This window comes from Pseudomonas sp. PICF141, assembly GCF_002286815.1.
GTDB lineage: Bacteria > Pseudomonadota > Gammaproteobacteria > Pseudomonadales > Pseudomonadaceae > Aquipseudomonas.
In genome coordinates, this window is record NZ_MUNM01000040.1 from 57,672 (window position 1) to 288,357 (window position 230,686).

The 230,686-nt window shown below is 58.7% G+C and carries 197 protein-coding genes, 1 tRNA gene and 2 pseudogenes (2 of these 200 only partly in view); 94 read left to right on the top strand and 106 right to left on the bottom strand.

What is annotated here, in order from left to right; all coding sequences use genetic code 11:
- A protein-coding gene (locus BZL43_RS09720) for an FMN-dependent NADH-azoreductase (protein WP_095632112.1) crosses the window boundary here: on the bottom strand, nucleotides 1–524 show its 5' portion. The gene continues 76 nt to the left of window position 1, outside the view; 524 of the gene's 600 nt are visible here — the first part of the coding sequence; it begins with the start codon at nucleotides 522–524; its stop codon lies off the left edge, out of view.
- A gap of 286 nt (nucleotides 525–810) precedes the next feature.
- Nucleotides 811–1,140: a 3-phosphoglycerate kinase gene (locus BZL43_RS09725; RefSeq protein ID WP_095632113.1), complete on the bottom strand. Its 330-nt coding sequence runs from the start codon at nucleotides 1,138–1,140 to the stop codon at nucleotides 811–813.
- Nucleotides 1,141–1,189: 49 nt separating this feature from the next.
- On the opposite strand from BZL43_RS09725, the gene BZL43_RS09730 reads away from it, so the two are divergent.
- The 4 genes from BZL43_RS09730 to BZL43_RS09745 all read left to right on the top strand — a co-directional run bounded on the left by BZL43_RS09730 (nucleotide 1,190) and on the right by BZL43_RS09745 (nucleotide 5,418).
- Complete coding sequence (locus tag BZL43_RS09730) at nucleotides 1,190–2,113, top strand: LysR family transcriptional regulator (protein ID WP_008069097.1); 924 nt, start codon at nucleotides 1,190–1,192, stop codon at nucleotides 2,111–2,113.
- A gap of 14 nt (nucleotides 2,114–2,127) precedes the next feature.
- On the top strand, nucleotides 2,128–2,931 hold the full coding sequence (locus BZL43_RS09735; protein ID WP_095632114.1) for an alpha/beta fold hydrolase: 804 nt from the start codon (nucleotides 2,128–2,130) through the stop codon (nucleotides 2,929–2,931).
- Between the two features lie 3 nt (nucleotides 2,932–2,934).
- Nucleotides 2,935–3,492, top strand: coding sequence for a peptidylprolyl isomerase (locus BZL43_RS09740; RefSeq protein WP_095632115.1), 558 nt, complete (start codon nucleotides 2,935–2,937; stop codon nucleotides 3,490–3,492).
- A 93-nt stretch (nucleotides 3,493–3,585) separates the two neighbouring features.
- Entirely contained in the window at nucleotides 3,586–5,418 is a 1,833-nt protein-coding gene (locus BZL43_RS09745; RefSeq protein WP_095632116.1) for an ABC transporter ATP-binding protein, read from the top strand.
- Nucleotides 5,419–5,463: 45 nt separating this feature from the next.
- Here BZL43_RS09745 and BZL43_RS09750 read toward each other — a convergent pair whose 3' ends face one another.
- The 3 genes from BZL43_RS09750 to BZL43_RS09760 form a co-directional block, all read right to left on the bottom strand.
- The gene (locus BZL43_RS09750) at nucleotides 5,464–5,952 is read right to left on the bottom strand and encodes a GNAT family N-acetyltransferase (RefSeq protein WP_095632117.1); all 489 of its coding nucleotides are present in this window, start codon (nucleotides 5,950–5,952) and stop codon (nucleotides 5,464–5,466) included.
- A gap of 97 nt (nucleotides 5,953–6,049) precedes the next feature.
- Nucleotides 6,050–6,538: a GyrI-like domain-containing protein gene (locus BZL43_RS09755; protein ID WP_095632118.1), complete on the bottom strand. Its 489-nt coding sequence runs from the start codon at nucleotides 6,536–6,538 to the stop codon at nucleotides 6,050–6,052.
- A 66-nt stretch (nucleotides 6,539–6,604) separates the two neighbouring features.
- Nucleotides 6,605–7,267: a LysE family translocator gene (locus BZL43_RS09760; RefSeq protein ID WP_095632119.1), complete on the bottom strand. Its 663-nt coding sequence runs from the start codon at nucleotides 7,265–7,267 to the stop codon at nucleotides 6,605–6,607.
- Between the two features lie 138 nt (nucleotides 7,268–7,405).
- On the opposite strand from BZL43_RS09760, the gene alaC reads away from it, so the two are divergent.
- Nucleotides 7,406–8,623: an alanine transaminase gene (gene alaC / locus BZL43_RS09765; RefSeq protein ID WP_095632120.1), complete on the top strand. Its 1,218-nt coding sequence runs from the start codon at nucleotides 7,406–7,408 to the stop codon at nucleotides 8,621–8,623.
- 168 nt (nucleotides 8,624–8,791) lie between these two features.
- Here alaC and BZL43_RS09770 read toward each other — a convergent pair whose 3' ends face one another.
- On the bottom strand, nucleotides 8,792–10,144 hold the full coding sequence (locus BZL43_RS09770; RefSeq protein WP_095632121.1) for a GntP family permease: 1,353 nt from the start codon (nucleotides 10,142–10,144) through the stop codon (nucleotides 8,792–8,794).
- An 82-nt stretch (nucleotides 10,145–10,226) separates the two neighbouring features.
- Nucleotides 10,227–10,760, bottom strand: coding sequence for a gluconokinase (locus BZL43_RS09775; RefSeq protein ID WP_095632122.1), 534 nt, complete (start codon nucleotides 10,758–10,760; stop codon nucleotides 10,227–10,229).
- Between the two features lie 215 nt (nucleotides 10,761–10,975).
- On the opposite strand from BZL43_RS09775, the gene BZL43_RS09780 reads away from it, so the two are divergent.
- From BZL43_RS09780 to BZL43_RS09790, 3 genes are all read left to right on the top strand, one after another.
- The gene (locus BZL43_RS09780) at nucleotides 10,976–12,007 is read left to right on the top strand and encodes a LacI family DNA-binding transcriptional regulator (protein WP_095632123.1); all 1,032 of its coding nucleotides are present in this window, start codon (nucleotides 10,976–10,978) and stop codon (nucleotides 12,005–12,007) included.
- Nucleotides 12,008–12,073: 66 nt separating this feature from the next.
- Nucleotides 12,074–12,706 carry a glutathione S-transferase family protein gene (locus BZL43_RS09785; RefSeq protein ID WP_095632124.1) on the top strand — a complete coding sequence of 211 codons (633 nt, stop codon included), beginning with the start codon at nucleotides 12,074–12,076 and terminating at the stop codon, nucleotides 12,704–12,706.
- A 43-nt stretch (nucleotides 12,707–12,749) separates the two neighbouring features.
- Nucleotides 12,750–13,487: an NAD(P)-dependent oxidoreductase gene (locus tag BZL43_RS09790; RefSeq protein WP_095632125.1), complete on the top strand. Its 738-nt coding sequence runs from the start codon at nucleotides 12,750–12,752 to the stop codon at nucleotides 13,485–13,487.
- On the opposite strand, the gene BZL43_RS09795 is transcribed toward BZL43_RS09790, so the two are convergent.
- Nucleotides 13,460–14,353 carry a LysR family transcriptional regulator gene (locus BZL43_RS09795; protein ID WP_095632126.1) on the bottom strand — a complete coding sequence of 298 codons (894 nt, stop codon included), beginning with the start codon at nucleotides 14,351–14,353 and terminating at the stop codon, nucleotides 13,460–13,462. The two genes, BZL43_RS09790 and BZL43_RS09795, sit on opposite strands and share 28 nt — an antisense overlap.
- Nucleotides 14,354–14,452: 99 nt before the next feature.
- Between BZL43_RS09795 and gstA the strand changes: the two genes are divergently transcribed.
- Together gstA and BZL43_RS09805 are read left to right on the top strand one after the other, a co-directional pair.
- Nucleotides 14,453–15,055, top strand: a complete 603-nt coding sequence (gene gstA / locus BZL43_RS09800; RefSeq protein ID WP_095632127.1) for a glutathione transferase GstA — start codon at nucleotides 14,453–14,455, stop codon at nucleotides 15,053–15,055.
- 360 nt (nucleotides 15,056–15,415) lie between these two features.
- Nucleotides 15,416–15,829 (top strand): GNAT family N-acetyltransferase, encoded by a 414-nt coding sequence (locus BZL43_RS09805; RefSeq protein ID WP_095632128.1) that lies wholly within the window; start codon nucleotides 15,416–15,418, stop codon nucleotides 15,827–15,829.
- A gap of 88 nt (nucleotides 15,830–15,917) precedes the next feature.
- On the opposite strand, the gene def is transcribed toward BZL43_RS09805, so the two are convergent.
- The 3 genes from def to BZL43_RS09820 form a co-directional block, all read right to left on the bottom strand.
- Nucleotides 15,918–16,457 (bottom strand): peptide deformylase, encoded by a 540-nt coding sequence (gene def, locus BZL43_RS09810; RefSeq protein WP_095632129.1) that lies wholly within the window; start codon nucleotides 16,455–16,457, stop codon nucleotides 15,918–15,920.
- Nucleotides 16,454–17,398, bottom strand: coding sequence for a YihY/virulence factor BrkB family protein (locus tag BZL43_RS09815; protein WP_095632130.1), 945 nt, complete (start codon nucleotides 17,396–17,398; stop codon nucleotides 16,454–16,456). The genes def and BZL43_RS09815 overlap by 4 nt, the downstream gene beginning before the upstream one ends.
- 175 nt (nucleotides 17,399–17,573) lie before the next feature.
- The gene (locus BZL43_RS09820; protein ID WP_095632131.1) at nucleotides 17,574–17,765 is read right to left on the bottom strand and encodes a CsbD family protein; all 192 of its coding nucleotides are present in this window, start codon (nucleotides 17,763–17,765) and stop codon (nucleotides 17,574–17,576) included.
- 191 nt (nucleotides 17,766–17,956) lie between these two features.
- Between BZL43_RS09820 and BZL43_RS09825 the strand changes: the two genes are divergently transcribed.
- A complete protein-coding gene (locus BZL43_RS09825; protein ID WP_095632132.1) occupies nucleotides 17,957–18,334 on the top strand; it encodes a hypothetical protein in 378 nt (125 codons plus the stop codon).
- 196 nt (nucleotides 18,335–18,530) lie between these two features.
- Here the strand turns inward: BZL43_RS09825 and fadD1 are convergent, their stop codons facing one another.
- Nucleotides 18,531–20,231, bottom strand: coding sequence for a long-chain-fatty-acid--CoA ligase FadD1 (gene fadD1 / locus BZL43_RS09830; protein ID WP_095632133.1), 1,701 nt, complete (start codon nucleotides 20,229–20,231; stop codon nucleotides 18,531–18,533).
- A 382-nt stretch (nucleotides 20,232–20,613) separates the two neighbouring features.
- Nucleotides 20,614–22,302, bottom strand: coding sequence for a long-chain-fatty-acid--CoA ligase FadD2 (gene fadD2, locus BZL43_RS09835; protein WP_095632134.1), 1,689 nt, complete (start codon nucleotides 22,300–22,302; stop codon nucleotides 20,614–20,616).
- Between the two features lie 256 nt (nucleotides 22,303–22,558).
- Here fadD2 and BZL43_RS09840 point away from each other — a divergent pair, with 256 nt between their 5' ends.
- Entirely contained in the window at nucleotides 22,559–23,503 is a 945-nt protein-coding gene (locus BZL43_RS09840) for an alpha/beta hydrolase (protein ID WP_095632135.1), read from the top strand.
- Nucleotides 23,504–23,545: 42 nt separating this feature from the next.
- Nucleotides 23,546–24,016: a MaoC family dehydratase gene (locus BZL43_RS09845; protein WP_007902410.1), complete on the top strand. Its 471-nt coding sequence runs from the start codon at nucleotides 23,546–23,548 to the stop codon at nucleotides 24,014–24,016.
- Nucleotides 24,017–24,099: 83 nt separating this feature from the next.
- On the opposite strand, the gene BZL43_RS09850 is transcribed toward BZL43_RS09845, so the two are convergent.
- The 4 genes from BZL43_RS09850 to BZL43_RS09865 all read right to left on the bottom strand — a co-directional run bounded on the left by BZL43_RS09850 (nucleotide 24,100) and on the right by BZL43_RS09865 (nucleotide 27,778).
- Complete coding sequence (locus BZL43_RS09850) at nucleotides 24,100–24,960, bottom strand: HlyD family secretion protein (protein WP_095632136.1); 861 nt, start codon at nucleotides 24,958–24,960, stop codon at nucleotides 24,100–24,102.
- Between the two features lie 11 nt (nucleotides 24,961–24,971).
- A complete protein-coding gene (locus BZL43_RS09855) occupies nucleotides 24,972–25,178 on the bottom strand; it encodes a DUF1656 domain-containing protein (protein WP_008069143.1) in 207 nt (68 codons plus the stop codon).
- On the bottom strand, nucleotides 25,165–27,153 hold the full coding sequence (locus BZL43_RS09860; protein WP_095632137.1) for an FUSC family protein: 1,989 nt from the start codon (nucleotides 27,151–27,153) through the stop codon (nucleotides 25,165–25,167). Before BZL43_RS09860 ends, BZL43_RS09855 begins: the two co-directional genes overlap by 14 nt.
- A 157-nt stretch (nucleotides 27,154–27,310) precedes the next feature.
- Nucleotides 27,311–27,778: a PA2169 family four-helix-bundle protein gene (locus BZL43_RS09865; RefSeq protein ID WP_095632138.1), complete on the bottom strand. Its 468-nt coding sequence runs from the start codon at nucleotides 27,776–27,778 to the stop codon at nucleotides 27,311–27,313.
- 204 nt (nucleotides 27,779–27,982) lie between these two features.
- Between BZL43_RS09865 and BZL43_RS09870 the strand changes: the two genes are divergently transcribed.
- Both BZL43_RS09870 and BZL43_RS09875 read left to right on the top strand, forming a co-directional pair.
- Nucleotides 27,983–28,219: a DUF3820 family protein gene (locus BZL43_RS09870; RefSeq protein WP_007949456.1), complete on the top strand. Its 237-nt coding sequence runs from the start codon at nucleotides 27,983–27,985 to the stop codon at nucleotides 28,217–28,219.
- 26 nt (nucleotides 28,220–28,245) lie between these two features.
- Nucleotides 28,246–29,427 carry an aminotransferase class V-fold PLP-dependent enzyme gene (locus BZL43_RS09875; RefSeq protein WP_095632139.1) on the top strand — a complete coding sequence of 394 codons (1,182 nt, stop codon included), beginning with the start codon at nucleotides 28,246–28,248 and terminating at the stop codon, nucleotides 29,425–29,427.
- Nucleotides 29,428–29,429: 2 nt separating this feature from the next.
- Here BZL43_RS09875 and BZL43_RS09880 read toward each other — a convergent pair whose 3' ends face one another.
- The 4 genes from BZL43_RS09880 to zwf form a co-directional block, all read right to left on the bottom strand.
- A complete protein-coding gene (locus tag BZL43_RS09880; protein WP_095632140.1) occupies nucleotides 29,430–30,155 on the bottom strand; it encodes an intradiol ring-cleavage dioxygenase in 726 nt (241 codons plus the stop codon).
- A 346-nt stretch (nucleotides 30,156–30,501) separates the two neighbouring features.
- Complete coding sequence (locus BZL43_RS09890; protein WP_008072964.1) at nucleotides 30,502–31,167, bottom strand: bifunctional 4-hydroxy-2-oxoglutarate aldolase/2-dehydro-3-deoxy-phosphogluconate aldolase; 666 nt, start codon at nucleotides 31,165–31,167, stop codon at nucleotides 30,502–30,504.
- Between the two features lie 17 nt (nucleotides 31,168–31,184).
- Nucleotides 31,185–31,898, bottom strand: a complete 714-nt coding sequence (gene pgl / locus BZL43_RS09895; RefSeq protein WP_095632141.1) for a 6-phosphogluconolactonase — start codon at nucleotides 31,896–31,898, stop codon at nucleotides 31,185–31,187.
- On the bottom strand, nucleotides 31,885–33,354 hold the full coding sequence (zwf, locus tag BZL43_RS09900; protein WP_095632142.1) for a glucose-6-phosphate dehydrogenase: 1,470 nt from the start codon (nucleotides 33,352–33,354) through the stop codon (nucleotides 31,885–31,887). The genes pgl and zwf overlap by 14 nt, the downstream gene beginning before the upstream one ends.
- 228 nt (nucleotides 33,355–33,582) lie before the next feature.
- On the opposite strand from zwf, the gene BZL43_RS09905 reads away from it, so the two are divergent.
- Nucleotides 33,583–34,443 carry a MurR/RpiR family transcriptional regulator gene (locus BZL43_RS09905; protein WP_177319492.1) on the top strand — a complete coding sequence of 287 codons (861 nt, stop codon included), beginning with the start codon at nucleotides 33,583–33,585 and terminating at the stop codon, nucleotides 34,441–34,443.
- Between the two features lie 46 nt (nucleotides 34,444–34,489).
- On the opposite strand, the gene BZL43_RS09910 is transcribed toward BZL43_RS09905, so the two are convergent.
- From BZL43_RS09910 to edd, 11 genes are all read right to left on the bottom strand, one after another.
- On the bottom strand, nucleotides 34,490–35,344 hold the full coding sequence (locus tag BZL43_RS09910) for a D-hexose-6-phosphate mutarotase (RefSeq protein WP_095632143.1): 855 nt from the start codon (nucleotides 35,342–35,344) through the stop codon (nucleotides 34,490–34,492).
- Nucleotides 35,345–35,618: 274 nt separating this feature from the next.
- A complete protein-coding gene (locus BZL43_RS09920; RefSeq protein ID WP_095632145.1) occupies nucleotides 35,619–36,965 on the bottom strand; it encodes a carbohydrate porin in 1,347 nt (448 codons plus the stop codon).
- 213 nt (nucleotides 36,966–37,178) lie between these two features.
- Entirely contained in the window at nucleotides 37,179–38,339 is a 1,161-nt protein-coding gene (locus BZL43_RS09925; RefSeq protein ID WP_095632146.1) for an ABC transporter ATP-binding protein, read from the bottom strand.
- Nucleotides 38,340–38,342: 3 nt separating this feature from the next.
- The gene (locus BZL43_RS09930; RefSeq protein ID WP_095632147.1) at nucleotides 38,343–39,188 is read right to left on the bottom strand and encodes a carbohydrate ABC transporter permease; all 846 of its coding nucleotides are present in this window, start codon (nucleotides 39,186–39,188) and stop codon (nucleotides 38,343–38,345) included.
- The gene (locus BZL43_RS09935; protein WP_095632148.1) at nucleotides 39,181–40,089 is read right to left on the bottom strand and encodes a carbohydrate ABC transporter permease; all 909 of its coding nucleotides are present in this window, start codon (nucleotides 40,087–40,089) and stop codon (nucleotides 39,181–39,183) included. The genes BZL43_RS09930 and BZL43_RS09935 overlap by 8 nt, the downstream gene beginning before the upstream one ends.
- Nucleotides 40,090–40,260: 171 nt before the next feature.
- Entirely contained in the window at nucleotides 40,261–41,568 is a 1,308-nt protein-coding gene (locus BZL43_RS09940; protein WP_095632149.1) for an ABC transporter substrate-binding protein, read from the bottom strand.
- Nucleotides 41,569–41,685: 117 nt separating this feature from the next.
- Nucleotides 41,686–42,945: an AGE family epimerase/isomerase gene (locus tag BZL43_RS09945; RefSeq protein WP_095632150.1), complete on the bottom strand. Its 1,260-nt coding sequence runs from the start codon at nucleotides 42,943–42,945 to the stop codon at nucleotides 41,686–41,688.
- Nucleotides 42,946–43,221: 276 nt separating this feature from the next.
- Nucleotides 43,222–44,691, bottom strand: a complete 1,470-nt coding sequence (locus BZL43_RS09950; RefSeq protein ID WP_095632151.1) for an ATP-binding protein — start codon at nucleotides 44,689–44,691, stop codon at nucleotides 43,222–43,224.
- The gene (locus BZL43_RS09955) at nucleotides 44,681–45,412 is read right to left on the bottom strand and encodes a response regulator (protein ID WP_008072948.1); all 732 of its coding nucleotides are present in this window, start codon (nucleotides 45,410–45,412) and stop codon (nucleotides 44,681–44,683) included. The genes BZL43_RS09950 and BZL43_RS09955 overlap by 11 nt, the downstream gene beginning before the upstream one ends.
- Nucleotides 45,413–45,654: 242 nt before the next feature.
- The gene (locus BZL43_RS09965; protein ID WP_095632153.1) at nucleotides 45,655–46,614 is read right to left on the bottom strand and encodes a glucokinase; all 960 of its coding nucleotides are present in this window, start codon (nucleotides 46,612–46,614) and stop codon (nucleotides 45,655–45,657) included.
- Nucleotides 46,611–48,437, bottom strand: coding sequence for a phosphogluconate dehydratase (gene edd, locus BZL43_RS09970; RefSeq protein WP_095632154.1), 1,827 nt, complete (start codon nucleotides 48,435–48,437; stop codon nucleotides 46,611–46,613). Before edd ends, BZL43_RS09965 begins: the two co-directional genes overlap by 4 nt.
- Before the next feature lie 219 nt (nucleotides 48,438–48,656).
- Here edd and gap point away from each other — a divergent pair, with 219 nt between their 5' ends.
- The 3 genes from gap (at nucleotide 48,657) to BZL43_RS09985 (ending at nucleotide 51,852) form a co-directional block, all read left to right on the top strand.
- The gene (gap, locus tag BZL43_RS09975; RefSeq protein WP_095632155.1) at nucleotides 48,657–49,658 is read left to right on the top strand and encodes a type I glyceraldehyde-3-phosphate dehydrogenase; all 1,002 of its coding nucleotides are present in this window, start codon (nucleotides 48,657–48,659) and stop codon (nucleotides 49,656–49,658) included.
- Nucleotides 49,659–49,837: 179 nt separating this feature from the next.
- Complete coding sequence (locus BZL43_RS09980) at nucleotides 49,838–50,302, top strand: methylglyoxal synthase (RefSeq protein WP_095632156.1); 465 nt, start codon at nucleotides 49,838–49,840, stop codon at nucleotides 50,300–50,302.
- Between the two features lie 218 nt (nucleotides 50,303–50,520).
- Nucleotides 50,521–51,852: a CoA transferase gene (locus BZL43_RS09985; RefSeq protein WP_095632157.1), complete on the top strand. Its 1,332-nt coding sequence runs from the start codon at nucleotides 50,521–50,523 to the stop codon at nucleotides 51,850–51,852.
- Nucleotides 51,853–52,028: 176 nt separating this feature from the next.
- Here BZL43_RS09985 and arcD (BZL43_RS09990) read toward each other — a convergent pair whose 3' ends face one another.
- A complete protein-coding gene (gene arcD, locus BZL43_RS09990) occupies nucleotides 52,029–53,456 on the bottom strand; it encodes an arginine-ornithine antiporter (protein ID WP_095632158.1) in 1,428 nt (475 codons plus the stop codon).
- 443 nt (nucleotides 53,457–53,899) lie between these two features.
- On the opposite strand from arcD (BZL43_RS09990), the gene arcD (BZL43_RS09995) reads away from it, so the two are divergent.
- The 12 genes from arcD (BZL43_RS09995) to BZL43_RS10050 all read left to right on the top strand — a co-directional run bounded on the left by arcD (BZL43_RS09995) (nucleotide 53,900) and on the right by BZL43_RS10050 (nucleotide 68,484).
- Nucleotides 53,900–55,327 (top strand): arginine-ornithine antiporter, encoded by a 1,428-nt coding sequence (gene arcD / locus BZL43_RS09995; protein WP_095632159.1) that lies wholly within the window; start codon nucleotides 53,900–53,902, stop codon nucleotides 55,325–55,327.
- Nucleotides 55,328–55,362: 35 nt separating this feature from the next.
- Nucleotides 55,363–56,619 carry an arginine deiminase gene (arcA, locus tag BZL43_RS10000; RefSeq protein WP_095632160.1) on the top strand — a complete coding sequence of 419 codons (1,257 nt, stop codon included), beginning with the start codon at nucleotides 55,363–55,365 and terminating at the stop codon, nucleotides 56,617–56,619.
- A 69-nt stretch (nucleotides 56,620–56,688) separates the two neighbouring features.
- Complete coding sequence (locus BZL43_RS10005; protein WP_007903335.1) at nucleotides 56,689–57,699, top strand: ornithine carbamoyltransferase; 1,011 nt, start codon at nucleotides 56,689–56,691, stop codon at nucleotides 57,697–57,699.
- A gap of 191 nt (nucleotides 57,700–57,890) precedes the next feature.
- Nucleotides 57,891–58,820 (top strand): carbamate kinase, encoded by a 930-nt coding sequence (arcC, locus tag BZL43_RS10010; RefSeq protein ID WP_095632161.1) that lies wholly within the window; start codon nucleotides 57,891–57,893, stop codon nucleotides 58,818–58,820.
- A 12-nt stretch (nucleotides 58,821–58,832) separates the two neighbouring features.
- Complete coding sequence (locus BZL43_RS10015) at nucleotides 58,833–59,195, top strand: DUF5064 family protein (RefSeq protein ID WP_095632162.1); 363 nt, start codon at nucleotides 58,833–58,835, stop codon at nucleotides 59,193–59,195.
- A 246-nt stretch (nucleotides 59,196–59,441) separates the two neighbouring features.
- Entirely contained in the window at nucleotides 59,442–60,950 is a 1,509-nt protein-coding gene (locus BZL43_RS10020; protein WP_095632163.1) for a sigma-54-dependent transcriptional regulator, read from the top strand.
- A 456-nt stretch (nucleotides 60,951–61,406) separates the two neighbouring features.
- Complete coding sequence (gene gcvH / locus BZL43_RS10025) at nucleotides 61,407–61,781, top strand: glycine cleavage system protein GcvH (protein ID WP_095632164.1); 375 nt, start codon at nucleotides 61,407–61,409, stop codon at nucleotides 61,779–61,781.
- 11 nt (nucleotides 61,782–61,792) lie between these two features.
- Nucleotides 61,793–64,660 (top strand): aminomethyl-transferring glycine dehydrogenase, encoded by a 2,868-nt coding sequence (gcvP, locus tag BZL43_RS10030; protein ID WP_095632165.1) that lies wholly within the window; start codon nucleotides 61,793–61,795, stop codon nucleotides 64,658–64,660.
- A gap of 106 nt (nucleotides 64,661–64,766) precedes the next feature.
- A complete protein-coding gene (locus BZL43_RS10035; protein ID WP_095632166.1) occupies nucleotides 64,767–66,143 on the top strand; it encodes an L-serine ammonia-lyase in 1,377 nt (458 codons plus the stop codon).
- Nucleotides 66,144–66,176: 33 nt separating this feature from the next.
- A complete protein-coding gene (gene gcvT, locus BZL43_RS10040; protein ID WP_095632167.1) occupies nucleotides 66,177–67,301 on the top strand; it encodes a glycine cleavage system aminomethyltransferase GcvT in 1,125 nt (374 codons plus the stop codon).
- Between the two features lie 384 nt (nucleotides 67,302–67,685).
- Nucleotides 67,686–67,898, top strand: a complete 213-nt coding sequence (locus tag BZL43_RS10045) for a cold-shock protein (protein ID WP_011335634.1) — start codon at nucleotides 67,686–67,688, stop codon at nucleotides 67,896–67,898.
- A gap of 97 nt (nucleotides 67,899–67,995) precedes the next feature.
- Entirely contained in the window at nucleotides 67,996–68,484 is a 489-nt protein-coding gene (locus BZL43_RS10050; protein ID WP_095632168.1) for an RDD family protein, read from the top strand.
- Nucleotides 68,485–68,619: 135 nt separating this feature from the next.
- On the opposite strand, the gene nadA is transcribed toward BZL43_RS10050, so the two are convergent.
- The 18 genes from nadA to BZL43_RS10140 form a co-directional block, all read right to left on the bottom strand.
- Nucleotides 68,620–69,678 (bottom strand): quinolinate synthase NadA, encoded by a 1,059-nt coding sequence (gene nadA / locus BZL43_RS10055; protein WP_095632169.1) that lies wholly within the window; start codon nucleotides 69,676–69,678, stop codon nucleotides 68,620–68,622.
- A gap of 251 nt (nucleotides 69,679–69,929) precedes the next feature.
- Nucleotides 69,930–70,005, bottom strand: a tRNA-Lys gene (locus BZL43_RS10060).
- A 63-nt stretch (nucleotides 70,006–70,068) separates the two neighbouring features.
- Nucleotides 70,069–70,761: a 7-cyano-7-deazaguanine synthase QueC gene (gene queC, locus BZL43_RS10065; RefSeq protein ID WP_095632170.1), complete on the bottom strand. Its 693-nt coding sequence runs from the start codon at nucleotides 70,759–70,761 to the stop codon at nucleotides 70,069–70,071.
- A 1-nt stretch (nucleotide 70,762) separates the two neighbouring features.
- Nucleotides 70,763–71,410 (bottom strand): 7-carboxy-7-deazaguanine synthase QueE, encoded by a 648-nt coding sequence (gene queE, locus BZL43_RS10070; protein WP_095632171.1) that lies wholly within the window; start codon nucleotides 71,408–71,410, stop codon nucleotides 70,763–70,765.
- A gap of 179 nt (nucleotides 71,411–71,589) precedes the next feature.
- The gene (ybgF, locus tag BZL43_RS10075) at nucleotides 71,590–72,435 is read right to left on the bottom strand and encodes a tol-pal system protein YbgF (protein ID WP_095632172.1); all 846 of its coding nucleotides are present in this window, start codon (nucleotides 72,433–72,435) and stop codon (nucleotides 71,590–71,592) included.
- A 6-nt stretch (nucleotides 72,436–72,441) separates the two neighbouring features.
- Nucleotides 72,442–72,939 carry a peptidoglycan-associated lipoprotein Pal gene (pal, locus tag BZL43_RS10080; RefSeq protein ID WP_095632173.1) on the bottom strand — a complete coding sequence of 166 codons (498 nt, stop codon included), beginning with the start codon at nucleotides 72,937–72,939 and terminating at the stop codon, nucleotides 72,442–72,444.
- 52 nt (nucleotides 72,940–72,991) lie between these two features.
- Nucleotides 72,992–74,293, bottom strand: a complete 1,302-nt coding sequence (gene tolB / locus BZL43_RS10085; RefSeq protein WP_095632174.1) for a Tol-Pal system beta propeller repeat protein TolB — start codon at nucleotides 74,291–74,293, stop codon at nucleotides 72,992–72,994.
- A complete protein-coding gene (tolA, locus tag BZL43_RS10090) occupies nucleotides 74,290–75,369 on the bottom strand; it encodes a cell envelope integrity protein TolA (protein ID WP_095632175.1) in 1,080 nt (359 codons plus the stop codon). Before tolA ends, tolB begins: the two co-directional genes overlap by 4 nt.
- On the bottom strand, nucleotides 75,369–75,821 hold the full coding sequence (gene tolR, locus BZL43_RS10095) for a protein TolR (RefSeq protein ID WP_168185083.1): 453 nt from the start codon (nucleotides 75,819–75,821) through the stop codon (nucleotides 75,369–75,371). The genes tolA and tolR overlap by 1 nt, the downstream gene beginning before the upstream one ends.
- Before the next feature lie 23 nt (nucleotides 75,822–75,844).
- The gene (gene tolQ, locus BZL43_RS10100) at nucleotides 75,845–76,540 is read right to left on the bottom strand and encodes a protein TolQ (protein ID WP_007977321.1); all 696 of its coding nucleotides are present in this window, start codon (nucleotides 76,538–76,540) and stop codon (nucleotides 75,845–75,847) included.
- Nucleotides 76,530–76,997 (bottom strand): tol-pal system-associated acyl-CoA thioesterase, encoded by a 468-nt coding sequence (gene ybgC / locus BZL43_RS10105; RefSeq protein WP_007933231.1) that lies wholly within the window; start codon nucleotides 76,995–76,997, stop codon nucleotides 76,530–76,532. Before ybgC ends, tolQ begins: the two co-directional genes overlap by 11 nt.
- 127 nt (nucleotides 76,998–77,124) lie before the next feature.
- Complete coding sequence (ruvB, locus tag BZL43_RS10110) at nucleotides 77,125–78,186, bottom strand: Holliday junction branch migration DNA helicase RuvB (protein WP_095632177.1); 1,062 nt, start codon at nucleotides 78,184–78,186, stop codon at nucleotides 77,125–77,127.
- Nucleotides 78,187–78,801, bottom strand: coding sequence for a Holliday junction branch migration protein RuvA (ruvA, locus tag BZL43_RS10115; protein ID WP_095632178.1), 615 nt, complete (start codon nucleotides 78,799–78,801; stop codon nucleotides 78,187–78,189).
- 114 nt (nucleotides 78,802–78,915) lie between these two features.
- Entirely contained in the window at nucleotides 78,916–79,440 is a 525-nt protein-coding gene (gene ruvC / locus BZL43_RS10120) for a crossover junction endodeoxyribonuclease RuvC (protein WP_095632179.1), read from the bottom strand.
- A gap of 158 nt (nucleotides 79,441–79,598) precedes the next feature.
- Nucleotides 79,599–80,345 carry a YebC/PmpR family DNA-binding transcriptional regulator gene (locus BZL43_RS10125; RefSeq protein WP_095632180.1) on the bottom strand — a complete coding sequence of 249 codons (747 nt, stop codon included), beginning with the start codon at nucleotides 80,343–80,345 and terminating at the stop codon, nucleotides 79,599–79,601.
- A gap of 123 nt (nucleotides 80,346–80,468) precedes the next feature.
- Nucleotides 80,469–82,244: an aspartate--tRNA ligase gene (aspS, locus tag BZL43_RS10130; RefSeq protein ID WP_095632181.1), complete on the bottom strand. Its 1,776-nt coding sequence runs from the start codon at nucleotides 82,242–82,244 to the stop codon at nucleotides 80,469–80,471.
- 119 nt (nucleotides 82,245–82,363) lie between these two features.
- Nucleotides 82,364–82,585 (bottom strand): FmdB family zinc ribbon protein, encoded by a 222-nt coding sequence (locus tag BZL43_RS10135; protein ID WP_010457489.1) that lies wholly within the window; start codon nucleotides 82,583–82,585, stop codon nucleotides 82,364–82,366.
- 136 nt (nucleotides 82,586–82,721) lie between these two features.
- Entirely contained in the window at nucleotides 82,722–83,060 is a 339-nt protein-coding gene (locus BZL43_RS10140; protein WP_095632182.1) for a ribbon-helix-helix domain-containing protein, read from the bottom strand.
- A 464-nt stretch (nucleotides 83,061–83,524) separates the two neighbouring features.
- On the opposite strand from BZL43_RS10140, the gene BZL43_RS28720 reads away from it, so the two are divergent.
- Nucleotides 83,525–84,127 carry a cold-shock protein gene (locus tag BZL43_RS28720; protein WP_095632183.1) on the top strand — a complete coding sequence of 201 codons (603 nt, stop codon included), beginning with the start codon at nucleotides 83,525–83,527 and terminating at the stop codon, nucleotides 84,125–84,127.
- A gap of 78 nt (nucleotides 84,128–84,205) precedes the next feature.
- On the opposite strand, the gene BZL43_RS10150 is transcribed toward BZL43_RS28720, so the two are convergent.
- Nucleotides 84,206–84,412: a SlyX family protein gene (locus tag BZL43_RS10150; RefSeq protein ID WP_095632184.1), complete on the bottom strand. Its 207-nt coding sequence runs from the start codon at nucleotides 84,410–84,412 to the stop codon at nucleotides 84,206–84,208.
- Between the two features lie 2 nt (nucleotides 84,413–84,414).
- Nucleotides 84,415–84,840 carry an HIT domain-containing protein gene (locus tag BZL43_RS10155; protein ID WP_095632185.1) on the bottom strand — a complete coding sequence of 142 codons (426 nt, stop codon included), beginning with the start codon at nucleotides 84,838–84,840 and terminating at the stop codon, nucleotides 84,415–84,417.
- An 897-nt stretch (nucleotides 84,841–85,737) separates the two neighbouring features.
- On the opposite strand from BZL43_RS10155, the gene BZL43_RS10160 reads away from it, so the two are divergent.
- Nucleotides 85,738–87,066: an OprD family porin gene (locus BZL43_RS10160; protein WP_095632186.1), complete on the top strand. Its 1,329-nt coding sequence runs from the start codon at nucleotides 85,738–85,740 to the stop codon at nucleotides 87,064–87,066.
- Nucleotides 87,067–87,202: 136 nt separating this feature from the next.
- Here the strand turns inward: BZL43_RS10160 and BZL43_RS10165 are convergent, their stop codons facing one another.
- Both BZL43_RS10165 and BZL43_RS10170 read right to left on the bottom strand, forming a co-directional pair.
- The gene (locus BZL43_RS10165; RefSeq protein ID WP_095632187.1) at nucleotides 87,203–88,045 is read right to left on the bottom strand and encodes a mechanosensitive ion channel family protein; all 843 of its coding nucleotides are present in this window, start codon (nucleotides 88,043–88,045) and stop codon (nucleotides 87,203–87,205) included.
- A gap of 138 nt (nucleotides 88,046–88,183) precedes the next feature.
- Complete coding sequence (locus BZL43_RS10170; protein ID WP_095632188.1) at nucleotides 88,184–88,669, bottom strand: YajQ family cyclic di-GMP-binding protein; 486 nt, start codon at nucleotides 88,667–88,669, stop codon at nucleotides 88,184–88,186.
- A gap of 140 nt (nucleotides 88,670–88,809) precedes the next feature.
- Here BZL43_RS10170 and BZL43_RS10175 point away from each other — a divergent pair, with 140 nt between their 5' ends.
- Genes BZL43_RS10175 through BZL43_RS10185 form a run of 3 tightly spaced genes read left to right on the top strand, consistent with a single transcriptional unit; the run spans nucleotide 88,810 to nucleotide 92,393 of the window.
- Nucleotides 88,810–89,727 carry a putative 2-dehydropantoate 2-reductase gene (locus BZL43_RS10175; RefSeq protein WP_095632282.1) on the top strand — a complete coding sequence of 306 codons (918 nt, stop codon included), beginning with the start codon at nucleotides 88,810–88,812 and terminating at the stop codon, nucleotides 89,725–89,727.
- A 45-nt stretch (nucleotides 89,728–89,772) separates the two neighbouring features.
- Entirely contained in the window at nucleotides 89,773–91,809 is a 2,037-nt protein-coding gene (locus BZL43_RS10180) for a HAMP domain-containing sensor histidine kinase (protein ID WP_095632283.1), read from the top strand.
- A gap of 2 nt (nucleotides 91,810–91,811) precedes the next feature.
- On the top strand, nucleotides 91,812–92,393 hold the full coding sequence (locus tag BZL43_RS10185) for a cob(I)yrinic acid a,c-diamide adenosyltransferase (protein WP_095632189.1): 582 nt from the start codon (nucleotides 91,812–91,814) through the stop codon (nucleotides 92,391–92,393).
- 118 nt (nucleotides 92,394–92,511) lie between these two features.
- On the opposite strand, the gene BZL43_RS10190 is transcribed toward BZL43_RS10185, so the two are convergent.
- From BZL43_RS10190 to secA, 4 genes are all read right to left on the bottom strand, one after another.
- On the bottom strand, nucleotides 92,512–93,456 hold the full coding sequence (locus BZL43_RS10190) for a Nudix family hydrolase (protein ID WP_095632190.1): 945 nt from the start codon (nucleotides 93,454–93,456) through the stop codon (nucleotides 92,512–92,514).
- Nucleotides 93,453–93,581, bottom strand: coding sequence for a hypothetical protein (locus BZL43_RS28555; RefSeq protein ID WP_256582833.1), 129 nt, complete (start codon nucleotides 93,579–93,581; stop codon nucleotides 93,453–93,455). Before BZL43_RS28555 ends, BZL43_RS10190 begins: the two co-directional genes overlap by 4 nt.
- Nucleotides 93,582–93,727: 146 nt before the next feature.
- Nucleotides 93,728–94,945: a bifunctional glutamate N-acetyltransferase/amino-acid acetyltransferase ArgJ gene (gene argJ / locus BZL43_RS10195; protein WP_095632191.1), complete on the bottom strand. Its 1,218-nt coding sequence runs from the start codon at nucleotides 94,943–94,945 to the stop codon at nucleotides 93,728–93,730.
- Nucleotides 94,946–95,078: 133 nt separating this feature from the next.
- Nucleotides 95,079–97,820: a preprotein translocase subunit SecA gene (gene secA, locus BZL43_RS10200; protein WP_095632192.1), complete on the bottom strand. Its 2,742-nt coding sequence runs from the start codon at nucleotides 97,818–97,820 to the stop codon at nucleotides 95,079–95,081.
- Nucleotides 97,821–98,127: 307 nt separating this feature from the next.
- Here secA and BZL43_RS10205 point away from each other — a divergent pair, with 307 nt between their 5' ends.
- Nucleotides 98,128–98,583 (top strand): DUF721 domain-containing protein, encoded by a 456-nt coding sequence (locus tag BZL43_RS10205; RefSeq protein ID WP_007906612.1) that lies wholly within the window; start codon nucleotides 98,128–98,130, stop codon nucleotides 98,581–98,583.
- A 114-nt stretch (nucleotides 98,584–98,697) separates the two neighbouring features.
- On the opposite strand, the gene BZL43_RS10210 is transcribed toward BZL43_RS10205, so the two are convergent.
- The gene (locus tag BZL43_RS10210; RefSeq protein ID WP_095632284.1) at nucleotides 98,698–100,185 is read right to left on the bottom strand and encodes a helicase HerA-like domain-containing protein; all 1,488 of its coding nucleotides are present in this window, start codon (nucleotides 100,183–100,185) and stop codon (nucleotides 98,698–98,700) included.
- 184 nt (nucleotides 100,186–100,369) lie between these two features.
- Between BZL43_RS10210 and BZL43_RS28800 the strand changes: the two are divergent.
- The 5 genes and pseudogenes from BZL43_RS28800 to BZL43_RS10230 all read left to right on the top strand — a co-directional run.
- Nucleotides 100,370–101,401, top strand: a pseudogene (locus BZL43_RS28800) (cache domain-containing protein); the annotation flags it as partial.
- Between the two features lie 93 nt (nucleotides 101,402–101,494).
- Complete coding sequence (locus BZL43_RS28805) at nucleotides 101,495–102,259, top strand: methyl-accepting chemotaxis protein (protein WP_371916211.1); 765 nt, start codon at nucleotides 101,495–101,497, stop codon at nucleotides 102,257–102,259.
- Between the two features lie 219 nt (nucleotides 102,260–102,478).
- Entirely contained in the window at nucleotides 102,479–103,600 is a 1,122-nt protein-coding gene (locus tag BZL43_RS10220; protein ID WP_095632194.1) for a glycosyltransferase family 1 protein, read from the top strand.
- On the top strand, nucleotides 103,593–104,369 hold the full coding sequence (locus BZL43_RS10225; RefSeq protein WP_095632195.1) for a DUF2334 domain-containing protein: 777 nt from the start codon (nucleotides 103,593–103,595) through the stop codon (nucleotides 104,367–104,369). The genes BZL43_RS10220 and BZL43_RS10225 overlap by 8 nt, the downstream gene beginning before the upstream one ends.
- Nucleotides 104,366–105,361, top strand: coding sequence for a lysylphosphatidylglycerol synthase transmembrane domain-containing protein (locus BZL43_RS10230; RefSeq protein WP_095632196.1), 996 nt, complete (start codon nucleotides 104,366–104,368; stop codon nucleotides 105,359–105,361). Before BZL43_RS10225 ends, BZL43_RS10230 begins: the two co-directional genes overlap by 4 nt.
- A 157-nt stretch (nucleotides 105,362–105,518) precedes the next feature.
- On the opposite strand, the gene BZL43_RS28275 is transcribed toward BZL43_RS10230, so the two are convergent.
- A complete protein-coding gene (locus tag BZL43_RS28275; protein ID WP_168185080.1) occupies nucleotides 105,519–105,695 on the bottom strand; it encodes a hypothetical protein in 177 nt (58 codons plus the stop codon).
- An 88-nt stretch (nucleotides 105,696–105,783) separates the two neighbouring features.
- The gene (purU, locus tag BZL43_RS10235) at nucleotides 105,784–106,632 is read right to left on the bottom strand and encodes a formyltetrahydrofolate deformylase (protein ID WP_007903852.1); all 849 of its coding nucleotides are present in this window, start codon (nucleotides 106,630–106,632) and stop codon (nucleotides 105,784–105,786) included.
- A gap of 327 nt (nucleotides 106,633–106,959) precedes the next feature.
- Between purU and mvaT the strand changes: the two genes are divergently transcribed.
- Nucleotides 106,960–107,337 (top strand): histone-like nucleoid-structuring protein MvaT, encoded by a 378-nt coding sequence (gene mvaT / locus BZL43_RS10240; protein WP_007933316.1) that lies wholly within the window; start codon nucleotides 106,960–106,962, stop codon nucleotides 107,335–107,337.
- Between the two features lie 99 nt (nucleotides 107,338–107,436).
- On the opposite strand, the gene sbcB is transcribed toward mvaT, so the two are convergent.
- A complete protein-coding gene (gene sbcB, locus BZL43_RS10245) occupies nucleotides 107,437–108,867 on the bottom strand; it encodes an exodeoxyribonuclease I (RefSeq protein ID WP_095632197.1) in 1,431 nt (476 codons plus the stop codon).
- 170 nt (nucleotides 108,868–109,037) lie between these two features.
- On the opposite strand from sbcB, the gene BZL43_RS10250 reads away from it, so the two are divergent.
- The 6 genes from BZL43_RS10250 to BZL43_RS10275 all read left to right on the top strand — a co-directional run bounded on the left by BZL43_RS10250 (nucleotide 109,038) and on the right by BZL43_RS10275 (nucleotide 115,951).
- Nucleotides 109,038–109,763, top strand: coding sequence for an RDD family protein (locus BZL43_RS10250; RefSeq protein WP_095632198.1), 726 nt, complete (start codon nucleotides 109,038–109,040; stop codon nucleotides 109,761–109,763).
- On the top strand, nucleotides 109,760–110,737 hold the full coding sequence (locus BZL43_RS10255) for a stage II sporulation protein M (RefSeq protein ID WP_095632285.1): 978 nt from the start codon (nucleotides 109,760–109,762) through the stop codon (nucleotides 110,735–110,737). Before BZL43_RS10250 ends, BZL43_RS10255 begins: the two co-directional genes overlap by 4 nt.
- The gene (locus BZL43_RS10260; RefSeq protein ID WP_095632199.1) at nucleotides 110,724–112,265 is read left to right on the top strand and encodes a DUF4129 domain-containing protein; all 1,542 of its coding nucleotides are present in this window, start codon (nucleotides 110,724–110,726) and stop codon (nucleotides 112,263–112,265) included. Before BZL43_RS10255 ends, BZL43_RS10260 begins: the two co-directional genes overlap by 14 nt.
- Nucleotides 112,262–113,425 carry a DUF4350 domain-containing protein gene (locus BZL43_RS10265; RefSeq protein ID WP_095632200.1) on the top strand — a complete coding sequence of 388 codons (1,164 nt, stop codon included), beginning with the start codon at nucleotides 112,262–112,264 and terminating at the stop codon, nucleotides 113,423–113,425. The genes BZL43_RS10260 and BZL43_RS10265 overlap by 4 nt, the downstream gene beginning before the upstream one ends.
- Entirely contained in the window at nucleotides 113,422–114,423 is a 1,002-nt protein-coding gene (locus tag BZL43_RS10270) for a MoxR family ATPase (RefSeq protein ID WP_095632201.1), read from the top strand. The genes BZL43_RS10265 and BZL43_RS10270 overlap by 4 nt, the downstream gene beginning before the upstream one ends.
- A gap of 196 nt (nucleotides 114,424–114,619) precedes the next feature.
- A complete protein-coding gene (locus BZL43_RS10275; protein ID WP_095632286.1) occupies nucleotides 114,620–115,951 on the top strand; it encodes a DUF58 domain-containing protein in 1,332 nt (443 codons plus the stop codon).
- A gap of 10 nt (nucleotides 115,952–115,961) precedes the next feature.
- Here the strand turns inward: BZL43_RS10275 and BZL43_RS10280 are convergent, their stop codons facing one another.
- From BZL43_RS10280 to BZL43_RS10295, 4 genes are all read right to left on the bottom strand, one after another.
- Complete coding sequence (locus BZL43_RS10280) at nucleotides 115,962–119,147, bottom strand: hypothetical protein (protein WP_095632202.1); 3,186 nt, start codon at nucleotides 119,145–119,147, stop codon at nucleotides 115,962–115,964.
- Nucleotides 119,148–119,193: 46 nt separating this feature from the next.
- A complete protein-coding gene (locus tag BZL43_RS10285) occupies nucleotides 119,194–123,645 on the bottom strand; it encodes a neuraminidase-like domain-containing protein (RefSeq protein ID WP_095632203.1) in 4,452 nt (1,483 codons plus the stop codon).
- Between the two features lie 90 nt (nucleotides 123,646–123,735).
- Nucleotides 123,736–128,223, bottom strand: a complete 4,488-nt coding sequence (locus BZL43_RS10290) for an Ig-like domain-containing protein (RefSeq protein WP_168185081.1) — start codon at nucleotides 128,221–128,223, stop codon at nucleotides 123,736–123,738.
- A gap of 306 nt (nucleotides 128,224–128,529) precedes the next feature.
- Entirely contained in the window at nucleotides 128,530–131,760 is a 3,231-nt protein-coding gene (locus tag BZL43_RS10295) for an Ig-like domain repeat protein (RefSeq protein WP_095632205.1), read from the bottom strand.
- A gap of 182 nt (nucleotides 131,761–131,942) precedes the next feature.
- Between BZL43_RS10295 and BZL43_RS28560 the strand changes: the two are divergent.
- A pseudogene (locus tag BZL43_RS28560) lies at nucleotides 131,943–132,047 on the top strand (DUF6124 family protein); the annotation flags it as partial.
- 155 nt (nucleotides 132,048–132,202) lie between these two features.
- On the opposite strand, the gene BZL43_RS10300 reads toward BZL43_RS28560, so the two are convergent.
- The gene (locus tag BZL43_RS10300) at nucleotides 132,203–132,562 is read right to left on the bottom strand and encodes a PilZ domain-containing protein (RefSeq protein ID WP_095632206.1); all 360 of its coding nucleotides are present in this window, start codon (nucleotides 132,560–132,562) and stop codon (nucleotides 132,203–132,205) included.
- 221 nt (nucleotides 132,563–132,783) lie between these two features.
- The gene (locus tag BZL43_RS10305; RefSeq protein WP_095632207.1) at nucleotides 132,784–133,167 is read right to left on the bottom strand and encodes a tol-pal system YbgF family protein; all 384 of its coding nucleotides are present in this window, start codon (nucleotides 133,165–133,167) and stop codon (nucleotides 132,784–132,786) included.
- 188 nt (nucleotides 133,168–133,355) lie between these two features.
- On the opposite strand from BZL43_RS10305, the gene pyk reads away from it, so the two are divergent.
- Nucleotides 133,356–134,807 carry a pyruvate kinase gene (pyk, locus tag BZL43_RS10310; RefSeq protein WP_095632208.1) on the top strand — a complete coding sequence of 484 codons (1,452 nt, stop codon included), beginning with the start codon at nucleotides 133,356–133,358 and terminating at the stop codon, nucleotides 134,805–134,807.
- A gap of 64 nt (nucleotides 134,808–134,871) precedes the next feature.
- On the opposite strand, the gene BZL43_RS10315 is transcribed toward pyk, so the two are convergent.
- From BZL43_RS10315 to BZL43_RS10330, 3 genes are all read right to left on the bottom strand, one after another.
- Nucleotides 134,872–135,621 (bottom strand): enoyl-CoA hydratase-related protein, encoded by a 750-nt coding sequence (locus BZL43_RS10315; protein ID WP_095632209.1) that lies wholly within the window; start codon nucleotides 135,619–135,621, stop codon nucleotides 134,872–134,874.
- 176 nt (nucleotides 135,622–135,797) lie between these two features.
- Nucleotides 135,798–136,733: an iron-sulfur-binding ferredoxin reductase gene (locus tag BZL43_RS10325; protein ID WP_095632210.1), complete on the bottom strand. Its 936-nt coding sequence runs from the start codon at nucleotides 136,731–136,733 to the stop codon at nucleotides 135,798–135,800.
- On the bottom strand, nucleotides 136,726–137,832 hold the full coding sequence (locus BZL43_RS10330; protein ID WP_095632287.1) for a GGDEF domain-containing protein: 1,107 nt from the start codon (nucleotides 137,830–137,832) through the stop codon (nucleotides 136,726–136,728). Before BZL43_RS10330 ends, BZL43_RS10325 begins: the two co-directional genes overlap by 8 nt.
- Nucleotides 137,833–138,214: 382 nt before the next feature.
- Here BZL43_RS10330 and BZL43_RS10335 point away from each other — a divergent pair, with 382 nt between their 5' ends.
- The 3 genes from BZL43_RS10335 to BZL43_RS10350 all read left to right on the top strand — a co-directional run bounded on the left by BZL43_RS10335 (nucleotide 138,215) and on the right by BZL43_RS10350 (nucleotide 147,362).
- Nucleotides 138,215–139,738, top strand: coding sequence for a fumarate hydratase (locus tag BZL43_RS10335; RefSeq protein ID WP_095632211.1), 1,524 nt, complete (start codon nucleotides 138,215–138,217; stop codon nucleotides 139,736–139,738).
- 230 nt (nucleotides 139,739–139,968) lie between these two features.
- Entirely contained in the window at nucleotides 139,969–144,570 is a 4,602-nt protein-coding gene (locus BZL43_RS10345) for a SpvB/TcaC N-terminal domain-containing protein (protein ID WP_095632213.1), read from the top strand.
- Complete coding sequence (locus tag BZL43_RS10350) at nucleotides 144,567–147,362, top strand: RHS repeat-associated core domain-containing protein (protein WP_095632214.1); 2,796 nt, start codon at nucleotides 144,567–144,569, stop codon at nucleotides 147,360–147,362. The genes BZL43_RS10345 and BZL43_RS10350 overlap by 4 nt, the downstream gene beginning before the upstream one ends.
- Nucleotides 147,363–147,510: 148 nt before the next feature.
- On the opposite strand, the gene BZL43_RS10355 is transcribed toward BZL43_RS10350, so the two are convergent.
- Nucleotides 147,511–152,382 carry an NEL-type E3 ubiquitin ligase domain-containing protein gene (locus BZL43_RS10355; protein WP_095632215.1) on the bottom strand — a complete coding sequence of 1,624 codons (4,872 nt, stop codon included), beginning with the start codon at nucleotides 152,380–152,382 and terminating at the stop codon, nucleotides 147,511–147,513.
- Nucleotides 152,383–152,699: 317 nt separating this feature from the next.
- Here BZL43_RS10355 and BZL43_RS10360 point away from each other — a divergent pair, with 317 nt between their 5' ends.
- The 5 genes from BZL43_RS10360 (at nucleotide 152,700) to BZL43_RS10380 (ending at nucleotide 161,026) form a co-directional block, all read left to right on the top strand.
- Entirely contained in the window at nucleotides 152,700–155,441 is a 2,742-nt protein-coding gene (locus BZL43_RS10360) for an RHS repeat domain-containing protein (RefSeq protein WP_095632216.1), read from the top strand.
- Nucleotides 155,442–155,554: 113 nt separating this feature from the next.
- Nucleotides 155,555–157,315: an ATP-binding protein gene (locus tag BZL43_RS10365; RefSeq protein WP_095632288.1), complete on the top strand. Its 1,761-nt coding sequence runs from the start codon at nucleotides 155,555–155,557 to the stop codon at nucleotides 157,313–157,315.
- Nucleotides 157,315–158,640, top strand: coding sequence for a sigma-54 dependent transcriptional regulator (locus BZL43_RS10370; protein ID WP_095632217.1), 1,326 nt, complete (start codon nucleotides 157,315–157,317; stop codon nucleotides 158,638–158,640). The genes BZL43_RS10365 and BZL43_RS10370 overlap by 1 nt, the downstream gene beginning before the upstream one ends.
- A 288-nt stretch (nucleotides 158,641–158,928) precedes the next feature.
- Nucleotides 158,929–160,248: an MFS transporter gene (locus tag BZL43_RS10375; protein ID WP_095632218.1), complete on the top strand. Its 1,320-nt coding sequence runs from the start codon at nucleotides 158,929–158,931 to the stop codon at nucleotides 160,246–160,248.
- A gap of 148 nt (nucleotides 160,249–160,396) precedes the next feature.
- Complete coding sequence (locus BZL43_RS10380) at nucleotides 160,397–161,026, top strand: flavin reductase family protein (RefSeq protein WP_008069593.1); 630 nt, start codon at nucleotides 160,397–160,399, stop codon at nucleotides 161,024–161,026.
- Here BZL43_RS10380 and BZL43_RS10385 read toward each other — a convergent pair whose 3' ends face one another.
- Together BZL43_RS10385 and BZL43_RS10390 are read right to left on the bottom strand one after the other, a co-directional pair.
- Nucleotides 161,027–161,257: a hypothetical protein gene (locus BZL43_RS10385; RefSeq protein WP_095632219.1), complete on the bottom strand. Its 231-nt coding sequence runs from the start codon at nucleotides 161,255–161,257 to the stop codon at nucleotides 161,027–161,029.
- A gap of 41 nt (nucleotides 161,258–161,298) precedes the next feature.
- Nucleotides 161,299–161,652 (bottom strand): putative quinol monooxygenase, encoded by a 354-nt coding sequence (locus BZL43_RS10390; protein ID WP_095632220.1) that lies wholly within the window; start codon nucleotides 161,650–161,652, stop codon nucleotides 161,299–161,301.
- A gap of 405 nt (nucleotides 161,653–162,057) precedes the next feature.
- Between BZL43_RS10390 and BZL43_RS10395 the strand changes: the two genes are divergently transcribed.
- Nucleotides 162,058–162,987 carry an AraC family transcriptional regulator gene (locus tag BZL43_RS10395; protein WP_095632221.1) on the top strand — a complete coding sequence of 310 codons (930 nt, stop codon included), beginning with the start codon at nucleotides 162,058–162,060 and terminating at the stop codon, nucleotides 162,985–162,987.
- Nucleotides 162,988–163,113: 126 nt separating this feature from the next.
- On the opposite strand, the gene BZL43_RS10400 is transcribed toward BZL43_RS10395, so the two are convergent.
- The 6 genes from BZL43_RS10400 to BZL43_RS10425 form a co-directional block, all read right to left on the bottom strand.
- The gene (locus tag BZL43_RS10400; protein WP_008069588.1) at nucleotides 163,114–164,169 is read right to left on the bottom strand and encodes an ABC transporter ATP-binding protein; all 1,056 of its coding nucleotides are present in this window, start codon (nucleotides 164,167–164,169) and stop codon (nucleotides 163,114–163,116) included.
- Nucleotides 164,170–164,187: 18 nt separating this feature from the next.
- Nucleotides 164,188–165,036: an ABC transporter permease gene (locus tag BZL43_RS10405; protein ID WP_095632222.1), complete on the bottom strand. Its 849-nt coding sequence runs from the start codon at nucleotides 165,034–165,036 to the stop codon at nucleotides 164,188–164,190.
- Nucleotides 165,033–165,941, bottom strand: coding sequence for an ABC transporter permease (locus BZL43_RS10410; RefSeq protein ID WP_095632223.1), 909 nt, complete (start codon nucleotides 165,939–165,941; stop codon nucleotides 165,033–165,035). Before BZL43_RS10410 ends, BZL43_RS10405 begins: the two co-directional genes overlap by 4 nt.
- 95 nt (nucleotides 165,942–166,036) lie before the next feature.
- A complete protein-coding gene (locus BZL43_RS10415) occupies nucleotides 166,037–167,140 on the bottom strand; it encodes an ABC transporter substrate-binding protein (protein ID WP_095632224.1) in 1,104 nt (367 codons plus the stop codon).
- 217 nt (nucleotides 167,141–167,357) lie between these two features.
- Complete coding sequence (locus BZL43_RS10420) at nucleotides 167,358–168,806, bottom strand: aldehyde dehydrogenase family protein (RefSeq protein ID WP_095632225.1); 1,449 nt, start codon at nucleotides 168,804–168,806, stop codon at nucleotides 167,358–167,360.
- A complete protein-coding gene (locus BZL43_RS10425) occupies nucleotides 168,803–170,440 on the bottom strand; it encodes a 5-guanidino-2-oxopentanoate decarboxylase (RefSeq protein ID WP_095632226.1) in 1,638 nt (545 codons plus the stop codon). The genes BZL43_RS10420 and BZL43_RS10425 overlap by 4 nt, the downstream gene beginning before the upstream one ends.
- A gap of 159 nt (nucleotides 170,441–170,599) precedes the next feature.
- On the opposite strand from BZL43_RS10425, the gene BZL43_RS10430 reads away from it, so the two are divergent.
- Entirely contained in the window at nucleotides 170,600–171,481 is an 882-nt protein-coding gene (locus tag BZL43_RS10430; protein ID WP_095632227.1) for a LysR substrate-binding domain-containing protein, read from the top strand.
- A 134-nt stretch (nucleotides 171,482–171,615) separates the two neighbouring features.
- On the opposite strand, the gene BZL43_RS10435 is transcribed toward BZL43_RS10430, so the two are convergent.
- Together BZL43_RS10435 and BZL43_RS10440 are read right to left on the bottom strand one after the other, a co-directional pair.
- On the bottom strand, nucleotides 171,616–172,230 hold the full coding sequence (locus BZL43_RS10435) for an NAD(P)-dependent oxidoreductase (protein WP_095632228.1): 615 nt from the start codon (nucleotides 172,228–172,230) through the stop codon (nucleotides 171,616–171,618).
- A gap of 155 nt (nucleotides 172,231–172,385) precedes the next feature.
- Complete coding sequence (locus BZL43_RS10440) at nucleotides 172,386–173,267, bottom strand: MBL fold metallo-hydrolase (RefSeq protein ID WP_095632229.1); 882 nt, start codon at nucleotides 173,265–173,267, stop codon at nucleotides 172,386–172,388.
- Nucleotides 173,268–173,382: 115 nt separating this feature from the next.
- Between BZL43_RS10440 and BZL43_RS10445 the strand changes: the two genes are divergently transcribed.
- Together BZL43_RS10445 and BZL43_RS10450 are read left to right on the top strand one after the other, a co-directional pair.
- Complete coding sequence (locus BZL43_RS10445; protein ID WP_218228032.1) at nucleotides 173,383–174,288, top strand: LysR family transcriptional regulator; 906 nt, start codon at nucleotides 173,383–173,385, stop codon at nucleotides 174,286–174,288.
- Between the two features lie 172 nt (nucleotides 174,289–174,460).
- Complete coding sequence (locus tag BZL43_RS10450) at nucleotides 174,461–174,682, top strand: hypothetical protein (protein ID WP_095632231.1); 222 nt, start codon at nucleotides 174,461–174,463, stop codon at nucleotides 174,680–174,682.
- Between the two features lie 144 nt (nucleotides 174,683–174,826).
- Here BZL43_RS10450 and BZL43_RS10455 read toward each other — a convergent pair whose 3' ends face one another.
- A complete protein-coding gene (locus tag BZL43_RS10455; protein ID WP_095632232.1) occupies nucleotides 174,827–175,732 on the bottom strand; it encodes a helix-turn-helix domain-containing protein in 906 nt (301 codons plus the stop codon).
- Between the two features lie 179 nt (nucleotides 175,733–175,911).
- On the opposite strand from BZL43_RS10455, the gene pobA reads away from it, so the two are divergent.
- Together pobA and BZL43_RS10465 are read left to right on the top strand one after the other, a co-directional pair.
- Nucleotides 175,912–177,105, top strand: coding sequence for a 4-hydroxybenzoate 3-monooxygenase (pobA, locus tag BZL43_RS10460; RefSeq protein ID WP_095632233.1), 1,194 nt, complete (start codon nucleotides 175,912–175,914; stop codon nucleotides 177,103–177,105).
- Between the two features lie 77 nt (nucleotides 177,106–177,182).
- Nucleotides 177,183–178,700, top strand: coding sequence for an MDR family MFS transporter (locus BZL43_RS10465; RefSeq protein ID WP_095632234.1), 1,518 nt, complete (start codon nucleotides 177,183–177,185; stop codon nucleotides 178,698–178,700).
- A gap of 120 nt (nucleotides 178,701–178,820) precedes the next feature.
- Here the strand turns inward: BZL43_RS10465 and BZL43_RS10470 are convergent, their stop codons facing one another.
- The 3 genes from BZL43_RS10470 to BZL43_RS10480 all read right to left on the bottom strand — a co-directional run bounded on the left by BZL43_RS10470 (nucleotide 178,821) and on the right by BZL43_RS10480 (nucleotide 181,800).
- Nucleotides 178,821–179,687, bottom strand: a complete 867-nt coding sequence (locus BZL43_RS10470; protein WP_095632235.1) for an ATPase — start codon at nucleotides 179,685–179,687, stop codon at nucleotides 178,821–178,823.
- Nucleotides 179,688–179,804: 117 nt separating this feature from the next.
- Nucleotides 179,805–180,797, bottom strand: coding sequence for an NAD(P)-dependent oxidoreductase (locus tag BZL43_RS10475; RefSeq protein WP_095632236.1), 993 nt, complete (start codon nucleotides 180,795–180,797; stop codon nucleotides 179,805–179,807).
- Nucleotides 180,798–180,900: 103 nt separating this feature from the next.
- Entirely contained in the window at nucleotides 180,901–181,800 is a 900-nt protein-coding gene (locus tag BZL43_RS10480; RefSeq protein ID WP_095632237.1) for a LysR family transcriptional regulator ArgP, read from the bottom strand.
- A 96-nt stretch (nucleotides 181,801–181,896) separates the two neighbouring features.
- Here BZL43_RS10480 and BZL43_RS10485 point away from each other — a divergent pair, with 96 nt between their 5' ends.
- The 10 genes from BZL43_RS10485 (at nucleotide 181,897) to BZL43_RS10530 (ending at nucleotide 195,970) form a co-directional block, all read left to right on the top strand.
- The gene (locus BZL43_RS10485; protein WP_095632238.1) at nucleotides 181,897–182,298 is read left to right on the top strand and encodes an ACT domain-containing protein; all 402 of its coding nucleotides are present in this window, start codon (nucleotides 181,897–181,899) and stop codon (nucleotides 182,296–182,298) included.
- A 5-nt stretch (nucleotides 182,299–182,303) separates the two neighbouring features.
- Complete coding sequence (locus tag BZL43_RS10490; RefSeq protein ID WP_008069553.1) at nucleotides 182,304–182,906, top strand: LysE/ArgO family amino acid transporter; 603 nt, start codon at nucleotides 182,304–182,306, stop codon at nucleotides 182,904–182,906.
- Nucleotides 182,907–183,082: 176 nt separating this feature from the next.
- Nucleotides 183,083–183,679, top strand: a complete 597-nt coding sequence (locus BZL43_RS10495; protein ID WP_007898423.1) for a superoxide dismutase — start codon at nucleotides 183,083–183,085, stop codon at nucleotides 183,677–183,679.
- Nucleotides 183,680–184,123: 444 nt separating this feature from the next.
- Entirely contained in the window at nucleotides 184,124–186,172 is a 2,049-nt protein-coding gene (locus tag BZL43_RS10500) for a bifunctional diguanylate cyclase/phosphodiesterase (protein WP_095632239.1), read from the top strand.
- Nucleotides 186,173–186,418: 246 nt separating this feature from the next.
- Entirely contained in the window at nucleotides 186,419–187,762 is a 1,344-nt protein-coding gene (locus BZL43_RS10505) for an imelysin family protein (RefSeq protein WP_095632240.1), read from the top strand.
- A gap of 181 nt (nucleotides 187,763–187,943) precedes the next feature.
- The gene (locus tag BZL43_RS10510) at nucleotides 187,944–189,371 is read left to right on the top strand and encodes a di-heme oxidoredictase family protein (RefSeq protein WP_095632241.1); all 1,428 of its coding nucleotides are present in this window, start codon (nucleotides 187,944–187,946) and stop codon (nucleotides 189,369–189,371) included.
- Nucleotides 189,372–189,397: 26 nt separating this feature from the next.
- Complete coding sequence (locus BZL43_RS10515) at nucleotides 189,398–190,462, top strand: imelysin family protein (RefSeq protein ID WP_095632242.1); 1,065 nt, start codon at nucleotides 189,398–189,400, stop codon at nucleotides 190,460–190,462.
- Between the two features lie 14 nt (nucleotides 190,463–190,476).
- A complete protein-coding gene (locus BZL43_RS10520; protein ID WP_095632243.1) occupies nucleotides 190,477–191,574 on the top strand; it encodes a DUF1513 domain-containing protein in 1,098 nt (365 codons plus the stop codon).
- A 207-nt stretch (nucleotides 191,575–191,781) separates the two neighbouring features.
- On the top strand, nucleotides 191,782–192,930 hold the full coding sequence (locus tag BZL43_RS10525) for an efflux RND transporter periplasmic adaptor subunit (RefSeq protein ID WP_095632244.1): 1,149 nt from the start codon (nucleotides 191,782–191,784) through the stop codon (nucleotides 192,928–192,930).
- 13 nt (nucleotides 192,931–192,943) lie between these two features.
- Nucleotides 192,944–195,970, top strand: a complete 3,027-nt coding sequence (locus BZL43_RS10530) for a multidrug efflux RND transporter permease subunit (RefSeq protein ID WP_095632245.1) — start codon at nucleotides 192,944–192,946, stop codon at nucleotides 195,968–195,970.
- Nucleotides 195,971–196,156: 186 nt separating this feature from the next.
- Here BZL43_RS10530 and BZL43_RS10535 read toward each other — a convergent pair whose 3' ends face one another.
- The 5 genes from BZL43_RS10535 to colR form a co-directional block, all read right to left on the bottom strand.
- Nucleotides 196,157–196,384, bottom strand: a complete 228-nt coding sequence (locus tag BZL43_RS10535) for a hypothetical protein (protein WP_095632246.1) — start codon at nucleotides 196,382–196,384, stop codon at nucleotides 196,157–196,159.
- Nucleotides 196,384–197,100 (bottom strand): lipopolysaccharide kinase InaA family protein, encoded by a 717-nt coding sequence (locus BZL43_RS10540; protein WP_095632247.1) that lies wholly within the window; start codon nucleotides 197,098–197,100, stop codon nucleotides 196,384–196,386. The genes BZL43_RS10535 and BZL43_RS10540 overlap by 1 nt, the downstream gene beginning before the upstream one ends.
- A 4-nt stretch (nucleotides 197,101–197,104) precedes the next feature.
- Complete coding sequence (locus tag BZL43_RS10545) at nucleotides 197,105–197,773, bottom strand: class I SAM-dependent methyltransferase (RefSeq protein ID WP_095632248.1); 669 nt, start codon at nucleotides 197,771–197,773, stop codon at nucleotides 197,105–197,107.
- 136 nt (nucleotides 197,774–197,909) lie between these two features.
- Nucleotides 197,910–199,190, bottom strand: coding sequence for a HAMP domain-containing sensor histidine kinase (locus BZL43_RS10550; protein ID WP_095632249.1), 1,281 nt, complete (start codon nucleotides 199,188–199,190; stop codon nucleotides 197,910–197,912).
- Nucleotides 199,180–199,863 carry a two-component system response regulator ColR gene (gene colR / locus BZL43_RS10555; RefSeq protein ID WP_095632250.1) on the bottom strand — a complete coding sequence of 228 codons (684 nt, stop codon included), beginning with the start codon at nucleotides 199,861–199,863 and terminating at the stop codon, nucleotides 199,180–199,182. The genes BZL43_RS10550 and colR overlap by 11 nt, the downstream gene beginning before the upstream one ends.
- A 219-nt stretch (nucleotides 199,864–200,082) precedes the next feature.
- Here colR and BZL43_RS10560 point away from each other — a divergent pair, with 219 nt between their 5' ends.
- The gene (locus tag BZL43_RS10560; RefSeq protein ID WP_095632251.1) at nucleotides 200,083–200,826 is read left to right on the top strand and encodes a phosphatase PAP2 family protein; all 744 of its coding nucleotides are present in this window, start codon (nucleotides 200,083–200,085) and stop codon (nucleotides 200,824–200,826) included.
- A 193-nt stretch (nucleotides 200,827–201,019) separates the two neighbouring features.
- On the opposite strand, the gene groL is transcribed toward BZL43_RS10560, so the two are convergent.
- The 4 genes from groL to BZL43_RS10580 form a co-directional block, all read right to left on the bottom strand.
- Complete coding sequence (gene groL / locus BZL43_RS10565; protein ID WP_095632252.1) at nucleotides 201,020–202,663, bottom strand: chaperonin GroEL; 1,644 nt, start codon at nucleotides 202,661–202,663, stop codon at nucleotides 201,020–201,022.
- Between the two features lie 50 nt (nucleotides 202,664–202,713).
- Nucleotides 202,714–203,007, bottom strand: a complete 294-nt coding sequence (locus BZL43_RS10570) for a co-chaperone GroES (RefSeq protein ID WP_095632253.1) — start codon at nucleotides 203,005–203,007, stop codon at nucleotides 202,714–202,716.
- A 248-nt stretch (nucleotides 203,008–203,255) separates the two neighbouring features.
- Complete coding sequence (locus tag BZL43_RS10575) at nucleotides 203,256–203,732, bottom strand: FxsA family protein (protein ID WP_095632254.1); 477 nt, start codon at nucleotides 203,730–203,732, stop codon at nucleotides 203,256–203,258.
- Between the two features lie 66 nt (nucleotides 203,733–203,798).
- Nucleotides 203,799–204,530 carry a HugZ family protein gene (locus BZL43_RS10580; protein WP_095632255.1) on the bottom strand — a complete coding sequence of 244 codons (732 nt, stop codon included), beginning with the start codon at nucleotides 204,528–204,530 and terminating at the stop codon, nucleotides 203,799–203,801.
- Nucleotides 204,531–204,692: 162 nt separating this feature from the next.
- Here BZL43_RS10580 and BZL43_RS10585 point away from each other — a divergent pair, with 162 nt between their 5' ends.
- Nucleotides 204,693–205,451, top strand: a complete 759-nt coding sequence (locus BZL43_RS10585; protein ID WP_095632256.1) for an SDR family oxidoreductase — start codon at nucleotides 204,693–204,695, stop codon at nucleotides 205,449–205,451.
- 92 nt (nucleotides 205,452–205,543) lie between these two features.
- Here the strand turns inward: BZL43_RS10585 and apbC are convergent, their stop codons facing one another.
- The gene (gene apbC / locus BZL43_RS10590) at nucleotides 205,544–206,638 is read right to left on the bottom strand and encodes an iron-sulfur cluster carrier protein ApbC (RefSeq protein ID WP_095632257.1); all 1,095 of its coding nucleotides are present in this window, start codon (nucleotides 206,636–206,638) and stop codon (nucleotides 205,544–205,546) included.
- Between the two features lie 332 nt (nucleotides 206,639–206,970).
- On the opposite strand from apbC, the gene metG reads away from it, so the two are divergent.
- The 8 genes from metG to BZL43_RS10630 all read left to right on the top strand — a co-directional run bounded on the left by metG (nucleotide 206,971) and on the right by BZL43_RS10630 (nucleotide 213,955).
- Nucleotides 206,971–209,022, top strand: coding sequence for a methionine--tRNA ligase (gene metG, locus BZL43_RS10595; RefSeq protein ID WP_095632258.1), 2,052 nt, complete (start codon nucleotides 206,971–206,973; stop codon nucleotides 209,020–209,022).
- Between the two features lie 237 nt (nucleotides 209,023–209,259).
- Nucleotides 209,260–209,829 carry an Rnf-Nqr domain containing protein gene (locus BZL43_RS10600; protein ID WP_095632259.1) on the top strand — a complete coding sequence of 190 codons (570 nt, stop codon included), beginning with the start codon at nucleotides 209,260–209,262 and terminating at the stop codon, nucleotides 209,827–209,829.
- Entirely contained in the window at nucleotides 209,826–210,833 is a 1,008-nt protein-coding gene (rsxB, locus tag BZL43_RS10605; RefSeq protein ID WP_095632260.1) for an electron transport complex subunit RsxB, read from the top strand. The genes BZL43_RS10600 and rsxB overlap by 4 nt, the downstream gene beginning before the upstream one ends.
- Nucleotides 210,820–211,812 carry an RnfABCDGE type electron transport complex subunit D gene (locus tag BZL43_RS10610; protein ID WP_095632261.1) on the top strand — a complete coding sequence of 331 codons (993 nt, stop codon included), beginning with the start codon at nucleotides 210,820–210,822 and terminating at the stop codon, nucleotides 211,810–211,812. Before rsxB ends, BZL43_RS10610 begins: the two co-directional genes overlap by 14 nt.
- Nucleotides 211,809–212,420: an RnfABCDGE type electron transport complex subunit G gene (locus tag BZL43_RS10615; protein ID WP_095632262.1), complete on the top strand. Its 612-nt coding sequence runs from the start codon at nucleotides 211,809–211,811 to the stop codon at nucleotides 212,418–212,420. Before BZL43_RS10610 ends, BZL43_RS10615 begins: the two co-directional genes overlap by 4 nt.
- On the top strand, nucleotides 212,413–213,003 hold the full coding sequence (locus tag BZL43_RS10620) for an Rnf-Nqr domain containing protein (protein WP_095632263.1): 591 nt from the start codon (nucleotides 212,413–212,415) through the stop codon (nucleotides 213,001–213,003). Before BZL43_RS10615 ends, BZL43_RS10620 begins: the two co-directional genes overlap by 8 nt.
- A 25-nt stretch (nucleotides 213,004–213,028) precedes the next feature.
- Nucleotides 213,029–213,667 (top strand): endonuclease III, encoded by a 639-nt coding sequence (nth, locus tag BZL43_RS10625; protein WP_095632264.1) that lies wholly within the window; start codon nucleotides 213,029–213,031, stop codon nucleotides 213,665–213,667.
- 108 nt (nucleotides 213,668–213,775) lie between these two features.
- Nucleotides 213,776–213,955 carry a PA3496 family putative envelope integrity protein gene (locus BZL43_RS10630; protein WP_007898493.1) on the top strand — a complete coding sequence of 60 codons (180 nt, stop codon included), beginning with the start codon at nucleotides 213,776–213,778 and terminating at the stop codon, nucleotides 213,953–213,955.
- Nucleotides 213,956–214,046: 91 nt separating this feature from the next.
- Here BZL43_RS10630 and BZL43_RS10635 read toward each other — a convergent pair whose 3' ends face one another.
- Complete coding sequence (locus BZL43_RS10635; RefSeq protein ID WP_008069501.1) at nucleotides 214,047–214,673, bottom strand: response regulator transcription factor; 627 nt, start codon at nucleotides 214,671–214,673, stop codon at nucleotides 214,047–214,049.
- A 551-nt stretch (nucleotides 214,674–215,224) separates the two neighbouring features.
- Between BZL43_RS10635 and BZL43_RS10640 the strand changes: the two genes are divergently transcribed.
- Entirely contained in the window at nucleotides 215,225–215,806 is a 582-nt protein-coding gene (locus tag BZL43_RS10640; RefSeq protein WP_095632265.1) for a hypothetical protein, read from the top strand.
- 176 nt (nucleotides 215,807–215,982) lie between these two features.
- Here BZL43_RS10640 and BZL43_RS10645 read toward each other — a convergent pair whose 3' ends face one another.
- Both BZL43_RS10645 and BZL43_RS10650 read right to left on the bottom strand, forming a co-directional pair.
- Nucleotides 215,983–217,200 (bottom strand): argininosuccinate synthase, encoded by a 1,218-nt coding sequence (locus BZL43_RS10645; protein WP_095632266.1) that lies wholly within the window; start codon nucleotides 217,198–217,200, stop codon nucleotides 215,983–215,985.
- 129 nt (nucleotides 217,201–217,329) lie between these two features.
- Nucleotides 217,330–218,238 (bottom strand): OmpA family protein, encoded by a 909-nt coding sequence (locus BZL43_RS10650; protein ID WP_095632267.1) that lies wholly within the window; start codon nucleotides 218,236–218,238, stop codon nucleotides 217,330–217,332.
- 157 nt (nucleotides 218,239–218,395) lie between these two features.
- Between BZL43_RS10650 and pyrC the strand changes: the two genes are divergently transcribed.
- Together pyrC and rnt are read left to right on the top strand one after the other, a co-directional pair.
- The gene (pyrC, locus tag BZL43_RS10655; protein ID WP_095632268.1) at nucleotides 218,396–219,442 is read left to right on the top strand and encodes a dihydroorotase; all 1,047 of its coding nucleotides are present in this window, start codon (nucleotides 218,396–218,398) and stop codon (nucleotides 219,440–219,442) included.
- Nucleotides 219,439–220,116: a ribonuclease T gene (rnt, locus tag BZL43_RS10660; RefSeq protein ID WP_008069497.1), complete on the top strand. Its 678-nt coding sequence runs from the start codon at nucleotides 219,439–219,441 to the stop codon at nucleotides 220,114–220,116. Before pyrC ends, rnt begins: the two co-directional genes overlap by 4 nt.
- A 113-nt stretch (nucleotides 220,117–220,229) precedes the next feature.
- Here the strand turns inward: rnt and BZL43_RS10665 are convergent, their stop codons facing one another.
- Nucleotides 220,230–220,832 (bottom strand): peroxiredoxin, encoded by a 603-nt coding sequence (locus tag BZL43_RS10665; protein WP_095632269.1) that lies wholly within the window; start codon nucleotides 220,830–220,832, stop codon nucleotides 220,230–220,232.
- Nucleotides 220,833–221,157: 325 nt separating this feature from the next.
- Here BZL43_RS10665 and BZL43_RS10670 point away from each other — a divergent pair, with 325 nt between their 5' ends.
- Together BZL43_RS10670 and bfr are read left to right on the top strand one after the other, a co-directional pair.
- Complete coding sequence (locus BZL43_RS10670; protein ID WP_095632270.1) at nucleotides 221,158–221,376, top strand: bacterioferritin-associated ferredoxin; 219 nt, start codon at nucleotides 221,158–221,160, stop codon at nucleotides 221,374–221,376.
- Between the two features lie 199 nt (nucleotides 221,377–221,575).
- Nucleotides 221,576–222,049 carry a bacterioferritin gene (gene bfr, locus BZL43_RS10675; RefSeq protein WP_095632271.1) on the top strand — a complete coding sequence of 158 codons (474 nt, stop codon included), beginning with the start codon at nucleotides 221,576–221,578 and terminating at the stop codon, nucleotides 222,047–222,049.
- A gap of 240 nt (nucleotides 222,050–222,289) precedes the next feature.
- Here bfr and grxD read toward each other — a convergent pair whose 3' ends face one another.
- The 3 genes from grxD to BZL43_RS10690 form a co-directional block, all read right to left on the bottom strand.
- On the bottom strand, nucleotides 222,290–222,631 hold the full coding sequence (gene grxD / locus BZL43_RS10680) for a Grx4 family monothiol glutaredoxin (protein ID WP_095632272.1): 342 nt from the start codon (nucleotides 222,629–222,631) through the stop codon (nucleotides 222,290–222,292).
- A gap of 97 nt (nucleotides 222,632–222,728) precedes the next feature.
- On the bottom strand, nucleotides 222,729–224,837 hold the full coding sequence (locus tag BZL43_RS10685; protein WP_095632273.1) for a molybdopterin oxidoreductase family protein: 2,109 nt from the start codon (nucleotides 224,835–224,837) through the stop codon (nucleotides 222,729–222,731).
- A 134-nt stretch (nucleotides 224,838–224,971) separates the two neighbouring features.
- Nucleotides 224,972–225,262: a hypothetical protein gene (locus BZL43_RS10690; protein ID WP_095632274.1), complete on the bottom strand. Its 291-nt coding sequence runs from the start codon at nucleotides 225,260–225,262 to the stop codon at nucleotides 224,972–224,974.
- Between the two features lie 406 nt (nucleotides 225,263–225,668).
- Between BZL43_RS10690 and argF the strand changes: the two genes are divergently transcribed.
- The gene (gene argF, locus BZL43_RS10695; RefSeq protein ID WP_032830187.1) at nucleotides 225,669–226,589 is read left to right on the top strand and encodes an ornithine carbamoyltransferase; all 921 of its coding nucleotides are present in this window, start codon (nucleotides 225,669–225,671) and stop codon (nucleotides 226,587–226,589) included.
- Nucleotides 226,586–227,695 carry an ABC transporter ATP-binding protein gene (locus BZL43_RS10700; protein ID WP_095632275.1) on the top strand — a complete coding sequence of 370 codons (1,110 nt, stop codon included), beginning with the start codon at nucleotides 226,586–226,588 and terminating at the stop codon, nucleotides 227,693–227,695. The genes argF and BZL43_RS10700 overlap by 4 nt, the downstream gene beginning before the upstream one ends.
- 122 nt (nucleotides 227,696–227,817) lie before the next feature.
- Here BZL43_RS10700 and BZL43_RS10705 read toward each other — a convergent pair whose 3' ends face one another.
- Together BZL43_RS10705 and ybaK are read right to left on the bottom strand one after the other, a co-directional pair.
- Entirely contained in the window at nucleotides 227,818–228,600 is a 783-nt protein-coding gene (locus BZL43_RS10705; protein WP_095632276.1) for a PhzF family phenazine biosynthesis protein, read from the bottom strand.
- A 111-nt stretch (nucleotides 228,601–228,711) separates the two neighbouring features.
- A complete protein-coding gene (ybaK, locus tag BZL43_RS10710; protein ID WP_095632277.1) occupies nucleotides 228,712–229,182 on the bottom strand; it encodes a Cys-tRNA(Pro) deacylase in 471 nt (156 codons plus the stop codon).
- A gap of 368 nt (nucleotides 229,183–229,550) precedes the next feature.
- Between ybaK and BZL43_RS10715 the strand changes: the two genes are divergently transcribed.
- A complete protein-coding gene (locus BZL43_RS10715; protein WP_095632278.1) occupies nucleotides 229,551–230,402 on the top strand; it encodes an MIP/aquaporin family protein in 852 nt (283 codons plus the stop codon).
- Nucleotides 230,403–230,470: 68 nt separating this feature from the next.
- A protein-coding gene (gene glpK, locus BZL43_RS10720; protein ID WP_095632279.1) for a glycerol kinase GlpK crosses the window boundary here: on the top strand, nucleotides 230,471–230,686 show its beginning. The gene runs 1,290 nt beyond the window's last position; only the first 216 of its 1,506 coding nucleotides appear in the window; the start codon lies at nucleotides 230,471–230,473; its stop codon lies beyond the right edge, outside the window.

A 230,686-nucleotide genomic window follows, 5' to 3' on the forward strand; every position in this document is an offset into this window, starting at 1 on the left:
TCGGCGTGAATGAAGGTGACGTCGTGGATGCCGATGAAGGCCATGACCTGACGCAGGTACGGTTCCTGGTGATCCGCGGTGCTGCCGGCGTAAATGCCGCCGCGAGCGGTCAGCACATAAGCGCGCTTGCCGCTGAGCAAACCTTGCGGGCCGGTTTCGGTGTACTTGAACGTCACGCCGGCACGCAGCACGTGGTCGAGCCAGGCTTTGAGGGTGCTCGGAATGGCGAAGTTGTACATCGGCGCGGCCATTACCAGTACGTCGGCGGCCAGCAGTTCATCGGTCAGCAAGTTGGAGCGATCCAGCGAGGCCTGTTCGATGTCGTTGCGTTGTTCGGCAGGCTTCATCCAGCCGCCCAGCAGGTTGATGTCCAGATGCGGCACCGGGGTGGCGGCCAGATCACGGACGGTGATCTGGTCGGCCGGGTGGGCGGCTTTCCATTGGTTGATGAAGGTCTGGGTCAACTGGCGGGAAACCGAGTCTTGCTGACGGGCGCTGCTTTCGATGATCAGAACGCGGGACATGGGATGTAGCCTCCATCTGAGAATGCTGTAGGTCGATGGAGTGAAGGTTAAACAGAGTCATATCGATGAAAAAGCGCAAATAACTGCTATAAACCATCGATAAATTCGTTTATAAGCGATGCATGTTCTGTGGGAGCGCTGTGGCGAGGGGGCTTGCCCCCGTTTGAGTGCAAAGCACTCACAAGATCTTTGCTATATCAGATTTTTTGGGGCTGCTTCGCAGCCCAACGGGGCGATGCGGCGTTCCGACAAGCCCCCTCGCCACGGCTTCCACAGCCGCTCGCTGTCATTTCGGGGTGCAGGTCAGGTTGATACGCATCTTGATGATGGTGCGGGTGAACTTGGCGGTGGCGTTTTTGTGTTTACCGGCAGGCACTTCGATTGTGCGGTTGCGCGGCGCTTCCGGGCCATTATTGAAAACAACCTTACAGATCGCATCGGTGCTGCCGTAGTTATTCACCTGGATGGAGGCAATATCGGCATCTGTATCAAACGCGTTGTAGTCGATGCTCAAGCCGTTCAATTGCTTTTGAACGTCGATTGGATACGCAAACGCCGTCAGCGGCAGCAGCGCCAGCACCGCACAACCCGCCATCACACCACACAGTTTTTTCATTCAGCAGTCTCCAATAGGGACTGCCAGCTTAGGACAAGAGGAGCTCAAGATGAAAGCGCCCCGCGTGACCCTTGATCAATGGCGAACATTGCAGGCCGTGGTCGATCACGGCGGTTTCGCCCAGGCCGCCGAAGCGCTGCACCGTTCGCAGTCGTCGGTCAGCTACACCGTAGCGCGCATGCAGGACCAGCTCGGCGTGCCGCTGTTGCGCATCGACGGCCGCAAAGCGGTGCTCACCGAGGCCGGCGGCGTGTTGTTGCGCCGCTCCCGGCAACTGGTGAAACAGGCCAGCCAACTGGAAGACCTGGCCCATCACATGGAACAAGGCTGGGAAGCGGAAGTGCGGCTGGTGGTCGATGCCGCCTACCCCAGCGCCCGTCTCGTTCGCGCACTGACCGCGTTCATGCCACAAAGCCGTGGCTGCCGGGTGCGTCTGCGCGAAGAAGTGTTGTCGGGGGTCGAGGAAGTGCTGCTCGAAGGCGTGGCCGATCTGGCCATCACCGGCTTCAGTATTCCCGGTTATCTGGGGGCAGAATTGAGCGACGTCGAATTCATTGCGGTCGCCCACCCCGAGCATTCCTTGCATCGCTTGAACCGCGAACTGAACTTCCAGGACCTGGAAAGCCAGATGCAAGTGGTGATCCGCGACTCCGGCCGTCAACAACCGCGAGACGTCGGCTGGCTTGGCGCCGAGCAGCGCTGGACCGTCGGCAGCCTGGCCACCGCCGCGACGTTCGTCAGTAGCGGCCTGGGCTTCGCCTGGCTGCCCCGGCACATGATCGAGCGCGAACTCAAGGAAGGCACGCTCAAAGTGCTACCGTTGGATCAGGGTGGCAGCCGCAACCCGAGCTTCTATCTGTATTCGAACAAGGACAAACCTTTGGGCCCGGCGACGCAGATTCTCATCGAACTGCTGCGTACCTTTGATACCGCGCCGCTGGATGCGCCTTTCGCCGCCCCTGAACAAGCCTGACACGGAGTGTACGTATGGCCTATTTCGAACATGAAGGTTGCAACCTGCACTATGAGGAATATGGCCACGGCACGCCGTTGCTGCTGGTTCACGGATTGGGCTCCAGCACCCTGGACTGGGAAATGCAGATCCCGGCGCTGGCGGCCCGCTATCGGGTGATCGTCCCGGATGTGCGCGGCCACGGACGCTCCGACAAACCCCGCGAGCGCTACAGCATCGCGGGGTTCAGCGCCGACCTGATCGCGCTGATCGAACATTTGAACCTGGGTCCCGTTCATCTTGTGGGGCTTTCGATGGGTGGCATGATCGCTTTTCAATTGGCCGTCGATCAGCCGCACCTGCTCAAGAGCCTGTGCATCGTCAACAGCGCGCCCGAGGTCAAACGGCGCAGCCGTAACGATTACTGGCAGTGGTTCAAGCGTTGGAGCCTGATGCGCGCGCTGAGCATGGGCACCATCGGCAAGGCCTTGGGCGTCAAGCTGTTTCCCAAGCCCGAACAAGCTTCGTTACGACAAAAAATAGCGACGCGCTGGGCAAAAAACGACAAACGTGCTTATCTCGCCAGCTTCGATGCCATCGTTGACTGGGGTGTTCAGGAACGACTTTCCAGGGTGTCCTGTCCAACCCTCATCGTCAGCGCCGACCGTGACTACACCCCGGTCGCACTGAAAGAAACCTATGTAAAACTGCTGCCCGATGCGCGGCTGGTGGTGATTGCCGACTCGCGCCACGCCACCCCGCTGGATCAACCGGAACGCTTCAACCAAACGCTGCTCGAATTTCTTACCGCAGTCGACACCACTACTCAGGATCACTGACTTATGCTGAAAAAAATCGCCCTCGTCGCCGGCTCCGTTCTGTTTGCCGCCAACCTGATGGCCGCCACGCCCGCCAAGGCGCCGCACGTGCTGCTGGAAACCACCAACGGCCAGATCGAAATCGAACTGGACCCGGTCAAGGCACCGATCAGTACCAAGAACTTCCTTGAGTACGTCGACAGCGGCTTTTACAACAACACGATTTTTCACCGTGTGATTCCTGGTTTCATGGTCCAGGGCGGCGGTTTTACGCAACAGATGCAGCAAAAAGAAACCAAGGCGCCGATCAAGAACGAATCCAAAAACGGCCTGCATAACGTGCGTGGCACGCTGTCCATGGCTCGTACTTCCGCCCCGGATTCGGCCACCAGCCAGTTTTTCATCAACGTCAAAGACAACGACTTTCTCGACCAGGGCGACGGCTATGCCGTGTTCGGTAAAGTCGTTAAAGGGATGGACGTCGTCGATGTCATCGTCAACTCCCAGACCACCACCAAAGGCGGCATGAAAGACGTGCCGGCCGACCCGGTCTTCATCAAGTCGGCCAAGCGCATCGACTGAGACTAAGCTGAACAGGGAGTTTTGAGCGGCCGCCGGTTCTTCCGGCGCCGCTCATATCGTTTAAAGGAGAGCCCGTGCGCGGGCGGAGAACTGATGCTTTATCGCCGTTTTGAAAAACTGATCGACATATTCCGCGATGCACCGACGGTGGCTCCACCGGATCGGGTTCTCCCCTTCTACACCTATTACCTCAAGCAGGTCTGGCCGAGTTTCGCCGTTCTGCTGATCGTCGGGTTGTTCGGTGCGCTGATCGAAGTGGCGCTGTTCAGCTACCTGAGCCGCATCATCGATCTCGCCCAAGGCACGCCCAACGTCGACTTCTTCAAGGAACACGGCATCGAACTGGCCTGGATGGCGGTGGTGGCGCTGGTCCTGCGCCCGATCTTCGTCGGCTTGCATGACTTGCTGGTGCACCAGACCTTGAGTCCCAGCCTGACCAGCCTGATCCGTTGGCAAAACCACAGTTATGTGCTCAAACAGAGCCTCAATTTCTTCCAGAACGACTTCGCCGGGCGCATCGCCCAACGCATCATGCAGACCGGCAACTCGTTGCGCGATTCGGCTGTGCAAGCGGTGGACGCGTTATGGCATGTACTGATCTACGCGATCAGTTCCCTGGTGCTGTTCGCCGAAGCCGACTGGCGCCTGATGATCCCGTTGCTGACCTGGATCGCCGCCTTCATCGGCGCCCTCTGCTACTTCGTGCCACGGGTCAAGCAACGTTCGGTGGTGTCGTCCGATGCGCGCTCCAAACTCATGGGGCGGATCGTCGATGGCTACACCAACATCACCACCCTGAAGCTGTTCGCCCACACCAACTTCGAGCAGCAATACGCCCGCGAAGCGATCAAGGAACAAACCGAAAAAGCCCAACTGGCCGGCCGTGTGGTCACCAGCATGGACGTGGCCATTACCAGCATGAACGGCCTGCTGATCGTCAGCACCACCGGCCTCGCGCTGTGGCTGTGGACGCAGTCGCTGATCACCGTGGGCGCAATTGCGTTGGCCACGGGCCTGGTGATCCGCATCGTCAACATGTCTGGCTGGATCATGTGGGTGGTGACGGGCATTTTCGAAAACATCGGCATGGTTCAGGACGGTTTGCAGACCATTTCCCAGCCGGTCAGCATCACCGACCGCGTGCAGGCCAAGCCGTTGAACGTGACGCGTGGCGAGGTGCGTTTCGAGCACGTCGATTTCCACTACGGCAAAAAAAGCGGAATCATCAGCGACCTCAACCTGACGATCAAACCCGGCGAAAAAATCGGCCTGATCGGCCCGTCCGGTGCCGGCAAATCGACGCTGGTCAATCTGCTGCTGCGCCTCTATGACGTACAAGGCGGGCGGATTCTCATCGATGGCCAGAACATCGCCGAGGTCGGCCAGGAAAGCCTGCGTGAACGCATCGGCATGATCACCCAGGACACCTCGCTGCTGCACCGTTCGATCCGCGACAATTTGCTGTACGGCAAACCCGATGCCACCGACGCCGAACTCTGGGAAGCGGTGCACAAGGCCCGCGCCGACGAGTTCATCCCGTTGCTGTCGGACTCTGAAGGTCGCACCGGTTTCGATGCTCATGTCGGTGAACGCGGGGTGAAGCTCTCCGGCGGCCAACGTCAGCGGATTGCCATCGCCCGGGTGCTGCTCAAGGACGCGCCAATCCTGATCATGGACGAAGCCACCTCGGCACTGGACTCGGAAGTCGAAGCAGCGATCCAGGAAAGCCTCGAAACCCTGATGCAGGGCAAAACCGTGATCGCCATCGCCCACCGCCTATCGACCATCGCGCAAATGGATCGCTTGGTGGTGCTGGAAAAAGGCAAGATCGCCGAAACCGGCAGCCACGCCGAACTGCTGGCCCATGGCGGTTTGTATGCACGGTTGTGGCAGCACCAGACCGGCGGGTTTGTCGGGATCGATTGAGTCTTGTCATCAAGCCGGTCCTGTTGAATCCGGGCCGGCCCCTGTTTACAGCGTCAACACCATCTCATGCCACGCCATGCCGCCATGGTCCGACGCCGAAGGCTTGATGTAGGCAAAGCCAAATCCGGCATACAGTGGAATGTGCCGCTCTTTGCACATCAGGTGGATGCTGGCCTTGTTCAGTGTGCGCATGCGCTGGATGAACTCGCTCATCAGGCGTTTCGCCAGACCTTGCCCCTGATAGTCCGGATGCACCACCACCGACATGATCACCACGTGCGGGCCGGCCGGGTCGTGGCCGATCAGCTCCTTGAACGCTTCGTCCGACATTTCCACCTCAAACGCCGCACCGGAATTGATGAAACCGGCTACAACGCCGTTCACTTCAGCAACAATAAATCCTTGGGGCCAAGTGGCGATGCGGGTGGCGATTTTCTCGCGGGTGGCGGCTTCATCGCCTTCGTAGGCGACGGTTTCGATGGCGTAGCAGCGGTCCAGATCAGCGGGGCTGACGTGGCGGATGACGGTGTTCATGGCAACTCGGAGTCGGCGTGGGAATGGTTGGGGATCATAAATCAGCATCAATGTGACATCGAGAGGCGAATCATCGATCCGCCGCTCGACCCGCTCATTACGCTTTGAGTGGCAGCCAGATTTCCAGCACGCCGGTATTGAGCGTCGGGTTGTAGTCATCGCTGTAGCGTTCGAACTCCGGCGCATCCGCCGCTTCACGACCGGATTTCGGCAGCCAGGTTTTCCAGATGTATTGAAAGGTCTGGGGCAAGGTATCCAGAGGCCCCTTATGTTCGAAAACTGCATATTTCTGAGGCTGAACTTCAATCCAGCGGTACTTCTGGGGCAGGTCGTCAAGCTTGCTGATTTCGACACCGGCGATGTATTCGAAACCACCCTTGCCGTCGGGATTACAGCAAACACCGTAGGTCACCTCACCCTGTTGGCCGGGAACATTGCCCAGATGCGGGACGAACTTTGCCCACAGTTTGGGAATTTGCTTTGGGGCCGTCTCTTGGGTAAATCGTCCGCCAAACCCCGCTATGAGCATGAAGTGCCCGTTTTCGAAGCGTGGCTCGGCCTTCTCGGCGCTTGTTTGCTCATCCATGACTCAACTCCTGGGACAAAAGGTGGGTTCGGCTGGGAGTATAGAAGCCAAACCTGATTCGCCCAGTTACAGGGCATGCAACTGTTCGAGGGCGCCTGGGCCGATGAACTCGTTGTAACCCGATAGAATCACGTAGACCGCGAAATAGCAGAAGATCGCTGCCGATGCCATATAGGAATAACGCAGTAGTTTATCCCCGAGCAATTTGCCGCCGTGGCTCGCCGCGAAGCACAGACCGACACACCAGAGCACTCCGGCACACAAGAAACCGCCGAGAAACAGCGCCGAACTGAGGGCATCACCACCGCCGGAACGGGCGATCAGCGTGCCGCCCACCGCGGCAAACCAGAGAATGGCGCTGGGAGACGACATGGCGAGGAAAATTCCGCGAAAAAACGCTTTGCGGTGGGAGTTGTGACCGACTTCAGCGGTCTGCGCCAACAGCGCTTCATGGTGAATCGCCGAATAAATCATCTTCGCCGCGAAATACAACAGCAGCGCCGAGCCTCCGATCCACAGCACCCAACGCACGGTTTCGTATTGCAGCAAAACGGTCATGCCGGCCAACGCCAGCACGGCGTAAATCAGGTCGCCGACACACGTTCCCAACCCCAGCGCAAAGCCTTGGAAATAGCCGCGCTGCATTGCCAGCGTGATCATCGCGATATTGGCCACGCCGATGTCCAGGCACAGCGAAAGGCTCAGCAAAAAGCCGCTGGTAAATTCCATCAACCGATTTCCTTCGCAAAATTTGTTTACATAGACGCTGGACAGTCTGCCACAGCAGCCCTTACATTCCGCCACAGGCCACCGCAGTGGCCAGCGTCGCTCGGACGGTTCCGGGCGCTTACGTTATCCGAGGCAACAATGGCCGAACAAGGTTCGCCGCGCCGCTTTGCGCGCATAGATCGACTCCCCCCTTACGTTTTCAACATCACTGCCGAGCTGAAGATGGCCGCCCGTCGTCGTGGCGAAGACATCATCGACTTGAGCATGGGCAATCCCGACGGCGCTACGCCGCCGCACATTGTCGAAAAACTCGTTACGGTTGCCCAGCGTGAAGACACACACGGCTATTCCACGTCCAAAGGGATTCCGCGCCTGCGCCGGGCAATCTCCAATTGGTACAAGGATCGCTACGAAGTCGACATCGACCCGGAAACCGAAGCCATCGTCACCATCGGTTCCAAGGAAGGTCTGGCGCATTTGATGCTGGCCACCCTCGATCAGGGCGACACGGTGCTGGTGCCGAACCCCAGCTATCCGATTCACATCTACGGTGCCGTGATTGCCGGCGCCCAGGTGCGCTCGGTGCCGTTGATTCCTGGCGTGGACTTCTTCGCCGAGCTGGAACGGGCGATTCGCGGCTCGATTCCGAAACCGAAAATGATGATCCTCGGTTTCCCGTCCAACCCCACCGCCCAGTGCGTAGAGCTGGATTTCTTCGAGCGAGTGATCGCCCTCGCCAAGCAATACGATGTTTTGGTGGTGCATGACCTGGCCTATGCCGACATCGTCTACGACGGCTGGAAAGCCCCGTCGATCATGCAAGTGCCCGGCGCCAAGGACATCGCGGTGGAGTTTTTCACCCTGTCCAAGAGCTACAACATGGCCGGCTGGCGCATCGGTTTCATGGTCGGCAATCCGGAACTGGTCAACGCCCTGGCGCGGATCAAGAGCTACCACGATTACGGCACGTTCACCCCGTTGCAAGTCGCGGCGATCGCGGCACTGGAAGGCGATCAGCAATGCGTCAAAGACATCGCCGAGCAGTATCGGCAGCGTCGCAACGTGCTGGTCAAAGGCTTGCATGAACTGGGCTGGATGGTCGAAAACCCGAAAGCGTCGATGTACGTCTGGGCCAAGATTCCCCAGGCTTACGCACACATGGGTTCGCTGGAATTCGCCAAGAAACTGCTGGCCGAGGCCAAGGTCTGTGTGTCGCCGGGCGTGGGATTTGGCGAGTATGGCGATGATCATGTGCGCTTCGCGCTGATCGAAAACCAGGACCGGATTCGTCAGGCCGTGCGCGGCATTCGCGGGATGTTTCGGGCGGATGGGTTGGTTCAGAAAACCAACGCCTGACACATTGGTCGTTCCCACAAAAAAACCGCATTGCTGCGGTTTTTTTTTGCTTGATCGTTCCAACGCTCTGCGTGGGAATGCCGCCATGGACGCTTCGCGTCCACTGTGACGCGGAGCGTCACGGGATGCATTCCCACGCGGAGCATGGGAACGATCAGTGCAGTGTGCTTAGACGAACAACGACAACAGCAGAATGAAGCCCAGGCCTACCACGGACAGGATGGTTTCCATCGCGGTCCAGGTCTTGAAGGTTTCCGCTACGGTCATGTTGAAGTACTGCTTCACCAGCCAGAAACCGGCGTCGTTGACGTGGGACAGGATCAACGAACCGGCACCGGTAGCCAGTACCAGCAGCTCACGGTTCACGCCCGGAATCATCCCCACCACCGGCACCACGATGCCCGCGCCAGTGATGGTCGCTACGGTGGCCGAACCGGTCGCGATGCGGATCACCGCCGCCACCAGCCAGGCCAGCAGGATGGGCGAAATCTGTGCGTTCACCGCCATGTGGCCGATCACGTCACCCACACCGCTGGTCACCAGCATCTGCTTGAAGCCACCACCGGCACCGATGATCAGAATGATCGCGGCGGTCGGCGCAAGGCTGGCATCCAGCCATTTCATCATTTGATTGGAACCGATGCCCTGCTTGTAGCCAAAGGTATACAGCGACAGCAGCAATGCCAGCAGCAACGCCGAAATCGGGTGACCGATCAGGTCCATGAAAGCGCGGAAAATGTTGCCATCGGGCAGCACCACGTCGGCAAATGTCTTGAGCAGCATCAGGAACACCGGCAGCAGCACGGTCACCAGCGTGATGCCGAAGCTCGGCAGTTCAGCCGAATCCGTCTCGCGCGACAGTTGATCTACCAGCTCCTGATTCGGATGACCGGGAATGTGCTTGGCAATGAACGTACCGAAGATCGGGCCAGCGATGATGGCCGTTGGCAGCGCAACGATCAGGCCGTACAGAATGGTTTTACCGATGTCGGCACCGAACACACCGATGGCCAGCAGCGGACCCGGGTGTGGCGGCACCAGGCCGTGTACCGCGGACAGACCAGCCAGCAGCGGGATACCGATCTTGATGATCGACACGCCAGTGCGACGGGCCACGATGAACACCAGCGGAATCAGCAGCACGAAGCCGATTTCGAAGAACAGTGGAATGCCGACCAGGAACGCGGCGAACATCATCGCCCACTGCACCTTGTCCTTGCCGAAGGCGCGGATCAACGTCTGCGCAATCTGATCCGCACCGCCTGATTCGGCCATCATTTTGCCGAGCATGGTGCCCAGCGCCAGGATGATCCCGACGAAACCGAGTACCCCACCGAACCCATCCTGGAACGCCTTGATGATAGTGCCGATCGGCATGCCAGACGTCAGCCCGAGGAAAGCGGCGGCGATGATCAGAGCGAGGAACGGGTGCAACTTGAACTTGGTGATCAGGACGATAAGCCCTATCACTGTGACCACTGCGTCTAGCAGCAGGAATGACTCGTGGGACATGCCAAACATGGGGGGTGTCTCCGTTGTTTGTTGTTGTTATGAAAGCGATTATTCAAATGCCGTCAGGACAGCGCTATCTTTTGGAGCAAAATCAACAGGCGAGTTTCAAGCCGTGATCGAGCCACCAACGGTGGGCCTGAGCAGCCAACTCATCGACGCTATGGCTGGACGCATCCAGAGCCAGGGTCAGGGGCTCACCAACGGGCGATTCAAGTGTGGCGAACTGGCTGTCGATCAAGGTTGACGGCATGAAGTGACCCGGCCGATGAGTCACACGATCGGCGGCAACGTCAGGGCTCAGCTCAAGAAAAACGAAGCCCAGGCCCGGCAAGGCACTGCGCAAGCGTTCGCGGTAACTGTGTTTGAGGGCAGAGCACGTCAGCACCGGGCGTTCCCCCTTGGCATCGACACGGCGCAGCTCATCACACAGGCTGTCGAGCCAGCCGGCACGGTCTTCGTCGTTCAGGGGGATACCCGCGCTCATCTTTTCGATATTGGCGGCAGGGTGGAAAGTGTCGCCTTCAATGGCGGTCGCGCCGCTGAGCTGGCACAGGGCCTGGCTAACGCACGTCTTGCCGCAACCGGCAACGCCCATGATGACCAGGGCGGTGATGGGATGATTCATGTAACACCTCAGCGCGCAGACAGCGCTACCTTTGCTACGTGAGACTCAAGTGCAAAAGCAGAAGTTGCCGACGCCTTCTTGTCATTTTTGTGGGTTGCAGCATGTTCGTTCTCGAGGCCAAAAAGCGAGGATCAGGCAAACCTCGTTAACGCATTTGCAGCTGCATCGAGACAGCGCTACCTTAGTGCCTTGAATTTTGTTTGGCAAGCCGTCCGATGAATACCCCTAAAAACGATAAAAATACTCGCACCACTGGCCGCCCTACCCTCAACGAAGTCGCACGCCTGGCCGGTGTCAGCCCTATTACAGCCTCCCGCGCGTTGCGCGGCGTCAGCACGGTGGCCACCGAACTGGTGGAAAAAGTGCAGAAGGCCGCCCTCGACCTGAACTACGTGGTCAACCCCGCCGCCCGCGCCCTGGCCTCGGCCCAGAGCCATTCCGTGGTGGTTTTGGTGCCGTCGCTGTCCAACTTGCTGTTCATCGACACGCTGGAAGCCATTCATCAGGTTTTACGCCCCAAGGGCTTCGAAGTGCTGATCGGCAACTTCCATTACTCCCGTGACGAAGAAGAAAACCTGCTGCGCAATTACATGGCTTATCAGCCTCGCGGCCTGTTACTGACCGGTTTCGACCGCACCGAAAGTTCGCGGCGAATGATCGAGGCCAGCAATATTCCCTGCGTCTACATGATGGAACTGGATAGCGCGGCCGGGCTCAATTGCGTCGGCTTTTCACAAGTCGCCGCCGGCGAAACCGCGGCCGAGCATTTGCTCTCCCGCGGCCGCAAACACCTGGCCTACATTGGCGCACAACTGGATCAGCGCACGCTGTTGCGCGGCGAAGGTTTCCGCCGCGCGCTGCAAAAGGCCGGTTTGTATAGCCCGGACCTCGAAGTGCTGACCCCGCGCCCCTCCTCCGTCGGATTGGGAGGCGAGTTGTTCCTGCAATTGTTGGCCAGTCATCCGCAGGTCGATGCCATCTTCTTCGGCAACGACGACCTGGCTCAGGGCGCCCTGCTGGAAGCCCTGCGCTGCGGGATCAAGATCCCCGAACAAGTGGCGATTCTCGGATTCAACGACTTGCCCATGTCCGAACACATGGTTCCGCGCCTGAGCAGCATCAGCACCCCGCGCGAAGCCATTGGCCGTCGCTCCGCAGAGCTGATGCTGACCTTGCTGGCCGGCAATTCCGTGACCAGGCCGGTGCAGGATATGGGGTTTGAATTGAAGGTGCGCGAGAGCACCTGACGCACGACCATTCCCACGCTCCGCGTGCTAGATTCCGATACCTGGAACAGCAAACGGAGAAGCTCAATGGGACATGCGCTGAAGATTTTGGGTCGGGCCTCATCAATCAACGTCAGAAAAGTCCTGTGGACCTGCGACGAATTGGGCGTGTCGTACGACCGCGAAGACTGGGGCAGCGGTTTCGCATCGACCCAGCGCCCGGAATTTCTCCAGCTCAACCCCAACGCACAGGTGCCGGTGCTCATCGACGAGGCCGGCGTATTGTGGGAGTCCAATACCATTTGCCGGTACCTGGCCGGTAAACACCAGAACACTGACCTGTTACCCGTCGAACCGGTGGCCCGCGCTCGCGTGGAGCAGTGGATGGACTGGCAAGCCACCGAACTCAACCCCTCGTGGGGCTACGCATTTTTTGCGCTGGTCCGGCAGTTGCCGAACTTCCAGGACACGCAGCGAATTGCCGATGGCATTCGCGGCTGGAACGCGAAAATGGGCATCCTCGAACAGCAACTCGCAACGACCGGTGCGTATGTCGCCGGATCGCAGTTCACACTGGCCGATATCCTCATCGGATTGTCGGTCAACCGCTGGCGGATGACCCCGATGGAACGCCCGGACTACCCCGCCGTCGACGCCTATTGCCAGCGACTGGCGCTGCGGCCGGGGTTTATGGAACACGCTTGCAACGGCGTGCCATAACGCCAAATCCGCCCCCTCTGCCCTTCCATAAAAAGAGAACCCCATGAACGGACTCAACGTACTGCTGACTGGCGCCTGCGGCAGAATCGGCAGAACCTTTTTCGAAGCTTCGCAGGACCGCTACACCTTCGTGCTGACGGATCGAATCGAACCCGACTTCAATGTCGATGCACCGCATCGCTTTGTACGCCAGGACCTGTCCGACCTCACCGCCATAAGCGAAGTGCTGAAGGACATCGACGTCATCGTGCATCTGGCTGGCATCCCTCACGCCACCGCCTCTTTCGATGAGTTACTGCCCAACAATATTCTGGCCACCACTTACCTGTTCGAAGCCGCCGTGGCGGCGGGTTGTAAACGGTTGGTGTTCGCCAGCAGCGCGCAGACCATCGAGGGTTATCCGGTGGACCGGCAGATCACACCGGGCATGCAGGTGATGCCGGCCAATCTGTATGGCGTCAGCAAGTGTTATGGCGAAGCCTTGTGTGCGTTCTACGCTGCCAAACACAACCTATCGAGCATCGCCATACGCATCGGCGCTTTCGAGTTTGCGGACCGTCACGAATTGACCAACGCTCGTGACCTGAGCGCATGGCTCAGCCCTCGTGATGCGGTGCAGTTACTGCAACTGTCGGTAGAGGTCAAAGGTGTGCAACACCTGATCGCCCACGGTATTTCCAATAACCGTTTCAAACGCCTGGACCTCAGTGAAACTACCCGGGTGTTGGGTTATAGGCCGTTGGATGATGCGTTTCAGGAGTTCGACATTCCCATCGGGTGATCTGCAAGCATCCCCAACAACGCCCGCACCGCCGCCGAAGGTTCCTTGTCGGGCGCGACTACCAAGGCAAACTCGCGATCGATACGCGGCGTCACCGGCACTATGCGCAATCCTTGGCGATGGGTCGGCAGGGTCATTTCCGGCACAAGCGTAACGCCGATGTTCTCTCGCACCAGGGTGAACGCACTACTCCACTCCCGCACTTCTGCCCGTACATCCAGCAGCTGCAGCCCGGCGTCGGCGGCCAGGCTGCGGGCATTGGTCGAGCAACCGCCCGTGGCGAGTACAAAGGGTTGCTCCGCCAGTTCCGCCAATGAAACGCCCTCTTCATTCGAGCGGCGCGCCAAGGGGTGGCCACCGGGCAGCACCGCCACCCAGGCATCACGCCCCAGACGACCGGCATTACGCACAGGCGCAGGGTTCAACACCACGCCGACATCCACCAGCCCGTCACTGAGCAACGTTTCCACTTCATCGTCGCTGACCTCCAACGCCACTACTTGAATGCCGGGATACAGCCGATTGAATTGGCGCAGCAGTGGCGGCAGAAAAGTCGCCAGCACCAACGGAAAACTGGCCAGGCGAATTGTCCCGCGCTGGATATCCTTAGTGGCGTCGACGGTGCTGCGAATATTCTCGAGGGCGCCGAGCATGGTTCGCGCCTGTTCGATTACAGGCAAACCGATGGCGGTCGGCAAGGTCTGACGGTTTTCCCGGCTGAACAGCTGAACGCCCAGGGTTTCTTCAATCAAGGCCAACGCCTGACTGGCACCGGACTGGGTCATTCCAACCCGCTCGGCGGCCCGGGTGATGTTGCCGGTATCGGCCACCGCCACCACCATTCGCCAATGCATCAGATTCATCATGGCAGTAGCTTTCCTAATGGCAGTTTTCTGAAAGATTAATTTTACCGAGCAGGCCCCGCACTATGACACTGGCGCAAATCCGCAACCAGAGTCCTGCCCATGAAGTTGTATTACGCCCCGCAAGCCTGCTCATTGGCGCCGCACATTGTGCTGCTCGAACTGGATTTGCCGTTCGAGTTAGTCCGCGTCGACAACAGCACCAAACAAACCGTCACCGGCGAGGACTTCCTGGCCATTAACCCAAAAGGCTATGTCGCAGCATTGCAGCTGGATAACGGTGATGTGCTGACCGAAGGCCCGGCGATCCTGCAGTACCTGGCAGATCTACGACCCGAGGCGAACCTGGCACCGACGAACGGGACGTTCGAGCGGGTGCGTTTGCAGGAATGGCTGAATTTCGTTTCGACCGAGATTCATGGCGGGCTGGGTTGGCTGTTCAATTCGCAGTTTCCGGATGAGGTGAAGGCGCTCATCAAGGAGAAGCTGTTCAAGCGCTTCGCCGTGTTGAGCAAAACGCTGGAGCGCCAGGATTACTTGATGGCCGGTGGATTCGGCATCGCTGATGCGTATCTGTTTACGGTGTTGCGCTGGACTCAGGGGTTTGACATCGATCTGGGTCAGTGGCCTGCATTGGCACGATTTCAGACGAGGGTTGATGTGCGGCCAGCCGTGAAAACCGCATTGGCTGCGCAATTGGCGTGAGGCGTTAAATTATCCGCGAGTAACTCGCTTGTCGCTTCAGACTTGAAAGGAGGTCAGGTCTTGATCGGGATTTCTTGCAGATTTCCGGGATATTTCGTCAGACCCGCAGCAGGAGCCCGAGAACCCGGGGCTCCTTTGACGCGGGATCAGTGGCCGAACACGCCCACCTTCTTGGCCTTCTTGTCCGCACGTTTTTCATCGGCGGTTTTCGCCGGTTTTTTCTTTGCCGCTTTCTTTGAATCCATGCCTTTGGCCATGACACATACTCCACTCATACGGGACGTGAGATCAGGTATACACCTATCGCGGTGCCCGCGTTCTTTTATAATCACCCACTTTGCGCACAGACAGTCCAGGCCCATGCCCAACACCCGGTACACCTTGCTCGACGAGCCGTTATGGCCGTTGATGAACAAGTTTTATCGCGCCCACCAATCGTCGATGAAAGCAGTCCGCGACGCTCGGCTGTGGGTCGCGAAACGCGATGAGATCATTGCGGCGCTCTGCTTGCGACCCGTGGCCGGTGGGCATTGGCTGACCGGGCTGTTCGTCGACCCGCGCTGTCGCGGGCAAGGGATCGCCGCGACGTTGATCGCCCACGCCATCAAGCACCTCGAAGAACCCGTCTGGTTGTTCTGCCATCCGGATCTGCGTGGCTTTTATGAGCGTCGCGGTTTTACCTTCGACCCGCCGCTGCCCTATGCCATGGCTGAACGGTTGAGTCGTTATGCGCGCAGCAAACCGATGATTGCGATGGGTTTGGAACCAGGTTAGAAGATCAAAAGATCGCAGCCTTCGGCAGCTCCTACAGGGTTTTGTGTACACCCGTAGGAGCTGCCGAAGGCTGCGATCTTTTAGCGATTTAATCGTCCGCTGCAGGATCGAGATCCGGGAACATCACTTCGGTAAACCCGAATTTGCTGAAATCACTGATGCGCGACGGGTACAGCCGGCCGATCAAGTGATCGCATTCATGCTGCACCACCCGCGCATGAAATCCCGAGGCAACGCGCACGATCGGCTCGCCCTTGGGATCGAAGCCTTCATAACGAATCTGCTGATAACGATTTACCGCACCGCGCAAGCCCGGCACCGACAGGCAGCCTTCGAACCCCTCTTCAAGGATCGGGCTCAATGGCGTGATCAGTGGATTGATCAGAATCGTCTGCGGCACCGCTTCGGCGTCCGGATAGCGTTCGCTGTGTTCGAAACCAAAGATCACCAGTTGCAGGTCGACACCGATCTGCGGCGCGGCCAGGCCAACCCCGCCGACGCTTTCCATGGTCTGGAACATGTCATCGATCAACTGCCACAACTCAGGGCTGTCGAACATGTCTGTCGGCACCGGTGGAGCAATGCGCAGCAGGCGTTCATCGCCCATTTTCAGAATTTCACGGATCATTTCAGGGCTTCGTCAGTGGTCGGCTTGATTGAGTGGTCACGTCCCAATCCCGAAACGTGGTGTTTGGGTTCTTCGGGCACCTTGTCGCCAGGTTTCTTGCCTTCGGATGACATGTGTTCGATGACTGCGTTCATTTCCGCGCCGAGCAACAGCACCGCTGAGGAAATATAGAAGTACAACAGCAACACGATGATCGCGCCGATACTGCCATACATGGCATTGTAGTTGGCGAACGTTTTGACGTAGAAACCGAAGCCCAGCGAAGCGATGATCCAGACCACCACAGACAACACCGCGCCCGGGGTAATGAAGCGAAACTCTTGTTTGACGTCGGGCATGACGTAGTAAATCAGCGCTACCGCCATCATCAACAGAACCACGATCACCGGCCAGCGGACGATGGTCCAGACGGTCACGATAAAATCTTCGAGGCCTACCTGCGCGGCAATCCAGCCCATCAGCTGTGGCCCGAGCACCATCAGCGCGGCGGCGATCAGCAACATGCCGGCGATGCCGATGGTGTAGAAAATCGACAGCGGGAAACGTTTCCAGGCCGGGCGGCCTTCGACCACGTCATATGCGGCATTCATCGCGCTCATCATCAACCGAACACCGGCGGACGCGGTCCACAGGGCGATGACGATACCGACCGAGAGCAATCCCCCCTTGGACTGCTGAAGCTGGTCGATCACCGGGTTCACTTGCTCCAGCGCCTGGGGCGGCAGAACCAGCTCCGATTGCAGGCGCAGCCAGGAAAAGAAGTCCGGCAAGTGCAGAAAACCGATCAGGGCGATCAGAAACAGAATGAAAGGAAACAGCGAGAACAGCATTTGATAGGCCAGCGCCGAGGCATAAGTCGACATTTCATCGGCGATGAACTCGGTGACCGTGCGCACCATGACCCGATGCAAGGGCAAACCTTTCATGGTTGGAAAAAACATTAGCGTCTCCTTTCGCCGCAAAAAGGTAGAAGTCGTGGCGACTCAGGGGCCGTTTTCTACAACAAAGTAGCCTACTTGGCGACTTTGAAACAATCTCAGGGTATATCGCGTCTATCCAATACAAAAACGGCCATCCGTGGGATGGCCGCTTTCTTGCATTTCCTCAAAGGCCGAATCAAGCCTTGTCGACGCCTTTTTTAATGGCATCCTTGGCTTTGCCGACCTTTTGCTGGGCTTCGCCCTTCTTCTCCTGCGCTACGCCTTCAGTGCGCAGCCTTTCATTACCGGTGGCCTTGCCGACGCCTTGCTTGACGTTGCCGGCCGCTTCGTTTGCCATGCCTTTAACTTTATCGCCCGTGCTGCCCATGGTATTTCTCCGGTGAACATTTCAATGGGGAAAGTGGTTACACAAGGATTGACCGGAGGGCTTTGCGCGGAGTTTCATTTTTTTATTAACCGGACATTTCGCAGGTTAGGCTTTATGTTTGCAGCCTTTGCCCCGAGAATGCGCAACGTATTCAGGCCATGGCGCTGAAGATCCAATCCCGTAGGAAGGTTATGAAACTCGATAAAAAGCAGGCCATTGCCCGCAGAAACCAGGAACTCGGCGGTGCTGTGCTTGGCGTCAACAACTGCCATTTCGCCGAACTGAACCGCAACCGCAATATCTTCTGGTTCGATATTCCGGTCGCGCGCCTTGCCGTTGGTCAGTACGAATGGATTCACTTGCTGATGCATACCCCGGATACCGACGAACTGCTGCACCTTAAAGTGCCAACGGTGTTCCTGCGCGAGAAACTCGAAGGCCTGGTGGTGCGCAACCAAGGCAAGCGCAAGGCAGCCCTGAGCCTGGAACTGAGCGCCGACAAGGACTCCTACCTGCAGGACATGCGCCCGGCCGGCACCAACGTCAATTTCGCGCAGTTCCGCCAGTAATCCCTGTGGCGAGGGGGCTTGCCCCCGTTGGGCTGCGAAGCGGCCCCAAAACCTGCAACAGTGCTCCATCCGGCATAGCGCGTTTGCCGGATTTACGACTGCTTCGCAATCGAACGGGGGCAAGCCCCCTCGCCACAAAAGCGTTCTTGATACCGCTTCAAACAAAAAGCCCCGCATCTGCGGGGCTTTTTGTTGGTTAGGCGCTCACTTTCTTCATGCCGAGCTTCTTCAGCTCTTCATCGCGCAATTCGCGGCGCAGGATCTTACCGACGTTGGTGGTCGGCAGCGCATCGCGGAACTCTACGGCTTTCGGCACCTTGTAGCCGGTGACGTTGGCGCGCATGTGCTCCATCACCTGATCCTTGGTCAGGGTCACACCCGGTTTGGCGACGATAAAGATCTTGATTGCCTCGCCCGACTTCTCGTCCGGCACACCAATGGCTGCGCATTGCAGCACGCCCGGCAGAGTCGCCAGCACATCTTCAAGCTCATTGGGATACACATTGAAACCGGAGACCAGGATCATGTCTTTCTTGCGATCGACAATGCGCATGTAACCGTCGGGCTGGATCAGCGCGATGTCACCGGTCTTCAACCAGCCTTCGCTGTCGAGTATTTCATCGGTGGCGTCCTGACGCTGCCAGTAGCCCTTCATGACTTGCGGACCTTTCACACACAGTTCACCGATGGCGCCCAGCGGCTGTTCAACACCGGCATCGTCGATGATTTTGCACAGCGTCGAGGGCACCGGAATACCGATGGTGCCGATCTGTATGTTCTGGCTCGGGTTCACCGTGGCCACCGGGCTGGTTTCGGTCATGCCGTAACCTTCGCAGATCGGGCAACCGGTAACGGCTTTCCAGCGTTCGGCCGCGGCCAGTTGCAAGGCCATGCCGCCGGACAAAGTGATTTTCAGGCTGGAGAAATCCAGCTTGCGGAACGCTTCGTTATTGCACAGCGCGACGAACAGCGTGTTCAGGCCGACGAAACCGCTGAACTTCCACTTCGACAGTTCCTTGACCATCGCCGTCAGGTCCCGCGGGTTGCTGATCAGGATGTTGTGGTTGCCGATCAGCATCATCGCCATGCAATGAAAGGTGAACGCATAGATGTGGTAGAGCGGCAGCGGAGTGATCAGGATCTCGCAACCTTCATTGAGGTTGGAACCCATCAGCGCTTTGCACTGCAGCATGTTTGCCACCAGATTGCGGTGGGTCAGCATCGCGCCCTTGGCCACGCCCGTGGTGCCGCCGGTGTATTGCAGCACGGCAACGTCGCCGCTGGCCGGGTTGGCTTCAGCCACTGGCTGGCCGTGGCCCTTGCTCAGCACATCATTGAATTTGATGGCCTTGGGCAAGTGATACGCCGGGACCATCTTCTTCACGTACTTGATGACGCTGTTGACCAGCAAGCGCTTGAGTGGCGGCAGCAGGTCGGCCACTTCAGTGACGATCACATGCTTGACGCCGGTTTTCGGCACGACGGTCTCGGCCAGATGCGCCATGTTGGCCAGGCAGACCAGGGCTTTGGCACCGGAATCGTTGAATTGGTGTTCCATTTCCCGCGCGGTGTACAGCGGGTTGGTATTGACCACGATCAGTCCGGCGCGGATGGCGCCGAAAACGGCGATCGGGTACTGCAGCAGATTGGGCAGTTGCACGGCGATTCGATCGCCCGGTTGCAAATCGGTATGCTGTTGCAGGTAAGCGGCAAAGGCACCGGACAATTCATACAGCTCACCGTAGGTGATTGTCTTGCCCAGGTTGCTGAATGCCGGTTTGTCAGCGAAGCGTTGGCAGGACTGCTTTAACACTGCCTGAATATTCGGATACTCGTCTGGATTGATCTCGGCAGCAATTCCAGCTGGGTACTTATCCTTCCAAAAGTCTTCGATCATGGAAGCCCACTCCTCAGCAACGCGAATTCAAATACCGCATTTGATGCGATTATTATTGGTGTTTGATTATTGGTGAGTCTGGCTTTTAACAAGGCCGAGAAGTCACAAAGCGCGCCGAGAGTAGCAGCTTTGCCAAAGGCCGACTAGAGCCAAAAACGGCCTCTACAGTCACATTTTTGACTCTTGACTAATCAATAGTCACTTTTAGAGCAAAAATTCTATAGATCCTTGGAAGCCTTTGAAATCGGGGCTTCAACCTCTTGAAAGCTTCGCGGGCAAGCCTCGCTCCTATAGGGTTTGCGTCGTTCACCGCTATGTGACGACACTGAACCTGTAGGAGCGAGGCTTGCCCGCGAATGTGCGAAGCGCGGCCATTCAACGATCAGGCGATCTCCCGCAATTCCCGCCGCAGAATCTTGCCCACCGGTGTCATCGGCAACGACTCTCGCAAGACGATGTGCTTGGGAACTTTGTACGCCGTGAAATTTTCCTTGCAGTAGGCCTTCAGCTCTTCAAGGCTGATACCTGATTCACGGGCCACCACAAACAATTTGACTGCCTCCCCCGAACGCTCGTCCGGCACGCCGATCACCGCGCAATTGGCGACTTTCGGGTGAGCCATCACCACGTCTTCGATTTCGTTCGGGTACACGTTGAAACCCGAGACGATAATCATGTCTTTCTTGCGATCGACGATGCGAACGAAACCGTCCGGATCGATTACCGCAATGTCACCGGACTTGAACCAGCCTTCAGCGTCCAGCACTTCGGCGGTGGCTTCGGGTTTCTGCCAGTAACCCTTCATGATCTGCGGGCCTTTGATGCACAGTTCGCCGCGCTCGCCCAGCGGCTGCTCGACGCCTTCATCGTTGATCACTTTCAGGGTTGTGCCCGGCACCGGCAGGCCGACCGTGCCGATGCGCGACTTGTCGCCGTAGGGATTGGTGCAGGCCACCGGCGAGGTTTCAGTCAGGCCGTAACCTTCAGTGATGCGGCAACCGGTGAGCTGTTCCCAACGTTCGGCCGTGGCCTTGACCAGCGCGGTACCACCGGAGTTGGTGAGTTTGAGGCTGGAGAAATCCAGAGTCTTGAAGTCGGGATGGTCCATCAGCGCCACGAACAGTGTGTTGAGCCCCAGCAGCGCCGAAAACCGCCAGTTCTTCAATTCCTTGATGAAGTTACCGATGTCCCGTGGATTGGTGATCAGCACGTTGTGGTTGCCGGTCACCATCATGCACATGCAATTCGCCGTGAACGCATAGATGTGGTACAGCGGCAGCGGCGCGATCATCACTTCCTGGCCTTCGCGCAGCAGCGGCTGACCGTCAGCGCCGAATTGCCCAAGACAGGCGCGCGCCTGTTGCATGTTCGCCACCAGATTACCGTGGGTCAGCATCGCCCCCTTGGCCAGGCCAGTGGTGCCGCCGGTGTATTGCAGCACGGCGATGTCGTCGAGGCCGACCTTCAGCGGTTTGATAGCCAGGCCCCGACCCAGACGCAGCGCGCTCTTGAAGGAAATGGCCTGCGGCAATGAATAGGCCGGCACCATCTTTTTGACTTTGCTCACCAGGGTATTGACCAGCCAGCCCTTGGCGGTGTGCATCAGGTCGCCCATCTTCGCTTCGATCAAATACTGGATGTCAGTGTCAGGCAGCACTTGCTGGACCTTCTCTCCGAACACGTTCAGGTACACCAGCGCCCGGGCACCGGAGTCCTTGAACTGATGACGCATCTCCCGCGCGGTGTACAACGGGTTGGTATTGACCACGATCAACCCGGCGCGCAAGGCACCGAACACGGCAATCGGGTAATGCAGGATGTTGGGCATCTGCACCGCGATGCGATCGCCCGGCGCCAGGTCGGTGTGGGCTTGCAGATAACCGGCGAACGCGGCGCTGTAGCGTTCCAGTTCGGCGTAGGTCAGGGTCACGCCCATGTTGCTGAACGCCGGGCGATCGGCAAATTTCTTGCAGGAACGTTCGAACACCTCGATCACCGACTTATAGGCCCCAAGATCAATATCCAGGGGCACGCCGGCCGGGCGCTTGTCATTCCAGAAATCAGGTTGCATTGTTCTTGTCCTCTTTACCTGAGCCTACCGGGGCCGCTTTCTGTGCTTTCTCAAAAACAGAAAGCGAAAAACGGTGCTTTCCGGACACTAGCAGCTATAACGAATCAGGCAAATATGCGCACGGTCGTCATTGATCGCGTGAATCTTGCTGCCCCGCCGTGGCCTGATCAGACGGTAGGCGACGGGATCCGCTATACAATGCATCGAGGCTGTTTTCACCCGGCAGCTTCATGCAGCCCAACGCAAAGGAATCGCCATGATCCACGACACTTTCTGGCTGACCGCGAGTGACCGCAGCCGCCTCTTCGTCAATCAGTGGCTGCCGGCCGCGCCGCTCAAGGCGGTGATCCTGCTGGCCCACGGCATGGCAGAACACAGCGCTCGCTACGCCCGTCTGGCGCAAGCCTGCTGTGATCGGGATTACGGTGTGTATGCGCCAGACCTGCGTGGACATGGCAAAACTGCCGAAAACGGCACCTTGGGCCATTTCGCCGATGATGATGGCTGGTGCAAAGTGGTCGGTGACCTGGCCAGCCTTAACCAACATATCGGCCAACAGCATCCCGGCGTGCCGATCGTGTTGCTCGGCCACAGCATGGGCAGCTACATCGCCCAGGCTTATTTGCTGCATCACAGCGCCAGCCTGCACGGGGCAATTCTCAGTGGTTCGAACTTCCAGCCGGTGATGCTCTATCGCGCAGCGCGACAGATAGCTCGCCTCGAGCGCCTGCGCCAAGGGCCCAAAGGGCGCAGTGCGCTGATCGAATGGCTGTCGTTCGGCTCATTCAACAAGAAATTCAAACCGGTGCGCACGCCATTCGACTGGCTGAGCCGCGACCCGGCTGAAGTCGACAAATACGCCAATGACCCGCTCTGCGGCTTTCGCTGCACCAATCAACTGTGGATCGATTTGCTTGGCGGCTTGCAGCAAATCAGCAAAGCGTCCAATCTCGCCCAGATCGATCCGGGCCTGCCACTGCTGGTGATCGGTGGCGAATGTGATCCGGTGAGCGAAGGCAAACGTCTGAAAGATCTGGCCCACGCCCTGCGCGATGCTGGCTGCCAGAACCTGCAGCTGACTGTTTACCCGCAGGCCCGGCATGAATTGTTCAATGAAATCAATCGCGATCAAGTGACTGCCGATGTGCTGAACTGGATCGCCAAGGCCTTGAGCGCTCACCGGCCACCCAGGACCGAATAGTTTTTTTGTGGATTTTTTAATTCGTCACAGGAATCGAGACAGATGACCCAGGTTACCAATACGCCTTACGAAGCCCTCGAAGTTGGCCAGACCGCCAGCTACAGCAAGACCGTCGAAGAGCGCGACATTCAGTTGTTCGCCGCGATGTCCGGCGACCACAACCCGGTGCATCTGGACGCTGAGTTCGCTGCCGCCAGCATGTTCAAGGAGCGTATCGCCCACGGCATGTTCAGCGGCGCGTTGATCAGCGCGGCGGTGGCTTGCGAGTTGCCTGGGCCGGGGACGATTTATATCGGTCAGACGATGAGCTTTCAGAAGCCGGTAAAAATTGGCGACACGCTGACTGTGCGCCTGGAAATTCTCGAGAAACTGCCGAAGTTTCGTGTACGTATTGCCACTCGGGTGTTCAACCAGCGCGATGAGTTGGTCGTGGATGGCGAGGCGGAAATTCTGGCGCCGCGCAAACAACAGACCGTGACGTTGCCGACGTTGCCGGCGATCAGCATCGGCTGATTGCAAGCCCCAAATGATCGCAGCCTTCGTCAGCTCCTACGCCGATCTCTGTAGGAGCTGCCGAAGGCTGCGATCTTTTGATCCTACCGCCCCTCCTGCACCTGCACACTCGCCGTCATCCCCGCGCTCAAACGGATCCCTTCAGGCAACGTGTCGAGCTTGATCCGCACCGGAATCCGCTGCGCCAGGCGCACCCAGTTAAATGTCGGTTCCACCTCGGCCAGCAACTGCCCATCGGGCGTGGTATTGCGGTCGGTAATCCCGCGACTGATGCTTTCGACGTGCCCCTGCAAGGGCTCACCGGCGCTCATGAGCCAGACCTTGACCGGATCGCCGACGCGAATTCGCGGCAGTTTGGTTTCTTCGAAATACGCCTGCACATAAAAGGTCGAATCGTCGATCAACGCCATCACTGGTTGCCCGGCATTCACGTAATTACCCTGGGCCAGGCGCAGGTTGGTGACATGACCGCTGCGCGGCGCATGCACCTCGCTGCGGGTCAGGTTGAGTTGCGCGACTTTGGCTTCAGCCTGAGCTTCGCGCAGTTCGGCCCGGGCGATGCCGGCATTGATTTGCGCGTTCTCCCGCAGTTCGGCGCTGATCGCCTGCGGCCCCAGACTGGCACGACGGCTGGCTTCGTGTTCACGCAAACCGAGTTGCTGCTGACGGGTCTGCACCACCGCTTGCGCCTTCTCCAGCGCGGCTTCGAAACGATCGCGGTCGATGCTCAGCAACACATCGCCAGCCTTGACCTGCTGGTTATCGAAAGCCTTGAGCTCCCGCACCCAGCCAGACACGTCGGGGGCGATGACTACGACGTCGGCGCGGATCCGCGCATCGCGCGTCCAGGGCGTCAACATGTAGTACTGCCACAGATGGAAACCGGCAAAAATGGCCAGGGCCGTCAGGCTCAGGGTGATCGCGACACGTACGGATGTACGCATATTCAACTCCTTTATAAAGGCCCGAGGACGACGGTGATCAAGGTCAATACACAGACGTACAGGGCGCAATCAAACAATGCTTCGTGCCAGATCCAGCGACCGACCGGGGTCAGGCGCAATACCATGCGCAACGCTCCGGTCACCAGCAACGCCAGCAACACATCAATCAGAAACGGACTGAGCAGCACGCCGCCCACCGACCACTCACGCAAGCCCATGGCTTAGCTCCTGTTGGTGACACCAGGCACGCCAGCTGCTTTGCAATTGCAGCACCGCGCCTTGGGCGAGTTTCACCGCGTCGCTGGGCGGCAACGCGTACAAGGTTTTCAGTAACGCTTCGCTGGGTTGCGCCAGCGCCTCGGCGCGACTGCCGGCCGGGCCTTGCCCGAGGACTATTTCCAGTTGCTCGAGATAACGCCGCTGGGGCGCACTGACCGGCACCTGGGCGGCCGCCAGGCTCAAGCGCAAATGCAGCAATTCATCGCCGATGTCCAGGCCGAGCAAGCCGTCATCCCAGCGGCTGCGCGCCGGCTCCGGCAGCTCGGGATAATGCCGCGCCAGTTGTAGCAAACGGTCGGCCATGCGCCCGCCAAACCAGCTTTCGGCACCGCGCAGAGTGCGTCGGGTGAGGCGCACCAGATCGGCGAGGGTCGCCTGCAGCAAGCGTCGGCTATGCCATGTCGGGTTACGCAGGATCAGCAAGCGAAACGCCAATACGGCAGCGCCGACACCGATCAGCATGGCCTGCGCGCTATTGAAGAAATTCGCGACATCGAACGTCATCCTGTTCAACGGCGAAACCAGCACAATAAAGTGCAGACAGAAGGACGTGGCCGTGGCGCCGATCTGCGGATTGGCCATGCCCAGCGCGCCGAGAAACAGCGGCACGCCCATGCCCATGCACAGCAGCGCAAACCCGCTCCATTGCGGCAGTAGAATCTGCCCGACGATAAACGCCGATGGAATCGCCAGCAGAATGCCACGCAGAAAGCTCATGCCGATTTGCGCCCCATTTTCGCGGCTGGCAAACAGACTGCATACCACACACGTCAGCACCAGAGCGCCCGACGCCGCTGGCCATGCCGTCGCCAGCCAGAAACCCGCCACCACCAGAAACGCCAGCGCACTGCGCGCGCCAAAGACCAGTGCCAATGACAGGTCGCGATGCGGCGTCAGGGTTCTCGGCGGGTCGACCGTTTCACGCCCCTCTTGCACCGCTTTCAATGCGGTACAGGCCGCCATGGCGGTATCGAGCAACAAAGTGAAACGGGCCAGACAGTAACTTTGCGCAGCACTGATGCCTGCATCGTGAGAGGCGTCGAGCAATCTGGGACGCAAGGCCTGCAACTGGGCGGTATCACAAGCCCCAATTGCTTCTTGGACCTCGGTCATCCATGGCATCAACTGCTCGGCTTCGAGCAGTTCCAATTGATTCCATTGGCGGCGTACCGAACGGGCGATGCGCAACAGCATCAACAGCTTCTGACTCAAACCGCTAATGGCCCGCGCTCGTTGCCGACCGAGGCTGCCTTCAAACCAGGCATGCTCGCGCTGGGCATCGACCGCGACGATTTTCCCAAGGATTTCCAGCAAGCCTTTACGCGCCAGAGCGTCGCCGGCCAACGTCGCGCGCGCGGCATTCATGCCGCTATGCCAGGCTGCCCGGGCCTGGCCGGCCAGTTGCCGTTCAACCCGCAATGGCCAAAGCAACGCACTGGCAGCGGTGGCGCAGAGAATGCCCAGGCAGATTTCCGTGCAGCGAGCCACGGCTTGATCGAACACCGTCAGCGGATGGGTAATGGCGGGCAATGCGATGATCGCCACCGTGTAACCGGCCAACACGAAGGAATAGGACCAGGCACTGCGCAGCAAGGTTGAACTCGCGGTACACAGCCCGAGCCACAACGCCAACGCCAGCAAAAACAGCCAGGGCGTCTGGGCGAACAGCCCCATGAACACCACCGACATGATCGTCCCGACCAGCGTACCCAACAGCCGCGCCAAACCCTTTTGCACCACCATTCCGGACAAGGGTTGGGCGACGATAAATGCCGTCATCAACGCCCATGACGGTTGCTCCAGCCCCCAGCGCAATGCCAGCCACAGGGCCAGGCCGCCGCCGATCAAAGTCTTGATCGCGAATTGCAAGGCGCGGCGGTCAGGCGCGAACAAGGCCTGAAAAGTGATAGGCACGTAGGACACTCTTGAAAGGACGGTTTAACGATAGCCGGGTTAGACGGGATAATTTGAATGACAAATTATTAGCTAGCTATCTATATCCCGTCCAGTGTTAAATCCCGAACATAAAAAAACGCCAGACTGGCTGGCGTTTTTGACAGGTAACGAACGCTTATGAACGTGCGCGAGCCTGGTTACGCAGGGCTTTCACCTGGTCATGGTTGCGTTGCACGCCATGGTACTGACGCTCGACCATGTCACGAATACTTACCAGGTTGTGTTTGTTGATTTTTTCCAGTGCGTCCTTGTACACATTCAGCGCATGGTCTTCACCGCGTTCGGCTTCGTTCAGCACCGCCTCTTCGTCCTTGCCGGTGAACATCGCCTTGACGTCGACCCAGCGACGGTGAAGGTCGCCACTGACACTGGTGGAGGTTTCCGGATCACCGCCCAGGGAACGCACAGCGGCCTGCAACTCGGCAGCCGCTGCAGCGCAATCTGTGGAGCGCTGAACGAACAGGTTTTTGAGTTCTGGATGCTTGATGTCTTCAGCGCAAGTCTTGAACCCTTCCTGACCGTCTTTACAGGTTTCAATCAGGTCGTTGAGTACAGAGATCGCTTCTTTATTAATGTCGGTCATTTTTCAATTCCTTGCGGTTGATGAAAGATGCAATAAGGAGTTGCACCCTGCATGCCAGCTTTGAATTGATGACTTTTTACTTACATTTCAATTAGTTATGTTTTAACGAGGAATCTGTGTCCGCTTTTTTTGCATGATCTGTCATTTGGCCTGCATGCAGAATGCCTGTATTTTCCAGACTGCCTTGAATCAAGACGACTGATGATGAATCCCGAAAAGCTCGAACTGCTGATTACCCGCGAAATGCCCTTTGGCAAATACAAGGGCCGCATCATCGCTGACCTGCCCGGCCAGTACCTGAACTGGTTCGCTCGCGAAGGTTTCCCCCACGGTGAACTGGGCGGTTTGCTGGCTTTGATGCAGGAAATCGACCACAACGGCTTGTCGGAACTGCTTGAGCCACTGCGCGCCAAACACGGCAAACCCGCGCCTCGCCACTGACCCGCCCTACCCTCACCGAGTTGCTCATGCCCGACAATACCCGCCGTACCCGCGATGAAGCTTTTTGGCAGACCTTTGCCGACCGCTATGCGGTTGAACCCGGCCCCCTGAACCTGGAAAACGGTTATTTCGGCCGTATGTCGCGCACCGTGGTCGAGGAATATCAGCGCAACATCGAACTCATCAACCGCGGCAACTCGGTGCATGTGCGCCAGCGCTTCGAGCAGGGCGAAAGCGTCAAGATTCGTGCGCAGCTGGCCGAGCTGATCGGAGCCCCCGCCGAAGCCGTTGCCTTCACCCGTAACGCTTCGGATGGCCTGCAATCGCTGATTCGCAACTATAATCGCCTGGCACCGGGCGATCAGGTGCTGATAAGCGATCTGGAGTACGACACGGTCAAGGGCGCGATGCGTTGGCTGGCCCGCTATCGAGGCGTGGAAGTGATCGAGATCGAACACTGCCACCCCGCCAGTTTCGACAGTTTACTCAGCACTTACCGCGAAGCTTTCGTGCGTTATCCGCGATTGAAGCTGATAGCGCTGACCCACGTCACCCATCGCACCGGACTGGTCATGCCGGTGCAGGCGATTGCCGCTACCGCCAGGGAATACGGGATCGATGTAATCCTCGACGGCGCCCATGCCCTTGGTCAGATCGAGTTCGATCTCGAGAAACTGGGCATCGCTTTTGCTGGTTATAACCTGCACAAATGGATCGGCGCGCCACTGACGCTGGGCTTCATTTACATCGCCCCCGAGCGCCTGGCCGATATCGACCCGGACATGGGCGAGATGCATTTCCCGGTCACCGACATTCGCGCCCGCACGCCCTACAGCACGCCCAATATTCCGGCCCTGCTGACCCTGCCGCTGGTGTTCGAAGAACATCACGCCATGGGCGGTTCCGTCGCCAAGGGCATGCGCCTCAATTACCTGCGTAACCGGTGGGTCGATGCCGTGCGGGGGTTACCGGAAATTGAAGTCATGACCCCGGATGACCCGCGCCTGTATTGCGCCATCACCTCGATGCGCTTTACCCGGCATGCCGATCAGCAGGCGCTGGTCGAGCGCCTGCTCAATGACTACAACCTGTTTACCGTGATGCGCAGCGGTGCGGCGTGTGGCCCGTGCATCCGCATTACGCCGGGCCTCACCACCACCGCAGCCGACATGGATCGGCTGGCACGGGCGCTGACTGAGTTGCGCTGAGGTCACACTGTGTATTTGTCGAAGTCTTCGGGTTTTATTTGCGATGACACCGCAAACGTGTCGACACCGATGGTCATGTGCCCGAAAAAGCCGTCCTCGTTCGAGTCTCGACCGATGGCATGGACATTCAGGGTCGAGGCTTCACCTCCCATGCCCTGAAAGAACTCATCCTGCTCGTTTTTCAGCGCGCAGATGCCACGCCCACGGTACTCGCGGGCATTGAGTACCGTGCGCGAGGCCACCTCGGGAAAATACAGCTGGCCGACCCAGGCGACATGCCGCTCTTGCAGGTAGTTGTTGCCGGCGGTGATTCGTACCGCCACATGAATGTGCAGGGCACGGCCAGCATAAAAACCGGGATAGATGGTGGTAAAACGCACCACGCCCTGCTGATCGGTAAATTGCCCGCCGCGCAGGTAGGTATCGTCATCGGTGCGCGGGATCGAACCGATGCTACCGACGTCGACTTCCTTGTCCGGGTCGATCTTGCTCCACCCCGAATACGCCCCGCGCGCATTGCAATGCCAGATATCGACCAGTGCCCCGGTAACCGGTTGACCGGTCATCGCATCGACGATCGCCAGCCGCAGCACCAAGGGGATGCCATCCATGCCTTCGCTGATGTTGCGTCTGATCAGTTTCGGGTTTCGAAAATAGGGGCCGGCGATCTGCTCGGGTGACAGTTGGCAGACCGGGGGTGGGGATGAAATTGCAATGTTGTCTTCCATGACGCTCTCTCTTCCATAAGATGAACGCAGGTTAACGCCAGACGAGCGACGAGATGTGGTAACTATGTATCGCATGATGTCCTGTAGCAGCTGCCGAGCCTGCGAGGCTGCGTTCGGCTGCGTAGCAGTCGTCAAACCAGAGCTTGCGGTGCATCAGACAAACCGCGTCAGCCGGACTCACGACTTTACGCAGCCGAACGCAGCCTCGCAGGCTCGGCAGTTGCTACAAAGATCGTTTCGATTAGTCACAGAAGTTTTCAGCAGGCAAAAAAAAAACGGTGCACTGACCAAGCGCACCGTAAAGCCGTAGAACACACAACGAAGTGTTTGGTAAAAATCCGGTAAATCAGTCCAGCAGCGCCAACGCCTCGGCGGTGCATTCCTGGATGCGGGCCCAGTCGCCGTTCTTGATCCACTCAGGGTCAAGCATCCAGCTACCGCCCACGCACATCACGTTTTTCAACGCCATGTAGCTCTTGATGTTGGCCGGGCTGACGCCGCCGGTCGGGCAGAATTTCACTTCGCCGAACGGACCGCCCAGGGCCTTGATGGCCGCAACGCCGCCGCTGACTTCCGCCGGGAACAGTTTGAAGCGGCGATAACCCAGGCTATAGCCTTCCATGATGCCGGAGGCATTGCTGATGCCCGGCAACAAGGGGATCGGGCTGCCGACACTGGCTTCAAGCAGGTCACGGGTAATGCCCGGCGTGACGATGAATTGCGAACCCGCCGCTTCGGCCGCGGCCAGCATGCTGCGATCCAGCACGGTGCCGGCACCGGTCACCAGTTCCGGACGCTGCTCGCGCAGGATCTGGATCGCCTTGAGACCGAACTGCGAACGCAGGGTCACTTCCAGCGCCGTCAGGCCACCGGCCGCCAGGGCGTCAGCCAACGGCAGCACGTCCTGTTCACGGGCGATAGTGATCACCGGCAGAATCCGCGCCTTGGCGCAGAGGCTGTCGATCAGGGCAACTTTGTCCGCCATGGAAACGGTCGGGGATGTGTTTGTCATAGCGGCTGATCCTTGGTTCATGGGCACCAGTAAATCTCTAACGTAGGTTGCAGAAACGCCCGAATCGGCATGGCGGCGACATCGTCACCGGCCAGTGCGGCGTTCAGGGTAGTCAGCTTGGACTGACCGGAAATCGATAGAACGGTGTGCTTGGCCGAAGCGAGCAACGCACGACTCATGGTCAGGCGTTGACGGGGCACGGTCGGCGCCAGCATTGGCCAGCAGCGACGGGTGCCCTCGGCTTTCAAGGCTTCGGCCAGGTTCGGGCTATTGGGGAACAGCGACGCGGTATGACCGTCGTCACCCATGCCCAGCACCAGCACGTCGATCGGCGGCAATTCGGCGAGCAAGCGATCAGCCTGCTCGGCGGCCTGTTCCAGGTTAGCGGTGGCACTGTAGAGACTCAGGAATTGGGCCTTGGCCGCCGGGCCTTGTAACAGATAACGCTTGAGCAGACCGGCATTGCTGTCGGCATGTTCTATCGGCACCCAGCGCTCGTCAGCCAGGCTGACCACCACTTTCGACCAGTCCAGCGCCTGCTTGGCCAAGTGCTGAAAAAACGCCACCGGGCTGCGTCCGCCAGACACCACCAGCGTCGCGGCGCCTTGTGCGGCAATCGCGTCGCTCAGTTGCCTGGCCACCGCCAATGCCAGGCCTTCGGCCAGCAGCACCGGGCTTTTGAACTCATGAGCGCTGACGCCCTGAGGCAGTTTCAATTCAGATATCGCCATACCACGACCTCCCGTCCCGCGTAATCAGTGCAATGGAGCTCATCGGCCCCCACGACCCGGCCGCGTACGGCTTGGGCGCATCGCCGGATTTTTTCCACCCGGCGATCAACTGGTCACACCACCTCCACGCGGCTTCGATTTCATCTTTACGGACAAACAAATTCTGATTGCCGCGCATCACTTCCAGTAACAACCGTTCGTAGGCGTCGGGAATCCGCGCGCTGCGCCAGGTGTCGGAAAAATTCAGCTGCAACGGACCGCTGCGCAGCTGCATGCCCTTGTCCAGGCCTTGTTCTTTGGTCATCACGCGCAAGGAAATGCCTTCGTCCGGTTGCAGGCGGATGATCAGTTTGTTGCTGATCTGCAAGCGCTGCTCAGGGGCGAAGATGTAGTGCGACGGTTCCTTGAAGTGGATGACAATTTGCGACAGTTTCTGCGGCATGCGCTTGCCGGTGCGCAGGTAAAACGGCACGCCGGCCCAGCGCCAGTTACGAATATCGGCACGCAGGGCGACGAAGGTTTCGGTGTCGCTCTGGGTGTTGGAATTAGGCTCCTCCAGATACCCGGGTACCGACTTGCCTTCGCTGTGGCCGGCGATGTATTGGCCGCGCACCACTTGAGTGCTCAGGCCTTCCGGGCTGATCGGCGCCAGCGCCTTGAGGACTTTGACTTTCTCATCGCGAATGCTGTCGGCCGACAGGTCGGCCGGCGGGTCCATGGCGATCAGGCAGAGCAATTGCAGCAGGTGATTCTGGATCATGTCCCGCAGCTGCCCGGCCTTGTCGAAATACCCCCAACGGCCTTCGATCCCGACCTGCTCGGCCACGGTGATTTCCACGTGGGAGATGTAATTCTGGTTCCACTGGGTTTCGAACAGGCTGTTGGCGAAACGCAGGGCGATCAGGTTTTGTACGGTCTCTTTGCCCAGGTAATGGTCAATGCGGTAGGTGCGATTCTCCGGGAAGAACTGCGCCACGGCGTCGTTGACCTTGCGCGAGGATTCCAGGTCCGAACCGATGGGTTTTTCCAGCACCACGCGGGTGTTTTCGGTCAGGCCGACCTTCGACAGGTTCTCGCAAATAGCGCCATACACCGCCGCCGGGGTGGCGAAGTAGGCAATCACCCGCTGGGCACTGCCAGCCTGCTCGGCCAGGGCGACGTAGTCGTCAGCCTTCAGGAAGTCGACATGCAGGTAGCTCAAACGGGCCAGGAAGCGCTCGACCACCGCTTCATCCAGTTCTTTGGCGCCCACATAGCGGCGCAGCTCAGTGGCGATGAATGCCAGATGCTGCTGCTCGCTGCCGGGTTCACGGGCCAGCGCGATAATGCGCGTATCCTCATGAAGCAGGCCGGCGCCATCGAGTTGATAAAGGGCAGGAAACAGCTTGCGCAAGGCCAGATCGCCGAGAGCGCCGAACAAGGCAAAGGTGCAAGGTTCAACCGTAATCGAAGGCATGATGTTTGTTCTTTTATCAAGTTAAGCTACAAATACCTTTTTTCAAGGCATCACTCAAGGGAAAATGTAGTAATAACCACAACATTTTCGCAAAATACAGATTCCGAGTGGTGGTCGGTCGGAGCCATCAGTAGGATAGGCCACCGTTATGGGCCGTATCAAAGGCCCAATTTGCATTAGTCGAACGCTTATTTGCGCTGCTGACCTAAGGAACATTAAATGGATCGCGTGCGAAATTTACTGGAACAGATCCAGAATCGCCTTGAAGACCTGAACAAGGCTGAACGCAAAGTCGCCGAAGTGATTCTGCTGAACCCGGAGCAGGCCACCCGGTTCAGCATTGCCGCCCTCGCCCAGGCCTCGAAGGTCAGCGAGCCGACGGTCAACCGTTTCTGCCGCTCCTTCGGCGTCAGCGGCTACCCGGAACTGAAACTGCAACTGGCCCAAAGCCTGGCCAGTGGCGCGGCGTATGTCAGCCGGGCAGTTGAAGCCGATGACAATCCGGAAGCGTATACAAAAAAGATTTTCGGCAGCGCCATCGCCTCTTTGGACAGTGCGTTGCAGGCGCTCGATCCGAGCCTGATCAGCCGCGCCGTCGACCTGTTGATCCAGGCCCGGCAGATCCACTTCTTTGGCCTCGGCGCTTCTGCTCCGGTGGCGCTGGATGCGCAGCACAAGTTCTTCCGTTTCAACCTGGCGGTAACCGCCCATGCCGACGTGCTGATGCAACGTATGATCGCCTCGGTGGCCCACACCGGTGAATTGTTCGTGATCATTTCCTACACCGGCCGCACCCGCGAACTGGTGGAAGTGGCGCGCATTGCCCGGGAAAACGGCGCTTCGGTGCTGGGCCTGACGGCGGAGGGTTCGCCACTGGCCAAGGCCAGCACCTTGAGCCTGAACATTCCGCTGCCGGAAGACACGGATATCTACATGCCGATGACGTCGCGGATCATTCAACTGACCGTGCTCGATGTGCTCGCCACCGGCATGACCCTGCGCCGGGGCGTGGATTTCCAGCCGCATTTGCGCAAGATCAAGGAAAGCCTGAATGCCAGTCGGTATCCGATTGGGGATGAATTCAATTAACTCGTATCGATCGTTCCCACGCTCTGCGTGGGAACGATCATCTTTCCTACGCTCCAACCCGCGCCTGCAAACTCAAATGCGCCCGCTCCCCCGGTGCCAGGCACAGGCTGTCGGTGCCGCCGCTGGCCGCTTCCACACAAACAAACTCTAAAACCTCGTTCCAGCTCACACCCAGCAACGGACGCGAGCCGGGATGCCAGACCACGGTGTCTGCATGATCACCGGTGTCGATGCACAATTGCCGCTGCCAGGCGTGATCCTTGAGCTGCAATTCGCCATCATGCTGGAACACGCGCTGACAACCGCCGTCGACCCGCAACTCACCTTCCTGCTGACAAACCTGGCGGCTCAACTGGTCATAACCTTGCGCACCATCGAGCCCAGACAGCGCTACCTCAGCCACGTCACCAATACGCCAATAGGCGTGCAACGCCTGGCTCAACTGGCACGGCATGTCGTCTTGATGCTCGGTGCTCAAGTGCAAATCCATGCGTTCGCCCAGATGTGCATGCAAATCCACTTGCCAGTCGCACAGCTGTAACTGCCAGTGCAAGTGCACGCCATCGTCATCACTGCGGCTGTCGAGCAGTTTCCAGTCGAGCAAACGCGCCCAGCCATGGGACGGCCAGGCGTTTTCGCTTGGATGACGGCCGTACCACGGCCAGCAAACCGGCACGCCGCCGCGAATCGCGCCGACATGCGGCCATTTCGCCGCGCACCACAGCCAGGGTTTCTGCCCCTTAGGCTGGAAATGCAGCAACTGCGCGCCCTGCCGACTGAACACCGCCTGACACAGCGGATGATCGATCACCAACACATCGCGCATCTGATAGCGCTCCCACGCAAACACCGGACGTTCGCGCAAGGATTTGAAGAAGCGTTGTAGCGGATGCTCAAGCATGTGCCGCGGTCCTGAAAATCATGGGTGTACTCGTACTCTTGTGCCCAGTGAACCACTGTGGCGAGGGGGCTTGCCCCCGTTCGGCTGCGAAGCAGTCGTAAAAATGGCCAATTGACTGTTTCAGACGAAACCTGGTGAAGATTGGGAGCGCTGCGCACTCCAACGGGGGCAAGCCCCCTCGCCACAGGTCCTGTTTGACCTTGCACAAAAAAAAGCGGACAGCCATGGCCGTCCGCAAAGATGCGCACATAGAGAGGAGCTTATCGCAACAGCGTCAGAACACCGACTGAATTTTCAGACCGGCCACCAGGGCATCGTCGACTTCATCCACACCGCCGGGGTGAGTGATGTATTGCAGGTTAGGACGCACGGTCAGCCAGTTGGTGACGTGGAAACCGTAGTTGATCTCATAGTTGTACTCGGTGGAACGCAGGGGCGAGAACAGCGGATCGTTATAGTCGCTAACGCCATTGGCGGCGTTGACCAACTCGGCGTTTTTCTTCACATCTTCGTTGACATGGATACGGGCGAAACCGATCCCCACATCATCTTTGGGGCGCGCATCGAACGGGCCTTTGTACACGAACATCAGCGACTGATAGTTGTCGACGATGTTGGTGTCCTTGTCGTGGAAAGTGGCGTTGGCCGCGATGTTCAGACCGCGCGAAGCATCACCGTTATGCGTGGTGAGTTGTTGCTGCGCCACGAACCAGTAGCCGTGCTTGCTATCGTGACGGCGATAGGCGTTGCCGGTGGTCGCGGCATCATTGCCATCTTCGTCTTCACGCACGTCATCGGCGTTGGCCGTACTTTTGTAGTAACCGACACGGTATTCGCCCGGCAGGTTGTTGACCTTCGGCGACCAGACCAATTCGACCGGCAAGACGGTGCCCTCGGTACCACTGCCGCTGAGCTTGAAGCCGTTGCCGTGCTCAAGTTGCGACGGATTCTGGTTGTACGCGCCAATCTGCGCATAGAACTCAGGCGTGATGTTGTACTTCACCCGAACTGCCGCCTGCATGACCGGCCAGTTGTACCAGATGTTGGTTGCCCAGTTACCCACTTGGGAACCGCAGAAGGCCAGGTTCTGGAACTCGCAAGGAAAGGTGTTGAAGTCTTCGCCTTCGCCGAAGTAACCGGCCTTGACGTCCAGTTTACCGTCGAGGAACTGGTGCTTGATCCACAGCTGGGTCAGCCGGACCATGTGGCCACGGCCGTAGACTTCCTGAGAAGAACTCAAGGTACCGGCACGCGGGTCGCCGACACGGTCATTGGAGATGTTTTCACCGTTACGGTTGGTGAGCTGGATCTTGGCCTGGGTGTTATCCCAACCCCACAGTTTTTCCAGGTCCAGTGCCACGCCCAGACCAAACTGGTCAGCGTAACGTGCCGTCTTGTCGTCGTTATAGCCGCCATGCAGGTTGGCGCCCATTTCACCGACGTAGTCGGCCTTGATGTCGATACCTTGTTCGATCAGCCTGGTCCGCTCGCCACCCCAATCCCCGGTCATCCACTGCGAGTCGGCACTGAACGCCTCAGCCGCGTGTGCGCTACCGGCCAGCATCATTGCCGCAATCGCTGACAACTGGCAGATAAGCTGAGCGTTGTTCTTCTTCTTCATCCCTACATCCTCGTTTTATTGTTATTAACTGTTTTTATCTAACGCGGTTTACAACGGTCGTGACGCACGCCACGGATTCCCCCTGTGGGAGCGCGCTTGTGGCGAGGGGGCTTGCGCCCGTTGGGCCGCGCAGCGGCCCCAAGACCTACGAGCGCTATGCGCTCGAACAGGGGCAAGTCCCCTCGCCACAAGCCCATTCCCACATTTGATTCTTCAGCGGCCTTTGAACTGCGCCACGTTGGCGCTGTGAGCTTCGGTTTTTGGCAGGCCGGCCACCCCCAGGCGTTCACCGGTCTTGGCATCGAACAACAGCACTTTCGATGGATCGAATTGCAGGGTCAGGGTCTCGCCCACGGCCGGCGCGACGTCCGGTGCCAGGCGACAGCAGACCTTGGTGTCGTTGAGGTTGACGAACACCAGCGTGTCGGGCCCGGTCGGTTCGGTGACCTGCACTTCGGCACGAATGGTCGGCAAACCATTCGGCTCGCTGCCCGCCAGAACGATCTGCTCCGGGCGCATGCCCAGGATCACTTCGCGGTCTTCGAGCCCGGCGTCCTGCATGCCCAGCGGCAATTCGCAGCGCGCCTGACCGCTGTCGAGCAGCGCTATCAACCGACCTTCCTTGCGCTGCAAACGCAGAGGGATGAAGTTCATCGGCGGCGAACCGATGAAGCTCGCCACGAACAGGTTGGCCGGGTTGTTGTAGATGTCTTTGGGCGTGCCGAACTGCTGAATGATCCCGTCCTTCATCACCGCCACTTTGTCGCCCAGGGTCATGGCTTCGATCTGGTCGTGAGTCACGTAGACCGTGGTGGTTTTCAGACGCTGGTGCATCAGTTTCATTTCGGTGCGCATCTCGACCCGCAGCTTGGCGTCGAGGTTGGACAGCGGTTCGTCGAACAGGTAAATCTTCGGTCGTCGCGCCAGCGCCCGGCCCATGGCCACACGCTGTTGTTGACCACCGGAAAGCTGGCCCGGCTTGCGGCTGAGAAGGTGTTCGATCTGCAGCAGCTTGGCCACGCGAGCGACTTCTTCGTCGATTTCGGCGACGGGCATTTTGCGAATCTTCAGGCCAAACGCGATGTTGTCCCGCACGCTCATGGTCGGGTACAGCGCGTAGGACTGGAACACCATGGCGATGTCGCGATCTTTCGGGCTCATGCCGCTGATGTCGGCGTCGTCCACCAGAATCGCGCCGCCGCTGATGCTTTCCAGACCCGCGATGCAGTTCATCAGCGTGGACTTACCACAGCCCGATGGACCGACCAGGATCAGGAACTCACCGTCATTGATCTTCAGTTCGATGTTTTTCAGGGTGTCCGGCAAACCGGCACCGTAGGTCTTGTTGACGTTGCGTAATTCGAGAGTTGCCATGTTCTACCCCTTGACCGCGCCGGACGTCAGCCCACGCAGGAAATACTTGCCAGCGAATATGTAGACCAGCAGTGTCGGCAGCCCGGCGATCATCGCGGCGGCCATATCAACGTTGTATTCCTTGGCCCCGGTACTGGTGTTGACCAGGTTGTTCAGGGCCACGGTAATCGGCTGGGCATCGCCGCTGGCGAAGACCACGCCGAACAGGAAGTCATTCCAGATTTGCGTGAACTGCCAGATCAGGCAGACCATCACGATCGGGATCGACATCGGCAGCAGGATCTTCCAGAAAATCATGAAGAACCCCGCGCCATCCAGCCGCGCTGCCTTGACCAGCGCATCCGGAATGCTCACGTAGTAGTTACGGAAGAACAGCGTGGTGAATGCCAGGCCGTAGACCACGTGCACCAGCACCAGACCGGTGGTGGTATTGGCCAGGCCGAACTTGCCGAGGGTGAACGAGGCCGGCAGCAGCACGGTCTGGAACGGCAGGAAGCAGCCGAACAACAACAGGCCGAAGAACAGTTGCGAGCCCCGAAAGCGCCACATCGACAGCACATAGCCGTTCATCGCGCCGATGAAGGTCGAGATCAAAACCGCTGGCACGGTGATTTTTACCGAGTTCCAGAAGTAGCCGCCAACCACGTCCCAGGCCTTGATCCAGCCGATGCCGTCGATCACGGTAGGCCAGCTCAACAGGTTGCCGGTGCGGATGTCTTCCGGGGATTTGAAACTGGTCAGCAGCATCACCACCAGCGGGACCAGATAGATCGCGGCGGCCAGCAGCAAAGTTGCGTAGATCGCGACGCGGCTGAAGCTGATCGCCGGCTTTGCGAGTTGATTACTCATGGCGTTTGCCTCGCAATTCGGAGTACAGGTACGGCACCAGAATCGCCAGGATCGCGCCGAGCATCATCATGGCGCTCGCCGAACCGATGCCCATCTGGCCACGACTGAAAGTGAAGGAGTACATGAACATCGCCGGCAGGTCGGAGGAGTAGCCCGGGCCACCCGCGGTCATCGCCGCCACCAGGTCGAAGCTCTTGATCGCGATGTGCGCCAGGATCATGAAAGCGCTGAAGAACACCGGGCGCAGGCTCGGCAATACGATCTTCAGGTAGATGGTCGGCAGGCTCGCCCCGTCGACTTGCGCCGCACGGATGATCGATTGATCGACCCCACGCAGGCCGGCCAGGAACATCGCCATCACAAACCCGGAGGCTTGCCATACAGCGGCGATCACCAGGCAATACACCACGCGATCCTGATCCACCAGCCAGTCAAGACGGAAGCCTTCCCAGCCCCAGTCGCGCAGCATTTTGTCCAGGCCCAGACCCGGGTTGAGCAGCCATTTCCACGCGGTACCGGTGACGATCATCGAGAGCGCCATCGGGTACAGGTAAACGGTGCGGATGAAGCCTTCCTTGCGAATGCGCTGATCCAGCAGCACCGCGAGAAACACCCCCAGCACCAGGCTGATGCCGATGAACATGCCGCCGAACACCGCGAGATTCTTGCTCGCGACCCACCAGCGATCGTTTTCCATCAGGCGAATGTATTGCTGCAGGCCGACCCACTTGTAGCTCGGCATGAAGCTGGAATTGGTGAAGGACAGAACAAATGTCCAGATGATGTAACCGTAAAAACCAACCAGGACGATCAGCATGCTTGGCGCTAAAACCAGCTTGGGAAGCCAGCGCTGCAATGCGTCGAACGGTGAGGCTTTGCTGAAAACCGCCACAGAGCTCATCGGGATAATCCAGGTGAAGAAGTGAGGATCTGTAGGAGCGAGGCTTGCCCGCGAATGCGGACTGACATCCAGAATCAATGCCGACTGATACACCGCCTTCGCGGGCAAGCCTCGCTCCTACAGGGGGAGCATTTTCGGGAAAGGCCGCAGGTATACCTGCGGCACCCGGGATTACTGGGCAGCTTTGACGGCTGACGCCAGTTGCGCGCTGGCCTTGGCCGGGTCAGCGTTCTTGTCGTTCATGAAGTTGGTGACCACATCGAAGATCGCGCCCTGCACGGCCAGGGACGTGGCCATGTTGTGCGCCATGCTCGGTTGCAGGCCGCCGGTCTTCTCGTCCGCCAGGAAATCCTTGGCCGCCGTTTGAGCGCAGGAATCGAAGCCCAGCGCACTCATGTCGTTAAGCATGTCGATGCGCACCGGGATCGAGCCTTTGTTGATGCTGAAGACTTTCTGGAAGTCTTTGCCCAGAGCGACCTTGGCCAGGTCTTGCTGGGCGGCGATGTCGCCTTTGCGATCGGCTTTTAGCTTGAACACAGCCATCGAGTCGATGTTGTAGGTGAAGGCTTTTTCGGTGCCCGGGAACGGCACGCACTGGTAGTCCTTGCCCGCGAGTTTATTCGCCGCGGTCCATTCGCTTTTGGCCCAGTCGCCCATCATCTGCATGCCGGCCTTGCCGTTGATGACATCGGCGGCTGCGATGTTCCAGTCACGACCGGCGCGGTTGGGGTCCATGTAGCCGGTGATTTTTTTCAGCTCGGTGAAGGCCTTGGCCATCTCGGGCCCGGAGAGGGTTTTCTGGTCCAGGTCGACCAGCGCTTTCTTGTACCCTTCGGCGCCCATGACCGAGAGCACCACGTCTTCAAACACGGTGCTGTCCTGCCACGGCTGGCCACCGTGAGCGAGTGCGATGAAGCCGGCGGCTTTGAGTTTGTCGCCAGCGGCGTAGAACTCTTCGAGGGTGGTCGGCGCTTTTTCGATCCCGGCTTTCTTGAAGACTTCCGGGTTGATCCACAGCCAGTTGACGCGGTGGATGTTCACCGGCACGGCGACGTAATCGCCTTCGTATTTCACCGTGTCGGAGACTTTCTTGATCAGCAGGTTATCCCAGCCTTCGGACTTGGAAACCTCTTTGAGGGCGTCAGTGCTGAGCAGGCCAGTGCTGCCCCATTCCTGGATATCCGGCCCTTTGATCTGGGCAACGCCCGGAGGGTTACCGGCCACGGCGCGGCTTTTGAGTACGGTCATGGCCGTGGAACCGCCACCGCCGGCGACTGCGCCGTCTTTCCAGGTGAAGCCGTCTTTTTCGACTTGGGCCTTGAGCACATCGACGGCTGCTTTTTCACCACCAGACGTCCACCAGTGAACGACTTCCACCGAACCTTTGGCATCGGCGGCAAGGGCACTGACAGGAAATGCAGCAACGGGAAGCAACGAAGCGAGAGAAATGACAGTAGCGAGGCGAGAAATCGCATTCATCTAGTAGTACCTTTCTTGTTGTTATGCATGCAAGTCTGGTGCTTGCGCTGCATAGGATTCTAAACAGGGGATGCCCCTTCGCAGGTAACGAAGGGACGCGCGAATGTCACCACATGGTTACACAGCACCGCTCCGGGACAATTGCGCCAGCGCACTGGCCATGCTCGGCGCCAGGGGCAGGCGCGGAATCAAAACGGCTTGCCAGGCGTGATAAAGGTCGGGTTTGCCGGCCCAGATATCGGCGCTCGGACGGTTCAGCGGATCGAGTTCGTGATGCCAGCTGCCATCGCAACGGTCAATGAAATGACGGTCACAGAATTCCCAGAACAGTCGGTACCAGCGCTCGTATTGCTCATCACCGGTACGTTTGAGCAACGCACTGGCAGCGGCGCTGGCTTCGCAATGAGTCCAGTGCAAGCGATGGCGAACCACCGCGCGATTGTCCCAATCGAGGGTGTAGACAATGCCTGGCGCACCGTCGACGTCCCAGCCGTGACGGCAATTGTGCTCGAAGAGTTTTTGCGCATCGGTGGCGAGCCAGCCCGGCGTGAGTATCCCGGCCTGTACCCGTGCGGCTTCAAGATGCAGCAACAGCCGTGCCCATTCGAAACCATGGCCCGGCGTGGTGCCATAAGGGCGGAAACCGTCAGCCGGGTTGTCGTGGTTGTAGTCGCGTAGCGGCTGCCAGTCGCGGTCGAAATGCTCGACCACCAGGTAATCGTTGGCCGCGGCGTGATCGTGAATGACGCGCTCGACGATGCGCTGGGCGCGAATCAGCCAGCGGTTGTCGGCGGTGACATCGGCCAGGGCGAGAAAGGCTTCGGTGGCGTGCATGTTGCTGTTGGCGCCGCGATAGGCTTCCTCGACGCTCCAGTCGCGGTTGAAGGATTCGCGCATGGCGCCCTCCTCCTCGCTCCAGAAATGCGTGTCGATGATATGGATCGCGTCGTCGAGCAACGCTTGTGCGCCCGGACGCTGGGCGATTACCGCAGAGCTCGCGGCCAATGCCACGAAGGCATGCAGATAAGCGGCTTTGCCGGTATTGCCGTCGCGGTGTTCGGGCGTGGCGAACCAGCCTGCGTGTTCGGCATCACGCAGCGGCCCGCTGAGGGCCTGGATGCCGTGATCGACCAGCTCGGCGAAACCCGGCAGGCCCTGGATGTGGGCCATGGCGAAGCTGTGGGTCATGCGTGCGGTGTTCATGGTTTGGGCTTGCGCGTTGGCCGCCAGATGACCCTTTTCATCGAGATTGCCGAAGCCTTCGGCAAGCTTTGCCGCCTTGGCAAACGCCAACAGGCGCAGGCCTTCGGTGGCGAGCCATTGCTGATGGGCAGGTGCGTTCAGCCAACTGCTGAAGGCAGGTTGGAAGGTGTCCATGGGAAGACCTTTTTTGTTGTTATGACTGGGGGCAGTCTAAACAACGGGCGGTGGCGGGCAGGTAACGAAAGGGGTGAGTTATGTCACCGGATTGTGACATTGGAACAGCGACTTTGTGATGAAAGCGCTTACCTGTGGCGAGGGGGCTTGCCCCCGTTCGGCTGCGAAGCAGTCGTAAAAAAACTGCCACCTCATTTCTTCAGGTAAACCGCGGTGATTGTTTTGGGAGCGCTTCGCGCTCCAACGGGGGCAAGCCCCCTCGCCACAGGGGTCTTCCTAATCAACACTGCGGGGCAATTGCAACGTCACCCGCAACCCGCCTTCACGCAGGTTTTGCAGGCTGACTTCACCCCCATGGCTGTGGGCAATGTTGCGCGCAATCCCCAGCCCCAGGCCATAACCCTGCTGCTGCCCGGCCAGGCGGAAGTGCGGTTCGAACACCTGCTCCAGACGCTGCTCCGGCACGCCTGGCCCTTCATCGTCGACATGCAGGACAAACGCGCTTTCGTCGTCATCGATGTGCAGATGTGCGTTCTGTCCGTATTTCAAGGCGTTGTCGATCAGGTTGCCGATGCAACGCTTGAGCGCCAGCGGCTTGCCGGGATACGTCGCCAGCGCTCGTCCATGCTGGGTCACGCGACCATTGCCGTTGGGCGCCAGATACGGCTCCACCAAACAGTCGAGCACATGATTGAGGTCCACCGGTTCGATGTTTTCATGAATGTCGGTGTCTTTCACGCATTGCAGCGCGCCCTTGACCAGCAACTCCAGCTCATCCAGATCACGACCGAACTTGGCTTGCAGCTTTTCGTCTTCAAGCAATTCGACCCGCAACCGCAGCCGGGTAATCGGCGTGCGCAAGTCATGGGAAATGGCGCTGAACAACTGGCTACGTTCAGTCAGGTAACGGCTGATGCGCTCGCGCATGGCGTTGAAGGCGCGACCCACTTCCACCACTTCACTGCCGCCGCCCTCGGCCACCGGTTCGACTTCGGCACCCAGAGACATGTCCCGCGCCGCCCGCGCCAATCGCTTGAGGGGCCGGCTCTGCCAATGCACCAACAGGCCGATGAACAACAGCAAGAAACCGCTGGTGAGCACGATGAACCAGACCTGCTGCGCCGGCAGGCCTTGCTCTTCAAGACTGGTGTAGGGCTCGGGCAACAGCGAGGCGATGTACAGCCATTCCCCTGGGGCCATCTGGATTTGCGTGACCAGCACTGGCGGGTTCACCGGTTCCAGGGTCAACGCGTAATGCGCCCAGGAGCGCGGCAACTCATCGAGCTTCAGGCCACCGTTGAAAATCCGCAGGTCTTCGGGGCTGACGAAGGTCACCGAGATATCGGTGTCCTGACCCAGCGACTGGCGCAGCACTTCGTCCACCGCTTTGAGCACCGCTTCTTTGCGCGGGGTGATCGGCAGCACTTCCATGCCCAAGGGTTTGTCGTTGAGCGTCACCACGAACCGGGTGCCGCCCATGCTGCGTAACTGATCGAGTACCAGCGGCCTGAACGCCACTGGCAACGAGCGGAAATAGCTGACGCTGGCCGTCATCGAATGGGCCAGGCTGCGGGCACTGGTGACCAGCCCTTCGAGCTGCGTGGCGCGCAATTGTGACACCCAGATCACGCTCGACAACGCCTGTGCGAACAGCACCGCCAGCAGGGTCAGCAGCAACATGCGCCCAAGCAGCGAGCGCGGTACCGGCACCCGCCCGGCGAGCTTGCGCAGGAACTCAGTGACCATTGCCGGCAACCACGTTAGCGGCCAGTTGGTAGCCACTGCCACGCACGGTACGGATCAGCCGTGGCGGCTTTTCAGTGTCGCGCAGGCGCTGGCGCAAACGGCTGACCGCCATGTCGACAATGCGATCGAGCGGCATCAGGTCACGGCCACGGGTGGCGTTGCCGATGGTATCGCGGTCGAGGATTTCCTGAGGGTGATCGAGGAACAGTTTCAGCAGCGCGAAATCGGCGCCCGAGAGAATCACTTCTTCGCCGTCGATGTGGAACAGTCGATGGCTGACCATGTCCAGCCGCCAATCATCGAAAGCCAGCACTTCACTGCCGGAACGCTCCTGACCGAACTGCGCGCGGCGCAACAAGGCTTTGATGCGTGCCTGCAATTCACGCGGGCTGAAGGGTTTGCCCAGGTAGTCGTCTGCGCCCAGTTCCAGGCCGATGACGCGGTCGGCCTCGTCGGAACTGGCGGTGAGCATGATGATCGGCACATGGGCCTGGCGCGGGTGCTGACGGATCCAGCGGCAGAGGCTGAAACCGTCTTCGTCCGGCAGCATCACATCGAGGATGACCAGGTCGCTCGGCGCCTCGTTCAAGGCCTGACGAAACCCTGCACCGTCGGGTGTGGTACGAACCTGGAAACCGGCGCGGGTCAGGTAGGTGTCCAGCAACTCGCGTATCTCTTGATCGTCATCGACCAACAAAATCGACTTGTTGACTGAGCTCACGGGGCGGCGTCCTTGTTGTTTGAATTGGTTGGATTATGCCTTAAGCAAGAAATCTACAAACACCGCAAAACCAATTGTGGGAGCGGACCTGTGGCGAGGGGGCTTGCCCCCGTTGGGCTGCGCAGCAGCCCCAAAATCTCTGATGCACCAAAGATCTTGTGAGTGCTGCGCACTCAAACGGGGCGATGCGGCGTTCCGACAAGCCCCCTCGCCACGGGTCCGCTTCCACACTGGATTGCGTTTCAGGCTGGAATGGATTGCTCCAGCGCCACTCCCGCGCCCACCAGGCCGGAATACGGCGCAGTGACGAGCCACACCGGAATGCCTTTGAAGTAGTCGCTCATGCAGCCCTTGTCGGCGAAGCAACGGGCAAAACCGCTTTTGACGAAGAAATCGGCAAACCGTGGAATCACGCCGCCAACGATGTACACGCCACCGCGCGCTCCGGTGGTCAGGACATTGTTGCCGGCCACGCGACCGAGCCAGCAGCAGAACTGCTCGAGCACTTCCAGGGCAATCGGATCGCCCGCCAGCCCGGCCTTTGTGATTGCCTCAGGCGTGTCGAGCACAGGCGTGTGACCGTCCACCGCGCAGATCGCCCGGTAGACCCGCGGCAAACCACCGCCGCTCAACGCCGTTTCAGCACTGACATGCCCGATCTCGTTGAAGATGTGCTGCCACAGTTGGGTTTCTCGCAGACTGCTCAGCGGCAGGTCGACGTGACCGCCCTCCCCCGGCAGCGGGGCAAAACGACCTTCGCCCAGATCGAGCAACGTGCCCACGCCCAGGCCAGTGCCCGGGCCGATCACCACCGCCGGCCGCAACGGTTCCGGCGTGCCTTCGCAGACCACCCGGAATTCGCCCGGCTGCAAGCGGGTCATGCCCAGGGCCATCGCCGAAAAATCGTTGATCAACAGCAGCTGATCCACCTGCAAGGTCTTGCAGAACCCCTGGCGACTGAGCCGCCAGTGATTGTTGGTGAACTTGAATTCATCGCCGCTCACGGGGCCTGCCACCGACAGGCAAACAGAACCGATCGAACCTGGCGCCAGACCGAGGCCGCTCAGGTAGAGCGCAATCGCCTCTTCCGGGCTGCCGTGGTCTGCCGTCGCCAGCACCTGGACCGATTCCAGCTGCTGGTTTTTCCACAACGCGAAACGTGCGTTGGTACCACCGATGTCACCGACCAGAGCCAGTTTCAATTAAGCGTCTCCAGGGCAGAAGTAAAGGCGCTGGCGCCTTGCTCTGCGGAGCTGAAGGCCATGCGCATGAAACCAAACAGTTCGCGACCGCTGCCAATGTTGTTGCCCAACAAACCTTTGGCGGGCTCGCGTGCTGCGAATTCTTCGGCGTCCACCTTAAGCTCCAGAGTGCCTTTGACGCCATCGACGCGGATGATATCGCCCTCTTGCACCCGCGCCAAAGCGCCGCCCACATACGCTTCGGGGCTGACGTGGATCGCCGCCGGGATTTTCCCCGAGGCGCCGGACATACGCCCGTCGGTCACCAACGCAACCTTGAAACCGCGATCCTGCAACACGCCGAGGAACGGCGTCATCTTGTGCAGCTCCGGCATGCCGTTGGAACGCGGGCCCTGGAAGCGCATCACGGCGACAAAATCCTTCTCCAGCAAACCGGCCTTGAACGCATCAGCCAGGTCCTGTTGGTCCTGGAACACCATGGCCGGCGCTTCGACAATCTGGTTTTCCAGCGCGACCGCCGAGACCTTCATCACGCCACGGCCGAGGTTGCCTTCCATCACCCGCAAGCCACCCTCTGAGGAGAATGCGCGAGCGACCGGACGCAGGATGGTTTCATCGAGGCTTTCGATCGGGCCTTCGCGCCAGACCAGTTCGCCGTTTTCCAGGAACGGTTCCTGGGTGTAGCGGCTCAGGCCGTGGCCGAGCACGGTGTTGACGTTTTCGTGAAGCAGGCCGGCTTCCAGCAGTTCGCGGATCAGGAACGACATGCCGCCCGCCGCCTGGAAGTGGTTGATGTCGGCTTTGCCGTTCGGGTACACGTGGCTCAGGGTCGGCACCACCTCGGAGAGGTCGGCCATGTCCTGCCAGGTCAGCTGAATGCCCGCGGCCATGGCGATGGCTGGCATGTGCAGGGTGTGGTTGGTCGAGCCGCCCGTGGCGTGCAGGGCCACGATGGAGTTGACCAGCGAACGCTCGTCGACGATTTCGCCGATCGGCATGAAGTCGCCATTCTGCTTGGTCAGGCGCGTGACCTGGTGCGCCGCTTCGCGGGTCAGGGCATCGCGCAACGGGGTGTTCGGGTTGACGAAAGAGGCGCCCGGCAAGTGCAGGCCCATGACTTCCATCAGCAACTGGTTGGTGTTGGCGGTGCCGTAGAAGGTGCAGGTGCCGGGGCTGTGATAGGACTTCATCTCCGATTCCAGCAGCTCTTCGCGCGTCGCCTTGCCTTCGGCGTAGCGCTGACGCACATCAGCTTTCTGCTTGTTGGAAATGCCCGACACCATCGGCCCGCCCGGCACGAAAATCGTCGGTAGATGACCGAAACGCAACGCGCCCATCATCAGGCCCGGCACGATCTTGTCGCAGATGCCGAGCATCAATGCGCCGTCGAACATGTTGTGGGACAACGCCACAGCGGTGGACAAGGCGATCACTTCGCGGCTTGGCAGGCTCAGTTCCATGCCTGGCTCGCCTTGGGTCACGCCATCGCACATCGCCGGCGTGCCACCGGCGAACTGACCGACGGAACCGATTTCGCGCAGGGCTTTTTTGATCTGTTCCGGGAAGACTTCATACGGCTGGTGCGCCGAGAGCATGTCGTTATATGACGAAACGATGGCGATGTTGGCGGAGTTCATCATCCGCAGGCTGTGCTTGTCGTCGCTGCCACACCCGGCGACGCCATGGGCGAAGTTGGCGCATTGCAGCTTGCCGCGCATCGGCCCGTCGCTGGCGGCGCCGCGGATCAATGCAAGGTAAGCCTCACGTGTGGCGCGGCTGCGGGCGATAAGCCGTTCGGTGACCTCAAGGACGCGGGGATGCATGTGTAGAACTCCAGGCTAACGGATGTGGCGACCTGATTGTCTATGCTGACCAAGCACCGCTGTGATCGGGGTGACAGACGGTTTTCTTGATCATTCGGACCAGTTGATTCAGGTCACTCGTTGTAGATAAAACAAAATATTGCCACTAAAAAGGCTTGTTTTCTATTTTTTTGCGAATAATCTTGTAATTCCAACAACAAAACGACGGCGGCGCTGTAAATGACTCTTCGAATCGCAATCAATGGTTTTGGCCGTATCGGCCGTAATGTCCTGCGCGCACTGTATACCCAAGGTTATCGTCAGGATCTGCAGATCGTTGCGATCAACGACTTGGGCGACAGCTCAATGAACGCTCACCTGCTCAAGTACGACACCGTTCATGGCACATTCGATGCCGATGTCCAGCACGATCAGGAAAGCCTGACCGTCAACGGCGACCGTATTGCGGTCAGTGCCATTCGCAACCCGGCCGAATTGCCTTGGGCCGCGGAAAAGGTCGACGTCGTTTTCGAATGCACCGGTCTGTTCACCGACCGCGCCAAAGCTGCCGCGCATATTACGGCCGGCGCACGCAAAGTGATTATCTCGGCCCCGGCCAAAGGCGCCGATGCCACCGTGGTTTATGGGGTTAACCACGACATCCTGCGCCAATCGCACCAGATCATTTCCAACGCCTCGTGCACCACCAACTGCCTGGCGCCGGTGGCTCAGGTGCTGCACCGCGAGCTGGGCATCGAAAGCGGTCTGATGACCACCATCCATGCCTACACCAACGACCAGAACCTGACCGACGTCTACCACACCGACCCGTACCGTGCCCGTTCGGCCACCCAGAACATGATCCCGAGCAAGACCGGTGCCGCTGAAGCGGTGGGCCTGGTGCTGCCGGAACTGGCGGGCAAACTGACCGGCATGGCGGTGCGTGTTCCGGTGATCAACGTGTCGCTGGTGGACCTGACCGTGCAGCTCAAGCGTGAAGCGTCGGCCGATGAAGTCAACGCGATGCTCAAACAAGCCAGCCAGCACTCGAAAATTCTCGGCTACAACACCCTGCCGCTGGTCTCCAGCGACTTCAACCACAACCCGCTGTCGTCGATCTTCGACGCCAACCACACCAAGTCCAGCGGCAAGCTGCTCAAAGTGCTGGCCTGGTACGACAATGAGTGGGGCTTCTCCAACCGCATGCTCGATAACTGCCTGGCGCTCTGCAACGCAGAATAAACAGCTACGTCGACACGGCCCCCGTAGGAGCTGCCGAAGGCTGCGATCTTTTGATCTTGATCTTCTCTGGATCGCTGAAATCAGGATCAAAAGATCGCAGCCTTCGGCAGCTCCTACGGGTATGTGAAACGCCGGAAGATGCGTCGGTACCGGCGCATTACGCCTGGGAGAAGCAAGCGATGATCGGTATCAGCTTTACGCAAAGAACCCTGGCAGCGCGCAAGCGTATTGCCTTGGTTGCCCACGACCACTGCAAGGTATTTTTGCTCGACTGGGCCGAGCGGCAGAAAGACAAACTCGCGCAACATGAACTGGTCGCCACCGGCACGACGGGGTTGTTGTTGCAACAACGCCTCGACCTGCCTGTGGAAAGCATGATCAGCGGTCCGCTGGGCGGCGACCAGCAACTCGGCGCGCGAATCGCCGAGCAGCGGGTCGACATGCTGGTGTTCTTCTGGGACCCGTTCGAACCGCAACCCCACGACCCGGACATCAAGGCGCTGCTGCGGGTCGCAGCGGTGTGGAATATCCCGGTGGCCTGCAACGAGTGCAGCGCCGACTACCTGCTCAGCAGCCCGTTGATGGATCAGGCTCACGAACACCGCATCCCGGATTACGCGACCTATTTGCTAGGTCGTGGATGAAGCGTGACCAGTACCGGGCGTAGCAACAATCACAAATCCTTGTGGGAGCTGGCTTGCCTGCGATGGCGGTGTGTCAGCCGAATCTCTGTTGGCTGATACACCGCCATCGCAGGCAAGCCAGCTCCCACAGAGTAGGGTATTCGGCCGGCAACCGGCGTTTTCATCTAATCGAGCGGTATTTTGAACTATGCTCGGGCTCTCGCTCCGGAGGGCCTTCGATGACTGATTTACTCACGTCCATTCAAGCCGCACTCGGCTTGCCGCATTCCCCAATCCCGTTTACCTCGAAGGGCGCCCTGCCCTCGGCGTTTGCCGTCACCGACCTTGCCTGCGCAAGCATTGCCGCTGCCGGCCAGGCTGTCAGTGAGTGGCTGCAACAACGCACTGGCCGTTTGCCTGCTCTTGAAGTCGACCGCCGCCTGGCGTCGTTCTGGTTCGCGACGTCGATCCGTCCCTTGGGCTGGAGTGTTCCACCGTTATGGGACCCGGTTGCCGGTGACTACGCAACCAAGGACGGCTGGATCCGCCTGCACACCAACGCGCCTCATCATCGTGCCGCCGCTGAAAGTGTGCTCGGTGCCTGTGTCGACCGCACTGCAATGGCGAACAAGGTGGCGCGATGGGAGAAGTGCGATCTGGAACAGGCGGTAGTCGATGCCGGCGGTTGCGCGGCCGAAATGCGCAGCTGGGCCCAATGGCAAACGCATCCCCAAGGTTTGGCGGTGAATGCCGAGCCGTTGATTCAGTTCAGCGCCGACAGTGGCGAAAACGCAAAGCCGTGGCGGGGTTCGGTGGCGCAACCGCTGGCGGGTATCAGGGTGCTGGATTTGACCCGTGTGTTGGCCGGCCCCATTGCCAGCCGTTTTCTCGCGGGCCTGGGCGCCGATGTGTTGCGCATCGACCCACCGACCTGGAACGAACCGGGCGTGGTACCGGAAGTCACCTTGGGCAAACGCTGTGCGCGCCTTGACCTGCACGACAAGACTGATCGCGCGGTGTTCGAAAGCCTGCTCAAGGACGCCGACATCCTGCTCCACGGCTACCGCGCCGATGCACTGGAAACGTTGGGTTACGGCGTCGCCGTGCGGCAAAGACTGGCACCCGGCCTGATTGATGTGTGCCTCAACGCCTACGGTTGGGGCGGCCCCTGGCAGAACCGTCGAGGGTTCGACAGCTTGGTACAAATGAGCAGCGGGATTGCCGAAGCGGGGATGCAGTGGAAGAAAACGAACCAGCCGACGCCGCTGCCGGTGCAGGCGCTTGATCATGCCACTGGATATTTGATGGCAGCGGCGGCGATCACGTTATTGGAACGTGGCGGGTCGGCCAAGTTGTCGTTGGCACGGACCGCCAAGTTGCTGATTGAGCATGGCGCGGGGACCGATGAGCCGTTGCGGGCGGAGGATGACAAGGATCAAGGGCTGTTGATCGAGCAGACACCTTGGGGCCCGGCCCATCGGTTGAAGGTGCCACTGAAAATCACCGGGACACCGCTGCAGTGGGCACTGCCGGCCGGGGAATTGGGTTCCCATCGCGCGCAGTGGTGGTGACCCTTCGCGAGCAAGCCCGCTCCCACATGTGATCGCATTCCTCCAAGGAAACTCGTTCACTGTGGGAGCGGGCTTGCCCGTGAAGAGGCCCGGGAATTGACTACACCTCTCAGCTCAGCTCAATCCAGTCGGCTCAACGATGTCCAAAGCACCCGCGCCGCCTATTCTCGACAGGCTCACAACGACAACAATCCGCTGTACAACCCATAGGCCGCCAACCCCGCCCCGGCAACCACACAGCTGAAAATGCCTTTCTCCACCAACGTAAACAGCGGTTTGCCCTGCTCCCGCTTGGCCTGGGCAAACAGGATCACCCCCGGCGCATACAACAACGCCGAGAGCAGCAGGTATTTCACGCCGCCGGCATACAACAACCAAACCGCATAACACAGGGCAATACCGCCGACCAGCAAGTCTTTCGTGCGCTCGGCCGAAGCATGCTCATAGGTTTCCCCTCGCCCGCTCAACAACACCGCATACGCCGCCGACCACAGATACGGCACCAGAATCATCGATGAGGCAAGGTAGATCAGGCTGGTGTAAGTACCGGCGGAAAACAGCGTGATCAGCAGAAAAATCTGGATCATCACGTTGGTCAGCCACAGTGCGTTGACTGGCACATGGTTGGCGTTCTCTTTTTTCAGGAAGGCTGGCATCGTCTTGTCTTTCGCGGTAGCGAAGAGGATTTCGGCGCACAGCAATGCCCAGGACAGCAAGGCGCCCAATAGCGAAATAGCCAGGCCGATGCTGATCAGCAGCGCGCCCCAAGGGCCGACGATATGTTCCAGCACTGCCGCCAGCGACGGGTTCTGCAAGGTGGTCAGTTCCGGCTGGCTCATGATGCCGAGGGACAACAGGTTCACCAGCACCAGCAGCGCCAACACACCGACAAAACCGATGACCGTCGCCCGGCCCACGTCCGAACGTTTCTGCGCCCTGGCCGAGTACACGCTGGCGCCTTCGATACCGATGAAGACGAAAACGGTCACCAGCATCATGTTGCGCACCTGGTCCATCACACCGCCGAAATTCGGGTTGCTGCGTCCCCAGATGTCGCGAGTAAAGATGTCCGCCTTGAAGGCTACGGCGGCAATCACGACGAACATGATCAGCGGCACGATCTTGGCCACGGTGGTCAGTTGATTGATGAACGCCGCTTCCTTGATTCCGCGCAGCACCAGAAAATGCACCGCCCACAGCAAAACCGACGCGCAGCCGATGGCGATGGGTGTATTGCCCTGGCCAAAGGCCGGAAAGAAATAACCGAGGGTACTGAACAGCAAGACAAAATAACCGACGTTGCCCAGCCAGGCGCTGATCCAGTAGCCCCAGGCCGACGAAAACCCCATGTAATCGCCGAAACCGGCTTTGGCGTAGGCGTACACCCCGGAGTCGAGTTCTGGCTTGCGATTGGCCAGGGTCTGAAACACGAAGGCCAGGGTCAGCATGCCCACAGCAGTGATCGCCCAACCAATCAATATCGCTCCGACCTCGGCCCGCGCTGCCATGTTTTGCGGTAAGGAAAAAATCCCGCCGCCAATCATCGATCCCACCACCAAAGCGATCAGCGCATTCAGACGAAGCTTTTGCGTCGGTTGCGACATTCAGGCGTCTCCATTATTCCGCCGCTCCATTGCGGCGAGACCTCACATAATCGTTTATTAACTAAATGGATAAAGCGTAATAACGTTATCCCTTAGCGTCACGCCGGTTTATTTATAACTGATCGTGCTTTCACAACCGCCCGGAAATAGCGGTTGTGATGGGAGATCTTAATAAATCCATATCACTGAAAAATCAACGACCCCCTACCTTGCCAAAACAAAAAAACCAACTAGCGTTTATAACTGATCGGGATGCGCTTTATTTCTTTCACTTTTATTCCAAGCCTCAGGATGGGCTTTCCAGGCATTAAGCCTTTTGCCAGTAAAAGGCTTATAAATCATTAATTAACAATGGAATGTGATCATGCATTGATTTAAGTCAGATGATGGAAAAGCGAACGAATTTAATCTGTTTTTCTCTTTCGCCTGCACTGGAGTCATGCATGTCTGAATCCCCCGGTAAGTTGCGATTAGGCGCCCTGGTTGCGCTGGTAGTCGGCTCGATGATCGGTGGCGGGATTTTCTCGCTCCCCCAAAACATGGCCGCCAGTGCCGACGTCGGCGCCGTTCTTATTGGTTGGGCAATCACCGCCGTCGGCATGTTGACCCTGGCCTTCGTGTTCCAGACCCTGGCCAATCGCAAGCCAGATCTGGACGGCGGGGTGTACGCCTACGCCAAAGCCGGTTTCGGCGACTACATGGGTTTCTCGTCCGCCTGGGGCTACTGGATCAGCGCCTGGCTGGGCAACGTCGGCTATTTCGTCTTGCTGTTCAGCACCCTCGGCTACTTCTTTCCCATTTTTGGCGAGGGCAATACCGTTGCGGCCGTGATCGGCGCGTCGCTGCTGCTGTGGGGGGTGCATTTCCTGGTATTGCGCGGAATCAAGGAAGCAGCGTTCATCAACCTGATAACCACCGTCGCCAAAATCGTACCGCTGCTGCTGTTTGTCCTGATCGCGATTTTCGCCTTCAAACTGGAGATCTTCACCGCCGACATCTGGGGCCTGAAAAACCCGGATCTGGGCAGCGTGATGAACCAGGTGCGCAACATGATGCTGGTCACCGTCTGGGTGTTCATCGGCATCGAAGGCGCGAGCATCTTCTCGGCCCGCGCGGAAAAACGCAGCGACGTGGGTAAAGCCACCGTCATCGGTTTCATCACCGTGCTGCTGTTTTTGGTGCTGGTGAACGTGCTGTCGCTGGGCATCATGACCCAGCCGGAACTGGCCAAACTGCAGAATCCGTCCATGGCCGCGGTGCTGGAACACGTGGTCGGGGATTGGGGCGCGGTGCTGATCAGCGTCGGTCTGATCATCTCGTTGCTCGGCGCGCTGCTGTCGTGGGTGTTGTTGTGTGCGGAGATCATGTTCGCCGCCGCCAAGGACCACACCATGCCGGCCTTTTTGCGCCGCGAAAACGCCAACCATGTGCCGGTCAATGCGTTGTGGCTGACCAACGCCATGGTCCAGCTGTTCCTGATCATCACGCTGTTCTCGGCCAGTACGTATTTGTCGCTGATCTACCTCGCCACATCGATGATTCTGGTGCCGTACCTCTGGTCGGCGGCGTACGCGCTGCTGCTGGCGGTACGCGGCGAGAGTTATGAAAACGCTGCGGCCGAGCGCAGGAAAGACCTGTTCATCGGCGCCATCGCATTGATCTACGCGGTCTGGCTGATCTATGCCGGCGGGGTCAAATACCTGCTGCTCTCCGCCCTGCTCTATGCGCCCGGCGTAATCCTGTTCGCCAAGGCCAAGCTTGAAGTCAACAAACCGGTTTTCACCAACGTCGAGAAGCTGATTTTCACCGCCGTAGTCGTGGGCGCCCTGGTGGCAGCTTACGGGCTGTATGACGGCTTCCTGACCCTGTAACACGCGACTCATCTGTCATCTGGAGGATCACTGTAATGACCACCGAAAAAGTTAAGTACGGCGTCCATTCCGAAGCCGGCAAGCTACGCAAAGTCATGGTTTGCTCCCCCGGCCTGGCCCATCAGCGGCTGACCCCGAACAACTGCGATGAACTGCTTTTCGACGATGTGCTGTGGGTGGCTCAAGCCAAGCGTGACCATTTCGACTTCGTCACCAAAATGCGCGAGCGCAACGTCGACGTGCTGGAAATGCACAACCTGCTGACCGACATCGTTGCAATTCCTGAAGCATTGAACTGGATCCTGGAGCGCAAGATCACCGCCAATTCGGTGGGCCTGGGTCTGGTCAATGAAACCGCTTCCTGGCTGCGCAGCCTGGAGCCGCGCAAGATCGCCGAGTTCCTGATTGGCGGTGTTTCGGCCGATGACCTGCCGGACAGTTTTGGCGGCAAGACCATCCAGATGTTCCGCGAATTTCTCGGTCATTCCAGCTTCATTCTGCCGCCGTTGCCCAATACACAATTCACCCGCGACACCACCTGCTGGATCTATGGCGGCGTGACGCTCAACCCGATGTACTGGCCGGCGCGTCGCCAGGAAACCCTGCTGACCACCGCCATCTACAAATTCCACCCGCAGTTCACCAACGCCGATTTCCAGATCTGGTACGGCGATCCGGATCAGGACCATGGCAGCGCCACCCTTGAAGGCGGCGACGTGATGCCGATCGGCAACGGCGTGGTGCTGATCGGCATGGGCGAGCGTTCGTCCCGCCAGGCCATCGGCCAATTGGCGGTCAACCTGTTCAAGAACAAAGCCGTCGAACGGGTGATCGTCGCCGGCCTGCCGAAGTCCCGCGCCGCGATGCACCTGGACACCGTGTTCAGCTTCTGCGACCGCGACCTGGTGACCATTTTCCCGGAAGTGGTGAGCCAGATCGTCGCCTTCAGCCTGCGTCCTGACGAAAGCAAACCGGGCGGCGTCGACGTTCGACGCGAAGAAACCAGCTTCCTCGACACCGTGGCCAAGGCCCTCAACCTGCCGGCGTTGCGCGTGGTGGAAACCGGCGGCAACGCCTTCGCCGCCGAACGGGAGCAATGGGACGACGGCAACAACGTGGTGGCCGTGGAACCCGGCGTGGTGATCGGTTACGACCGCAACACCTATACCAACACCCTGCTGCGCAAGGCCGGTGTGGAGGTCATCACCATCAGCGCCGGTGAACTCGGTCGCGGGCGTGGCGGCGGCCATTGCATGACCTGCCCGATCATTCGTGACCCTATCGACTATTAACCTGCGAACCCTGGCCGCCGCTTATCCCGCGCGGCCCGGGGGATAACCGATACCCGAGGAGATCCACTCATGGCTTTCAACATGCGCAACCGCAGCCTGCTGAGTTTGATGCACCACACCACTCGCGAGCTGAACTACCTGCTTGACCTGTCCCGTGACCTCAAGCGCGCCAAGTACACCGGCACCGAGCGTCCGCACCTGCAAGGCAAGAACATCGCGCTGATCTTCGAAAAAACCTCGACCCGCACCCGCTGCGCCTTCGAAGTCGCGGCCCATGACCAGGGCGCCCACGTCACCTACATCGACCCGGTGTCGTCGCAGATCGGCCACAAGGAAAGCATGAAAGACACCGCCCGCGTGCTGGGGCGGATGTTCGACGCCATCGAGTACCGTGGCTTCGAACAGGAAATCGTCGAAGAGCTGGCCAAATTCGCCGGCGTGCCGGTGTTCAACGGCCTGACCGCTGAATTCCACCCGACGCAGATGATCGCCGACACCCTGACCATGCGTGAGCACAGCGACAAGCCGCTGCACGACATCAGCTACGCCTACCTCGGCGATGCCCGCTACAACATGGGTAATTCGCTGTTGATGATCGGCGCCAAACTCGGCATGGACGTGCGCATCGCCGCACCGAAAGCGCTGTGGCCACATCAGGACTTCATCGATCAGTGCAAGGCCTTCGCCGAGGAGAGCGGCGCGCGCATCACCATCACCGAAGACCCGAAAGAAGCGGTCAAGGACGTGGACTTCATCCACACCGACATCTGGGTGTCGATGGGCGAGCCGGTGGAGGCGTGGGATGAGCGCATCGAGCAACTGCTGCCTTACCAGGTCAACGCCGAGATGATGAAGGCCTCGGGCAACCCGCGGGTGAAATTCATGCATTGCCTGCCGGCGTTCCACAACAGTGAAACCAAGGTCGGCAAGGACATCGCCGCGCGCTATCCGCACCTGGCCAACGGCGTCGAAGTGACCGAAGACGTCTTCGAGTCGCCGGCCAACATCGCCTTCGAGCAAGCGGAAAACCGCATGCACACCATCAAGGCGATTCTGGTCTCGGCGCTGGCGGATATTTAAAGACTGACGCGGTGATCGTTCCTACGCTCTCCGCTGATCGTTCCCACGCTCTGCGTGGGAATGCATCCGGTGACGCTCCGCGTCACATGGGACGCAGAGCGTCCCGGGCGGCATTCCCACGGGGACCGTGGGAACGATCAGCAATGGAACGATCATCGTGTTGTTCGCTCCCTCTCTGAAAGGACTGCATTATGCGTATCGTCGTTGCTCTGGGCGGTAACGCCCTGCTCCGCCGGGGTGAACCGATGACCGCTGACAATCAGCGCGCCAACATCCGGATCGCCACCGAACAGATCGCCAAGATCCATCCCGGCAACCAATTGGTCATTGCCCACGGCAATGGCCCACAGGTCGGATTGCTGTCATTGCAGGCCGCTGCCTACACCTCGGTTTCGCCGTATCCGCTGGACGTGCTCGGCGCCGAAACCGAAGGCATGATCGGCTACATCATCGAACAGGAACTGGGCAACCTGCTGGACTTCGAAGTCCCGTTCGCAACCTTGCTGACCCAGGTCGAGGTCGACGCCAACGACCCGGCATTCCAGGCCCCCAGCAAACCCATCGGCCCGGTCTATACCAAGGCCGAAGCGGAAAAACTCGCGGTCGAAAAAGGCTGGGCGATTGCGCCGGACGGAGACAAGTTCCGCCGTGTGGTGGCCAGCCCCAGACCCAAACGCATCTTCGAAATCCGCCCGATCAAGTGGCTGCTGGAAAAAGGCAGCATCGTGATCTGCGCCGGCGGTGGCGGCATCCCGACGATGTACGGCGCCAGCGGAAAACTGCAAGGCGTGGAAGCGGTGATCGACAAGGACCTGTGTTCGGCGCTGCTGGCCGAACAGCTTGAAAGCGATCTGTTGGTGATCGCCACCGACGTCAATGCAGCGTTCATCGACTTCGGCAAACCCACCCAGAAAGCCATCGCCCAGGCCCACCCCGATGAGATGGAAAAACTCGGCTTCGCCGCCGGCTCCATGGGACCGAAGGTCCAGGCCGCCTGCGAGTTCGCCCGCCATACTGGAAAAACCGCGGTGATCGGTTCACTCTCGGACATCGAAGCGATCGTCCAGGGCAAGGCCGGCACGCGTATCAGTACCGCGACACCTGGCATAACTTACTTTTAAGGAGAGACATCAATGGCAACGTTTGAGCCCGGTCATCTGCACATCGAACGCCACGCGCTGACCCCTGATGATGTCAACTACAACGTGCACCTGGACTATGAAGTCTCGCAGGATCCCAAGAAAGGCAAAGGGATTCTGTTCACCATGCACGGCAGCATGCAGGGAAAAGACATGACGGAGACCTTCTTCTTGCCCAAGGAGGAGGCTTACAACTTCGCCAACAACGTGACGAAAATCGCCGAGAAGTACGGAATCCCGAAGACACACAGCCAGATCGGCTCGATACACAAGCATTACGATCTGATGTTTGAAGACATTCGGCAGCAGTTGAACATGAAATCCGGCGACCCGGTAAACCCCGAGCATTTCGAATAACTTGTGGGAGCGAGCCTGCTCGCGATGACGGACTTTCATTCGCTATGGAAACCGACTGAAAAGACCGCAACACACGACCTGTAGGAGCGAGGCTTGTCCGCGAAGCTTTTAGCGGTCTTGATGGCCTCTTCGCGGGCAAGTCGGATCGCCGCACCACTCGCTCCTGCAAATTAGCACGTGCATTTCACCTCAGGCCCGCCCCAAGGCATACTTGCCACCCTCCGCACTCCAGAACCCAACCGCCCCATGCGTATCCACGTCAGCTTCATCGACCGCGTCGGCATCACCCAGGAAGTCCTGGCCTTGCTGGGTGGGCGCAATCTCAATCTGGATGCGGTGGAAATGGTTCCGCCCAACGTCTACATCGACGCGCCGACATTGAGCCCGACAGTGCTCGAAGAATTGCGCGATGCGTTGTTCAGCGTACGCGGCGTGCAAGCGGTGACGGTGGTCGACATCCTTCCCGGCCAGCGCCGTCACTTGCAGCTCGATGCGTTGCTCGCCGCCATGACCGACCCGGTATTGGCACTGGACAGTGCCGGCAAGGTGCTGCTGGCCAACCCGGCGCTGATCGCCCTGTACGGCCGCGAACCGGCGGGTGAAAGCATCAGCGAGCTATTTGCCGACCCGGCGCTGCTCGACGCATTGCTGGAAAACGGCTTCCGCCTGCCGCTGCGCGAGATCACCGTCAATGGCCAGACCCTGCTGCTGGACGCCACGCCGATCACCGACGCCGGCGCCTTGCTGACCCTGTATCAACCGAACCGCATCGGTGAACGCCTCTCGGCGCTGCACCACGACCACGCCGAAGGCTTCGATGCCCTGCTCGGCGAATCCCCGGCGATCCGCACACTCAAGGCTCGCGCCCAACGGGTTGCGGCCCTCGATGCGCCGTTGCTGATTCAGGGCGAGACCGGCACCGGCAAAGAACTGGTAGCCCGCGCCTGCCACGCCATCAGCGCCCGCCACGGCTCGCCGTTCCTGGCCTTGAACTGCGCGGCACTGCCGGAAAACCTCGCCGAAAGCGAGCTGTTCGGCTATGCCCCCGGCGCCTTCACCGGCGCGCAACGGGGCGGCAAACCGGGGCTGATGGAACTGGCCAACCAGGGCACGGTATTTCTCGACGAGATCGGTGAAATGTCACCGTACTTACAGGCGAAACTGCTGCGCTTTCTCAACGACGGCAGCTTCCGACGGGTTGGTGGCGATCGCGAAGTGAAGGTCAATGTGCGGATCCTCAGCGCGACTCACCGCGATCTGGAAAAAATGGTCAGCGAAGGCACCTTCCGCGAAGACCTGTTTTATCGCCTCAATGTGCTGAATGTCGAAGTCCCGCCGTTGCGCGAGCGAGGCCAGGACATTCTGCTGCTGGCGCGCTACTTCATGCAGCAGGCCTGCGCTCAAATCCAGCGCCCGGTCTGTCGACTGGCGCCGGGCACTTATCCGGCACTGCTGGACAATCGCTGGCCGGGGAACGTGCGGCAATTGCAGAACGTAATCTTCCGTGCCGCGGCGATTTGCGAAAGCAGCCTGGTGGACATCGGCGACCTCGACATCGCTGGCACCTCCGTGGCGCGCCAGAGCGACAACGAGGTCGACAGCCTTGAACAGGCCATGGAGGAGTTCGAGAAAACCCTGCTGGAAAAGCTCTACGTCAGCTACCCCTCGACCCGCCAACTGGCCAGCCGCCTGCAAACCTCCCACACCGCGATCGCCCATCGGTTGCGTAAGTACGGCATACCCAACAAACCGTAAGGCTTGTGGCTGAACACAATCCCCTCAACACACACAAAACCCTGTGGGAGCGGGCTTGCCCGCGATGGCTTTCTAACATTCGGCAGAGAGGTTGAATGTATTGGCTCCATCGCGGGCAAGCCCGCTCCCACAGGTTCTGCGCTACTTTTCAAAATCATCTTCAAAAACGACCTCCATCTGTACTGAAAGCGCTACAGTGGAATGAAATCGCTACACGATCCCCTGATCGCCGCTGTGCAAGGCTTTGATCCACCTCAGCTTTTTTCTTCAGTCTGTGCTGTAGCGATTTCGCTACAGCAAGTCCTTCTCCCTCTTCCACAAAAACAAATAACTTATTGATTTATAAGGAATAAATAACATTGGCCGCGTTTTTGCTTAGTAACCATCCATAAAGTACGGCATTGCCGATTATTCAATCGCGTCCACCAGACGAGTCTGGCCCCCTTAGGAGTTTCCATGAGCGAGTTGCGTTTTACTGAAGATCACGAATGGCTGCGTACTGAAGCTGACGGTAGCGTCACCGTCGGCATCACCGCTTTCGCGCAGAACGCCCTGGGCGACGTGGTTTTCGTACAACTGCCTGAGCTGCAGTCCTACGACAAAGGCGCTGAAGCCGCCACTGTGGAATCGGTAAAAGCCGCCAGCGGCGTGTACATGCCACTCGATGGCGAAGTGCTGGAAGTGAACCCGGCGCTGGACAGCAGCCCTGAACTGGTCAACGAAGATCCGCTGGGCGAAGGCTGGTTCTTCCGCTTCCAGCCAACCGATGCCTCGGCTGTCGGCCAACTGCTGGATCAAGACGCTTACGACCGTCTGATCGCCCAAGCCTGAGGAGCGCCAACATGACTCAAGTACTTCCTGTTTCTGTAAATGTCAGCACCGCCAACGAATTCATCGCCCGCCACATCGGCCCACGTGCCGGCGACGAGCAAGCCATGCTCAACAGCCTGGGCTTTGACTCCCTGGAAGCTCTGAGCGCCAGCGTCATTCCCGACAGCATCAAAGGCACCAGCGTCCTGGGCCTGGAAGACGGCCTGAGTGAAGCGGATGCCCTGGCGCTGATCAAATCCATCGCCGGCAAAAACCAGCTGTTCAAGACCTACATCGGCCAGGGCTACTATGGCACTCACACGCCCTCGCCAATCCTGCGCAACCTGCTGGAAAACCCGGCCTGGTACACCGCTTACACTCCCTACCAGCCAGAAATTTCCCAAGGCCGTCTCGAAGCGCTGCTGAACTTCCAGACCCTGATCAGCGACCTGACCGGCCTGCCGATCGCCAACGCCTCGCTGCTGGACGAAGCCACCGCCGCTGCCGAAGCCATGACCTTCTGCAAACGCCTGAGCAAGAACAAAGGCAGCCACGCGTTCTTCGCCTCGGTTCATTGCCATCCGCAAACCCTCGACGTACTGCGCACCCGTGCCGAGCCGTTGGGCATCGACGTGGTGGTCGGCGATGAGCGCGAACTGAGCGACGTGACGCCGTTCTTCGGCGCTTTGCTGCAATACCCGGCCAGCAATGGTGATGTGTTCGACTACCGCGAACTGACCGAGCGTTTCCACGCGGCTAATGCTCTGGTCGCTGTCGCGGCTGACCTGCTGGCCCTGACCGTGCTGACTCCGCCAGGCGAATTCGGCGCCGACGTGGCCATCGGCAGCGCGCAACGCTTCGGCGTGCCGCTGGGCTTCGGTGGTCCGCACGCAGCCTATTTCTCCACCAAAGATGCATTCAAACGTGACATGCCGGGCCGTCTGGTCGGTGTTTCCGTGGACCGTTTCGGCAAGCCGGCCCTGCGCCTGGCCATGCAGACCCGCGAGCAGCATATCCGCCGCGAGAAAGCCACCAGCAACATCTGCACCGCCCAAGTGCTGCTGGCCAACATCGCCAGCATGTACGCCGTATACCACGGCCCGAAAGGCCTGACGCAGATCGCACAACGCATTCATCACCTGACCGCGATCCTCGCCAAAGGCTTGAGCGCATTGGGCTTGACCGTCGAGCAAGAAAGCTTCTTCGACACACTGACGATCAAGACCGGCGCGCAAACTGCTGCCCTGCACGACAAGGCTCGTGCCCAGCGCATCAACCTGCGTGTAGTGGATGACGAGCGCCTGGGCCTGTCCCTGGACGAAACCACCAGCCAGGCTGATGTTGAAACCCTGTGGAGCGTGCTGGCCGACGGCAAAACCCTGCCAGACTTCGCCGCCCTCGCCGTCTCGGTCGAAAGCACCCTTCCGGCCGCGCTGGTTCGCCAATCGCCGATCCTCAGCCACCCGGTGTTCAACCGTTATCACTCCGAAACCGAGCTGATGCGCTACCTGCGCAAGCTCGCCGACAAGGATCTGGCCCTGGATCGCACCATGATTCCGCTGGGTTCGTGCACCATGAAGCTCAACGCCGCCAGCGAAATGATCCCGGTGACCTGGGCTGAATTCGGTGCCCTGCATCCGTTCGCTCCAGCCGAGCAAAGCGCCGGCTACCAGCAGCTGACCGATGAACTGGAAGCAATGCTCTGTGCCGCCACCGGTTACGACTCGATCTCCCTGCAACCGAACGCCGGTTCCCAAGGTGAATACGCTGGCCTGCTGGCGATTCGTGCCTACCACCAGAGCCGTGGCGAAGACCGTCGCGACATCTGCCTGATCCCGTCCTCCGCCCACGGCACCAACCCGGCCACTGCCAACATGGCTGGCATGCGCGTGGTCGTGACCGCCTGCGATGCCCGCGGCAACGTCGACATCGAAGACTTGCGCGCCAAGGCCATCGAGCACCGCGAACATCTCGCTGCGCTGATGATCACCTACCCGTCGACCCACGGCGTGTTCGAAGAAGGCATCCGCGAAATCTGCGGCATCATTCACGACAACGGCGGCCAGGTGTACATCGACGGCGCCAACATGAACGCGATGGTCGGCCTCTGCGCGCCAGGCAAGTTCGGCGGCGACGTGTCTCACCTCAACCTGCACAAGACCTTCTGCATTCCACACGGCGGTGGCGGCCCGGGCGTCGGCCCGATTGGCGTCAAGTCGCACCTGACACCGTTCCTGCCGGGCCACGCCCAGATGGAACGCAAGCAAGGCGCGGTCTGCGCGGCACCGTTCGGCAGCGCGAGCATTCTGCCGATCACCTGGATGTACATTCGTATGATGGGTGGCGCGGGTCTCAAGCGTGCTTCGCAACTGGCGATCCTGAATGCCAACTACATTTCCCGTCGCCTCGAAGAGCACTACCCAGTGCTGTACACCGGCAGCAACGGGTTGGTGGCGCACGAATGCATCCTCGACCTGCGTCCGTTGAAAGACAGCAGCGGCATCAGCGTCGATGACGTCGCCAAGCGCCTGATCGACTTCGGCTTCCACGCCCCGACCATGTCGTTCCCGGTGGCCGGCACGTTGATGATCGAACCGACCGAAAGCGAATCCAGGGAAGAACTGGACCGCTTCTGCGACGCCATGATCCGCATCCGCGAAGAAATCCGCGCGGTGGAAAACGGCACGCTGGACAAGGACGACAACCCGCTGAAAAACGCGCCACACACCGCCGCGGAAATCGTCGGCGAGTGGACTCACCCGTACAGCCGCGAGCAAGCGGTGTACCCGGTCGCGTCGCTGATTGAAGGCAAGTACTGGCCACCGGTCGGTCGCGTCGACAACGTCTTCGGCGATCGCAACCTGGTCTGCGCCTGCCCGTCGATCGAAAGCTACGCTTAAAAAAAGCAGCCTCAAGTGGCAGGCCTCAAGCTGCAAGAAAGAGCCGATCGGCTTTGACTTGCAGTTTGTAGCTTGCCGCTTACAACTACTCCAACGGAGGCCAACCATGTCGTTAAGCGTGTTCGACCTGTTCAAGATTGGCATCGGCCCCTCCAGCTCCCACACCGTCGGCCCGATGCGTGCCGCTGCGCGTTTCGCCGAAGGTCTGCGCCGTGAAGGGCTGCTGGCCGCAACCACCTGCGTCAAAGTCGAGCTCTACGGCTCGCTCGGCGCCACCGGCAAAGGCCATGGCAGCGACAAGGCCGTGTTACTGGGCCTGGAAGGCGAACACCCGGATACCGTGGACACCGAAACCGTCGCCGCGCGCCTACAAGAGATTCGCGGCAGCGGTCGCCTGAATCTGCTCGGCGAACACAGCATTGCGTTCAACGAGAAAGAACACCTGGCGATGATCCGCAAACCGTTGGCCTATCACCCCAACGGCATGATCTTTCGCGCATTCGATGCCGCTGGCCTGCAAATCCGCAGCCGCGAGTATTACTCGGTCGGCGGTGGTTTCGTGGTTGATGAAGACGCTGCCGGTGCCGACCGCATCGTCGAAGACGCTACCCCGCTGACCTTCCCGTTCAAAAGTGCCAAGGATTTGCTCGGTCATTGCAGCACCTACGGCCTGTCGATCAGCCAGGTGATGCTGACCAATGAGAGTGCCTGGCGACCCGAAGCGGAAACCCGCGCCGGACTGCTGAAAATCTGGCAAGTGATGCAAGACTGCGTCGCCGCCGGTTGCCGCAACGAAGGCATCCTGCCCGGTGGGCTCAAGGTCAAGCGCCGGGCCGCGGCGTTGCATCGGCAATTGTGCAAAAACCCGGAATCGTCACTGCGCGATCCGCTGTCGGTGCTCGACTGGGTCAACCTGTACGCCTTGGCGGTTAACGAAGAAAACGCCAATGGCGGACGTGTGGTCACTGCGCCCACCAACGGTGCAGCCGGAATCATCCCCGCGGTGTTGCATTACTACATGCGCTTCATTCCTGGGGCTAACGAAGATGGCGTCGTGCGCTTTCTGCTGACGGCCGCCGCGATCGGCATTCTGTACAAGGAAAACGCCTCGATCTCCGGCGCCGAAGTCGGCTGTCAAGGCGAGGTTGGCGTCGCCTGTTCCATGGCCGCCGGCGCCTTGTGTGAAGTGCTGGGCGGCACGGTGCAGCAGGTGGAAAACGCCGCCGAAATCGGCATGGAACACAACCTCGGCCTGACCTGCGACCCGATTGGCGGACTGGTGCAAGTGCCTTGTATCGAGCGCAACGCAATGGGTTCGGTCAAAGCCATCAATGCGGTGCGCATGGCCCTGCGCGGCGACGGCCAGCACTTCGTCTCCCTCGACAAAGTCATCCGCACCATGCGCCAGACCGGCGCCGACATGAAAAGCAAATACAAGGAAACCGCCCGTGGCGGTTTGGCGGTCAACATTATCGAGTGCTGATGCGCGCATCTGCACTATTTTCAGGAGCTGGATATGTCCACCGAACACCTGTTGAAAACCCCGTTGCACGCACTGCACCTCGAACTCGGCGCCCGCATGGTGCCGTTCGCCGGTTACGAAATGCCAGTGCAATACCCGCTGGGCGTGATGAAAGAACACCAGCACACCCGTGAGCAGGCCGGGCTGTTCGATGTGTCGCACATGGGCCAGATCCGCCTGACCGGCGCGAATGCGGCCAAAGCTCTGGAAACCCTGGTGCCGGTGGATATCATCGATTTGCCTGTGGGCATGCAGCGCTACGCGATGTTCACCAATGAGACCGGCGGCATCCTCGACGACCTGATGGTCGCCAACCTTGGTAACGACGAACTGTTCCTGGTGGTCAACGCGGCCTGCAAGGATCAGGATCTGGCACACCTGCGCAAGCATATCGGCGACCAGTGCACCATCGAGCCGCTGTTCGAAGAGCGCGCGTTGCTGGCGTTGCAAGGCCCTGCAGCCGTCACCGTGCTCGCACGCCTTGCGCCTGAAGTGGCGAAAATGACTTTCATGCAGTTCGCCCGTGTGAAGCTGTTGGGTGTGGACTGCTTTATCAGCCGTTCGGGCTACACCGGTGAAGACGGTTTCGAAATCTCCGTACCGGCCGCCAATGCCGAAGCCCTGGCTCGCGCCCTGCTGGCCGAACCGGAAGTGGCGGCCATTGGCCTCGGCGCTCGCGACTCCCTGCGCCTGGAAGCCGGCCTGTGCCTCTACGGCCACGACATGAACACCGAAACCACCCCAATCGAAGCCAGCCTGTTGTGGGCCATCTCCAAGCCTCGTCGTGCCGATGGCGCGCGGGCCGGCGGCTTCCCCGGTGCTGAAACCGTGTTCGCCCAGCAGCAAGCCGGTGTCAGCCGCAAACGTGTTGGCCTGCTGCCACAGGAACGTACGCCAGTGCGCGAAGGTGCAGAGATCGTCAACGAAGCCGGCGACATCATCGGCAGCGTGTGCAGCGGCGGCTTCGGTCCGACCCTCGGCGCTCCTTTGGCCATGGGTTACCTCGACAGCGCTTATATCGCTTTGGATACGCCGGTTTGGGCAATTGTTCGTGGGAAAAAGGTGCCTTTGCTTGTAAGCAAAATGCCATTTGTTCCACAACGCTACTATCGCGGCTGATCGACTGTTTCTATAAGTAACGCGGCTGCGTTAAGAGTGCACTAATCTGTAACGCAGCCGCCATAAAACAGTGCGAACGTTTCGTTTATGAACGTTACTTATAACGATCGAAAACAACCTGAACAACGCTATCGAATAAGCCTGCCCTAGTGCCATCAACCCAAGGAAATACGGGGCTTCGCAGGGCTTGTTTTTTCTCCCGTAGTTGGCGTAGAGTTTGTTCACTGTGTTTGCATGGGTCGCTTGGAATCGTGACCTGGGCAGTAGCCTACAAAGTTAGCTACATCCCGTCCGACGTCTTCTTACTCTCCTGCAACCAGCCCCAGTACTCTTTCACTCAGAAGGAGACTGTCATTCATTTTTTTGCGTCAAAGGAAATAAGAAATGTCCCAACGTCAGAGCGGTACCGTCAAGTGGTTTAACGACGAGAAAGGTTTTGGTTTTATCACTCCAGAAAGCGGTCCGGATCTGTTCGTACATTTCCGCGCTATTCAGGGCAACGGCTTCAAGAGCCTGAAAGAAGGCCAGAAAGTGACTTTCGTTGCTGTGCAAGGCCAGAAAGGCATGCAAGCTGACGAAGTTATCGCCGAAGCGTAATTCCGTCTTTCACAAAAAAGCCCCTGATGCTGACATCAGGGGCTTTTTTGTGCGTGTAAATCCGTAAAATGGCTTCTTTTTCCGTTCAGAGGCTGCCATGTCGAAACACCTGCTCTCCCCACAGGGCGATTTTCCCGCCGTCGGCCTGGGGCGTCGCCTGGCAGCGATGTTCTACGACTTTTTGCTGTGCACCGCCCTGCTGATCGTTACCAGCGGCATTTACAAGATGATCCAGATGGCGATCATCGGCGAAGACCAAATGCGCGCCTTGACCGACACCGGCGCGCTGGACGGTGACCCGCTGCTATCGACGGTGCTGCTGTTCGTGCTGTTCGGCTTCTTTGCCAAGTTCTGGACCTGGTCGGGGCAGACTCTGGGGATGCAGGTGTGGGGCATTCGCGTGCAGAACGCCGATGGCTCATCCATCAGTCTGTGGCAGGCTCTGTTGCGCTTTGTGGTGTCGATCGCCTCCTGGCTATGCCTGGGGCTGGGATTCTTCTGGTCGCTGTTCGACAAGCAGAAGCGCAGCTGGCATGACATTTACTCCAATACCCAGCTTGTGCGTATTCCAAAGAAGGCAAAGTAAGTTGCGCAGAGCACAAATCATTGTGGGAGCGAGTCTGCTCGCGATAGCGGTGTATCAGTCAACATTGATATGACTGACAGATTGCTATCGCGAGCAGGCTCGCTCCCACAGGTTTTGTGGCTTACCTGAAAGATCTCAGGCGTTGCCGGCTAATTTCATCCTTGCAGCCTGCGTGAAATCAAGCATCCGCTTCAACGGCCGGACCGCCTGCGGAATCAACGCTGGATCGACAAAAATTTCATTCGTCCCTTCCTTCAAGCTCTTCAGCGTGCGCTCAAGCGTGTTCATCGCCATCCAGGGGCAATGTGCGCAACTGCGGCAGGCGGCGCCGTTACCGGCCGTTGGCGCTTCGATGAAGACCTTGTCCGGACACAGCTGCTGCATCTTGTAGAAGATGCCACGGTCGGTGGCGACGATCAGGGTCTTGTTCGGCAGACTTTGCGCCGCAGCGATCAACTGACTGGTGGAACCCACTGAGTCGGCCAAGTCGATTACGGCGGTCGGAGATTCCGGGTGCACCAGAATGGCCGCATCCGGGTACAGCGCTTTCATGTCTTCGAGCTGTTTGGCCTTGAACTCTTCATGGACGATGCAGGCGCCGTCCCACAGCAGCATGTCAGCACCGGTCTTGCGCTGTATATAAGTGCCCAGGTGCTTGTCTGGCGCCCAGATGATGGTTTCGCCGTTATCCATCAGGCTTTCGACGATTTCCAGCGCACAGCTGGACGTCACCACCCAATCCGCCCTGGCTTTGACTGCCGCCGAGGTGTTGGCATACACCACCACCGTACGCTCCGGATGCTGATCGCAGAACGCCGAGAACTCGTCCACCGGGCAACCCAGGTCCAGCGAGCAAGTCGCTTCCAGGGTCGGCATCAGCACGCGTTTTTCAGGGTTGAGGATTTTCGCGGTTTCGCCCATGAATTTCACGCCGGCGACCACCACAGTCTTGGCAGGGTGGGCATTGCCAAAGCGGGCCATCTCCAGAGAGTCGGAGACGCAGCCACCGGTTTCTTCGGCCAGGGCCTGAATGACCGGATCGCAATAGAAGTGGGCAACCAGCACCGCGTCCTGAGCCTTGAGCTCGGCAGCGATGGCAGCACGGTAATAAGCCTCTTCCTCGGCTGTCAGCGGCTTGGGCTGCTTGGCGTCGAGGTGGGCTTGAACCAGAAGGCGTTCGGAAATCTGCGTCATGTTCGCAAGACCTGCAGGCGCTTTCGCGCGAAAGTCGAGTATACACCCGGCTCCGGACCCTTATGGGCACCGCCGGGATAGTGAGTATTCATCAGGCATGGACAGCATTGAAGTTGCGCAAGGCTACAGAATATCCCGAAGATGCAAAAGATGATTCTGACCTGCGTCACCCGGATTGAGCGGTGCTCAAATTGCGGGCAAAAAAAAACCCGGAAATCCTCACTTACGTGGGCCTTCCAGATTTTTTAAAATGGTGGGTCGTGTGGGATTCGAACCTACGACCAATTGGTTAAAAGCCAACTGCTCTACCAACTGAGCTAACGACCCGCTGTGTGGTGGCGCGTATAATACTGATTTTTAAGGACTATTCAACACCTAATTTGAAATAAATCAAAAATAAGGTGTTGGGTCCTTCACACCGGCCGCCGCGAAGCCTTCTGCACGCAGGCGGCAGCTGTCGCATTTGCCGCAGGCGCGGCCGTTATCGTCCGCCTGATAGCAGGAAACGGTCAGCCCGTAATCGACGCCCAGCTTCACGCCGGCCTGGACGATCTGCGCTTTGCTCAGGTTCTGCAGTGGCGCCTGGATACGGAAACCCTGCCCTTCTACCCCGGCCTTGGTCGCCAGATTGGCCATGCGCTCGAAGGCCTCGATGAACTCGGGACGGCAATCCGGGTAACCGGAATAATCCACCGCGTTGACGCCGATAAAGATGTCACGCGCCCCCAGCACTTCGGCCCAGCCCAGTGCCAAGGACAGAAACACGGTGTTGCGCGCTGGCACGTAAGTCACCGGGATACCTTCACCCGGTGTTTCCGGCACATCGATACGGGTGTCGGTCAATGCCGACCCGCCGATACCGTTCAGGTTCAAGCCGATCACTTTGTGCTCGACCACACCCAAGTCTTGGGCGACACGTGCGGCGGCGTGCAATTCGGCATGAGACCGCTGACCGTAATCGAAGCTCATGGTGTAGCAGCGGTAACCTTCGGCACGGGCCATGGCCACGACTGTTGCGGAATCGAGGCCACCGGACAGCAAGATGACCGCGCGTTTTTCAGCAGTGTTCGTTTGTTCAGTCATTTCAACGCCCCGGCTCATCATTCCAAAGATATTTATGCAGCTGCAATTGCAGACGCACAGGCAGATTGTCCGCTACCACCCAGTCCGCCAGATCACGCGCATTCAGGTCATGGTGACTGGGCGAGAACAAGACTTCGCCGGCACGCTGGTCCAGGCCATATTGAATCAGCTTGGACACAGCCCAGTCGTAGTCTTCCCGCGAGCAGATGACAAACTTTACCTGATCGTTAGGCGTGAGCAGCTCGATGTTTTCGTAGCGGTTGCGGTGTGCTTCTTTCGAACCCGGGGTTTTCAGGTCGACGACGCGACTGACCCGTGGATCGACCGCCGAGATGTCCAGCGCGCCACTGGTTTCCAGTGACACTTCGTAGCCGGCATCACACAACTGCTTGAGCAAAGGGATGGCATTCGGTTGCGCCAAGGGCTCGCCACCCGTGACACAGACGTAACGCGGGCGAAAACCGGCCACTTGCTCGAGGATGTCATCGAGCGTGCGAAGGGTGCCGCCAGTGAACGCGTAGGCGCTGTCACAGTATTGGCAACGCAATGGGCAACCGGTCAGGCGCACAAAGACAGTGGGCAGCCCGGCAGTCCGCGTTTCACCCTGCAACGAGTAGAAAACTTCGGTGATTCTCAATGTGTCTTGCATAGTCGCCACGGGCGTAACAGCTAAACAGGCTGTCCGCCTCCGTCAGGCACTTCAAGGGACCTCGCCAACGCGCAGATCCCAAAAAGCGTGTTTCATAAAAAGGGCATGAATTCTAACGAAAAAACCCGCGATAGGCGCGGGTTTCTTCTAAACATAACTATTTCGACAAGCTTACAGGCTTACATACGCTGCAAATCGCGTTGAGCCAGCTGAGCGGCGGAAGTGCCCGGATATTGGGACACGACCTGCTGCAGAATGCCTTTGACCCGGTCGGTATGACCGAGGCGGCGCTCTACATCAGCGAGCTTGTACAGCGAATCAGGCACTTTGGGGTGCTTGGGGTACAGCTGCGAAACTTTGGCAAATGCCTGACCTGCACCTTGCAGATCGCCCTTGGCCAGGTTCACTTCACCCAACCAGTACTGGGCATTGCCCGCGTACTGGCTGTTCGGGTACTTGCGCAGGAATGCGGCGAAAGCCTGACTGGCCTTGTCGAAATCCTTGGCTTTGATCAGGTCGAAGGCTGCATCGTAGTACAGTTTTTCCTTCGCCGGATCAGCCGGTTCGCTACCTGCGGCAGGCGCTTGTGTGGAAGTGGCAACGGCTGCCGCTCCTGCGCCGGCTGCTGCACCGGGGGCATTCAAATTGCCACCGGTGGAAGAATTATCAGGAGTCGCGGCGGGTGCAACACCGGTTCCTATGCGCCGATCAAGATCCTGATATCGCTCCAGGCTTTCTTGCTTCATGCGCGCTACATCATTTTGCAGTTCTTCGATCACACCCTGTTGGCGCGAGATCTGATCCTGCATTTGTTGCAGTTGGTTGAACAGCTGGCCCTGCGCCGAGACAGGGGCTGAAACCCCTCCCCCGGCATAGGCGCCGTTCGTACCGTAACCCGCAGGCGGATAACTGCTCCCGCTATTGTTATAGCCGGAGTTGTCCTCGACCACAGGAACCGCAGCCCACACCGCAAGCGGTGCGAGGCTGAGAGCCAAAACAGTTACAGCACGACGGCACGTTCGCATGACGAATTACTTACGCAGTTCGACGCGACGGTTTTGAGCCCAGGACTGCTCGTCGTTGCCGGTAGCAACTGGACGCTCTTCGCCGTAGGAAACCAGTTCCGCCTGAGCTGGGGAAACACCTTGCAGTACCAGGTAACGCTGAACGGCTTTCGCACGACGCTCGCCCAGTGCCATGTTGTACTCACGAGTACCACGTTCGTCGGTGTTGCCTTCCAGAACAACGCGAGCGCCGTTTGCTTTCAGGTCTTTGGCGTGAACGTCCAGAGCGCGCATGGCTTCTGGCTTCAGGTCCGAGCTGTCGTATTCGAAGTAGAAGGTGGTGATTGCGCGCAGAGCAGCTTCTTCGCTCAGGGAACCGTCAACAGCACCAGTGTTAGCGCCGTAACCAGCGTTTGGATCAACAGCGCCTTCACCGGCGTTGTCGCCGCCTTTGGACGAGCAACCTACAGCTACAGCCATGGCCAGAGCCAGCGCAGCAAATTTACCAAACTTCAGCATTTCCATCGTGAAACTCCTAATGAACCCCAGTGTGTTAAGTACAACATGTAGCGCCGCGTCAGTTCAGGTAAGGGGACCAGGACGGTTCTCTGACTTCGCCTTGTGCGGTAGGAAGCGGGAGCCTCACGCGCCCATTAATGGACACGAGCATCAAGACTCCCCGGCCCTGCTGGCGGGTGGCGTAGATTACCATGGTGCCGTTGGGCGCAACAGTAGGCGACTCGTCCAGAGTGCTATCAGTGAGGATCTTTACACTACCGCGCTGCAAATCCTGCGCCGCCACCTTGAAATTGGTGAAGCCTTCCTGACGATGGATCATTACCAGGGTCTTTTCATCGGCCGACAGTTTAGGGTTGGCGTTGTAGTTACCGATGAAGGTCACACGCTCCGCACCACCACCGCTTGCGCTGGTTTTGTAGATCTGTGGCTTGCCGCCACGGTCGGAGGTGAAGTAGATGGTCGAACCATCTTTACCCCAGAACGGTTCGGTGTTGATGCCCTGACCATTGGTGACGCGACTGATCTGACGCGAACCCAGGTTCATCACATAGATGTCCGGGTTACCGTCTTTGGACAATACGAATGCCAGACGCTGACCATCCGGCGACCAGGCTGGCGCACCATTCAGGCCTTCGAAATTGGTGATCTGCTCACGGCGACCGGTATCGATGTTCTGCATGAAAATGCGCGGACGCTTCTGCTCGAACGACACATAAACAATGCGTTTGCCATCCGGTGCAAAACGCGGCGACAGGATCGGCTCGCGCGATTGCAGCAGGGTCACCGCACGGGCACCGTCATAGTCCGAACGTTGCAGCGTGTAGCGAGTGTTCTTCTCGGAGAACCGCTCGGCCGTCACGTACAGCAGACGAGTCGAGAACGCACCTTTGATACCGGTGAGTTTCTCGAACGACTGGTCGGAGATGTAATGCGCCATGTCGCGCAGTTGATCGACGCCGCCCGACACGCTGCCGGTCAGCACTTGCTGCTCGGTGGCGACGTTGAACAGTGCGTATTGAACCTGCAGGCGACCGCCCGCTGGAACAATGCTGCCGACCATGACGTACTGGGCACCCAGCGCCTTGAAGTCACGGAAGATGATTTCGCTGGCCTGGCTTGGCTGGCTGATCATGTTCTGTTTTGGAATCGGCGAGTAGTAACCCGAGTTGCGCAGGTCGTTACCGATAATTTCAGCCATGTCGTCCGGCAGCACGCTACCGCCCTGGAAGCCAAACGGCACTACCGCGATCGGGGTGGCCCGATCACTGCCGCTGGTAACCAGAATGTTTTTCTCATCAGCTGCCGCTATCCCTGCCAGGCAGCAAATAACGACAAGCATTCCTCGAAGAAGGTTTCTCACAAGGCTAGATCCTCAGGTGTGAATGTCATCTTGAATGAACGATAGGGAGCGAAATCGCTCGGTTTCATTCCCTGCATTTCTGTCAAACGTCCAATGTTCTTGACCGCCGCTACAGCGGAAGCGTCAAACGGACTATCGCCGCTGGACTTGGCTACGCCGACCGAAGTCACCGTACCATCGGGCAACATGCCGATTTGCAATACCACCGTCATGCCTTTGCGTGCCGAAGGTGGACGAGCCCAACCTTCCGCTGCACGAGCACGAATCAGATCATCGAAACTGCCGGCGACTTCGTCACCCTGCTCATCGGCCAAGGCCTGCTGACGCTCCGGCGTGTCGGAAAGCAAATCTGCCAGGGCCTGAGCCTTTTTTTCTTCGGCGGATTTACGTGCCGCTTCCTGCGATTTTTTCTTCGCAGCATCGGCAGCAGCTTTCTTCTTCGCGTCTTCGGCGACTTTCTTCTTCGCTTCTTCAGCTTCGGATTTTTTCTTGGCGTCTTCGGCGGCTTTCTTCTTCGCGTCTTCGACGATCTTTTTCTTCGCTTCTTCGGCGGCCGCTTTCTTGGCCTCTTCTTCCGCAGCTTTCTTGGCTTCTTCTTCAGATTTCTTCTTGGCTATATCAGCCAATTGTTTCTCTTCGGCCTTTTTGGCTTCGGCGGTCTTCTTGGCTTCATCGGCTTTCTTGGCTTCATCCGCCTTTTTTGCCTCTTCCGCTTTCTTCGTCTCGTCGGCCTTCTTGGATTCTTCGGCTTTTTGAGCCGCATCTTCCTTCTTTTGTTCCGCGGCCTTGATCGCTTCCTGCTCGATCTTTTTCTGTTCCATCTGTTCGACTTCGGTCTGGCGCGCGGCGGATTTCTTCGCTTCACCCGCAATCTTCTGATTGGTCTGGGTGGTCGCCTGACTTTTCGATTTCAGCTGGTACAAGGTCGCCTGGACAATCGGCTTGGCCGGCGGCAGTTCCGGTGTGAAGGCAAAACTGACGAACAGCATGCCGAAAACCAGCACGTGCAAGACAATCGCCCAGACACTAGGCCAGAAATAGCTTTCCGAGGCGGACGGCTCTCGCATTTGCTGCATCAGGGTGCCTCGGTAATCAAGCCAACATTACCGACCCCGGCTTTCTGCAACCCGCCCATGGCGCCCATGACGGCGCCGTAATCGACGGTCTTGTCGCCACGGATGAATACCTGGGTACGCTTGCCACCTTCAGTGCCGGCGCGAACGATCTTGGTCACCGCGTCGGTCATTTGCGGCAAGGTCATGGCCTTGTCCTGCTGCTTATCGGTGTCGACTTCGCTGCCAAGGTTCCAGTAATAGGTCTTGTCAGCCTTGATCGAAATGGTCAGGACCTGAGTGTTGTTGTCCTGCGGCAAGGCTTCACTGGAAACCTTGGGCAGATCAACTTTCACGCCCTGATTGAGCATCGGCGCGGTCACCATGAAGATGACCAGCAGTACCAGCATCACGTCGATGTAAGGCACCACGTTCATCTCGGCAACCGACTTGCGCTTTTTGCGAGCTCGAGCGATTAAAGCCATTGGGAATTACCTGCTTATTCTTCGCTGGTGTGCACTTTGCGGTGCAGGATCGCCTGGAATTCATCGGCGAAGGTGTAGTAACGGCCCAGCAGGGTTTCGCTGCGAGCAGCAAAACGGTTGTAGGCAATTACAGCCGGGATGGCGGCGAACAGACCGATCGCGGTAGCGATCAGTGCTTCGGCGATACCCGGGGCCACAGTGGCCAGGGTCGCTTGCTGGGCGGTGGCCAGGCCACGGAAGGAGTTCATGATGCCCCAGACCGTACCGAACAGACCGATGTACGGGCTGACGGAACCGACGGTGGCGAGAAACGGCAGGCTCTGCTCGAGTTTTTCTTCCTCGCGGGAGATGGCCACGCGCATGGCACGGGCTACGCCTTCCATGACCGCTTCCGGATCAACGCCTGACTGCTGACGCAGACGGGAGAATTCCTTGAAACCGGCGCGGAAGATTTGCTCCACGCCCGAATCCGGATCAGGGTTACTGCCGGCCTGACGGTAGAGTTTGGACAGGTCGATACCGGACCAGAAGCGCTCTTCAAAGCTCTCCAGGGCGCGTCGACCGGCGCGCAGCAAGTTGCTGCGCTGAAAGATCATGATCCATGAGGTCACCGATGCGGCTACCAGGGTCAGCATTACCAGTTGCACCACGATACTGGCATTGCTGACCAGGCTCCACATGGAGGAATGGTCGACGACGTTAGCTTCCACGCTTTATCTCCTGCTTTGAGTGTGTACCCGCGCCGCTCACGTCGGCAAAGGCCGCACGTAGAGCTTCGGGAATGGCCCGGGGTTTTAAACTGTTGGTGCGCACACAGGCCACCAGAAACTGCCCTTCGCAGAGCAGCACATTATCCGTAGCTCGCCTGACCTGCTGTTTGAAGCGCAGGCTGACCCGGTTCAATTCAATTACTTCAGCGCTTACCAGCAGTTCGTCGTCCAGTCGCGCCGGCGCGTGGTAACGCGCTTCGCTGGAATGCACGACGAACAACAGGTCCTCCCCTGCCAGCGCCGACTGGGCAAAGCCCAGCTCCCGGAGCCGCTCGGTTCGAGCCCGTTCCATAAACTTGAGGTAATTGACGTAATACACGATGCCGCCCGCATCGGTGTCCTCGTAATAAACGCGACAACGATGTGCGAACGGCTCAAGCCCGTTTTGCGCGCGCATACTCTAGTGCTTACTCCTCAGGTTGCCAATCCGGCCAGGCAACTGTTTTTCATTGATTCGCGGCTTTGCGGCGAAAGTACGGTCCTGGGACAGCACAAACCCCGAATAAATCAGCACGCAAAGGTTACTAATCGTCCACGGCATCGAGGAACTCGTCTACCACAGGCATCTCGCCTAATCGTGACGGGATGTTTAAGCCGAAATGCAGGTATGCATGTCGAGTGACCACTCGCCCCCGCGGAGTGCGCATGATGTAGCCCTGCTGGATCAAATATGGCTCCAGCACATCTTCAATAGTGTGTCGCTCTTCGCTGATCGCCGCCGCCAGACTGTCGACCCCCACCGGTCCACCGTCGAACTTCTCGATCATGGTCAACAGCAGGCGTCGATCCTGATGGTCGAAGCCACGCTCGTCGACATCCAGCAGATTCAGCGCCAGGTCGGCGATCGGCTTGGTGATGTGGCCTTTGGCGCGAACCTCGGCGAAATCCCTCACTCGGCGCAGCAAGCGGTTGGCGATCCGCGGCGTGCCACGGGCGCGGCGGGCGATTTCGAAGGCGCCCTCCGGGTCCAGCGGCAACCCGAGAATGTTCGCCGAACGGCCGACAATCGTTGCCAGGTCGGCGGTGCTGTAGAACTCCAGACGCTGGACGATCCCGAAGCGGTCGCGCAACGGGTTGGTCAGCATGCCGGCCCGGGTGGTTGCGCCGACCAGGGTGAACGGCGGCAGATCGAGTTTGATCGAGCGCGCGGCCGGCCCTTCGCCGATCATGATGTCGAGCTGGAAATCTTCCATCGCCGGGTACAGCACCTCTTCGACGATCGGCGACAACCGGTGGATCTCGTCAATGAACAGCACGTCATGGGGTTCAAGGTTGGTCAGCAACGCCGCCAAATCACCCGGACGCTCAAGGACCGGCCCCGAGGTGCTTTTGATCGACACACCCATTTCCTGGGCAATGATGTTGGCCAGGGTGGTTTTACCCAGCCCCGGCGGGCCGAAAATGAGTGTGTGATCCAGGGATTCGTTGCGCCCACGCGCGGCCTGGATGAACAACTCCATTTGCTCGCGAACGGTCGGCTGGCCAATGTACTCGGCCAGGCTGACGGGACGAATTGCCCGGTCCTGGACTTCCTCACGCTCACGAGGGCCACCCGTGGCGGCGATCAGACGATCAGCTTCAATCACTTAGATCATTCCCTTAAGGGCACGACGAATCATGTCTTCACTGCTCAAACCCTTCTCCTTGATCGCAGAAATCGCCTTGCTGGCTTCCTGCGGCTTGTAGCCCAGGGAAATCAGCGCGCTGACCGCGTCATTTTCAGCGCTGGCAACTGGAGGCGCATCTGGCCCGCCCGGCTGGTTTGGCACCAACGCGAACATCGCCGGCACGGTTTCCCACGCCTTGAAGCGATCCTTGAGTTCCACCAACAAACGCTCGGCCGTCTTCTTGCCCACGCCTGGCACCTTGGTCAGCGCCGAAGTGTCCTGGGACTGCACGCAGCGAACCAGTTCATCGACCTCAAGGCTCGACATCAAGGCCAGCGCCAGTTTGGGCCCCACACCATTGAGACGGATCAGCTCGCGAAAAAAGTCTCGCTCGCGCTTGCCAAAGAAGCCATAGAGTAACTGCGCGTCTTCGCGTACGACCAAATGGGTATGCAAGGTCAGCGGTTCACCGACCGACGGCAAGCGATAAAGCGTGGTCATGGGCACTTCCAGCTCATAGCCCAGACCGTTTACATCCAGAATCAGGTGCGGCGGCTGTTTCTCAGCCAAAGTGCCGCGCAAGCGTCCAATCACGTTTCAGATCCTTGAGCCTTGGCCAGATCAGTGCTGGCGACTGACAGAACAAAGGCTTTACGCCGACAACACAGGCGCAAACCCTCATTCCATAAAAAATGATTGCTGATGCTATCAGAGACGCAGGCGCCCGCCACGACTGCGTGCTGTGCCCAGACCATGAGGCAACAGGCTGGACCGTGTATGAGCATGGCAAATTGCGATGGCCAGGGCATCCGAGGCATCGATTTGCGGCTTGCTGGTCAATTTGAGCATGTGCATGACCATCATCTGCACCTGCTCTTTATTCGCCGCGCCGGTGCCGGTCACCGCCTGTTTGACTTGGGTCGCAGTGTATTCGGCGATTTCCAGGCTTTCCTCGGCACCGGCCACGATGGCAGCACCGCGGGCCTGACCGAGCTTGAGGGCGGAGTCGGCATTGCGGGCCATGAAGACTTTTTCGATGCCCATGGTCACCGGGCCGTAGGCCTGGATCACTTCACGCACGCTCCGATAGACGATTTGCAGGCGTTCATGCAGCTCGCCGGAGCCCGTTCGAATGCACCCCGACGCCACGTACACGCAGCCACGCCCGGTGTCACGTACCACGCCATAACCGGTGATACGCGAACCGGGGTCGATACCAAGAATTAAAGTCATAACGCCTGCAGGCTTAGTAAAAGCACGATATTCAATACAGCGAATAACAAATGTGGGAGCTGGCTTGCCTGCGATGGCGTAGGCACATCAGACAATGATGTAGCCTGACACGCCGCCATCGCAGGCAAGCCAGCTCCCACACTGGATCTTAGTCGCCCTTAACCGAGCTGTGCGGCGACCGACTCTGGAATGTCCGCGTTGGAATACACGTTTTGCACGTCATCCAGGTCTTCGAGCATGTCGATCAGCTTCAGAATCTTCTCCGCGCCTTCCAGGTCCAGTTCGGCACTGGTGGTCGGCAGCATGACGATTTCCGCGTCATCACCCTTGAAGCCGGCAGCCTCCAAAGCGTTGCGCACGGAATAAAAGCCGGCGAACGAAGTGAACACGTCGATTGAACCGTCTTCGTGAGTCACCACATCATCGGCGTCAGCCTCCATGGCCGCTTCCATCAGCGCATCTTCGTCCACGCCCGGCGCGAAGGAAATCTGCCCCTTGCGTTCGAACAGATAGGCCACCGAACCGTCAGTGCCAAGGTTGCCGCCGCACTTGCTGAACGCATGGCGAACGGCGGCGGCTGTACGGTTACGGTTATCGGTCATGCATTCGACCATCACCGCCACACCGCCCGGGCCGTAACCTTCGTAGGTCAGCTCGACCATGTCGTCGGTATCGGCGGCGCCAGCGCCGCGAGCCACTGCGCGGTCGATGATGTCGCGACTCATGTTCGCACCCAGCGCTTTATCCAGCGCCAGGCGCAAACGCGGGTTGGAGCCCGGATCACCGCCGCCCTGACGAGCAGCAACCGTCAGTTCACGAATCCACTTGGTGAAAATCTTGCCCTTCTTGGCATCCTGACGTTCTTTGCGGTGCTTGATGTTCGCCCACTTGGAATGACCTGCCATAACTCGCTCCGAATTATCTTTGAAACATTGCCCGCCACGCCATAATGCGCCAGCCAGCAAAAAAAAATCTCGACCTTCCTATATAGAAAGGGCGCATCCGAAAATGCGCCCTTCTGGTCAGCCTTACTCAGCTTTAGGCGTTTCGCGCAGACGAATGTGCAGTTCGCGCAGTGCCTTGGCATCCACCTGACCCGGTGCCTGAGTCATGACATCCGCCGCACTCTGGGTTTTCGGGAAGGCGATCACTTCACGGATCGACTGGGCGCCGGTCATCAGCATCACCAGACGGTCCAGACCGAAGGCCAGGCCACCGTGCGGCGGTGCACCGTACTTCAGCGCATCGAGCAGGAAGCCGAATTTCTCTTCCTGTTCCGCTTCGTCGATACCCAGCAGACGGAATACCGACTGCTGCATTTCCTTGCGGTGGATACGGATCGAACCGCCACCCAGCTCGGTGCCGTTGAGCACCATGTCGTAGGCACGGGACAGAGCCTTGGCAGGATTGGCTTCGAGTTCTTGCGGGGTGCACTTCGGTGCGGTGAACGGGTGGTGCAACGCGCTGAAGCTGCCGTCGTCGTTCTCTTCGAACATCGGGAAGTCAACGACCCACATTGGCGCCCACTTGCAGGTCAGCAGCTCCAGGTCGTGGCCGAGCTTGATCCGCAGAGCCCCCAGGGCTTCGCTGACAATCTTCGATTTATCAGCGCCGAAGAACACGATATCGCCATCGACCGCACCGACGCGATCGAGGATCACGTTCAGGTTGGCCTCAGGGATGTTCTTGACGATTGGCGATTGCAGACCTTCAACGCCTTTGGCGCGCTCGTTGACCTTAATGTACGCCAGGCCCTTGGCACCGTAGATGCCGACGAACTTGGTGTAATCGTCGATCTTGCTGCGCGGCATGCTTGCCGCGCCTGGAACGCGCAGAGCGGCAACGCGGCATTTCGGGTCATTGGCCGGGCCGCTGAACACCTTGAAGTCGACTTCTTTCAGCTGGTCGGCAACGTCCACCAGTTCCAGCGGGTTACGCAGGTCCGGCTTGTCGGAACCATAACGACGCATGGCCTCTTCGAAGGTCATGTGCGGGAAATCGCCGAACTCCAGACCCAGCACTTCCTTGAACAGGGTGCGGACCATGCCTTCGGTGATGCCCATGATGTCTTTTTCATCGAGGAAGCTGGTTTCGATGTCGATCTGGGTAAATTCAGGCTGGCGGTCGGCACGCAGGTCTTCGTCGCGGAAGCACTTGGCGATCTGGTAGTAACGGTCGAAGCCGGCGACCATCAGCAGCTGCTTGAACAGCTGTGGCGATTGCGGCAAGGCGAAGAAGCTACCTGCGTGCGTACGGCTCGGCACCAGGTAGTCGCGAGCGCCTTCTGGCGTGGCGCGGGTCAGGATCGGTGTCTCGACGTCGAGGAAGCCGTTCTCGTCCAGGTAGCGACGGATGCTGGTGGTCATGCGCGAGCGTAGACGCAGCTTCTCGAGCATTTCCGGGCGACGCAGGTCAAGGAAGCGATAGCGCAGGCGAGTTTCTTCACCAACATCGGAGAACTCGTTGAGCGGGAACGGCGGGGTTTCCGATTCGTTCAGCACTTCCAGTTCGTAGCCGAGAACCTCGATCATGCCCGACGCCATGTTGGCGTTGGTGGCACCGGCCGGACGCAGGCGGACTTTGCCGGTGATCTTCACGACGAACTCGCTGCGCACGCGATCGGCGGCGGCGAAGGATTCAGCGCGGTCCGGGTCGAACACCACCTGGGCCAGACCGTCACGATCACGGATATCGAGGAAAATCACCCCACCGTGGTCACGACGACGGTGGACCCATCCGCAAAGGGTAATTTCCTGGCCTTCCAGGCTTTCGTTCAGTTGGCCGCAATAATGGCTGCGCATCATGGTAGTGGTTTCGCTTCTCGTAATTCGAAATTCGGTTGGAGGTCTTGCCGCCCTACACCTGAATAAGGTGCCAGATGATGCAAGAGCTCGCGCGTGTCGTTCAGCCGGGGCGCTAGACCCTAGTCAGCTTTGTCGCCACCGGCCAGGTTTTTCTTGGAACCGGTCTTGAAGTCGGTTTCGTACCAGCCGGTACCGCTGAGGCGGAAGCCCGGCATGGACAGCATCTTTTTAAGCTCTGGCGCCTGGCAGGCAGGGCAGTCGACCAGCGGTGCCGCGCTGATCTTTTGAATGGCTTCCAACTGATGACCACAGGAAGCACATTGATAGTCGTACATCGGCATGGGGGTTGTCTCGGCGATCAGATTGCTACCGCGCATGCTGGGCTTTGCGGCAAAGGGCGGGATTATATCCATTAAATGCAGCCTGTGCAGCCGTAAGACTGCACAGACCGACACTCGACCTGATCAACCACCACCGTTAAGCCATGACCAGGCAACTTCCTTCCTTCAGGCTGTGCACGACGCAGACAACCCGCACCAGCCCGGTGAAATTCTTCACCCCGCCGTGACGCAGATGCACTTCGCGATCCACGTGGGACAACAGCGCACTGACCGAGCAGCAATTGACCTTGGCCATATCACCCAAAATATCCCAATAAACCTGCTCCAGCCGCAAACAGGTCGCAAAGCCATTCAAGCGCACGGACCGGGATAATGGCTGGGCCAGGCCCATATTGAATTCATTGACCAATGAATCAATCTTTCCCTCCTTGAGCGGACCGCCCCTCCCTTCGCATCGCCTGTCTTGATCAACCATAACTTGACACTCCTTTGCCATCCTTGCTGCTTATAAGAGTCATATTCCGTTTTCTTATAAAAGCGCAGGCGCACAGGGATAATCCAGATGACTTTTTGACCATCGCCGTAGGATAAGCCAACAACGGAGGGCAGATGATGGAGCTCGTCCTAGGCCGGACGATTTCCTACGAAAACCGACGCAATCTCTTTCGGCGAAAAGGCAAAAAGACGCCAGAAACACAGCAGACAAATATGACTCAGCATGGGTCATCCACACGGTGGCCACCGGGAGTACCGCTGGACTGCCTGATTTGAGTAGCTGCGGGCTTTGCTGTTAAATAGGCAGTGTGTCGCTACCGCCTATTTTCCGGGGGTTGCGCATAGGCTGATACCGGGTACGTGTCCAACGCCTCTTATTGTTCTGAAGCGAACCGTGCTCCATCAGCTCTTCCTTGTGATCCGTCTTAACGTGAGTTAATCAAAATGTTGAAAATCGTCCACCTGCTAATGGGCGCAGCAGCCTTGCTGCTGTCCTTCATCCCTAGCCTGCGATCCGAAGCGCTACCTTACCTGCAACAACCCGATGCGCTGTACCTGGCCTTTTTCGGCCTGCTCAACCTCACCCTTGCACCTGTCATCCCTTACTGGAACAAAGGCCCGCGTCATCAGTTGCAAAACCTGGTCAGCGCCTTGCTGGTTCTGGCTGTGGTATTGCAAACACTGACCTTGTTCGCCCCGATGCCTGTCATCGCCGGTCAACCTGCCGTTCTGTTCAGTCTGGTCGTTGCCCTGATCGCCGTTCTTTTGCACCTGGCTGTCAGCTTCTACAAATCCTCACCGGCCGCCGCCTCGCCAAGCTATGACATGAGCAACCGCGATACCGGCACCGTCAAGTGGTTCAATACCTCCAAAGGCTTCGGCTTTATTTCCCGTGATTCCGGCGATGATATTTTCGTGCATTTCCGGGCAATTCGCGGCGAAGGCCACCGTGTTCTGGTCGAAGGCCAGCGTGTGGAGTTCTCCGTGATGAACCGTGACAAAGGCCTGCAAGCTGAAGATGTGATTGCCGCTCTGCCGCGTCGCTGACTCCAAAGCTAAAAAAAAAACCGCGAACAGCCCAGGCTGTTCGCGGTTTTTTTATGCCCTGCTTTCCACTCATGCCGCTCAGTAATGCGGTGGCGGAGCCTCTTCTTCGAAGGACTCGAACTGACCGACCATTTCCTCCTGCCGCTTGAGCAGCGCTGCCATTTGCAGTTGCAGGCGCTCAACCGCATGCTGCTGTGCCGCCAGCACATCATTCAAGGTCTGGATAGTGTCATCCTGAAACGCCAACTGGCTTTCCAGATCGTTAACGCGCTCTTCCAGGCTCATGTTCAGCCCTCCAGAAACGTGAAGTCATCGGTCAACACCAGACGCAGACGCTCACGAATCGTCGCGATCTGCTCTGGACTGTAGGGTTTGGCCGGCTGATTGCCCCAGACCGGGGCTGGCCAGGCGGCGTCCTCACGCTTGCGCACAATCACATGCATGTGCAACTGACTGACGACATTACCCAAGGCCGCGACGTTCAATTTATCCGCGTCGAACGAGTCCTTGAGCGTTTCCGCCAGTGCGGTGGTTTCCTGCCACAGCTGGTGTTGATCTGCGACATCTAATTGAAATATCTCGCTGATATCCTCGCGGCGGGGCACGAGGATGAACCACGGGTAGTTCGAATCATTGGACAGAAGCAACCGACAGAGCGGGAAATCGCCAATAGGCAACGTGTCTTGTTTAAGTCGTGGATCTAAAGCGAACACAGCGCACACTCCCCTCTGGTGATCTTTTTTCAGCTTAGCGCCCCATTGGCAGAGACGGCGCACCAAGCGACAGGACGGCAGCATACCTGCGAACGCCACGCGCTTCACGACGAACTGCCACCTGCTGTGCCCTGCGGGCGCCCCGATATGAGCCATTTTGATCCAGTACGCACCATGACAGAACCAGCCACCGAACAAAAAATGCCGAAATGACCGATAAACAACGAGCCGTTCGAATCCACGACAAAGAGACACTGGGTGAAATCGGTACAGCAATTGAAATTTTTTGCACCAAAACCGCACAACGCGTCTACGCTCAGTGCGTCAGCATCCGCTAACTACTCACTGTCGGGGTGAACCGGTAACGTTTTTGATTGTCACCCCCATCAATTCGAGGTGGTAACCACGATGCGAAGCATGGCGTCAAGCTCAAGTAAATAGAGCTCGACGCCCCCGGTTTCATGAGGTTTTTATAGCAGCAGGCAGGCTTTGGGGAAAAAACAGCGACAGAATTCCGATTTGTGCACGCTTGTTGCATTCACCCCCGTATCGTCTATAAGCGCTCCGCTGGAAGTGGAAGCCTTAAGGCCAATAAAACAGTGGCAGGATTGCCCGATGGAGATTCAGGTGCAGGACAAGGGACTCTTTTTTACCGACGCTCAAGCCATGGAAAACAACGATGAAGTTGTCAGTCCGATTGCGTCGGAATTGTGAATTTGCGACATCTACCCAGTCATTTGCGACACACTCGTAAAGAAGCTGAAAGGTTAGATACGCAAGTATCGCCAACATGGTCGGCGTGATATAAGTTTGCGCCGACACAAAAAGAAAGAGCCGCCCGGATAATAAAACAGGCGGGACGGCAGTACTCTTCTAAAACCAAAGGAGCAAATCACGATGCGCGTGATGAAGTGGAGCATGATCGCACTGGCAGTTGCAGCAGCAGCCAGTACTCAAATGGCTACGGCCGCACCGTTTGTAAGTGACCAGGCTGAAGCCAAAGGTTTTGTTGAAGACGCCAAGTTCGACTTGCTGCTTCGCAACTATTACTTCAACCGTGACCGCAGAGACGGCGCAAACGACCAGAAAGACTGGACACAGGGCATCTGGGGCAATTTCAGCTCCGGTTATACTCAAGGTACCGTAGGTGTCGGCGTTGATGCATTCGGTTATCTGGGTATCAAACTGGACGGTGGCGACGGCACAACTGGCTCGGGTAACCTGAGCCGCGACTCCCAAGGCCGCAACCACGACGACTTCGGCAAAGCCGGTGCCGCCGTTAAAGTTCGCATCTCCAAAACTGAACTGAAGTTCGGTGAGATGCAGCCAAGCACCTCTCCAGTATTCGCTATCGGCGGTTCTCGTCTGCTGCCTCAAACCGCTACCGGTTTCCAACTGCAGAGCAGCGAAATCAAGAACCTGGACCTGGAAGGCGGTCACTTCTACTCGGCCTCCAGCCAGGATGAGATGAACAGCGATGGCGAACTGTGGGCGAACTACGCCGGCGTTACCGCTAAAACCGCAGACTATGCTGGCGGCAAGTACGGGTTCACCGAGAACCTCAGCGCATCGTTTTACGGCGCCCAGCTGGAAGACATCTGGAACCAGTACTACGCCAACCTGAACTACACCATCCCAATGGGTAGCGATCAGTCGATTAACCTGGACGGTAACATCTACAACACCCAAGATACCGGTTCCGCCAAAGCAGGCGAGATCAGCAACACCACGTTCTCGCTGGCTGCTGCTTACTCGTTCCTGAAAGCACACACCGTTACCGTGGCCTTCCAGAAAGTTAACGGCGACGTCCCGTTCGACTACATCGGCGTGGGTGACAACAACCGCGGCGGCGACTCGATCTTCCTCGCCAACTCCATCCAGTACTCTGACTTCAACGGTCCTAACGAGAAGTCTGCTCAGGTCCGTTATGACCTGAAAATGGCTGAGTACGGCGTTCCAGGTCTGAGCTTCATGACCCGTTACGTAAAAGGTTGGGACATCGACGGCACCAACACTCCAACAGGCAGTGCTTACGCCGGCCTGTACGGTGAAGATGGCAAGCACAACGAAACCAACCTGGAAGCCAAGTACGTTGTTCAGACTGGCCCGGCAAAAGATCTTTCCTTCCGCGTTCGTCAAGCATGGCACTTCGCTAATGGCGACCAGGGCGAAGGCGATATCAAAGAGTTCCGTCTGATCGTCGACTACCCGCTGTCGATTTTGTAATTGCCGTTAGCTACTTCGCGGTAATCAAAAAAGGCCCATCTTCGGATGGGCCTTTTTTATTGGCTACAGCATTGTGTTTAAGGGTTCAGCTCTTGCAGAACAAGTCTGACCGAGAGGTCAAACATGAGACCCATTATTACGCCGTTGCCGACTCCTGAACCATTCGAATAACCCGCTGCGGAAATGGAATATCGATACCGGCAGTCTTCAAACGATCACGGGATTGTTCGTTAAACATGAACATCACATTCCAGTAGTCAGCGGTCTTCACCCACACCCGCAGGGAAACAGTGATCGAACTGTCGCCCAGTGTCGAAATCACCGCTTCCGGTGCCGGATCAGCCAGTACGCGCGGGTCTTTGGCCAGTTCCAGCAATACTTCACGGGCCTTTTGCAAGTCCGCTTCGTAAGCCACACCTACATCGAATATCACCTTGCGGGTCGGCTGACGGTTGGTATTGGTGATGATGCCGTTCGACAGATTGCCGTTAGGCAAAATGATGGTTTTGTTATCGCCGGTGCGCAGTACAGTGTGGAAGATCTGGATGCTGTCGACGGTACCGGCAACACCTTGGGCTTCGATCCAGTCACCGATGCGGAACGGGCGGAACAACAGAATCAGCACGCCGCCAGCGAAGTTCGCCAGGCTGCCCTGCAACGCCAGACCGATCGCCAGGCCAGCAGCACCGATCGCCGCGACGAACGAGGTGGTTTCCACGCCGATCATCGACGCCACACTCACGATCAGCAAAACCTTGAGGATGATGTTCGCCAGGCTGCTGATGAAACCTTGCAGCGCCAGGTCGGCATTGCGCAACGCCAGCAGGCCGCCGAGTTTTTGCGTCACCTTGTTGATCAGCCACCAGCCGACAGCCAGGGTAATCACCGCCAACAGCACGCGGCTGCCGTATTCCATGATCATTGGAATCCAGGCTTGGGATGCCTTGACCAGGTTGTCCACTTCAGCATTCAAATCCATCTTTTTTCTCCTGATTTCCGGCTACCCGGCACGCAAAAAATGAGCGGCAGAAAGACCGAACCCATGAAGAATTCAATCGTTTCTGCCGTTGCTTGGGCCTCGGACGTCGAAAACGCCGAGAGGTTCCCGCTTGAAAAGTCAGTCGCGGAAGTTATTGAACTGTAGCGGCATATCGAAGGATTTGGCGCGCAGGGCCGCAATCGCTTCTTGCAGGTCATCACGCTTCTTGCCGGTGATGCGCACTTGCTCGCCCTGGATGGCGGCCTGAACCTTGAGCTTGGCGTCTTTGACGTGAGCGACGATTTTCTTCGCCAGCTCTTTGTCGATGCCTTCCTTGAGGACCGCTTCCTGCTTCATCAACTTGCCCGACGCGTAGGCATCCTTGACTTCAAGGCACTGCACGTCGATTTTGCGCTTGACCAGGGCCAGCTTGAGGATCTCGATCATCGCTTCGAGCTGGAAATCGGCTTCCGCGGTCAGGTTGACGGTCAGGTCCTTTTCCTTGAACTCGAAGGTGCCTTTGCCTTTCAGGTCATAGCGACGATCGAGTTCCTTGACGGCGTTCTCGACCGCGTTGGTGACTTCGTGTTTGTCCAGTTCGGATACCACGTCGAACGACGGCATGTAATCTCTCCAATAAAAAGGCACGCTCGATAACGATGGAGCGCGCTTGGCTTGCGGTTAAAATCGGGCTCATTATAACGGGTCTTTTCCAACCGATACTGCGAGCCTCACATGCCAGCGTCAAACCGAGCAAAAAGCTGATGTCCACTCCTTGGCATATTCTGGGTGCCGGCAGCCTCGGCACCCTTTGGGCCACACGTCTGGCGCGGGCAGGTGTGCCGGTCAGGCTGATCGTGCGGGACTCGACACGCTTGCAGGCCTATCGGACGGCGGGCGGTTTGACGCTGGTCGAACACGGCGAAGCGCAGCTGTATCCGGTGCCCGGCGAAACACCTGACAGCGACGAGCCCATCAGCCGCCTGCTGGTGGCCTGTAAAGCCTACGACGCCGTAACAGCCGTGGCCCGCCTCGCCCACCGCCTGACACCGAACGCCGAACTGATCCTGCTGCAGAACGGCCTCGGCAGCCAGGACGCGGTTGCCGCGCAGGTGCCTCAGGCGCGCTGCATTTTCGCCTCCAGCACCGAAGGCGCATTTCGCGAGGGTGACTGGCGTGTGGTATTCGCCGGCCACGGCTACACCTGGCTGGGCGATGCGAGCCATCCAGTGGCGCCGATCTGGCTGGAGGAGTTGAGCGCCGCCGGTATTCCCCATGAGTGGAGCACCGATATCCTCACAAGGCTGTGGCGAAAACTGGCGCTCAATTGTGCGATCAACCCGCTGTCCGTGCTGCACGAATGTCGCAACGGCGGTTTGCAGCAGCATCATGGCGAAGTCGCCGCCCTGTGCGTCGAGCTCACCGAGCTGCTAAAGCGCTGCGGCCAGCCAGCAGCGGCGCAAAATCTGCGGGAAGAAGTCGAACGAGTGATCCAGGCCACGGCGGCCAATTTCTCCTCGATGTATCAGGACGTCGCAAATCAGCGCCGCACCGAAATCAGCTATCTATTGGGTCATGCCTGCAAAGTCGCGTCCCAGCATCAGTTGGACCTGCCCCACCTCAGTCAATTGCAGGAGCGCCTGACTGTTCATCTGCGCAGCCTTGGATTGCCCAGCGACTGAGCAGCGGCTACGCTGGCCACTTGTTCCTTTTTAGCGATGAACCTGATGCCATTGCGCCAGCGCCTTGAAAACCTTCCAGTCGGCCAGAAATTGCTGGCCGCCCTGCTGGTGCTGTTGACCACTGTTTTGTTGGTCGCCAACCTGACCTTTATCAGCGCCGCCTATTACATCTCCCAGGAAAGCATGGCTCCCCAGGCCTTGCAGACCATCGGCCGACTGGTGTCCAACCCGAGCCTGGTGTCCGATGCGCTGAAATCGCCGCAAAACGCCGAGCGCTTGCTCAACGAACTCAATAGTTATACACCGCTGCGCGCGGCGGCCATCTATGACGGCAAGGGCGTGCGTCTGGCGCAACTGCAACACGGCGACGAATTGAGCCTGCCAGCGCATTTCCGGCACCTGGAAGCCTGGCAAGCCACCGAGTTCCGTAACAATCAAGTCATCACCCTGCCCCGCCCCGGTACTGCGCCAGGGCATTTGCTGCTGGTGGCCAGCAGCGAATTGCCGATGGCGTTCTATACCGGGACCCTGACCGCCAGCCTGGGGATTCTGATTTTCAGCGTGCTGTTATGGCTGGTGATCGCCCGGCAGATCAAACGCCTGATCACCCGACCGATCCATCAGCTCGAAGAATTGTCCCGGCAAGTGACCCGGGAAGAGAACTACGCCCTGCGCGCCTCCCGTGGCAACCACGACGAAATCGGCAGCCTCGCCGAAGCCTTCAACACCATGCTCTCGCGCATCGAGGCCCGGGAGCAGCAGCTCAAGCGTGCCCGCGACGATTCTCAGGCCGCTTATGACCAGGCTCAGGGGCTGGCGGAAGAAACCCGTCACACCAACCGCAAGCTGGAACTGGAAGTTCAGGTGCGCAGCAAGATCGAAAAGAAACTCACCGGCTTCCAGAACTACCTCAACAGCATCATCGACTCCATGCCGTCGGCCCTGATCGCCCTCGACGAGCAGCTCTACGTGACCCAGTGGAATCAGGAAGCCAGCGCCCTGTCCGGCACGCGCCTCGCCGAAGCCTTGAACCAGCCGATCTTCCTCGCCTTCGAACCGCTCAAGCCGTTCCTGCCGCAGCTCAGGCAAACCGTCGAGCAGCACACAGTGGCGAAGATCGAACGCGTGACCTGGCTCAAGGACGAAGAGCCCCGGCATTACGCCCTGACGTTCTACCCGTTGATGGGCGGTGCCGGGCGCGGTGTGGTCATCCGGATCGACGACATCACTCAGCGGCTGTCCCTGGAAGAAATGATGGTGCAGTCGGAAAAAATGCTCTCGGTTGGTGGTCTCGCCGCCGGCATGGCCCACGAGATCAATAATCCGCTGGGCGCGATCCTGCACAACGTGCAGAACATTCGTCGGCGCCTGTCGCCCGATCTGCCGAAAAACCTCGAACAGGCCGAGCAACTCGGCATCGAGCTGGAAACGGTCAACCAGTACCTGATAGCTCGCGAAGTGCCGCAGTTGCTCGATGGCATTCAACAGGCTGGCGCACGGGCGGCAAAAATCGTGACGCACATGCTCAGCTTCAGCCGACGCAGTACCCGGCAGATGGCGCCCTGCGATTTGCCGGCGTTGATCGATCAAGCGGTGGAAATCGCCGGCAACGACTTCGACCTGGCGATCGGTTTCGACTTCAAGGGGCAGGCGATCATTCGTCAGTTCGATCCGGCGTTGGGCCCGGTGCCCGGCACTGCCAACGAACTGGAACAGGTGCTGCTCAACCTGCTGAAAAATGCCGCGCAAGCCATTCATCAACGTACCGACGACCGCGAGCCGGGGCGGATCATTCTGCGGACAAAACTGAACCCGCCGTGGGCAGAGATTCAGGTCGAGGACAACGGCATCGGCATGAGCGAGAGCGTGCGCAAACGTACGTTCGAGCCGTTCTTCACCACCAAGGAAATCGGTCAGGGCACCGGTCTGGGGCTCTCGGTTTCGTACTTCATCATCACCAACAACCACAAGGGCCAGATGGAAGTGCAATCGACGCCGGGCCAAGGCACCTGTTTCACCTTGCGCCTGCCGTTGTCAGGCGCTCCGGTGGTTTCCCAAGAACTCAATCAGCTGTCGAGGTAACCATGGGCTTTCGCTTGTCGAAGATTTACACCCGCACTGGCGACAAAGGCGAAACCGGGCTCGGCGATGGCCGCCGGGTGCCCAAAGACCATCCGCGCATCGAAGCCATTGGCGAAGTCGATACGCTGAACAGCCAGGTGGGCGTGTTGTTGGCCGGGCTGGCAGCGCAAAGTGAAACGTATCCGGGGTTGAACGAAATCATCGAGGTGTTGGCGCCCTGCCAGCATCGGTTGTTCGACTTGGGTGGTGAGCTGGCGATGCCGGTGTATCAGGCACTGAACACGGCGGAAATCGAGCGGCTGGAAGCGGCGATCGATGTCTGGAATGAAGAGTTGGGGCCGCTGGAGAATTTCATTCTGCCCGGCGGTTCGGCGTTGATTGCCCAGGCTCACGTTTGCCGCTGCCTGGCGCGCAGTGCCGAGCGGCGCTGTCAGCAGTTGAATGCGATCGAACCATTGGCCGGAGTTGGACTGGCGTATATCAATCGGTTATCGGATTTGTTGTTTGTGGCGGGACGGTTGATTGCCAAGCGTCAGGGGGTTGCCGAGATTTTGTGGCAGCCTGCGGCGAAACCCGGGGTGTAGTAACTGATCCCCAGCTCTGCGTGGGAATGCAGCCCGGGATGCTCTGCGTCCCAATCAAGAGCCGAACGCGGAGCGTCCGTTGAGGCATTCCCACGCAGAGCGTGGGAATGATCGGGTGCTATGCCTCAGGCCAAAACGCCCGAATCCCCGCCACACCCTGCGCGCCCGCCTCCCAGGCTTTCTGCCGCTCTGCCGGGCCAACCCCTCCCAGCAAAAACACCGGCTTACTGAAGCCCTCGATCAGGGTTGAGGCCTGTTCCCACCCCAGTGGCAGAGCATCCGGATGAGTCTGCGTCGGCTGCACCGGCGACAGGGTCACGAAGTCCACGCCCATTTGCTCGGCCAGCGCCAGTTCTTCAGCGTTGTGGCAAGACGCGGCCAGCCAGCGTGACGCCGGTAGCGGACGCCCGGCCGCCGCGTACTTGCGCAACTGTGCCGAGGTGATGTGCCAACCGGCGGACGGGAAGTCCCCCAGCCATTCAAACGGCCCCTTGATCATCAACTGCGCCTTGCCGGCACATAACCCCGCCGCATCCACCGCCAGATCGCGGTATTGCGGGTCGTAGCCGTTGGGGGCGCGCAATTGAATCAGCTTGATGCCGCCAGCGATGGCTTTCTGAATACCGCGCAGCAAGGCCGGGGTTTCCAGGCCCTCCGGAGTGATCAGGTAGTCGCCGGGCAAGCGAGCAGCGGCGACGATCGGCTGGTTGGCGGCCGGAAATTCGTAATCCACCAGTTCCCGCGCGGTCACCCACGCCAAAGGCTGACCTTCGGCACCGTGGGGTTCGCCGGCAAATGCCGAGACTTCCCAGACATCCAGCAGCACTTGCTTATCCGGGTAATCGTGGCGGACCTTGATCATCGGCCGCGCAGCATTGACCACAATGCCCAACTCTTCGTGAAGCTCGCGAGCCAGGGCCGTTTCGACGGACTCGTCATCCTCGACCTTGCCACCAGGGAACTCCCACAGACCGCCCTGATGCTGGGTGTCGGCACGGCGGGCAATGAGGATTTTGCCGTTGCTATCGCGGATAACCGCAGCGGCTACGTGAACTCGTTTCACTGCTTTATTGCCTCCAGATCAGCGTAGCGCCGAGCCTTGAAGGCCGGCCATTGGTAGAGGGTTTCAAGGTCGCGCAGGGACCAGCACGTATGCAGTTTATCGCCGATGATCAAGTGAAGACTCATGTTCGGGCGCCTTTTTGGTAAGTGGAACAGGCCAGAATTTTTAATGTCTGGCCGTCCGTCATCGCGGGCAAGCCCGCTTCCACAAAGACCGAGTCAACCGCACGACCCTGTGGGGCGGGCTTGCCCCCGATAGGGTCGACGCGGTCTTAAGTACGGTACTCGGCGTTGATCTTCACGTATTCGTGGGACAGATCAGTGGTCCAGATGGTTTCGCTGCAATCGCCACGCCCCAGTTCGATGCGGATGGTTATTTCTTCCTGCTGCATTACCGCAGCGCCCTGGGCTTCGGTGTAGGTGGCGGCGCGAGCGCCACGGCTGGCGATGCACACGTCACCGAGGAATACGTCGATCTTGCTCACGTCCAGGTTCGGTACGCCGGCACGGCCCACGGCGGCCAGAATGCGGCCCCAGTTCGGGTCGGAGGCGAACAGCGCGGTTTTGATCAGCGGCGAGTGAGCCACGGTGTAACCGACGTCCAGGCACTCCTGATGATTGCCGCCGCCGTTGACTTCCACGGTAACGAACTTGGTAGCGCCTTCACCGTCGCGCACAATGGCCTGGGCCACGTCCATGCACACCTCGAACACCGCTTGCTTCAACTTGGCGAACAATTCACCTTCGGCGCGGGTGATTTCCGGCAGAGCAGCCTGACCGGTGGCGATCAGCATGCAGCAGTCATTGGTCGAAGTATCGCCGTCGATGGTGATGCGATTGAACGACTTGTTGGCGCCGTCGAGCAGCAGGTTTTGCAGCACATCGCGGGAGACTTTAGCGTCGGTGGCGATGTAGCCGAGCATGGTCGCCATGTTCGGACGAATCATGCCCGCACCTTTGCTAATGCCGGTGACGGTGATGGTCACGCCGTCGTGCTGAAACTGGCGGCTGGCACCCTTGGGCAGGGTGTCGGTGGTCATGATGCCGGTAGCGGCGGCTTCCCAGTTATTCACCGACAGGTCGTCGAGAGCGGCTTGCAGCGCGCCTTCGATCTTTTCGACCGGCAGCGGCTCGCCGATCACACCGGTGGAGTACGGCAGCACGAGATTTGCATCGACGCCGGTCAGCTCAGCCAGCTTGGCGCAGGTGCGCTCGGCGGCTGCCAGGCCTGGTTCGCCGGTGCCGGCGTTGGCATTGCCGGTGTTGGTCAGCAAGTAACGTACCGGGCCTTGCACACGTTGTTTGGCCAGGATCACGGGAGCGGCGCAAAAAGCGTTCAGGGTAAACACGCCCGCCACTGTGGAACCTTCGGCGCAGCGCATGACCACGACATCCTTGCGCCCAGGGCGTTTGATGCCGGCCGAGGCGATACCGAGTTCAAAACCGGCAACCGGGTGCAACGTTGGCAAAGGACCAAGACCAACAGCCATGAATGCGCTCCTTAAAGTAGTGTCTGCACCGCCATTACCCCGTTCTCTTAACGTGGTGCGGTGGTTTAAATGGCAAAACGCCGCGACGGCATAAGCCGGTCGCGGCGCGGGTATTTCAGCGTATGAAACGGGTTTACTGGATCTGCCCGTGGCAATGCTTGAACTTCTTGCCCGAACCGCAGTAGCACAGCTCATTGCGGCCCAGCTTCTGCTCGTTGCGCACCGGTGCGGTGGCGGTGGCGAGGGCTACATCGACCTCTTCACCCAACACTTCCGGTTGCTCCAGGCCAGGGGCTTCGTCGTGCTGGAACTGCATGCGCGCAGCCAGTGCCTCGGCTTCCTGACGCAGACGAGCTTCTTCTTCGATCGGATCTTCGCGGCGGACCTGAACGTGCGACAGCACACGGATCGAGTCGCGCTTGATGGAATCCAGCAGTTCGGAGAACAAGGTGAACGACTCGCGCTTGTATTCCTGCTTCGGGTTCTTCTGCGCATAACCACGCAAGTGGATGCCGTGACGCAGGTGATCCATGGTCGACAGGTGGTCTTTCCACAGGTCGTCCAGTACGCGCAGAACGATTTGCTTCTCGAAGGTGCGCAGTGCTTCGGCACCGGCCTGGTCTTCTTTCTCGTTGTACGCGGCGATCAGCTCGTTCATCAGCTTTTCGCGCAGGGTCTCTTCGTAGAGGTGATCGTCTTCGTCCAGCCATTGCTGGATTGGCAATGCCACACCGAAGTCGCTCTGCAACGCTGCTTCCAGACCGGCCACGTCCCACTGCTCAGGCAGCGATTGCGGTGGAATGTGTGCGCTGACGGTTGCGTTGAGCACGTCCTGACGGAAATCGGCGATGGTTTCGCCGATGTTGTCGGCAGCCAACAAACTGTTACGCATGTGATAGATCACTTTACGTTGTTCGTTGTTGACGTCGTCGAACTCGAGCAGTTGTTTACGGATGTCGAAGTTGCGGCCTTCAACCTTGCGCTGAGCCTTCTCGATGGCGTTGGTCACCATGCGGTGCTCGATCGCCTCACCGGACTGCATGCCCAGCGCCTTCATGAAGTTCTTCACCCGGTCAGAGGCGAAGATGCGCATCAGGCTGTCTTCCAGCGACAGGTAGAAACGGCTGGAACCGGCGTCGCCCTGACGACCGGCACGACCACGCAACTGGTTGTCGATACGGCGCGATTCGTGACGTTCGGAAGCGATCACCTGCAAACCGCCCGACTCCAGCACTTGCTGGTGACGCTTCTGCCAGTCGGCCTTGATCTGGGCAATCTGCTCAGGGGTCGGGTTTTCAAGCGAAGCGACTTCCACTTCCCAGTTACCGCCCAACAGGATGTCGGTACCACGACCGGCCATGTTGGTGGCGATAGTCAGCGCGCCCGGGCGACCGGCCTGAGCAATGATTTCGGCTTCTTTTTCGTGGAACTTGGCGTTCAGAACCTTGTGTTCGATGCCTTCCTTCACGAGCAGGCTGGACATGTGCTCGGACGTTTCGATGGTGGCGGTACCCACCAGCACCGGACGGCCCTGAGCCATGCATTCCTTGATGTCATTGATGATCGCCGCGTATTTCTCCTCGGCGGTCAGGAACACCAGGTCGTTGTAGTCTTTACGCGCCAACGGTTTGTTTGGCGGGATGACCATGACCTGCAGGCCATAGATCTGGTGGAATTCGAACGCTTCGGTGTCCGCGGTACCGGTCATGCCGGACAGCTTGTTGTACAGACGGAAGTAGTTCTGGAACGTGGTCGATGCCAGGGTCTGGCTTTCGGCCTGGATGTTCAGCCCTTCTTTCGCTTCGATGGCCTGGTGCAGGCCTTCGGACAAACGGCGACCGGGCATGGTACGGCCGGTGTGTTCGTCGACCAGTACGACCTGACCGTCCTGCACGATGTATTCGACGTTGCGATTGAACAGTTTGTGCGCACGCAGACCGGCGTAAACGTGGGTCAGCAGACCCAGGTTATGCGCCGAATACAGGCTCTCGCCTTCAGCCAGCAGGCCGACGCGGGTGAGCATGTCTTCGATGAACTGGTGACCGGCTTCGTTGAGTTCGACCTGGCGGGACTTCTCGTCCACGGTGTAGTGGCCAGCCTTGGTGACTTCGCCTTCGACTTCTTCGACGTGCAATTCCAGCTGCGGGATCAGTTTGTTGATCTCGATGTACAGCTTGGAGCTGTCCTCGGCCTGACCGGAGATGATCAGCGGGGTACGGGCTTCGTCGATGAGGATGGAGTCGACTTCGTCGATCACGGCAAAATTGAGTTCGCGCTGGAATTTTTCTTCCATGCTGAACGCCATGTTGTCGCGCAGGTAATCGAAACCGAATTCGTTGTTGGTGCCGTAGGTGATGTCGGCGGCGTAGGCGGCACGCTTCTCTTCCGGCGGCTGGAAGGGCGTGACCACGCCGACCGTCATGCCAAGGAATTCGTAGAGCGGACGCATCCAGTTGGCGTCGCGGCGGGCCAGGTAGTCGTTCACCGTCACAACATGCACGCCCTTGCCGGACAGCGCATTGAGGTAAACGCCCAGTGTTGCCACCAGAGTCTTGCCTTCACCGGTACGCATTTCCGCGATCTTGCCTTCGTGCAAGGTCATGCCGCCGATCAGCTGGACATCGAAGTGGCGCATACCCATGACGCGCTTACCGGCTTCGCGGGCGACCGCAAAGGCTTCTGGCAGCAGCTTGTCGAGGGTTTCCCCTTTGGCGAGGCGAACCTTGAACTCGTCTGTCTTGGCACGCAATTGATCGTCCGAAAGGGCCACCATTTGCTCTTCGAAGGCATTGACGAGCTGCACCGTCTTGAGCATGCGCTTGACTTCACGCTCGTTCTTGCTTCCAAAAAGTTTCTTTAACAAAGGCGCAAACATATCGGCAGGATCTTCCACACTAAAGGGATGGAGGGCGGCCCCGTGAGTCGCCCGTGCAGCCCTCATGGCCGCATGCGAACGAGTATTCTACCCGGAAACGATGGTGAGGAAAGTGGCGTTATTCCACGATGCATGCACTGCGCTGTGACGGGGCTCACTTGAGATAAGGGCATTTTGCTGAACTTCAACCCATCAAGGGCACAAGTTACTTGTTGATTTAATGGGTAAAGCGCTCGCAAAGCAATGGGGCGGGGGCAGCGGGTGCTTTCTGTTAACATGGCCGCTCTGTTACTTCAGGTGTTTGATCATGGCATTTCGCCCTCTCACGGCCAGAGCCCCCGCCGTTCTGCTTCGCGAAGCCAAACCGCTGAAAGCCATTTTTGGCCATGCTCAACGCCTGGGCCATTTACAACGTCTGGTGGAAAGCCAGTTGCAGCCAGCAGCCCGCGAGCATTGCCATGTGGCATCGTGGCGCGAAGGCAGTTTATTGCTGATTGTCACCGACGGCCACTGGGCCACCCGCCTGCGCTATCAACAAAAGCGTCTGCAACGGCAATTACAGCTGTTCGACGAGTTCGCCAGCCTGACGCGGATTTTGTTCAAGGTTCAACCGCCTACCGTTCAGCAGGGGGCTGCGGGGCATACGATAAATTTGTCGACCGATGCGGCGGCGACCATTCAGGCGACGGCTGACGGGATTACCGACCCGAATCTAAGGGCGGCACTGGAGCGGTTAGCGGCGCACGCCAAACCCAAAACCTGAAATTGACACATACCCCGCAGGAGCGAGGCTTGCCGGCGAAGCTTTTGGCGGTCTCAAGGACCTCTTCGCGGGCAAGCCTCGCTCCTACGGGGGGTTGTGTTCAATCAAAGGCTTTCAGCGGCGTTTGCTGCCACCGAGCAATGACCCCATCAACCCGCGTACCAATTGTCGGCCCAATTGATTGGCCGCCTGTCGCATCGCTGATTTCAACGCCTGGCCTGCCGCTGTGCCAAGGAATTCCCCGGCCTGTTCGGTGAAACTCGGCTCTTGAGGTACAGGTTTGCCCGGCGCGGTTTCAGGAGCCGGCGCCAGGCCTTTGCGCCCCATCAGCACTTCATACGCCGATTCGCGATCGACCGGTTTATCGTAACGCCCCTTGAACGGCGAACCGGCAATCAGCACGGTGCGCTCTGTCTCGGTCAGCGGCCCGATCCGCGATTGTGGCGGTGCAACCAACACGCGCTGGACCATCCCGGGCGTGCCCTTGTCCTGCAAGGTGCCGACCAGCGCCTCACCGATTCCCAATTCAGTCAATACCGACAAGGCATCAAATGCCGGGTTCGGCCGGAAACCGTCGGCCACTGCGCGCAGGGATTTCTGCTCTTTGGCGGTAAAGGCACGCAAACCGTGCTGAATACGCAACCCCAGTTGAGCCAGGACATCATCCGGCAAGTCGCCCGGCGACTGGGTGACGAAATACACGCCCACGCCTTTCGAGCGGATCAGTCGCACCACTTGTTCCAGACGCTCCTGCAACGCCTTGGGGGTATCGGCGAACAACAAGTGCGCTTCGTCGAAAAACAGCGCCAGCAGCGGTTTCTCGGCATCGCCACGCTCTGGCAATTGCTCGAACAGTTCGGCCAGCAGCCAAAGCAGGAACGTCGCATAGACCTTCGGCGCTTCATGCACCAGACGGCTGGCATCGAGCAAGTGAATGCGCCCGCGACCATCCACGGCCGGTTGCAACATGTCTTCCAGTTGCAGCGCCGGTTCGCCGAACAATGCTTCGGCGCCTTGCTGTTCCAGCGTTGCCAGACGGCGCAACAGTGCCTGGCTGGAACCGGTGGTCATCAGCGCCGCGTCATCTCCCAGCAATTCGGGGCTGTCACGCAAGTGATTGAGCAGCGCCTTCAAGTCCTTCAAATCCAGAAGCAACAACCCTTCGCGGTCGGCCACCTTGAACGCGGCATAGAGTGCCGACTGCTGACTGTCGGTCAATTCCAGCAGGCTGCCGAGCAGCAACGGGCCCATTTCGCTCAAGGTTGTGCGCAGTGGATGACCGGACTGACCGTTAATGTCCCACAGGGTCACTGGATACGCCTGAGGCTTGTGGTTCAGCCAAGGCATGCCGGTGATCCGCTCGGCGACTTTGCCTTGAGGGTTGCCGGCAGCGCCCAGGCCGCACAGGTCGCCTTTGATGTCCGCTGCGAACACCGCCACGCCGGCGTCGCTGAAAGCTTCGGCCAGACGCTGCAAGGTGACGGTTTTACCGGTCCCGGTAGCGCCCGCTATCAGCCCGTGACGGTTGGCCAGGCGCATGGCCTGGGCGATGGACTGGCCCGCGAGGTCGGCGCCGATAATGAGTTGCGATGAGTCAGGCATTTTGTCACCCATGGTTAATCTTTGATCCTTCATGGCCGATAACAAGCGAGAGACCAGACTGAAGATAGCGTCGGTAATTCCCTAAGGAGAGGTGGAAATATCAGCTTACTTTCAACACTGCCCATTTTGCGCGCCCTTATAAAAGCACGCCCTGGACATTAAGACTTTAGCGGACCCCCAAGCCATGAATAAAAATCTGCGCTTCAGCCATAAAATACTGCTTGCCGCCGCCCTCATCGTTATTGCCGCCTTCGCCTCGTTCACGTTGTACAACGACTATCTGCAGCGCAATGCGATACGCGACGATCTGGACAACTATCTGCAAGAGATGGGTAGCGTTACGGCCAACAATATCCAGACCTGGCTGGCCGGACGCAGCCTGCTGATCGAAAACCTGTCACAAAACGTCGCCCTGAACGCTGACATCGACAATGTCTCCAGATTACTTGAGCAGAAGGCCGTGACCTCGACCTTCATGGGCGCTTATCTGGGCAACCAGGATGGCACCTTCATCATCCGCCCTGACAGCAAGATGCCCGACGGCTATGACCCTCGCGTCCGGCCCTGGTACAAGAGCGCCCAAAGCACCGGCGGCTCGGCACTGACCGAACCGTACATCGATCTGGCGTCCGGCCAGCTGGTCATTTCCATCGTCAACAGTGTGCTCAAGGACGGTCAAAGCATCGGCGTGGTCGGTGGCGACTTGAGCTTGCAGGTGATCGCCGACAGCCTCAATGCGCTGGACTTCGACGGCATGGGTTACGCCTTTCTGATCAGCGCCGATGGCAAGATCCTGGTTCACCCGGATAAAGCGTTGGCGATGAAGACCCTGAGCGAGGCGTACCCGAAAAACACCCCGCGCATCAGCAGCGAACTCAGTGAAATCGACGTCGACGGCAAGACTCGCATCGTCACGTTCACCCCGATCAAAGGCCTGTCTTCGGTCAATTGGTACATCGGGCTGTCGGTGGACAAGGACAAAGCCTTCTCGATGCTCAGCGAATTCCGTGCCTCGGCAGTCGTTGCCACCCTGATTGCCGTGGCGATCATCATCGCCTTGCTCGGCATGCTGATCCGCATCCTGATCCAGCCGTTGCACGTCATGACCCGCGCCATGGAAGACATCGCCGACGGTGAAGGTGACCTGACCAAGCGCCTGAGCATCCAGAATCAGGACGAATTCGGCATCCTCGGCACGGCGTTCAACCGCTTCGTGGAACGGGTTCATGCCTCGATTCGCGAAGTATCCTCGGCCACCGGCCAGGTCAACGAAGTGGCGTTGCGTGTGGTGGCCGCCTCGAACTCGTCGATGTTCAATTCCGACCAGCAAGCCTCGCGCACCAGCAGCGTTGCCGCGGCCATCAACCAGCTCGGTGCCGCGGCCCAGGAAATCGCCCGCAATGCCGCGCAAGCGTCAAGTCAGGCCAGCGATGCGCGCAGCTTGGCCGAGGATGGCCAGCAAGTGGTGGATCGCAGCATTGCCGCGATGAATCAGTTGTCGAAGATGCTCAGCGCCTCGAGCACCAACATTGAATCGCTGAACAGCAAAACCGTGAACATCGGGCAAATTCTCGAAGTCATTACCAGCATCTCCCAGCAAACCAACCTGCTGGCGCTCAACGCGGCCATTGAAGCGGCGCGGGCCGGTGAAGCCGGGCGCGGTTTTGCCGTGGTGGCCGACGAAGTGCGCAACCTGGCGCACCGCACACAAGAGTCGGCACAACAGGTGCAAACCATGATCGAGGAACTGCAAGTGGGCGCCCGGGAATCGGTCAGCACCATGAGCGACAGCCAGCGCCACAGCCAGGACAGCGTGGAAATCGCCAACCTGGCCGGCGAACGGCTGAACAGTGTGACGGTGCGCATCGGCGAAATCGACGGTATGAACCAGTCGGTGGCCACCGCGACCGAGGAACAGACGGCGGTGGTTGAGTCGATCAACGTCGATATCACCGAAATCAATACGCTGAACCAGGAAGGCGTGGAAAACCTGCAATCGACGTTGCGAGCGTGCTCGGACCTTGAACAGCAAGCTTCGCGATTGAAGCAGTTGGTGGGCAGTTTCCGGATTTAGTGCCTGAACTGGCCCCTTCGCGGGCAAGCCCGCTCCCACAGGGATCTCTGTCGTACACACAATATGTGTCCACCGAAGATCATTGTGGGAGCGGGCTTGCCCGCGATGAGGTCCACCCAGATACCACAAATCCCACTATCGCGTCCCACCCGCAAAACCCCAAACGAACATCTATCCTTCATATAGGTCAACCCAAGGGAGAACAAACGGACCGGAGGAATGTTCATCGTGCATATCGCTGACATAACCATGTTCTACGCCCCTGCCAGCGGTGGCGTGCGCACTTATCTGGATGCCAAACACCGTCGCCTGGGCAGCAAGCCAGGCATTCGTCACAGTTTGCTGATTCCTGGGGCTCATTTGAGTGAACAGGATGGCATTTACACGGTTCCGGCCCCTGCCCTGCCTTTTGGCAAGGGTTATCGCTTCCCCCTCCGCCTTGCGCCGTGGCGCAATGTCTTGCAGGACTTGCAACCTGACTTGATTGAAGCCGGCGACCCTTACCTGACTGCCTGGGCAGCCTTGGACGCCAAGCGGCAACTCGACGTCCCGGTGATCGGTTTTTATCACTCGGATCTGCCGTTGCTGGTCAGCAACCGCATGGGCAATTGGGTGACACCCAATGTCGAAGCTTATGTCAGCAAACTGTATGGCAACTTCGACCGGGTTCTGGCACCGAGTCAAATCATGGCCGATAAACTGATCGGGTTGGGCGTGAAGAACGTTTTCGTACAACCACTGGGCGTCGATCTGCAAACGTTCAACCCCAATGCACGGGATCCAGATTTGCGGGCCGAATTGGGCATCGATGAAAATACCCATCTGCTGATCTTCGCCGGCCGTGGCTCCAAGGAAAAAAACCTGCCGGTGTTGCTCAAATGCATGAAACGCCTGGGTCGTCGTTACCACCTGTTACTGGTGGGTTCGTCAATGCCGACCCTGGTGCCGCGCAATGTCACCGTCCTCAACGAGTTCTACCCGGCAGCGCAAATCGCGCGCTTGATGGCCAGTGCCGATGCGCTGGTGCATGCCGGCGATCAGGAAACCTTTGGCCTGGTGGTCCTTGAAGCCATGGCCAGCGGCATTCCCGTGGTGGCCGTGGCGGCCGGGGCTTTTCAGGAAATTGTCACCGAGCAGTGCGGCCTGCTCTGCGCGCCGAACAATCCAGCCGCCATGGCCAACGCGGTGCGCGAACTGTTCAGCCAGGGCAGCGCCGCGCTGGGCAAACAAGCCCGTAGCCATGTCGAGCAGCATTACGCCTGGGACATCGTCGTCGATAGCCTGCTGGGGCACTATCACGCGGTACTCGGCACTCAATGGCCACTGATCGCCAATGGTTGAGCCCATGAATGCGCCCAGCCTGTTATTGGTACTGCACGACGTTGCGCCGCAAACCTGGCCCGATTACCAAGCCTTTGTCGAAGCCGTCGACGCACTGGGCGGGGTACCGATCACTTGGCTTGTGGTGCCCGATTTACACAAACATAACGACCTGGCTGGCTATCCGGCGTTTCGACGTTTGCTGGCCCAGCGCATCGCTCGCGGCGACGAACTGGCCCTGCACGGTTACTTCCATTGTGATGAAGGGCCGATCCCCGTCACTCCCCGGGACTGGTTCATGCGCCGAATCTACACCCATGAAGGCGAGTTCTACGACCTGTCTCTGGAAGCCGCCCTGTCCCGCCTGCGGGCTGGAATCGAGGTGTTTCACCGTTATGACTGGCCACTGGAAGGTTTCGTCGCCCCGGCCTGGCTGATGAGCGAAGGCACCCGCCAGGCCTTGCGCCAGTTACCGCTGCGCTACACCAGCGACTCGCAGCATCTGTATCGTTTGCCGGATTTCACCGCGATCGATGCCCCCGGTCTGGTCTGGAGCGCGCGCAGCGCCTGGCGTCGCGGCCTGTCGAAAATCGTCAGCGATCAGCGCCAACAACGTTGGCGCCAGGCGCCGGTAATACGTCTGGGCCTGCACCCGGTGGACATGCGTCATGAGTTCTCACGTCATTACTGGCTGCACACCCTCAAGCGCTTGCTCGACGAGGGACGTGTGCCGATGACCAAGGCCAACTGGCTAAAACAGCAACGCGACGTCGTCGGTCGTGCCGCATGAGCCGCGGGATTGTGCTGGTCGTCGCCCTGCTCGCTGCGGTGCTCATTCCGTCGTTGCTGGGCGGCGGCGAGACATGGTCGCGGTTGCAGAGCTTTCCGCTGAAATGGTTGCTGGTCATGTTCGGCATGATTCTGCTGTGCTGGATGCTCAACACCCTGCGCTTGCGCCTGTTGCTGGGAGACCAGCGCGGCAAGATCAGTCCGGTAAAAAGCCTTGGGGTGGTGATGTCTGCCGAATTTGCTTACTGCGCTACTCCCGGCGGCAGTGGCGGACCACTGACCCTCATGGCCCTGCTGGCACGCCATGGCATACGACCGGCCAGGGGCAGCGCCGTGTTCGCTATGGACCAATTGAGCGATCTGTTGTTTTTTCTCTGCGCGCTGAGCGGGATTCTGATTTATGCACTGTTCCAGCACCTCAGTCAGCGCATGGAATGGCTGCTGACCGTCAGCGCCATCTCGATGTTCGGTGGACTGTTCAGCTGCGTATTAGCGGCCCGCTACCACCGCTCGCTGATTCGGCTGGGTGGTCGGTTGCTCACTCGTCTCAATGTCAAAGGCACCACCCGGATGCGCTGGGCGCGAAAACTCCTGCACTTTCTGGCGGCATTCACTGACACACTGAAGTTGCCCTTTCAGACATTGATCACGGTGTTTGCACTGACCTGCCTGCATTGGCTCTTGCGCTATAGCGTGTTGTATCTGGCCTTGCGTGGGCTGGGCACGGACTTGCAGTGGGCCTGGTGTTTTCTGATCCAGATGCTGTCGCTGAGTGCAGGGCAGTTTAGCCTGTTGCCGGGCGGTGCCGGAGCGGCGGAGCTGACATCGGCGGCGCTACTGGCGCCCATGGTCGGGAAGTCCACCGCGGCGGCGGCCATTCTGATCTGGCGTACAGTGACTTATTACTTTTACCTGGTGATCGGTGGCCCGGTGTTTTTGCTGATGCTCGGGCGGCCATTGCTCAGGAAGCTGATGAAGCTCAAACAGGCTTAGAAGATCGCCTGTGGCGAGGGGGCTTGTCGGAACGCCGCATCGCCCCGTTCGGCGGCGCAGCCGTCGCAAGACTAGCACCCAAGGGATACCTGAAAGAATGCCGGGGGCCGCTTCGCTGCCCAACGGGGGCAAGCCCCCTCGCCACAGGGGATTTTTTTCAGGAGTCTGCGGATTCATCCTCTGAATCGCCCTGCAACTGCTCCCACAACTCGGCGGCACCGGGAAACTCCGTGCCATCTTCGGGGCTCAGGTCATCCGGGTCATAGCGACTCAAACAACCCTCGCCCAATGTGGCGGGTGCTTTGGAAGCGGCTTTGTCCAATGGATCGGCCATGGTCATGTTCTCAGTGCAAAAACGGCGAAGGGCCTGAAGCGATTGAACGCCCAGGCCCTTCGAATTTCAACCGTATCGCTATCCGCTATCAGAACACCACGGTTTTGTTGCCATGCACCAGCACCCGGTCTTCCAGGTGATAACGCAGGCCACGGGCCAGCACCATTTTCTCGACATCACGACCGAAGCGAACCATATCTTCAATACTGTCGCTGTGACTCACGCGCACAACGTCTTGCTCGATGATCGGACCGGCGTCCAGCTCTTCGGTGACATAGTGGCAAGTGGCACCGATCAACTTCACACCGCGCATCGAAGCCTGGTGATACGGCTTGGCACCGACGAACGACGGCAAGAAGCTGTGGTGAATATTGATGACTTTATGAGCATATTCGCTGCACAACTCGGGCGGCAGAATCTGCATGTAACGGGCAAGTACCACCACTTCCGCTTCGTGCTGTTTGACCAGGCGCGAAACTTCGGCGAAGGCCGGTTCCTTGTTCTGTGGATTGACCGGGACATGGTAGTAGGGAATACCGTGCCACTCGACCATGCTGCGCAAATCATCATGGTTGGAAATCACACAGGCGATTTCACAATCCAGTTCGTCGCTGTGCCAGCGGTGCAGTAAATCGGCCAGACAGTGGGATTCACGGCTGGCCATCAACACCACGCGTTTCTTCTGCTCGGTGTCCGTGATGCGCCAATCCATCGAAAACTCTTCGGCAATCGGTGCAAACGCTTCGCGAAAGGCTTCGATACCGAAAGGCAGCGAATCGGCCCGAATTTCGTGACGCATGAAGAACCAGCCACTCAGGTTATCCGAGTGGTGGCTCGCTTCAGTGATCCAGCCATTATGTGACGCCAGAAAGTTACTGACTTTAGCAACGATGCCGACGCGGTCCGGGCAAGCAATCACCAGCCGAAAAGTGCGCATGAGGGGAAACTCCAGAACTTCGCAAAGGCCGCCATTCTAGCGATTGCGCGGCAAAACTGCAGTATTGATGACGCATGGACCTCCCCGCAGCTCCGTGCACGGGTTCTGCAACACCACGCCGCCCCACGTGATGGTGTTTTTGTGGGGAATCTTCAAGAGGTCAACTGAGAATATTTGTGACGCTATTTAACTATCACTCCAATGTGTGTCCTATTCCCGCAACTAATTTAAATAAAACTCCGGTTAAATGTTTACTTGGTGAAACACCCTGACTATTATTGTCGCACTGTATCCCTGCCATCCAGCGCCAAACATAAGGTAGTCCCCATGTCCTTGATCAACGAATATCGCGCCACCGAAGAAGCTATCAAAGAGCTGCAAGCCCGTTTGAAGAATCTGTCCCAAGACGACAAACTGCAAACCGAGCTGGAATTCGAAGGCAAACTGCGCACCTTGATGGGCGAATACTCCAAATCCCTGCGCGACATCATCGCACTATTGGATCCAGAGTCCAAAACCAAGGCTCCACGTGGCGGCGCAGTAAAAACTACTGGCACCAAGCGTGCTCGCAAAGTTAAACAATACAAAAACCCGCACAATGGCGAAGTCATCGAAACCAAAGGTGGCAACCACAAGACTCTGAAAGAGTGGAAAGCCAAGTGGGGCGGTGATGTGGTTGAAGGTTGGGCTACCCTGCTGGGCTAAGCCGCAAGCCAGTCGCAGATTGATCCGCGACCAAAAGAACGCCAGCAATCGCTGGCGTTTTTTTATGCCTGAAAATTCAAGCGCAGATTATTTTCGTTTTCAAAGACTCAAACGTTTTCGTAATGTCTGGACATGATTCTGCCATTCACCCAGAACCTCTCGCTGAAACGATGTAGCACTAGTCGCCAGTTCAGCAGCCGCCTGCAGAAAACTATTCAACGTATTGGGAGCGCCCCATTCAGGTGCACACAAACGTTTCTGACAGAATATTCGCCAGCGTTCTTGCTCTTCCAGGCTCAACGTATCGGGAAAGTTGCGTGCGCGATAACGAAACAATAATTCAGGCAAACGTTCATCATCGAAAGGCCACTGTTCTTGTGCTAACTGCGCCGGGTCGGCAGCCCTGACTTGCTCACATAGACGCCGGTCCCGATCACCGATAAAACCGTCGTATAACTGTTGCTCGGGGTCTTGGCTTTGAGCGAAATCGTCACTGGCGTAAATACCTGTCACTTTATCTCGCCAAACTTGTTGTGCGTCACTTAGCCGCAGCGCCCGCTGCTGATAAAGCGCCATATCCAGCCCCAGACGTTGCTGATCTGCAGGACGCAGTACCGATAATGGCGCCACTACCGGGCACTTGTTTATGTGTATGAGCTTGAGCGGCACCGGCAGTTCGCCTTCGGCCAAGTCATCGCGGCGGGTGTAAAGCCGCTGACGCAAGGTTTCGGCATCCAGATCAAGCAATCCCTGAGGGTCCAGGTGCAAGTCACAGACAATCAGCGCATTGCGATTACGTGGATGCCAGGCCAACGGCAGAACCACACCCACATAGTTGCGGGCCGCCGAAAAGCGTCCGGAAATATGCACCATTGGCTGCAACAGCCGAATTTGATCCATGACTTTTTGCTTACTGCGAAGTTGAAACAGCCAGTCATATAACTTTGGCTGTTTTTCCCGAATCAGACGCGCCAACGCAATCGTGGCCCGAACATCCGACAACGCCTCGTGCGCATGCCCATGATCGATGCCATTGGCGGCGGTCAGACGTTCGAGTTTGAGCGTGACTCGCCCCTCGTCGTCCCTGGGCCAGACGAGGCCATCGGGGCGCAAGGCATAAGCCGCGCGCACCACGTCGATCAAGTCCCAGCGGCTATTGCCGCCCTGCCATTCCCGTGCGTAGGGGTCGAAAAAGTTTCGATACAGGCTGTAACGGGTCATCTCGTCATCGAAACGCAGCGTGTTGTATCCGGCCCCACAGGTGCCGGGCGCCGCGAGTTGGGCATGCACCCGTGTCATGAAATCGGCTTCGCTCAAACCCTGCTCGAGCAGACGCGCAGGCGTAATACCGGTGATCGCGCACGCCGCCGGATGCGGCAGGATGTCGTCACTGGGCTGGCAATAAAGGTTGACCGGTTCGTCTATTTCATTGAGATCGAAGTCGGTGCGAATCCCCGCCACTTGCAGCGGACGGTCGCAACGGGGGTTGATACCCGTGGTTTCATAGTCGTACCAGAAGATCGAGGTCACGGGCTGTTCCTGAACTGAAGACCGGCGAAGTCTAGGCGCACACGCGGCGCCCCGACCAGAGTTCTTGTCATTCAATCATCTCTAACCACGCACCGTGCAATACATAGTTATGTCGTTTTCCCCCGAGAGGCTGCTAGCATCCGACGGACCAGGCCACATCAAGGTTGCCCATGCTCGATACCACAGCCCCGCCAGGGAAAGCGACGCTGGCCCCGCCACTGGACACGCGGTATCACGTCGAAACGCCCGAAGGCATCGACTTGCCGCTGCGCCCGGCCGGGCTGATGGTACGCGCGCTGGCGTTCGCCATCGACCTGGCTCTGCGTGGGGCAATGCTGGGCCTGCTGTTCATTGTGTTGGCGTTTCTTGGAAAACTTGGCGCCGGGCTGGGTTCGATTCTAGTATTCGTGGTGAGCTGGTGGTACATGGTGCTGTTCGAGGTGCTCAATCAGGGCCGCTCGCCGGGCAAGCAATGGATGGGATTGCGCGTGGTGCATGACGATGGCACGCCGATCGGCTGGTCCGCGTCCTTGGTGCGCAACCTGCTGCGATTTGTCGATATGTTGCCATTCGGCTACTTCCTCGGGGCAATCAGCTGCCTGCAACATCCCACCTTCAAACGCCTCGGCGACCTGGCCGCCGGTACGCTGGTGATCTACCGCGAACAACCGCTCACCCGCCCACAGCTGCCTGATGTCCCACCGCGGCGCGCAGCCTTCACACTGACACTGAGCGAGCAACGCGCCATACTCGGATTTGCCGAACGCCAGGGTGAACTCTCCGAGGCGCGGGCCAACGAGCTTGCCTCGATACTCGCGCAACCATTGCAGGTATCGACGCCACAAGCGAGAGCCGAACTCAACGGTATCGCCCGCGCACTATTAGGCCCCACATGAAGCAAAGCCTGTTCGAAAGTCGCCACCAAGCCGAATGGGAGCAGTTTGCACTCATGCTTGAGCGGCTGGAACGAGGCGAAGACGCCTCTGGCGTCGACAGTTTCCCCAGTGATTATCGACGGATTTGCCACCACCTGGCCCTGGCTCAGGAGCGCGGTTACAGCAGTTTCCTGATCGACTCATTGCAGCAACAGGTCCTGCGCGGGCATCAACAGCTTTATCGGCATCGCAGTCGACTGGGTGCCAACGTGTTGAGTTTCATCGTCGCCGATTTCCCGCGATTGGTGCGTCAACAGTGGCGCTTCGTCCTGGCCGCCAGCCTGATGTTCTTTGGCAGCCTGATCGGCTTCGCGTTGCTGGTGTATCTGTTCCCGGAACGGGTCTACAACCTGATCCCGGCCGAGCAGGTCAGCGAGATGCAAAGCATGTACGACCCTGTCGCCGGTCATTTGGGACGTTCGGCCGAACGGGCCGCCAGTGAGAACTGGCTGATGTTCGGTTATTACATCATGCACAACATCGGCATCGCCTTTCAGACCTTCGCCAGTGGTTTGCTGTTTGGCCTGGGCAGCGCGTTTTTCCTGTTCTACAACGGGTTGATGATCGGTGCAGTGGCCGGACACCTGACGCACATCGGCTATGGCGAAACCTTCTGGTCGTTCGTGATCGGCCATGGAGCCTTCGAATTGAGCGCCATTGCCCTGGCCGGCGCCGCAGGCCTGCAACTGGGTTGGGCCTTGATCGCGCCGGGGCGTCTGCCCCGTGCCGAAGCCTTGCAGCTGGCGGCGCGCAAGAGCGTGTTATTGATTTGCGGAGTCATGTTGTTTCTGCTGATTGCGGCGTTTATCGAAGCCTACTGGTCGTCGCGGACCGGGCTCACGCCGCTGACCAAATACCTGGTCGGCTCGGCGCTCTGGGGCCTGGTGGCGATTTATCTACTGTTCGCCGGACGGACTCGCCATGCGCCTGAGTGATGCCAGTGTGGTGATTCGCCCGCGAACGACCTGGGAAGCCATGGACCTGGGCGTGCTGCTGAGTCAGCGCCATCGACGTTTGTTGATGACCAGTTGGGCCATCGTGACCTTGCCGATCTTCGCCCTGCTCACCTTGCTGTTGTGGGACTCGCCTTCTCTCGCCGTGTTCCTGTTCTGGTGGCTCAAACCGGCGTTCGATCGGCTGCCGCTGTACATCCTGTCCAAAGCCATGTTTGGCGAAACGCCCACGCTGAAGCAGGCCCTGCGCCAGTGGCCGCGCCTGCTCCAACCGCAATTACTGGCCAGCCTGACCTGGCGCCGCCTGAGCCTGAGCCGCAGTTTTCTGATGCCGGTGGTGCAACTCGAAGGTCTGTCGGGGGAAGAACGCCAACAACGTTTACGCGTGCTGCTGCAACGTAACGCGGGCGCCGCCCAATGGCTGACGATCATCGGCGTGCATCTGGAAACTGCCCTGTGGATCGGCTTGATGGTGCTGTTCTATATGTTCTTGCCGCAACAGGTCGAACTCGACTGGGGCTGGCAGACCTTGATCACCGCTGCCACCCAAGACTGGCGGTGGCTGGAACACCTGACCAATACCTTTTACGCTCTGGTGCTGATTGTCTGGGAACCGATCTATGTGGCCTGCGGCTTCAGCCTTTATCTGAACCGGCGCACGCGGCTGGAAGCCTGGGATATCGAGCTGGTCTTTCGCCGATTGCGCCAACGCTTGAGCAGCGCGGTCGTCACGCTGCTGCTGGCTGCGATCCTGCTGCTGCCGACGGCGCAAAATGGCTGGGCCGCCGAACCGAATGTTTCACCGGAATCTGCCCGTTTGCTGGAGCAACCACTGACCAGCCAGGCATCTCGGGACAGCATCAAGGCCATCCTCGAGCAGCCGCCGTTCAAGAACAAGGAAACGGTGACCCGTTATCGGTTTGGCGAAGACAAACCCGCCCCCGACTCTGCGCACGCTCAAACGCCCGCATGGCTGAAGGCGCTGTTCAGCTTGCTGGACAGCCAACGCTTTGGTGTATTGGCCAGCCTGATCGAAATGCTGCTGTGGGGCACAGTGATCGCCGCCATTGGGTTGATGATCTGGCGTTACCGCGACTGGCTGCAGGCCTTTGGCAGCCGTCGACCTACCTTGAATCGCAAAATCACACGGCCATTCGCGCAGCAGGCGTTTGGCCTGGACCTCAACCGCGAAACCCTGCCCGCCGATATCGCGGCCAGCGCCGAAAGCCTCTGGCAGACCCAGCCCCGAGAAGCCCTTGGGTTGCTCTATCGCGCCCTGCTCAGCCATTTGCTGCATGACTTCAACATGGCGCTCAAACCCGCCGACACCGAAGGTGAAGTTCTTCAGCGGGTCGAACAACTCCAACAACCTGCCTTGCTGGCCTTCAGTAAAAACCTCACCGGGCACTGGCAGAACATGGCCTACGGGCATCGCCTGCCACCGGCGCATTTGCAGCAGGAACTCTGTGACGGCTGGCGCGCGTTATTCGGCCCGGGAGCGGGCCGTTGAACCGGCGTTTGTGGCTTTCGGTCGGTGCGTTCATCGCCCTGCTGGTGGGCGCGTTGAGCATCTACCTGTATGTCAAGGCCACGCCCTATCAGGTAGAAATCGATCACGGCCCGTCTCCCGAAGCCCAGGCCAACCCGTATCTGGCGGCCGAGCATTTTCTGCGCAAACAGGGCCTGCTTGTCAGCCACGCCAACAGCCTCGACATCTTGCCTACGCTCAAGCCTCATCAGCGCAGTTTGTTGTTGCTCGGCGATCGGTCGAACATGTCGCCGCGACAGGTGGATCAGGTGTTGAACTGGACCCGGGCCGGTGGACGTCTTTTGTTCGTCGCCGAAGCGCTGTGGGATGAGAAGACCGGTCAGAGTAACGACTTGCTGCTCGATCGTGTGCAGTTGCGCCAGTCCCTGAGCAAAGACCTCAAGGAACCGCCGCCGGATCCTGAAGACGATCCCTACCCGAAACTGACCAAGCTATACCTGGAAAACGAAGAAGCGCCGGCCTACGTCGGCTTCAATACCGAGTTCCATCTCGACGACCCGAAAAACCTCGCCCACGCCTGGGCCAACAGCGGCAAGGCCACGCACATGATGCAAGTGGCTCAAGGGTTGGGCTCGATCACCGTGGTCACCGATGCCGACCTCTGGAAAACCCCGACCATCGACCAGTACGACAACGCCTGGTTACTGTGGTACCTGACGGCCGACACAGACGTGACCCTGCTGTTCACTACCGATCACGACAGTCTGCTGACCTTGCTGTGGCGCAACTTTCCACAAGCACTGGTGGCCCTGATTGCCTTGATCGCCTTGGGGTTCTGGCACGTCGGCGTGCGCAATGGCCCATTGCTCGAACCTGCCCCAAGGGCACGTCGTCAACTTCAGGAACACCTGCGTGCCAGCGCTGATTTCATGCTGCGTCGCAATGGCCAGCACAGCCTGTTGCAAGCCTTGCAGCAAGATATCCTGCGTCGTGTCCGTCACCGTCATCCTGGTTTTGAACAACTCGGCGTTGCCGAACAATGGCTCGTGCTCGCACGCCTGACTGGCCACTCCACACGCGCCGTCAGCCAGGCCATGAGCCCGCGAGCAAAGCAGCGGCTGCCCAACGCTGAATTCAGCCGTCAGGTCGCCCAGCTGCAAAATTTGAGGAACACCTTATGACTGAACAGATCGAGCCCGGTACACAGACCCACGCCGCCCAGCAGCGCCAACGCGCCAGCCAGTTGGCCCAAGCGATAAGAACAGAACTGCAAAAAGCCGTGATCGGCCAGGACATCGTGATCGACGACGTGCTCACCGCCCTGATCGCCGGCGGCCATGTACTGCTCGAAGGCGTGCCGGGGTTGGGCAAGACCTTGTTGGTACGCGCCCTCGCTCGCTGCTTCGGCGGTGAGTTCGCACGTATCCAGTTCACCCCGGACCTGATGCCCAGCGACGTCACCGGGCACGCGGTGTACGACTTGCAAACCGAGCAATTCAAACTGCGCAAAGGCCCGCTGTTTACCCACCTGCTGCTGGCCGACGAGATCAACCGCGCCCCGGCGAAAACCCAGGCTGCGCTGCTCGAAGCCATGCAGGAACGCCAGGTTACCCTCGAAGGCCGCGCCCTGCCGATCGCACAACCGTTCATGGTACTCGCCACGCAAAACCCCATCGAACAGGAAGGCACTTACCCGTTGCCGGAAGCCGAACTCGACCGCTTCATGCTCAAGGTACGCATGGACTACCCCGATGCCGAGCAGGAATTGAACATGGTGCGCCAGGTCAGCCGCTCGACCCGCGCCGACATGCTGGATGTGCAACCATTGCGCACCGTGTTGCAAGCCAAGGATGTGCTGGCCTTGCAACGCATTGCCAGTGAGCTGCCCATGGATGATCAGGTACTCGATTACGCCGTGCGCCTGGCCCGCACCACCCGAACCTGGCCGGGGCTGACCCTCGGCGCCGGGCCTCGTGCATCAATCGCGCTGGTACGTTGCGCCCGCGCCCGGGCCTTGTTGCGCGGTGGCGAGTTTGTGATCCCGGATGACATCAAGGGCTGTGCACTGTCGGTGTTGCGTCACCGGGTACGGATTGCCCCGGAGCTGGACATCGAAGGGCTGGACGTCGATCAGGTGCTCCGGCAGTTGCTCGACCAAGTGCCGGCACCACGGCTGTGACCGACACTCCCGTGGCGAGGGGGCTTGCCCCCGTTGGGCCGCGAAGCAGCCCCACAACCTATCGACGCGTAATGTCAGATAAAACGCGTCTGCCTGTTTTACGACGGCTTCGCAGTCGAACGCGGGCGAGCCCGCTCGCCACAGAGGTACTGTTCCAGATTCTTGAATGCAATCCCTGCCAGAGAGCCGCGACACGATGAAACCCTCTCGCCTGCTGCTGATCTGGCTCGCGGCCCTGCTGGCCATCGGCATCGTGCTGGGCACCTTGCGAGCCTTGGACATCGCCGTTCCATCGAACCTGTTATCGATCAACTGGGGATTGCTCCTGGCGCTGCTGGCCTTGGCGATACTCGACGCCATCCGCCTCGAACGACTGCCCTCGCCTCGCGTGCAACGGCAAATGCCCGGCAGCCTGGCGCTTGGTCGATGGGGCGACGTGCGACTGGAGGTCGAGCATGATTTCGCTCAACCGCTGAATGTACAAATCTTCGACCACGCCCCGGAGGGCCTGAGTTTCGAAAACCTGCCCCTGTCGGTCGAACTGCAACCCGGCCAGCACAGCCAGATCGGCTATCGCCTGCGCCCCCTCAAGCGCGGCCACTTTACCTTTGACCGCTGCGAAATCAGCCTGCCGAGCCCAATGGGCCTGTGGTCAGGCAAGCGTCTATTGAACGTAGTCGACAGCACCCGCGTCTACCCCGACTTCGCCCGCCTCTACGGCGGTCAATTGCTGGCGGTGGACAACTGGCTCAGCCAACTCGGCGTGCGCCAACGCCCACGTCGTGGCCTGGGCATGGAGTTTCACCAGTTACGGGAATTCAGAGAAGGCGACAGCCTGCGCCAGATCGACTGGAAAGCCACCGCCCGCCAACGCACACCAATTGCCCGTGAATATGAGGACGAACGCGATCAGCAAATCATGTTCCTGCTCGATTGCGGCCGGCGCATGCGCAGCCAGGACGATGAACTGTCACATTTCGATCATGCGCTCAACGCCTGCCTGTTGCTCAGCTACGTGGCCTTGCGCCAGGGTGATGCGGTGGGTTTGTGTACCTTCGCCGGCGATCAGGCACGCTACCTCGCACCGATCAAGGGCGCCAGCCAACTCAATGTGTTGCTCAATAGCGTCTACGATCTCGCTAGCAGCAAACGCCCCGCCGACTATCAGGCAGCGGCTAATCAATTGCTGGCAAGACAGAAACGCCGGGCGCTGGTGGTGCTGGTGACCAATCTGCGTGATGAAGATGATGAGGGTCTGGTTGGTGCGGTCAAACACCTGAGTCAGCTACATCAGGTGCTGGTGGTCAGCTTGCGCGAAGAAGCCCTCGATCGAGTGCGACATGCGCCGGTGCAGACGTTGCCGGAAGCGCTGGCCTATTGCGGCACGCTGGATTACCTGAACGCACGGGCCGAACTCCATGAGCGGTTGAATGCTCATGGGGTTTCGGTGCTGGATGCAAGGCCTGGGGAGTTAGGTACGGCGTTGGTGACGCGGTATCTGGGATGGAAGCGAGTGGGCGCACTCTGACGCCCCCACCCTACTTATCAAACTGATCGTCAACAGCGTACGAGGCAGGCAACGGAATGCTGCCCAACGACATCGTATTACCCGGGGACAGCTTGGCCAGGCGGGATGCGGAGGCAAACACGTTAAAGCTTGCGTCCTGGATATCGCCCAGTTGCAACCTCCATGACACACCCTCGGCAGTCATCATCTGTGACTGCCCCCAATCGGGGGTCAGTATGGCTCCAATATCGCGAGCCTCGATGCCACCCACCCCCAGTGCAACAGCTCGACCTACCAAGGGGTTACTCGCATTATCCGGTTTCAACTTGATGGTGTAGTTACCGCCTCGACGTGGAAATGCCGTTTTGCGGCCAATCTGATCCGGCTGCGGATCATCATTGAATTGAAACTTGAGATCGTCCCATGGAAGTTTCTCCAGCGCCTTAACAGAAAACTCTGTGGATAACGTTTCTCCGCTATAGCGGTTCTGGAGGCTTGCCTTCACCACAAAGTCATCAGCGGTTGGTGGAACGTACCTACACATCGCCCATCCTCCCTGACCAGTTGGTTCCGTCACATCGGATCGTCCGGGCAGCTCGAACTTGACCTGTACATCCCGCACAGGATGCCCGTTGTAGTAAGACACCACTTGAAGGCCCATTTGGGACTGTTCACTGTCCGTCAGTACAGTATCCATGGGTGGTTGTCGCTCGGCTGCGATACGGAAACGGTGAACACCCAATGACATGTGAATAGAGGAATAGATCAGATCCAGCTCAGGGAAAAACAGCTCCAGCGAAAATGGCTCGATACGCTGGGTGTAAAGGCAGCCAAGTTGCCATTTGATGCCCGAGGCATCGAGCCGCACTGCCAGATCCAGCTCCGGGGAAAACAAAATATTCAACTTGTCCTCGGGGGCATCCCTGAAACGCAAGGCCACCTTCAGACCTGATAACGGACTATTCACTTTCGGCCAGAACCATAAGTCATGCTGGGCACCAATGCAGGGATAGGCACCTTTCTGGCTTTCGAACATCACCTGATCCAGTGCAAGACTGCCTTCAACGTCAATCGATCTTGAAAGCGCCCGCCCTGGCACTGTCCAAGGGTCGAGCATGTCGCAACACACCTGCAAATCGAAACGGGCGCTTTCGGTCGAATTGAACTTCACCTTCCAGCTCAGTCCCGTAGACGTCAATTTCCGCCTTTGCTCCATCGGCGGATCGGTCACAAGCCCCAGATCCGGGTTGGTATCCGGCCAGCCCAGGTAAATCTCCTGATCGAGCAAACCGTCACCGCTGGGCATCAGTTTCAATGTGCCTTCATCTTCCAGAAACGCATAGATCCCGATCGAACCAGGTTCTTTGTCATTCATGGTCAATATGGCCATTTTGAGCCAAGGCTCTTCGCCTATTACCGTGACGTTGAAATCGTGTGTGAACGAAGTATCGTCATACCGGTTATCCACCTTGGCGGTGACTTTAAAGGAACCTTCCACGCTGGGGATAAACTCATATTCACTGACTCCGTCGACGCCGGTTTGCCGTAATTCTTCATCCGGCTCCAGAGTCCAGAGCACGTCAACCTCTTTGGCCTCAAGCACATTCGATATTTTCGACTTCACCTGAAGCGCCAATGGCAACGGAACCGGACTATCCAGACAGGGAAACCGGGTCGCCTCTTTCACCCAGCCTTTCTCCACCCAATTGTGAGCCAGGCTCATCGGCTTGAGGTTGGATCGCTCCTTGAGCCTGGAGCTTTCAAGTTGCAATGAGAATTGGCCGTTTTTCCAGTTTCCGCAGACCATCGCCCATCGCATCAGCGTTGCAGATTGCGGATGTGGCTGACTCAGGAGAGGATCGAACGTTACCTGCAGCGACTCCGGAGTATCAGGTGTACTGATGGAAAACAGAATGAGATCGGTATCCAGCAGCGGACTGCCCTCAGGTAGCGTCAACCAAATCTCATGGGAGCCCCCGCGGTTGGGATACAGCACCTTGTCCCAGCTTCCCAACGCCAGGGCATCCAATCTGACTTGAACATCCAGCCAGGGATCACTCTGTAGCGCCCATACCTCAAACACATGCAGCGCATCTTCAGGCTTATAAAAGCTGTCTACTTTGGCGACAATCTGCTGCTTGCCCATCACATCAGGTTCATAGTCGAAGCGGGCCTCTCCGGATTCATCCGTTTCGCCATTAGACAGTTCAACCTCGCCCCGATACCAACGCACCATGCGCCCAGCCAGTGGCTGAGCTGTATAGTGCGATTGAACCCGTGCGACCAGTTCAACCGTTTGCTTGAGGTCAATCACCGGGTAATACGCCGCCTCCTTTACTGCGACAACATCAAGCCGAAAATGGCCGGACAGGGTTTCAAGCACATAAGGATTTGCGGTGAAGGTACTTTCGATCAACAGTTCGTGCCTGACCCCTTCCTCGTCGGGCAAATCCGCGCAGCTGATTTGCCACGGGCTTTCGATGAGATGTTCTCCGTCCGGCAATACGCTGACCGGAGCCCCCGGAGCTGGAATTGCACCATCCACCAGCAAGCCGATGTCCGTGCCCTTCCAGACACTGTCATCGGCCGGCTCGAATCTGAGCGTTGCGGCTTGGTCGGCTGCGGCGCCAAGGCATAACCTCAAAGGTCTGCGAAGGTCTTGCGGCGCGCCGTCCAGCCATACCTGCTTGAGACGCAAATCCTCCAGCCGCAATTCAACCTTGATCTGAGTCACGCGCAAGCCACGAAGCATGCCGGGCTGATCATTGGCCGGTGAACCGAAGCCGACAGTGACTTCGGTTTCATCTGCTTCCAGCTGGATATCTCTCTCCATCAGTTCCAGACGCAGATCCAGTGGCTCTTCCGGATCTTCGCCTTCTTCGGGATCCAGAGTCGGTATCAGGTCGTAGCACTGCTGCCCGCCCTTACCCGGTTTCAAGAGCACCCAACAGACGGCCCCTTGAGTCGCCTGATACCAGAAACTCACCCGGTAAACCGCCCGGCCCGTGGTGGGGCGCGGAAGATCGCGCAAGGTGATGGTCTGCTCGGCTTCACCTTTATTGACCAGGCGCATATGGGCGGTTGGCACGCCGTCCCATAAATCCGTCTGTTTCGTTACTTTGGCCGGGTCATTGAGAGTCCAGCCATCCTCCAGATCATTCTGAAAATCACCGTTTCTGATGAAGTTGTAATCGGCAGTAACCTTTTGCTCACTCATGATGATATTTCTCCAGCCCAATCAACCAGTGTCGGGGATGACGCAATCAAGTCCTGGCCCTGAGTTCACTTTCAACGTCGTCGGCAAAATCCGGCCCACCGTCCCTGGCCGAATACACCAGGCGAACAACGATTTCGGTTAATGAATGAAAGAGCGCTTGTTGCGGCGGTTGATCGTGTCGGGGGAAGGACAACCTCCAGCTCGACACGGCGCCGGTGCCTTCGAAGGGACCATAGCGAGTGCTGTCCAAGTCCACGCCCGCCGTACCGTTATCGGTCAGGCCATCGGATACACAGATCTGCTGGTACGGACGCACGTTGTTGATCACTCCTTCTGGCAGCGGATCTGCGGGTGGAGGCTTGTGCAGGTACCGAACCGACTCCAGGGTTGGTTCGGTCGCGGTATGGCTGCCGAGTTGAGTCAGGACGGCCCGAATATTTTCATAGGGGCCAAGCAAGGCCGGAAAGGTCAGCTCGAGCAAAACGATCTGCCGGCAATAGTGCCCCGGGTAATCTTCGTCGAGCATTTTCTGGGTAATCTGGAAATCCAGATGATCGAGCGTCCCCTTGAGCAGGTCGGCCCACTCCTCGGGCGACACCCATTGGCTCAAGGCAATGGTCTTGACCAGCGTCAGTCGTCGCTCGTTGCGCTTGATATAAGCGGCCTCCAATTTCAGCAAGGCCAATTGCAGGTACTCCGGAGCGGTCAGACCGTGATAGGCATCAAGCCAGAGGTTCGGCTGGATAAAGCGCTCCTTGTAATGACCCATTTCATACTGCCAACAAGTCTCGGCGTTCAGGCAGAGCGACACCACCGCATCGTAAGCCTGGAAGTACAGGCTCTTCATTTGCCCCAACAGCCAACTGTAAAGCTGCTGGTTGGAACTGCGGTTCTTGTAAAAGGCATACAGCGCCTGCGCCTGTCCATTGGATATCTCCGTCTGCTGCAGACTGGATTCGGCCGCATTGATCGCGTGTTGTTGCGCCACAAGCTGCGCCTGCAAGGCAGCGATCTCCAGATCAGCCTGATCGCGAGCCTGTTCCCATTCTTGCTGCCGACGCCGGTATTGCTCATTGGTGGCTGCTTGTTCGGCTTCTATCAGCATCAGGCTGGTGGCTAGCTCAAAGCCATTGCTGATCGCATAGGGAATGGCCGACAAACGATACCCGCCCCCGGCCGTGCCGAAGATGTTGGGCAACAGATCAAGACTTGCGCCCACCATTCTTGATGCTGACGCTCCGAGGCTGATGGACTTGGCCAAAACGGTTTTCTCCAGAACGTCAGCCTCGGTAATGGAAACCCCTTCGTGGGCCAGTGCGTCGTAATAGGCTTTGCGCTGTTCGGCCACCGCCTTGCTTTGCACCAGCGCCTGACGCGTCGCCTTCATTTGGGCCAGCGTTTCCTCTTGCACCGCTTTGGCGTAACTGCCGAGCTCGATCAGATGGCTTTGCTGCAACTCCTCCTGTTCTGCCCGATCGCGTTGTTCCATGTACAGGCGAACCTGGGCGGAAAAACCGGCGAGGGTCTGCACGGCACGGGATGCCAGTTCCAGCACGACACGGAAACGATACGGTACGACCTGCACCTGCCCGCCGGGGCTGCGCCCCTCTCCCAGACCGCCCTGAGCCTGTGCCCGCAGGATTTCCTTCGGACTGATCGGAGCGTCGAACAGGGGCAGGTTCAAGGGCTTGCCGTCAATCGAGAGGTCATTGCGCAGATTGGAAACTCGTTGCCTGAGCAAGGTAAACAACCCTGTCACTTGCTCGCTGGCCGGCGGACGAAACACGCCGCTGCCCAACAGGCCGAATCGCGGCTTCGTTTGCATGCTTAACGGCACATCTGCAAGGTTCAGATCGAAGCCTTTCTCAAAGGTTTTGAGCAGGTGGCGATCAGCAACCTCTTCCATCAGTTGCTCAAGGGTTTTGCGCTGCCAGGTATTCGCCGTTCGCGTGTCCGGCTCCTCACCCAACATAGAGAGCGCACGCACGTAGTACAACTTGGCCGCTCCCAGGCTGTCGCGTGACAACTGACGATAGAACCAGTCCCCCCAATCAATCAGGTTCTGCACATAGCGCATGAAAATGGCGATCTGCAAGTGAATTGGTTTCGTATAGCCGATGGCGTCTGGATCGTACGGCGCAGAGACCTCATAGGCGGGATTCAGTACATTGGCCAATGGTCGGCAACGCCAGTAAGCCGGAGCCGGGATCACTTCGGGCTGGTCGGGATCAGCCAGGATTTCACGGGCCATGGGGTCGAAGATATATTCGAACCATCCCTGAGCTTCCCGGAACCGCCCTTCTTCTTTCAGCCGCGACCCCACCAGATCCGGCACATGGAAAAACAGTTCCCAGAAATACCGGCCATTGCTTCCCTCGAACGGCCCGTTGTTTTCCACTGAGCCATCAGGCATGGGCGGCTCGGCGACATATTGGGTGTCATAGGACAGCACTGCGTCGACCGAAACCGCCGCACGCGCCACCAGGACTTTGCCAAAAAGTGAATTCAGACGCACATGCCTGAGGTTTTGCGCAGCATTGTTGAAGCTCAAAAACTGCGCACCACTGGAGTCGCTCTTGTGCAACGACGGGATGTCCAGCAGCCTTGAAGCGGTGCCCAACGTCACACCAAAATTCATTCGTCCGTATCCGGGTGCACTGTCCTCGACCCCGAATCGAAAGGGAATTGGCACGCCAATCGGAAAGGCGTAGGGCCCGATATTGGTTGCATCGCGACGATAAGTGATCCAGGGCGTGCTGTAGTGTCCGTCCAGTTCACCCGTGGAAACCCAGTCAACGGGATCGTCCACCGTTCGCGCATCGAATGCCAGTTTCAAGGGGACACCGGCATACAGAATCTTCGGCACCAGCACGTTGGCCGGATTATGCAATGTCGGCCCCAGACCATTGATTGAGAACCCCGCTCCGGCTTGCACCGTCTCCGGAGAGCTGCTCAGCAGCGTTTTGAGGGAGTCGCCGGACAGAGTGACATTCTGGTTATAGACCCACACACCTGAACCGGCCGGTGTTTCAACGAAATCGGCGGCAGGGATTATTTGTAGTTCGGTGTTGCCGTGTTTCAGCGAAAGTTCAACAGCAGGTTTTATCCGCGTATTGAGGGTCACCGCCAATACGTCTGTCCCTGCCTCTATCAGGCTGACCTCTACCTCCTGATTTGCCAGATGCCCTCTCCAGCCGATGGACAACCGCCCCAGCAAACGACCGCTTTCGATGACGGCCGAACACTCTCCGCGCACCCGCAGCACATCCCAGATCCGACCATTCTCGCTACGTTCGCGGGTATGGATCGCCTCGAGCGACAAATACCCGGTAATGCTGCCCGGTACATCCGGGCTGGCCTCAATCGTGACGCTCGAAAGATCGGCCGGAAGAATTTTGTGCTGCAAGGTATCTGGCTGCATGAATCGGGCAAACGTCAGCTCCAGCATCGTCAGTCGATGGTCCGCAACCTTGCGAAATATTGCATCGCGGGTTTCGTGGATCTCGATTTCATGAGACCCGGAGATATTGTCCAGTGACGATCGATTGGTGTAGCACACCGCCAATTGATCTTCACGGGGATCCCCGCCGCCAACGTTTACCGCAATCAGCCGACCATCGGACACATCGTGTTCAAACTCGCTTTGAAAGATTGTGAAGGGCGGCGACCATTGACCATTGAGCCCGGCGAAGGCGGTTTTGATATCCAGTGCCCAAGGCACCTGCACCCGCCCGTCCTGATCCATTTGCCGGTCTTGCCATTCCACCCACACCAGCAGCAAGCGCCCGGCAAAATACACCGGCCGCATATCCAGTACCCGTCCAGTGGCAGCCGTATCGATCGGCTGCCACTCGCTCCAGGCAGTAGGGTTGAGCGTTATGCTCCCATTGTTCAGTTCGACCCCGGCCTTGCGCCAGTAATAGCCGAAAGGGGGTGTACGCTCCTTGCCGACAAAGTAATAGGTCGCTTCCTGAAAATTCCCGCCATCGATATACCCGCTTTGAATTTCCAGATCACAGGTGCGCTGAAATGTCTGCAGGTAATCGAACAACGCCGACTGTACGGCGCCGTCACTGAGGCGCGTCTGGTTAAGGCTGTTCTCCAGTGTTCTGAACAGCGCGGTTTTTTTCAGCCGCAACTCGGGAATGATGAACTCTTCAGGATAGTCGGCCAGTTTTTGATAACCGGCCCAAGTGCCGTAATGGCTCAACCGCTGATGCCACTCCTGCAAGTCCTCCTCATCGAAGTAGGCATCCTCGTAGCCGGGTTCCATATCGTTAAAGACCGAATGGATCTGTTGCTGGAGACTTCTGACGGCTTCCGATAGCCAAGTGGCCTGTGGCTGGGTACCAATTTTCGGATCGAGCTTCAAGTACTCGTACAGATCCTCCATCGTATCCAACGCCACGACACCATCCCAGAGTTTCTGCCCGAGAATGAGTTCGGCCATTGCAGCGCAACGCCGCTGTGCCAATTCGGGAATAAACAGAGTGTCCATGTTCGGCTGTCCTTGTAGAAGCGCCGCCGGAGCAAGCCCAGCCGCGAAAATTCGAAGCACCTTTACCGTTCTGACAAGCGATGACACGACTTACGAAGGAGCCCTGCTCAAACTGCCGTCCAGCGCCAGGACTTCGTCCAGCTCATTCACATACAAGCCCAATGTAAAGGGGCCACGCCTGATACCGCTGATGGTGATTATCCAGGCCTTGGGCTGATCAGAAATGTCATATTCCTGCGCTAACGGTGGATCGAAGGTCAGCCCGAGCAGGCTTGAACTTGGGTAATCGGGCTTCGAACTCCAGCCTAGGGCGGCCTTTTTTCCGTGGATTATTGAGCTGCTTGTGGAAATGCTCAGTGTGTATTCACGCCCGGAGTACAGCTTGAGTTCGCCGGAACCTGGAACGATCACCTCTTGCGCGGCGATATCGTTGACTGTGGACTCGAGCGTCACCCGCCAATTGATGGCCTCGACCACGGTCACATCGAATGGCCGATTTTCGTCCGCTGAGAACGCTACACTCGCAGTGATCCGGTACTGTCCGGCGGTGTCGGCAAGGAAGGGAAGAACCGAGCGACCGTCAACGTCGGTGGCAATCGTGGTGGTGATCGGAAAACCCGCCCCGCCAGCTGGAACGGTGTCGACTTGCCACTCGATCGGCACATTGGGCACCGCAAGCCCGGCAGGTGAACGCTCTTCCCTGACATCGATCCAGAACAGGCTCGGTTTCGTGGCACCCGCCACTGGGAATCGCACGTCAGCAGAGTAATCGGCAATCAGCGCAGCCGCCGCCACCGGTAAATCGAGGCTCAAGGGCCTGTCCGCCCCGTGCTGCACAAAGACCGTCAGCGGGCCTTGCGTGAGCGAGTTCAGGTCAAGGGTGCAAAGCCCGTCTTGATTGCTGATCGTCGACAGCCTGGCGGGGTCCTTGCTGGTCCACCATAGAACCGTTTCATCGACCTGGGGTGCCCCGTCAAGTCCGACCACCCGGCACTGGACGCTCAAAGGCTGCCCCAGTACAGCCGCTGAAATGGCATACGGCGCGGCCTCCAGGTAGGGCATGTCTTCAAACGTTACCTTGCCGTTGAACTGGGCCGTGACTTCGGTATCAGGATAAGTCACCGACACTTGGGCTTCTCCCTCCTCCTGACTGATTAGCCGAACGCGTGTAGTGCCGCTGCTGTCGGTAAAGGTTTCGCCCGGTTGAATAGTCCCCAGCGTCGTGCGCCAGACCACCAGTCGGCCCGGGGCGCGATTGCCGAACTCGTCCAGCAGCACCGCGTAAACCTCCACTTCCCCCAGCCCTCCCGCCAGAACCGGCTCTCTGGGCAACGTCGACATCAATTCGGAAGGGAAAGCGAGAGACTCTTCATGACAACCGATCACGACGGCGGGCGCATAGACCGCCTCGCGCAAATCCAGCCGATAGGCAACATGGGCGACGCCCATGGTTGAACCGGCCTGCAGTTGAACCCCGGTTTTGCCCTGGGCGTCAGTGCGGGTCAGCGTCTCGCGCAGTACACCACGGGTGGTCGTCCAGTGAACCGGCACTCCCTTGAGCGGTTCGCCATAGAAATCGAGTACGGTGCATTCGAACTCGGCGTAATCGTGCGCCAGATTGGCGATCAAATGCTTCGTGTCGACCACACACCGAGTACTCACGGTCTGTCCGACCTCGCCCGATTGTTGTGCCACTTTCAACGCCTGCGGCTTGGCCAGCGTCTCCAGTACTCTTTGTGCCGCCTGGGCAAATTCGGACTCCGGAGCCCTGGGCGTCAATGCACCCAACAGGAACCCGGTGGCCGCATCCAGGCCATTGCCCGACATTTCCTGCGTACGACTCAACAGGTCCAGTTGAGCCAGATTACGTAAAACCGGATTGATCTGGGGGTTACCGTTGGCATCCACCGGCACGACGGCAGCCACACAGTCGAGCACGTGACGAATCCCGAAACGGAACAACTGCGCCAGTTTTTCAGCCGCAGCGTCGCGTACCAATCGCCGAGGGTCGGGGTCAAGGTACTCCGGCAACTGATTGACCTGCCGCAAGTAGTCCAAGACCTTGGCTTCAGGCTGTTGAGCCAACAGCAGCAGCTTTGTATAAAAAACCAGGTAATACAGGGTCTTGATAGAGATTTCGTAGCGGCTCTCCAGGCTGAACCACTCGTACTGCTCCTCAGTCAACAGCGTGTCCAGCATCTCGGCGCTCAACGCCAAGCGGCTCACGATCCGGCTGCGCCGCTCCAGCTCCATCAATAATTTCAAGAAGGGTTCGACGGGTTCAGGCTCAGGCCCGGTCCACTTGACCTTGGCATTTTCAGGCCCGGCCAGGGCACGTTCGAGCAGGATGAAAGCACTGCCCTCGGCCCAAAACAGCACCCTTGCCACCCGGTCGGATGAAAGACCCAAATGCACCGCAAGCACTTCGTAGACGGCCGACCGTTGCTCGGCCCGAACCCGCAGCAGCACTGAGAGAATGGTTGTTCGGGCGTAATCACGCTCCTCGGTCTCAGTGTCCGGGATCACATCCTCCACGGCGAGATCGATCTCTTTGCGGGCCCATTGCAGGTAATCGGCCTCCGTCTCTTCGTAGCGACTTTTCACCAATCCGGTGACGTCAATCAACGCTGCAAGTGCCGTCAGCCAACGGCCGGGCTCTTGCGGGTCATATACACCCTCCTCAAGCAACATCACCTCAAGGAACAACACCGGTTGTGCCTGCTCACGCAAACGCTGAAGCATGTGTTTCTGAACTTCGGTGGCGACGGTCGGCACGCTCACCGGTCCGATGTTCTGCACCAGCCATAACACGCTGAAATCATTGGCCTTGCACCATTGCACAGCAGACATCAGTGCCCGTATCACACTCAGGACGTCTGTTTCTTCACCTGTGACATGGCTACTCACCTGTGGTGCGCCCGCCAGTTCCACGATCCAGACCTCTCCTCCCAGCGCCTGCAGCAAGGCCGTGGCTTCGACCGGCGTGACCCCGAACAGCCGCGCCAGCCTCACCAGACGATAAAAACTGGAAAACACCGCCAGACTGCGGGGCATGCGAATGGAATAGCCGAAAGCATCGGCGATGACTGCCGACAGATAGCGATAGGTCTCAAAGTTGATCTGCAACCCGGCGCAGATCTGGTGCACAGTGGACTGGTCAGCCTCGGAACGAGGAATCACGGCAAACTCGACGTTGTCGATCCGCAATGGCTCGATATAAACCGACTGACTGTTGTACACCTGGTCAAAGTGAGAAAGTTCCTCGTTTTGCCCATACACCGACAGCACATCGATGAACACCGAAAAATCCCTGACCGAACACTGGTACTGCGCCCGTAGCTCCTGAAACAGTCCTATTGCACGCAACATGTTATCCGTCACCCATACAGCGGTATTCGGGTGACCACGCCGTTCGGCATGATTGGCCGCCATCATCAGTTGGTCGGTTTCACTGCTGGCAAGCCTCAGCCAACGATCGAGCCGGCACTTGCGGTTGATCCGATCCATTCGGTGTTGATTTTCGTCATCGACATTCTGCAATTCAAAGGTATCCGCAGGGCCGGTACGAGCCAGGCCAATCGGCGGATTACGCTCTGCATGAATAAGCGGATCAAGCGCTCCATGAATAAATGCGGCGCCATAAACCGCTCCGCTCACCTCGACCTCTGGATTCACCAGCGCGGGAGCGTTTTCGGATAACAAGGGCATAAAATTGCCGAGCGCGAAGAGCGCCTCAACGCCCTGCTGATCCAACTGTGTGGCCAGATAAAAGACCCACAATTGCTTCAAATCCAACGGCCCTATGTAACCGAAATTATCCCTGTAAAAATCGCTCGGCATTCCAGGCTCGGGCTCGCCGGTGGTTGCCGAAAAATATCCGGGCTCCAGCAACAAAGCCTGCCGGACCGGTCCGAGTTCCAGGCTCAGGCGCATGGCAATGTCGGATTTGCTGCCCCGGGCGCTCGGATGGATGAAATACGGGGCATCGGGGTCGACCAGGCGAAGGATGTCACCCAACGACTCATAGCCTGCAAGCTTGAGGACCGCTTCAATGCTTTGATAGGACTGGTCATGAGGAAGCCCGTTGGGATACCGGACGCGCCGTAATACCGCGTCAACGTCCTCTTCCCCCAAACGACTCTTTATCTGACTGGCCAATACCTGCGAAACAATCTCCATCGACGGCACAACGCGATCCACTGTCAGGTGGTCGATATAGGTTTGCCCCAGATCAGGCCGGCGCGTGTCCAGGAGCAATTTATCGCCCTGGCTGCCTGTGCTTTCCAGCTTACTCACCCATTCGCGAAGTTCGACCAGATAAGCCGTGGTGGAATAACTGGATTGAATCGAACCTTTGGGGCTGCACAACGCATAGTTTGGGGAGAACAATCTGGAATAAGTCGGCCCTTGCCTCAGCGCACGTAACGGAAACAGCGTTTGCCCTTCAGGCCGCAGAGCCTGCTCCCGAAAGGCACGGGCAATAAACGTCGCCACGGCCCTGGCCCGGCTGTCCAGTCTGTGAGCCTCCTCTTGTTGCAACCCCAATATCCGCAAGCCTTCGACGCCCTGCTCGATCAAATCGAAGACGCTGGGATTTTTCTCTATGAAAGCCTTGAGATCAGCCAGCTCGAGGAACCGTCCTTCACCCAGAACAGTGTTCAGCAAGCGTTGAATGGGAGATTTCGATTCGATCACTTGGAATCGCTCCTGCGGGGTTCGTCAGATGAACGTCGTGGATGTCCATCACGCCAAAGTCATGATCCATTTGACATGGTTTTTTGATGCCGGATAACTGTCAAAAATGACAGGTATTATCACCATTCGTCGGACACTCCCATCAGCCATGCAGGCCAGAGACAGCCCCTCAGCACGAGGGGCACGGTGTCACTCCACGATAAACGGCTCACTTATCAACTCTACGGAATCCGCTTCACCCTCGGTTTGCCACACCACTACACGGTGAAGACCGGGAGGCAGGCTTTTGCTGGACTGAACGCTCCAGCTTCCGTTGGCAACCAAACCAGTGGCCAGCACATCTCCTGGGTCGAAGTATGAAGCCACTCTGATTTGAGCGCCGCTGCGGCCGTGGCCGGCGAATGTCGGGGCAGCATCGACCCAGTCCTGACTGGCGGGCTGAGTCAGGCTGGGGGCGGCTGAGCGTGTCTTGATCGCGTGCATGGGAGAATTGTCAGAACCGAATTCGCTCTTTTTCGCCTGCACCGACAGGCTGTAGCCCGTCCATTCGGCATTCCAGGTGAATTCGACAGACCAGGTACCCTCCGGCCTCACCTGCGTTGTTGCCAATAGATGAGGACCACTCCCCCCGCGTCGGTGAACCGACACCGTATCTCCCGGATACCCGAACCCGGACGCCATCACCTGACTGGAGATCCGCTGCCCGTTAACCGGTGATTCCAGATAGGGAGCTGCTGGCACAAGGGTAAAGGGATGCTGAAAGATCTCCGAAGATTGCCCCTTGTACGTCTGGCTAACCAGTAGGGTTTTCTGGCCAACCTCCGTCAGCCTGGAAGGAACTTCCCAACTGCCATCGTCGCGCACCGGAATGTTGTCCGCCACCGGATCAGTGACCCCGGCAAGTTTCACCGTAATCAATGCGCCCGGAATCCCGCCTGTACCGCTGATCAGCCCCAAGCGGGGCAACCTGCCGTCCAATGCAGGTACCCCAACGCGTGGCGCCAGAATGACCACCTGAAAGTTACGATTATCACTGCGCGCAGAGAACTGATTATTGAAGGACTGCCTCACATAGACAGTACGCAGCCCGGTGGACAACTCGGCCTCCGGCGTCAGACTCCAGGATCCCGATGAAGAAAGCGTCTTGCTACCCAGCGCCTGATCCGATATGGCATCGTAAATTGTCAGCACTGCGTCTTTGTAACCATCAGTGCCTTCGAAAGTGGGCTTAAGGCCGACCTCCTGATTGACCTCCGGTTGGGTGATCCCAAGTTTTGGCGTAGGGACATTGAAAGCACCGTGGGCCTCCCCGGAAGTTTGCCCGCCGTAGGACTGTGTCACCGTGAACGTATGATTGCCGGGGGCGAACGGAATATCGCGCCTAAATGTCCAGGTGCCATTGGTACCGCTGACGGGATGATCGACCGTTGGCCGGTCGCTGTACCTAAGCTTGAGCGAGGCGCCTGGCCAACAGGTGCCGGTGATTCTGGGGCTGAAGCCCTCAGGGTCGGTCTTGGTAATCACCGGCAAGGGCGCCGGAATCACCAGGCTGACTGCCGTCGCCGGCCACCCGGAATTCAGTGTTTTGTACAACTGCCGGATCACGATCGCGTAAGTGCCCGGCGCCCATCGCTCAGTCGCAGTGCTAGTCCAGCGGTTATTGCTCACGTTGACGATCGGAACGATGGGGGTCTGGGCGTGGTTGAGTCGCACCTCGACCTGCGCGGCCTGCGTTTGTTTTGCCCAAGTGTTTGCCATGCCCGAAAAGCTTGGCTTCTGGTCGGTTACGGTGATCGGTACAGTGAGCGTCGGCTTGGGTACGATGACGGAAAACGTACGAACATTTGACCAGAGCGAGAGCATGTTACTGATGCTCTGGCGAACCTTAAAAGCATACACCCCTGGTGTCAGCGCGCTTCGCGGACTGACTGACCATGAATTACCGGTCACGGTCACGCTACCGAGATCCTCTTCCGTTTCATCCGAGAGTACTAGAGTGGCACCGGGATGACCGCCCGTGCCGGTCAGAACAGGGTTCACGCCCGAAGCGGGATTTGGAGCGGTCAGCTGTGGCTGAGGTGGCCGTACTTTCAGTCTGACGGGCGATGCACCTAACGATGTAACCCCCGAAAAGACATGCACCGCCGTCAATGAATAATCACCCGGTGTCAAATCCGTGGTGAGTTGTGCTTGCCAGGCACCGGTGCTGGTGTTCACCGTGGCCGTACCCAACAGCGTGCCCACGGAGTCCCTGTGGATGTTGACTGTGCCCGACTTGAACAGCGTATTCACCGTACCACCGACGGTGATGCGCATGTCCACCTCTTGATTCTGTGTGGGGCTGGTAATTGCCGGTGGCCCAAGCAACTTGAAGGATTGCGTAACTGACCAGTCATTCATGTTTAGATGGCCAGCCGTCATTTCGACGAGACCGCCGTTAGGGTAGTTGCCCTGGTTGAACAACGCCTCCCATGTATCGTTGGATTTAACGGTTGTCGTTGCGTGCAGAACACCTCCGCCCGGCGTCATGATGTGGATGGTTTTGCCGGCAGTCCCCCGCCCTTTCAATAACAATGCGCTACCAGTCGCGACCACCGCATTGTTGGCCGGTGATTCGACCCGTGGAGCCGCGTACCACTGAATGGTGACGGTATTCGATTTACCGGAATTTTCATTGCCGATGACTTGTTCTGCATAGAAGGACACGACGCCTGCCGGCAAGGAAATGGGGATATTCCAACGGCCATCGTTTCCTACGGTCGCGGATGCGAGCAAACGCACACTGCCGTTGTACAAGCAAGATAAATTGACCTTCCCGTTTAGAAGGCCATTTTTTCCGGAAACGGGAAACGGCATCCTGACCACTGAACCGGATAACGGTGTTTCTATGAGTGGCTTCTGTGCAGGGCGAATATACACTCCCCACCCTTCATCGGGCCCAACGTCATTGTTCGTCCCGTCATAGTTAACCCGAATAACCAGGTACATATTGAAATCAGGAGCGGCAAGAGGGGATTCAAGATAAACCTCATGATTGTGCCATTGGGTGTCTTGCAACAGGTTGTCATCTGAGCACTCGCGTACGTAGTCACGAGCCGAAAGCACAATATCTATGTTTGCCCTATCCCAGTTTCCATAACGCGTGGTCATCTTGTACCGCAACGTCTTTACATAGATCCGACCGTTTTGGAATTTGTACTGACACACCAGCTCAGTCTTCAATGTCGACACACGGGGATGTGTCTGGTGGAGAGTGGTGGTGACCGCATCATTCCAGAAAACCTCGGAAAATTGCTCACCCTCGCCCAGTTTCCGAAACGAGCCGTCTTCCAGCTCAGTGATGCGCTCATAACTTATCTGAACTTTCTCATCATTCAGCCAGGCTTTATCTTTCTCAGCACCATCAACTATGTCGTTCATTTCAGCGGTTCCCGAGCAATGGATAGCTAACGTCTTGTTAGCAACATACTTACGCCTCCTGTGCGCAACCACTGTCAAAACTGATAGTTAACAAGATCCAATTCATCTAAAAATCGCCTCCCTGATAACAAAAGGTAGATACCGTTTTTGTCCGTTAACCGGACTCAGCGGACAGCCTGTAAGACAAACAGCGGCACCTGGCGATGGCGATTTACCAGATGAGCGAGAGGGGGTTGATGCTGGCGGAGCGGTCGCTGGATATCGAGGGGGCGATTAGCCCGGCGTAAAGCAAAGATCAAAAGATCGCAGCCTTCGGCAGCGCCTAAAGGGGATCGATGGTCATCCGCAATACTGCGGTGAATATCAATCCCTACATTGATCCGTGTTAATGGCGGCGAACGCGGTCAATGCAGGAGCTGCCGCAGGCTGCGAGCTTTTGCTTTCAGGCCGAAGCAGGCAACGGCTGAAAGCTGAAGTACTGCTTCAGTGCCTCCAACAATTGTCCATATTCCGGCGGTGCCCGTTGCAGGCTGAAGCCGGCATCGTAATGGTGAGGGGTGGCGTCCTCGTGGCACCACAGGCAGCAGGCATCGAGGTCGATCACCTGCTGACAATGGCCATCCATGGGGATTTTCAGACGCAGGTTAAAATCGGCGCCCACCATCATCGGCAACTGGCTGATCAACATCAGCCCGTCCTCGGACAGGTTGCCCAGAAAGCCGATGGGCTTGTCGGTAACGCTGTTGAACACTTTGAGAAAATACGGCAGTTGATGCCGCTCGATCCGGCGGTCAGTGGACATGCTGATTTCGCTACGCAAGGCCCTTAAGCAGGGCCGCACTAATGCTTCGGAACGGGCCTGCTCTATTGATTCATAGGCATATGCCGCGCTCTCCCCGATCCTGGTGCGACAGTCCTTCCAACCGCTGTCGCTTACTGCTGCCGATCACAGGTGTTACCTCGATCAGAGGCAAGGCTCTAAACCGATCCATTGGACTATAGCTCACCGCTGTCGCCTGACAATCAGAACCGGGTTGGACGCACCGCCGCCGCGCTGCGGGTTGGGTAATGGCCCAGGCTCTGCAGAGTTTCCAGGCGGGCACGGGCGCGGTAGGCGTATTCGCTTTGCGGGTAAGAGGCCATGATGAACTGGTAAGTCTGCGCCGCATCGATAAACAGCTTCTGCCGTTCCAGGCACAGGCCACGCATCATCGACACTTCCGGCCACACATAAGGCCGCGCGTGGCTGGCACGCTCGACCTTGGACAGTTCGAGCATCACTTGCTCGCAGTTGCCGCGCTCGTAGGCGCTGTAGGCATTATTCAAATGATGGTTCATCGACCAACGGGTGCAGCCCGTGACACTGAGGGCACTGATGGCAAGGGCGGCAATGAGCACGAATCGCATGGGGGATCTCCTGTCTTGAGCTCTGTATCGACCCTTGGGCGGAAATCTTCAGGACGGTTTGCGCCGATTGTCGCGTTCAATAAAGAAACTAATAACCAAGTTCTTCAAAAAAAGTAGTGCAAACGAACAATGACTACACCTACGGACCATAGTAGCCTCTGCTAGCGCTTGAACTCAGGAGTCTATGCATGTCCGTCCGTCGCACCAAAATCGTCGCTACCCTTGGCCCGGCCAGTAACTCGCCGGAAGTTCTCGAACAGTTGATTCTGGCTGGCCTGGACGTCGCCCGTCTGAACTTCTCCCACGGCACCCCCGACGAGCACAAGGCTCGCGCGAAGCTGGTGCGTGACCTGGCTGCCAAGCACGGCCGCTTCGTCGCCCTGCTGGGTGACCTGCAAGGCCCGAAAATTCGTATCGCCAAATTCGCCAACAAGAAGATCGAGCTGAAGATCGGTGATCAATTCACCTTCTCTACCAGCCATCCGTTGACCGAAGGCAACCAGGAAGTCGTCGGCATCGACTACCCGGACCTGGTAAAAGACTGCGGCGTGGGCGACGAGCTGCTGCTCGACGACGGCCGCGTGGTCATGCGCGTTGATACCGCCACCGCCACCGAGCTGCATTGCACCGTGACCATCGGCGGCCCGCTGTCGGACCACAAAGGCATCAACCGTCGCGGTGGTGGCCTGACCGCTCCGGCCCTGACCGAGAAAGACAAGGCCGACATCAAGCTCGCAGCCGAAATGGAAGTCGACTACCTCGCGGTGTCCTTCCCGCGTGACGCCGCCGACATGGAATACGCCCGTCAATTGCGCGACGAAGCCGGCGGTACGGCCTGGCTGGTGGCGAAGATCGAACGCGCCGAAGCCGTGGCCGACGACGAAACCCTCGACGGCCTGATCAAGGCCTCCGACGCGGTCATGGTGGCCCGTGGCGACCTGGGTGTGGAAATCGGCGACGCCGAACTGGTGGGCATCCAGAAGAAAATCATTCTGCACGCACGCCGCCATAACAAAGCGGTGATCGTTGCAACCCAGATGATGGAGTCGATGATTCAGAACCCGATGCCGACCCGCGCCGAAGTCTCCGACGTAGCCAACGCCGTGCTCGACTACACCGACGCCGTGATGCTCTCGGCTGAAAGTGCTGCCGGTTTGTACCCGCTGGAAGCCGTGCAGGCCATGGCGCGCATCTGCGTCGGTGCTGAAAAGCACCCGACCAGCAAGACCTCCAGCCACCGTATCGGCCAGGTGTTTGAAAGCTGCGACCAGAGCATCGCGCTGGCGGCCATGTACACCGCCAACCACTTCCCGGGCGTGAAGGCGATCATCGCGTTGACCGAAAGTGGCTACACGCCGTTGATCATGTCGCGCATCCGTTCCTCGGTGCCGATCTACGCGTTCTCCCCGCACCGCGAAACCCAGGCCCGGGCGGCCATGTTCCGTGGCGTCTACACCGTACCGTTCGACCCGGCATCCTTGCCGCCTGAGCAAGTCAGCCAGGCCGCGATCGACGAGTTGCTCAAGTTGGGTGTGGTCGAGAAAGGCGACTGGGTCATTCTGACCAAGGGCGACAGCTACCACACCACCGGCGGCACCAACGGGATGAAAATCCTGCACGTTGGCGACCCGATGGTCTGAGTGATCACTCGCTGAAAAACAAAAGCCCCGCCATGTGAATGGCGGGGCTTTTTTGTGATCGGACTCAATGCCGTTTGATAAATGCCGACAACGCTGCCATCGCTTCCGGCGAACGCAGCCGCTGAGTGAACAATGCACCCTCTTCTTCGATCACCTTGCGCAACTGTTCCCGATCCGGGGCTTTCATCAATTGCTTGCTGATGCGTACCGCTTCCGGCGGCAACGATTCGAAACGCAACGCCATCTCCCGCGCCTTGGCCAACACCGCTTCGCCACTGCCTATAGCTTCAGTCGCGATCCCCCACGCGGCTGCCTGTTCACCACTGAAACCCTCGCCCAGCAACAACAGCTCCGCCGCTTTGGCATGCCCGAGCATTCGCGGCAGGATCAGGCTGGAGCCGAACTCAGGGCATAACCCGAGGTTGACGAACGGCATGCGCAACCGGGCGTCAGTGCTGACGTAAACCAGATCGCAATGCAGCAGCATCGTCGTACCGATCCCCACCGCCGCGCCAGCCACGGCGGCGATGACCGGTTTGCGGCACTCGAGCAAATTGAGCATGAAGTGGTACACCGGGCTGTCGAGGATGCTCGGGGGTTGCTGGAGGAAATCAAAGATGTCGTTGCCGGCGGTGAAACACTCAGCGCCCCCGGTGATCAGCACCGCATTGATTTCGGGGTCACTGTCGGCAAGCCGCAAACCCTCCGCCAGTTGGCTGTACATGGCGCGTGTCAGGGCGTTTTTCTTTTCGAGGCGATTGATGCGCAGGGTCAGCAGGCCGCGCTCGCGTTCAAACTGGATGGTATCGGGCATGGTGAGTCCTGATCTGAGAGGATCAACTGTGGCGAGGGGGCTTGCCCCCGTTCGGCTGCGAAGCAGTCGTAAAACCGGCACGCTCGGTTTGTCTGATACACCGAGGTGGCGTCTGTTTTAGGGGCCGCTTCGCAGCCCAACGGGGGCAAGCCCCCTCGCCACAGAGAAATCAACGCTCAACCACGGGGTAGAAAGACGTCCGCCAGCAGTTGATTGCGCGGCAAACCCGCCAGGTACAGGCGCCGGGCAAAGGCGTCGACGCTGTCGGGGGCTCCGCAGACTAAGGCCAGGGTTTGCCGCGAGACAAGGCGCAGTTGTGCCAAAGCCGCGGGCAACCCGGCCGCGGTCCACAGTTCGACGTGAAGGTTTTCACGGCCGTCGGCCATGGCTTTCAGGGGCTTGGCCAGATAATGCTCACTCGCATCATGGGCCAGGTGAATGACACGGATGGCGCCCTGGTGATCCTGACGCAATGCTTCGCGCAAAATACCGAACAACGGCCCCAGACCGGTGCCGGCCGCCAATAGCCACAGCGGTCGGGTGTGCCAGTCCGGGTCGTAATGCAACGCCCCGCCGCGCAATTCGCCGAGGCGGATTGGATCGCCGATTGTCAACTGACGCGCAGCATCGCTGAATTGCCCCGGCTGACGGCAATCGAGGTGAAACTCCAGAAAGCGGTCTTCTTCCGGCAGGCTGGCCAGGGAATACGGCCGCGCAATCTGGCCGGCCCATAACACCAGATGCTGCCCCGCCTGATAACGCAACGGTCGTTCACTTGTCAGGCGTAAACGCAAAACGCTGGGGCTCAGCCAATCGCTGGCGGCCACCTGAGCGGCAAGCCCATCCCGCAGCGGATCAAAGGTTTCGACTTGCAGATCATCGACCACCTGGCACTGACAGGCCAACCGCCAGCCCTGCTGACGCTGCTCATGACTCAAGGCATCGGGACGGCTGTCGCTGGGCAAGCCTTCGACACATTTAACCAGGCACGCATGGCAGCTGCCGGCGCGGCAGCTATAGGGCACCGACACGCCATTCTGATTCAAGGCATCGAGCAGGTTGCTCCCCGCTGCCACCGCCCATTGGCGTTCGCCGACCCGTAACTCAGGCATCGACATTCTCCCAGGCCGCCGCGCAACGGTTACGGCCGTCACGCTTGGCGCGATACAGCGCCTGATCGGCGCGCTGCAGGGCGTCATCCAGATCGTCGCCGAGCGCCAATAAAGTCATGCCCGCCGACAGGCTGAGGTTGCGTACATCCACGCCGACCAATTCGGCATCCATGAAGGCAATGCGCAACCGCTCGCAACACGCCGTCAGGCGCTCGGCATCGCAATCGGGCAACAACACCACGAACTCTTCGCCGCCGTAGCGGGCCAGAACATCGCCATCGCGCAGGCAGGCAGTGGCTACTCCGGCAAACGCTTGTAGCACCTGATCGCCGGCGGCATGGCCGTGAACATCGTTGATGCGTTTGAAGTGGTCGAGGTCGATCAACGCCAGGCCGTGCACCACGTCGGCTTCCATCGCATTCAACTCGCGGGAGGCCAGGCGCAGGAAATGCCGGCGGTTGAACAGCCCGGTGAGTTCATCGGTCGCCACCAGACCTTCAAGCTGGCGCATCATTCCGCGCAGGGTGTCCTGATGCGCCTGCAAGGCAAACCGCCGCTGACGCATACGCTGGCGCGACATCTGGACGTAATGGGCGTAAAGCACCAGCCACGCGAGCACCACCAACAGCACGCACACCTGCAACAGGGCCAGCGTCGGGTCGGGCAGTTGCAAATGGTAGCCTTGCCACAAGGTGATGGCACTGAAACTGAAAAACACCAGCGACGCGCACCGCACGAATGCCCTGCGCGAAAGATGAAATAACCCGAATAGCAGAATCAGCAGGTAAAACACCAGAAACACGCCTCGCGCTTCATCCAGATGCGCAATCAGCCAGGTTTGCCAACCCAGCCCCAGCAGAATTTGCGCTTCGGTCAGGCTCGGGTCGGAAAAACGCAGGTTGCAGCCGCTGGAGAACACCGCGAACAACACCGCCTGGCTGAGCACCACCAACGCGCTGCCGATCGCCATGCCGGTGATGGAGTCTTGGTAATGACCGGTGAAAAACGCCAGCCACAGGAGCAACAAAGCCAAGGCGTAAGTGCCGGCTGCAAGGGCAAAGCGTTTAAGCAAAAGCCGCTGGATGGTGTTATGGGTCAATCGTTGATTCACCGTGGGAAAGGAGGCTGATCGAGTGTCCTACTCTACAGGCCGGATGCCACTTTAGTGGCGAGTCTGATAAATGACCATTCAATTTTCGGGGCAGAAAACTGGCGTCAAAGCCATGACCCGCCTCCACCTTTTACTGTGGCAAGCCCCCTCCCCACAGAATCCGGCGCGTGTACAGGGCATCGAGGCGCGGTATACTGCCGCGCCTTTTTAGCGTCGCGCCAGCATGCCCGGCGTGCCTTGTGACCTTGAGGATCAGCTTCAAGCCTTAAGCTTCAAACGCCAAGTTCAGAGCAGTTCGCGTACTGCTTCAGCTTGCCGCTTGAAGCTTAAGGCTTGAAGCTGCCCTTATTCTTTTAGAGGAGCGCGACTCATGACCGTGATCAAGCAAGACGACCTGATTCAGAGCGTTGCCGACGCCCTGCAATTCATTTCCTACTACCACCCCGTGGATTTCATCCAGGCGATGCACGAAGCCTACCTGCGCGAAGAATCGCCGGCAGCCCGTGACTCGATGGCGCAGATTCTGATCAACTCGCGCATGTGCGCCACCGGCCACCGCCCGATCTGCCAGGACACCGGTATCGTGACCGTGTTCGTGCGCGTGGGCATGGACGTGCGTTGGGATGGCGCCACCATGGGCCTGGACGACATGATCAACGAAGGCGTGCGCCGGGCTTACAACCTGCCGGAAAACGTCCTGCGTGCCTCGATCCTCGCCGACCCGGCGGGCGCTCGCAAAAACACCAAGGACAACACCCCGGCTGTTATCCACTACTCCATCGTTCCGGGTAACACCGTGGAAGTGGACGTGGCGGCCAAGGGCGGCGGTTCCGAGAACAAGTCGAAAATGGCCATGCTCAACCCGTCCGACTCGATCGTTGACTGGGTACTCAAGACCGTTCCGGAAATGGGCGCCGGCTGGTGCCCACCGGGCATGCTCGGCATCGGCATCGGCGGCACCGCCGAGAAAGCCGCGGTAATGGCCAAGGAAGTGTTGATGGAATCCATCGACATTCACGAGCTTAAAGCACGCGGCCCGCAGAACCGTATCGAAGAGATGCGTCTGGAGCTGTTCGAGAAGGTCAACCAACTGGGCATCGGCGCCCAGGGCCTGGGTGGCCTGACCACCGTGCTCGACGTGAAGATCATGGATTACCCGACACACGCCGCGTCGTTGCCGGTGTGCATGATCCCCAACTGCGCCGCCACCCGTCACGCGCACTTCGTGCTCGACGGTTCCGGCCCGGCCTCGCTGGAAGCGCCACCGCTGGACGCCTACCCGGAAATCGTCTGGGAAGCCGGCCCGTCGGCCCGTCGCGTCAACCTCGATACCCTGACGCCGGAAGAAGTGCAGAGCTGGAAGCCGGGCGAAACCGTCCTGCTCAACGGCAAAATGCTCACCGGTCGCGACGCAGCGCACAAACGCATGGTCGAGATGCTGAACAAGGGTGAAACCCTGCCAGTGGATCTGAAAGGTCGCTTCATCTACTACGTCGGCCCGGTCGATCCGGTGCGCGAAGAAGTGGTTGGCCCTGCTGGTCCTACCACCGCGACGCGGATGGACAAGTTCACCCGTCAGATCCTCGAGCAAACCGGCCTGTTGGGCATGATCGGCAAATCCGAGCGCGGCCCGACCGCGATCGAAGCGATCAAGGACCATAAAGCCGTTTACCTGATGGCAGTCGGCGGCGCGGCATACCTGGTGGCCCAAGCCATCAAGAAGTCCCGCGTGGTGGCTTTCGCCGAACTGGGCATGGAAGCGATCTACGAGTTCGACGTCAAAGACATGCCGGTTACCGTTGCGGTTGATAGCAAGGGTGAGTCGGTACACATCACCGGTCCTGCCATCTGGCAGAAAAAGATCAGTGAAAGCCTGGCGGTGGAAGTGCAGTAACGTTTTTATCCGCTAAACAAAAAGGCCGGGGTGTTTGTGTAAATACCCCGGCCTTTTTTTGCCTTGAAAAAGGGAAAATGCATAAAAAACATCGAACACGGTTTTTTCATTCTAAGCAGCCCCCCTTCACCTGTCAGATCTGACAGGTCACAGCCCTCGTCTCGCCTGATAAGTTGAAACTCCATCGGACGCCTCGTCCGCTGCATTCCCTTGTCACGGCGGAAATCAAGATGGCCATGGAAAATCAAGGCACCCTCGATATTAATCCTCCTTCTCTGCCCAAGGGCGGCGGCGCAATTCAGAGCATTGGCAAGGGATGGGGCCCGATAGGTACCCGCGGTGCCGCTTCCCTGGAACTGCCGCTGCCGATCAGCGCTGCCCCCAACCGCCGGATGGTGCCGGCCCTGAAGCTTGGCTACAGCAGTGACGTGGGCAACAGCCCGTTCGGAATTGGCTGGACGATGACAGTCAACGCCATCTCCCTGCGCACCACCCTCGGAGTGCCACGCTACGACGGCAGCGATCAAGTGGTCGGGCCTGACGGCGAGGTATGGATGCCCGAGAGGGATGTGAATCGCGACATTGTCATCTCCAGAACAGAGGAAACCTACGGCGGCCGGCCAGTGGGCGAACACCAGGTTGTGCGTTACTGGCCACGGGTCGAGGGCGCCTTCAACCTGATCGAGCATTGGTCCACTGCTGACGACGCTCCCGGCTTCTGGCTGATTCATGGGGCCGATGGCAGCCTGCATGTCTATGGCAAGACCCTGGCCTCACGCCGGGCCGATCCGCAAAACGAAAAAAACGTCGGCGTGTGGCTGCTGGATGAAAGCCTCAATAGCCTGGGCGAACACGTGGTTTATGAATACCAGGCAGAGGTCGAAGAACCCGCCGCGCCACAGTTTCGCGACTACCGGGCCCAGCGATACCTGCGACGGGTCTACTATGGCAATTGCGAGGCTGACACGCAGTTGTACGCCTGGAATGCCAATGGCTGGAAGGATGTGCAGTGGCACTTTCACCTGCTGTTCGACTATGGCGAGCGCAGCGCCGAACTGACAAAGAAGCCGGTCTACGGCCCCCCCTATCTGGAGCAGGATGACGAGTACGGCGATTGGCAGGTGCGCAGCGATCCCTTCTGTAATTATGCCTTCGGGTTCGAACTTGGTACTCGGCGGCTGTGCCGGCAGGTGCTGATGTTCCATCATTTTCACGTCGAACTGGGCGAGCAGCCCGTGCTGGTCCAGCGTCTGTTACTCGAACATCGGCCCAGCACATTGGGCTATAACCATCTGACAGCGGCCCATATCCAGGCCTACGACAGCATGGCCAAGGTCGAGAGCCGGCCGCCCATGGAGTTCACCTATACCCCCTTCGAACTCAGGCCCGATCTACAGGGTTGCAGCACATTCCCGAATATGCCCGCGCTCAACGACGGCCAGCATTATCAGTGGGTGGACCTCTACGGCGAAGGCCTGCCGGGGGTGCTGTTTCGCAGCGACAAGGCCTGGTATTACCGGGAACCGCTACGTGCCGATACCGGCAGTAATGACGTGTGCTATAGCGACTGGCGCATATTGCCGCATCTTCCGACCGCTGATAGCAGCAAGCCGGTCTATCAGGCCTTGAGTGACCTGAACGGCGACGGCAAGCTGGACTGGATGCTCGCCCAGCCGGGGTTGTCGGGTTTTTTCACCCTCAACCCGGATCGCAGCTGGTCGAAGTTCGTTACCTTCGATGCCTTCCCCAGGGAGTTTTTCCACCCTGAAGCACAGTTGGCCGACCTGGTTGGCAACGGCCTGATGGACATGGCCCTGATCGGTCACCGCAGCGTACGGCTGTACACCAGCAAGCGGGATAAAGGGTTCGCCGCAGGCATCAATGTGCCGCACCCGAACCCGGAAGATGAGAATGACGATACCCTGCCACTACCCAATGCTGCAGAGACTGAGCTGGTGGCTTTCAGCGACGTACTGGGCAGCGGTCAGCAACACCTGATTCGCATCCGCCACAACGAAGTCAAATGCTGGCCTAACCTGGGCCACGGGCGTTTCGGCAAGGGGTTCGTACTCTGCGCCCTACCCTTTACCTATGCCGAATTCAATGCCTCACAGGTCGTATTGGCGGACCTGGACGGCTCGGGCGCCAGTGACTTGATCTACCTGCAATCCGATCGCCTGCGGGTGTTCATGAACCACAGTGGCAAGGGCTATGAGTTGACGTCGGTCGACCTGCAATGGCCCAAAGACATCCGTTATGACAACCTCTGCCAGATCAGCATTGCCGACCTGCAAGGACTGGGCTGTTCCAGCCTGATCCTGAGCGTGCCGCATATGAAGCCCAGTCACTGGCGCTACGACTTCGTGACGGCCAAGCCGTACCTGGTCAGCGCCACCCACAATAATATGGGCACCAGCACTGGCGTGACCTATCGCAGTTCGGCCCAGGAATGGCTGGACGAAAAACAGGCGTTGCTCGCCTCCGGCAAAGACCCGGTGTCTGATTTGCCCATTGCCGTGCATCTGGTCAGCCAGCAGACCCAACTCGATGAGATCACCGGCAATCGCCTGACCCAATGCATGCGCTACCGACAAGGTTATTACGACGGTATCGAGCGGGAGTTCCGCGGCTTTGGCTTGTTGCTGCAAACCGACAGCGAAATCTCAAGCGCCGAACAGGCACAAGCCGGTTTTACCACGCCGACCCTGAGCAAAACCTGGTTCCATACCGGCAAGGCTGTCGATCTGGCACTGGAGGGCGACTACCGCGGTGATAGTCAGGCTCACCCTTTAGAGCCGACCTTGTTACAAGGTTATGACCTGCGGGACCGCGCAGTCGTCCCTCTCGCCCCGCCCGACAACGTCACGGCTCGTGAGATGGCCCGCGCCCTCAGCGGGTCGGTGCTACGCACCGAAGTATTCGCCGCCGGCACCGCCGAGCCCTATGCGATACAACAGCACCGCTACTTGATTCGCTTGCTTCGCCCCAAAGGCCCGCACCAGCCCTACGCGGTGATGCAGCCCTTGCTTCTGGAATCGATCAGCTATCAATACGAGCCCCCCGTTTCGGACGACCCGCTGTGCCAACACACGATCAATCTGACATGGGATGAATATGGCGGCCTGACCCACGGCTTCACGGTCAATTACGCGCGGCGTAAAACCCCTGCCGATACGCCGCCCTTCGACAACACGCATGAAAACACCTGGTGGAGCGACGCCCATGATCAGGCCCAGCAGTGTTGGTACCTGACACAGACCAAGGCCGAGTATATCCACTTGCCGGATACCCAGGCCTGGCGTCTGGCCTTGCCGTACCGCCAGCGCAGCAACGCCCTGGTGCTGGACAAGGCAGCCTTGAGTCCTGAAAACATCAGCCATGAAACTTTTCTGCAATGGAGTAAGGACGATGGGGAATGGGCCAGGCAATCAGTGCTGACCAGCCTGTCGTTGCAGCGCTACAAACACCCCGTCAGCGGTGACACCCTGCCTGCGGAGCAGGCGACGTTCGAGGCGTTACCCGACTACCTGGAAGTCGCGGAACTGGACGCCACCGCCCTGAGTGCCTACGACAGGCTTAAAGACGAGCATGGCGTGAGGCCTTTTCATCTGAAAGCCCGGCTCAAGGATGTGGGGTATCAGATCATGGACGTATTTTTACCCGAGCTGGAAACGCCTCCTGACGACGATCCCACCAAGGATGATCCCGAGAACTTTCTGTGGTCGGTCAAACGCGGCTTCCCGACCTACCATGGGCTGGACGGTTTCTATAGCGTCGAATTTTTTCGCCAGACCCAAAACCATGACCTGACCAAAATCAGCTACGACCAACCTTATTGGTGCCTGAATACCGCTGTCGAATTACCGGACGGCTGCATCACCCGCACCTTGGGCACGGACTATCGGTCGTTCCTGCCTGTCGCCATCGAAGATCCCAATGGCAATATCCAGGAAGGTCGTTACAACGCCTTCGGTGAAGTGCTGGTCAGCAGTTTTCATGGCTCGGAGCATGGGGTAAACGTGGGCTTTCATTCTCTGCGCAATTACGTGCCGCCAGATGATCGCGCCCCTGCAAGAGCCATTGCCGCGCCGAGAGATGCCGTTGGCAACTTCGCCAGCGCAATCTTTTCCGATCCGTTCAGCTGGATGGGCCGAATCTCCCGCAGCGCACCACCGTTACCGCAATGGCTGGCCTGGGCGATAGCGGAAGGTTTTGTGCTGCCCGACGGGCATATCCGCGCCCGCGCCCGGCAACACCTGCAAGAGCTGGAGAACCTGACCCCGAACGAGTTGATCCTGCAGGCACAGATCGACGCTGCACAACCAGAACCGGTTCATGTTGTCACCCTGCAGGCCGATCGTTATCCCGCCGACCCCGAGCGGCAAATCCGGGTTGCCGTGGTCTACTGGGACGGTTTCGGTCGCGTGCTGCAAACCAAGCAGGAGGTCGAACCAGGCAAAGCCTGGGTGGTCGACGAAAACGGTGACTTGACCCTCAAGGACGATGGCACGCCGCTGGAGGCCGATGCGCTGCGGCGCTGGCGCGTAAGTGAGCGGGTCGAGTACAACAACAAAGGGTTGGCGATCCGCATTTACCGTCCCTATTTCGCCGACCAGTTTCGCTATATCCATGATGAGTCGTTGCGCCAGCACGGCTTCTGCGACAAGCAGTACTACGATTGCCTGGGCCGACCGGTGCGCACCCTCGCGGCCAAGGACGATCTTGAGGACCGACAGACCTACTGCGGCTGGTACACCATTACCGAAGACAAGAACGACACCTATGAAGAAGTCATGGCCAGAAAACGCCAGGTATCGGAAGGTGAAGAATGAACATGCAGATACACCGAAACACCCCAAATCTGGCGGTGTTCGACGCAAGGGGTTTACCGGCCAGACGAGTGGACTACCTGCGAGCCCAAGCAAGCGACGTCCCCCTGGCACAGATCACTCGCCAGGCACATGACGCTGCCGCGCGCATTGTCGCGCAGTGGGACCCTAGACTGATCGACAATAGTGTGGCCAATCTGCGCAGCGTCTACAGCCTGTCGGGAATACCGCTGGGCACCGACAATGTCGACGCCGGCTGGCGTGTGGAGCTCTATGGTGAGGCCGGGCAACCGCTGTATCGCTGGGATCAGCGCGGCAGCCAGCAGCAAACCGATTACGACCGGCAACTGCGCCCCATTGCAATCCATGAGCAAGGTAACGGGCAAATTGCCTTGACCGTCGAGCGCCTCACCTATGGCGGCAGCTTGCCGGGTTTTGCCAGCCATAACCAATGTGGCCAATTGGTGGAGCACCATGACCCAGCCGGGCGTTTGTCGATCGACGATTACAGTTTGGCCGGTGCTCCGCTCCACCAGACCCGCCGCTTTCTCAAGAGCCTTGAACGGCCGGATTGGCCAGAGAGCGGAACCGGGCAAGAGAATCTCCTCGAACCCGCCCACTATGAAACCCTGTGGCGCTACAACGCCGTCGGCGACACGCTCGACGAGACGAACGCCAAAGGGCACACGCAACACATCGCTCAGGACATCGCCGGTCAACTCAAGACGGTGCATCTGCAATGGGCAGGCTCCGCCGACAAACAACCTATCGTGCATAGTCTGCAGTACAACGCCAGCGGGCAAGTCGAAAGCCAAACCACCGGCAACGGCGTCATTAGCGCCGCAGTTTTCGACCCCGCGAATGGAAACCTGAGTGAACTCAAAGCCAGTAAAGGCAGTACAACCTGCCAGCACCTGAGCTTTCGGTACGAGGCGATGAACAACGTGATCGCCATCACCGACCACCTCCACGTCACTCGTTTTTTTGCCAACCAGCGTATTGATGGTTTGCGCGAGTTCACCTATGACACCCTCTCCCGGTTACGTAGCGCCACGGGCCTGGAGTCTATGGGCGCCAGTACTCAACCGCAGCTGCCCGGGCTGATTCCTCCAGGCGATCCCACCCTGCTGGGCAACTATAGCCAAAGTTACGAGTACGACCCCGGCGGCAACCTGACGAAGTTGACCCACACCAGCCCCACTCCCGGTCAGGGGCATACGTTGATCATGGGCATTGCACCATTGAGCAATCGGTGCCTGAGCTGGCGCAAGGGCCAATCCGCCCCGGAGTTGGGCATGAACTTTGACGACGATGGCAATCTGCTGACCTTGCAACCTGGAGATCAGCCACTGACATGGACGCTACGCAATCAGTTGCAAGGCGTGATTCAGGTCTGCCGCACAAACGCCGAAGATGATGTCGAGCGCTACGTCTATGATGCCCAAGGCAATCGGGTGCGCAAATGGCAGAGTACCCAAGCCGCTTCAGTCACTCATGTGCGTGAAGTACGCTACCTGCCAGGACTGGAAATTCGTACTCTGGACGCCACCGAAGAACTGCACGTCTGCACCCTGCAGGCCGGGCGCAGCAACGTGCGTGGCCTGCATTGGATCATGGGTAAACCCGCAGAAATCGAGCAGCGGCAATTGCGCTACAGCCTCGACGATCATCTGGGTTCCTGCACCCTGGAGCTGGACAACAACGCCCGCCTCATCAGCCATGAAGGCTACTACCCCTTTGGCGGTACTGCTTGGTGGGCTGCCAATTCGCAAGTCCAGGCGGATTACAAAACCATTCGCTATTCAGGCAAGGAACGTGATGCCAGCGGGCTTTACCACTATGGCTTCCGGTATTACGCACCGTGGATAATGCGCTGGCTCAACCCGGACCCGGCGGGACCGGTGGACGGATTGAACCTGTATGCAATGGTGGGGAACAATCCGCTGGGGGTTGTGGATCGGCTGGGGCTTGTCATAACTGATGCTCAACAATATGTCCGCGACAGAACAACCTCCATCATAACGAGCAATGAACAATATAAATTTATACCTCCGGAAAAAACACCCAAGAAAAAGTTAGATGCATTGAGGAAGCTCCATGAGCAAGAGTATCCAGACTTCATCTATACCAAGTCGCAAAAGCAGAAGCTCGTGGCACATGCTGGCGGTGAATACTCGAATACCGACCCTGAACATACAGTCATTGCAAGTGATCACTTCAACATTCCTCACCCCTCTGGAATTTCTTCTGTCCCAGGCGTCGAACTTTTTAGCGACCATCAAGGGCACGACTTCAGAACATTCAAAATTAACGATCCTGGGAAGCTGAAAAATTATCTGACAGACAAATATTCGGCCTACTACGACCAAAAGAACACCGCAGTAAAAGTTTACAAAGGTGTCTCTCAAGAGCCCGTGAACACTTCAGACGTACTCAAGGAACGTAGTGCTTCGGCACTTGCGCCAGAAGCCTGGAATGCTATCCTCGATCATATTCAGCAGAACAATTACCTGATCCCGGAATATGATGGTCTTCCTGGCGCTCACGCCGAGACCGTCCTCAGAAATACAGTTTCGCTTCTAAGACCCACTACACCTGTGGAACAGGAAGTGCTAAATATCTGGACATTTAAAATACAAGGCACCATAGCCACACAAGCATTTCCGGCCTGTACCAACTGCACAGGGATATTAAGAAGCGCTGCGGGCGACAGCCTGAACATTGATGTTCAAACAGGATACACCGACGAAAAACTACAAACATGGAGACAATTAACCAGCGACCTTGCCGGATAAACAAATCCATACCCAGGCAAGCCTTTATATAAAGACAGCGAACGGTCATGACTGTACACGTCATGACCGTTCGCTTTTTTCAGACTGATCCGTTACACGCACCGATTAAGCAAGCGTTGATCTCAGCCTTACTTGCCGCCCTTGGGACTTACAGCCACTTGATCATGGTTTCGCGTGTCAGCCTTCGGAGCAACGCTTTGCGCGCATCCGCCAGCTCAGTCATTTCCTGCTCATACTCCTGCTGCGAGATCGAACCGGCCAATTGCTGTTCAAGCAACGCTTCGGACTTTTCGTTATACAGCGCCGAATTCTGCTTGAAATCACGTGGATAACGGCCTTTAAGGTACTTGCGCCAGAAGCTCTGATCGATGATCCGGTTGACCAGCCCGTCCCCGGCTTCCAGCGCCAGAACCGACTGGTACGCCTGATCTATCGCCGCGTCATCGACTTCGGCCATTTCCCGAAACAGCATGCCCTGTGATTGCCAGGGTAACTCGAGCCTTTGCGCCAAGCCGGTCTGAAATGCCAGGTAAACCTCCACTTCATCTATGGTCCCAGTGACCTCGCCATCCTCATCGAGTGCCTGAAAACTTTCCCCAGCCTGCAACCTGCGCTGGATTGTGGCGCGGGCAATTTCGTTGACCTGATCCAGCCTGGACTTGCCCTTGGCCAAAGTGAGCAGTCCGGCCTCGATCTCGTCGGGAGTGGATGCCCGATAAGCCTCATGAACCAGCACTTTGCTGCCCATTTCATTGAAAATCTGCGCGCCCGCGTCCGCACAGGAATCGGGATTGATCGCCATGCGAAACAATGCTTCACGCAGTGGCGTACTTTCGGACGCAGCGTCAAGTGTTCGCCATACTCGATCAGCGAGCCCCGGGCGACGAGCTTCATCGACGTAGTCAGCTGATTCAGTGAGCTGCTCCAGTACCTCGAAGAAGCCTTGGGCCTCGGGTTCTTTTTCAAGTTCGTCCCACGTCTTTTGCCTGACCGTACGCTGTTGCCCGACAACACCTTCAAGCCAATATTCGCTGGTTTCCTCACCCTTAGGAGGATAGCTGCGAGCCGGGTCGTAGCCCACCGAGCGCATATAGTCCTGAAATTGCCTACGATTTTCGTCGGCGAGTTCGTTGCGGCTCAAGCGGGTCCGGGCAATCAGCCGTGCCTGCTCCGAACCGGGTGTGACTTGAGGTATCCGGTTGATCGGGTTGTCTTCCAGGTTCAGCTCGAAGGATCGCGGCCGCGTCAGCGCGAACAAACCTGGCGGCCAGTCGCTGACACCGGTCTGTTGCAAGTCCAGCATGCCAAGTTCGGGCATCCGACTGACGTCCGGGAGCAACGTCAAAGCCGGGTTATTGCTCAGTCGCAAGGTTTCCAGGCGGGTCAAGCCTCCCACATCAGCCGTGCTTTCCGGCGTCAGCCTCAGCTGGTTGTTCGACAGGTCCAGCACCTGAAGCCTCGACAAGTGCTCGCGCAGTCGGGGAGGTCTGATCAACAGGTTATGACTTAGATCCAGCACCTTCAGGTTGGGAAAGTGCTGCAAAAAACCGCTGATATCGGTGTGCAGCGCGACATGCCGAAATTGCAACGAAGTGACGTGACCGAAGTCGGCGTTCAGCGCCGGCAGATCCTCCAAAAAATCGCCTGTCCAATGGAAATTCAAATCCAGTGCGTAACCTTCGGGCAAGGCTTGCCCCCCGGCCTGCCAGCACTGCTTGATGGCCTTGGCAAATCGGCCCTTGTGATAACGCTGATCCATCGGCATGACGTCGCCTCTCTCGATCGCCGCCCAGTCATCCAGACGCTTGCTTAAGCCTTCGAATTCCAGTTCACGCCCCCTGATAGAAGCCAGTGCCTGGGCCTCGGATGCGAATGACTGCATGAACTCGGCAAACCCGTGCGTCGTGGTGCCCGGGTAGAGTACCTTGAAGCGCTCCGATGGACCGGGCGTCCCACTCTGCTCGATCGCCATCGCTTCATAGCCTTGCATCCCGCCCCGCAAACGCATGACCGCCGGATCATAGGCAGGCTTGCGGATCGGATGTTCCAGCACAACATTGCGAAAGGCGTCGCGGCTCAACGGCGCCAATTGGACAGCCTTTTTCAACTGCCTCCCTTGACCGATTTCATGACCCAGCGCCCTGCGCTCGGAGTCAGGCAGAGCCTGCAGTATCGAGGTGTAAATATCATCGACGCCATGCAGGGAATTGCCTTCGTCGTCATAGGACTGAAAACCCCCTTCATCGGTTAACACCAGCACTTTGCGAACAAGCGCCTCAACAGGGCCAATGCTGTCGAGCAATGGCCCGCCGAACGAAATGCCGCGCATTTCGATACGAACATCGCCCGTCCAGCCCGTCAGTGTCTCCAGGCTATGTAACGTCAGGCGCGCGGTGTCGAGGTTTTCGCTCGACTCAAGGTATAGCCCTTCATAAGCCCGGGCCACACGTATCTCGAGCCTGGCGGCGCGGGCTGCCTGCCGCAGCCGCAACGGCACATGCCCATCGTCGCTCAACTGCTGGAGTTCCGCCGGGCTGGCGTTGACTAGCAACTCTTCCATCACAGTACGTGGCAATTGCGCAAAATCATCGCCCAACAACTGAACGTAGGGGCTGACGTTCACCTCGGCAAGACCTTCACCGAACGCGTAACGAGCCTCGACCCGTTCGGCTTTTTTTGTCTCTGCCAGCCGGGCCACCAGGGCGCGTAATCGGCTAGCACGCACTTCAAGGGCGATAGGCCCGGCGCCAAACTCTTCGTGAAGCAGGACTTTGATCTCCTGTTCTTCGAGGATTGTCAGCAGCGTTTTTGCCAGATCGTCGTGGCCGGGTCGACCTTCATGAATCTGCAGCAACGAGCCGCTCGGTTCAGGCTCATATTGCCAATGCACCTTGCCCTGGCTGTCCAGCAATTGCACCGCTCTGGCCCTCGGCCAATCACCATGGCGCGTCAACAGTTCCAGCTGGGTTCGCAAGTCAGCCTTGCCATAAACCCTGGGATCATGGCTGCTCATCCGCTTGATAAAAATCTGCACATCCTGCTCGGCCCTGAAGCGCTTGATAGTCTCGACCAGAATTGCCGGAGGGCGCTCATGCTCGACATGCAGCTTGCGCAATACGTCTTCTTCTATACCGCTGACAACACGGATCTGCTCCAGGGTTTGGTCGGTAAATGTTTCGACGCTGTGCCCCAGGCGCCGCATCAACGTTGCGCCCTGCCATGCCAGAGGACGTTCGGCTTCGTGGCTCCAGGCGCCGAGACCGTTATGGGCAAGCCTCGGCGCATACGCATCAGCTCGGGTGGGATGTTGGATACGATACCGGTCCAGGCCTGGCTCCTGCCTGACCACAAAGTGTTTGCCATCCAGCGCCAGCACATCCTGCCCTTGATGCTTATAAAGACCGTTGGCCTCAGGGCGGGCGTTTTCCCCGAGGATCCGTGGCTGTTCGTATCGCGCAAGATCAGGGTGCCACAAACGCGACTGACCATTGCCCGTTTCGACGACTTTCAGTCCCTCGACAAACAGTGATGGTTTGTGGGGCAATAGCGCACCCGCCACTGCCCCCCCTTCCGCGAATATCCCCAACTGGACAATGCTTTCTGCCACCCCGATCAAATGCCCTGCGGCCTCGATCCGTTGCCCCTCTGACCATTCAACGATTCCTTCGAACGTTTCATCGAGCAACTGGAATGCGGTATAGGCCAGCATCGCTTCACCGAGCAACGGAACGAAGGGTGTCGCCACAAAAGCCGCCACCTCAAGCACAGCAGCGGCGACTTTCTGCAAGCTGTCCCAGCGCGCCCAACGCGATTTCAGATCTTCATCATCGGTGGACACTGCAATTGCCCGAGCATCATTAAGGATTTTGTTCAGTTTCTGCTGGAAGTCATGGCTCCAGAAATCAACGCTGATTCGCGTACACACCATCCTCAGGTTGGGGTTTTCGAGCGGCTCTTCCCGCCACGGCGGGATTTGATCAAGTGCGGTTTGCGTATGCCACCGGACACTCGACAGCATCTGGTTCAAGTGCGCGAAAAAAGTGCCCCGCTGCTGCTGAGGCACGAACCGGCTGAAAAAGCGCTGATACTCGGGAACACGCAGCTGACAGGTAAGTTCGGCAACGAATTGCGCCGTGGAAGGGTACTGTTTGACTGGATGTTCGGGGTCGTGGGGGACGTAGACAATGACCTGTTCGGTATGGCGACTGAGTTCGAGATCTGCTGCAATCAGAACAATGCCGGTCAGTTCGGCATCCATCATCGCCAACTCGTAGCAGTGCATCCGCTTGCCATGCAGCGTAGGGACGGGCTTGCCCTCGATCAGGCTCAGAAGCAACTGATGAGTGGGATGATCGATATCCTTCTTCATCAGTGCCAGAACACTGGCAGCGTGTAATGCCGCCTTATCGCTGGCTTGGATTCGAGCCTGCAATACCGCCCTCGCCACTGGATTGGCAAACCCCATGAATTCCTTTAGATAAGCCTGGTATTGCGCGCCTATATCCAGTTCACGGCATAACGCGGCAAAGGCCTCGATAGAAAGTTGATGTTTGATCGGCAAAATATCGAATTGCCCAGAGGGAGAAGGCCGGGTAATGAAGGCGCTGGCCGCATCAAAATAACCCGCCCGGGTTTCGATGATTTCAAAGTTATGCAACGCCGCCTCAAGTAATGACAAGGTTCGAACATCGAATCCGCCCACCTGCCCCTTGGGACAGTAGAGCCGCAAGTACGTCGTATGAACATCGAGGACGATGTTGTACTGGTTTTTCAGCGCCTCAGATAATAAAGACCGTGCAAACACGTCGACTTCCTGAAGCCTGCCCAGGGTTTTATCCCTGTCGTTCTGTACTTCCCAACTCCTGTCGTGGGCCAACTTCATCTCTCGACGCAGTGCCGCCGGTGCCGATATATACCAGGATGGAGAAGGCCCGGCAGCCCTCTTCAAAGCGGTGCGATTTTCAGATGAAGTGGTCAACAACCAATGGGGAACGGTCTTGGCGATGAAATGGCTTGGCATACTATGGCCGACAGTTTCAGCCAATGAAGCGTCTGTAAAATTATCGAGCGTTCGAACATTTAACACGTGTACTTTTCATCCATGAATTATTGAATGTCCGAGCCTACCCAACATTCTGCCTTTCACTCCTCCTTATTTATTTCAAGACATTAATCCCGCAACGGTCACACCATCGACCCAACCATAGTCTTTTTTACACCTGTCATATCTGACAGGTTACGTCCCCGAGTCGATTTGCTACTGTCGATAACAGGTCGCACAGCAATAATGCGTGCTGCGCTGCAGGTACCGTCGTCTCAGTACCGGATGGGTATCCAATGAGCTTCGACATTCACAGCCATACACCCGTATTGAGCGTCATTGACAGCCGTGGCCTGCCCATTCGCCAAGTCGCTTACCTGCGTAAAGCGACCAGTGACACACTGCAAACCCTCATCGACCGACAACACCATGACCTCGCCGGCCGGTTAATCGAACAATGGGACCCACGCTTGTTCGGCACTGCGCCCAAGGCCAACCTCACCACGATCTACAAACTGTCGGGCCAACCCCTGCTGGTGGACAGTGTGGACGCCGGTTGGCGCCTGAGCCTGCCCGGCCTTGCCGGTCAGCCATTGCAGCGCTGGGATCAACGCGGCAGCCACTGGCAAACTGATTATGACCGTCGACTGCGTGTCGTCGCGTTGCATGAACACCCCTCGGGGCAACCCCAGACTACAGTCGAGCGATTCACCTACGCCGACGGCGCAGCCGACGCCAGCCACAACCTGCGGGGGCAGATGATTCACCGGCAAGATCCGTCGGGCACGGTGACTGTCGACAGCTTCAGCCTGCAAGGCCAGCATCTCAGGGAGACCCGCACTTTCCTCGACGCCAAGGCTTACACCACCGCCTGGTACTACAGCGCCAGTGGACAGCAATTGACTCAGGTCGATGCCGCCGGCCATCGGCAGTACTCGCGTTTCGATGTCGCCGGGCAACTCAAGGACATCCGACTTCAGCTCTACAATGCCCTTGTCGCTCGGCCCATCCTCACCGACATGCGCTACAACGCCGCCGGCCAGATCGAGTCGCAAACCGCCGGTAATGGCGTCGTCAGCACCTGGACCTACGACCGGGCCGATGGGCGCTTGTGTACGTTCAAGGCACACAAACCGGGGGATCCGATACGGCAAGACATGAGCTATTTCCACGACTGCGTCGGCAATATACGGCGCATCGAAGACCACACGCTGACGACTGTATTCTTCGCCAATCAACGGGTAGACGGCCATCGCGAGTTCACTTACGACTCCCTCTATCGATTGACCAGCGCCAGCGGTTTTGAGGGCGACAGCCCGAACCTGCAGCCGGGCTTGCCGCCGCTGATGGACCCCATCGACCCCCTTCGCCGCTTCAACTACAGCCAAGCGTATGACTACGACGAAGGTGGCAACCTGACCCAATTGCGCCATATCCGCGCTGGCAACAATCACACGCTGCAGATGCGCATCGAGCCTCATGGCAACCGAGGCCTACGCTGGGCGGTAAACGATCCCGAGCCGATATTCGATTCAGCGTTCGATGCCCATGGCAACCTGCAGTCACTGCGACCCGGCCAACCATTGGTCTGGAATCACCGCGATCAACTCGCCATTGCCTGCCTGGTGGAACGGGACAACGCGCCCAACGATGAAGAGATCTACACCTACAGCCAAGGTGTACGGGTGTCCAAACACTTGGTCACCCAGGCCAAATCCGTAACCCACAAGCGAGAAGTGCGTTACCTGCACGGCCTGGAAATCCGTACCCTCGATGACGACGAAGAACTGCAGGTCATTACCCTGCCCGGCAATGTGCGTTGCCTGCACTGGGTCAAGGGTATTCCATCAGGCATCAACAACGATCAACTGCGCTATAGCCTCGACGATCATCTGAGTTCCAGTACCCTGGAGCTGGATGAGCTGGGCGCCCTGATCAGCCTGGAATTTTACTACCCGTTTGGCGGTACCGCCTGGTGGGCGGCACGTTCGGCGGTGGAGGCGGATTACAAGACAGTGCGTTATTCGGGCAAGCAAATGGATGTCAGCGGGCTTTACTGTTATGGGCTGCGCTATTACGCACCGTGGTTGCAGCGTTGGATCAGCGCCGATCCGCAGGGGGATGTGGATGGGCTGAACCTATACGCCATGGTGGGGAATAATCCGCTGCTTTATGTGGACGGTAACGGTGGATCAAAGGAAAAGCATGACATCTATAACTACGCACTTTTCATTTCAAGCCTCGCCTCAAACGCCAATACAACCAAAAAACAAATCGAGGACATTCTGGCCCGAAGCAACATTTCCAAGAGTCTGCTGAAAAACATGTTTGGCGAAAGTCTGAACGCTACAGCTGCCTTTTTTGGTGGCTTCTATGGTAGCGAGCTACTCGGTGGCTTGCTGCCCGGTGCCGATATCAAACTTGATTCCTTTACCGTCGGTTTTTTCGGTGGAAATGCCGGTGGCGATTTGGCTGCGGATTCAGAGATAAGATTTCATTCGCCCAAACTGGTACGTCCACTCATACCGCAAACATCAACCATGTCCATTGCCGAGATTGACCGCCAGGCGGGCATCGATAACAGCAGCGACGCTAATAGCGCCCTGGAACAAGGGATGCGCGTATTCATTGGCAGATTTATTGGCTCGGTGGTTCCAGGCGTCAGTGTTGTACTTGCTCTGGGTTCGCGGGTCCAGGAAGCAGAGGACATCAAGAGCGGCCTCTCGCCTATGAAAATCGATAAAATCCAGACGATGCTCAGTCAATGGCAAACCACCATTGAACAACGCTGGGCGGCAGCACAAGCCAACTTCAAAAAGTTGGGGGCCGACGTCATCTACCCCGCTGACCTATTACCCAACGTGAATAACTTGATGCCTAAAAGTATGCTCGCTCCCATTCATCGGGGCCGTCTGGAGCAGCAAACCAAAGTCACCTTGGCCATCATAAACCGCACTCAATACTTTGTGGATGCCTACAAAAAATCCCGAACCACAGATAATCAATTTATGGAAAGGCAACGAAAACCCCCAAAATAACAGCGAAACACAGGGCAACCACCATCCGACCAGGATGCAAGGGAGTGTTGCAACGGTGACAAGCCATGAGGGCATGCTATCGTTCGCGCCCGTTTTCCAGTGTTTTCGATAGCATGATTCCGACTGCTCGTACCCTGCGTTTGTCGTTATATTGCCTGCTGATTCTCATCGGCGCGGCGCTCGCTGCCACCCTGGCCATTCGTCACGCCGAGCGTCAGGCGCTGGAAGAAGACGCCGCCCGCGCCAGTCAGCAATTGGCGTTATACGCCAACGCCCTGCATACGCTGATTGAACGCTATCGCGCCCTGCCTGCCGTCTTGGCGCTGGACCCGCAATTGCGCGCCGCGCTAAACGGTGAAGTGAGCCCCGAAGAGCAGCTTGCATTGAATCGCAAGCTGGAAAAAATCAACGGCGCCGCGCAGTCCTCGACCCTCGAATTGCTGGATCGCACCGGCCTTGCGGTCGCGGCCAGCAACTGGCGCCTGCCCAGCAGTTACGTCGGCCACAATTACGGTTTTCGCCCCTACTTCAGCCAGACCCGCACCCAGGGCACCGGGCGTTTTTATGCGGTAGGCGTCACCAGCGGCATTCCCGGTTACTTCCTGTCCAGCGCAGTGACCAGCGACAGCGGTGAGTTTCTCGGTGCCATGGTGGTCAAACTCGAATTCCCGGAACTGGAGCGCGAATGGCGCCAGGGCAGCGACACGTTGCTGGTCAGCGATGCACGCGGGATCATCTTCATCGCTAACCAGCCGGGCTGGCGTTATCGCCTGCTGCGGCCACTCAGCACCAGCGATCACACCGAGCTCAAGACCACTCGCCAATACGACAAGCAGCCACTGACCCCGCTTGAATATCGTTCGATACGACGCTTCGACGACAACAGTGATTTGACCCGGGTCAATGGCCCCGAGGGCAAGGCAGATTATCTCTGGGAATCCCTGCCGCTGGCCGCCGAAGGCTGGACGCTGCATTTGCTGCGCCGCCCGCAAGTTGCTTTCGAAGACCTGCGCAACGCCGGGCTCGCGGCCGCCGGGGTGTGGCTGGCCATAGTGTTTCTGCTGCTGTTCCTCAACCAGCGTTGGCGCCTGGCAAAATTGCGCCAGCGCAGCCGCGAAGAACTCGAACGACTGGTGGAAGAACGCACCCGGGATTTGCGCACCGCCCAGGACGGTCTGGTGCAATCGGCCAAACTTGCGGCGCTGGGGCAAATGTCGGCGGCACTGGCCCATGAAATCAACCAGCCACTGACCGCCCAGCGCATGCAACTGGCGACCTTGCGCCTGCTGCTCGATCACGGTCGTGTCGAGGACGCTTACAAGGCGCTGAAACCGGTGGACGATATGCTCACCCGCATGGCCGCCCTCACCGGCCACCTGAAAACCTTCGCCCGCAAAAGCCCCAGCGGCCTGCGTGAACGGCTGGACCTGGCGGCGGTGGTCGATCAATCCTTGCAGTTGCTGGATGCGCGCTTGCGGGATGAAAAGGTCAGTCTCGTGCTGCACCTGACGCGCCCGGCCTGGGTGCGTGGCGATGCGATTCGTCTGGAACAGGTGCTGATCAACTTGCTGCGCAACGCTTTGGATGCGATGCACGACAAAACCTGCAAACGTCTGCAAATCCGTCTTGAAGCCGACGAACAGCTCTGGCGCCTGACCGTCGCCGATAACGGTGGCGGCATTGCCGAAGAACATCTGGCGCAAGTCTTCGATCCGTTCTTTACCACTAAACCGGTGGGCGATGGCCTGGGTCTGGGCCTGGCCGTATCCTTCGCTATCGTCCACGAAGCGGGCGGTCGCTTGAGCGCTGACAATGGCGAAAACGGCGCGGTATTCACCTTGACGTTGCCTATAGATCTGGAGGTCCCCGCCTGATGCTCAACTCGGTGATGGTGGTCGATGACGAAAGCAGCATCCGCAGTGCTGTCGAACAATGGCTGAGCCTGTCGGGGTTCGAGGTGCAGCTGTTCAGCCGCGCCGACGAATGCCTGGCGCAACTGCCCAGGCATTTTCCCGGGGTGATTCTCAGCGATGTGCGCATGCCCGGCATGACAGGTATGGAGCTGCTGGCTGAAGTCCAGCGCCGCGATGCCGATTTGCCGGTGATCCTGCTGACCGGTCACGGCGATGTGCCCATGGCGGTCGAAGCGATGCGCGATGGTGCCTACGATTTCCTCGAAAAGCCCTTCAGCCCGGAAGCCCTGATGAGCAGCCTGCGCCGGGCGCTGGACAAGCGTCGACTGGTGCTGGAGAACCGCGCATTGCATGAGCAGGCGGACAATCGCGCCAAACTCGATGCCACGCTGCTGGGAGTGTCCCGTGGTTTGCAGAGCCTGCGCCGCCAAGTGCTGGATTTGGCGATGCTGCCGGTCAATGTGCTGATCCGTGGCGAAACCGGCAGCGGCAAGGAATTGGTTGCCCGTTGCCTGCACGACTTCGGTCCGCGCGCCGACAAAGCCTTCGTGGCGCTCAACTGTGCAGCGATTCCCGAGCAGTTGTTCGAGGCCGAACTGTTCGGCCATGAGAGCGGCGCATTCACCGGTGCCCAAGGCAAACGCATCGGCAAGCTAGAATACGCCGATGGCGGCACGCTGTTTCTCGATGAAATCGAAAGCATGCCGCTGGCCCAGCAAGTGAAACTGCTGCGGGTGTTGCAGGAGCAGAAGCTTGAGCGCCTGGGTTCCAACCAGAGCATCCACGTGGACTTGCGGATCATCGCCGCGACCAAACCCGACTTGCTGGATGAAGCCCGGGCCGGACGCTTTCGTGAGGATCTGGCCTATCGATTGAACGTCGCCGAGTTGCGTCTGCCGCCATTGCGTGATCGGCGCGAAGACATTCCCTTGTTGTTCGAGTTCTTCGCGCGAAGTGCCGCCGAACGTTTGGGACGCACTTTTGCGCCCTTGAGCGGGCCGCAACTGAGCCATCTGCTGAGCCACGACTGGCCGGGCAATGTGCGCGAACTGGCGAACGTCGCCGAGCGCCAAGTGCTGGGCCTCGGCGAACCGGAACCGGCGGGAATCGACGCAGGCCAGTCACTGGCTGCGCAGCAAGAAGCCTTCGAAGCCCATTGTCTGCGCGCGGCACTGACCCGGCATAAGGGTGATGTGAAAGCGGTGCTGGAAGAGCTGCAACTGCCGCGCCGTACCTTTAATGAAAAGATGCAGCGCCATGGCCTGACCCGCGAGATGTTCATCTGACACAAAACGCCCCTCCCCGCCCCCCCCAGATCTGTAGAAGCGAGGCTTGCCCGCGAAGCTTTTGGCAGTCTTGATGGCCTCTTCGCGGGCAAGCCTCGCTCCTACAGGGGGCCAGTTCGTGCGCGGAAATCCGCTCGTTACCTTGTGCGCAATAAGCGGATTTCCGCTCAATAAAATCCGCTACCCCCTCTAAACCGGCCTTCCTCTGCTTGGCACAGCTCCTGCTATAGCTCCACCAGGCTGCGTTTTAACGCGCTCCACAAAAACAATTAAACGAAGGATCCTTCAATGGATAACTCCAACGCCCTGCCCCTTGGGTCGGCTGCCGCGCCAGCCACAGAAAGAACCACCGCCAGCCGGATCAAATCGATCTTCAGCGGCTCTGTCGGCAACATGGTCGAGTGGTACGACTGGTACGTCTATGCCGCCTTCTCCCTGTACTTCGCCAAAGCCTTCTTCCCTAAAGGCGACACCACCGCACAACTGCTCAACACCGCCGCGATCTTCGCCGTGGGCTTCCTGATGCGCCCGATCGGTGGCTGGCTGATGGGGCTGTACGCCGACAAGGCCGGTCGCAAACGCGCATTGATGGCCTCGGTGTACCTGATGTGCTTCGGCTCGCTGCTGATCGCCCTGAGCCCGGGTTATGAAACCATCGGCATCGGCGCGCCGATCCTGCTGGTATTTGCCCGCCTGCTGCAAGGTCTGTCGGTGGGTGGCGAGTACGGCACCTCGGCCACTTACCTCAGCGAGATGGCGACCAAGGACCGTCGCGGCTTCTACTCCAGCTTCCAGTACGTAACCCTGATTTCCGGCCAGCTCATCGCCCTGGGTGTGCTGATCGTGCTGCAAAATATCCTGACCACCGAAGAGCTGTACGCCTGGGGCTGGCGCATTCCGTTCGCCATCGGCGCGCTGTGTGCCGTGGTCGCGCTGTACCTGCGTCGTGGCATGGAAGAAACCGAGTCGTTCACCAAGAAAGAGAAAGCCAAGGAAAGCGCCATGCGCACCTTGCTGCGCCATCCCAAGGAACTGATGACCGTGGTCGGCCTGACCATGGGCGGCACGCTGGCGTTCTACACCTACACCACGTACATGCAGAAATACCTGGTGAACACCGTCGGCATGAGCATTTCCGACTCCACCACGATTTCCGCGGCCACACTGTTCCTGTTCATGTGCCTGCAACCGATCATCGGCGGGCTGTCGGATAAAGTCGGTCGTCGTCCGATCCTGATCGCCTTCGGTATTCTCGGGACCCTGTTCACCGTGCCGATCCTGACCACCCTGCACACTATCCAGAGCTGGTGGGGCGCGTTCTTCCTGATCATGGCAGCGCTGATCATCGTCAGCGGCTACACCTCGATCAACGCGGTGGTCAAAGCCGAGCTGTTCCCCACAGAAATCCGTGCGCTGGGCGTCGGCCTGCCCTACGCACTGACGGTGTCGATCTTCGGCGGTACCGCTGAATACATCGCGCTGTGGTTCAAAAGCATTGGCATGGAAACCGGTTACTACTGGTATGTCACGGCGTGCATCGCGGTGTCGCTGCTGGTGTACATCACCATGAAAGACACCCGCAAACATTCGCGGATCGAGACGGACTGAGTCCGCCCGCGCAATAAAAACAGGGGCAGACTTTAACGGGTCTGCCCCTTTTTATTTGCCCGCTCCCACAGTGATCGAGGATGGGCTGGAAATATGCTGCCGGTCCTTGCACCATGATCACCCCCCGAACGCCCCAGGAATTCACGGTATGCCCGACGACATCCACTTCTACGAACCTGCCAACGGCCACGGTCTGCCGCATGATCCGTTCAATGCCATCGTCGGCCCGCGCCCTATCGGCTGGATTTCTTCCCAGGACGCCAACGGTTGCTTGAACCTGGCGCCCTACAGCTTTTTCAATGCCTTCAACTACATTCCGCCGATCATCGGGTTTTCCAGCGTCGGGCGCAAAGACAGCCTGAACAACATCGAGCAGACCGGCGAATTTGCCTGGAACCTGGCGACCCGGCCACTGGCCGAACAAATGAACCAGAGCTGCGCCATGGTCGGGCCGCAGGTCAATGAATTCGAACTGTCCGGGCTGACCACCGTGGCGTCGAAAATCATTCAGGTGCCACGGGTCGCCGAAAGTCCGGTGTCCTTCGAGTGCAAGGTCACACAGATCATTCAGTTGCAGCGCGCCAACAAGGAAGTGGTGCCGAGCTGGCTGATTCTCGGCGAAGTGGTTGCCGTGCACATCGCCAAATGGCTGTTGAAGGATGGGGTATACGACACCGCCGCGGCAGAACCGATTCTGCGCGGCGGCGGGCCGGCGGATTACTTTCAGCTGGGGCCAGAAGCATTGTTCAAGATGTTCCGCCCCGGGGCGGTCAAGTGATTACCAGAGCAAGTCGGCGTCTTCTTTAACGTCTTTGAGGCGGGTCAGTTCTTTGGCCGCGGCCTCGTCGGCTTCATGAGCGGTCTTGAAAATCCGGTCTTCCAGCACTTTGTGAAAAGTCGGGGCACCGGAACCGCCCAGGGCTTTGACGGCAATCGCGGCGTGGTAACCGCCCTCGCCCGGTACTACTGCTGAAACGGCTTCGAAGTGTTCAAAGGCTTTACGTGCCATGTCGCGGATCCTGGCTAATGGAGAGTTGCGCCATTAAACCCTCAACCGACGAGTTTGTGTACCGCTGCCTGGGACTGGCCAAGGGCCTGGGCCGCCGAGACATCCTTGAAGGTATGGAAATCCAGGCTATTGACCACCAGCTCCTGCACCAGCTCGGCAAAAATCTGCATCGCCGGGCTGCCGAAGTAAGCGGTCATGGCCTGTTGGTTGTCCCAGAAACCGGACACCAGCCACAGCTCGGGATCGCACTGCGAGTACTGCAGGGAAAAACTCAGGCAACCCGGCGCGTTGCGCGACGGCTCGATCAGGGCGCTCAGGCGCGCACCGAGTTCTGCCGAACGCCCGGCGCGGGCGCGAATGAAGGCCATATGACTGACGGGGATTTGCGTAGACATGTTCAACCCTCCCAGGTCATCCAGTGGCAGCCGGGGACGGGCTGCGACAGGATCCAAGATTAGGCGGCGCGCACTGGTCGTCGTTAGTCGATTCCTGCCGACGCATTGCACAATCCTGCGAGACTTGGCTCAACACCTGTAACAACCTGTAAAACCCGTCACACCACTGTCACACGAGCTTTGTGTAGGAGCTGCCGAAGGCTGCGATCTTTTGACTTCTGTTTTTAAGGTCTAGAGATCGCAGCTTTCGGCAGCGCCTACAGGGGGAGGTTTGCGTCAGCTGACGGGGCGATACATGAAGCTCCGTGCAGAATCAGGCAAGCTTTTGGCAGGATGTGTCTACCGCTGCCCCTTGCACAAATTTAAGCTCAGCCCATTACCAACGCGTCACCGAGGATGCCCAGCATGTCGTCGCTCGATCACTTTCAAGCCCCGCTGGATGCCGACATGGAAAAACAGCGAGCGGAACTGGCCGCCCTCATCCGTCGTAACACGATGGAGGATGGCACGTACGCCACCGCCGTCGATTCGCTGTTCATGTCGCGCCACAGCAAGAACCATGATTTCGCCCCGGTGCTGGCGCAACCGGCCCTGTGCATCATGGCCCAGGGACGCAAGGAAGTGCGGCTGGCGGATGAATACTTCAATTACGACCCGCTGAATTACCTGGTGGTCTCGGTCTCGATGCCGTTGAGCGGGCGGGTGGTGAATGTCTCGCCGGAAGAACCGATCCTCGCCGTGCGACTGGACATCGACCCCGCGGAAATCAGCGCGCTGATTGCCGATGCCGGCCCCATCGGCGTCCCTACACGGCCCACCGGCCGCGGTCTGTATGTCGAGCAGATCGACACGGCAATGCTTGACGCCGTGTTGCGGCTGGCACGTTTGCTGGACACACCCAAAGACATCGCCATGCTGGCGCCGCTGATTCGTCGGGAGATTCTGTATCGGTTGTTGCGCAGCCAGCAGGGGCATCGGCTGTATGAGATCGCGATCGCCAACAGCCAGAGCCATCGCATCAGCCAGGCGATCAAATGGCTCAACGGCAATTATGAGCAACCGCTGCGCATCGATGATCTGGCGCGGGAAGTGAACCTGAGCGTGTCGACATTGCATCACCGGTTCAAGGCGATGACGGCGATGAGTCCGCTGCAATATCAGAAGCAGTTGCGCCTGCAAGAGGCGCGACGGCTGATGCTGGCCGAGGGACTGGAAGCTTCGGCGGCGGGTTATCGGGTGGGGTATGAAAGCCCTTCGCAGTTCAGCCGGGAATACAGCCGATTGTTCGGCGCGCCGCCGCTGCGGGATCTGGCGCGGTTGCGGTTGAGTATGTAACAGGGTTAACACACAACCCGTAGGAGCGAGGCTTGCCCGCGAAGGCGATTTCATATTCAACATTAGTGTTGGCCAATAAGACGCCTTCGCGGGCAAGCCTCGCTCCTACAGGTACAGTGGTGTTTTTTAGGCGCTGAGTACGCGGCAAGCCTCAGCCGGCAAGGTCACCGACACCGGATTGCCAATGCTCAACCCGACTCCCTGACACGGCGTGCTCAACGCGGTAAACGACACCCCGGAACACTCGACGGTGGTTTCTATCGTCGCCCCGATATCCCGCACGAACGTCACTTTCCCCAGCAAGCGATTGCCCGCTGTGGCCTGGGGTTGCGACAGTTGCAGATCTTCCGGGCGAATCAGCATTTTCACCTTTTCCCCCACCACAATGCTGCTGCAAATAGGCACTTGCAGCGCATCGCCACCGGGCAAGCTGACCTTGCCGTTGCCCAGCGCCGTGGCCGGGAAAATATTCCCCGAACCGATAAAGTCCGCGACGAATTCATTGGCCGGATGCCGGTAGATTTCAATCGGCGAGCCCACCTGCTGCACGCGATGTTCCCCCAGCACCACCACGATGTCGGCCATGGTCATGGCTTCGCGCTGGTCGTGGGTAACCATGATGGTGGTGATGTTCAAACGTTGTTGCAGCTGACGGATTTCCACCTGCATCGACTCGCGTAGCTTGGCGTCCAGCGCCGATAGCGGTTCGTCGAGCAGGAGGATTTTTGGCCGCGAGGCAATCGCCCGGGCAATCGCCACGCGCTGACGCTGACCGCCGGAGAGTTTCGCCACCGGGCGATCAATCATTTCCTGCAGCTGGATCAACTCCAGCAACTCCACCACACGCGCTTGTTGATCCGCCTTGCTGACCCCGCGCAGTTTCAGCGGATAGGCGATGTTTTCCCCCACCGTCATGTGCGGGAACAGCGCCAGCGATTGAAACACCATGCCGAAATTACGTTGATGCGCCGGCGTATGGCCGATGTCTTCACCGTCCAGGCGAATCTCGCCACCGGTCAGGGTTTCCAGCCCGGCGATCATCCGCAGCAAGGTGGTTTTGCCGCAGCCCGAAGGGCCGAGGAAACACACCAGTTTGCCCTCGGGCAAATGCAGGTTCACATCCTTGACCGCGCAGGCCGAGCCGTAATGTTTCTCGACGTTTTCCAGAATCAGACCAGTCATATGAATCACCTCAAGAAATCAGAACGAAACGCCACCTTCGCCAACCAGCTTCTCCAACGCCCAGATGAGGACGAAGTCGATCAGCACGATCAGCACGGCAAACGAGAAAACGGTAGGGTCGAGCGAAGACACGGTGCGGCTGTACATCCAGATCGGCACGGTCATGACGTCGATGGTGTAGAGGAAATAGGTCACGGTGAATTCGTTGAACGAGACGATGAACGCCAGCAGCATGCCCGCCAGAATCCCCGACTTCATCAGTGGTACTACCACATCGACAATCGCCCGAGTCGGTGAAGCGCCGAGCATCTGCGCGGCCTCTTCAACTTCGCTGCCGATGGAGAGCATCGCCGCGGTGCAGTTTTTCACCACGAACGGCAGCGCCAGAATCACGTGGGCAATCACCAGCCGCGAGGTGGTGATGTGGAACGGCAGGCTGTCGAACACCAGCAGCAAGGCCAGGCCCAACACCACCATCGGGAACACCAGTGGCAGCGACATCAATTGCAGTGCCACGGCCTTGCCGCGGAACTCGCAACGGGTCAACGCATAGGCTGCCGGCACCGCGATAATCGTGGCGAAAACCATGGTCAGGCAGGCCACCATAAGGCTGGTGGTCATGGCTTTGCCGAGGCTGAGCACATCGCTGGCGTCCGGCGACACGAAGGTGTTCCAGGCGGCTTTGTACCATTGCAGGCTGTAGCTGCTGGGCGGGAAGTCGAGGTTCGACGCACCGCTGAACGACATGACGATCATGGTCAGAATCGGCAGCACCGCCAGCAGCAAGATGAAGCCCGACAGGATGCCGGCGAACTTGCCGGTATCGCCTGGCAGCAGCGAGTGGCGCTTCTTGATCAGGGTGCTCATTGGGAAGCCTCCAGCATCCGCCGACGACGGCCAGTGATGTATTCGGACAAGGTCATGATAGCCAGGGTGGTGACGATCAGCACCACACCGGCAGCGGACGCGGCGGGCCAGTTCATCAGCGGAGCGATCTGGTCATGCACCATCACCGCCAGCATCGGCACGCGCCGACCGCCGAGTAGCAGCGGCACCACAAAGCTGCTGGCGTTGTAGGCAAACACCAGCGTCGCGCCGGTGATGATCCCCGGCAAACTCATCGGCAACACCACTTGGCGAAACACCTGCAAGCGACTGGCGCCGAGGGTGGCGGCTGCTTCTTCGTACGTGCGGGCGACGCCGCGCATGGCGCTGGCAATCGGCAGCACGGCCAACGGGAACGCGGTTTGCACCAGGCCCATCAACACGCCGTTCTGGTTGTACAGCAGCATGATCGGCCGCTTGATCAGGCCCAGCCCCATCAGCGCCTGATTGAGCATGCCGCCGGGGCCGAGAATCACCAGCCAGCCGTAGCTTTGCAGCAGCAGGTTGACCAGCAAGGGCAGCAGCACCGCCGCGAGGAAGATCCGCCGCACAAACGGTGAGGTCAGCCGTGACATGGTGTAGGCCACCGGGATCGCCAGCAGCACCGCAATCACTGCGCTGATCAGCGCCAGGCGCAACGTCAGCAGCAACGATTTGAGGTAATAGGGTTCCAGCAATTGGGCGTAACTGGCCAGGCTGAAGCCGGACCACTCCGCGCCTTTGGTACCGACGCTCATGCGCAGCACCAAAAGGCTGGCGGCAATCAGCACGCCAAGAAACAGCATCGACGGCGAGAGAAAAAGCCACGCACGCGTCGTCGGTGAGACACCCCGGTTGATGCGCACGGGTGCGGCGCTTACCGGGTGGGTCAGAGGTTGGTGTTCCATAGCAAGGGTCTCGTCAATGGAAAGCAGCTGAGCGAACACAACCTTCAAAACCACAGCGTTTTGCGGTGTTCTAAAGACTTGTGTTCGCCACTCGATCAGGAAGAAAAGATTTCCGTGTAACGACGAATCCATTGGTCATGCACGGTGGCCAGGAAGGCGTTGTCATGCATGATCGCCTTTTCGGCAATCTGCTCCGGCGTGAGGATGTACGGGCTCTTGCGCGCTTCGGCGGAGATGATCGCCTTGGCGTTGACCGGGCCGTTGTAGATATCTTCGGCCATCTTGCCCTGCACCAGCGGGTCCAGAGAGTGGTTGATGAAGGCGTAGGCCAAATCGATATCGCCCGGACGATTCTTCGGCATCACCGACAGCATCAGGTCGGTATAAAAGCCTTCCTTCATGCCGAACGTGGCGCCCAGGCCGTAGGACGAATCGCGAATCTGTTTAGGGAAAAACGCCGGCGCATACAAGCCGCCCATGTCCAGGGAACCGGTGCGGAACAGCTCGGCGATCTGGTTCGGGTTCTCGCCCAGGGTCACGACGCGGTCTTTCAGCTCGGCGAGCTTCTTGAAACCTGGCTCGATGTTGTGTTCGTCACCACCGGCCAGTTTGGCGGCGATGATGATCAGGTCCATGGCCTCGGTCCAGTTCGGCGGCGGCAGGAAGATGTTCGGCGACAGTTCGGCGTCCCACAGGGCGGCATAACTGTCTGGCGCCTCCTTGATGGTGCGGGTGCTGTAGACCAGGCTGTTGCACCACAGCAGGTAACCGATGCCGTGACCGTTGGCGCCAGTGCGGTATTTTTCCGGCACATCGATCAGGTTAGGGATGCGGTTGAGATCGGGTTTTTCCAGCAGGTTGGCGGCGGCCAGACCTTCGGCGCCGACGCCGGCCAGGGTGATAATGTCGTACTGCGGGCGATCACCGCCGGCCTTGAGTTTGGCGACCATCTCCGAGGTGCTGCCGGTGCGGTCGGCGATGACTTTGCAGCCGTACTTGGCTTCGAACGTCGCGGCGATATTGCGCAGTGCCGCAAGGCCGGTGTCGTCGGACCACGTCAGCAAGCGCAGGGTTTTGCCCTGGAAGCGTGTGTCGCTGGCATTGGCCTTGATGAACGGCATGCTCATGGCCGCCGCAGCCACGGACGCTACGCCCACGGTTTTGATGAATTGACGTCTGTTCAGATCGTGCTCGCCCATGAAGGACTCCCTTTGTTTTTTTAAGTATGAGGTTGGTCGCAACCGTTGCATCCGCGCGGCCAGATCGGCTGAAGTCCCCGGTTTCAAAGGACTTTAGCTTGACCTGCGGGTTCATCCTGAGGTCGTGCAAAACACCTGACTATCGATAAAAACTCATTGAAGCCATGACGCTGGCGCATGCCTCATCGCGAGGCATGCGTTCACCTTTTTTGTGCTGTCAGACGGCCCGAATCACGTGTTTGATTTCCTGGAAAGCCTGCAAACCCCACGGCCCCAATTCGCGGCCGATGCTGCTCTGTTTGTAGCCACCCCAGGCGGTCTGCGGGAAGATCACCTGCGGCGCGTTGATCCACACAAGCCCCGCCTGCAAAGCGTTGGCGACCCGATCGGCCGCGTCGGCATCACGCGTAACCACGCTGGCCACCAGGCCGAACTGGCTGTCGTTGGCCAGGGCAATCGCCTCGGCTTCAGAGGTGAAACTGCGCACGCAAATCACCGGGCCGAAAATCTCTTCGCACCACAGCGCACTGTCGAGGGGCACGTCGATGAAAAGAGTCGGCTGCAAAAAATAGCCGCGGGGCAAATCTGCCGGGCGATTACCGCCGCAGATCAGCTTCGCGCCGGCACTCAAACCGCGATCAATGTGACCGAGCACGCGCTGGTATTGCGCTTGGTTGACCAGTGCGCCCATTTCCACGTTCGGGTCGAACGGGTCGGACACGCGAATGGCTTCGGCGCGTGCCTTCAATCGCGCGACAAACTCTTGCGCCAGCTCATCGGCCACCAGCACGCGACTGGTGGCGGAACACATCTGCCCGGCGTTGAAGAAACCACCGCCACAGGCCACTTCCACCGCCAACTCGATATCGGCATCGGCGAGTACCAGCAGCGAGGATTTGCCACCCAGTTCCAGGCTCACGCCTTTCACCGTTTCTGCCGCTCGCTGCATCACCTGCACGCCCACCGCGTTGCTGCCGGTGAAGGAAATCTTGGCGATACGTGGGTCAGCCGACAGCGGCGCACCGACGGCCAGGCCAGTGCCGCAGACCAGATTGAACACACCGTCTGGCAGACCGGCCTCGGCAATGATCGTCGCCAGTTGCAGCTCTGGCAGCGGCGTCACTTCCGACGGTTTGAGCACCACGCAGCAACCGGCGGCCAGGGCCGGGGCGAGTTTCCAGGCGGTGGTGACCATCGGGAAATTCCACGGCACGATCAGCCCCACCACACCGCACGGTTCGCGGCGCAAACGGGCGCTGAAATCATCGCTCGGCAACGCCACGGCGCTGTCTTGCTTGGCGTCCAGGTCTTCGGCCAGCTCGGCGTAATACTCGAAGGTGGCAATCACGTCGTCGACATCGATGGCCGCTTCGAACAACGGTTTGCCGTTGTTGCTCGACTGCAATTTCATCAACTGCTCGCGACCGGCCTGCACGCCGGCGGCGATTCTGCGCAGGATCGCCCCGCGCTCGACGCCGGTGGTTTTCGACCATTGTTTGAACGCATGGGTCGCGGCTGTGACGGCCTGATCGACGGCCTGCGCATCGCCGCCATTAACGGTGGTCAACAGGGCTTCGGTCGCCGGGTTGATCACGCGCAGATGTTCGTTGCCGGCGTCCCATTGGCCGTTGATGTACAGGCCATCCAAAGTAGTTGGAAAACTCATTGCGACACCGCCCTCATCCACTCGGTCTGGTCGATTTCAATCAGGGTCGGGCCCTGGCGATCGGTGGCGAGGCGCAACGCATCGCGCAATCCGTCCACGCTGCTGACCGCTTCGGCCGCACAGCCCAGGGCCTTGGCCACACCGATGAAATCAGGGGTGTAGATGTCCACGCCCACTGGCTCGATGTCGCGGTTGACCATGTATTTCTTGATCTCTTCGTAACCCTGGTTATTCCACAGCAACACGATCACCGGGGTGCGGGCTTCCACCGCACTGGCCAATTCCGGCAGAGTGAATTGCAGACCGCCGTCGCCGATCAGGCACACCACCGGAGGGCGCGCGCCGCCTTCGACGCGGCCACCTAACCAGGCGCCAATCGCCGCTGGCAAGGCGTAACCGAGGGTGCCGTAACCGGTGGACGAGTTGAACCAGCGGCGCGGGCGCTCCGGGTTGAAGGTCAGGTTGCCGGTGTACACCGGTTGGGTCGAATCGCCGACGAACACCGCGTTCGGCAATTCATGCAAAACGGTTTCCAGGAAGCGAGTCTGGGCCAGCGTCGGGGCGTCCCAGGATGCGGCCAATTCATCGCGCAAACGCGCGGCACGTACCTGGCCCCAATCGTTGCAACGCTCGGCCAGCGACTGGTGGGACAGCGCACTCAGCAAGGCCTGGGCGGCGTTGCGCGAGTCGGCCACCAACGCGACTGTCGGCGGGTAATTACGCACGGTCTGGTCAGGGTCGATGTCCACGCGCAGCAGCACGCCAGGAATTTCGAAGCCGCCGGCAAAGGTGATGTCGTAATCGGTTTCGGCCAGTTCGGTGCCGATGGCCAGCACCACGTCGGCCTCGGCGACCAGCGCGCGGGTGGCCACCAGGCTTTGGGTCGAACCGATCAGCAACGGATGACGGGATTCGAGCATGCCTTTGGCGTTGATGGTCAGGGCCACCGGTGCGTCCAGCCGTTCGGCCAGTTCGGTCAATTCGGCCGCCGCATCAATGGCACCGCCACCGGCGAGAATCAATGGGCGCCTGGCATCGGCCAGCAGGTCAGCCATGCGACTGATCGCACTAGGCGAAGCGCCGGCGCGATCGATGTTCACCGGCGCGCTGATGAGCAGGTCATCAGCCTCTTCGACCAATACGTCCAAAGGGATTTCGATGTGTACCGGACGCGGACGACCCGCCTGGAACAGCGCGAAGGCGCGAGCCAATACGCCCGGCAATTCAGCGGCCGACATCAAAGTGTGAGAGAACGCCGCCACACCGCCGACCAGTGCGCTTTGATTCGGCAGTTCATGCAGCTTGCCGCGACCGCCGCCCAATTGGCTGCGCGATTGCACGCTGGAGATCACCAGCATCGGGATCGAATCGGCGTAAGCCTGGCCCATGGCGGTGGTGATGTTGGTCATGCCAGGGCCGGTGATGATGAAGCACACACCCGGTTTACCGCTGGTGCGTGCGTAACCGTCGGCCATGAAACCGGCGCCCTGTTCATGACGCGGAGTGACGTGATTGATGCTCGAACGGGCCAGCCCGCGATACAGCTCCACGGTGTGCACCCCGGGAATGCCGAACACCTGCTCGACCCCGTAACCTTCGAGTAACTTGACCAATACTTCGCCACACGTCGCCATGTCTTTGCCCTTCTTGTTCGTTTGAGACGCCGGACCTGCGCAGTGTTTATGATGGATCGGCAGGTCCAGGGATGGCCTCATTGGAACGGGCGACACCTAGCCGCAACAATGGATAAAAAGTCATACTAGCCATGTCCTCACGTCATACCTTGGATCCCAATGAAACGACTGCCTCCCCTGCCGGCGCTGCACACTTTTCTGATCACCGCGCAGTGCTGCAACTTCACCCGGGCCGCCGAACAGCTGCACATCACCCAAGGTGCGGTGAGCCGGCAGATCGCCGGGCTGGAAGATCATCTGGGTTATGAGCTGTTCATTCGCCTGGCGCGGGGCTTGAGCCTGACCGCCGAAGGACGGGAATGGCTGCCACGGGTGCAGCAGATTTTCGGCCTGATCGACGAGGCCGTGGAGCAGATCGGCGAGAAGCGCGAAACCCTGCAACTCAAGGCGCCGACCTGCGTGATGCGCTGGCTGTTGCCACGCCTGTTGCAGTGGCAAAAGGAGCGACCGGATGTACCGGTGGAATTGACCACCACGGTCAAACACGGTGTGGACTTTCATCGCGAGCAGTTCGATGCAGCGGTGATGTATGGCCCGCCGCCGGACAATTCACTGGCCTCCCGGCATCTGTTCGATGAGCAACTGACGCCCGTGTGTTCCCGACCGCTGCTTGAAGGGCCGTTGGCTTTGCAGACACCGACCGATCTGCAACAGCACTTGTTGCTGCACCCCACCCGTGATGAACGGGACTGGCATGCTTGGCTGAAAGCCGCGGATATTCGCCTGAGCAATGTCGGCAAAGGGCAGCATTTCGAAACCCTGGACCTGGCGATGTCGATGGCGTCCCAAGGGACGGGCGTGGCGATTGGTGATTGGTCGTTGATCGGCGATGACCTGAGTGCCGGACGGCTGGTCATGCCTTTTGATTTGAAAGTGAAAACCGGGTTGGCGTATTACCTGGTGTTCCCCGAGAAACCGGAGCCTTCGCCGAAGTTGCGTGAATTGATGGGGTGGTTGGTGGAGCAGGCTCAATCGCGCTGAACCGAAACTCCTCGACAGATCGTTCCCACGCTCCGCGTGGGAATGCAGCCCGGGACGCTCCGCGTCCCATCAAAAGCCGAACGCGGAGCGTCCGTTGAGGCATTCCCACGCAGAGCGTGGGAACGATCAGACGATCAATACCCGACAGTAAACCGCTGCCGTGAATGTTTCGGCGTTTGCACTTCATCAAGCAGTGCAATGGCGAAGTCAGCAAAGGTAATCCAGCTGCGGCCTTCGGTACTCACCAGCAAGTCATCCTTGCCGACCCGAAATGTACCCGTGCGCTCACCTTCGACAAACTCTGCCGACGGCGACAGGAAGGTCCAGTCCAGGTCTTGTTCCTGACGCAGGGTATTGAGGAACGCGGCACCGGCGCTGGCCTCGGCCTTGTATTCCTCGGGGAAGCCTTCGCTGTCGATCACCCGCGTGCCATCCGGCAGCAACAGCGAGCCGGCACCGCCGACCACCAGCAGACGCTTGACCCCGGCCCTCTTCACTGGCTCGATGATCGCGCTGGCAGGGATGGTGGAAAAATGCGCAGCACTGATCACCACATCATGCCCGGTCACGGCGGCTTGCAAGGCAGCGGCATCGAGCACATCGACGTTTTTGCTCACGACACCGGCACGCGGGGCGATCTTCGAGGTATCGCGGGCGATGGCCGTGACGCTGTGACCGCGACGCAGGGCTTCTTCCAACAGTTGGCTACCGGCACGACCGGTGGCACCGATGATTGCGATGTTGCTCATGACGTTTCTCCAGTTGGTTTGGGTGCATCTGTTGATCGTTCCCACGCTCTGCGTGGAAATGCCTCAACGGTCGCTCCGCGTTCGGCTTTTGATGGGACGCGGAGCGTCCCGGGCTGCATTCCCACGCAGAGCGTGGGAACGATCATCTCAGCGGATTACCACTTCATCTCGCCCTTCGCGACTTTGGCGCTCAGCTCCAGCGAGCTTTCTTCGCCCAGGGTCGGGTAGCGTTTGTTCATTGCGGCGATCAGTTCGGCAGCGTCTTTCGCCTTGGCGGTTTCTTCGTCGAACGCCTTGATGTAATCGGCGGTGAATTGCACCGCCGCCAGCGAACGCGCGCTCTCGCCGAGGTAGTGGCCCGGCACGATGGTGTCGGGCTTGAGCGCTTCAATCGCCTGCAGCGTCGTCAGCCAATCGGCATGGGATTGCGGGGTCTGGGTATCGGCCATCCACACGTGAATGTTTTCGGCGACGACCACGCCACCGACCACAGCCTTGATCGACGGGATCCACACAAAGCTGCGATCCGGTTGCTTGCCGTCCAGACCGATCACCTGCAATTTTTGCCCTTCCAGCATCAGGCTGTCGCCTTTGAGCACTTGCGGCACGATGGTTTTGTCCGGCACGTCGGCACCCATTTTCGGGCCCCAGAACGCCAGTTTGCCGTCGACGGTTTTTTTGATGTGATCAACCGTCGGTTGCGAAGCCAGCACTTTGGCCTTCGGAAACGCTTTGGTCACCGTGTCGAGGCCGAAGTAGTAATCCGGATCACCGTGGCTGATGTAGATGGTGGTCAGTTGCTTGCCGCTGGCGCGGATTTTTTCCACCACTTGTTCGGCCTGGGCTTTGCCGAATTGCGCGTCCAGCAGAATCGCTTCCTTCTCGCCGCTGACCAGTACCGAGGTCACCGGGAAGACCGCGTGGGTACCAGGGTTGTAAACGTCCAGCGTCAGGGTGGACGCCGCCGCGGCATGGGCCGCGAAGCCGAGCGTGGCGGTTGCCAGAAGAATGCGTTTGATTGAAGTGAATCCGATCATCTGTTGCTCCGTTGTCCGAATGCCGTGTTGGCCGATGGGAGCAGAGCTTAGTTGCCTGGTTCGATACAAAAAATGCGATGCTTGAACATAGTTTGTTTCTGAAAGCGGGCAAATCATGGATCGTCTACAAGCAATGCGGGTGTTCGTTACGGTGGTGGACCTGGGCAGCCAATCGGCCGCGGCCGATCATCTGGATCTGTCACGGCCAGTGGTTTCACGCTACCTGGCGGAGTTGGAGGATTGGGTCGGCGCGCGACTGATGCACCGCACCACGCGCAAATTGAGCCTGACCGCTGCCGGCAGTGAGATTCTGCCCCGCTGTCGGCAGATGCTCGAGCTATCCACCGACATGCAAGCCGCCGTCAGCGAACCGGACAACGCTCCGCGAGGCCTGTTGCGGATCAGCGTCAGCACCTCGTTCGGCCAGGCGCAACTGGCCGATGCCATGGCGGCTTACGTCAAACGTTACCCCGGCGTCAGCATCGATCTGCAAATGCTCGACCGCACGGTGAACCTGGTGGATGAACGCATCGACCTGGCCATTCGCACCAGCAACGACCTGGACCCGAACCTGATCGCCCGGCGGCTGACGGTCTGCCGCTCGGTGATCTGCGCCTCTCCCGCTTACCTGCGCGAACATCCGACACCGCAACGGGTCGAGGACCTGAGCCTGCACAATTGCCTGACCCACTCCTACTTCGGCAAGAGCCTCTGGCATTTCGAACAGGACGGCGAGCCCGTCTCGGTGCCGGTACAGGGCAACATCAGCGCCAACGAAGCCAGCACACTGTTGCGCGCGACGATGGCCGGGGCCGGCGTGGTGATGCTCCCCAGTTACCTGGCCGGCGTGCATATCCACAGCGGCGAACTGATCCGCCTGTTGCCCCAGGCCAAGCCCCGGCAGCTGAACATCTATGCGGTGTATGCCTCACGCAAGCACATGCCGGCGGCGTTGCGCAGCATGCTGGATTTTCTGGTGTTGAGGTTTCCGGAAGAACCGGCGTGGGATATCGGGTTGTAAACACATCCCCTGTGGGAGCTGGCTTGCCTGCGATGGCGTCGCCACATCCAACAATGATGCTGATTGACTGACCACTATCGTTGGCAAGCCAGCTCCCACAGGGATATCAATGTTCTGAATATCGCGTTAACCGCGAAAGCCAGCTTTGCTGGCAACTCACCGGCACTGACCTATGCTCAAAGCAGTACCGAAAGGTATTCGTTCAGAGGTCAACGCCATGAACATCAAAACAAGAAGATACCTCGCCATTTTCATCACGTGCGCGACAACGCTGGCGCTGTATGGCACGGCCGCCTGGCGGGTCGAGCAGTTGCGACAACAGCCCCGTGAATACGCGAGCTGCAACTTCGAGCGCTGCATTCCTCACAACGCAAGCCTCAACGCCCTCCGGTAACGAACCCTGTGGCGAGGGGGCTTGCCCCCGTTGGGTCGCGAAGCGACCCCAGCATTTCAATGCGAACACCGCATTCACCGAATTACGACTGCTGCGCAGCCGAACAAGGTGATGCGGCATTCCGACAAGCCCCCGCCACAGGGTTCAGGTCTCGTTACCGGCAGGGTCCTGATCGGCCTTCAAACGGTCGCGAAAGGCCTTGGGCGAAATCCCCACGCGACGCCTGAACAGGCGTGTGAAGTTGGTCGGATCGGAAAACCCCAGCACATCGGACATTTCATAAATGGTCATGCTGGTGTAGGTCAGCAAGCGCTTGGCCTCCAGCAATTGACGCTCGTGCATGATCTGCAACGCCGGTTGCCCCGCCAGTTCACGGCACGTGCCGTTGAGGTGGGACACGGAAATCCCCAGCCGATGGGCCAGGTCCTCGACCTTGACGTGCTGGCGATAGGTTTCTTCCACCAGTTGAATAAAGCCGTTGAGGTATTCCCGCGCCCGCTGCGGACGCTGGGTGGCGGTTTGGCGCTGAATAACCTGGCGGCTGATCCACACCATGATCACGCTGACCAGCGAATGCATGAGCATTTCCCGCGCCGGTTGATGGCCGGTGTACTCGCTTTGCAACGCTGAAAACAGGCTGTTGAGGTACTCGCTGTCCTTGCCCGCCGGGTAGCTTTCGGCCTGTGCCAGGGCGTTTACCGAATTGCCCAGTTGTGCTTGCAGGTGGGCGATCAGCGGCGCAGCCAGCGTGACGACAAAACCTTCGATGTCCTCGGAAAACCGATAACCATGCACCGATAACGGTGGCAACACCAGGATTGCCGGCTCGCTCAATTGCGAGCGTTTGCCTTCGATTTCAAGCTCTGCCTGACCTTTGAAAACGAAGAGTAACTGACACAAATCGGCGTGGCGGTGGGGTTTGATTTCCCATTGATGTTCGCGGCTGCGTTTGGAAATGGTTTCACAATGCAATAAGTCGGGGGTCGGCCAGTCCAGGCTTTCACCGTAGAGTTTGAACACCGGAATCGATGGCAGGTCAGGCTTGTTCATCACTTCAATCCAGGCCTCGAGGGTAACGGGGCGATAATCGCACCGATTGGCAGAATGTACAGGTATCGGCTCAGTTTTCCCCTTCAATTGACAGACTCGCAAGTGAAAAATGCAAGTACTCGATCCATAAAAATCATTCACCGGCCTTGGCCGTGTGGAGCTTGCGAGTCATAAAAACAATGAAAACACTGAAAACCCAAGTCGCCATCATCGGCGCCGGCCCCTCTGGTTTGCTACTCGGCCAATTGCTGCATAACGCCGGTATCGACACCCTGATCCTCGAACGCCAGACGCCGGATTATGTGCTCGGGCGCATCCGCGCCGGTGTCCTCGAACAAGGCATGGTAGAGCTGTTGCGTCAGGCCGGAGTGGGTCAGCGCATGGACGCCGAAGGGCTGGTGCATTCAGGCTTCGAACTGGCCCTCGACGGGCGCCGGGTACACATCGATTTGCAGGCGCTGACGGGCGGTAAAACCGTAACGATTTATGGCCAGACCGAGGTCACCCGCGACCTGATGGCCGCTCGTCGGGACGCCGGTGCACAGACGATCTATGCCGCCAGCAATGTCGTCCCCCACGGCATGAAAACCGCCGAACCCTTTGTCACCTTCGACAAGGACGGCGAAACCTATCGACTCGATTGTGACTACATTGCCGGTTGCGACGGCTTTCATGGCGTGGCGCGGCAGTCGATTCCTGTGGACTGCCTGAAAGTGTTCGAACGGGTTTATCCGTTCGGCTGGCTGGGGATTCTCGCCGACACGCCACCGGTCCACGAAGAGTTGGTCTACGCGCGGCATGAACGGGGGTTTGCGCTGTGCAGCATGCGTTCGCCGACCCGTACCCGTTACTACCTCCAGGTACCGGCCCAAGACAACGTCGAAGACTGGTCCGATCAGCGCTTCTGGGATGAGCTCAAATCCCGTCTGCCGACCGCCCTTGCCAACACGCTGGTGACCGGTCCGTCGATCGAAAAAAGTATCGCGCCGCTGCGCAGTTTCGTGGTCGAACCGATGCAGTACGGTCGGATGTTCCTGGTCGGCGACGCCGCTCACATCGTTCCGCCCACCGGCGCCAAGGGTTTGAACCTGGCGGCCAGCGACGTCAGTACATTGTTCAATATCCTGCTGAAGGTTTACCGCGAAGGGCGTGTGGATTTGCTGGAAAAGTATTCCGAGGTCTGTTTGCGTCGGGTGTGGAAAGCCGAGCGGTTTTCCTGGTGGATGACCTCGATGTTGCATCGCTTCGACGAGCATGACGCGTTCAGTCAGCGCATCAGCGAATCGGAGCTGGCCTATTTCGTGGACTCCGAGGCTGGCCGAAAAACCATTGCAGAAAATTACGTCGGTCTTCCTTATGAGGCTATCGAATAGCCTGCTATCGACTTACACTGGCGAGCATCCCGCTCGCCTTGCCTGCTGCGGGCTCATCACTGCCCGCAGGTTTACCCGTGACCAATCTCAACCAGCCTGAAACGCCAAAACCGGCCATTCGCAGCGTGCTGATCGCCCTGATGCTGGCGATTTTTCTGGGCGCGCTGGACCAGACCATCGTCGCGGTATCGATGCCGGCCATCTCCGCGCAGTTCAAAGATGTCAACCTGCTGGCCTGGGTGATTTCCGGGTACATGGTGGCGATGACCGTGGCAGTGCCAATCTACGGCAAACTCGGCGATCTGTATGGGCGTCGCAAGTTGATGCTGTTCGGCATGGGCGTGTTCACCCTGACGTCGTTATTTTGCGGCATGGCCCAGAGCATGGAGCAATTGGTGCTGGCGCGGATTCTTCAGGGCATTGGCGCCGGGGGAATGATTTCGGTGAGCCAGGCGATCATCGGCGACATCGTTCCACCCCGCGAACGCGGTCGCTATCAGGGTTACTTCAGCAGCATGTACGCGGTGGCCAGCGTGGCCGGCCCGGTGCTCGGTGGCTACATGACCGAATATCTGTCCTGGCGCTGGGTGTTCCTGATCAACCTTCCATTGGGCCTGGGTGCCTTGTGGGTGGCCCACCGCACGCTGGTGGGTTTGCCAGTGCCGCAGCGCAAGCCGATCATCGATTACTTCGGCACTTTGCTGATGATCATCGGCCTGACGGCGTTATTGCTAGGCATTACTCAGGTTGGCCAAGGCTATTCGTGGCGCAGCACTGAAGTGTCGGGGTTACTCGGTTGTGCGGTGGTGGTGCTGGCCGTTTTCGCCTGGCATGAACGGCGGGCGCGGGAACCGCTGCTGCCGATGCACTTGTTCGCCAACCGCAGTGCGATTCTTTGCTGGTGCACGATTTTCTTCACCAGTTTCCAGGCGATTTCCTTGATCGTGCTGATGCCGCTGCGCTTCCAGAGCGTCACCGGCGCCGGGGCTGACAGTGCTGCGCTGCACCTGTTGCCGCTGGCCATGGGTTTGCCGATAGGCGCGTATTTTGCCGGACGCCAGACCTCGGTGAGCGGTCGTTACAAGCCGATGATCCTGACTGGCGCGTTGTTGATGCCGTTCTCGATTCTCGGCATGGCATTCAGTGCGCCTCAGGCGTTTGTGCTGAGCAGCCTGTTCATGTTGCTCAGCGGCATCGCCAGCGGGATGCAGTTTCCGACGTCGTTGGTGGGCACGCAAAACTCGGTGCAACAACGGGACATTGGCGTCGCCACCAGCACCACCAATCTGTTCCGTTCCCTGGGTGGTGCCGTGGGGGTGGCGCTGATGTCGGCGCTGCTGCTGACGCTGTTGCAGGATTCAAGTTTCGCGCACCTGGCCGGCTCGTCGCTGATTGCCGAGGGCCATTCGGGGAATGTCTTGCTCGACGGTTTGAACGCCGCGCCGGGGGATGCGCAGGACGCCTTGCGCGCAGAGCTGCTGCTGACCTTCCGGCATTTGCTGATGGCCAGCGCGGCGGTATCGCTGCTGGGGTTGGCGGCGGCGATTGCCATGCCCAATAGAGTGTTGCGGGGGCGGGAGGACACGGTTCGCTAACCCCTCCGACCGATCGTTCCCACGCTCTGGTCCTATTGGAACGCGGAGCGTCCCTTGAGGCATTCCCACGCAGAGCGTGGGAACGATCAACGCCACAGGCCCCATCACCGCATCAGTCAATCAAGGCCGGTTGCGCAGCTGCTGTTGCAGATTCTGAATCTGCGCCTGCAGGGTGTTGATGTTGCGGGTGACCTGGCTGCGGAAGGCGTCGAACTCGGCGGTGTTGGTACCACCTTGTGCGGCGGCCGGGCGGTTGTCCTGCTGGCTTTTGAGCACAATCATGTCTTGCTCCAGGCGCTCGATCGCGGCACTTGGATTGCCTTGCCTCTTCAGCGCGGTAATGTCGGCCCCCAGGCTTTTGAGCTGGGCATCGATTTGGCTGGTATCGGCCGACGCGTTCTTCAACGCGGCCAGTTCGCCGCTCAAGGCTTTGACCTGTGCCTGCAACTGGGCATTGGCGGTCTGTTGTTCGGTGGCCTGCGCGGTCATTTGCGCCAGACGCTTGTCCAGTTCGGAAGTCTGGCCGAGTACACCTTGCTGCTGTTTGCCCTGGTCCTGAAGCTTGCTTTCCAGCTGCTTGGTCTGGTCCTGGAGCTTGCCTTCGAGCTGTCTGATTTGCAGCTTCAATGCTTCGCTGCCGGTGTTGACGTTGGACTGACTGGCCACGACCTTGCCGGAAATGTCCTGCAAGCGCCCCGCCGCTTCCTCACTGATACGCGCGAAACTTTCCTGGGTCGCCACCAGCTGCTGTTCCATCAGCGAAATCTGCTGAAAACTCCACCAGGCAAGGCCGGCGAAGGCAAAGAACAACGCGCCGACCAATGCCCATAGAGGCCCGGTGCTCGAGCCTTTGACCTTGACCACCGGTGTGGTGCGCGAATGCACGGAAGTGCGAGCGGTGGTTGGAAAATCATCATCATCGAGGCTCTGGGCGCGCAGGCTCGGGACATCGTCGAAGTCGTCGTTGGCATCGTTACGCATGGGCATTAGGGTCAACCTTTGTGAAACGCGGTGATGGCTTGATGCGGCGAAGTATAACCCTCGCGGCCGCACCGGTTGACCCTGAACCCCGCACTCGGTTCAGTAAGGGGCTGCCCTTGTGTGTCAGTGAATGTCCTGAGCCTTCCACCAGCCGCAGAATTCATCGAGGGCGGTCCAGAGGCTGACTTTCGGATCGTAGTCCAGATAATGCCGTGCGCGGCTGATGTCCAGGGTGAAGTTTTTGTTCATGACCTGCATGCCCAGCCGCGATAGCGTCGGCTCGGGACGACCGGGCCACAGCTTGCACACGCCCTCGTTGAGCGCGGCAAGGCTGTAGGCCAAACCGTAGGAACGGTAGCGGGTCACCTGTGGGACATCCATTTGACGCATCACGTAATTGACCACATCCCACAACGGAACCGGCGCTCCATTGCTGATGTTGTAGGCCTTGCCCAGGGCCGAACCGCTGGCCAGCAAGCTGCTGAGCAATGCTTCATTGAGGTTTTGCACGCTGGTGAAATCGACCTTGTTCAGGCCATTGCCGATAATCGCCAACCGCCCTTTGCGCTGCATCTTCAGCAGTCTGGGGAAAATGCTCATGTCGCCGGCACCGGTCACGAAGCGCGGGCGCAAGGCCAGGGTTTCGAGACCGAATTCCTGTGCGCCGAAGACTTTTTGCTCAGCCAGGTATTTGGTCGCGGCGTAGGGGTGTTTGAAACGCTTGGGCACCTGCTCTTCGGTCAACCCCAGATGATCGCGGCCATCAAAGTAGATCGACGGCGACGACAGGTGCACCAGGCGCCGAACCCGCTGTTTCAGACAGGCCTCAACCACATTCTCGGTGACTTCGACGTTGCCTTGATGAAAGTCCTGATAGCGCCCCCACAAACCCACCGCGCCGGCGCAATGGACCACGGCTTCGACATCCGAACACAGGTCGCGCGCCAGTTGCGGGTCACTCAAGTCGCCCTGAATGAACTCGGCGCCACGGCGCACCAGATGCTCGACGCTCTCGGCCCGGCGACCGTTGACCCGCACGTCCAGGCCCTGCTCCAGGGCGAAACGCGCAAAGCGTCCGCCAATGAAGCCGCTTGCGCCGGTGACCAGAATCTTCATGAAGTATTCCTTCGATACAGCTGCAAAGCCTCAAGCTTCAAGCTTCAAGCTGCAAATTAAAAATGATGCGCAGGCTCTTCACTTGCAGCTTGCAGCTAGACGCTTAAAACTGCCCGAAGGGCACGAGACATTGCTTCGACGAGCGCACCAATTGATCGGTAAGTAGCCCTAACAGCTGACCCCCATTGCGCCAATGATGCCAGTACAGCGGCACATCGATCGGCTTATCTGGCAAAAGCTCCACCAATTGACCGCGCTCCAGCTGCTCGCGCACCTGCAGTTCAGGCACCAGGCCCCAGCCCAGCCCTGCTTCCGTGAGGCGAAGAAAGCCTTCGGACGATGGGCATAAATGGTGTTCGAAACCGCCGTCCACGCCGAGGGAAGCGAGGTAGCGATGCTGCAGAAAATCATCCGGGCCAAACACCAGGGCCGGGGTTTTGGCCAACTGGTCGGCGCGCACGCCTTCGGGAAAATGCCGGGCGATGAAGGCCGGGCTGGCTATCGCACGGTAGCGCATCGCCCCTAACAGCACGCTGCGCGCACCGGCCACCGGCCGCTCACTGGCGCAAAGACATCCCGCCACTTCACCTGCGCGCATGCGTTTGAGGCCCACGGTCTGGTCTTCGACCACCAGGTCGAGCAGCAAATGTTGTTCGGCACAAAAGTCCCCTACCGCCTCGGCCCACCAGGTGGCAAGGCTGTCGGCATTCAGTGCGATGCGCAGGCGTTCCGGCAGCCCTTCTTCATCCAGCGCCGGGACCAACGTTTGTAGATCCCGCTCGAGCAATCGCACCTGCTGCACATGGTTGAGCAATCGCCGGCCAATTTCCGTCGGCGCCGGGGGTGTGACCCGCACCAGCACCGGTTGGCCGACCCGGGCTTCCAGCAATTTGATCCGCTGGGAAATGGCCGATTGGGACAACCCCAACACCTGCGCGGCGCGTTCGAATCCGGCCTGCTCGATGACGGCGGCGAGCGCAGAAAGCAACTTGTAGTCGAACATCAGTTTTCCTAATGAGCGATCAGGACTATTGGTTTTTCTTATACAACGTTCAACCGGAGAATGACCAGCAAGAACTCTTGAACAAGGATCACCGACATGGCTGGCGAAACGTCATTGGCAACCCTGCTGCGCAGCATGAGCCCGCACCTCAACGACGGCGAGTATGTGTTCTGCACAGTGCGCAACGGCACGTTGCCCGCAGGCCTGGAGATTGTCGGCAGTTTTCGTGAACAGGAAGGCCTGACGGTGATTCTGCAACGTTCCCACGCCGAGAAGGCCGGTTTCAGCTTCGATTATGTCGCCGCCTGGATCACTTTGAACGTGCACTCGGCCCTGGAAGCCGTCGGCCTGACCGCCGCGTTCGCCACGGCATTGGGCCAGGCCGGCATCAGTTGCAACGTAATCGCCGGGTACTACCACGACCATTTGTTCGTCGGCCAGGCCGATGCCGAACGTGCCCTGCAAGTACTGCAGGATCTGGCGTCCAACGCGGAGTAAAACCTATGTGGCAAAGCTATGTGAACGGCTTGTTGGTGGCCGCCGGGCTGATCATGGCGATCGGCACCCAGAATGCATTCGTGTTAGCGCAAAGCCTTCGGCGTGAACATCACCTGCCGGTGGCGGCGCTCTGCGTCACCTGCGATGCGCTGCTGGTGGCCGCCGGAGTGTTCGGCCTGGCGACGGTGCTGGCGCAAAACCCGACCCTGCTGGCCATCGCCCGTTGGGGTGGCGCGGCGTTTCTATTGTGGTACGGCAGCCTGGCATTGCGCAGGGCCTGCTCGAAACAAAGCCTGCAACAGGGCGAAAACCAGACCGTGCGCTCGCTGCGGGCGGTGCTGCTCAGTGCGTTGGCGGTGACGTTGCTCAACCCGCACGTTTATCTGGACACCGTGCTGCTGATCGGCTCCCTCGGCGCTCAACAAACCGAGCCCGGTGCCTATGTGGTGGGCGCGGCCAGTGCGTCATTATTGTGGTTTTTCACGTTGGCCCTTGGTGCGGCATGGCTGGCGCCGTGGCTGGCACGGCCGAGTACCTGGCGAATTCTCGACCTGTTGGTCGCCGTGATGATGTTCACCGTAGCGTTCCAGCTGATCAGCGCCGGATGATTTATTCCAAAAGGCTCTGGAACCTCTATTCCACACAGTTGTTGCGTGGTTATGCCGCACCCCCGGTGCTATGATCCGATCCCTGCGCCGCAAAGAGTACAAACTCCCCGGCGCATGTCTGGCCGCCCGTGATCGGCCTTGCGCCCACCGCAACTGACCTGATTAGGAGAATCATCATGGCTTTCGAATTACCGCCGCTGCCTTACGCACACGATGCCCTGCAGCCGCACATTTCAGAGGAAACTCTGCAATATCACCACGACAAGCACCACAACACCTACGTCGTGAACCTGAACAACCTGGTGCCAGGCACCGAGTTCGAAGGCAAGACCCTGGAAGAAATCGTCAAGACTTCCTCGGGCGGTATCTTCAACAACGCCGCTCAGGTCTGGAACCACACTTTCTACTGGAACTGCCTGGCGCCAAACGCCGGCGGTCAACCCACCGGCGCGCTGGCTGATGCCATCAACGCAGCATTCGGTTCGTTCGACAAGTTCAAGGAAGAGTTCAGCAAAACCTCTATCGGCACCTTCGGTTCCGGTTGGGGCTGGCTGGTGAAAAAGGCTGACGGTTCCCTGGCCCTGGCCAGCACCATCGGCGCCGGCAACCCGCTGACCAGCGGCGACACCCCGCTGCTGACTTGCGACGTCTGGGAACACGCTTACTACATCGACTACCGCAACCTTCGTCCGAAGTACGTCGAAGCGTTCTGGAACCTGGTCAACTGGAAGTTCGTGGCTGAGCAGTTCGAAGGCAAAACCTTCACCGCTTAAGCTTCGCGCCCGTCAAGAAACCCGGCTTTTGCCGGGTTTTTTTGTGGGCTCGGGAAAGTGTGTCGAGCTGCCCTGTAGGAGCGAGGCTTGCCCGCGAAGAACGATAACGCAGTCTATGCCGGATCGACGTTATCCAGCGCCCGGCTTACCGCGAGCTCCACCAGCATGATGACCTGCTGAATCACAACCACGAGTGGCATTCGCCCTCTTGCCACCTCATCACAGCCGTCTAACATCAACACAAGGAAAAATTGTCTCGTTCCCCTCAAGTTGAGGGCCTCAACAACCGACACAGTGCTAATAGGGCAAATACTCCAAACAACAGCCTGTCCGCCAAGCTTTCGGCAAAATCCCTTGGGGTGGATTGTCCCTTTGACTGACATCACGGGATTGCCAATACTCATCGCAACCTGACGCTACCCGCACGGAACAAGGAATAACCCTTTGAAGCTGGAACTCAAGAACAGCTTGTCGGTGAAGTTGCTTCGGGTCGTGCTCCTGTCGGCATTGATCGTGGGCGTAGTCTTGAGCTGTGCGCAAATCGTTTTCGATGCCTATAAAACACGTCAAGCCGTAGCCAGCGATGCCCAGCGCATCCTCGATATGTTCCGTGACCCTTCGACCCAGGCCGTCTACAGCCTGGACCGGGAAATGGGCATGCAGGTGATCGAAGGCCTGTTTCAGGATGACGCCGTGCGCATGGCCTCCATCGGCCACCCTCACGAAGCCATGCTCGCGCAAAAAACCCGTGAGCTGCAGCACTCCAACAGCCGCTGGCTGACCGATCTGATCCTGGGCAAGGAACGCACCTTCACCACCCAACTGGTGGGTCGCGGGCCCTACAGCGAGTATTACGGTGACCTGAGCATTACCCTCGACACCGCCACCTACGGCAAGGGCTTCATTGTCAGCTCGGTGATCATCTTCATCTCTGGCGTATTGCGAGCCATGGCCATGGCCCTGGTGCTGTACCTGGTCTATCACTGGTTACTGACCAAACCGCTGTCACGGATTATCGAACACCTGACCGAAATCAACCCGGACCGGCCCAGCGCGCACAAGATTCCCCAGCTCAAGGGGCATGAAAAGAACGAGTTGGGTGTGTGGATCAACACCGCCAATCAGTTGCTCCAATCCATCGAACGCAACACCCACCTGCGCTACGAAGCGGAAAACAGCCTGTTGCGCATGGCCCAGTACGACTTCCTCACCGGTTTGCCGAACCGCCAGCAATTGCAGCAACAGCTGGACAAGATCCTCGTCGACGCCGGTAAATTACAGCGCCGGGTCGCGGTACTGTGTGTCGGGCTCGATGATTTCAAAGGCATCAACGAACAGTTCAGCTATCAGACCGGCGACCAGTTGCTATTGGCCCTGGCCGATCGTCTGCGGGCCCATAGCGGCCGCCTCGGCGCTCTCGCCCGCTTGGGTGGCGACCAGTTCGCCCTGGTCCAGGCCGACATCGAACAACCCTATGAAGCGGCCGAACTGGCCCAAAGCGTTCTTGATGATCTGGAAGCGGCATTCGCCCTCGATCATCAGGAAATCCGCCTGCGCGCCACCATCGGCATCACCTTGTTCCCCGAGGACGGCGATAGCACCGAGAAGTTGCTGCAAAAAGCCGAGCAGACCATGACCCTGGCCAAGACCCGTTCGCGCAACCGCTATCAGTTCTATATCGCCAGCGTCGACACCGAAATGCGGCGACGTCGCGAGCTGGAAAAAGACCTGCGCGATGCCTTGATCCGCGATCAGTTCTTCCTGGTCTACCAGCCGCAGATCAGCTACCGCGATCATCGCGTGGTGGGCGTCGAGGCGTTGATTCGCTGGCAACATCCCGAGCACGGTCTGGTGCCGCCGGACCTGTTCATCCCGCTGGCCGAACAGAACGGCACCATCATCGCCATCGGCGAATGGGTGCTGGATCAGGCCTGCAAACAATTGCGCGAATGGCACGATCAGGGTTTCGACCTGCGCATGGCGGTGAACCTGTCCACCGTGCAACTGCACCACGCCGAGTTGCCGCGGGTGGTCAATAATTTGCTGCAGATGTATCGCCTGCCACCGCGCAGCCTGGAGCTGGAAGTCACCGAAACCGGCCTGATGGAAGACATCAGCACCGCCGCCCAGCACTTGCTGAGCCTGCGTCGCTCCGGCGCGCTGATCGCCATCGACGACTTCGGCACCGGTTATTCATCCCTGAGCTATCTGAAAAGCCTGCCGCTGGACAAGATCAAGATCGACAAGAGTTTCGTTCAGGACCTGCTCGATGATGACGACGATGCGACCATCGTTCGGGCGATCATCCAGCTGGGCAAAAGCCTGGGCATGCAAGTGATTGCCGAGGGTGTCGAAACCGCTGAGCAAGAGGCTTACATCATTTCCGAAGGTTGCCATGAAGGTCAGGGCTATCACTACAGCAAACCGCTGCCGGCCCGGGAATTGGGGGCCTATCTCAAGCAAGCCCAACGCAGTAACGCGGCTATCTTGTAGAAGATAAAAAGATCGCAGCCTCGTTTCACTCGACAGCTCCTACACAGCTCCTGCATGAACTGCGTTCCCCTGTAGGAGCTGTCGAGTGAAACGAGGCTGCGATCTCTTGATCCACGACACAACTCCCGCCTGAATAAGAAATATTTACAAGCACAACCCTTTACACATAATGCGAAAGATTTGCATTATGTCGCAGTTTTGCGCGCCCCCCGCGCGTCCATCAATCACCGAAGCAGGATGTTCGCCATGATTCGTATGCCTCTGGCTACCGCCAGTCTGCTGGCCATCGCTATTTCCCTCGCCGGTTGCGGCGAAGGCAAAGACAAGGCTGCCGCTCCACAAGCGCCGACCCCGGCCGCCAGCACCGCTGCCCCGGCTGCGCCTGCTGCTACCGGTAAAGTCGATGAAGCCGCCGCCAAGGCTGTGGTCGCGCACTACGCCGACATCGTCTTCGCCGTTTACAGCGATGCCGAATCCACCGCGAAAACCCTGCAAACCGCCGTCGACGCGTTCCTGGCCAAGCCGAACGCCGATACGCTGAAAGCCGCCAAGGCTGCCTGGGTCGCGGCCCGCGTGCCTTACCTGCAGAGCGAAGTGTTCCGCTTCGGCAACACCATCATCGACGACTGGGAAGGTCAGGTGAACGCCTGGCCACTGGACGAAGGCCTGATCGACTACGTCGACAAATCCTACGAGCACGCACTGGGTAACCCGGGCGCCACCGCCAACATCATCGCCAACACCAGCGTTCAGGTCGGCGAAGACAAGGTCGACGTAAAAGACATCACCCCGGAAAAACTCGCCAGCCTGAACGAGCTGGGCGGTTCCGAGGCCAACGTCGCCACTGGCTACCACGCCATCGAATTCCTGCTCTGGGGCCAGGATCTGAACGGCACCGGCCCTGGTGCTGGCAACCGTCCTGCTTCCGACTTCCTGGAAGGCAAAGGCGCTACCGGCGGTCACAACGATCGTCGTCGCGCATACCTGAAATCCGTGACCCAATTGCTGGTCAACGACCTGGAGGAAATGGTCGGTAACTGGAAGCCGAACGTGGCCGACAACTACCGCGCCACGCTGGAAGCGGAACCGGCTGAAACCGGCCTGCGCAAAATGCTGTTCGGCATGGGCAGCCTGTCGCTGGGCGAACTGGCGGGCGAGCGCATGAAAGTTTCCCTGGAAGCCAACTCTCCGGAAGACGAACACGACTGCTTCAGCGACAACACCCACAACTCGCAGTTCTACGACGCCAAAGGCATACGTAACGTGTACCTGGGCGAATACACCCGCGTCGATGGCAGCAAAATGACCGGTGCGAGCCTGTCGTCTCTGGTCGCCAAAGCCGACCCGGCGGCCGACACCGCACTGAAAGCCGACCTGGCTGCGACCGAAGCCAAGATGCAGGTCATCGTCGATCACGCCAACAAGGGTGAGCACTACGACCAACTGATCGCTGCCGGCAACACTGCCGGTAACCAGATCGTTCGCGACGCCATCGCCTCGCTGGTCAAGCAGACCGGTTCGATCGAAGCGGCTGCCGGCAAACTGGGCATCAGCGACCTGAACCCGGACAACGCCGATCACGAGTTCTGATCAACGCTGGCTGAGTACAAAGGCGACCTTCGGGTCGCCGATCATTCCCACGCTCTGCGTGGGAACGATCAGTCAGGTATTGCGCTCCTACAAATTGAAGCAAACGATAATTCCTCTTATTCAATCTCCCCTGCCCTGTTAGACTTTGCGCCCTTGTTTTGCTCGTCTTGCAGGATGTCCGATGCCCTCGCTGCCTCTTCGCTTGTCTGCACTGTTACTGGCCCTGGGCCTGAGTGCCTGCGATGACACCCCGCGTTTCACCCAGGCCGAACCCGGTGAAGCTCGCTCCGGCGGCAGTGCAACGGTACGCAAGACCGATCAGAACGCATTCTCCCTGCCTTCCGCCAATCTGCCGCCGTCACGACGCGTGGATTTCAGCGTTGGCAACAGTTTCTTTCGCAGCCCTTGGGTGATCGCGCCGTCGACCACCACCGCCCGCGATGGCCTTGGCCCGTTGTTCAATACCAACGCCTGCCAGAACTGCCACATCAAGGACGGACGCGGTCACCCGCCAGCACCCGATGCGCCGAACGCAGTGTCGATGCTGGTACGCCTGTCGATTCCCGATGATCCGGCCTACGCCAAGGTCATCGAACGACTGGGCGTGGTGCCAGAGCCGGTCTACGGTGGCCAGTTCCAGGACATGTCGGTGCCCGGCGTCGTCCCGGAAGGCAAGGTGCGCGTCGATTACACAGCAGTCCCGGTGCGTTTCAAGGACGGCAGCGAAATCGAGTTGCGCAAGCCGACCCTGCAGATCACTCAACTCGGCTACGGCCCGATGCACCCCGATACGCGTTTCTCGGCGCGCATCGCCCCGCCGATGATTGGCCTGGGCTTGCTCGAGGCGATCCCCGACGAGGCCATCCTGGCCAACGCCGAGGCTCAGGCCCGGGAGAAAAACGGCATCGCCGGACGACCGAACCGGGTCTGGGACGACGCGCTGCAGAAAACCGTCCTCGGGCGATTTGGCTGGAAGGCCGGGCAACCGAACCTCAATCAACAGAACGTTCACGCGTTTTCTGGTGATATGGGCCTCACGACCAGCCTGAGCCCCGTTGATGACTGCACCGACGCGCAAATCGCTTGCAAGCAGGCGCCCAACGGCAATGGCCCGGATGGCGAGCCGGAAGTCAGCGATAACATTCTGCGTCTGGTGCTGTTTTACAGCCGTAACCTCGCGGTGCCGGCCCGTCGCGATGTCGGCACGCCACAAGTGCTGGCCGGCAAGAATCTGTTTTTCCAGGCGGGATGTCAGTCCTGCCACACCCCGAAATACACCACCGCCGCCAACGCCGCGGAACCTGAACTGGCCAATCAAGTGATTCGCCCTTACAGCGACCTGCTGCTGCATGACATGGGCGACGGACTGGCCGACAACCGTACTGAGTTCCAGGCCAGCGGCCGCGACTGGCGCACCCCGCCGTTGTGGGGCATCGGCCTGACTCAGACGGTCAACGGCCACACCCGGTTCTTGCATGACGGCCGCGCCCGTAACTTGCTCGAAGCCGTGCTCTGGCATGGCGGCGAGGCACAGGCGGCGCAGCAACAGGTTTTGTCTTTCAATGCCGAGCAGCGCGCGGCGTTGCTGGCCTTTTTGAATTCTCTTTAATACGTTTTCTTCAGCGGGAGCCCGACATGTTCCGTCCCAAATTATTGTTCACCAGCCTTGCCGCCCTCGCTCTGGGCGCCTGTTCGCCCCAGGACCCACAAGCGGTCACGTCGGCAGCCATCGCCAAGCAAGTGATCCTGCCGACCTACAGCCGCTGGGTCGAAGCCGACCGTCAATTGGCGGTCAGCGCCCTGGCGTTCTGCCAAGGCAAGGAAAACCTCGAAACCGCCCGCGCCGACTTCCTGCACGCACAAAAAGCCTGGGCCGAGTTGCAACCGCTGTTGATCGGGCCGTTGGCCGAAGGCAACCGTTCGTGGCAGGTGCAGTTCTGGCCGGACAAGAAGAACCTGGTCGGCCGTCAGGTCGAGCAACTGGTGACCGCGCAACCGCAGATCGATGCTGCCGCCCTGACCAAGTCAAGCGTGGTTGTGCAGGGGCTCTCGGCCTACGAATACATCCTGTTCGACAGTAAGATCGACATGGCCGACAGCACGCAGAAAGCCAAATACTGCCCGCTGCTGACCGCCATTGGCGAACGCCAGAAACAACTGGCCGAAGAGATCCTGTCGCGCTGGAACACCAACGACGGCATGCTCGCGCAGATGAGCAAGTTTCCCAACCAGCGCTACGCCGACTCTCACGAAGCGATCGCCGATCTGTTGCGCGTGCAAGTGACGGCGCTGGACTCTTTGAAGAAAAAACTCGGCACGCCGATGGGCCGTCAGAGCAAGGGCACGCCACAGCCATTCCAGGCCGATGCGTGGCGCAGCCAATCGTCGCTGCAGGGCCTGCAAGCCAGCCTGAGTGCGGCGCAAACCGTTTGGGTCGGTGTCGACAACAAAGGCCTGCGCGGCCTGTTGCCGAGCGAGCAGAAACCCTTGGCCGACAAGATCGACGCAGCCTATGCAACGTCCCTGAAACTGTTCGCCAGCAACCAGCGCTCGCTGACCGACATGCTCACCGACGAGGCCGGTCGCCAGCAGCTCAACGCGATCTACGACAGCCTCAATGTTGTGCATCGCCTGCACGAAGGCGAACTGGCCAAGGCGCTGGGCATCCAACTGGGCTTCAACGCCAACGACGGTGACTGATGAGGGCAAGTGCCATGCTGCGACGCCAGGCTCTGACGTTAGGGAGTTTGCTGCTGGGTGCGGTGACACTGGGCGGCTGGACGCTGTTCAAACAAAAGGACAAAAGCCCGCTGCTGCTCTCGGCGCGGGATGACGTTGACGGCAAACACTACGCCGTCGGTTATCGACTGGATGGCACCCGGGTGTTTGCCACCCAGGTCGGCCAGCGTTGCCACGACATCATCAACCACCCGACTCGGCCGATAGCGCTGTTCGTCGCCCGGCGTCCGGGCACCGAGAGTTACCTGATCGACCTGCGCGACGGCACGTTGTTGCAAACCGTGGTTTCGCAGCCGAACCGGCACTTCTACGGGCACGCAGTGATTCACCAGAGCGGCAAATGGTTGTACGCCACCGAGAACGACACCTCCGATCCGGGCCGCGGCCTGCTCGGTGTGTATCAATTCGAAGGTGAGCGACTGGTGCACAGCGGCGAGCTTTCCACCCACGGTGTCGGCCCGCATCAGGTGTCGTGGATGCCCGATGGCGAGACGCTGATTGTGGCCAACGGCGGCATTCGCACCGAGGCCGAAAGCCGGGTCGAGATGAACCTCGACGCGATGGAGCCGAGCCTGGTGTTGATGCAGCGCGATGGCACTTTGTTGAGCAAGGAAACACTGGCTCAGCAGATGAACAGTGTGCGGCACTTGGGCGTTGCCAGTGACGGCACCATTGTCGCCGGTCAGCAATTCATGGGCGCTGCCCACGAGTCGTCGCAGCTGCTGGCGATCAAGCGTCCCGGCCAACCGTTCGTGGCGTTCCCGGTGCCCGAGCATCAGTTGCAGGCCATGGGGCATTACACCGCCAGCGTCGCCGTCCACAGCGAACTGCGTCTGGTCGCCCTGACGGCGCCGCGAGGCAACCGCTTTTTTATCTGGGACCTGGACAGCGGTGACGTGCGCCTGGATGCGCCACTTCCCGACTGCGCCGGCGTCGGAGCCGTGGCCGATGGTTTTGTCGTGACCTCCGGTCAAGGACGCTGCCGATACTACGATTGCCGCCAGACAACCCTTGTTGCAAAACCGCTGGAATTGCCTGCGGGGCTCTGGGACAACCATCTGCATCTGATCTGATCCCACCCGCCCCTTGTAGGAGCGAAGCTTGCTCGCGAAAGCAATATATCAGTCGGTATTTGCGCTGACTGACACACCGCTTTCGCGAGCAAGCTTCGCTCCTACCGGTTTTGTACTCGCTTGTAAAAAGTGGCAGTTGGATTCACTGCCACACTCGGAGTAATGTTCCCGCCTGTCTCATCCGGTTTTCTCCAAGGAAATGGAAATATGCTGCGCCGCCGCATGCTGATCATGTTGGGTATTGTTCTGCTAATCGTGCTGCTGCTGGCCGGTTATAAAGCCTTTTCTATCTACACGATGATGCAAGGCTTTTCCGCGCCGAAACCGCCGATAAGTGTCGCCGTGGCCACCGCCACCGAACGTCCGTGGCAAAGCCGTTTGCCAACGGTCGGCACCCTCACGGCGCTGCAAGGGGTCGACCTGAGTCTGGAGATCGCCGGCACCGTCAAAGAGGTGCAGTTCGAGTCGGGGCAGAAGGTCAAGGCTGGTCAGCCGATCCTGCAACTCGACACCGCTGTTGAAACCGCCCTGCTGGCCACCGCCCAGGCCGACCTGGGACTGGCGCAACTGGATTACGGTCGCGGCAGCCAACTGGTGGGCAGCCAGGCGATTTCCAAAGGCGAGTTCGACCGACTCTCGGCGGTGTTGCAAAAGAGCCGGGCCACGGTCAATCAGCTCAAGGCGGCACTGGAGAGAAAACGCATCCTCGCCCCGTTCAGCGGCACCATCGGCATTCGCCGGGTGGACGTTGGCGACTACGTGGCCAGCGGCACGATGATCGCCACCCTGCAAGACCTCAGCAGCCTCTATGCCGACTTCTTTGTGCCCGAACAATCCGTGCCGAAAATCGCCTTGGGCCAACCCGTACAGGTGACAGTCTCGGCCTATCCGGCACAGAGCTTCCCCGGGACCATCAGTGCGATCAACCCGAAGGTCGAGAGCAGCACCCGCAATGTCCTGGTGCGTGCCACCCTGGCCAACCCCGATGGCAAATTGCTGCCGGGCATGTTCGCCAGCCTGCAGGTACTGTTGCCCGATCCGCAGCCACGCATTGTGGTGCCCGAAAGCGCGATTACCTACACCCTTTATGGCAACTCGCTGTACGTCGTGGCGCAGAAAAAGGCCGAAGACGGCAGCGTCGAAAAAGACGATAAGGGCGAGCCGATCCTGATCGCCGAACGGCGCTTCATCGAAACCGGCGAGCGCCGCGACGGGATGGTCATGATCACCAAAGGCGTGCAGAACGGCGAAAAAGTGGTCACGGCCGGCCAGATCAAACTGGACCACGGCGCGCACATTGCCATCAGCGACGACAAGACCCTAGCCGAGAAGAGCAGTCCGCCGCGCGCTGACTGATCAAGGAATCCACATGGCTTTTACCGATCCGTTCATCCGCCGCCCGGTGCTCGCCACCGTGGTCAGCCTGTTGATTGTGCTGCTGGGCTTCCAGGCCTGGAGCAAGTTGCCGCTGCGCCAATACCCGCAAATGGAAAACGCCCTGATCACGGTGACCACCTCTTACCCCGGGGCCAACGCCGAAACCATCCAGGGCTACATCACCCAACCGATGCAGCAGAGCCTGGCCAGCGCCGAAGGCATCGATTACATGACGTCGGTCAGTCGCCAGAACTTCTCGGTGATTTCGATCTACGCGCGCATCGGTTCCAATAGCGACCGCTTGTTCACCGAACTGCTGGCCAAGGCCAACGAGGTGAAGAACCAGCTGCCCCAGGACGCCGAAGACCCGGTGCTGAGCAAGGAAGCCGCCGACGCTTCGGCACTGATGTACATCAGTTTCTTCAGCGACGAACTGAGTAATCCGCAGATCACCGATTACCTGTCGCGGGTCATCCAGCCGAAACTGGCGACTCTGCCGGGGATGGCCGAAGCCGAGATTCTTGGCAACCAGGTATTCGCCATGCGCCTGTGGCTGGACCCGGTGAAGCTCGCCGGTTACGGCCTGAGTGCCAGCGATGTGACCAACGCCGTGCGCCAGTACAACTTCCTCTCCGCCGCCGGCGAAGTGAAAGGCGAGTATGTGGTCACCAGCATCAACGCCAACACCGAACTCAAATCCGCCGAAGCCTTCGGTGCGATTCCGCTCAAGGTCGATGGCGACAGCCGCGTGCTGTTGCGGGACGTGGCGCGGGTCGAGATGGGCGCGGAAAACTACAACACCATCAGCTCTTTCGGTGGCACGCCGTCGGTGTACATCGGCATCAAGGCCACGCCCGGCGCCAACCCGCTGGATGTGATCAAGGAAGTGCGCAAGATCATGCCGGAGCTGGAAGCCCAGTTGCCGCCGAATCTGAAGGGTGAAATCGCCTACGATGCCACGCTGTTCATTCAGGCCTCCATCGACGAAGTGGTGAAAACCCTGTTCGAAGCGGTCCTGATCGTGATCGTGGTGGTGTTCCTGTTCCTCGGCGCCTTGCGTTCGGTGGTGATCCCGGTGGTCACCATTCCGCTGTCGATGATCGGCGTGATGTTCTTCATGCAGATGATGGGTTACTCGATCAATCTGCTGACGTTACTGGCGATGGTATTGGCCATCGGGCTGGTGGTGGACGATGCCATCGTGGTGGTGGAAAACATCCACCGGCATATCGAAGAAGGCAAGACGCCGCTGGATGCGGCTATCGAAGGTGCCCGGGAAATCGCCATGCCGGTGGTGTCGATGACTATCACCCTGGCGGCGGTCTATGCGCCGATCGGTTTCCTGACCGGCCTGACGGGGGCATTGTTCAAGGAGTTCGCCCTGACCCTGGCCGGGGCGGTGGTGATCTCCGGCGTCGTTGCCCTGACGCTGTCGCCGATGATGTGCGCCCTGCTGCTGCGCCACGATGAAAACCCTACCGGCCTGGCCCATCGCCTGGACGTGATCTTCGAAAGCCTCAAGCGCCGCTATCAGAGCGTGCTTCATGGCACCCTCAATACCCGGCCGGTGGTGCTGGTGTTCGCGCTGATCGTGCTGTGCCTGATTCCGGTGCTGCTGAAATTCACCAAATCGGAGCTGGCGCCGGACGAGGACCAGGGCGTGATCTTCATGATGGCCAGCGCTCCGCAGACGGCCAACCTCGACTACCTGAACACCTACACCGACGAGTTCCTCACGATTTTCAAGGAGTTCCCCGAGTACTACTCCTCGTTCCAGATCAACGGTTTCAACGGCGTGCAATCGGGGATTGGCGGCTTTCTGCTCAAACCCTGGAACGAACGCGAGCGGACCCAAATGCAGATTCTGCCCGAGGTCCAGAGCAAGCTGGAAAGCATCCCCGGGTTACAAATCTTCGGCTTCAACCTGCCCTCCCTGCCGGGCACCGGCGAAGGCTTGCCGTTTCAATTCGTGATCAATTCCGCCAACACTTACGAGTCGTTGCTGGAGGTAATGGACCGGGTGAAAAAAAGAGCGATGGAATCCGGCAAGTTCGCTTTCGTCGATGTTGACCTGGCTTTCGACAAACCCGAAATCGTCGTCGATATCGATCGGGCCAAGGCCGCACAAATGGGCGTGTCCATGCAGGCCCTGGGCGGGACCCTGGCGACGTTATTGGGTGAGGCGGAAATCAACCGTTTCACTATCGAAGGCCGTAGCTACAAAGTCATTGCGCAGGTGGAGCGGCCTTTTCGCGATAACCCCGACTGGCTGAACCACTATTACGTCAAGAACACCCAGGGCGAATTGCTGCCCCTGTCGACCCTGATCACCGTGACCGACCGGGCTCGCCCCCGCCAGTTGAACCAGTTCCAGCAACTCAATTCGGCGATTCTTTCCGGGGTTCCGCTGGTCAGCATGGGTGAAGCCATCGACACCGTGCGCCAGATCGCCCGGGAAGAAGCGCCGGCGGGTTACGCTGTCGACTATGCCGGCGCATCGCGGCAGTACGTTCAGGAAGGCAGCGCGCTGTGGGTCACCTTCGCCTTGGCGCTGGCGATCATCTTTCTGGTGCTGGCCGCTCAGTTCGAAAGTTTCCGCGACCCACTGGTCATTCTGGTCACCGTGCCGCTGTCGATCTGTGGCGCGTTGATCCCGCTGTTCCTTGGCTGGTCGAGCATGAATATTTATACCCAAGTGGGCTTGGTGACCCTGATCGGGCTGATCAGCAAACACGGGATCCTGATCGTCGAGTTCGCCAACCAGTTGCGCAAAGAGAAGGGCCTGTCGCCTCGCGAAGCAGTGGAGGAAGCGGCGGCCATTCGCCTGCGTCCGGTATTGATGACCACGGCGGCGATGGTGTTCGGCATGGTGCCCTTGATCATCGCCACGGGCGCGGGTGCGGTCAGCCGGTTCGACATCGGCACGGTGATCGCCACGGGGATGTCGATCGGGACGCTGTTCACCTTGTTCGTATTGCCGTGCATTTACACATTGCTGGCCAAGCCTGATAAACCTTGACGTCAAAAGATCGCAGCCTTCCAGACGGTGATCGTTCCCACGCTCTGCGTGGGAACGCAGCCCGGGACGCTCCGCGTCCCATCTAGAGGCATTCTCACGCAGAGCGTGGGAACGATCGGCAACCTTGACGTCAAAAAAGCAAAAGGCCTCGCAACTGCGAGGCCTTTTATTTGGGCTTCAATTTGTTCAACTCTGTGGCCTCAGTCCTTGAGAAAGTCCGAACATGAACAGTAACAAGTCATGATCGGGTTGAGTGGCCACGGGTGCTTTGGCAACCCGGGGCAACGGACAATGCGCGTCACTGTGAACGGAGCTGAGGACTTGCGTACGGGGCTGCTCCCATGCCGCCACCGCCAATGAAGCAACTGCCAAGGCTCCGGCTAAAAACAAACCTCGTGCAATTTCGAGTTTCATTAATATAAGCCTTTGATAGCGCTGCCAAACGCCGTCTCATAAAAATAGACGAGTTTTTTCCAGTCCGTATCGCTGAACGACGAGTGGCGGCGCAGCTGTTTCAGGTCATGTGCGGCCGCTTGATGGGGGGTCAAGCGCTGCCGACATTTTTCCAGATCGATCAACGCCACCTCGACCCTGGCTGACTCGCCTTCGCCGGTGACGCGCACGAATACGTGCTTGATGTAGATACAGCTGTGTTGCCAACGGCCCTTGTGCATGCGGGCCAGGTTATCGGCCAAATCCTTCAACACGCGATCGTGCACCGCCTCACCGTAACGCTCGCGACCACCCTCCGCGTACCAGTGTTTGATTTCCCCGAAACCATCCAGGGATTTTGTAACCAGCAAGGCGCGCCATTTGTGCTGGGGATCGCGCTGCGCCCCGCAGAAAACGATTTGCGGAACACGAACGTCGAGTAGACGCAAAGCAATGAGCGCATCGCGCTCGCGTAACACCGTCGGTCGGCCAAACGGGTGGAATGCGCTGCGATAGAGATGCCCGGTTTGACGCTTGATATAGAGCAATTGCCCATCACTGCCCACAACGCGCTGCACGCCACTTTCGCCACCGCGACGGACATTGGGTTCTTCTACCCATTCGCCGCGCAGGTTCCAGAAATAGTCGAAGCGGTCCGGAGAAACCGCTGCCGTCTGTGCGGCACATTGCATTGCCATCTTGTTACCTCTTGCGTAATACGTACACCCGCCACATGGCATAGAACGGTAAAAAATCCAGGTACTCCTGGATCCGAAAACCCGCCTGCTCGAATTCCTTTTCAACCGTGGCGGCCGGTAACACAAATCGATTCTGGTAACCCTCCTGACGACGTCGCTTCTCGGCGCGCTTGCGTTTCCAGGCCTTGAAATTGCCGTCCACCCACAACGAAACAATTACGCTGTCACGGGTGACACGTTCGAATTCGCGCAGGATCGCCAGTCGATGCTCGGCTTCACCGATGTGATGAAGCAAGCGCATGCAGAAAATGCTGTCGACAGCGTTATCGGGCAGGGCAATGTCGAATGCAGAAGTGTGCAAGGGTTGTACCCGTTTCACCACGTCGGCGGGTTGCGCCTGCACGGCCACTTTCAACATGGACTCCGAGTTGTCGGCCCCAATGATGACTCGGTTGTGTTTTTCAGCCAGCAGCGGCCAGAAACGTCCCGCGCCGCACGGCAAATCCAGGACCAACCCAGGTTCACCGGCCAGCGTCAGCGCTTTTCGCGCCAGCTGTTCGTCACGCCAGTGGGACAGCCGGCGGTTAAGTCCCTCCTGATGCTTGCGCAAATATTTCTGTGCGTGCTGATCGTCGTATTTCTCGGAAAAATCGAGTTTGATCGGGCCAGCCATCTGCGGTCTCCTGAACGTCTGATGGCTATCACCTTAGGTAATGCGCTGTCAGCGTCAGGTCATGCGTGTGTGAAAAATTTGTCATGTAAAACCCGGAACTATTTCAGGGTTTTACCAGGCCGAATTTCGTTTCCTGTCAGATCCGGGACGGACTCAAATCCACCTGAAAGCGGCAACCATTGGGTTTCATGTTGGTCAGGCTGACGTTCCAGCCCTGGTTCTCGCAAATCCGTTGCACCAGCGACAACCCTAACCCGAGGCCCTCGCCGCGTTTCTCGTTGCCGCGCACGAAAGGCTCGAACATCGCCTCGCGTTTTTCCTCGGGAATGCCTACGCCGCTGTCCTCGACCACAAATCCCGTGTCTGTCAGGGCGAGGAGGATGTAGCCCTGCTCGGTGTAATGCAGCGCATTCCGCAGCAGGTTGCCCATCACCGCATGCAAAAGGGTGGCGTTGTAGCGGCTGTCCGGTGGATTGTCCGGCTCGAAGTTCAGTGTCAGGCCCTTGGCCTCGATCGGCTCGCGCCATTGAGAAAGTAGTCCGTCAGCCACTTGGCTCAGGGTCTGCTGGGGAGCCATGCTGGCGTCTTCATGTTGAGCGCGGGCCAGCATGAGGAAGGTTTGCACCAGCTCGCGCATTTCGGCACACGCACGGGCAATTCGCTCCACTTGAGCACGGCCGCGCTGATCGATACCGGGGTTTTCCAGCAACAGCTCACAGGAACTGGCCAATACCATCAACGGCGTGCGTAGCTCGTGGCTGACGTCGCTGGTGAACAATCGCTCACGGGTCAATGCTTGACGCAAACGCCCCAGGGTGGCGTCGAAGGCCACGGCCAGTTCACCCACTTCATCGGCGGCATAGTCTGGCGCCAGCGGCGGCGCCAGCCCCAGCAGTTGATCGCGATGACGCACCTGACGGGCCAGTCGCACCACTGGCGCCATAACCTTGCGGGCCAGCACCCAACCCAGAAATACCGCCAATGCCAGGCTCAGAACGAACCCCACCAGCACCACGGCAAACAACACCCGCTCACGCTCTTCGAAATCGCTCTGGTCCTGCATCAGCACGTAGCGCCGGCCATCAACGATTTCTACCATCGCGTGATACGACAGTTGCTCGCGAAAGACTTCATGAAAGCCCGAATCCAGGTGTCGCAAATCCTTGGGTAATTCGAAATCTCCCGGCCCACCGCTGAAATAAAACAGCTGGTCCGGCTCGGGTCGGTGGCTCCAGTCCGACACGCTGTCCATCAGCAACAGGCGCTGCAAATCGCCGCCCAGACCTGCCGAAATCAATTTTTCCTCAACCAGGTGCACGGTCGCCACAATTCCCATGGCAAAGGCTCCCGCCACCAGCGCGCTCATCAACGCAAAAGCAATGATGATCCGTTGCGCAAGGCTCTGCTTAAACTCCATCACGGCCCTCGGCCAAGCGATAACCGACGCCATGCACCGTGTGCAGCAAGGGCTTGTCGAACGGCTTGTCGATTACCTGACGCAGTTGATGGACGTGGCTGCGCAGGCTGTCGCTGTCTGGACAGTCATCGCCCCACAGGGCTTCTTCGAGAACTTCGCGGCGTAACACATGAGGGCTTTTCTGCATCAACACGGCCAGCAACTTCAGGCCCACCGGGTTGAGTTTCAGCAGACGACCTTCGCGCGTCACTTCCAGAGTATCCAGGTCGTAGCTCAGATCACCGACTTGCAAGGCACGGCGACCGCCCCCTTGGGCGCGGCGCATGACCGCCTCGATCCGCGCGGCGAGCTCGGACAGGGCAAAGGGTTTGATCAAATAGTCGTCGGCACCGGACTTGAAGCCTTGCAAACGGTCATCCAGTTGATCGCGGGCAGTGAGCATGATCACTGGCGTATTGCGGCGGGCGTCTTCGCGCAGACGTTTGCACAAGGTGTAGCCGTCGATGCCAGGCAGCATGATATCGAGCACGATCAAATCGTAATGCTCGGTGGCCGCCAGGTGCAGGCCCGACAAACCGTCCTGCGCGCAATCCACGGTGTAACCCTTGAGCCCCAGATAATCAGCCAGATTGGCCAGGATATCGCGGTTGTCTTCAACCAATAGAATTCGCATCGGCACCTCCTCCGTACACAGTAACGGCTGTCTTGGCGCGCAGCTTAATGGCAAGTGTGGCTCCAGGGATAGGGCTGTGTGCGGGGGGCAATCGGACAAAAAAGGCCTTGGGCAGCGTTAACAACTTTTTCACCATCGATTCACAGGCTGACGACAGCGCCCTGGCCAGACTCCTCGCGGTTGCGCTCTTCAGAACCTTTCACTGACCAGGTAATTGCCATGGCTTCGACCGCTGCCCGCCCCATTTCCAGGCCATTGAACGCCTGGCGATACCTGGGAGTGCCCGCCCTTGCGGCGATCATCTTGCTACTGCTTGAGCTGACCTCTCTGGACATGGACCTTGCCAAGCGGTTTTATGACCCGATCGCCGGCGAGTTCATCGGACGGCACAGTTACCTGCTGGAAAACATCCTGCATGACCGGGCCAAGCAAGTGGTCATCGCCTTTTCGGTGTTCGCCATCCTGGGCTTCATCGGCGCCTTTTTTGTGGAGAGGCTCAAACCGTTCAAACGTGAATTGGGGTGCCTGGTGCTGTCTTTGGCACTGGCAACCTCGTTCGTCACGCCGGTCAAAGCCGTGACAGCGGTGCAATGCCCATGGAGCCTGGAGCAATTCGGCGGGCACGAAACCTACAGCGAACTGCTCAGCCCTCGCCCGCCCACCGACAAGCCGGGGCGCTGCTGGCCGGGGGGTCATGCGGCAACCGGTTTCACGCTGTTTGCGTTGTACTTCGTATTGCGCGACCGTCGCCCGCGTCTGGCACGCAAGGCGTTTGTCTTTGCCTTCGCGTTGGGCTCGGTGTTCTCCATCAGCCGGATGATGCAGGGTGCACACTTCTTTTCACACAACGTATGGACAGCGATTTTCTGCTGGCTGATTTGTCTGGGGGCGTATTACTGCATCCTTTATCGACCGGCTTCCAAGCCAGAGCGAGTAGCCAAGGCGGAACCTGTCAACGTCTGATCTGACGCCTTGGCGGGCAAGCCTCGCGCCTACAGGTTCAGGGCGTGCGCGGACATTGCGTCCGACTCAATACCTGTAGGAGCGAGGCTTGCCCGCCAAGGGGCCCTCATGAACAACGCACCTTTCTGACAGGCAATAAAAAACCCCGCCGGCTTAACGCCGGCGGGGTTTTTATGTACGGGTTAAGGCTGGCTTACATCATGCCGCCCATGCCGCCCATACCGCCCATGTCTGGCATGCCGCCGCCAGCTGGTGCGTCTTCCTTGATCTCGGCGATCATGGCTTCGGTGGTGATCATCAGGCTGGCAATCGACGAAGCCGCTTGCAGAGCCGAACGAGTCACTTTAGCCGGGTCCAGGATACCCATTTCGATCATGTCGCCGTATTCGCCGGTCGCAGCGTTATAACCGAAGTTACCCGAACCCTGCTTGACCTTGTCGACGACTACGCTTGGCTCGTCGCCGGAGTTGGCAACGATCTGACGCAGTGGCGCTTCAACAGCGCGACGCAGCAACTGGATGCCAACGTTCTGGTCATCGTTGTCGCCTTTGAGCTCGGAGATAGCCTGCAGAGCGCGAACCAGTGCCACGCCGCCGCCAGGTACCACGCCTTCTTCAACGGCTGCACGGGTAGCGTGCAGGGCGTCTTCAACGCGGGCTTTTTTCTCTTTCATTTCAACTTCGGAACCAGCGCCAACCTTGATCACTGCAACGCCGCCAGACAGCTTGGCCAGACGCTCTTGCAGTTTTTCACGGTCGTAGTCGGACGAAGTATCAGCCACTTGCTGACGGATCTGCAGAACGCGAGCCTGGATGTCAGCCTCAACGCCGGCACCGTCGATCACGGTGGTGTTTTCTTTGGACAGGATCACGCGCTTGGCATTACCCAGGTGTTCCAGGGTAGTGCTTTCCAGGCTCAGACCGATCTCTTCGGAGATCACGGTACCGCCCGTCAGAACAGCGATGTCCTGCAGCATGGCCTTGCGACGGTCGCCGAAGCCTGGCGCCTTGACGGCTGCGACTTTAACGATGCCACGCATGTTGTTCACAACCAGAGTCGCCAGGGCTTCGCCTTCAACGTCTTCGGCAATGATCAGCAGTGGACGGCCGGCTTTGGCAACGGCTTCCAGCACTGGCAGCATTTCGCGGATGTTGGAGATCTTTTTGTCGACCAGCAGGATCAGCGGACCGTCCAGCTCGGCAGTCATGGTCTCTGGCTTGTTGACGAAGTACGGGGACAGGTAGCCACGGTCGAACTGCATGCCTTCAACAACCGACAGTTCGTTTTCCAGGCCCGAGCCTTCTTCAACGGTGATCACGCCTTCTTTACCGACTTTTTCCATGGCTTCGGCAATGATGTCGCCGATGGAGCTGTCGGAGTTGGCCGAGATGGTGCCGACCTGAGCGATGGCCTTGGTGTCAGCGCAAGGCTTGGACAGGGCTTTGAGCTCTTTGACGATCGCGATGGTCGCTTTGTCGATACCGCGCTTGAGGTCCATCGGGTTCATGCCGGCAGCGACGGCCTTCAGGCCTTCGTTGACGATCGACTGAGCCAGAACGGTAGCGGTGGTGGTGCCGTCGCCTGCGTCATCGTTGGCACGGGAGGCAACGTCTTTGACCAGCTGCGCGCCCATGTTTTCGAAGCGATCTTTCAGCTCGATTTCTTTGGCAACGGAAACGCCATCCTTGGTGATGGTCGGAGCGCCGAAGCTCTTCTCGATGATCACGTTACGGCCTTTAGGGCCCAGGGTCGCTTTTACTGCGTCAGCCAGGACGTTGACACCGGCGAGCATTTTCTTGCGGGCGGAATCGCCGAATTTAACTTCTTTAGCAGCCATGATCGATATTCCTTAAATACTTTGTAGTAGCGGGAAAATGAGCGGGGGAATCAGCCTTCGATAACAGCGAGGATTTCGTTCTCGCCGATGACCAGCAGGTCTTCGCCGTCAACTTTCACAGTGTTGCTGCCGGAGTAAGGGCCGAACACAACCTTGTCACCCACTTTCACGGCCAGCGCACGCACTTCACCGTTGTCCAGTGCTTTGCCTGGGCCTACAGCGAGGACTTCACCCTGGTTAGGCTTTTCAGCAGCCGAACCTGGCAGGACGATACCGCCAGCGGTTTTCTTTTCTTCTTCGCTGCGACGGACGACGACGCGGTCATGCAGAGGACGAAGCTTCATTGTCGATCTCTCCTAATTGTGGTTTTCATCGGCCGGTGTAGTCCCGGCGGGTTTAACAAATTCCGGCGGTGCCGGGTGCGGTTCGTCAAGCGAACCGCGGAAGTCTGTCTGGCGCAATTGCCAGAAACCTTGCGGTGACCGTTACATAAGGGCGTACAAGCTGATTTCAAGGGCGGGGAATGAAAAATTTTTATCTCAATGCCCTGAAAATGAACACGGCACCCGAAGGTGCCGTGTCGATGAAAATGTTACTTGGAATCGCGGTGTTCGAACTCGCCTTCAATCACGTTGGGCTCACGACCCAATGGCTGCTGCGGAGCAGGACCGCCCCGTGGCTGAAGATCATCGGCGAACGCACGCTGGCGCATCGCTTGCTCCTCGGCGCGCAAGCGCATTTTATTGGCCAGCAGTCGACGAGATATCGGCAGCAGCATGATCAGTCCCAGCACGTCAGTGACGAAGCCCGGCAGGATCAACAGACCGCCAGCCAGGGCCAGCATCAGGCCTTCGAGCATGGTCTGGGCTGGCAGCTCGCCGCGATTCAGGCTTTCACGGGCACGCAGTGCAGTCGCCAGACCGGCGACACGCAGCACGAACACGCCAAGCATCGAGCCGAGAATGATCAGCAGCAGGGCCGGGAAAAACCCGATCGCCCCGCTGACCTTGACGAATACGAACAGCTCCAACACCGGGAACAGTAAAAAGAGCAACAAAAAAGGGCGCATCAAATGGTTCCTCAACGCAAGAATGCCTTGCCAGTGTTCCTTAGATGACGTCGCCGTTTCGTGAATTCAAGCGTCGGCCACCTCATTTTTCGGCCATTGCTCGGCGTGAGCCAGGAAAACCAAGGCTTCACGGACTTGTGTCGGCGTATTACAGGGCTTTTGAAACGGCAGCCAGTAAAGTCCCTGACCAATGCGCAGGTGCATGCCTTCGGAGTCAATGCCGGCCAATTGCGCCGGAACGGTTTTCGGCAGCCCCGCCAGTTCGACATAGTGCGCAATGGCTTTAGCGTGATCGGCATTCATGTGCTCGACCATACTCACTTCGGCTTTGCCGGCGAACGGGTTGGCAAGGGTCAACTGATCGATCCAGTGGATTGCCCCGAAGCCGCCAATGTAGCGATGGCGTACCTCGTTAAGGACCCAGAAATCGAAATCATGGGCCTGGTGGTAGTTCTGCGAATCGGGGAAATAGCGATAGTAACGTTCGGCAGCCGCCTCGATGGCGGCGGTGTCTTGCAGCTTTTCTGCCTGCGCAAGGTAAGTCAGGCGACCAACGGCTTGTACGTCTTCGGCTTCACGCTCACCCACAAACAGCGAGCATTTCGGATCCTTTTGCAAATTATGGGTGTGCTGAGCGATGCGGCTGATAAGGATCAGCGGCCGGCCCTGCGCGTCCAGGCAGTACGGAACCACGGAGCCAAACGGGAAACCGGGCATCGCTTTGGAGTGCGTCGAGAGCACTGCGCGGTATTCCTTGAGAAGCAATTCTCGGGCATGCTTAGCCACTACAACGCTCAATTTATGACTCCTTATATAGAATCCGTCGAAGAAACGGACAGGCGCCTGGATAAAGTCTCAGCACGCCATAGGGGCAGTTCTCATGTGCAGCCAAGCCATATCAGGCTCAGATCGAGAGGCCTCTCCAAGGAAACCAGTTCGATCTGCCAAGGGGCTATGCGAATGCAACTCACTGACAAAGTAATCATTATCACCGGCGGTTGCCAGGGTTTAGGCCGTTCCATGGCCGAGTATCTCGCCGGCAAAGGCGCGAAGCTGGCGCTGGTGGACTTGAATCAGGAAAAACTCGACGCCACCGTCGCCGCTTGCAAAGCCAAGGGTGTCGAGGCCCGCGCCTACCTGTGCAACGTCGCCGATGAAGAGCAGGTGACCCGTATGGCCGCTCAGGTGGCCGACGATTTCGGCGCAATCCATGGCCTGATCAACAACGCCGGCATTCTGCGCGATGGCCTGCTGCTAAAGGTCAAGGACGGTGAAATGACCAAGATGAGCCTGGCCCAATGGCAGGCAGTCATCGACGTCAACCTGACCGGCGTTTTCCTGTGTACCCGTGAAGTCGCGGCAAAGATGGTCGAGCTGAAAAACAGTGGCGCGATCATTAATATCTCGTCGATTTCGCGCGCAGGCAACATTGGCCAGACCAACTACTCCGCCGCGAAGGCCGGTGTCGCCGCGGCGACCGTGACCTGGGCCAAGGAACTGGCGCGTTACGGCATTCGCGTGGCGGGCATTGCGCCGGGCTTCATCGAAACCGAGATGACCCTGAGCATGAAACCGGAAGCGCTGGAAAAAATGACCTCGGGGATTCCGCTCAAACGCATGGGCAAACCTGAAGAGATTGCCCAGTCAGTGGCCTACATTTTCGAAAACGACTACTACAACGGCCGGATTCTGGAATTGGATGGCGGGTTGCGGATCTAACGCAAGATCACGCTCCTGTAGGAGCCAGGCTTGCCGGCGAAAGCGGGCTTGAGGACGCCTTCGCCGGCAAGCCTGGCTCCTGCACAAACGATTTAATCGTCGCTGACGGTGATGTTCGGCATCGCTGGCGTTGCCGCTTCCTGCAACACAATGCGCGCGCCGACATGGCGGGCCAGTTCCTGGTAAACCATTGCGATCTGGCTGTCCGGCTCGGCGATCACCGTTGGCTTGCCGCCATCGGCCTGTTCGCGGATCAGCATCGACAGCGGCAACGAAGCCAACAGTTCGACACCGTACTGGTTGGCCAGCTTCACACCGCCACCCTCACCGAACAGATGCTCGGCGTGCCCGCAGTTGGAACAGATGTGCACAGCCATGTTTTCCACCACGCCCAGCACCGGAATGTTGACTTTGCGGAACATCTCCACGCCCTTGCGCGCGTCCAGCAATGCCAGATCCTGCGGGGTGGTCACGATCACCGCGCCGGCCACCGGGACTTTCTGCGCCAGGGTCAACTGGATATCGCCGGTGCCTGGCGGCATGTCGATGACCAAGTAATCCAGATCGCCCCAGGCTGTTTGCGTGACCAGTTGCAACAGCGCACCGGACACCATCGGCCCGCGCCAGACCATCGGCGTGTTGTCGTCGGTCAGGAACGCCATGGACATCACTTCGACGCCATGGGCCTCAATCGGAATGAACCACTTCTGATCCTTGACCTGTGGTCGGGTGCCTTCGGGGATGCCGAACATGATGCCCTGGCTCGGACCGTAGATGTCCGCGTCGAGAATCCCGACTTTGGCGCCTTCGCGGGCCAGCGCCAGGGCCAGGTTGGCAGCCGTGGTGGACTTGCCCACACCGCCCTTGCCGGACGCCACGGCCACAACGTTCTTGACGTTGGCCAGCCCCGGAATCTGTGCCTGGGCCTTGTGCGCGGCGATCACACTGGTGATCTCGACGCGGGCGGTGACGACGCCGTCCAGGCCTTCGATGGCCAGTTGCAGCAACTGCGCCCAGCCGCTTTTGAACATACCGGCGGCATAGCCCAGCTCCAGCTGGACGCTGACGCGATCACCCTGGATATCGATGCTGCGCACGCACCCGGCGCTGACCGGGTCCTGGTTCAGGTAAGGATCGGTGTATTGGCGAAGGACGGCTTCCACCGCTGCACGATTGACGGCGCTCATGGGCAACTCCGATAGCAAGACTGGAAAAATCAGGCGGGTATCGTACCTGTTCTCTAGCCTGGACGGCATGCTTTCAGGATGTGACAAATATTCTATGGTCAGACCCCGCCTGTAGCAGCTGGCGAAGCCTGCGTTCGGCTGCGGAGCCGTCGTAAAACCAGACAATAAGGTATTTCAGGTGGGTCGAGGTGGCAGGACGGGCGACGGCTTCGCCGCCGAACGCAGGCTTCGCCAGCTGCTACAAAGGTCCGTGAAGGCTGGCCTTGGGGGTGAAAAATATGCGCCGGCGCTTTATAGTGGCCGACCTCCGTTTCATCAAGTAGCCGAGCCCCATGTCCGAGCCACGCAAGATCCTCGTCACCAGCGCCCTGCCCTATGCCAATGGTTCGATCCACCTCGGCCATATGCTGGAATACATCCAGACCGATATGTGGGTGCGCTTCCAGAAGCATCGCGGTAATCAATGCATTTATGTCTGCGCCGACGACGCCCACGGTTCGGCCATCATGTTGCGCGCGGAAAAGGAAGGCATTACTCCGGAACAACTGATCGCCAATGTCCAGGCTGAACACAGCGCCGACTTTGCCGAGTTCCTCGTGGACTTCGACAATTTCCACTCCACTCACGCCGAAGAAAACCGTGAGCTGTCGAGCCAGATCTACCTGAAGCTGCGCGACGCCGGGCACATCGCCACGCGCTCGATCACTCAGTACTTCGACCCGGAAAAGAAAATGTTCCTGGCCGACCGCTTCATCAAGGGCACCTGCCCGAAATGTGGCACCGAAGACCAGTACGGCGACAACTGCGAAAAATGCGGTGCGACCTACGCGCCGACCGATCTGAAGGATCCGAAATCGGCCATCTCCGGCGCCACGCCGGTGCTCAAGGATTCCCAGCATTTCTTCTTCAAGCTGCCGGACTTCCAGGAAATGCTGCAGGCCTGGACCCGTAGCGGCACGTTGCAAGAGGCCGTAGCCAACAAGATCGCCGAATGGCTGGATGCCGGTCTGCAACAGTGGGATATTTCCCGCGATGCGCCGTATTTCGGTTTCGAGATTCCCGACGAGCCCGGCAAATATTTCTACGTATGGCTGGACGCGCCGATCGGCTACATGGCCAGCTTCAAGAACCTCTGCGCCCGCCGCCCGGAACTGGATTTCGACGCGTTCTGGGGCAAGGACTCCACCGCCGAGCTGTACCATTTCATCGGCAAGGACATCGTCAACTTCCACGCTCTGTTCTGGCCCGCGATGCTCGAAGGCGCCGGTTTCCGTAAACCGACCGGCATCAACGTCCACGGCTACCTGACCGTCAACGGCCAGAAAATGTCCAAGTCCCGCGGCACGTTCGTCAAGGCGCGGACTTACCTGGATCACCTGTCACCGGAATACCTGCGCTACTACTACGCCGCCAAGCTGGGCCGTGGCGTCGACGACCTGGACCTGAACCTCGAAGACTTCGTGCAGAAGGTCAACTCCGACCTGGTCGGCAAAGTCGTCAACATCGCCAGCCGTTGCGCCGGTTTCATCCATAAAGGCAACGCCGGTGTACTGGTAGCCGGCAATGCCGCGCCGGAACTGACCGACGCTTTCCTGGCCGCAGCGCCAAGCATTGCCGATGCCTATGAGGCTCGCGACTTCGCACGCGCCATGCGCGAAATCATGGGCCTGGCCGACCGCGCCAACGCCTGGATCGCCGACAAGGCACCGTGGTCGCTGAACAAACAGGAAGGCAAGCAGGATGAAGTCCAGGCCATTTGCGCCTTGGGCATCAACCTGTTCCGTCAACTGGTGATTTTCCTCAAACCGGTATTGCCGCTGCTGGCCGCCGATGCCGAGGCGTTCCTGAATGTCGCCCCGCTGACCTGGAACGACCACGCCACCTTGCTCAGCAATCATCAGCTGAACGAATTCAAACCGCTGATGACCCGCATCGACCCGGTAAAAGTACAAGCCATGACCGACGCCTCGAAAGAAGACCTGACCGCCAGCGCAACCGACACCGGCCAAGCGGCACCCGCCGGCAACGGTGAACTGGCCAAGGATCCGCTGTCGCCAGAGATCGAGTTCGACACCTTTGCCGCTGTAGACCTGCGCGTTGCGCTGATCGTCAAGGCCGAAGCCGTGGAAGGTGCCGACAAATTGCTGCGCCTGACCCTGGACATCGGTGACGAGCAACGCAACGTGTTTTCCGGAATCAAGAGCGCTTACCCGGACCCGTCCAAGCTCAATGGTCGCCTGACCATGATGATCGCCAACCTCAAGCCCCGCAAAATGAAATTCGGGATCTCTGAAGGCATGGTGATGGCGGCAGGCCCTGGCGGTGAAGAAATCTACCTGCTGAGCCCCGACAGCGGCGCCAAGCCGGGCCAGCGTATCAAGTAAGGCTCGATCCGCTGGACCAACCCCACAGTCGTGCCTGGCATGACTGTGGGTTTTTCATGTCTGGCCCATACTATCTTTCGGACTCACCTTGTAGAGGTGGTCGAGGGAAACGAGGCTGCGATTTTTTGACCTTGTCTTTAAAAAACAACATCAAAAGATCGCAGCCTGCGGCAGCTCCTACGGATTTACCCAGCAGCCCAACGATGTGTGGGTACGGATGCTTCAGGTAGACAGATCATGACCGAAGTGCTTCTTACGCTTATCAGCGCCGCCCTGATCAACAACCTTGTGTTGCACTGGCCGCTGGGCGTCGATCCGGTGCTGGGCAGCGAGCGGTCACAGGTCCATGCGCTGGGCATCGCGACGACGTGTCTGATGCTGGTCGTCGGCACACTTGGCTATACGCTCTACCATTGGCTATTAGTGCCGTTGGGGCTGACGTCGCTGCGTCTGTTCGTCTTCCTGCCGTTAAGCGTTCTGCTGATCAGCCCGCTGCTCAAACTGCTTTCCCGATCGTTGCTGAAGCTTTCGTTCGATGGCCTCTGGCCGCTGGTGCTGGGGAATGCCGGAGTGCTTGGGCTGACGTTGCTCAACGCTCAACAAGACAAGGGAATTTTCCACGCCGTAGCCCTGAGCCTTGGCGCCGGGCTGGGTTTCTGGCTGGTACTGAGCCTATTCAGCGACTTGCGCCAGCGCACACTCGACAACGATATCCCCCTGCCCTTTCGCGGCCTGCCGATCGATTTGATCGGCGCCGGATTGATCGCGGTGATTTTTCTCGGATTCAGCGGGCTGATCAAAACATGAGTCTGATTCAACGCATCGACGCCCTCTTGCCGCAGACCCAATGCGGCAAATGTGGTCACCCCGGATGTAAACCCTACGCCGAAGGCATCGCCAGCGGCGAGCCGATCAACAAGTGCCCGCCGGGTGGCAGTGAAACCATCGCGGCCCTGGCCGACCTGCTGAAAGTGCCCGTGCTGGAGCTGGACGTCAGTCGCGGTTCGGCGCCAGCGCAGATCGCTTACATCCGTGAAGCCGAATGCATTGGCTGCACCAAATGCATTCAGGCCTGCCCGGTCGACGCCATTGTCGGTGCGGCGAAATTCATGCACACGGTCATCATCGACGAATGCACCGGTTGCGACCTCTGCGTGGCGCCTTGCCCGGTGGACTGCATCGAGATGCATCCGTTACCGCTGGCCACGGTCCTGCCGATTGTCGGCGGGCTGGCGTTCAGCCTGGAGGAACAACAAGCCCGGGCGGCCAAGCGCAATCACGCACGGCACCGTTTCGAACAGCGCAATGCCCGCTTGCATCATGAAGAACAACAGAAACTCGCCGAACGTCAGGCCCGCGCCCAACGCACCGTGCAGCACAGCGAAGTAAAACTCGACCCGGTTCAGGCTGCACTCGAGCGCGTCCGTGCACAGAAAGCCGCCAATGCCGATGCGGCACTGAAAAAGGCCAAGATCGATCTGGCAATGAGTCGGGCGCAGCTAAACAAATCGCTCAAGGCCTTTGGGCATCCGCCCACCTTCGAACAGCAATCGCAACTGATCGTGCTGCAACAGCAGTTCGAAGCCGCCGAACAAACGCTGGCGAAACTGGAGAACAGCGCACCGCCGCTTCCTGCGCCACCTGCCCCGACAAAAGATGCCGAGCTGAAACGGGCAAAGATCCAGTTGGCCATGCGCCGCGCCGAACTCAAGAAAGCCCAAACAAGCGAGGCTCCGCCCGAACAGATCGAAGCGTTGCAACGTGCGCTCAATGAAGCCGAACGTCAGGTGGATGCCTATGCCACCTCTTGAGTCGGTGGACGAACGCCTTCAACAGGCCATGAAGCTGGTGTTGCTGGCCACCGTGCCGGGGATGCTGGTGTTGTTCTGGCTGTACGGTTGGGGAGTGTTGATCAACCTGATTCTGGCGGCAGCCACCGCTCTGGGCGTTGAGGCAGCCGTGTTGCAGTTACGCAAGCAACCGGTAAAACCGACATTGAGCGACGGCAGTGCACTGGTCAGCGCGACATTATTGGCGCTGGCCTTGCCGCCTTATTGTCCATGGTGGCTGACGCTCAGCGCCGTGGCGTTCGGACTGTTTTTCGGCAAGCACTTGTATGGCGGCGTCGGCAAGAATCCGTTCAATCCGGCGATGCTCGGTTTCGCGCTGGTCCTGGTGATGTTTCCCCAACCAATGACTCATTGGCCGGCGTCCCATGGCATGGATTTGTTCGGTGGATTGCAACAGGTGTTCGGTTTCAGCTTCAATCAAACCCCCGATGCGTGGGCCCAGGCCACGGCGCTGGACAGCTTGCGAATCAACAAAAGCCTGACCATGGACGAACTGTTCGCCGAGAATCCGGCATTCGGCCGTTTTGGCGGCCGAGGCGTTGAGTGGGTTAATCTGGCATTTCTGGCGGGCGGTATGTTTTTGCTGCAGCGACGGGTGTTCAGCTGGCATGCCCCGGTCGGCATGCTCGCCAGCCTGTTCGTCATCAGCCTGTTGTGCTGGAACGGTACGGGCTCCGATTCTAATGGCTCGCCATTGTTTCATCTGCTCACGGGCGCGAGCATGCTGGGCGCCTTCTTCATCGTGACGGAACCGATATCCGGCGCAAAAAGCCCCACGGCCCGATTACTGTTCGGCGCAGGTGCGGGATTACTCACTTATCTGATTCGGACGTGGGGTGGTTATCCGGACGGTGTGGCCTTTGCGGTTCTGCTGATGAACCTTTGTGTACCGGCGCTGGAACGGTTCGCCGCCTCCAGACAGGAACAGGTTGCCCCATGAACCGAGCGACGAGCGTTGTGATCCTGATCGTGTTGGCAGGCTTGGGGATGGGCGCGACTTACCTCGTGCAGCACACCAGCGCCGCGCGCATTGCCGCTGAACAACGCCTGATCGACAGCCGCCAGTTACTGGATCTGCTACCGGCCGACAGCTACGACAATCAGCCACTGGAACACCCCCTCGACCTCGACAGCACTCGCCTGGCCCACAGCACACTGCTGGGTGGCTACCTGGCTTCCAAGGCCGGTCAACCGAGCGCCGTGTTACTGCGCAGCCAGACTCTGGGCTACGCCGGCACCATCGACTTGCTGATCGCCATCGACCGCCAAGGCACGTTGGCAGGGGTCAAAACCCTCAAGCAATCGGAAACCCCGGGGCTGGGCGGCAAGCTCGCCGAATGGCCCAATGCCTGGCTTGAGGTGTTTACCGGCAAGTCTCTGACCGCCCCCGATGACAATGGCTGGGCCTTGAAAAAAGACCAAGGGCAATTCGATCAGATCGCGGGGGCGACCATCACCTCAAGAGCGGTGATCAATGCCACCCATGACGCGTTGCGCTATTTCGACGAACATCGGCAACCGCTGATCGGGAGCAGTGCCCATGAATAAGTCATCGCCCCTGCAAAACTCGCTGATGCTTACGCCGTTGATCGGCATCACCGATTCATTGGTCACGGCCCTGGGCCTGTGGCTGATGTTTGCTCTGATACTCAGTGCTTACAGTGTGAGCATGGGCGTCTTGCGCTCGCGATTGATGCCGGCCACCCATTTGCTCGCTAGCCTCCTGGTGGCCGCCACGCTGACCAGTTGCGCGGAACTCGCCATGCAAACCTGGTCGCTCCAATGGCACCAGCATCTGGGTTTTTACCCAGGCTTGATCGCCTTGCAATGCGTCGTGCTGCAACACAACGGTTTTTTCCAGAGCCCAGCGCGTGATCGGCTGCGTCTGTGCGGCCTGTTCGGCGCCTTGATGGTGGGTTTGGGTCTGCTGCGCGAGCTCATCGGCAACGGAACACTCGGTCGCCATCTTTCATGGGTCGCCGGAGCCACACAACCGGACTGGCAAGGCTGGACACTGATCGCCGACGGTGGCCTGCATCTGGCCACGCTGGCCCCTGGCGGGTTTATTCTGCTGGGACTGCTGGTCGCCGCACATCAAGCCTGCACTCGCCGCCCGGCGGCCGCACAATGACCGCCTTCGAGGAAACGCATCGCCCATGAATGCCGCAAAACGTCTGGAAATTTTCCGCAGATTTCACGAAGACAACCCTGACCCCAAGACCGAACTGGCGTACTCCTCACCGTTCGAATTGTTGATCGCCGTGATTCTCTCGGCGCAATCGACCGATGTCGGCGTGAACAAGGCCACCGCCAAACTGTTCCCGGTGGCCAATACGCCATCGGCGATCCATGCCTTGGGCGTCGAAGGGCTGTCGGAGTACATCAAGACCATCGGTCTGTTCAACAGCAAAGCGAAAAATGTGATCGAAACCTGTCGCTTGCTGATGGAGCGCCATGGCGGTGAAGTACCGCAGACCCGCGAGGCGCTGGAGGCATTGCCCGGCGTCGGTCGCAAGACCGCCAATGTGGTGCTCAATACCGCCTTTCGTCAGTTGACCATGGCCGTGGACACTCACATTTTTCGGGTCAGTAACCGTACCGGCATTGCTCCGGGCAAGAACGTGGTGGAGGTGGAGCAAAAGCTGATGAAGTTCGTGCCGAAGGAATATTTGCTCGACGCCCATCATTGGCTGATTCTCCATGGGCGCTACGTTTGCCTGGCCCGCAAGCCGCGGTGTGGCAGCTGCCGAATCGAGGATTTGTGCGAATTCAAGCAAAAGACCTCGGACGATTGAGGCGCTATTAGTTTTTTGGATTGATCGATTGAAAAAATCTTTTTTACCCGCCGGGAAATTGTCGATATAAGGAGCGCCAAAGGGCAGCCTTAGCCTGGAGTTAACCTTATGAGCACTGGCAAAGAACAATTGGACGTAGAAGACGACTTCACCCCCGTTGAGGCCGATGACGCAGAGCCGGTAGTGGAAGTTGCAAAGACCAACCTGAGCAAACGCCGTACCATCGACAATCTGCTGGAGGAGCGCCGACTGCAGAAGCAATTGGCCGATTACGATTTTGACTTATGACACTTAAAAGCCTCCCGAAACGGAGGCTTTTTACTAAGTGCCGCCCCCTGACAAACACCTGTCTATCGCGTCTCGTCAAACGCTGGCAGCTTCATACCAGGCCATTGCGCTGGGCCAGTTCAATCAGGTCGACCAGTGAGCGAGCATTGAGCTTTAACAGAAGACGGGTTTTATAAGTACTGACGGTTTTATTGCTTAGAAACATTCCGTCGGCAATCTCCTTGTTTGTCTTTCCTCGGGCCAATTGTTGCAAGACCATCATCTCTCGCCCGGACAAACGATCCACCATATCCGCTTCACTGGCGTTCCCAAGACTGGAACGTACGGTATGCAGCGCCTGATTAGGAAAGTAGCTGTAGCCTGACAATACGGCTTTTATTGCACTGAGCAATTCAGTGAGATCCTGCTGTTTGCAAACATATCCGGCGGCCCCCGACTGCATGCAACGCATGGAAAAATGTCCCGGCGCCTGGGATGTCAATATCAGAACTTTAAGCGGCATCGCCGTTGATGTCAGTCGCGCGATAACTTCAAGCCCATCCAGCTTCGGTATTCCAATATCCAGTATGACAATATCCGGCATAAGATCACGGGCAAGTTGTAATGCGTCCACACCATTATCTGTTTCTGCAATGACTTCGTAGCCATGACGTTCCATTAGCATACGTACCGCAAGACGAATGACGGGGTGATCATCCACGATCAGCACTTTATTCATGGGCAAGTCCAATTTCGCTGTTCGAATTTTTAGAGCCCGCACCATAGCGTAGTCATTTCATCCATGGCACGCCGTCACCCTTGGCCACTTGCAGTGAGAGACATAGCCTACAAACAACACGGATTATTCCTACAAAAAATCATTGCCATACGAACAAGCAAAGATTTTTACTGATCTATTATTATTCAGTACCTTGACAGTTTTTTGTATCGACTTACAACCAAAAAACGACAAAAGAACAATGTCAATACACTGTTCTACGATAGGTAGACCATTGAATTATCCTTAAAAGTAACGGGTATTTTCCTATACCCTCGTGCGCACGCCGCGCTCAAACAATCAAAAGCTCTCACACACCGTAACACTTGATCAATATTACAACCCCATTAAAGTAAATAAACAGCCATACTCGCACTTGCAACAATACAGCGACTATAACAAGTTCAACTCCCCAACAAAAAACAATGCAATACCACAGCAATGCAACCCGATATCAATTATCACACCCCATAAATCATTCGAGAAAAGACAACATTTAATGAGCACACCCTATGATAAAACTCAAAAAAAGAATCACCAACCCCATGACGATTATTGCGATATTTGCGGTACTGTCTGAAACATCGGCCGCCGTGTCTCTCCCTTTTCTCGATAACGAGGAAAGAGAACTCTATGTGTGGTTCCTGATCAGTTTTCCCTTTTACTTGCTTTTTCTTTTCTTCATTACTCTCAACTTCAACTATCGATCGCTTTATGCGCCCTCCGATTTTGTGAAGGGAAAGCATTTCATAAAAGCCATGGAGAACGTTCATCCTCCGAGAAACAACCCACCCAGGGTAGCGCCTGAAGGCTCGACTCAGCACCACGTAAATCTGCCTGCCCCCCTAAAGGATCTGCATATCGTTGATGCGCGGTGGATACACAAGAAAATGGCGTTCAGCGCCTTGATGGAGAGCATTCAGTATCCTGCGGACAATCCAGCACAGGTGATCGTATTTCTCACGTGTACCGATTCGGATAAATTGCTGAAGGCCAATACGCTCAAACATTGGAAGCAAATAAAGAAACGCAACAGCGCAACGTTCTGTATTTCTTACAATTTGAGCTCAAAGGGTGTGACGATTATGGGCTAGACATTGAAATGCCGCCCATCAGAAAGGCAGCCCTTGAGGCAGATCAAGGACAGAAAAGCAGAAGCAACGGTTAGCAAAAACAAGAAGAAAGCGAAACGCTATGTGCAGCAGCCCCCTCTTCCAATTTGTGGCCTTGTCATCAACAAGGCCACAAATCCATTACCGACTCAAAGGTCTCAGAAAAGCTTGCGGCCTTTGTTTGCCGCGATACGCATGCGCAAGGCATTGAGCTTGATGAAGCCCGCTGCGTCGGCCTGGTTGTAGGCGCCGCCATCTTCCTCGAAGGTCGCGATATTGGCATCGAACAACGACTCGTCGGACTTGCGACCGGTAACGATCACATTGCCCTTGTACAGCTTCAGGCGCACTACGCCGTTCACGTGGGCCTGGGAAGCATCGATCATCTGTTGCAGCATCAGACGCTCAGGGCTCCACCAGTAACCGGTGTAGATCAGGCTGGCGTACTTAGGCATCAGCTCGTCTTTGAGGTGAGCCACTTCGCGGTCCAGGGTGATCGATTCGATCGCGCGGTGAGCGCGCAGCATGATGGTGCCGCCCGGGGTTTCATAGCAGCCGCGAGACTTCATGCCGACGTAGCGGTTTTCGACGATGTCCAGACGGCCGATACCGTGTTCGCCACCGATACGGTTCAAGGTCGTCAGCACGGTGGCCGGAGTCATTTCGACGCCGTCCAGTGCAACGATGTCGCCGTTACGGTAAGTCAGTTCCAGGTACTGCGGTTTGTCAGGAGCGTTCTCCGGGGAGACGGTCCATTTCCACATGTCTTCTTCGTGCTCGGTCCAGGTGTCTTCCAGCACGCCGCCTTCATAGGAGATGTGCAGCAGGTTGGCGTCCATCGAGTACGGGGATTTCTTCTTGCCGTGACGCTCGATCGGGATGTTGTGCTTTTCAGCATAATCCATCAGCTTTTCACGGGAGAGCAGGTCCCATTCGCGCCACGGAGCGATCACTTTCACACCTGGCTTCAAGGCGTAGGCGCCCAGTTCGAAACGAACCTGGTCGTTGCCCTTGCCGGTCGCGCCGTGGGAAATGGCGTCAGCGCCGGTTTCGTTGGCGATTTCGATCAAGCGCTTGGCGATCAACGGACGAGCGATGGAAGTACCCAGCAGGTACTCGCCTTCATAAACGGTGTTGGCGCGGAACATCGGGAACACGAAATCGCGCACGAATTCTTCGCGCAGATCGTCGATGTAGATTTCTTTTACGCCCATGGCCTGTGCCTTGGCGCGGGCCGGTTCGACCTCTTCGCCCTGACCCAGGTCAGCGGTGAAGGTCACTACTTCACAGTTATAAGTATCCTGCAGCCACTTGAGGATCACCGAAGTGTCCAGGCCGCCGGAATACGCCAGAACGACCTTGTTTACGTCCGCCATGCCATCACTCCACGGGGTTCTACGGAAAGCCGTCAAGTCTACCGCTCATGCAGAATATTTTACAGAGGCGCGACAGCTTATGACGACGAAGCGACAGATTATGTCGAGCGAACGACGATTTCAGCAGGTTCAGGAGGTCGTCGCGCTGCTCGCCGAAGCGGTGGCTTGCGACGCCGGTTTCTCGGTCGGCGCTACCCGTTCAAGGCGTACGGCAACCCGGCGATTCTTCGCCCGATTGGCGGCGTTATTGTTCGGCGCCAAAGGATAGCGCTCTCCATGAAAACGCAGGGTAATCTGCGATTCCTGAATACCATTGGCCTTGAAGAAATCCATCACGGCCAGCGCCCTGCGTCGCGACAGTTCGCGGTTGGTCAGGCGGTTGCCACTGTTGTCGGAATGGCCGTCGAGCTCAATGTGATTGACCGTCGGATCAGCTTTCATGAATTCCAGCATGACCTGTAAATGAGCCTTGGCTTGGGTGTCGAGATCGATACCCTCCCCCGGAAAGCCGATTTGGGACTGCTTCACCTGCTCGAAATTCTGCGGCAGCAACTTGGCTACACACCCTTGATAGTCGCTGTAGGCCTTGCTGAATTTGACCGGCAGCAGACGGACTTCGGATACCCGCCCATCGCCCGAGGAGTGTCGAACCACCGGGCTGCGACCGTCCAGCAACCCGCTGATCAGGCGCCCGGCCTGAACCTGCGAGCTGTTGAACAGCACGTTGCCGCTGCCCATTCGCACCGAGCCCAGGTTGATGTCACCGCGCCCCGGCTGCCATGGCGCAGCGGCTGCCAGCAAGGTCGCGGAACCGCCACCGATCATCGAGTTGTAGGCCTTCAAGCGAAATGTCGCCTGTTCGCCGGCACGACGCACGAACTCTCCCGAGCCGAAATCGGTGACGGGCTGAGTCAGGCGGCATTCGAACTTGTCACCTTCGACCGTCCACTCGATGCTCTCCAGACGGGTCTGGAAAGTGAGCGCCATCGCAGGAAGGCTGGCAAACACACTGAGCAAGGCTAAATAACGCTGGCGCACGGGAGGGCTCCACTGGCTTGTGCAACAAAAAGACCACACACATCTTTACGGCATACCTGTTGGATATCGGAAGCTTGCGGCAAAACTTGATAGCGAGTGCCTGCAAGAGTCTTTTCCGGTAGCATTCCCCTGAGTTTGACCCGCCTGGAATCCCCTCATGTCCGACCGCCTGACCCTGCTGCGTCCCGACGACTGGCATATTCATCTTCGCGATGGTGCTGTGTTGACTAATACCGTCGCGGATGTCGCGCGCACCTTTGGTCGCGCCATCATCATGCCCAACCTGGTACCGCCGGTGCGCAACGCGGCTGAAGCCAATGGCTATCGCCAGCGGATTCTCGCCGCCCGTCCGGCCGGCAGCCGTTTCGAACCGTTGATGGTTCTGTACCTGACCGACCGCACCCAGCCCGAAGAAATTCGTGAGGCCAAGGCCAGCGGTTTCGTTCACGCCGCCAAGTTGTACCCGGCCGGAGCGACCACCAATTCGGACTCTGGCGTCACCAGCATCGACAAGATTTTCCCTGCACTCGAGGCCATGGCCGACGTCGGAATGCCCTTGTTGGTTCACGGTGAAGTCACCCGTGGCGATGTCGACGTTTTCGATCGCGAAAAGATCTTCATCGACGAGCACTTGCGTCGAGTGGTCGAGCGTTTCCCGACTCTCAAAGTGGTGTTCGAACACATCACCACCGCTGATGCCGTGCAGTTCGTCAACGAGGCTTCGGCCAACGTCGGCGCAACCATCACCGCGCATCACCTGCTGTACAACCGCAACCACATGCTGGTGGGCGGGATTCGGCCGCACTTCTATTGCCTGCCGATCCTCAAGCGCAATACCCACCAGGAAGCCCTGCTCGACGCCGCCACCAGTGGCAGCGACAAGTTCTTCCTCGGCACCGACTCGGCGCCCCATGCCCTGCATGCCAAAGAAGCGGCTTGCGGCTGTGCCGGTTGCTACACCGCTTATGCCGCGATCGAGATGTATGCCGAAGCCTTTGAACAGCGCAACGCGCTGGACAAGCTCGAAGCCTTCGCCAGCCTCAACGGCCCGCGCTTTTATGGCCTGCCGGTGAACACCGATCGCATCACCCTGGTCCGCGATGAGTGGACCGCCCCAACCAGCTTGCCGTTTGGCGAGCTGACTGTAATCCCGCTGCGCGCCGGTGAAAAACTGCGCTGGCGCCTGCTGGAGGAACACGCGTGAGTGAAGACCATTTCGACGACGAACAGGACGGTCAAGGCAACGGAGGTGGTCCTCGTCATCCAATGGCTGCCAGATTCCGCGGTTACCTGCCGGTTGTCGTCGACGTAGAAACCGGTGGCTTCAATTCGGCCACCGATGCCCTGCTGGAAATTGCTGCAACCACCATTGCCATGGATGAAAAAGGCTTTGTGTATCCCGATCACACCTACTTCTTCCGCGTCGAGCCATTTGAAGGCGCGAACATCGAAGCGGCTGCTCTGGAGTTCACCGGGATCAAGCTCGATCACCCGTTGCGCATGGCGGTGAGTGAGGAAGCGGCCCTGACTGACATTTTCCGCGGCATCCGCAAGGCCCTGAAAGCCAACGGCTGCAAACGGGCGATTCTGGTCGGGCACAACAGCAGTTTCGATCTGGGCTTCCTCAACGCCGCTGTCGCACGCCTGGACATGAAACGTAACCCGTTTCATCCATTTTCCAGCTTCGATACCGCGACCCTCGCAGGTCTGGCCTACGGTCAAACCGTATTGGCCAAGGCCTGTCAGGCAGCCGATATCGACTTCGACGGTCGCGAGGCTCATTCGGCTCGCTACGACACCGAGAAGACTGCCGAGCTGTTCTGCGGCATCGTCAATCGCTGGAAACAAATGGGCGGCTGGGAAGACTACAACGACTGATCCATCACGCATCCGATACCGAGGGAGCTCGCTCCCGAAGTAAACGGCACGGGTTGATCCCGCCCATAAAAAAACCGGCCTAATCAGCCGGTTTTTTTATGCCTGGAACGTGCTTACAGCGCAGCAGCGTGCTCGGTCAGGTATGCAGCAACGCCTTCTGGCGAAGCGTTCATGCCTTTGTCGCCTTTTTTCCAGTTGGCGGGGCAAACTTCGCCGTGCGCTTCGTGGAATTGCAGAGCGTCGACCAGACGGATCAGCTCTTCCATGTTACGGCCCAGCGGCAGGTCGTTGACGATCTGCGAGCGGACAACGCCTTTGTCGTCGATCAGGAACGCGCCACGGAAGGCAACGCCGTCAGCGGACTGAACGTCGTAAGCCTTCATGATTTCCTGCTTGATGTCGGCAGCCATGGTGTAACGAACCTGACCGATGCCGCCGCTGTTCACCGGGGTGTTGCGCCATGCGTTGTGAGTGAAGTGCGAGTCGATCGACACCGCGACCACTTCCACGTTGCGCTCTGCGAAGTCAGCCATGCGGTTGTCCAGAGCGATCAGCTCGGACGGGCAAACGAAAGTGAAGTCCAGTGGGTAGAAGAACACCAGGCCGTATTTGCCTTTGATGGCCGAGGACAGGGTGAAGCTGTCTACGATTTCGCCATTGCCGAGTACGGCTGGTACGGTGAAGTCAGGGGCTTGTTTGCCTACGAGTACGCTCATTGGATATCTCCTGGTGTAATAACGTTGAAGAACAGGGTTCATGCCAGCCTGCCACCCTCGGGCGACAGCCCTGTGACACAAACCTGCTTCGCAAAAGGCCGACCATCATACACCGCGTTTTTCACCTGTCCTTAGCGCCTTAACGGTTTTTTTCCTGGACGGTAAAAAGACCGCTGCTCTATTTTTCTCTTGCCGACGTGAGAAGAAACCGTTCGTCAGTCACAGGCCCTTATGACGAAAAGGCTTCAGAAACCACTTTGACAATCATTCTCGTTAACATTAAGATCCATCGCAATTGAGTCACAACCAGCGACGGTTCTCACTTATGTATGTCTGCCTCTGCACTGGCGTCACCGACGGTCAAATCCGCGATGCAATCTATGAAGGTTGCTGCAGCTATAAGGAAGTCCGTCAGGCTACCGGCGTAGCCGGCCAATGCGGTAAATGCGCCTGCCTTGCCAAGGAAGTGGTCCGTGAAACCCTGGGCAAACTGCAATCGGCTCAGGCATCGATCCCCTACCCCGCAGAATTTACCGCCGCTTAATGACCGTATTTCAAAGAACCGGACTTGATGTCCGGTTTTTTTATGTCTGAAAATCAATCGCTTACGCACTAGACGCGGAACACAAACATTCTTATTCCGATTAATTTTCATTTAAGTTTCAATAACTTAGGTTTGACACTCTTAATCACGCGGCTCAAACTCTGCCTCATAAACAGCTAATACAGGGCAGGACCCCATCATGAAAGGCGACATTACAGTCATCCAGCACCTCAACAAAATCCTTGGCAATGAGCTGGTCGCGATCAATCAATACTTTCTGCATGCGCGCATGTATGAAGATTGGGGTCTGAACAAGCTCGGCAAGCACGAGTACGACGAATCCATCGACGAGATGAAGCACGCCGACAAGCTGATCAAGCGCATCCTGTTCCTTGAAGGCCTGCCGAACGTCCAGGACCTGGGTAAGCTGAACATTGGCGAACACACCAAGGAAATGCTTGAGTGTGACTTGAAGATCGAACGCGACGGCCATGCCGATCTGAAAGTCGCTATCGCTCACTGCGAAACTGTTGGTGACTTCGGTAGCCGTGAACTGCTCGAAGACATTCTTGAATCCGAAGAAGAACATATCGACTGGCTGGAAACCCAATTGGGCCTGATCGATAAAGTCGGTCTTGAGAACTATCTGCAGTCGCAGATGGGCGACGAGTAAATTCTGCACCGTTAATTGCGATGCAATAAAAAGCCCCGCTCTCTTTCAAAGAGGCGGGGCTTTTTTATGTGCGCTATCTCGTCCTGAAACGGGTGTAAACCTATTTCAGGACGAGACACGCTCTTGTAGGAGCGAGGCTTGCCCGCGAAGAACGATGATGCGGTTTATCAATAACACCGCGTTATCGTTCTTCGCGGGCAAGTCGGATCGCCGCCCGCTCGCTCCTACACAGGTATCGAATCAGGCGTCGGTCTTGTTGGCAGCAGCAGCTTCAACAGCAGCTTTGATCGTTGCTTGCAACGAACCGTCAGCAGCCATTTCAGTCATGATGTCGCTGCCCCCGATCAGCTCGCCACCAACCCACAATTGCGGGAAGGTTGGCCAGTTGGCGTATTTGGGCAGGTTGGCGCGGATTTCCGGGTTCTGCAGGATGTCCACATAGGCAAACTTTTCGCCACAGGCCATTACAGCCTGTGCGGCTTTCGCGGAGAAGCCACACTGTGGGGCATTCGGCGAGCCTTTCATGTAAAGCAGAATGGTGTTGTTGGCAATCTGCTCTTTAATCGTTTCGATGATATCCATGGAGCACCTCGGCTGAACTTTCCGACTCAGTGGTCGGCACGGTGGCGCATTGTAACGGAAACCCGAGCGCCATGCTCGGCCTCCCCGACAGTCATGTTCACGCCGCCACTACGGTCACCGGTACGCCGTTCAACGCCGCATTACCCGACAACTCATCGAGCTGACGTTCGTCAGTCAGGTCATTGGCGCTGGAGCCGGGTTGACCGCTGGCAATCGTCATCTGCACACCCGGTCGTGCATGACCCCAACCGTGAGGAAGGCTGACCACACCTTTCATCATATCCACGCTGGCGACCACTTCAACCTCGATCACCCCGACCCGCGAACTGACGCGCACCCGCTGCCCATCGCTGATTCCGCGGCAGGCCAAGTCATCCGGGTTCATCAACAATTGATGGCGCGGTTTGCCTTTCACCAGACGGTGATAATTGTGCATCCACGAATTATTGCTGCGCACGTGGCGGCGGCCGATCAGCAGCAACTCGTCGGCAGCCGGTGCTTGCAGTGCGGCGAAGCGCGCCAGGTCGGCGAGAATCTGGGCGGGTGCCGCCTGGACTCGCTGATTGGCCGTTTTCAAGCGCGGCGCCAGATTGGGTTTGAGCGCCCCGAGATCAATACCATGAGGATGATCGAACAGGGTCGCCAGTGACAGCTTATGGTGCGAAGCGTCGCCATACAGGCCCATCCGCAACCCGTGATCGATCATCTGCGCCGGCGCGATGGTCGGTTTAAGTTCCTTGCCGGTCCTGGCCGCAAAGGCTTTGGCCAGCCCCACGAAGATTTCCCAGTCATGCAGCGCGCCTTCAGGCTTGGCCAGGATCGCCCGATTGAAGCGGGTGACGTTGCGCACCGCGAACAGGTTGAACGTGGTGTCGTAATGATCGTTTTCCAGTGCCGACGTCGACGGCAGGATCAGGTCGGCATAACGGGTGGTTTCATTGATGTACAGGTCAACACTCACCATGAACTCCAACCCGTCCAGGGCCTGCTCCAGTTGTCGGCCATTGGGCGTGGACAGCACCGGGTTACCCGCGACGGTGATCAGCGCGCGGACCTGCCCTTCCCCTTCGGTGAGCATCTCTTCGGCCAGCGCCGATACGGGCAATTCTCCGGCGTATTCCGGACGCCCGGACACGCGGCTCTGCCAGCGGTTGAAATGCCCGCCCGAGGTCGACGCCACCAGATCCACCGCAGGCTCGGTGCACAACGCACCGCCCACCCGGTCGAGGTTGCCGGTGACCAGATTGATCAGTTGCACCAGCCAATGGCACAGGGTGCCGAAAGCCTGGGTCGAAACCCCCATTCGCCCATAGCAGACCGCTGTCGGCGCTGCCGCGAAGTCGCGTGCCAGTTGGCGGATCTGCTCGGCGGGCACCGCGCAGAGTGGGCTCATGGCCTCGGCAGTGAAACCCGCGATCGCTTCACGCACCTCATCCAGGCCGTCGACGGGTAAATGACTGTCGCGGCTCAAGCCTTCGGCGAACAAAGTATTGAGCAGCCCGAACAACAGCGCCGCGTCGCCACCGGGGCGCACGAACAGATGCTGATCAGCCATCGCCGCCGTCTCGCTGCGACGCGGATCGACCACCACCACTTTGCCGCCCCGGGCCTGAATCGCCTTGAGGCGCTTCTCCACATCCGGCACGGTCATGATGCTGCCATTGGAGGCCAGTGGATTGCCGCCCAGGATCAGCATGAAATCGGTGTGATCGATGTCCGGGATCGGCAGCAGCAAGCCGTGGCCATACATCAAATGACTGGTCAGGTGATGGGGCAATTGATCGACCGACGTCGCGGAAAACCGGTTGCGGGTTTTCAGCAGGCCGAGGAAATAATTGCTGTGGGTCATCAACCCGTAGTTGTGTACGCTGGGATTGCCCTGATAGACCGCCACCGCGTTCTGCCCGTGACGCTCCTGGATCGCCGCCAGACGCTCGGCTACAAGACTGAAAGCGTCTTCCCATTCCATAGGTTGCCATTCGCTGCCTGTCCGTCGCATCGGCTGACGCAGGCGATCCGGATCATTCTGAATGTCTTGCAGGGCAACCGCTTTGGGGCAGATGTGCCCGCGACTGAAGGTGTCCTGTGGATCCCCCTTGATCGAGGTGATTTGTACGTCGCCGCCTTCGACCTCGGTGGTTTCGATGGTCAGGCCGCAGATGGCTTCACACAGGTGGCATGCACGGTGATGGAGAGTCTTGGTCATGGCCAGTCTCTGTTTTATTCTGGGCGGGCAATAGCGGCCGCGGGAACAAAACTATGGCGCGCGATCCGCCCCTTTGCCAGCCATGTTCGTCTTGTGAATCGGCGACCATCAGGCCAGCCGATGGCAGCAAGGGATCAGTTTGACGGCAGACTCGGCGGCGCCTGCAACTGGATCTCCTCGATGGTTTCGATCTGCTCGTGGGCAACATGCACGCCCGTGAGCTCGCCGATCAGTCGCCAATGCTCGTCCAGCCCGGCGCTGATGGTGGCCATGCGGTCAATCATGTGCCGACCGGCCGCCTTCGTGACTTCGTCTTCACTGCGCAACAACTCGAAAGACATCGAGGTCATGGACGCAGTGAGGTGAGTCAGAGAGCGGGCCGTCAGCCCGAGTAATTCCATTAACAGCTGTTCTTTCGATTCCATTCCGGATCGCTTCCTGCATCGCTCGTGCCTTAGTTATAACGCAGCACTTTGCTTTAGCAAATGTTTCGGACAAGACACATTGCCCGCCAAAGGCCCGAATAACAGGTCAAAAACCGACCGCCAGCGTGTCGCCCGCGCCCTGTTTGATTGCCAAGCCCGGCGAGCGCGGTGTACAAATGGTTAGCTGCTGTCAGGAAACAGGCTTCAAAAGCGCTACTGCAATCACCCGTAGCCCCTCTGAAATCCCCTAAACACCGTAGCCCATTGGAAAAACGCGACATTTAATGTCAATATCGCGCCTTCCCCTATTTCGTCGCCCCGTGCGGCTTACGCCGCAGGTCTCGCCCGTTTTTCAGTTAAACAAGGCTTTGAGTATCTGCGGTCTGTTGCAAAAAGGTAGTCAATGATGAGCGCAAGGCACTTTCTCTCCCTGATGGATTGCACGCCCGAAGAGCTGGTCAGCGTGATCCGTCGAGGCGTTGAGCTCAAGGACCTGCGTAACCGCGGCGTACTGTTCGAGCCTTTGAAAAACCGGGTCCTGGGGATGATTTTCGAGAAGTCCTCGACCCGCACCCGTATTTCGTTCGAAGCCGGCATGATCCAGCTCGGCGGCCAGGCGATATTCCTGTCGCCACGCGACACCCAATTGGGTCGTGGCGAGCCGATCGGCGACTGCGCCATCGTCATGTCGAGCATGCTCGATGCGGTGATGATCCGTACCTTTGCCCATAGCACCCTGACCGAATTCGCCGCCAATTCCCGCGTGCCGGTGATCAACGGCCTGTCCGACGATCTGCACCCCTGCCAGTTGCTGGCCGACATGCAAACCTTCCTCGAACATCGCGGTTCGATTCAAGGCAAGACCGTGGCCTGGATCGGCGATGGCAACAACATGTGCAACAGCTATATAGAAGCGGCGATCCAGTTCGACTTCCAGTTGCGCATCGCCTGCCCGGAAGGTTACGAACCCAATCCTGAGTTTGTGGCTAAAGCCGGCGATCGGGTGACCATCGTCCGCGATCCGCAAGAAGCCGTGCGCGGCGCGCACCTGGTGAGCACCGATGTCTGGACCTCAATGGGCCAGGAAGAGGAAACCGCCAAGCGCCTGAAGTTGTTCGCACCTTTCCAGGTCAACCGTGCCCTGCTCGACCTCGCCGCGCCGGACGTATTGTTCATGCATTGCCTGCCCGCTCACCGTGGGGAGGAAATCAGCCTCGACCTGCTCGACGACTCACGCTCAGTGGCCTGGGATCAAGCGGAAAACCGTCTTCACGCACAAAAGGCCTTGCTCGAATTCCTCGTCCCGCCTTCATACCACCACGCATGAGCCAGCCATTACTGCTGAATTTGCGCAACCTGGTCTGCGGTTACCAAAACCAGCGGGTTGTGCAGAACCTCAACCTGCATTTGAATGCCGGCGATATCGGTTGCCTGCTGGGGTCTTCGGGCTGCGGCAAAACCACCACCCTGCGGGCGATTGCCGGTTTTGAACCGGTGCATGAAGGGGAAATCCAGTTGGCGGGCGAGACCATCTCCAGCGCCGGCTTCACCCTCGCCCCGGAGAAGCGCCGGATTGGCATGGTGTTTCAGGATTACGCACTGTTTCCGCATTTGAGCGTGGCCGAGAACATTGCTTTCGGGATCCGCAAGCACCCGCAAAAGGATCGCATCACCGAAGAACTGCTCGAACTGGTCAACCTGAAAAACCTCGGCAAGCGCTTCCCCCACGAGCTGTCCGGTGGCCAGCAGCAACGTGTGGCGTTGGCCCGCGCCCTGGCGCCGGAACCACAACTGCTGTTGCTCGACGAACCGTTTTCCAACCTCGACGGTGAATTGCGACGCAAGCTCAGTCATGAAGTACGCGCCATTCTCAAGGCTCGCGGCACCAGCGCAATCCTGGTGACCCACGATCAGGAAGAAGCCTTCGCGGTCAGTGACCATGTCGGTGTTTTCAAGGAAGGTCGCCTGGAGCAGTGGGATACGCCCTACAACCTTTATCACGAACCCCTGACGCCATTCGTGGCCAGTTTCATTGGCCAGGGTTACTTCATTCGCGGCCAATTGAGCAGCCCGGAGTCGGTGCAAACCGAGTTGGGTGAATTACGCGGCAACCGTGCCTACACCTGGCCAATCGGTTGTGCTGTGGATGTGTTGTTGCGTCCGGACGATATCGTCTATGCGCCGGACAGCCCACTGAGGGCGCAGATTGTTGGCAAGAGTTTCCAGGGCGCATCAACCTTGTATCGCTTGCTGTTACCTACGGGCGCGCAGCTGGAATCGATTTTCCCGAGTCATGCCGATCATCTGGTCGGTGCTGAAGTCGGCATTCGGGTGGCGGCGGAACACCTGGTGCTGTTCCAGGCTTCCGGCAGCATGGCGGCGCAGATTCCGGTGATCGAATCCGGTGTTCGGCGGTACAGCTCCGCTAGCTGACACGGGAACCTGTAGGAGCGTGGCTTGCCCGCGAAGGCGTCATGTCAGTCAATGATGATGTCGACTGACACGCCGCCTTCGCGGGCAAGTCGGATCGCCGCACCGCTCAGTCCTACAAAAAATCATCCGAGCATTAATTTGCCGCTTGCAACAAGCGTGGCATTGCCGCCAATACTCACTCGATCCCCTTCCAGCTGGCAAAACAACTCACCGCCTCGGGCTGAACACTGATAAGCCGTCAGGTTCGACTTGTTCAAGCGTTCCGACCAATACGGAATCAGGCTGCAATGGGTCGACCCGGTCACCGGGTCTTCGTCAATGCCGATTGCCGGGGCAAAGTATCGCGATACAAAATCATGCTTGTTGCCCTTGGCCGTCACAATGGCGCCCAGCCACGGCAGTTTTGCCAGCGCAATCATGTCCGGCTGACAGTCGAGTACCGCTTGCTCGGATTCCAGCACGATGAACAACTCTGTCGAACCCAGAATGTCGATTGCTTTCACACCCAAGGCGCGCTCGATATCCGCGGTCACGTCCACTTCTGTCGGCACGATGACCGGGAAATCCAGCCACAAACGCTCGCCCTCACGACTGACACTCAGCGGGCCGGACTTGCAGATGAAATCCAGCCGTTCGATCGGTTCCTTATAGACTTCAAACAGAACATAGGCGCTGGCCAGGGTTGCATGGCCGCATAACGGGACTTCGGTGGTCGGGGTAAACCAGCGGATGTGCCAGACCGGACCCTCACGCACCAGAAACGCGGTTTCGGCGAGGTTGTGTTCGGCGGCGATTTTTTGCATCAACTCATCGTCGAGCCAGGAATCGAGCCGGTACACCATCGCCGGGTTGCCACTGAATGGCCGATTGCTGAACGCGTCGACCTGATGAAACTCTAGCTGCATGCCATTTCCTCCCTTTTTCAGGTCGACGAGCATGAAGCCAGGAAGAACCCTTCACCAGTGACAGAACCCATCAATTTCCACCATACAGGCTGAGCGTCCAAAGTCTTCCGTTCAGGCGCGGCCGATATCGGCGAACTTCGCCTGGGTGTGTTCGGCCAACGCAGCCGGCGCCAGTTCGACTTCCAGCCCACGTCGTCCGGCGCTGACGAAGATGCTGGGAAAAGGCTGAGCCGAATGATCGATAAAGGTACGCAGGCGTTTCTTCTGCCCCAGCGGACTGATGCCGCCTAACAGATAACCTGTCGAGCGCTGTGCAGCCGCGGGATCGGCCATTTCAACTTTCTTCACCCCTGCGGCCTGCGCCAGCGCCTTCAGGTCCAGACTTCCGACGACCGGCACCACCGCCACCAACAATTCCCCTTTTTCGCTGGCCGCCAGCAATGTCTTGAATACCTGCGCCGGGTCCAACCCCAGTTTTTCCGCGGCCTCCAGACCATAGGACGCTGCCTTCGGATCATGTTCGTAACTGTGCACGCGATGTTCGGCACGAACTTTTTTCAACAAATCCAATGCGGGGGTCATGGCAGCTCCAAGCTTGGCGGCAGAAGAAAAATACTGCGCACGATTCTAGGTCATTGATCAATAAAAGGCTCTATTGCGGCGCTATTTCAAAGGCTGGAGCCCCTGCCTCGCCGTTCGATCAAGGCCGATTTGGCTGATTAACAACAAAGTCATTCACAGGACTAATAGTTGAATTATGACCATCGGTTCACTTTCGACCTTTGACAGCAGCGTTTCTTGTCTATATTTTTTCGAATCTGAATACTGCACGAATGTCTCATCGCCGCACCCAGCAGTAAGCCGAGCTCCGGATGGGGATCCTGACTTGGTGAAAATCGCACTTTGACTTTGATCAAAAGCGCCAGACAACAACAAAAACGAGGTTTTCAATGACAACTGCTTTACAACAACCGTCGCTCTCGAGCCAATGCATGGCTGAGTTTCTGGGGACTGCACTGCTCATCTTTTTCGGTACCGGTTGCGTTGCCGCGCTCAAGGTAGCGGGTGCCAGCTTCGGGCTGTGGGAAATCAGCATCATCTGGGGAGTTGGCGTCAGCATGGCGATCTACCTCACCGCCGGTGTTTCCGGTGCGCACCTCAATCCTGCCGTGAGTATCGCGCTAAGCATTTTCGCCGACTTCGAAAAGCGCAAACTGCCTTTCTATATCTTCTCCCAAGTGGCCGGTGCCTTTTGCGGGGCCTTGTTGGTTTACACGCTGTACAGCAACCTTTTCTTCGATTTCGAACAAACTCACCAAATGGTTCGTGGAACCCAGGCCAGCCTTGAATTGGCATCGGTGTTCTCCACTTTCCCGAACCCCGCCCTGACCACTGCCCAGGCCTTTTTGGTTGAAGTGATCATCACCGCCATATTAATGGGCGTGATCATGTCGTTGACCGACGACAACAATGGCCTGCCCAAAGGGCCGCTGGCACCGCTGCTGATTGGCCTGCTGATTGCCGTGATCGGCAGCTCGATGGGCCCGTTGACCGGTTTCGCGATGAACCCGGCTCGCGACTTCGGTCCTAAACTGATGACTTTCTTCGCCGGCTGGGGTGAAATTTCCTTCACTGGCGGGCGCGATATCCCGTACTTCCTGATCCCGATTTTTGCACCGATTGTCGGTGCCTGCCTCGGTGCTGCAGCGTATCGCGGGCTGATTGCCCGTCATCTGCCCAGCGCCATACCTGCTACAAAGGATGCAGCACCGGCCATTGACGGCAAACCAAGAACGTCTTGAAACCGTTGGCGCATGCTCCTGTCCACGCGCCTGACCTCACTTCCCAACTTTCGTCCAAGGCAATCGACATGACCGACATTCAGAATAAGAACTACATCATTGCCCTCGATCAGGGTACGACCAGCTCCCGCGCGATTATTTTCGACCGTGACGCCAATGTGGTCTGCACCGCCCAGCGCGAATTCGCACAGCATTACCCGCAAGCCGGTTGGGTCGAACATGACCCGATGGAAATCTTCGCCACCCAAAGCGCCGTGATGGTCGAGGCTCTGGCGCAGGCCGGC

Excerpts from the sequence above, each read along its gene's own strand:
- BZL43_RS10665 (WP_095632269.1), bottom strand. The coding sequence starts at position 220,832 with ATGAGCGTACTCGTAGGCAAACAAGCCCCTGACTTCACCGTACCAGCC.
- BZL43_RS10270 (WP_095632201.1), top strand. The coding sequence starts at position 113,422 with ATGACTGAACAGATCGAGCCCGGTACACAGACCCACGCCGCCCAGCAG.
- BZL43_RS10185 (WP_095632189.1), top strand. The coding sequence starts at position 91,812 with ATGGGCTTTCGCTTGTCGAAGATTTACACCCGCACTGGCGACAAAGGC.
- BZL43_RS10230 (WP_095632196.1), top strand. The coding sequence starts at position 104,366 with ATGAGCCGCGGGATTGTGCTGGTCGTCGCCCTGCTCGCTGCGGTGCTC.
- BZL43_RS09815 (WP_095632130.1), bottom strand. The coding sequence starts at position 17,398 with ATGTTTTTTCCAACCATGAAAGGTTTGCCCTTGCATCGGGTCATGGTG.
- BZL43_RS10405 (WP_095632222.1), bottom strand. The coding sequence starts at position 165,036 with ATGAGCACCCTGATCAAGAAGCGCCACTCGCTGCTGCCAGGCGATACC.
- BZL43_RS10415 (WP_095632224.1), bottom strand. The coding sequence starts at position 167,140 with ATGGGCGAGCACGATCTGAACAGACGTCAATTCATCAAAACCGTGGGC.
- ybgC (WP_007933231.1), bottom strand. The coding sequence starts at position 76,997 with ATGCGCGCGCAAAACGGGCTTGAGCCGTTCGCACATCGTTGTCGCGTT.
- BZL43_RS10550 (WP_095632249.1), bottom strand. The coding sequence starts at position 199,190 with ATGGAGTTTAAGCAGAGCCTTGCGCAACGGATCATCATTGCTTTTGCG.
- BZL43_RS09910 (WP_095632143.1), bottom strand. The coding sequence starts at position 35,344 with ATGCTTGAGCATCCGCTACAACGCTTCTTCAAATCCTTGCGCGAACGT.
- BZL43_RS10570 (WP_095632253.1), bottom strand. The coding sequence starts at position 203,007 with ATGAAGCTTCGTCCTCTGCATGACCGCGTCGTCGTCCGTCGCAGCGAA.
- BZL43_RS10670 (WP_095632270.1), top strand. The coding sequence starts at position 221,158 with ATGTATGTCTGCCTCTGCACTGGCGTCACCGACGGTCAAATCCGCGAT.
- BZL43_RS10480 (WP_095632237.1), bottom strand. The coding sequence starts at position 181,800 with ATGTTCGACTACAAGTTGCTTTCTGCGCTCGCCGCCGTCATCGAGCAG.
- BZL43_RS09935 (WP_095632148.1), bottom strand. The coding sequence starts at position 40,089 with ATGAGCTCTGTGGCGGTTTTCAGCAAAGCCTCACCGTTCGACGCATTG.
- BZL43_RS10325 (WP_095632210.1), bottom strand. The coding sequence starts at position 136,733 with ATGCCTGAGTTACGGGTCGGCGAACGCCAATGGGCGGTGGCAGCGGGG.
- BZL43_RS10640 (WP_095632265.1), top strand. The coding sequence starts at position 215,225 with ATGATAAAACTCAAAAAAAGAATCACCAACCCCATGACGATTATTGCG.
- BZL43_RS10705 (WP_095632276.1), bottom strand. The coding sequence starts at position 228,600 with ATGCAGCTAGAGTTTCATCAGGTCGACGCGTTCAGCAATCGGCCATTC.
- BZL43_RS09920 (WP_095632145.1), bottom strand. The coding sequence starts at position 36,965 with ATGAAGAAGAAGAACAACGCTCAGCTTATCTGCCAGTTGTCAGCGATT.
- argF (WP_032830187.1), top strand. The coding sequence starts at position 225,669 with ATGAGCGCAAGGCACTTTCTCTCCCTGATGGATTGCACGCCCGAAGAG.
- BZL43_RS10425 (WP_095632226.1), bottom strand. The coding sequence starts at position 170,440 with ATGGCGACGTGTGGCGAAGTATTGGTCAAGTTACTCGAAGGTTACGGG.
- secA (WP_095632192.1), bottom strand. The coding sequence starts at position 97,820 with ATGTTTGCGCCTTTGTTAAAGAAACTTTTTGGAAGCAAGAACGAGCGT.
- BZL43_RS10630 (WP_007898493.1), top strand. The coding sequence starts at position 213,776 with ATGAGCACTGGCAAAGAACAATTGGACGTAGAAGACGACTTCACCCCC.
- BZL43_RS10165 (WP_095632187.1), bottom strand. The coding sequence starts at position 88,045 with ATGGATTTGAATGCTGAAGTGGACAACCTGGTCAAGGCATCCCAAGCC.
- BZL43_RS09775 (WP_095632122.1), bottom strand. The coding sequence starts at position 10,760 with ATGAATCATCCCATCACCGCCCTGGTCATCATGGGCGTTGCCGGTTGC.
- BZL43_RS10045 (WP_011335634.1), top strand. The coding sequence starts at position 67,686 with ATGTCCCAACGTCAGAGCGGTACCGTCAAGTGGTTTAACGACGAGAAA.
- gstA (WP_095632127.1), top strand. The coding sequence starts at position 14,453 with ATGAAGTTGTATTACGCCCCGCAAGCCTGCTCATTGGCGCCGCACATT.
- fadD1 (WP_095632133.1), bottom strand. The coding sequence starts at position 20,231 with ATGATCGAAGACTTTTGGAAGGATAAGTACCCAGCTGGAATTGCTGCC.
- BZL43_RS09865 (WP_095632138.1), bottom strand. The coding sequence starts at position 27,778 with ATGACCGACATTAATAAAGAAGCGATCTCTGTACTCAACGACCTGATT.
- BZL43_RS09980 (WP_095632156.1), top strand. The coding sequence starts at position 49,838 with ATGATCGGTATCAGCTTTACGCAAAGAACCCTGGCAGCGCGCAAGCGT.
- BZL43_RS10395 (WP_095632221.1), top strand. The coding sequence starts at position 162,058 with ATGTCGTCGCTCGATCACTTTCAAGCCCCGCTGGATGCCGACATGGAA.
- BZL43_RS28720 (WP_095632183.1), top strand. The coding sequence starts at position 83,525 with ATGTTGAAAATCGTCCACCTGCTAATGGGCGCAGCAGCCTTGCTGCTG.
- nth (WP_095632264.1), top strand. The coding sequence starts at position 213,029 with ATGAATGCCGCAAAACGTCTGGAAATTTTCCGCAGATTTCACGAAGAC.
- BZL43_RS10315 (WP_095632209.1), bottom strand. The coding sequence starts at position 135,621 with ATGCCCGATACCATCCAGTTTGAACGCGAGCGCGGCCTGCTGACCCTG.
- BZL43_RS10210 (WP_095632284.1), bottom strand. The coding sequence starts at position 100,185 with ATGCCTGACTCATCGCAACTCATTATCGGCGCCGACCTCGCGGGCCAG.
- BZL43_RS10560 (WP_095632251.1), top strand. The coding sequence starts at position 200,083 with ATGGCTTCGACCGCTGCCCGCCCCATTTCCAGGCCATTGAACGCCTGG.
- metG (WP_095632258.1), top strand. The coding sequence starts at position 206,971 with ATGTCCGAGCCACGCAAGATCCTCGTCACCAGCGCCCTGCCCTATGCC.
- BZL43_RS10150 (WP_095632184.1), bottom strand. The coding sequence starts at position 84,412 with ATGAGCCTGGAAGAGCGCGTTAACGATCTGGAAAGCCAGTTGGCGTTT.
- pgl (WP_095632141.1), bottom strand. The coding sequence starts at position 31,898 with ATGGCGATATCTGAATTGAAACTGCCTCAGGGCGTCAGCGCTCATGAG.
- BZL43_RS09750 (WP_095632117.1), bottom strand. The coding sequence starts at position 5,952 with ATGAACACCGTCATCCGCCACGTCAGCCCCGCTGATCTGGACCGCTGC.
- BZL43_RS09825 (WP_095632132.1), top strand. The coding sequence starts at position 17,957 with ATGAAACTCGATAAAAAGCAGGCCATTGCCCGCAGAAACCAGGAACTC.
- BZL43_RS10535 (WP_095632246.1), bottom strand. The coding sequence starts at position 196,384 with ATGAAACTCGAAATTGCACGAGGTTTGTTTTTAGCCGGAGCCTTGGCA.
- purU (WP_007903852.1), bottom strand. The coding sequence starts at position 106,632 with ATGCGCACTTTTCGGCTGGTGATTGCTTGCCCGGACCGCGTCGGCATC.
- tolA (WP_095632175.1), bottom strand. The coding sequence starts at position 75,369 with ATGCAGCAAATGCGAGAGCCGTCCGCCTCGGAAAGCTATTTCTGGCCT.
- BZL43_RS10285 (WP_095632203.1), bottom strand. The coding sequence starts at position 123,645 with ATGGACACTCTGTTTATTCCCGAATTGGCACAGCGGCGTTGCGCTGCA.
- BZL43_RS10205 (WP_007906612.1), top strand. The coding sequence starts at position 98,128 with ATGGCATTTCGCCCTCTCACGGCCAGAGCCCCCGCCGTTCTGCTTCGC.
- BZL43_RS10515 (WP_095632242.1), top strand. The coding sequence starts at position 189,398 with ATGTTCCGTCCCAAATTATTGTTCACCAGCCTTGCCGCCCTCGCTCTG.
- BZL43_RS10160 (WP_095632186.1), top strand. The coding sequence starts at position 85,738 with ATGCGCGTGATGAAGTGGAGCATGATCGCACTGGCAGTTGCAGCAGCA.
- BZL43_RS09730 (WP_008069097.1), top strand. The coding sequence starts at position 1,190 with ATGAAAGCGCCCCGCGTGACCCTTGATCAATGGCGAACATTGCAGGCC.
- BZL43_RS10635 (WP_008069501.1), bottom strand. The coding sequence starts at position 214,673 with ATGAATAAAGTGCTGATCGTGGATGATCACCCCGTCATTCGTCTTGCG.
- BZL43_RS10335 (WP_095632211.1), top strand. The coding sequence starts at position 138,215 with ATGACCGTGATCAAGCAAGACGACCTGATTCAGAGCGTTGCCGACGCC.
- BZL43_RS10715 (WP_095632278.1), top strand. The coding sequence starts at position 229,551 with ATGACAACTGCTTTACAACAACCGTCGCTCTCGAGCCAATGCATGGCT.
- groL (WP_095632252.1), bottom strand. The coding sequence starts at position 202,663 with ATGGCTGCTAAAGAAGTTAAATTCGGCGATTCCGCCCGCAAGAAAATG.
- BZL43_RS28805 (WP_371916211.1), top strand. The coding sequence starts at position 101,495 with ATGTTCAATTCCGACCAGCAAGCCTCGCGCACCAGCAGCGTTGCCGCG.
- pal (WP_095632173.1), bottom strand. The coding sequence starts at position 72,939 with ATGGAAATGCTGAAGTTTGGTAAATTTGCTGCGCTGGCTCTGGCCATG.
- ybaK (WP_095632277.1), bottom strand. The coding sequence starts at position 229,182 with ATGACCCCCGCATTGGATTTGTTGAAAAAAGTTCGTGCCGAACATCGC.
- BZL43_RS09890 (WP_008072964.1), bottom strand. The coding sequence starts at position 31,167 with ATGACAAACACATCCCCGACCGTTTCCATGGCGGACAAAGTTGCCCTG.
- BZL43_RS09945 (WP_095632150.1), bottom strand. The coding sequence starts at position 42,945 with ATGGACACCTTCCAACCTGCCTTCAGCAGTTGGCTGAACGCACCTGCC.
- BZL43_RS10225 (WP_095632195.1), top strand. The coding sequence starts at position 103,593 with ATGGTTGAGCCCATGAATGCGCCCAGCCTGTTATTGGTACTGCACGAC.
- BZL43_RS10035 (WP_095632166.1), top strand. The coding sequence starts at position 64,767 with ATGTCGTTAAGCGTGTTCGACCTGTTCAAGATTGGCATCGGCCCCTCC.
- BZL43_RS10125 (WP_095632180.1), bottom strand. The coding sequence starts at position 80,345 with ATGGCAGGTCATTCCAAGTGGGCGAACATCAAGCACCGCAAAGAACGT.
- BZL43_RS10485 (WP_095632238.1), top strand. The coding sequence starts at position 181,897 with ATGGCTGGCGAAACGTCATTGGCAACCCTGCTGCGCAGCATGAGCCCG.
- BZL43_RS10380 (WP_008069593.1), top strand. The coding sequence starts at position 160,397 with ATGCCCGACGACATCCACTTCTACGAACCTGCCAACGGCCACGGTCTG.
- bfr (WP_095632271.1), top strand. The coding sequence starts at position 221,576 with ATGAAAGGCGACATTACAGTCATCCAGCACCTCAACAAAATCCTTGGC.
- BZL43_RS10390 (WP_095632220.1), bottom strand. The coding sequence starts at position 161,652 with ATGTCTACGCAAATCCCCGTCAGTCATATGGCCTTCATTCGCGCCCGC.
- BZL43_RS10440 (WP_095632229.1), bottom strand. The coding sequence starts at position 173,267 with ATGATCGGATTCACTTCAATCAAACGCATTCTTCTGGCAACCGCCACG.
- BZL43_RS10545 (WP_095632248.1), bottom strand. The coding sequence starts at position 197,773 with ATGGCTGGCCCGATCAAACTCGATTTTTCCGAGAAATACGACGATCAG.
- queC (WP_095632170.1), bottom strand. The coding sequence starts at position 70,761 with ATGACTGAACAAACGAACACTGCTGAAAAACGCGCGGTCATCTTGCTG.
- rsxB (WP_095632260.1), top strand. The coding sequence starts at position 209,826 with ATGAGTCTGATTCAACGCATCGACGCCCTCTTGCCGCAGACCCAATGC.
- ybgF (WP_095632172.1), bottom strand. The coding sequence starts at position 72,435 with ATGCGAACGTGCCGTCGTGCTGTAACTGTTTTGGCTCTCAGCCTCGCA.
- apbC (WP_095632257.1), bottom strand. The coding sequence starts at position 206,638 with ATGAGCGCCGTCAATCGTGCAGCGGTGGAAGCCGTCCTTCGCCAATAC.
- BZL43_RS09760 (WP_095632119.1), bottom strand. The coding sequence starts at position 7,267 with ATGGAATTTACCAGCGGCTTTTTGCTGAGCCTTTCGCTGTGCCTGGAC.
- BZL43_RS10490 (WP_008069553.1), top strand. The coding sequence starts at position 182,304 with ATGTGGCAAAGCTATGTGAACGGCTTGTTGGTGGCCGCCGGGCTGATC.
- BZL43_RS10520 (WP_095632243.1), top strand. The coding sequence starts at position 190,477 with ATGCTGCGACGCCAGGCTCTGACGTTAGGGAGTTTGCTGCTGGGTGCG.
- BZL43_RS10135 (WP_010457489.1), bottom strand. The coding sequence starts at position 82,585 with ATGCCGATGTACGACTATCAATGTGCTTCCTGTGGTCATCAGTTGGAA.
- BZL43_RS10615 (WP_095632262.1), top strand. The coding sequence starts at position 211,809 with ATGAACCGAGCGACGAGCGTTGTGATCCTGATCGTGTTGGCAGGCTTG.
- BZL43_RS10530 (WP_095632245.1), top strand. The coding sequence starts at position 192,944 with ATGGCTTTTACCGATCCGTTCATCCGCCGCCCGGTGCTCGCCACCGTG.
- BZL43_RS10220 (WP_095632194.1), top strand. The coding sequence starts at position 102,479 with ATGTTCATCGTGCATATCGCTGACATAACCATGTTCTACGCCCCTGCC.
- grxD (WP_095632272.1), bottom strand. The coding sequence starts at position 222,631 with ATGGATATCATCGAAACGATTAAAGAGCAGATTGCCAACAACACCATT.
- BZL43_RS09725 (WP_095632113.1), bottom strand. The coding sequence starts at position 1,140 with ATGAAAAAACTGTGTGGTGTGATGGCGGGTTGTGCGGTGCTGGCGCTG.
- BZL43_RS10170 (WP_095632188.1), bottom strand. The coding sequence starts at position 88,669 with ATGCCGTCGTTCGACGTGGTATCCGAACTGGACAAACACGAAGTCACC.
- BZL43_RS09850 (WP_095632136.1), bottom strand. The coding sequence starts at position 24,960 with ATGCGTACATCCGTACGTGTCGCGATCACCCTGAGCCTGACGGCCCTG.
- BZL43_RS10690 (WP_095632274.1), bottom strand. The coding sequence starts at position 225,262 with ATGGAATCGAAAGAACAGCTGTTAATGGAATTACTCGGGCTGACGGCC.
- BZL43_RS09740 (WP_095632115.1), top strand. The coding sequence starts at position 2,935 with ATGCTGAAAAAAATCGCCCTCGTCGCCGGCTCCGTTCTGTTTGCCGCC.
- pyk (WP_095632208.1), top strand. The coding sequence starts at position 133,356 with ATGTCCGTCCGTCGCACCAAAATCGTCGCTACCCTTGGCCCGGCCAGT.
- argJ (WP_095632191.1), bottom strand. The coding sequence starts at position 94,945 with ATGGCTGTTGGTCTTGGTCCTTTGCCAACGTTGCACCCGGTTGCCGGT.
- BZL43_RS10365 (WP_095632288.1), top strand. The coding sequence starts at position 155,555 with ATGATTCCGACTGCTCGTACCCTGCGTTTGTCGTTATATTGCCTGCTG.
- BZL43_RS10355 (WP_095632215.1), bottom strand. The coding sequence starts at position 152,382 with ATGCCAAGCCATTTCATCGCCAAGACCGTTCCCCATTGGTTGTTGACC.
- BZL43_RS10360 (WP_095632216.1), top strand. The coding sequence starts at position 152,700 with ATGAGCTTCGACATTCACAGCCATACACCCGTATTGAGCGTCATTGAC.
- BZL43_RS09820 (WP_095632131.1), bottom strand. The coding sequence starts at position 17,765 with ATGGGCAGCACGGGCGATAAAGTTAAAGGCATGGCAAACGAAGCGGCC.
- BZL43_RS10370 (WP_095632217.1), top strand. The coding sequence starts at position 157,315 with ATGCTCAACTCGGTGATGGTGGTCGATGACGAAAGCAGCATCCGCAGT.
- gcvT (WP_095632167.1), top strand. The coding sequence starts at position 66,177 with ATGTCCACCGAACACCTGTTGAAAACCCCGTTGCACGCACTGCACCTC.
- BZL43_RS10685 (WP_095632273.1), bottom strand. The coding sequence starts at position 224,837 with ATGACCAAGACTCTCCATCACCGTGCATGCCACCTGTGTGAAGCCATC.
- BZL43_RS10175 (WP_095632282.1), top strand. The coding sequence starts at position 88,810 with ATGTCCACTCCTTGGCATATTCTGGGTGCCGGCAGCCTCGGCACCCTT.
- BZL43_RS09950 (WP_095632151.1), bottom strand. The coding sequence starts at position 44,691 with ATGGTCACTGAGTTCCTGCGCAAGCTCGCCGGGCGGGTGCCGGTACCG.
- BZL43_RS10260 (WP_095632199.1), top strand. The coding sequence starts at position 110,724 with ATGCGCCTGAGTGATGCCAGTGTGGTGATTCGCCCGCGAACGACCTGG.
- BZL43_RS09785 (WP_095632124.1), top strand. The coding sequence starts at position 12,074 with ATGGGACATGCGCTGAAGATTTTGGGTCGGGCCTCATCAATCAACGTC.
- BZL43_RS09735 (WP_095632114.1), top strand. The coding sequence starts at position 2,128 with ATGGCCTATTTCGAACATGAAGGTTGCAACCTGCACTATGAGGAATAT.
- BZL43_RS10275 (WP_095632286.1), top strand. The coding sequence starts at position 114,620 with ATGAAACCCTCTCGCCTGCTGCTGATCTGGCTCGCGGCCCTGCTGGCC.
- BZL43_RS10250 (WP_095632198.1), top strand. The coding sequence starts at position 109,038 with ATGCTCGATACCACAGCCCCGCCAGGGAAAGCGACGCTGGCCCCGCCA.
- BZL43_RS10450 (WP_095632231.1), top strand. The coding sequence starts at position 174,461 with ATGCTCAAAGCAGTACCGAAAGGTATTCGTTCAGAGGTCAACGCCATG.
- BZL43_RS09755 (WP_095632118.1), bottom strand. The coding sequence starts at position 6,538 with ATGGATGAGCAAACAAGCGCCGAGAAGGCCGAGCCACGCTTCGAAAAC.
- BZL43_RS10430 (WP_095632227.1), top strand. The coding sequence starts at position 170,600 with ATGAAACGACTGCCTCCCCTGCCGGCGCTGCACACTTTTCTGATCACC.
- BZL43_RS10510 (WP_095632241.1), top strand. The coding sequence starts at position 187,944 with ATGCCCTCGCTGCCTCTTCGCTTGTCTGCACTGTTACTGGCCCTGGGC.
- BZL43_RS10015 (WP_095632162.1), top strand. The coding sequence starts at position 58,833 with ATGGCAACGTTTGAGCCCGGTCATCTGCACATCGAACGCCACGCGCTG.
- zwf (WP_095632142.1), bottom strand. The coding sequence starts at position 33,354 with ATGCCTTCGATTACGGTTGAACCTTGCACCTTTGCCTTGTTCGGCGCT.
- arcD (WP_095632159.1), top strand. The coding sequence starts at position 53,900 with ATGTCTGAATCCCCCGGTAAGTTGCGATTAGGCGCCCTGGTTGCGCTG.
- BZL43_RS10495 (WP_007898423.1), top strand. The coding sequence starts at position 183,083 with ATGGCTTTCGAATTACCGCCGCTGCCTTACGCACACGATGCCCTGCAG.
- alaC (WP_095632120.1), top strand. The coding sequence starts at position 7,406 with ATGGCCGAACAAGGTTCGCCGCGCCGCTTTGCGCGCATAGATCGACTC.
- BZL43_RS10005 (WP_007903335.1), top strand. The coding sequence starts at position 56,689 with ATGGCTTTCAACATGCGCAACCGCAGCCTGCTGAGTTTGATGCACCAC.
- BZL43_RS10435 (WP_095632228.1), bottom strand. The coding sequence starts at position 172,230 with ATGAGCAACATCGCAATCATCGGTGCCACCGGTCGTGCCGGTAGCCAA.
- BZL43_RS10575 (WP_095632254.1), bottom strand. The coding sequence starts at position 203,732 with ATGCGCCCTTTTTTGTTGCTCTTTTTACTGTTCCCGGTGTTGGAGCTG.
- BZL43_RS10140 (WP_095632182.1), bottom strand. The coding sequence starts at position 83,060 with ATGGTTGATCAAGACAGGCGATGCGAAGGGAGGGGCGGTCCGCTCAAG.
- BZL43_RS10295 (WP_095632205.1), bottom strand. The coding sequence starts at position 131,760 with ATGAACGACATAGTTGATGGTGCTGAGAAAGATAAAGCCTGGCTGAAT.
- BZL43_RS10420 (WP_095632225.1), bottom strand. The coding sequence starts at position 168,806 with ATGAGTTTTCCAACTACTTTGGATGGCCTGTACATCAACGGCCAATGG.
- BZL43_RS10350 (WP_095632214.1), top strand. The coding sequence starts at position 144,567 with ATGAACATGCAGATACACCGAAACACCCCAAATCTGGCGGTGTTCGAC.
- BZL43_RS10280 (WP_095632202.1), bottom strand. The coding sequence starts at position 119,147 with ATGAGTGAGCAAAAGGTTACTGCCGATTACAACTTCATCAGAAACGGT.
- BZL43_RS09985 (WP_095632157.1), top strand. The coding sequence starts at position 50,521 with ATGACTGATTTACTCACGTCCATTCAAGCCGCACTCGGCTTGCCGCAT.
- pobA (WP_095632233.1), top strand. The coding sequence starts at position 175,912 with ATGAAAACACTGAAAACCCAAGTCGCCATCATCGGCGCCGGCCCCTCT.
- BZL43_RS10345 (WP_095632213.1), top strand. The coding sequence starts at position 139,969 with ATGGCCATGGAAAATCAAGGCACCCTCGATATTAATCCTCCTTCTCTG.
- BZL43_RS09875 (WP_095632139.1), top strand. The coding sequence starts at position 28,246 with ATGCCCGACAATACCCGCCGTACCCGCGATGAAGCTTTTTGGCAGACC.
- BZL43_RS09790 (WP_095632125.1), top strand. The coding sequence starts at position 12,750 with ATGAACGGACTCAACGTACTGCTGACTGGCGCCTGCGGCAGAATCGGC.
- BZL43_RS09770 (WP_095632121.1), bottom strand. The coding sequence starts at position 10,144 with ATGTTTGGCATGTCCCACGAGTCATTCCTGCTGCTAGACGCAGTGGTC.
- BZL43_RS10620 (WP_095632263.1), top strand. The coding sequence starts at position 212,413 with ATGAATAAGTCATCGCCCCTGCAAAACTCGCTGATGCTTACGCCGTTG.
- BZL43_RS10020 (WP_095632163.1), top strand. The coding sequence starts at position 59,442 with ATGCGTATCCACGTCAGCTTCATCGACCGCGTCGGCATCACCCAGGAA.
- BZL43_RS10385 (WP_095632219.1), bottom strand. The coding sequence starts at position 161,257 with ATGGCACGTAAAGCCTTTGAACACTTCGAAGCCGTTTCAGCAGTAGTA.
- BZL43_RS10300 (WP_095632206.1), bottom strand. The coding sequence starts at position 132,562 with ATGTCCACTGACCGCCGGATCGAGCGGCATCAACTGCCGTATTTTCTC.
- BZL43_RS10610 (WP_095632261.1), top strand. The coding sequence starts at position 210,820 with ATGCCACCTCTTGAGTCGGTGGACGAACGCCTTCAACAGGCCATGAAG.
- mvaT (WP_007933316.1), top strand. The coding sequence starts at position 106,960 with ATGTCCTTGATCAACGAATATCGCGCCACCGAAGAAGCTATCAAAGAG.
- BZL43_RS10540 (WP_095632247.1), bottom strand. The coding sequence starts at position 197,100 with ATGGCAATGCAATGTGCCGCACAGACGGCAGCGGTTTCTCCGGACCGC.
- BZL43_RS10700 (WP_095632275.1), top strand. The coding sequence starts at position 226,586 with ATGAGCCAGCCATTACTGCTGAATTTGCGCAACCTGGTCTGCGGTTAC.
- ruvC (WP_095632179.1), bottom strand. The coding sequence starts at position 79,440 with ATGACTTTAATTCTTGGTATCGACCCCGGTTCGCGTATCACCGGTTAT.
- BZL43_RS09925 (WP_095632146.1), bottom strand. The coding sequence starts at position 38,339 with ATGGCAACTCTCGAATTACGCAACGTCAACAAGACCTACGGTGCCGGT.
- arcD (WP_095632158.1), bottom strand. The coding sequence starts at position 53,456 with ATGTCGCAACCGACGCAAAAGCTTCGTCTGAATGCGCTGATCGCTTTG.
- nadA (WP_095632169.1), bottom strand. The coding sequence starts at position 69,678 with ATGACGCAGATTTCCGAACGCCTTCTGGTTCAAGCCCACCTCGACGCC.
- BZL43_RS10455 (WP_095632232.1), bottom strand. The coding sequence starts at position 175,732 with ATGAACAAGCCTGACCTGCCATCGATTCCGGTGTTCAAACTCTACGGT.
- BZL43_RS09780 (WP_095632123.1), top strand. The coding sequence starts at position 10,976 with ATGAATACCCCTAAAAACGATAAAAATACTCGCACCACTGGCCGCCCT.
- arcA (WP_095632160.1), top strand. The coding sequence starts at position 55,363 with ATGACCACCGAAAAAGTTAAGTACGGCGTCCATTCCGAAGCCGGCAAG.
- BZL43_RS09805 (WP_095632128.1), top strand. The coding sequence starts at position 15,416 with ATGCCCAACACCCGGTACACCTTGCTCGACGAGCCGTTATGGCCGTTG.
- arcC (WP_095632161.1), top strand. The coding sequence starts at position 57,891 with ATGCGTATCGTCGTTGCTCTGGGCGGTAACGCCCTGCTCCGCCGGGGT.
- BZL43_RS10475 (WP_095632236.1), bottom strand. The coding sequence starts at position 180,797 with ATGAAGATTCTGGTCACCGGCGCAAGCGGCTTCATTGGCGGACGCTTT.
- BZL43_RS10445 (WP_218228032.1), top strand. The coding sequence starts at position 173,383 with ATGGATCGTCTACAAGCAATGCGGGTGTTCGTTACGGTGGTGGACCTG.
- gap (WP_095632155.1), top strand. The coding sequence starts at position 48,657 with ATGACTCTTCGAATCGCAATCAATGGTTTTGGCCGTATCGGCCGTAAT.
- edd (WP_095632154.1), bottom strand. The coding sequence starts at position 48,437 with ATGCATCCCCGCGTCCTTGAGGTCACCGAACGGCTTATCGCCCGCAGC.
- BZL43_RS10255 (WP_095632285.1), top strand. The coding sequence starts at position 109,760 with ATGAAGCAAAGCCTGTTCGAAAGTCGCCACCAAGCCGAATGGGAGCAG.
- gcvH (WP_095632164.1), top strand. The coding sequence starts at position 61,407 with ATGAGCGAGTTGCGTTTTACTGAAGATCACGAATGGCTGCGTACTGAA.
- BZL43_RS09795 (WP_095632126.1), bottom strand. The coding sequence starts at position 14,353 with ATGATGAATCTGATGCATTGGCGAATGGTGGTGGCGGTGGCCGATACC.
- queE (WP_095632171.1), bottom strand. The coding sequence starts at position 71,410 with ATGCAAGACACATTGAGAATCACCGAAGTTTTCTACTCGTTGCAGGGT.
- BZL43_RS10305 (WP_095632207.1), bottom strand. The coding sequence starts at position 133,167 with ATGCGATTCGTGCTCATTGCCGCCCTTGCCATCAGTGCCCTCAGTGTC.
- colR (WP_095632250.1), bottom strand. The coding sequence starts at position 199,863 with ATGCGAATTCTATTGGTTGAAGACAACCGCGATATCCTGGCCAATCTG.
- BZL43_RS10180 (WP_095632283.1), top strand. The coding sequence starts at position 89,773 with ATGCCATTGCGCCAGCGCCTTGAAAACCTTCCAGTCGGCCAGAAATTG.
- BZL43_RS28555 (WP_256582833.1), bottom strand. The coding sequence starts at position 93,581 with ATGAGTCTTCACTTGATCATCGGCGATAAACTGCATACGTGCTGGTCC.
- BZL43_RS09745 (WP_095632116.1), top strand. The coding sequence starts at position 3,586 with ATGCTTTATCGCCGTTTTGAAAAACTGATCGACATATTCCGCGATGCA.
- fadD2 (WP_095632134.1), bottom strand. The coding sequence starts at position 22,302 with ATGCAACCTGATTTCTGGAATGACAAGCGCCCGGCCGGCGTGCCCCTG.
- BZL43_RS09845 (WP_007902410.1), top strand. The coding sequence starts at position 23,546 with ATGACCCAGGTTACCAATACGCCTTACGAAGCCCTCGAAGTTGGCCAG.
- BZL43_RS10400 (WP_008069588.1), bottom strand. The coding sequence starts at position 164,169 with ATGACTGGTCTGATTCTGGAAAACGTCGAGAAACATTACGGCTCGGCC.
- BZL43_RS10505 (WP_095632240.1), top strand. The coding sequence starts at position 186,419 with ATGATTCGTATGCCTCTGGCTACCGCCAGTCTGCTGGCCATCGCTATT.
- def (WP_095632129.1), bottom strand. The coding sequence starts at position 16,457 with ATGATCCGTGAAATTCTGAAAATGGGCGATGAACGCCTGCTGCGCATT.
- BZL43_RS10525 (WP_095632244.1), top strand. The coding sequence starts at position 191,782 with ATGCTGCGCCGCCGCATGCTGATCATGTTGGGTATTGTTCTGCTAATC.
- BZL43_RS10600 (WP_095632259.1), top strand. The coding sequence starts at position 209,260 with ATGACCGAAGTGCTTCTTACGCTTATCAGCGCCGCCCTGATCAACAAC.
- aspS (WP_095632181.1), bottom strand. The coding sequence starts at position 82,244 with ATGATGCGCAGCCATTATTGCGGCCAACTGAACGAAAGCCTGGAAGGC.
- pyrC (WP_095632268.1), top strand. The coding sequence starts at position 218,396 with ATGTCCGACCGCCTGACCCTGCTGCGTCCCGACGACTGGCATATTCAT.
- BZL43_RS10410 (WP_095632223.1), bottom strand. The coding sequence starts at position 165,941 with ATGGAACACCAACCTCTGACCCACCCGGTAAGCGCCGCACCCGTGCGC.
- BZL43_RS28275 (WP_168185080.1), bottom strand. The coding sequence starts at position 105,695 with ATGGCCGATCCATTGGACAAAGCCGCTTCCAAAGCACCCGCCACATTG.
- BZL43_RS10470 (WP_095632235.1), bottom strand. The coding sequence starts at position 179,687 with ATGCCCATGCGTAACGATGCCAACGACGACTTCGACGATGTCCCGAGC.
- BZL43_RS09855 (WP_008069143.1), bottom strand. The coding sequence starts at position 25,178 with ATGGGCTTGCGTGAGTGGTCGGTGGGCGGCGTGCTGCTCAGTCCGTTT.
- BZL43_RS09930 (WP_095632147.1), bottom strand. The coding sequence starts at position 39,188 with ATGAGTAATCAACTCGCAAAGCCGGCGATCAGCTTCAGCCGCGTCGCG.
- BZL43_RS09880 (WP_095632140.1), bottom strand. The coding sequence starts at position 30,155 with ATGGAAGACAACATTGCAATTTCATCCCCACCCCCGGTCTGCCAACTG.
- BZL43_RS10585 (WP_095632256.1), top strand. The coding sequence starts at position 204,693 with ATGCAACTCACTGACAAAGTAATCATTATCACCGGCGGTTGCCAGGGT.
- gcvP (WP_095632165.1), top strand. The coding sequence starts at position 61,793 with ATGACTCAAGTACTTCCTGTTTCTGTAAATGTCAGCACCGCCAACGAA.
- BZL43_RS10375 (WP_095632218.1), top strand. The coding sequence starts at position 158,929 with ATGGATAACTCCAACGCCCTGCCCCTTGGGTCGGCTGCCGCGCCAGCC.
- BZL43_RS10645 (WP_095632266.1), bottom strand. The coding sequence starts at position 217,200 with ATGGCGGACGTAAACAAGGTCGTTCTGGCGTATTCCGGCGGCCTGGAC.
- BZL43_RS09840 (WP_095632135.1), top strand. The coding sequence starts at position 22,559 with ATGATCCACGACACTTTCTGGCTGACCGCGAGTGACCGCAGCCGCCTC.
- BZL43_RS09940 (WP_095632149.1), bottom strand. The coding sequence starts at position 41,568 with ATGAATGCGATTTCTCGCCTCGCTACTGTCATTTCTCTCGCTTCGTTG.
- BZL43_RS10050 (WP_095632168.1), top strand. The coding sequence starts at position 67,996 with ATGTCGAAACACCTGCTCTCCCCACAGGGCGATTTTCCCGCCGTCGGC.
- BZL43_RS09870 (WP_007949456.1), top strand. The coding sequence starts at position 27,983 with ATGAATCCCGAAAAGCTCGAACTGCTGATTACCCGCGAAATGCCCTTT.